Source organism: Mycobacterium sp. OAE908 (assembly GCF_017872775.1).
Classification (GTDB): Bacteria; Actinomycetota; Actinomycetes; order Mycobacteriales; family Mycobacteriaceae; genus Mycobacterium.
In genome coordinates this window covers 3,225,261-3,448,140 of record NZ_JAGGJL010000001.1, presented here as the reverse complement: position 1 = coordinate 3,448,140, position 222,880 = coordinate 3,225,261, and the positions used below count along the sequence as shown (strand labels likewise).

The following is a 222,880-nucleotide window of genomic DNA, read 5'->3' as shown; positions in this document are numbered from 1 at the left end:
ACGGTGGCGACAACCGCCAGCGCAGCCAACTTCGACATGCTCAAGAGTCTCGGCGCAGACGTGTTGATCGACTACAAGACAGAGGACTTCGAGACGCGGTTGCACGGTTATGACGTCGTGCTGCACAGTCAAGACGCCAAGACCCTCAACAAGTCGTTACGGGTGCTGAAGCCGGGCGGAAAGCTGATCTCCATATCGGGTCCACCCGACCCTGCCTTTGCTAAAGAGATCGGCGCGCGCTGGTTCGTGAAGCCGATCATGAGTGTCTTGAGCTTCGGTGCGCGGCGAAAGGCAAAGCGCCTCAACGTGACCTACTCGTTCTTGTTCATGAAGGCGAACGGCAATCAGTTGAGCCGGATCACCTCTCTCATCGATGAGGGCGTCATACGTCCCATCGTCGACAAGGTATATCCGTTCGAGTCGACCAAGGACGCCCTGGACTATGTCGAGAAGGGCCGCGCCAAAGGCAAGGTCGTCGTCGAGGTGAGGTGATCGGCGGTTACAGCTCGGTCGCCTTCGGATGCCGCGGCTCGTAGAGGCCGAGGTCGCCGCCGCCGGGCAGCCGGATGCTGGTCAACAGGCCCCACCCCTGATCGCTGACGGGACCGCAGTTGACGCCCTTGGCTTTGAGCTCGTCGACCGTGGCGTTGACGTCGTCGCACATCAGATAGAGCTCATGCGACGGCGCGTCGGCGGGATGGACGGCAGCCTCGGCGGGCGGCAACTTGAAGATCAGCCACCCACCGCCGGCGTCGACGTGCGGGTAGTCAAGGACGTCGCGGAAGAACGCACGATCGGCGTCGGCGTCGCGGCTGTAGATGATGACATGAGCGCCAGTGATCATGGCGCCACGGTACGTCGCGATGATTTTGCGGCCCAGCAGCGGTCTGCACCGATATGACCCTGCCTATCGCCACTCGTTCTCTGTCCGTCCCCGGCGCCCGCCTGCACTATGAGATCCGCGGAGCCGGTCCTCTGCTCCTCGTCATCGGCTCTCCGATGGCATCTGCGGAGTTCGCGCCGCTGGCCGAAGCGCTGGCCGGCGACCACACCGTCGTCACCTACGATCCCCGCGGCTATGCGAACAGCCCGGTCGACGACCCCGCGGCCGCGTCTGGTGTGGAGCAGCGCGCCGACGACGTCGCGGCGATCCTGGACGACCTCGATGCCGAATCGGCCGACCTCTTCGGCTCCAGCGGCGGGGCGGTGACCGGCCTGGCACTCGTGACGCGGCATCCGGGGCGGCTGCGCACAGTCGTCGCGCACGAACCGCCGCTGCTGGAACTGCTGCCGGATGCCGCCGAGCAGCGCGCGAACACCGAGGCGATCCTCGACACCTTCCATCGCGACGGGTTCGGCGCGGCCTGGATGCACTTCATGCGCAACGCCGGATTCGATGTGTCTGCAGGCGATGCGCCGTCGGGTCCGGCCGAACCGTCCGAGGACGAGGTGCGCCAGGCCGCGCGGTTCTTCGAAATCGACCTTTTTCCGACGACGCGATACCTGCCCGACATCGACGCGCTGAAGAACAGCACGACGCGCGTCGTCGTCGGCATCGGCGTCGACTCCGGACAGCTGCTCACCTACCGGACATCGGTGGCGCTGTGTGAACGGCTCGGCGTCGCGCCGGTCGAGTTCCCTGGCGATCATGGTGGATTCATGGGCGCGCCAACCGAATTCGCCGCCGTCTTGCGCGAGGTCCTGCGCGGTTAGCCCCGCGCGAGCAGACGCAAAAGTGCCCCTTTTGGCGTCAAAAGGGGCACTTTTGCGTCTGCTCGCCGGAGAAAACTAGCCGACGAGGACCGCGTAGCGCGGTTTGATCACGTCGTCGATGATCGACAGCCGCTCGTCGAACGAGATGAACGCCGACTTCATCGCGTTGATGGTGAACCGCTGCAGATCAGTCCAGCCGTAGCCGAACGCCTCGACGAGGCGCAGCATCTCCTGGCTCATCGTGGTGTCGCTCATCAGCCGGTTGTCAGTATTCACGGTCACGCGAAAACGCAAGCGGGCCAACAGATCGAACGGGTGCTCGGCGATGCTGCCGACGGCGCCGGTCTGCACATTCGACGACGGACACATCTCGAACGGAATCCGCTTGTCGCGCAACAGCGCTGCCAGCCTGCCGAGCTGCGCGGTGCCGTCTGAGCCGACGGTGATGTCGTCGACGATCCGCACGCCATGGCCCAGTCGATCGGCGCCGCAGAACGCGATGGCCTCATGAATCGACGGCAGCCCGAATGCCTCACCGGCGTGAATCGTGAAGCGCGCGTTGTTGCCTCGCATGTATTCGAACGCGTCGAGATGCCGCGTCGGCGGGTAGCCGGCCTCGGCGCCGGCGATGTCGAACCCGACGACACCCTTGTCCCGGAATCGGATGGCCAGCTCGGCGATCTCGCGTGACCGCGCGGCATGCCGCATCGCGGTGACCAGGCACCGCACGGTGATGCCGCGCCCCTCGGCGCTGGCGGCCTTCTCACCATCCGCGAACCCCGCCAGCACGGCGTCCACGACCGCGTCCAGCGACAGCCCCCGATCGATGTGTAGTTCCGGCGCGAACCGGATTTCGGCGTACACGACGTTGTCAGCCGCCAGGTCCTCCACACATTCGTAGGCGACGCGGTGCAGCGCCTCCGGCGTCTGCATCACGCCGACGGTGTGCGCGAACGGTTCGAGATAACGCACCAGTGACCCGCTGTGTGCGGCCGTGCGGAACCACGCGGCGAGCTCATCGACGCCAGTGGCTGGCAGCTCGTCGTACCCGTTGGTTTCGGCGAGCTCGAGCACCGTGGCCGGCCGCAGCCCGCCGTCGAGGTGATCGTGCAGCAGTGCCTTCGGCGCTCGCCGGATCGAATCAAGGGTCAGCGGGGTGGTCACGGAACGATCCGATCGATGATCAGCGGACGGTGAGGCGGCGCGCTATCGCCGACAGACCATGCGCCGTCCAGTTCTGCCATCGCGACCTCGAACCGTTCCGGAGTGTCGGTGTAGAGGGTGAACAACGCTTCACCTGCGGCGACGGCTTCGCCAGGACGCCGATGGATACGCAGCCCCGCTCCGAACTGAACCCGCTCACCCGGGACGGAGCGGCCCGCCCCGAGCCGCCACACCGTCAGTCCCACCGCCATCGCGTCGATGCTTCCCATCGTGCCATCGCGCGGCGCCGAGATGGTCTCGGAATATGCACCGATCGGCAGCGGTCGGGACAAGTCGCCGCCCTGTGCGGCGACGAGCGCGCGAAACCGGTCCATCGCCGAGCCGTCCTTCAGCGTCTGCGCGGGATCGGTCGCGTCGAGCCCCGCGGCGTCGAGCATCTCGGTGGCCAGTGCCAGCGTCAGCTCGACCACATCAGCCGGGCCTCCACCGGCGAGCACCTCCAGCGACTCCTCGACCTCGACGGCATTGCCGACGGTGCGGCCCAGCGGCGTCTCCATGTCCGTCAGCAGCGCACGGGTGTTCAGACCCTCGGCGGCGCCCAGCTCCACCATCGTGCGGGCCAGCTCACGTGACTCGGCCTCGGTCTGAAGGAACGCTCCGCTGCCGACCTTGCTGTCGAGCACCAGTGCCCGGGCGCCCTCCGCGATCTTCTTGCTCATCACGGAACTGGCGATCAACGGCAGCGACTCGGTGGTCGCGGTGACGTCGCGCAACGCATAGATCTTCCGATCCGCGGGCGCCAGCTCACCCGCCGCGAAGATCGCGGCGCCGAGATCGCAAAGTTGTTGCCGTATTCGGCCTTTCGAGATCTCGGCGGTGAAACCCGGGATGGACTCCAGCTTGTCGAGAGTGCCGCCGGTGTGACCGAGACCGCGCCCGGCGGCTTGCGGCACCGCTCCCCCACACGCCATCACGACGGGAACGAGCGGAATGGTGATCTTGTCGCCGACGCCGCCCGTGGAATGCTTGTCCACCAACGCCAATGGCTTGCCGTCACGCCGCAGGTCTGTAAAGTCCATCCGCTCACCGGAGTCCACCATCGCGGCCGTCCAACGGGCGATCTCGGCACCGGTCATCCCCCGCAGGAAGATGGCCATCAACAACGCCGACATCTGTTCATCGGCGACGCGGCCATGGGTGTAGCCATCGATCACCCAGTCGATCGCGGCGTCGGACAAGACGCCGCCATCGCGTTTGGTCCGAATAACGGTTGGCGCGTCAAATGCGAACGCGGTCACCGCGGTTACGTTACCGGTGACGGTCGCAGGAATGCCGCTACGCGGGCACCTGCTTATGGCTCAACGAGCTCGGCGCGTCGGGGTTGGCGCCCTCGTCGATCCCGATTGCCAGGCGGTCGACCAGCTCGCCTCCCAGCCACGCCGCGACAGCGGCCACCACCACTGCAACGAAGCTGCACGCCAGTGCCAACGGCCTCGGCTCCCAGCCACCTGCATTCCAGCGCAGCAGCCAGCTGATCGCGAACAACACCAGCACGACGACGTTGATCAGCCCATGCAACAGACCAATCCGCTTGGCACGCGTATCGGCGGGGATCTTGAAGAAATCAATCCAGCCGAACGGCGCGGCGAGCAAGCCGCCGATGATGCCGCCGGCGATCGCGTAGGCGGCCGCGATCGTGAATCCAGGCCGGTCCGTGATCAGGTAAATGATGTCGAACACCACGGCTGTGGTCAGCAGCCCGATCGGAAACGGGATCAGCATCGGGTGAACCGGATGTCCCGCCAGCTTCGCGCGACTAGTCATGGCCCTCCTTAAGCAAACTCCGTGACAGCCCAGGACTACCCGTCGGCGACCACCTCAAACGGTCTAAATGTGAAGCCGGTCACGGTGTTTCTTCGTGCGCGGGCTCGTTGCCGCGGGCCAGGTCCTGCGGTCCGAACGCATCGGGAAGCAGCACGCTCAACGGTCGCGGCCCCAGCGGATGGTCGATCAGCAGATCGGGTCCGCCGTGTTCGAGAAGCACCTGCCGGCATCGCCCGCACGGCATCAACACCTCGCCCGCCGCGTCCACACACGAAAGCGCAATCAGCCTGCCGCCACCCGAGGAATGCAGGGCACAGACCACAGCACACTCGGCACAGAGACCTAGACCATATGAGACATTTTCCACATTGCAGCCGGCCACCATTCGGTGATCGTCGACCAGCGCTGCCGCCCCGACCGCGAAGCCCGAATACGGTGCATAAGCGTGCGCCGACGCCTCAGTTGCCTTGTGCCGCAACATCTTCCAGTCAATCTCGGATGTCACGTCAATTCCACCGTTCGGATTCTGAATGCATTCCGAAGCCTCCGCTCCACGGCAGGGCCACCTAGATAGGTAACCCTAAGTTTTGCCGTTTTCCGTGCGCCGACGGCTAAACGGTAGTTCGTTTAGCAGTAGAACTGGGTTTAGAGTCGCCCCGAGGTTTGGGCAGGTTCTCAGCCGAGCCGGATGTCGCCGCCGGTACGGCTCCGATGCCCAAGCGTCCACCGATGGCGTTGGAGGCCAGATGAGTACTGCGACACCAGCAAGCCCGGCCGTGCCGGCGCCGCTACCTCACCCGTCGCGCAGACGTTCGCTCTATCGCGGTGATCCCGGCATGTGGTCCTGGGTGCTGCACCGCATCACGGGAGCGACGATCTTCTTCTTCCTGCTCGTCCACGTACTCGACACGGCGCTCGTGCGCGTCAGCCCCGAGGCCTACAACGAAGTCATCAACACCTACAAGACACCGATCGTCGGGCTGATGGAAGTCGGCCTCGTCGCGGCAGTGCTTTACCACGCACTCAACGGGATCCGCGTGATCCTGATCGACTTCTGGCAGCACGGCCCGCGCTACCAGCGGCTGATGTTGTGGATCGTCGCCGGCATCTGGCTGGCCGTGATGATCCCGACGCTCGGCGTCATCGGAATGCACATGGCGGAGCGATTCCTATGACCGAAGCGCCGGGAGCTGCCTGGACACCCCACCACCGCGAAGGCCGACTGGCCCCCGTTCAGGAAAAAGAACACGACCGTCCGGCCAGCCTGGACCATCCCCGCGCGCCGCGACGCCCTCGGGGCATCCCGTACTTCGAGAAGTACGCGTGGCTGTTCATGCGATTCTCGGGCGTCGCGCTGGTCGTGCTGGCGCTCGGCCACCTGTTCATCGGGCTGATCTGGGACAACGGCGTGTACCGCATCGACTTCAACTACGTCGCGCAGCGCTGGGCCTCGCCGTTTTGGCAGATCTGGGACATGGCGCTGCTGTGGCTGGCCATGGTGCACGGCGCCAACGGCATGCGCACCATCATCGGTGACTATGCACGCAAGAACATCACCAAGTTCTATCTGAATTCGCTGTTGTTGCTGGTGACGGGCTTCACGTTGGTGCTGGGCACCTATGTGCTGGTGACATTCGACGCGAACGTCTCGTGACGGGGAGCTGATCAATGCTGATTGAACATCGCTACGACGTCGTCATCGTCGGAGCAGGCGGCGCGGGTATGCGCGCGGCCGTCGAGGCGGGGCCGCGGGTCCGCACGGCCGTGCTGACCAAGCTCTACCCGACGCGCAGCCACACCGGCGCGGCCCAGGGCGGGATGTGCGCGGCGCTGGCCAACGTCGAAGAGGACAACTGGGAGTGGCACACCTTCGACACCGTCAAGGGCGGCGACTATCTCGCCGACCAGGACGCGGTCGAGATCATGTGCAAGGAAGCCATTGACGCGGTGCTCGACCTCGAGAAGATGGGGATGCCGTTCAACCGCACCCCTGAGGGCCGCATCGACCAGCGCCGGTTCGGCGGGCACACCCGCGACCACGGCAAGGCACCAGTGCGGCGCGCCTGTTATGCCGCCGACCGTACCGGCCACATGATCCTGCAGACGCTGTACCAAAACTGCGTCAAACACGATGTCCAGTTCTTCAACGAGTTCTACGCGCTCGACCTGGCGCTGACGGAGACGGCCGCAGGCCCCGTCGCCACCGGCGTCGTCGCCTACGAACTGGCGACCGGCGACATCCACGTCTTCCACGCCAAGGCGATCGTGCTCGCCACTGGTGGCTCGGGCCGGATGTACAAGACCACCTCCAACGCGCACACGCTGACCGGCGACGGTCTTGGCATCGTGTTCCGCAAGGGACTTCCGTTGGAGGACATGGAGTTTCACCAGTTCCATCCGACAGGCCTTGCGGGCCTTGGCATCCTGATCTCCGAGGCGGTGCGCGGCGAGGGCGGCATCCTGCTCAACGATGAAGGCGAGCGGTTCATGGAGCGCTACGCCCCCACGATCAAGGACTTGGCTCCTCGCGACATCGTGGCCCGTTCGATGGTGCGTGAGGTGCTCGAGGGCCGAGGCGCAGGGCCGCACAAGGATTACGTGTACATCGACGTGCGCCATCTCGGCGCAGATGTGCTCGAAGCCAAGCTGCCCGACATCACCGAGTTCGCCCGCACCTACCTGGGTGTCGACCCGGTAACCGAGCTGGTGCCGGTGTACCCGACGTGCCACTACGTGATGGGCGGCATCCCGACGACGGTGAGCGGTCAGGTGTTGCGGGACAACACGACTCCGCTGCCGGGTCTGTACGCCGCGGGCGAATGCGCCTGCGTCTCAGTGCACGGCGCCAACCGGCTTGGCACCAACTCGCTGCTCGACATCAACGTGTTCGGCCGCCGCGCCGGCATCGCCGCGTCGAACTACGCGCTGGGCCACGATCACGTCGACCTGCCCGCCGATCCGGCGAACATGGTCGTCAGCTGGGTCGGCGACATCCTGTCCGAGCACGGTAACGAGCGCGTCGCCGACATCCGCGCCGCGCTGCAGCAGTCGATGGACAACAACGCCGCGGTGTTCCGCACCGAGGAGACGCTCAAGCAGGCGCTGACGGACATCCACGCGCTCAAGGAGCGCTATGCCCGAATCTCGGTGCACGACAAGGGCAAACGCTACAACAGCGACCTGCTAGAGGCGATCGAGCTAGGCTTCCTGCTCGAGCTCGCCGAGGTGACGGTCGTCGGGGCGTTGAACCGCAAGGAATCTCGCGGCGGCCACGCCCGTGAGGACTACCCCAACCGTGACGACACCAACTACATGCGGCACACCATGGCCTACAAGGAGGGCAGCGAGCTGCTGTCCGACATCCGGCTGGACTACAAGCCGGTTGTGATGACGCGGTACGAGCCGATGGAACGGAAGTACTGATATGAGCGCACCAGCTGTCGACACCACGGAGGGCGCCGCACCGCCGGTCCCCGAAGGCGCGGTGATGGTCACGCTGAAGATCGCCCGCTTCAACCCGGAGGACCCCGACACCGCCGGCTGGCAGAGCTTCCGTGTCCCGTGCCTGCCGACCGACCGGCTGCTCAACCTGCTGCACTACGTGAAGTGGTACCTGGACGGCACGCTGACGTTCCGGCGGTCGTGCGCGCACGGGGTGTGTGGCTCCGACGCGATGCGGATCAACGGGGTGAACCGGCTGGCGTGCAAGGTGCTGATGCGCGACATGCTGCCGAAGAAGCCCGACAAGCAGCTGACGATCACGATCGAGCCGATCCGCGGCCTGCCTGTCGAGAAGGACCTCGTGGTCAACATGGAGCCGTTCTTCGACGCCTACCGCGCGGTCAAGCCGTTCCTGATCACCAGCGGCAATCCGCCTACGCGCGAACGCATTCAGAGCCAGACCGACCGGATGCGCTACGACGACACCACCAAGTGCATCCTGTGCGCGTGCTGCACGACCAGCTGCCCGGTGTACTGGAGCGAGGGTAGCTACTTCGGCCCGGCCGCCATCGTCAACGCACACCGGTTCATCTTCGACAGCCGCGACGAGGGCGCCGCCGAGCGACTGGACATCCTGAACGAGGTCGACGGCGTGTGGCGCTGCCGGACCACGTTCAACTGCACGGAGTCCTGCCCGCGTGGCATCCAGGTGACGCAGGCCATCCAAGAGGTCAAGCGCGCATTGATGTTCGCGCGCTAGCTCAGTTCCACGCCCGCGAGCGACCGCGAAATGTCAGCTTTTTGCGGCGTGTCGTGCGCAGACACGGTCGCTCGCGGGGGGCATGTCACACATCGACGGGCTGTCTCGTCATAAGGGCATGACGGAAAAAGCACAGAAAACCCGCATCGCCCCTGTCCCCCCGAAGCAGGCCGGCCTGCTGACCCGCGTCATGTACCGGGTGGCCCGGCGCCGGTTCGGCGAGGTGCCCGAGCCGTTCACCGTCGCAGCACATCACCCGCGGCTGCTGATCGCGAACGCCGTGCACGAGACGCTGCTGGACTCGGGCTCGAAGAAGCTGCCCAAGAACGTCCGCGAACTGGCGGTGTTTTGGACGGCCCGCACCATCGGCTGCTCGTGGTGCGTCGACTTCGGGTCGATGCTGCAGCGGCTCGACGGCCTCGACGTCGACCGCCTCAAGGAGATCGACGACTATGCGACGTCACCGCGCTACAGCGATGACGAGCGCGCCGCGATCGCCTACGCCGACGCGATGACAACCGATCCGCACACCGTCACCGACGAGCAGGTCGCCGATCTACAGCGGCGCTTCGGTGACGACGGCGTGATCGAGTTGACCTACCAGATCGGTGTCGAGAACATGCGGGCGCGGATGTATTCGGCGCTGGGCATCACCGAGCAAGGCTTCAACTCGGGCGACGCGTGTCGGGTGCCTTGGGCTACCGAGGATCAGCAAGCGGCGACGCGGTGAACTTGTCTGGGTTGGCGATATCCCATATGGCGCAGACCTTTCCGTCGCGCACCGTCATCGCGGTGATCCGGGGCATCAGCGCCGGATAGCCCTCGCGGGCCGGTGCGCCTTCGGTGAAGGTGCCGACCTGCCCGTTGATCAAGGCCAGCTGGCCGCCGGCCAACCAGTTCGGCCCGTACCTACGTGCCAAGCCGAACAAGAACCGCGCGACCTTGTCGGGCCCGACGATCGTCCGTGCTGCGGTCGGCGCCTTGCCGTTGGAGTCGCCAGTGAACGTGACATCCGGATGGAGCACGCGCACAACGGCTTCCATGTCGCCGGCCGCCAACGCCGCCATCAGTGAGCCGGCCACCTCGTCGTGAGCCTGGTCGGCCACTGGCGGCGGCGCGGACGCCACGGCACGCCGCGCGCGAGACGCGAGCTGCCGGGCCGATGCGTCGCTAACGCCGAGCACCGAGGCGATCTCACCGAACGGCACCCCGAACCCGTCGTGCAGCACGAAAGCCACCCGCTGGTCCGGGGTCAGCCGCTCCAGCACGACCATTGCCGCGAACCGGGCATCGTCGGCGGCGACCACAGCCGCGAGTGGATCCTGCCCGTCGAGTCCGGTCACCACCGGTTCGGGCAGCCATTCGCCGACATAGGTTTCGCGGCGCCTGACCGCCGACCGCAGCCGGTCCAAACTCAGCCTGCTGACCACTGTTGTCAGCCACGCGGGTAGATCGTTGATGGACTCCGAGGTGCGGTCCCACCGCAGCCACGCATCCTGCACGACGTCCTCGGCGTCGGCGACGGTGCCGGTGAGCCGGTATGCGACGGCCAGCAGGTGTGGCCGTAGCTCCTCGAATTCGTCGACACGCGTGCTCGCGGTCATGTGACGAGTCTAGGGCTTGGTGAATCGCGGGTAGTGCGCGACGACCGCGGCGCCGTCCGATCGCGGATCCGATGCCGCCATCATCGACCCGCTGTCGTCGATGAAGACGACGTTGGACTGTCCGAGGCTTTCGGTGTGCGGGGCGACCTCGGTCGAGACCAGGCCCGCGTCGCTGATGGACGACGCCGCCACGGGCGGTAGATCGGATTCCGCCGTCACCGAATCCGTTGTGCCACCGTCGACCTGAAGGCCGACAATGGCTCGAGGTGCGGTGACCGCGGCCTCGGCGCTCGCACCGTCGATCGCGCGCAGCAGCACCTGCCCGAGGATCTGCGGTTGCCCCTGGCCACCCATGGTCGCCAGCACATGACGCGTCGCACCCTCGTGCGTCGTCATCACCGGCATCAGGGTGTGCGCAGGCCGCTTGCGCGGCGCGATGACGTTCGGGGAGGCATCGTCCAGCGAGAAGCCCGTCCCGCGATTGTGGAACAGGATCCCGGTGGCCGGGTCGATCAGCCCCGACCCGAACGCGTGGTAGACGCTCTGAATCAACGAAACCGCATAGCCATCACCGTCAGCCGCCGCGACGCCGACGGTATCGCCGTGCGGCACCAGCGCAGGACCCTGATGCCCCGCACCGACTTCGGTCATCTCATCCAGACCGCTGTGCACCAACGCCGCTACATCGACGTCGGCGTGCCTGGGATCGGCCAGGCGCGACGAGCGTAACGCGTTGCCTCGGTGGAAGATCCGCAGCAAGGTACCGAGCCCGCCGCCGAGCGGATCGGCGACGTCGAGTTCCGCCACCGCCGTCAACGCTCGCAACAACAGGAAGCCGTGCGTGTTCGGCGGGCTGGTCAGCACCGTCAGACCGCGGAAGTCCACGGAGATGGGTTCGACGACTTCAGGCTGATAGGCCGCGAAATCGTCTGCCGTCAAACATGATCCGCGCGATCGCAGATATTCGACGGACTGTGCGGCGAGCGTGCCCTCATAGAAAATGTCCGCGCCGCCGGTGCGAAGCGCGCTGAATGTATCGGCCAACTCCGGCTGCACGAAGTTGTCCCCCGCGCGCAGGTAGCGACCGCCGAGCCGAAACACCCTGTCGAAATCCGCTGTGCCATAGAGGTCGGCGTTCTCACCGTCGGCGATGTGAGCGGCCAGCGACGACGCTACCGGAGCTCCTTCGCGTGCCGTCGCTTCGGCCGCACGCAGCGTGTGCTCCCAGCTCAGTCGAGCACCGAAGCGCCGCAACGCCTCCCATCCGCGGACACCGCCGGCCACCGTCACTGCATCTGCTCCGCGGGCGGGCAGCCGATTGCCGTGCCGAGCGCGCAGAGTAGCGGCATCGACCGCGGCACCGGCCCACCCCGACGCGTTGACACACCGGATCGCACCGTCGGGAGTGCGCACCAGCGCGATGAGATCTCCGCCGAGCGCGACGTTGTGCGGATACACGACCGTGAGCACCGCAGCGGCGGCGATGGCCGCGTCGATCGCGTTGCCGCCCTCCCGATATGCGCGCATTCCCGCCTCGGTCGCCAGCGAATGCGGGGTGGCGAGCGCTGCGGTGAACGACGTCGACGGTGACTCGGTGGACACGTTGGGACGACTCCTCGTTAGATTGTGGACAGGAATGCCTTGGTCCGCTCGTGCTGCGGACGGCCGAACAACTCCGTGGGTGGGGCGTCCTCGATGATGCGGCCGCCATCCATCACGACGATGCGATCTGCCGCGTCGCGGGCGAACCGCATTTCATGGGTGACGACGATCATCGTCATGTTCTCCTCGGCGAGCTCTCGCATCACCGCAAGCACCTCGCCCACCATCTCGACGTCCAGCGCGCTCGTCGGCTCGTCGAAGAGCATGACCTTGGGTCGCATCGCCAACGCTCGCGCGATCGCGACGCGCTGTTGTTGTCCGCCCGACAACTGGCTGGGCCTGGACTCGGCCTTGTCGGCCAAGCCGACCCGCGCCAGCAAGGCAAGAGCGTCTTGACGCGCCTTGTCCTTCGGCGTGCCGAGCACGCGCACGGGACCGTTCCAGACGTTCTCTGCCGCGGTCATGTGCGGGAACAGATTGAAATGCTGGAAGACGAAGCCGATTTCGCGGCGACGGCGGGCGAGCTCGCTGGTGCTGACCTTCTTCCTGCTGGCGGTATCGCGGTGTCCGATCGGCACGCCGCCGATCAGGATTTCACCACTGTCAACGGGTTCGAGGTGGTTCAGCGACCGCAGCAGGGTCGTCTTGCCCGCACCAGAAGGGCCGATCAGCACGACGACCTGCCCGCGCATCACGTCCAGCGAGACGTCGTCGAGTACCCGGCGACCGCCCAGTGTGCAGCACACCCGCCGTACCGAAACGATGGGTGCCGTGACATCCGCGCTGACACTCATGGTCGACTCCTTGGTGTTCACGGTCATCCGTGGGGTTGCAGGACCGGGGTCCCCGGACGACGCGCGCCGAGGAGCCGCTGGGTGATCCTGACCCGCTGCTCGATGCCGAGCTGGCGCGCCAGCCGATTCTCGATGTATGCCTGGATGAACGTCCAGATCGTGGTCAGCGCAAGGTAATAGATCGCTGCAACGATGAAGATCTCGAACGTGTGGAAGGTGAAGGAACTGATCGACTGGGTGACCAGAAACATCTCACTCACGCCGATCACCGACAGCACCGACGTCGTCTTCATCATGCCGTTGAAGGAATTGCCCAGTGGCGGAACCATGACGCGCAGCGATTGCGGCACGATGATCCAGCGCATCACCTTGCCGGGTTTCATGCCGAGCGATGCCGCAGCCTCGAACTGCCCCTTTGGCACCGAATCCAGTCCGGCGCGGATGATCTCGGCGATGTAGGCGCTCTCGTTGACCATCAGCCCGATGATCGCGGCCTGCACGGCCGCTTTGACCGAAAGGCCGAAAAGCGAGACGTCGTGGAACTGGTAGAGGCCGACGGCCGCCAGCCCGGTGTAGATCAGAACCAGCTGCACCAGCAGCGGTGTCCCGCGGATCACCCAGATGTAAATGCTTGCACACCAACGCAAACCAGCGAATTGCGACCGTCGCATCAACGCGACGACCAGGCCCAGCGCGGTGGCCAGGGCCATGGCGATCACCGAGATCACGATGGTCAGCACCAGCCCGTCGAGAAATGGCCCGCTGGGCGTGACAAGGCTCTTCCAGAAGAACTGCCAATCAAAGTGCATCAGGACCGTCTTTCACCTCTGGATGCTGAGGTCCGTCTGCCCCCATTGCGCGAGGATCTTGGTGTAGCTGCCATCGGCTTCCAGCTGATTGAGCGCGTCCTGAATGGCGTTGTGCAACGACGTGTTTCCCTTCAGCGTTGCCGCTCCGATCTTGATGGTGCCGAACGGCTGCCCGGCCATTTGAATCTGCGCACCCGTCTTGGTTGCGTAGTAACCCAGCGACTCCGCGGTGTCGAGATACGCGTCGACCTGGCCGTTCTGGACCTGCTGAATGGAGACGTCGGCGTGGCTGTTGCGGCTGATGTCGACACCCTGCTTGCCTGCCGCGGTGCACTTGTCGGACTGTTCCTGTGAGAGCGACTCGGCCGTCGTCGCGACCGCGACAATGACCTTCTTTCCGCACAGGCTGTCGTCGAGTCCGGTGATGGCTGCCGGATGTTCTTTGGACACCGCGATTCCGGTGCCCGACCAGACGTAGGGCACGAAGTCGACCACTTTCTCGCGTTCCGGCTTGATGTACAGCTGCGCCATGATGACGTCGCACTGCTTGGCCTGCAATGTCGGGATCACGGCGGCGAAGGCGGACTCGACGAACTGTGGGGTCAGACCGAGCTTGCCTGCGATGGCCTTGCCGAGATCGACCTCGCTGCCGACCAGCGCGCCGGTCTCGTCGTGGTAGACGCTCGGCGGGGTTCCGTCGTTGGGCGCGCAGATCTTCAGGGTGCCGGCCTGCAAGATCGCTGGCGGTGCGACCTTGGCCGGGCCGGTGGTGGTCGACGCCGCCTGCTCGGATGACGATGAACAACCGGACAGGGCGAGGACGACGGCGCCGAGGATGACACCGGCGATTGCGGTCTTCTTCACGGTTCCTCCAGGACTCGGGCGGGGGCAGCGGTCCGGCGGAGCGTTGTGTGACGCCCGCCACACCGCTGGCCTATCAAACGATAGGCCCCTATCGGGCGATAGGCCAGCCCTTTGCGTAGTTCAGCCGCTTTTGTTGCACGGAATTAACGAATTGGCAGCGTTGCCGCAGGTCAGCGCAGAGCGGCGGTCTCGAGTTCGCCGAGTCGGTCTCGAGTGACCACCCGAATCTGTTCGAGCCTGGACTCATCGACGAGCAAGGCCCGCACGATGAAGTCGGCCGCCTGCATCGGCCGCTGCTCGCGAATGCGACCACCGGGGCCACCCTGCTCGCGCAGAGTTTCAAACAACACGCCGTTGACGGCGCGCTGCACGAAGCTCGGCTCGAAGACCACGAACTCCCCTGCCTCGCGGCCGCCGGAGATCAGCGCCTCGACCAGTTCGTGAAAGAGCGCGATGCCCGCGCGTTCGTCGGTGAACTCGTCGAGACCGAGCACGGCGTCTTGGTACAGACCGCGCGCGTCGAACGGCTGAATCAGCGCCTCACGCACATCGCAGGCGATCGTGAGATGCAGCTTTTCGGCCCACGTCGAATCCTCGGCGAGGCGACCGCGCACGCGGTCGATCGACGGTCCGAGATCCAATTCGACTAGCGTGCGGAAGATTTCGTGCTTTGCCCCGAAGTGATGGAACAGCGACGGCTGCCTGATGGCCACCGCATCTGCGATGTCGCGGGTCGAAGTTCCGAAGTAGCCGCGCTGGGCGAACAACGCCGACGCGGCAAGCAGGATGCGGCCCCGCGTCGACGCCCAGTCGACTGGTGCGGGTTGCCAACCCTGCTCGTACTTCACCGGTCGATTGTGTCACCGAACCGAACGGTCTCCGGGCAACGGCCCTATCGCTTGGTGAAAATCGTTCGGTGCCAATCCTTGTCGGCGACTCCGGTGATGTCGCTCATCACGTGCTTGATCGTGAGGTACTCCTCGAGCGAGTAATCGCTCATGTCCTTGCCGAAACCGGATGCGCCGAGCCCACCGTGCGGCATCTCGCTGATGATCGGGATGTGGTCGTTGATCCACACGCAGCCGGCCTTGATGTCGCGCGACGCACGCTGCGCGCGGTAGACGTCGCGGGTCCATGCCGAGGCTGCCAGACCGTAGTCGGTGTCATTGGCCTGCCGTAGCGCGTCGTCGTCGTCGGTGAACGACCGCACGGTCAGCACCGGGCCGAAGATCTCGTCGCGGTAGACCTCCGACTGCTCGGAGACATCGGCGATCAGCGTCGGCCGATAGAACGAGCCCGGCAGATCCGGGGCACTGCCACCGGTCACGATGCGCCCACCCTCCTCGGGCGCGCGAGCGACCATGCCGGCCACCTTGTCGCGGTGGGCCGCGGTGATCAGCGGGCCGAGATCGGTTTCGGGGTCGTGCGGATCGCCGACGACGACCTTGCCCATCACTTCTGCCACGCCGGCGACGAAGTCGTCGTAGAGCTCACGGGCCACGATCGCCCGCGTCGCTGCGGTGCAGTCCTGGCCGGTATTGATCAGCGCGCCAGCCACCGCACCCTGGATCGCGGCCTCCAGATCGGCGTCGTCGAACACCACGAACGGTGCCTTGCCGCCGAGTTCGAGCTGCACGCGATGACCGTGCACCGCCGCGGCTGCCATCACCTTGCGGCCGACCGCCGTCGATCCGGTGAACGTCACCACGTCGACGTCGCGGTGCCCGGCCAGTGCGGTGCCTGCATCGGCACCCGCCCCGGTCACCACGTTGAACACGCCGGCGGGCAGCCCCGCCTCACTGGCCAGCCGAGCCAGCGTCAGTGTCGTCAACGGAGTCAGCTCGCAAGGCTTGATCACCACGCTGCATCCGGCGGCCAACGCGGGCAACACTTTCCACACCGCCATCTGCAGCGGGTAGTTCCACGGCGTGATGGTGGCGACCACACCGACGGCCTCGCGCCGGATGCTCGACGTGTGATCGCCCGAGTACTCCGCGGTGGCCTTGCCCTCGAGATGGCGGGCCGCGCCCGCGAAGAAGTCGATGTTGTCGACGCTGCCCGGCACGTCGAACTCGGCGGCCAGCCGCACGGGTTTACCGGTCTGGCTGACCTCCTCGCCAACCAGATCATCCGCGTGCTCGTCGGCCAGCTTCGCCAATTTGGCCAGCACCGCGGACCGATCGGCGGGCGTCGCGGTCGCCCAACCGGACAGCGCAGCGCGCGCGGACGCCACCGCCCGGTCGACGTCGGCAGCGGTGGCCAGCGCGTAGTCGGCGACGGGCTGGCCGGTCGCCGGGTTGATGACCTGATGGCTGGCGCCGCCGTTTTCCACCGGGGCGCCGTCGATCCAGCTGCCTGCCACGCTGGTAGATACCGTCCGGCCCTGAAGCACAGTCATGGCCCAACGCTAGCCCACGCCTCACGGCCCGGCTACGCATTCCCGCCGCGCGAGGCCCTCCAAACGAGGGATTTCATCGCTGTAGTTGCTTGTAACGACGGATTCCGTGCACAATCACTGGCATGGCCAACCCCGGCGCACCGCAGCCACTGGGCCCCGTCTCGTTCCGCGTCAACCAGTCTCGACCTGGCGCGGCGTTCCAGCTCGACGAGTTGTCGAAGCAGATCATCGAGAAGTTGCAGCAGGACGGCCGCCGATCGTATGCGGGCATCGGCAAGGCGGTCGGGCTGTCGGAGGCCGCGGTCCGTCAACGTGTCCAGCGGATGGTCGACGCCGGTGTCATGCAGATCGTCGCAGTCACCGATCCGATGCAACTGGGCTTCGCCCGCCAGGCGATGATCGGCATCCGCTGCACCGGTGACACCACCCGCGTCGCCGAGAAGTTGGCCGCCCTCGAATCCGTCGACTACGTGGTGCTCACCGCCGGCTCGTTCGACGCCATCGTCGAGGTCGTCTGCGAGGACGACGACGACCTACTTGACCTACTCAATACTCAAATTCGCGCATTGCCTGGGGTGATATCCACCGAGACACTTGTTTACCTGAGACTCGTTAAGCAGCAATACAATTGGGGTACAAGATGACAACTACCGATATCACACAAGAGGTTTCAACCGATCTGGGCGCAAAGGCCGCCCGTCACCTATGGGGTCACTTCGCCCGCCATGGCGAAGGCATCACGCCGCCGATCATCACCCGCGGCGAGGGCGTGATGATCTGGGACGACAAGGGCAAGAGCTACATCGACGGCCTGTCAGGTCTTTTCGTCGTTCAGGTGGGCCATGGCCGCAAGGAACTCGCCGAGGCCGCGGCCAAGCAGGCCGAGACGCTGTCGTTCTTTCCGCTGTGGTCGTATGCCACGCCGACCGCGATCGAACTGTCCGAGCGGATCGCCGGATATGCGCCGGGTGACCTGAATCGGGTGTTCTTCACCACCGGCGGCGGCGAGGCCGTTGAGTCGGCGTGGAAACTGGCCAAGAACTACTTCAAGCTCACCGGCAAACCCGGTAAGCACAAGGTCATTTCGCGTGCGATCGCCTATCACGGCACCCCGCAGGGTGCGCTGGCGATCACCGGGCTTCCTGCATTCAAGGCACAGTTCGAGCCGCTGACGCCGGGTGGCTTCCGCGCGCCGAACACCAACTTCTACCGCGCACCGGAACCATATGCCCACGACGTCAAGGCGTTCGGGCAGTACTGTGCCGACCGCATCGCCGAGGCCATCGAGTTCGAGGGCCCCGACACTGTCGCGGCCGTTTTCCTCGAGCCGGTGCAGAACGCAGGCGGCTGCTTCCCGCCGCCACCCGGATACTTCGAGCGGGTCCGCGAGATCTGCGACGAGTACGACGTGCTGCTGGTGTCCGACGAAGTGATCTGCGCCTACGGCCGGATCGGCTCGATGTTCGCCTGTGACGACTTCGGGTACGTACCCGACATCATCACGTGCGCAAAGGGTTTGACGTCGGGCTACTCTCCGATCGGCGCGATGATCGCCAGCGACCGGCTCTTCGAGCCGTTCAACGACGGCAAGACGACGTTCGCCCACGGCTACACCTTCGGCGGCCACCCGGTCTCGTCGGCGGTGGCGCTGGCCAACCTCGACATCTTCGAGCGCGAGGGGATCAACGACCACGTCAAGGAGTCGGCACCGGCGTTCCGCGCGACGCTGGAGAAGCTCTACGACCTGCCGATCGTCGGTGACGTCCGCGGTGAGGGCTTCTTCTACGGCATCGAACTCGTCAAGGACAAGACCACCAAGGAGACGTTCAACGACGAGGAGTCCGAGCGACTGCTGCGCGGCTTCCTGACGCCCGCGATTTTCGAGGCCGGGCTGTACTGCCGCGCCGACGACCGCGGCGACCCAGTCGTGCAGTTGGCGCCGCCGCTGATCAGCGGGCAGAAGGAGTTCGACGCCATCTACGAGATCCTGCACGGAGTGCTGAGCGAAGCCAGCCGAATGATCTAGCCAGACCGGTAGCCTCGGGCGCGTGACAACCGCGCCGAAGCCACCCGTCGACCCCGTCCGCTGGCAACCGCCACCCGTCGACGCGCTGCCGGAAGTGCCCTCGGCCGACCTCACCGTCGTCCCGGTGCCCGGCAACGCGCCGGAGGATGTGGTCGTCGACGCCGACGGCAACATCTGGACAGGCGTCGACGACGGACGCATCGTGCGGATCACGCCCGACGGTCAGCCCACGGTCGTCGGTACCGCAGAGGGCCGTCCGCTGGGACTGGCCGTCGCGCGCGACGGACGGCTGCTGGTGTGCACCAGCCCCGGCGGCCTGCTCGTGATGGACACAGGCAGCGGCAAGTTTGAGACGCTCGTCGAAGAGGTCGACGGTCACCGGTTGCAGTTCTGCTCGAATGTGACCGAAACACCGGACGGCACAATCTATTTCACCGAGTCGACAAGTGCCTTCACGTATGCGAACTATGTGGGTGCGATCTTCGAGGCGCGCGGCCGCGGGAGCCTGTTCCGCCGCGATCCCGACGGCACCGTGCTGACCGTCGTGCCGGGGTTGTACTTCGCCAACGGCGTGACACCGACGGCGGACGGGTCGGCGTTGGTGTTCGCCGAGACGCAGGGACGACGGCTGTCGAAGTACTGGTTGACCGGGTCGCAGGCAGGAACCGTCACACCGCTGGCGGTCAATCTGCCCGGCATGCCCGACAACCTGTCGACCGGCGCCGACGGCCGCATCTGGTGCGCATTGGTCACCCCCGCGAACCGCGTGGCGGACCGACTGGCGGCGGGGCCACCGATTCTCCGCAAGATTTTGTGGCGCCTGCCGGACCGACTTCAGCCGAAGCCGGAATCGGTGGTGTGGGCCGTCGCGTTCGATCCGGACAGCGGTAAGGCGGTCGCCGGCGTGCGCACGACGCATCCGTCCTTCGGTCTGGTGACCGGCCTCGTCGAGTCGGACGGGAAGCTCTGGATGGGCTGCATCGGGGCGCCGGCGGTCGCGCACTGCGACCTTGCAGCGCTCGTGCTCTGACCGAGCGCCCGCGCCCGCGAAGTCACATTTGTAACTTCAAACTCATCAGTCACAGCGCGCCTCCACGGGATCGGGCGGATGTCCGCCTAATCTTCGGTCACGATGGCGAACGTTCGAATCGCGTTACCGCGGGCCGCAGCGCTGGCAGCGGCGCTTTTCCTGGTGGCAGGCCCGGCCATGGCAACGGCCGAGCCCGATCAGGCACCCCCGGAAGCGGCGACGTGCCCGTACCGGGAGTCGACGCCACCTGCCGTCGACTCCTCCGAGGTGCCTGAGGCCGGGGATCCGCCTGCGCCGCTGCCGGTTCCGGCCAAGCCGCTCGGCGGTGACGCGCTGTCCGGGTGCGGCATCGTCACCGCTCCCGGCACGCCGCCGGTACCCGAGGACATCTCCGCAGAGGCGTGGCTGGTCGCCGACCTCGACACCGGCGACGTCATCGCCGCCCGCGACCCGCACGGCAGGCATCGGCCCGCCAGCATCATCAAGGTGCTGATCGCCACGCAGGCGCTGCGAGAGTTGCCGATCCACAAAGTGGTTGCGGGCACACAGGAGGACGCCAACGCCGAGGGCACCAAGGTCGGCGTCGGTGAGAACGGCTTCTATTCGATCAACGACCTGCTGCACGGGCTTCTCATGCACTCCGGCAACGACGCCGCGCACGCTCTGGCCATGCAACTCGGCGGGATGGATACCGCGCTACAGAAGATCAACGACCTTGCCGGCAAGCTCGGCGGCCGCGACACCCGTGCGGCGACGCCGTCGGGTCTCGACGGGCCTGGCATGAGCACGTCAGCCTACGACCTCGGCCTGTTCTACCGATTCGCTTGGCAGAACCCGACTTTCGCCGACATTGTGGCTACGCGCACGTTCGACTTTCCCGGCCGCGGCGACGTCGGCTATCCGGTCGAAAACGACAATCAGCTGCTCTACAACTACCCCGGCGCGATGGGCGGAAAGACCGGCTACACCGACGATGCCGGGCAGACGTTCGTCGGCGCGGCCAACCACGACGGCCGCCGGTTGATGGCCGTGCTGCTGCACGGCACTCGCCAGCCGATCGCGCCGTGGGAGCAGGCCGCACACCTGCTGGACTATGGCTTCGCGACCGCACCCGGCACCAAGGTGGGCACGCTGATCGAGCCCGATCCGTCGCTGCTCGCAGCCAAGCCGGACGCCGCACCCAACCCGGCGACCGCCGCCGCCTCCACCCCGCTGCCGGACATCAACGCGATGCCGGTTCGGGTCGGCGTCGGCATCGTCGGGTCGATCGTCGTGTTCGGACTCATCATGGGCGCACGGTCGCTTAACCGGCGCCCGACGCTCTAGTGTTTGCGTAACCGCGAAAAGCTCAGCGCGCCAAGCGCTCCCACTGCCGCAGCCGTCAGCGCCCCGCGCACCCCGAGACCCTCGCGGATCTGCACCCGCGGCGTGATCTGCGCGGGCGCCGGTGGTTCCGCGGGTGCGGGCACGAGGTTTTCGGTCGACGTCGCCGCCCACGCCGTAGCGAACAGGATCAATCGGGCGGTGATGTAGGCGAAGACCATCAGACCCAGCACTGGACCGAACGTCGCGCCCGCCGGTCCTGTCACCACCGATCGCAGGTAGATCGAGGCCACCTGCTTGAAGATCTCGAAGGCCACCGCCGCCAGCAGACCGGCCTTCGCCGCACTGCGAAGGCTGACCGACTCCCGCGGCAGCCGCGCGATGATCCAGGTGAACAGCAGCCACGAGACCGCGATGGACACCAGCAGCGACACCACCCGCAGACCCAGGTCGACGCCCGGAACATTCTGCAGCCCAAGCCATTCCAGCACGCGCTTCATCAGACCCGAACTGCCGAGAGCCGTCAGCGCGGTGGTGAGGACGATCGCCACGAACAGACCGGCGATGGCAATGAGATCGGACAGTTTCGTGCGGAGGAATCCCGGCGGGTCATGGCGCAGCAGCCCCCACATCTGGCTCAGCGCCTCGCGCAGATTGGCCATCCAACCGAGGCCGGCCCATGCCGCGGTCGCCAAGCCGATGATGCCTACCGAGGTACGCGACTTGATCGCCGAATCCATCAGGTCGATCAGTTGCTGGCCGGCGTTTCCAGACACCGCCGACTTGATGCGCTGGGTGATCTCGGCGAGCAGGTCAGGCTGGCTGGCCAGGATGAAGCCACCGATCGAGAAGCCGACCATCAGCAGGGGGAACAGCGCGAAAATCGTGAAGTAGGTGATGCCCGCGGCGTAGAAGTCGCCCTTGCTGTCCTGATAGCGCCCCTGCGCTCGCATCACGTGGTCGAACCACCCGTACCGCGCCCGCAGGCGATCAAGGATCCCCGGTTTGGCCGGCTCGGCCGGTTCTGTCATCCAGCCTCCCCGGAAAGCGTTATGCGCGTGGCGCTAAGAACCCTAACCGGTCATATACCCGCTTGAGAGTCTTGGCAGACACGTCCCTTGCGCGCTCAGCACCCGTGGCCAGCACCGCCTCGAGTTCGGCCGGATCGTCGAGCAGTTCGTCGACGCGCTCCTTGATCGGCGTGACGAACTCGACGACGGCCTCGGCCGTATCGGTCTTGAGGTCTCCGTAGCCGCGGCCCGCGTAGCCCGCGACGAGCTTGTCCACGTCGGTCCCGGTGACGGCGGCCTGGATGGTCAGCAGGTTGGACACCCCCGGCTTGGCGCCCTGGTCGAACCGGATCTCGCGCTCACTGTCGGTGACGGCAGAGCGGATCTTCTTCGCCGAGGCCTTCGGATCGTCGAGCAGGCTGATCAGCCCGGCCTCGGTGGCCGCCGACTTGCTCATCTTCGACGTCGGATCCTGCAGGTCGTAGATCTTGGCCGTGGCCTTCTGGATCAACACGTCGGGCACGACGAACGTCTCGGGGAAGCGGGCATTGAACCGCTGCGCGACGTCGCGGGCCAACTCCAGGTGCTGGCGCTGGTCCTCGCCGACCGGAACCAGATCGGTGTCGTAGAGCAGGACGTCGGCGGCCATCAGCACCGGGTAGGTGAACAATCCCACCGTGGTGGCTTCGCTGCCTTCCTTCTGCGACTTGTCCTTGAACTGAGTCATCCGCGAGGCTTGCCCGAAACCGGTGAAACAGCCCAGCGCCCAAGCGAGTTCGGCGTGTGCGGGCACGTGGCTCTGCACGAAGATCGTGCTGCGCGACGGGTCGATGCCCAGCGCCAGGTACTGCGCGGCCGTGACCAACGTGCGCCGCCGCAGCTGCTCAGGGTCCTGCGGGATCGTGATCGCATGCAGGTCGACCACGCAGAAGAACGCGTCGTAGTCGTCCTGCATGCCGACCCACTGCTTGATCGCGCCTAAAGCGTTGCCCAGGTGCAGGGAATCAGAGGTGGGCTGGACACCGGAAAAGACGACAGGGCGGGAAGTGCTCATGATGGCTCAAGTTTCGCACGCCTCAACCAACGGATTTTTCGGCGCTCTGCTCCCGCGACTGTTCCAGCGCCCGTCGCGCGAACACCCACCGCTCGGTGATCGCCATCTGACCGCGGCCCCTGCCGAGGAACGTGACGAACCACGAGATGACGGCGATCAGCCGGTTACGACCGCCCACCAGGTAGTAGAGGTGCAGGCCGAGCCACGCCAGCCACGCGAGGAAGCCGCCGAACTCCAGCTTGCCGATCTGGCACACCGCGGAGAACCGCGAGACCGTCGCCATGCTGCCTTTGTCGAAGTACTTGAACGGCTTTCGTGCCGAAGGCTGCTCGCCCTTGAGTTCGGCCTTGATCTGCTTGGTGGCATACACCGCGCCCTGGATCGCGCCCTGCGCCTGGCCGGGCACACCGGGCACGCTCATCAGATCGCCGACGACAAAGACGTTCGGATGGCCCTTCACTGTGAGGTCGGGCTCGACGACCACCCGGCCGGCCCGATCGACTTCTGTGCCATCGGACTGCGCGGCGATCATCTTGCCGAGCGGGCTGGCCTGCACACCGGCCGACCACACCTTGACGGCGGCCTCGATACGGCGTTCCTCGTCACCCTCCTTGACGGTCAGGCCCATGTAGTCGACGTCGGTGACCATCGTCTTCAGCTTGACCTCGACGCCCATCTTCTCCAGCCTGCGCTGCGCCTTGAGCCCGAGCTTCGGGCCCATCGGCGGCAACACCGCGGGTGCGGCCTCGACGAGAATCACGCGCGCCTCGGCCGGGTCGATCGTCCGGAACGCTCCGGTCAAGGTCCGGTCCGCCAGCTCGGCGATCTGGCCGACCACCTCGACGCCGGTGGGGCCCGCACCGACGACGACGAACGTCAGCCGCCGTTTGCGTTCCTCCTCCGACGTCGTCACCTCGGCCGCCTCGAACGCACCGAGGATGCGACCGCGCAACTCGAGCGCGTCGTCGACGGTCTTCATGCCCGGCGCAAACGCCTCGAACTGATCGTTGCCGAAATAGGACTGCTGCGCGCCCGCCGCGACGATCAGGCTGTCGAACGGCGTGACCCGCTCCCAGTCGAGGAGTTTCGACGTGACGGTCTTGTTCTTCAGGTCGATGCCGACGACCTCGCCGAGCAACACTTGCGCATTCTTCTGCTTACGCAAGATGATTCGCGTCGCGGGCGCTATCTCACCGACCGACAGGATGCCTGTGGCGACCTGGTACAGCAGCGGCTGGAACAGGTGATGCGTGGTCTTCGCGATCAGGGTGACGTCGACGTCGGCGCGCTTGAGGTGCTTGGCCGCGAACAGCCCGCCGAAGCCCGATCCGATGATGACGACGCGATGGCGCATTGGCCAACCCTATCTCGCCAGTTGTGTGCAGTTTGTGGCGGTGAGCGCAACAAACTGCACAGAACTCACCAATATTCAACCGTTACCGGCGCGTGGTCGGACCACCGCAGCGCATACGCCTCGGCCCGCTCCACCCGCGCGCTACTCGCCCTCGCCGCCAGCCCGTGGCTCGCAAGCTGGTAGTCGATGCGCCAGCCTGCGTCGTTGTCGAACGCCCTGCCCCGCCATGACCACCACGAGTACGGTCCCGCCACGTCCGGATGCAGCGCACGAACGACGTCGACCCAGCCAGCGGCCAACAGTTCGGTCAGCCATTGCCGTTCGGCGGGAAGGAATCCCGACTTCTTCACGTTTCCGCGCCAGTTCTTGATGTCGTTCTCGGTGTGCGCGATGTTCCAGTCGCCACAGACCACAGCGTCACGGTCGGTCAGCGTCGACATGCGGTGCGCGAGCGCCGTCATGAACCGCTCCTTCTCGAGCTGGCGGTCGGTGCCTGCCTCACCGGTCTGCACGTACACGCTCGCGACCGTGAGCCCGTCTATGTCGACCTCGACATAGCGCCCGTGCAACGCGAATTCGTCGGCGCCGAGGTCGCGCACCTGATGGATCGGATGTCGGCTCAGCACGGCAACTCCGTTGCGGCCCTTGAGATCTCCACCCGCGGATGCCAGCTGCCAGCCGTCGGACAGCGCTGGGCTGAGCGCGCAGGCGAGTTGATCGTCGTCGGCCCGCGTCTCCTGCAGACACACCACATCGGCCTTGGTTTCGGCCAGCCACGGCAGCAGACCGAGGTTGGTCTCCGACCGCTGCCTGATCGCCGCGCGGATGCCGTTGACGTTGATCGTGGTGACAATCACGGCCTCAGACCGTAGTCGACCGGCTTGCGATACCGGCGGTATCACCTTTATGGTCGGGCTCATGACCGAGCGCGCACCGATACACCTGGGCTCCGGCGAACCGATGCTTTTGCTGCATCCGTTCATGATGTCGCAGAGCGTGTGGAAAGGCGTCGCACCGCTGATTGCTGGCACTGGTCGTTACGAGGTGTTCGCGCCGACCCTGCCCGGCCACAACGGCGGCGTCAAAGGCCGGTTCTTCCTGGATACCGCCGAGTTGGCCGACGACATGGAACGTCGGATGGATGCGCTGGGCTGGGACACCGCACACATCGTCGGCAACTCGCTCGGCGGCTGGGTGGCCTTCGAGCTGGAACGCCGCGGCCGGGCGCGCACGCTGACCGGCATCGCGCCGGCCGGCGGCTGGAGCCATCTGACGCCCGCCAAGTTCGAAATCGTCGGCAAGTTCGTTGCCGGCCTGCCCGTTTACCTGGTCGCCAAGGCGCTCGGTCCCCGTGCCCTGAAGCTGCCATACGTGCGCCAGCTCGGCTACGTGCCGATCAGCGCGAGCGCCGACCGGCTCACCGACGAGGACTGGCTCGACATCATCGACGACGTCACCCACTGCCCCGCCTACTACCAGCTGTTGGTCAAGTCGCTGTTGCTGCCTGGTCTGCAGGAGCTGGCCGAAGGCACCGCGCCGACGCATCTGGTCATCTGCGAAAAGGACCACGTGCTCCCGCATCCGCGCTTCACCCGGCACTTCACCAAGCACCTGCCGGAGGCCACGGAGATCACGCATCTGGATGCCGTCGGGCACATCCCGATGTTCGAAGCACCGCAGCGCGTCGCCGATCTGATCGTCAACTTCGTCGACCGCTATGCGACGCCGCCGCCGCAGAAGGCGTTCGGCTAACCCTTTGTCACCGGCTCGGCCGTCACGCCTTCCAGCGCCGAATTGAGTGTCTTGCTCGGCCGCATCACCGCGGCCGTCTTCTCCGGGTCCGGCCAGTAGTAGCCGCCGATGTCGACCGAATTCCCTTGCACCTCAGCCAGTTCGGCGACGATCGCGTCCTCGTTCTCGGCGAGCGTCTTGGCCAGGCCCGCGAAGTGGCCTGCCAGTTCTTGATCCTCGGTTTGCTCGGCCAGTTCCTGCGCCCAGTACATCGCGAGGTAGTACTGGCTGCCGCGGTTGTCGAGCTCACCGGTCTTGCGTGACGGGGCCTTGTCGTTCTCCAGCAGCTTGCCGATCGCACCGTCGAGCGTCTTGCCCAACAGTTCGGCCCGCTTGTTGCCGGTCTTGGCGCCAAGGTCTTCGAAGCAGGCACCCAGTGCGAGGAACTCGCCAAGCGAATCCCAGCGCAGGTGGTTCTCCTCGACCAACTGGTGCACATGCTTGGGCGCCGAACCACCCGCGCCGGTTTCGTACATGCCGCCGCCGGCCATCAGCGGGACGATCGACAGCATCTTCGCGCTGGTGCCCAGTTCGAGGATCGGGAACAGGTCAGTCAGGTAGTCGCGCAGGATGTTTCCGGTCGCGGCGATGGTGTCCTGGCCGCGAATCAGCCGCTCCAGCGTGTACCGCATGGCCCACACCTGCGGCATGATCTGGATGTGGAGGCCCTCGGTGTCGTGGTCGGCCAGATAGGTCTTCACCTTCTTGCGCAACTCGACCTCATGCGGGCGCTCGGTGTCCAGCCAGAACAGCACCGTCATGCCGGAGGCCCTGCCACGGTTCACGGCGAGCTTCACCCAGTCCTGGATCGCGGCGTCTTTCACCACTGGCATGCGCCAGATGTCGCCGGTCTCCACGTTCTGGCTCAGCAGTACCTCGCCGGTGTCGATGTCGACGATGTTGGCGACACCGTCGGTGGGGATCTCGAACGTCTTGTCGTGGCTGCCGTACTCCTCGGCCTGCTGCGCCATCAGCCCGACGTTGGGAACGGTTCCCATGGTTCTCGGGTCGAACTGGCCATGCGTCTTACAGAAGTTGACCATTTCCTGGTAGATCCGGGAGAACGTCGACTCGGGGTTCACCGCCTTGGTGTCCTTGGTCCGGCCGTCGGCGCCATACATCTTGCCGCCCAACCGGATCATCGCGGGCATCGACGCGTCGACGATCACGTCGCTGGGTGAATGGAAGTTGGTGATGCCACGCGCCGAGTCGACCATCGCCACCTCGGGCCGGTGTTCGTGCACGGCGTGGATGTCGCGGATGATCTCCTCGCGTTGCGAGGCGGGCAGCGACTCGATCTTGGCGTACAGATCCGACATCCCGTTGTTGACGTTGACGCCGAGTTCGTCGAGCACGGCCTGATGCTTGGCGAAGGCTTCCTTGTAGAACACCTTGACCGCGTGGCCGAACACGATGGGGTGGCTGACCTTCATCATGGTCGCCTTCACGTGCAGCGAGAACATCACGCCGGTCTTGTACGCGTCCTCGATCTGCTCTTCGAAGAAGTCGCACAGCGCCTTCTTGCTCATGAACATGCTGTCGATGATGTCGCCCTCGTCGAGCGCGACTTCTGGCTTGAGCACGATGGTTTCGCCGTTTTTGGGCTCGAGCACCATCTTGACCTTGCGCGCCTTGTCGAGCGTCATCGACTTCTCGCCGTGATAGAAATCGCCGCGCTTCATGGTCGCGACGTGGGTGCGCGAGGCCTGCGACCACTCACCCATGCTGTGCGGATGCCTGCGCGCGTACTCCTTGACCGCATTGGGCGCGCGTCGATCCGAATTGCCTTCGCGCAGAACGGGGTTCACGGCACTGCCGAGAATCTTGCCGTAGCGCTCCTTGATCGCCTTTTCCTCGTCGTTCTTCGGCTCGCCCGGGTAGTCGGGCAGGTCGTAGCCCTTCTCCCGTAGCTCCTTGATGGCGGCCAGCAGCTGCGGCACCGAGGCACTGATGTTCGGCAACTTGATGATGTTGGTTTCGGGGTGGTGGGTCAGCTCACCGAGCGTGGCCAGGTTGTCAGGGACCCGCTGCTCCTCGGTCAGCCGGTCGGAGAACTCACTGAGGATGCGCGCCGCCACCGAGATGTCGCTGGTTTCGACGTTGATGCCGGCCGGCTCGGTGAAGGTGCGGATGATCGGGAGGAAGCCGTAGGTCGCAAGCAGCGGCGCCTCGTCGGTCAGCGTGTAGATGATGGTCGGCTGCTCGGCGCTCATTGTGTTGTCTCCCGGATTCAGTTTCGGTCAGTTCGCTGCTCGCGGGCCAGACTACAAGCAGCATCGGGTGCACGAAGGCTCAGCTTGGCTACTGACCAGTAGCTTCTGTGCTGGGCGAACATAGGGAAATTCTCCCGATGTCTGGGCCGCAGTGCCACCGCGACGATGGCGTAGAGCGATCGAGAAACAAACCAGCCGGTGGCACCCAGTCAGTGGCATGCGATACCCTTCTCATCGGTCATGAGTGCCAGCGTCAAGCCCCGGCTTGCTGGCCGGCAACCCTCCAACCGCGGTGGGGTGCCCCGGGTGATTGACCAGGTTGAGTAGCCGCTACCGGCTACCGGCAAGCGCGGGTCCGTTGTGACGGGCCCCCAGAGACAGATGGAGGTCCGTTTCGTATGAGCACGCCAGATCCGACGGCCGGTTGGTCGTTCGAAACCAAACAGGTCCACGCCGGTCAGACGCCCGACATCGCGACGAACGCGCGGGCGCTGCCGATCTACCAGACCACGTCGTACACGTTCAACAGCACCGAGCACGCCGCCGCCCTGTTCGGCCTCGCCGAGCCCGGCAACATCTACACCCGGATCATGAATCCGACGCAGGACGTCGTCGAGCAGCGCATCGCGGCCCTCGAAGGCGGCGTCGCCGCGCTGTTCCTCGCGTCCGGTCAGGCCGCTGAGCACTTCGCGATCCTCAACCTCGCCAACGCGGGCGACCACATCGTGTCCAGCCCGCGGCTCTACGGCGGCACCTACAACCTGTTCCACTACACGCTGCCGAAGATGGGCATCGAGGTCAGCTTCGTCGAGAACCCCGACGATCTGGAGTCCTGGCGGGCTGCGGTCAAGCCGAACACCAAGGCGTTCTTCGGCGAGACCATCTCGAACCCGCAGAACGACATCCTCGACATCCCGAACGTCGCGGCCGTCGCGCACGAAGCCGGTGTGCCGTTGATCGTCGACAACACCGTCGCGACCCCGTACCTGATTCAGCCGCTGTCCCACGGCGCCGACATCGTCGTGCACTCGGCGACGAAGTACCTGGGCGGACACGGCGCGGCGATCGCAGGCGTGATCGTCGACGGCGGCACCTTCGACTGGACCAACGGCAAGTTCCCCGGCTTCACCACCCCGGACCCCAGCTACCACGGCGTGGTGTTCGCCGAACTCGGCCCGCCGGCGTTCGCGTTGAAGGCAAGGGTGCAGCTGCTGCGCGATCTCGGCTCGGCTGCCGCGCCGTTCAACGCGTTCCTCGTCGCACAAGGGCTGGAGACGCTGAGCCTGCGCGTTGAACGCCATGTGGAAAATGCACAAAAGGTGGCGGAATTCCTCGCAGGACATCCGGACGTGACATCGGTGAACTACGCGGGGCTGCCGAGCTCGCCGTGGTACGAGCTCGGAAAGAAGCTGGCCCCCAAGGGAACCGGCGCAGTGCTGGCGTTCGAGCTGGCCGGCGGTATCGACGCGGGCAAGGCGTTCGTCAACGCGTTGACGCTGCACAGTCACGTCGCGAACATCGGTGACGTGCGGTCGCTGGTGATCCATCCGGCGTCGACGACGCACGCCCAGCTCACCCCCGAGGAGCAGTTGGCCACCGGCGTGACCCCCGGCCTGGTGCGGCTCGCCGTCGGCATCGAGGGCATCGACGACATCCTGGCCGACCTTGAGCAGGGCTTCGCCGCGGCCAAGCCGTTCAGCACCTCCGCGGGCGCAGACCCGAAGACCGCGGCGGCGTTCTGATGACGGTCATCGACATGAGCACCGTGACGCTGCCTGCCGAGGGTGAAGTCGGCTACGTGGACATCGGCCCGCTGACGCTGGAGAACGGCGCCGTGATCGACGACGTCACGATCGCCGTGCAGCGGTGGGGCGAGTTGTCGCCCAACCGCGACAACGTCGTCGTCGTCCTGCACGCCCTGACCGGCGACTCACACGTCACCGGCCCCAGCGGCCCTGGTGACGAGACCGAAGGCTGGTGGGAAGGTGTTGCCGGCCCGGGGGCACCGATCGACACCGACCGCTGGTGTGCGGTGGCCACCAACGTGTTGGGCGGCTTTCGCGGGTCGACGGGCCCGAGTTCGCCCGCGCCGGACGGGAAGCCTTGGGGCTCAAGGTTTCCGCTGATTTCTGTGCGCGATCAGGTCGAGGCCGACGTCGCCGCGCTGGCGGCGCTCGGCATCACCGAGGTCGCCGCGGTGGTCGGCGGGTCGATGGGCGGTGCTCGGGCGCTGGAGTGGATCGTGAGCTACCCGGACGCGGTGCGCGCGGCGCTGGTGTTGGCCGTCGGCGCTCGCGCGACCGCAGACCAGATCGGCACACAGAGCACGCAGATCGCGGCCATCAAATCGGATCCGGGCTGGCAGAACGGTGACTACTACGGCACCGGACGTTCGCCGGATCTCGGCATGCAGATCGCGCGGAGGTTTGCGCATCTGACGTATCGAGGCGAGCCCGAACTGGACGCGCGGTTCGGCAACGATCCGCAGGGCGACGAGGATCCGGCGAAGGGCGGCCGCTACGCGGTGCAGAGCTATCTGGAGCACCAGGGCCGCAAGCTGCTGGCCCGCTTCGACGCCGGCACCTACGTGGCGCTCAGTGAATCGCTGTCCAGTCACGACGTGGGCCGCGGTCGCGGCGGCATCGAGGCGGCGCTGCGCGGCTGCCCGGTTCCGACCGTCGTCGGCGGCATCACCTCAGACCGGCTGTACCCGCTTCGGCTGCAGGAGGAATTGGCCGAGCTGTTGCCTGGTTGTACCGAGCTGAACGTGGTCGACTCGATTTACGGCCACGACGGATTCCTCTTGGAGACCGAGGCGGTGGGCAAGTTGATACGTCGGACCTTGGAGCTGGCCGAGCGGTGACCGACCCCAGGCAGCAGCGTTCACTGTCGTTCGGCGTAGAAGCCGCGGCATACGAGCGCGGCCGACCGTCGTACCCACCCGAAGCGATCGACTGGCTGCTACCCGGCAACGCGCGCGACGTGCTGGATCTCGGCGCCGGCACCGGAAAGCTGACCACGCGGCTCGTCGAGCGTGGCCTCGGTGTGGTCGCGGTCGATCCCATTCCGGAAATGCTCGAGCTGCTGAGCAACTCGCTGCCGGACACGCCCGCGCTGCTGGGCACGGCCGAGGACATTCCGCTGCCCGACGACAGCGTCGACGTCGTGCTGGTGGCTCAGGCCTGGCACTGGTTCGACCCGGAACTCGCCGCCAAGGAGATCGCGCGCGTGCTACGGCCGGGCGGCAGGCTCGGCCTGGTGTGGAACGCGCGCGACGAGCGGATGGGCTGGGTGAAGGATCTCGGCCGCATCATCGGCCACGAGGACGCGCAGTTCCACGACAAGGTGACGCTGCCGACGCCGTTCACCGATGTCGAGCGGCGCAAGGTCGAGTGGACGAGTTACCTGACGCCGCAGGCGCTCATCGACCTCGTCGCGTCGCGCAGCTACTGCATCACGTCGCCGGAGAAGGTGCGCACCACGACGCTGGATCGCGTGCGCGAGCTGCTGGCGACCCATCCCGCGTTGGCCAACACCAACGGCCTTGCGTTGCCGTACGTCACGGTCGGCATCAGGGCGACGCTGGCCTGACGCCCACAAGACCGTTCGTCGAGATCAGACTTGTTGCACGGCTTTCGGCGTTTCGCGTACCGGAACCTTATTTCGGCGAACGTATGTAGTCGCCGATGAGGGCGGTGCCCGGGCCTGGTTTGGCGCCTGGCCCCGGCGAGTGAATCGCGTTGGCGGCGTTCAGTTCTCCCCCGCATTCGGCGCACACCGTCTTCGCAGTGGTGACGTGGCCGCAGTCGGCATGCACGATCAGCGCAGGCGGCCCGTCGAGTGACAGCCACTTGTCGCCGAATGCCAACAAGGTGGCAATGACGGGATACAGGTCGCGGCCCTTGTCGGTCAGCACGTACTCGTGGCGGGCCGGCGCGCTTTGGTATTGACGCCGCTCGACGACGCCGTTTCGTTCGAGCTCGGCCAGCCGGGCGGCCAGGATGTTCGATGCGATTCCGAGGTCGCGACGGATGTCCTCGAACTTCGTCATTCCGGCGAACAGGTCGCGCACGATCAACGGTGTCCACCGCTGGCCGATCACGTCGACGGCGCGTGCGATCGAGCATGAGATGTCCGCGAACTCCGGCTTCGACATGGGGCCATCGTAGTCCATTGCAAATTGCAATTGAGCTGGTTACGTTGGGTGCATGGCACACATGCAAACCGATGACGCAGTTGCTGCCTTCATGGCGGCCACCAAGGCCCGCGACATCGACCAAATGGTGAGCGCCCTTGCGCCCGATGTCGAACTGGCCTCTCCGCTGTTCGGCTGCATGGTCTTCCGCGGGCGCGATGACCTGCGGGTGCTACTCGGTGCCGTCTACGGCGGGCTGTCCAACCTTGTCTGGCGCGAGGTCATCGGCGAGGGCACGACGCGAGTAGCGGTGAGCGATGCGCGCATTGCCGGCGTCACGATCACCGACGCGATGGTGCTCGAGCTTGACGATGCGGGGCTGATCGTGCGGATCCGCCCTCACCTCAAGCCATGGCTGGCCATCACGCTGTTCGCTCTTCTGCTGGGGCCGAAGATCGCTCGCCACCCCGGCGTACTTCGCCGCGCCCTGCGGCGCTGACACCGAACCACCGCTGCAGCGCGTCACGCAACCGGCGCTCCGCGTCGACGTCGAAAGTGTCCGCCGCCCAAGCGACGTAGCCATCGGGTCTGATGAGCAGCGCACAGGCCTCGAAGTCCGGCACCTCGCCTGTCACGACATCGATCCGATCGACGGTCTGGCCGATGCGTCCGCCGGACAGGTCGAGCAGGACCGGACGGGCGTGATGCAGCAGCTCGCTGACGCGACGTCCGTCGCCAAGCGTCACGTCCGGCACCAGCCGACCCGATAGCGGATGGCTGTCACCGGTGTCGTAGGCCACGTCGGAGCCCGCGAGCAGGTGCGCCATGTGCTCGGCGACGCTCGGCAGTTGCAGGAGCTCGTTGAAAAGCTTTCGCAGAGCGCCGATCTCGGGTCCGGGGCCAAAGAGAGCGGTCTGCGACATGGAGTGCATCATCACCCGCTCGCCGACTGGATACCGTTCGCTCTGGTAGGTGTCGAGCAGATCCTCGGGGGCCCAGCCGTTGACCGCGGCGGCCAGTTTCCAGCCGAGGTTCATCGCATCCTGCAAACCGAGATTCAAGCCGGGCCCGCCCATCGCCGAGTGCACGTGCGCGGAATCACCAACCAGAAAGACGTTTCCGACGCGATAGCGGTCGGCTTGCCGGCTGTTCTGACCAGCGATGCGGCGCAGCGCATTTGGTTTGCCGTCGTCAGGCAATTCCATGGGCAGGTCGACACCGAGCACCCGCCGCGCGCTGTCGCGCAGTTCGTCGATGGTCATCGGCACAGCCTCGTCAGCAGGATTGCCGAACTCGATCGTGCCGACCATCGGGCGGTCGGGTTCGAACGGGGCATAGATCAGCCCACCGTTGTCGAGCCGGTTGTGACCGAAGGGCAGCCGGCCCACACCAGGCAACTCGATATCGCCGCTGGCGGTGCGGACTTCGTCAGGCAGACGCACATGGGCGATCCGCGCGACAGTGTTCGACGTGTGACCGGGGAAGTCGATGCCCACCATCTTGCGGACCGTGCTGCGGCCGCCGTCGGCGCCGACGAGGTAGGTGGTCTCCAACGTGTATGTTTCGTCGGAGGTCGAGACGTTGACTTTCACACCGTCCGAACGGGATTCGAGGCCGATCAACTCGTGGCCCCAGCGGATGTCGACGCCGAGTTCACGGGCGCGCGCGTCGAGGTGTCGGACAAGCTGCGGCTGGCCCATCATCAGTGCGTACATCGGGTTGTCCGCCATGCCGAACAGCGGCACGGACATGCCGCTGAAGATCCACTCGGGCAGCGGCTTCGGCGGCTCGGTTGAACCCGTGAACCGTTCGTACAGGCCGCGCATGTCCAGTAGCCGAATGACCTGGCCGACCATGCCGTTGGCCTTGGGCTCGTCGCTGGGCGCGGGCAGTCGCTCGAGCACCACTGGCCGCACACCGGCCAGCGCCAGTTCGCACGCCAGCATCAAACCGTTCGGCCCGGCGCCTGAAATGACAACGGACACTGGGTTTTCTGACATCGGCATTACCTTTCGGGCAGTCCGGCCGCGACATCGGTCAAGCCGCGGCGAAGGAGTTCGGTATAGGCCACCGGCGGGTCGGCATTGGCGTAGGTCTCCATTGCCGTTTCACCGACCGCGCGAACGACGGCGGCGACAAGCCGCGGATACATATCGCGAACGGGATCGGTCCCGGTGCGTTCGGCGATCGCATCGACCCAGTCCTCGAACAGGTGCCGCGTCAACGCGGCCCGCATGTCCCGGGCGGCCAGGAGCTCACGGATGACGGCCAGTTCCTCAGGAGTCGGCCTGACGTCGGTTGCGCCTGCAGCCTCGAGCGGCGCGAGCATGGATTCGGTGATCGCCGACCACAGCGGCTCGTCGGCGGGCCGCTCCCGGAAGACCTCGAGGCTGCGTCGCGTGCGATCGATCTGCCGGAAGGAGATCGCCTCGTACTTGCCTGCGAAATAGTTGTTGAACGTTCGCAGTGAAACACCGGCTCGGTTGGCGATGTCCTCGCGGGTGACGTTGTCCAATCCGCGTTCCAACGCCAGCGCCAATGCCGCGTCGCTCAAAGCCCACCGGGTCCCGAGTTTCTTGCGCTCGCGGAGCCCCAACGCGGTGTCCATGCGACCAGGCTAGCCAAAACTTGCCTGGTAGGCAAAATTGCCCGACAGGCAATTTTCCAGCATGCCAGAACGCTTCACTTCGTAGCCAGAAATGGAGTAGTCGACTACCCCATCCACGCGGGCGCCCGTACCGGAATATGGCCCTATACGCATTGCCGACGAGAACTTCGGCTGCGCCTCACGAAGGGAACTAACGATGAACCGAGTTTCGCGGATCGCGACGACTGTGGTGGCGTCTGGTGCTCTGGGTCTGGCCGCATTCGGGCTGGGCGCCGGCGTCGCCCAAGCAGATACCTGGTGTCCGGGCCAGCCAGTCCCCGGAGGTTTTGTAGACGTTGACTGGGACTGGACGGTCTGCCACAACTACTACGCGATGTCGCGCGGCTATCCACCTCAGATCGTTGGACTGAAAGTCCAAGACGGCGCCATTGGCGGCAGCTGGCGCTTGGTCGCAGGCGAGGACACCAACGTCACGTGCCAATTCTTGGGGTGCCCTCGCCCGTAGCACCATAAATGGCCATTTCAGACAGAATGGCTAGAATGTCTGATATGGCCACTTTGACTTTTCGGAATCGCGACGGCGAGCTGGTCGACGTCCCGACCGTCGCCGCCACCCGCTTCAAGAACGAGTTCGGCTCGATTTTCGAGCAGGCCGCCCTCGGCGGGGCGGTCGCGATCACCAAGCACAACACGCCCAAGGCCGTGTTGTTGTCCTACGCCGAGTTCGAGGCGCTGACCAAGGCCAGCACACCCGCGCTGGACGATCTGTCCGCGGAGTTCGACCAACTGCTGGAGCGTATGCAGAGTCCGGAGTCGAAGAGCGCGATGGCGTCGGCGTTCGACGCCACCCCCGAACAACTCGGCCGCGCGGCGGTCAAGGCGGCCCGCGCCAAACGGTAAGCCGACCGGATGGCCCGCAAGGCCCAGGTACCGCGTCTGTACGTCCTCGCCGGGGTGAACGGCGCGGGCAAGAGCAGCATCGGTGGCGCAATGATCCGTGCGTCGGGCGCGGACTACTTCAATCCCGACGAGGCGGCTCAGAAGTTGATGGCCGCGAATCCCGGCCTCGACCAGGTCAAGGCCAACGCCGCGGCGTGGCATGAAGGCCGACGGCTGCTGGAGCGAGCGATCGCCGAACGCAAGGACTTCGCGTTCGAGACCACGCTCGGTGGCAGCACGATGCCGCGACTGCTCGCCGACGCCGCCGCCAACGGATTCGAGGTGCGCGTCTGGTACGTCGGACTGGCGAGCCCCGATCTGCACATCGAACGGGTCCGCAACCGCGTGCAGGCGGGCGGTCATGACATCCCGGAGTCCAGCATCCGGCGCCGGTGGCGGCACAGCAGGCTGAATCTGGTGCAGTTGCTGCCACACCTGACCGAACTTCGCGTCTACGACAACTCCGCAGATGCCGATCCAAAGGCCGGTCAGGCACCGCGGCCGGTGCTTGTTTTGCACCTCGACCACGGCGACATCGTTGGCCCGCCGGACCTTTCGTCGACCCCCGAATGGGCGAAGCCGATCGTCGCAGGTGCCCTGAAATTGGGGTGAAAAATCCAACGGCGATGAGTCTCGCCGCGGTTCCCAGTCTGTCTTCTCAAAACCAGCACACACTCGAGGAGAGCATCATGACCGCCACCTACACCTTCGACGTCTTCTCCAGCCTCGACGGCTACGGCGGCGTCAGCGGCGGCGACTGGGGCGGATATTGGGGTAAGCAAGGCCCCGAACTGCTAGACCACCGCCTCGGCTTGTATCAGGCCGAGCAGCGGATGGTGTTCGGCGCCAACACATATCGCGCGTTCACAGAGATACTGGCCTCAGACGAGGAGACGGTGCACGACCCATGGGTGACCCGCATGAGGAGCCTGCCGGCGACCGTCGTGTCCACAACTTTGAACGGGCCTCTCGACTGGCCGGACGCGACGATCGTGAGCGGTGACGCCGTCGACGTGGTCGCACGACTCAAAGACGAGTCCGATGTGCCGATGCGTTCGCATGGCAGCCTGTCGATGAACCGGGCTCTGATGGCCGCCGGCCTGGTCGACCGCATCCAGGTGACGATCTTTCCCGTCATCACCGGTCAGACAGGCGACGACGCCATCTTCGCGGGCGCAGCGGACTTCGATCTCGAGTTGATCGAGAGTCGGACGCTCGACGGTCATATCCAAGAGCTCATCTACCGCCCCAGCCTGCATGTCTGAGTGACTAGCTGGTGCCGAGCGGGTCGATCGTCCACGCGACGTAGAGCATGGCCGCGCTGACCGACGCGGTCGTGACGAAATCGATGGTCCTGCTGCGCACCGCCAGCAGACCCACCCGATCCTCGGGCAGCGCCAGCCGAAACGCCGCGGCCACACCGACGCCGATGGCGAGCACCAGTCCACCGCGCCGCCAGTAACCTGCGACCACCAATCCGAACGCGGCCGCAATGATGACGCCGACCAACAGGATCGGCCACTGCCCACCAAAAACCTTGCGGGCGAACTCTTTCAAGGTCATCGGTTCCTCGCGCGAGCGCTCGTCACTGTCACTGCAAGGCTTCGGCTCGCTCGACCACATTCGTCAGCAGGAAAGCGCGGGTCAGTGGGCCCACACCGCCGGGGTTGGGCGATACGTGACCGGCGACCTCCCACACGTCTGGCGCCACGTCGCCGACCAACTTTCCTTCGGCGTCCCGTGACACCCCGACGTCGACGACGGCGGCGCCAGGACGCACCATCTCGGCGGTGACCATGTGGGGCACTCCGGCGGCGGCGATGATGATGTCGGCCTCGCGCGTCAGCTGCGGCAGATGCCGAGTTGCGGTGTGGCACAACGTGACTGTCGCGTTCTCCGACCGTCTCGTCAGCAGCAGACCCAGCGGTCTGCCGACGGTGACACCACGCCCGATCACCACGACCTGTGCGCCTGCGATCTCAACCTCGTAGCGGCGCAACAGATGCACGATGCCGCGCGGGGTACACGGCAGCGGCGCCGGCTCGTTGAGGACCAGCCTGCCGAGATTGGTCGGATGCAGCCCGTCGGCGTCCTTGCCCGGGTCGACACGCTCCAAAGCGGCGTTCTCGTTGAGGTGCTTGGGCAGCGGCAGCTGCACGATGTAGCCCGTGCATTCGGGGTTGGCGTTGAGTTCGTCGATGGTCTCGTCGAGCTTGGCCTGGCTGATGTCGGCGGGCAGATCGCGGCGGATCGAGTTGATGCCGACCTTGGCGCAGTCGGCGTGCTTGCCCCGCACGTAGGCGTGGGAGCCGGGGTCGTCACCGACCAGGACCGTGCCCAACCCTGGGGTCCGGCCCGCCGCGGTCAGCGCCGCCACCCGTTCCTTCAGGTCGACGAAGATCTCGTCGCGCGTGGCCTTACCGTCCAGTGTCATCGCACCCACGGATCACATTGTGGCAGGCTCCCCTGCATGGACACTCCCCGGAATGTGTTCACCCCGGCCAAGCTCGGCCCGGTGACGCTGCGCAACCGCATCATCAAGGCGGCGACGTTCGAGGCGTCGTCGCCGAACGCGCTCGTCACCGACGACCTCATCACCTATCACCGGCTGCCCGCAGCGGGCGGCGTGGGGATGACCACCGTCGCGTACCTGGCCGTGTCGAAAGGCGGGCGCACCGAGGGCAACGTGATCTGGTGGCGCCCCGAGGCCATCCCCGGGCTGCAGAAACTCACGGCGGCCATCCATGCCGAGGGCGCGGCGATCAGCGCGCAGATCGGTCACGCCGGGCCGGTGGCCAATGCCCGGTCGACGAAAGCGACGGCGTACGCACCGGTGCGGTTCTTCAATCCGCTCTCCATGCGCTTCGCAAAAAAGGCCACCAAAGACGACATCGACAACATCATCAAGGCGCACGCCGACGCGGCGCGCTACGCGATCGACGCCGGATTCGACGCGGTCGAGATCCACCTCGGCCACAACTATTTCGCTAGCTCCTTCCTCAGCCCGCTGATCAACCGCCGCGCCGACGAATTCGGCGGATCGCTGGAGAACCGCGCGAAGGTGGCGCGCGGCATGGTGCTGGCCGTGCGGCGGGCGGTCAAGGACCAGATCGCGGTGACGGCCAAACTCAACATGTCCGACGGTGTGCGTGGCGGCATTTCGACGGAGGAGTCGCTGCAGACCGCCAAGTGGCTCGAGTCCGACGGCGCCCTGGACGCGATCGAGTTGACCGCGGGCAGCTCACTGGTCAACCCGATGTATCTGTTCCGCGGCGACGCTCCGGTGAAGCAGTTCGCGAGTGCGTTCAAACCGCCGCTGCGGTGGGGCATCCGGATGACGGGCAAGAAGTTCTTCCGCGAGTACCCCTACCGCGAGGCGTACCTACTGCGCGACGCCAAGCTGTTTCGCGCCGAGTTGAAGATGCCGCTGATCCTGCTGGGCGGCATCACCAACCGCGAGACCATGGACCTCGCGATGGCCGAGGGGTTCGACTTCGTCGCGATGGGCCGGGCGCTGCTGGCCGAACCTGATCTGATCAACCGCATCCGGGCCGACAGCGCTGTTCGATCGGCGTGCACGCACTGCAACATCTGCATGTCGACGATCTACAGCCACACCCACTGCGTGGTCACCGGATCACCGGATCGCGTCGCAATCGGCTAACCGCCGGCAGATCCTCGCGGCTCCACGAACGCGACCATGGGCTCCTTGTGGATCACCCATCCCCAGCCCTGCAGGATCATCAGTTCCTTCGCCGAGAAGATGTAGGTGAACTTGTCGTTGCGGGCCACATACTTCCCGCCCTCCACCCCGGCGCCGGGCACCTTGAGCGCGTAATCGTCCTTCACCCGCATACCGCGGTATTCGTAGTGGCCCTTGCCATCGACGCAGATCACCACCAGCGATTGCTCGGTACGCCCGAGCGCGACGGCGGACTTCGGCCCGTCGCAGCGGGCCGCCCTGTCGATGAACCCGCGATCGTCGGTGGCAAACGCGCCGGGCTCGGCGCCTGCCTTTGACAACTGATTCGCCAGCAGCAGCGCGACGATGAGACCGGCGCAGACCAAGAGCACCGGGAGCATCGCTCGCCCCAGTTTGCCGTGGCGCCATGGCGTGGCCTTCACAGACCGCATGCCTAACCAGAGCATGCTCGCGCTTGTGAGCGTGCGCGACGCGCCGTGGCGTGGCCGAAAAGTTAACTAGACCGTATAAGTGCCCGCGCGCATCGTTCGACGATCGCCTCCGCGCTCGCCGGGATCGGCTTTCCCGCGGCCAGGTGCCTGCGCACGACCGCATACGGGATATCGATCACCGCCGCGTTGACCAGGTCTGGGTCAACGCTCACGTCGGCCAGATTCCTGCGCAGCGCACGCTGCAGCCGTTTGTGGCGACCTGCCAGTTCGTCGGGCCACTCGGCGGCGCCAAGGGCGTCGGCACCCGCTAGCAGCACCTGAGCCTCAATCGGGTGGTCGCCGCACCACTGCACCGTGAACCGCGCCGCGGCCACACATCTCTTCTGCGGGTCGGCCGAGCTCGATAGCGCCGCGGTGAACCCGGCGTGAAACCTCTCCTCGGTGCGCAGCCACAGTTCGCCGCACAGGGCCGCGCGCGTGGGGAAGCGGTGATACATCGACCCGCTCGGTGCGCCTGCCGCGCGGGCGACCGCCGACATGGTCACCGCCGCCGGGCCCTCGGCGGCCAGCAGCGCCGCGGCGGCGTCCAACAGCTCGTCGAGGGCGAAGATCGCGGGCCGCGGCATTGCCCCACTCTATAGTAGAGAGTAGTCTCTAAAACAGATTGGAGGTCGCATGCCTACTCCCACCGCAGTGGCTCGCCGGCTTTACGACGCGATGGCGCACGCCGACGGTGAAGCCCTATTCGGTTTGCTCACAGAGGATTTCGTCGGCATCGTCAGCGCAGGCATGCCACACGGTGTCGGCGGTGAGCATCGCGGCCCGGCCGACATGATCACCGGCGTATGGGCTCGCATCGCGTCCGTCTACGACATGCACGTCGATCCGCTGGACTATCTGCCGGTCGACGATGAGCGGGTGGTGGTGCTCGGCCGGTACTGGGGCCCAGCCCGCGACGGCGGTTCGACCGTCGACGCCGCCTTCGCCCACATCATCACCACACGCGGGGACCGGATCGCGGAGCTGCGACAGATCACCGACACTGCAAGATGGAGCATCGGGCAGGCGACCTGACGCGCCCCACCGAGCAGCACTCCATCCGGCCTCGGGACCGATAGAGTCGGTGCCGATGAGCCGACCAAACCCACCCGCGCTGACCGTTCGGCACGAGGGATCGACGCGGACCTTTTCGCCGGGCAACGACGTTGTGGTCGGCCGCGACCTGCGCGCCGACGTCCGCGTCGGAAACCCGCTGATCTCACGCGCACACCTGGTGCTGCGATTCGACCAGGGTCGCTGGGTCGCGATCGACAACGGCAGCCTGAATGGCCTCTACGTCAACGGCCACCGGGTGCCGACGGCCGATATCCACGACGGCATGCAGGTCAACATCGGCAACCCCGACGGTCCGGGGCTGTCGTTCGAGGTCGGTCGCCACCAGGGATCGGCCGGCATGCCGCCGCAGACCACATCGGTGCCGGTGGCGTCTCGGCCAAGCCCGGCGTACCCCATGCAGCCACCGACGTCGCGACCGCACACCCCTCCCCCGCAGCCGCCGGTGTACCCGTCGGGCCAGCAGGCGCGCTACCCGTCCGGTCCGCACTCCTATCCGAGCGGACCGGCGTATCCGCCGAGCACACCGCAGCAGGCCCGGCCCGCCGCCGTGTCGCAGCCGTCGATCTCCTCGCCCAGCCTGGAGTCCGTCACCCAGATGGGTCCGACGGCCGCGCCGCGCACGAGCGAGGGCAACCTCGCGACGAGCATGCTCAAGATCCTGCGGCCCGGCGGTGCGCCCAAGGCGCCCCCGGGGTCGATCAAGATCGGGCGGGCCACCGACAACGACATCGTCATTCCCGATGTGCTGGCGGGCCGCCATCACGCGACATTGGTGACCACTGGCAGCGGCACGGAGATTATCGACAACCGCAGCATCAACGGCACTTTCGTCAACGGTGCGCGCGTTGAGTCGGCGGTCCTACACGACGGTGACACCGTCACGATCGGCAACGTCGACCTGGTTTTCCGCGGCGGCACGCTGGTTCGCCGCACCGAGACCGAGGCAGCGACCCGCACCGGCGGCCTCGAGGTGCATGGCGTCACATGGACCATCGAGGGCAACAAGACGCTGCTGGACAACATCTCGATCTCCGCCCGGCCTGGCACGCTGACCGCGGTCATCGGGCCTTCAGGCGCGGGCAAGTCGACGTTCGCGCGCCTGGTGGCGGGCTACACCCATCCGACGACGGGCACGGTTTCGTTCGAGGGCCACGACATTCACGCGGAGTACGCATCGCTGCGTTCCCGCATCGGCATGGTGCCCCAAGACGACGTGGTGCACGGCCAGCTGACCGTCAGCCAGGCGCTGATGTATGCCGCTGAGCTTCGACTGCCGCCGGACACCTCCAAGGAGGACCGCGCCCAGGTCGTCGCTCAGGTGCTCGACGAACTCGAGATGACCAAGCACCGCGAAACGCGGGTGGACAAGCTGTCCGGCGGCCAACGCAAGCGTGCGTCGGTGGCCATGGAACTGCTCACCGGGCCGTCGCTGCTGATCCTCGACGAGCCGACGTCCGGCCTTGACCCGGCGCTGGACCGTCAGGTGATGACGATGCTGCGCCAACTGGCTGACGCAGGCCGTGTGGTGCTGGTTGTCACGCACTCGCTGACGTATCTCGATGTCTGCGACCAGGTGCTGCTGCTGGCTCCCGGCGGCAAGACGGCGTTCTACGGGCCGCCCAACCAGATCGGCGCGTCGATGGGCACCACCAACTGGGCCGACATCTTCAGCACTGTCGCAAGCGATCCCGATGCCGCGAACAAGCGGTTCATCGCACAGCACGGCCCGCCGCCGCCGCAGCCACCGGCGCAGAAACCCGCAGACCTCGGCCAGCCGACGAAAACCAGTCTGCCACGGCAGTTTTCGACGATCGCGCGCCGTCAGATGCGGCTGATCGTTTCCGATCGCGGCTACTTCATCTTCCTGGCGTTCCTGCCGTTCATCATGGGCGTGCTGTCGTTGTCGGTGCCCGGCGACGTCGGATTCGGCGTGCCCGTTCCCGCGATAAAGGGCGGCGAGGCGCCCAACGAGCCGGGACAGATCCTGGTGCTGCTCAACGTCGGCGCGATCTTCATGGGCACTGCGCTGACGATCCGCGCGCTCATCGGCGAGCGGGCGATCTTCCTGCGCGAGCAGGCGGTTGGGCTGTCGACCTCCGCGTACATCTTGGCCAAGGTCTTCGTCTTCGCCGGGTTCGCGTTGTTGCAGTCGGCGATCGTCGTCGGCATCAACGTGTGGGGCAAGAAGTGGGGCCCGGGAGCCGTGACCAGCGGCGCCGTCATACCCCCTCGGACCCTGGAGCTTTACGTCGACGTCGCGGCGTGCTGTGTGGCCGCCGCGATGACGGGTTTGGCGCTCTCGGCGCTGGCCAAGTCGAACGAGCAGATCATGCCGCTGCTGGTGATCGCGATCATGTCGCAGTTGGTGTTCCAGGGCGGCATGATTCCGGTGACCGGCCGTATCGGCCTCGATCAGTTGTCCTGGATCACCCCGGCCCGCTGGGGGTTCGCGAGCACCGCGTCGACGATCGATCTGCTCAGACTCGTCCCCGGTCCGCTGACGCCGCAGGATTCGCACTGGAAACACCAGGCGGGCACGTGGTGGTTCAACATGGCCATGCTCGGTGCGATCTGCGTCGGCTACATCAGCTTCGTGCGCTGGAAGATTCGCCTCAAGGGCGGCTAGGCCACTGCGTGGCCGTCAGCGAGTCGTGCGAATTGGTGTCCAACTAGCTTGTGCCACATGGGTTTCGCGCTGCATGGCGACGGCCTTTCGGGATTGACGGCGAAAATCCAAGTTCTCGAACGGGAGGACGGCCGTTTCGCGGCCGCGGAATTGAATTTAAACGCGGCTGATCAATAGCGAATTCGGCCGGCAAGTCGCTCGCGCGAATATCGGTAAAGGCCGCCTGCGGTGCCTATGACGCGTAGCGTTCGAGCCAGAGCCGGCGGCGCCTTCGTGATCGAAAAACAGAGTGGTACGAGAGCGGTACATCAGCTCTCAGGAAAATCACCACGCCAGGAGCAACGACCATGAGCACCATTAAGGCCGATCCCAATCCGATCGTCGTTGACAACACCATCTCTCCACCCGAGGCCACCGGAAATACCAATGTGAAGTACAAGAAGGAACAGGCTGAGGAACTGTGGGAGAAAAAGCCCGGGATGGGTTGGACGAAAGTCAATGTCCACACGTTGACGGGGCTAGGTGATGAGGCCGACTTCTCCGGAAATTACTCGATCACCCTGAGCCCCGGCGAGATTTACACCGCAGGATTGTTCGATTCGCTGCACACTCCGGTCTCGACGGACCCGGTGGGTACGAAGGTCGTTGTCGTCGCGGTCTTCAAGAAACCGGCGGCAAGGAGACTGATTAGCGATCACAGTGGCACGGGTGGGGGCACATGGCTGAGCCACGGAATAAAAACCAATAAGCCGACGACCCTCGTGCTCGCCGGTGCCAGTCGATCACCGGCCGTTTCCGACGCAATCGGTATCCCAAAATTGGTTGATCCCGATGCCGTCATTCCCGCGCCGCTCGGCCCCGCTGTGAGTCATATGTTCGAGCTCAAGCCGCTGGTACCCGGGCATCACTATTTCCTCACCGCGATGGTGGTCGATGCTGGTGGCAATTGGGAGATACTCGATGTCGAGCAGGACTCCCTCAAACGCAAGCTGACGGTGCAGTTCCCTAAAATGCACGTATTCAACGACGGCGACTGGGCGACTACCGGTGAAGGCGACTTCTGGTTCGAGGTTTCCGCGGGATCCGACACCGGCCCGTTGAATTCATTGGAACGGTTCAACCTCCCTGAGCCCAACCTCGATGACTGGGGCGAGACCGACCGTCCTTACACGGTGGGCTTCGCCTACATAGAGTCGGACGCACAGACGGTTGCTGCGGGGCGCACCTGTATCTGGGTTCACTCATGGGCGCGAGAAGATGACGCGCCCTGGGGCGACGACACTGCCGGCAGTGGGATTGATCGGGGCAGGCGGCTCGATCTGCCCGACGGGCCTTCGGAGAAGGTGACCAGCAGCAGCTTCAAGATGGACATCCCCGCAACTTCGGGCGACTTGCACTATGCCGTCGATGTCACTTTCGCCGTCGACTATCTGCCATAACTACCGACAAAACAGACCCGAGTGCTGATTCCTATTCGACTGCATTGCCTTTTGAGGCGAGGGCGTTTCGGACGATCATTTTGGTTGTCCGCCAACGCTGTTCGCGCTGAGCCAACGATTGGGCCGCAATGCATAGGCGTTTTCGGCGACCGGCAGATCGGCGGCGTCCCAGCGCTCTGCTAGACGCAGCGTCGCCGCCGCCTACAGGCCCGGCTGGTCTTCGAGGATGCCGAGCCAGATCTGGGCCGCATCGATGGCGACCTTCTCGCTGATGAACGCATGCTGCGTACCGGTGTACAAATCGCGGAAGGCACGCTCCAACCGGCTGCCTTCGCGGATCGAACTGGTGCCGGCCACCAGATGGGCCCACTCTCCGCATGCCCGTGCCACGTCGGTGGCGTAGACGGCGGCCACCCGCATATCGGCGCGCAACCCCGGGGTGAGGTCGTTGCCTGCACCCACCGCAGACTCCGCAGTTGTGAATGCGTCGAGCACCAGCAGGCGGGCGGCCCGCCACGATGCGACGTGATGCGCCAAACCTTTCTGAAATGTCGGACGGCTGGCCAGCGAAGCCATGTCGCTCATCCGGAACTTCGTGGCGGCCAGCTCCTCGACGTCGTCGAGCATGCTCTTGGCCACCCCCAGCGCCCACGACGCGTGCCCGGCGGCGACGACGGGCATCAAGCCCATGCGTGTCGCCGGCGACGTACCCCGCTGCGGCTCACGGACCATCAACGGAAAGGTCCGGCACTGCGGCACGAACACATCCGCAGCGTTGTAGTCATAGGATCCAGTTCCCTTGAGCCCCTGCACAAACCAGCCATCGGTGAACGCGATGTCCGCGCGCGGCACGATCGCCACCTGCATGTCGGGCAGGCCCTCACTGATCCAGCGGACCTCACCGTCGTCCATCGGCATGAACCCAGCCGCGATGTACTCCGAATGGCCGGTGCCCGACCCGAAGCTCCACGATCCGGTCAACTTGTAACCGCCGTCGACGGCATGACCTTGCCCGTTCGGAAAGAACTGGCCGCCCATGGTGATTCGGTTGTCGTTGGCGGTGAACACCTCGGCGAAGCCCTCGTCGGGCAGATAAGCCCCGGCGGCGAACGTCGACGGCAGGTTGGCGATGCCACACCATCCGAACGAGCCGTCCTGCCAAGCCATTTCGATCCACGTCTCGATCATCTCGGCGAACGTCGGCTCGACGCCACCCGCCGCGACGGGATTGAACGACGACATCAAGCCACTCGCCCACATCTCGTCGACGATCGCGGGCGACAAGGTCCGCAATCGCTCCGACTCGGCGGCCTCTGCTCGCACCAGTTCGCGCATTCCGCGCGCCCGCGCGACGACCTCGCTGTCCAGTGTCGACGTCATGGTCGATGACCGTATCCTGTCGCGGCTCAGACCACGTCCAAAACCGCCTTGCCTGCGACCCGACGGTCGAGCAGCGCCTCGGCCGCGTCCGCTACCTCGTCCCATGACGTCCGCAATCCAATCTGCGGATCGATCTCGCCGGCGACCAACAGTTCCACCAGATACCCGAGATCCGGCCCGAACGGCGCGCGAACGGTGAACGGTTCCAACCGCTTGTGCACGCCGAACTGTCGCTCGGCCTCGAAGTCGATGGTCGTGGGTTGGTTCGACGCCATCCCGATGGATTGCGCTGAGCCACCGTCGTCGACGAGACGGAACGCATCAGCGAGCAGTTGTCCGCCGACGTTGTCCAGAACGCCGAAGACGGGGTCGGTGACATCCGCCAGCCCGACGACGACCTCCGCCGCGCCGAGGTCGCCCAGACCCGCCCCGCGTGCCGCAGAACCGACCGCCGCGATCACGTGTGCGCCCGCCCGTGCCGCCAGCTGAACCGCGAAGCGGCCGACACCGCCCGACGCTCCCGTGATCAGCACCCGACGCCCGACCACCGGCCCGAGTCTGCGCAGCGCCTGTAATGCTGTGACGCCCGCGACCGGCAGAGCGGCCGCTGGCCCGAAGTCCACCGAATCCGGAAGCAGGGCAAGGTTTTCCGTCGGCACCGCCCGCCGCTGCGCCCAGCCGCCTGCGCCGTTGAACCCGACGACGCGGCTGCCGACCGGTGGGCCAGAACCGTCCGCGGCGGCCTGAGCAACCACACCCGCGGCGTCCCAACCCGGTACTTCGCCGGGTTGACGCATCCGATCGATGAAGTGCACCTCGCCGAAGTTCAGTGCTGTTGCCCGCACTTCGATGATCGCCTCGGATTCGGCGGCGACGGGCTCGTCGACGTCGGCAAGTCGCAGGGTCGCCCGTGCCTGAGGGTCGTAGATGACTGCTCGCATGCCACCGTCAACCCGGCTACGCGGCAGTTATTCCCCTAGCTGCGGGCCGGCGCAAGCCGCTTCAGCGCGAGGCCACCTTCGAATGGTCGGTAGCCGAACGCGGCCGGAGCGACGTAACCCGTGTCCCCCAACGGCGTATGGACCTCGGCGACCGTCGGACCAATTTTGGCGGCGACTGGCGCCAAGGCTTCGAGGTCGAAGCGGTACAACCGCCCCGCGTTGCCGGCCAGAATCTTGCGGCAGGCGTCCTCGGGCCGGTGGTGCAAGGCCCACCTGATGGCGAGCTTGGAATGCGGCGCGAAGCCTTCCTCGTGCGGATAATCGCTGCCCCACATGATGTGATCGGCACCCATGTAGTCGATCATCGAATCCTCGAACGGCATGAGTTCTGCCGCGAGGTAGCAATTCCGCTTCGCGTAATCGCTTGGCGCCATGGTCAACTCGTCGACCGACGATCCGCCGAACACGCCATAGGTGCGGTTGCCTGCTTCGGATTTCATGCTCGGCACCATCGCGTCGAGCATCATCATCTGGTGCTGCAGCCACATCGTGCCCTGCTCCGTCGGCACGAACCGCAGGGTCGGATGACGCTCGAAGACGCCGGCAAGGACGAGGTGGCTGACGGTGCGTTGGGCCCACATTGCCATCTCGGTGACCAGTACGGCGTTGGAGGCCGGCTGATCCATCGGCATCGCCGGACTCCCTGCTCCGGCGTGCTGGACCACTGTCAGGTCGAGTTCGGTGCAGCGCGCCCAGATCGGTTCGTAGCGGGTATGGAACAGCGGGGCGACGGTCGGATCACCGGGTGAGACGGCGGGGATGAGCACGCCGCCGAAGCACTCCTGCGTTGCGCCCCATCGGATCTCTTCGAGGGCCAGCTCGATGTCGTTGGGGAAGATCTGGATCAAACCCCTGCGGCGCGTGGGGGCCAATGAACAGAAGTCGACCTGCCAGCGATTGTGCGCTTGCACTCCTGCCCAACGCTTTTCGAACTCTTCGCGGGTACTCGGCAGGCTGATGGTGATGTTGGGTGTGGTCGGGAAGAACGGGGGAATCGTGTTGGGGAGTAGCACCTCGGCGGCAACCCCGTCGGCGTCCATTTCGGACATCCGCATGTCGTGGTCCCAGTTGCGCTGCGCAGTGGCAATAACCAGGTCGTCGAACGGACTCACGTAGGTCTTTGCCCACGCGTCGAACTCGTCGTGCAGCCGGGCCGGCAGGTACGGCTTGTAGTCGTATAGATCAGCCCCCGCGTGGGTGTCCGTCGAAATGACAACGTAGCGATCGATCGTGTCCCAGGTAGCAGCCATGGGCTCATCCTCGCCCGCGCGGGGCCGACGCAGGCGGGATTCGTTGCATTTGATCAGTCGGCGGGACGTCGGAGTGAATCTTGTTGAGCTGCGCGCTGTCCGACGTTGACGTCCGGCTCGCTGACGATGTCGAGGCTGAGGAACTCCGGCGCCTTGATGACCCGCCTCAGCATGAAGCGGATGAACGCCGGCATGTCGGAGGCGGTCTCGTCGCGGTAGAGGCGCGGTGCACCCATTTGGTAGCGGCGCCGCCTGCTCTCCAGCTGGCAGCCTTCCGCGGCCATGACATTGCGCACCCAGTCGGCGCCGGAACCGTAAGTCAGCGCGATCACGTATCCGCCCCTGCGCCGGAAGGCCCACAGCGGGGTTTCAAACGTCCGGCCCGACTTGCGTCCCCGGTGGATGACGACTGCCCATCCAGGCGCCCACGGGGCGACGAATTTCGTCAGGCGATTCAGGCCGATCTTGTTGGCCCGGGCAACCCATCGTGGTGCTGGCATATCAAAAACTCCTCACCTGTGGAATTTCTGATCACCACGCTAACTACGCCCCGCCCAAAAGTCAACGGCTGTAGAATTTCGCCACTATGGCCAGGATCGGACGCCCGCGCGGCAAGACCGATACCCGCAACGTCATCCTCGGCGCAGCACGGCGGTTGTTCGCCGACACCGGATACGACAAGACCTCGGTACGCGACGTCGCCGCGGCCGCCGGTGTCGATCCGGCGATGATCCGCCACTACTTCGGCAGCAAGGTCGAACTCTTCCGCGCAACGATGGGTTGGCCGTTCGAGCCTGGCGACATTGCCGCCCGCATCACCGCGGGAGACCGCGGCGACATCGGTGAGCGGCTGACGCGGGTGTTCTTCGAGGCGTGGGAGCAACCGGAATCCCGTGCGCCACTGCTGGCGATTCTGCGTGGGGCGGCAACTCACGAGGAGTCGGCGAACCTGGTGCGCCAATTCATCCAGGGACAGGTGTACGCGCACATCGCGGCGGCTCTCAAGGCGCCGGACGCCGAGCTTCGCATCGACCTTGCGATGTCGCAGCTGCTGGGCATGGCGTATCTCCGGCACATCCTGCGCGTCGAACCCGTCGCGTCGACACCGGTGGAAGAACTGATCGAGCGGATCGCGCCCATCGTCAGTCGCCACCTGGCCCCATGACGCCCGCACAAGCAAGCAGACCGCCGCAATCGGCGGTCTGCTTAATGCCTGTACCAAATCAGAACGGGACGTCGACGAAGCCGTTCGTCGTGTTCACGTTGTCGTGATTGTCGACCTGGTAGTGAGGCGCGACGGGGTTGGTGACGATATCGGCCTGGGCGGGTCCGGCGAGACCGAGCACTGCCGCTGTCAGGCCGCTGGCGATCAGGGTGGCGAATCCGAACTTCTTCATTTCGATGCCTTCCTCTGTATGTTCTAACCGCTTTAGCGGCTCTGTAGGGTTAAACGCGCTGGCGAAGCCGATAATCCCGCTGGCAGAAATTGACCGCCGGTTGGCAGGAATCCGCAATTTCGGCGGGCGGGACGCCGTCAGCCGCCCTGGATATCCAGACCGTGCGCGGCGGCGAACGCCATCGCCTGCTCGATGTCGACCTTCGCGCCACGCAACCTCGCCGTGATCCACAGCGTCGGATCAACCCGTGCGCCGCGCAGATCGGCTTCTTCCAGTTTGGCGTTCTGTACGCGAGCACCGGTCAGGTCGGCGCGCCGCAACACGGCCTTGCGCAGGTCCGCGTCCACCAGGCTGGCTTCGCGCAATCGGCAGTCGGATAGGTCGGCGCTGCGCAGATCCGCCGCGGCAAGAACCGTCAGCGTGAAATCCACCTCGACGAACTTGATCGGCCGCAGGCGGCATTCGGTGAAAACCGAACCCAAGAAACTGCAGTGCCGAAAGATGCTGTGCAGCAACGATGTTCGTCGGAATGTGCAGTTGCGAAAAGCCGAGCCCTCGTGCTCTGATTCCGACAGGTCGGCTCCGCTGAAATCGCAATCGGTGAAAATTGCGCGTTCGGTTCGCAGCCGGCTCAGGTCCTCGTCACGGAAGTCGTGACCGTTGAACTCGCGCTCGGCCCAAACCTCGTCAGCCACGAACTGGCGTCAGGCTGTTCAGCGCATACTCGGTGATGGCGATCAACGCAGCCTTGGTCGAATGGCGGTCGCGCGCATCGACGGTGATGATCGGAATGTCCTCGCGCAGCGCCAACGCCTTGCGCACCGCCTGAGCGGGATGCTTTGGCGCCCCGTCGAATTCGTTGATCGCGATCAGGAACGGCAACTTGCGCGCCTCGAAGAAGTCGACCGCGGCGAAGCTGTCCGCCAGCCGTCGCACGTCGACCAGGATGATGGCACCGATGGCGCCGCGCACCAGGTCGTCCCACATGAACCAGAACCGGCGCTGCCCCGGTGTGCCGAACAGGTACAGCACCAAATCCTCGGCGAGCGTGATGCGGCCGAAGTCCATCGCCACGGTGGTGGTGTTCTTCGTCGGGGTCAGCTCGAGCCCATCGACGCCCGCAGACGCGTTGGTCACCAACGCCTCGGTGCGCAGCGGCATGATTTCGGAAACCGCACCCACGAACGTCGTCTTGCCGGCGCCGAAGCCACCGGAGATGACGATCTTCGTCGAGGCGGTGTCCCGCCCCTCAGAGCGCTCGTAGGCCACGCAGCGTCCTTCCTATCAATTCACGTCGTTCGTCGATGGTGGTGGAATCACCAAGGGTCGTGTGCACCCGTAGATAACCTTGCGTCACGAGGTCACCGATAAGCACGCGCGCCACGCCGAGAGGCAGCGATAAGACAGCGGCAATTTCGGCGACCGACGGGCTGTCTGCGCACATTGACAGCATCCGGCCGCGTACGTCGTTGCCAGGCCAGCGCGGCGCTTTCGGTGGCAAAAGCACGGTCTCGATCGGCGCCTCGAGCGGCAGGTTGACGCGGGAATCGGTGCGGCCGGCCGTCAAGGTGTACGGCCGAACCAGCTGCGGTTCGGCCGTGTCGTCTGACTCCCAATTTTCCATAGGCCACTCACGAGTGCTGCGGGGAGCGTCGTGCCGACTGGACCATGGCGCCTACTCGCTCTACCAAAATGGCCATCTCGTAACCGATTTGGCCGATGTCGCAGTTACGGGTGGCCAGCGTCGCAAGGTTGGAGCCGTCGCCGACACGCATCAGCAGCAGATAGCCGTTCTCCATCTCGACAACCGACTGCAGCACGTATCCGCCGTCGAACAACTGCGAGGCGCCCGTCGACAGGCTCGCGAGGCCGGAGGCGACCGCGGCGAGTTGGTCGGCCCGTTCGGTCGGCATGTGTTCACTGGCCGCCATCAGCAGTCCGTCGGCGGACACCAGCACGGCATGCGAGACACCGGATACTTCGCGGGCGAACTTCGAGACCAGCCAGTCGAGCGAGTCGCGCTGCGTCGAACGTGGCGGGTAGTTCATTCGTTATCGGTTCCTCTGGTCTCTTGGGCATGTGATCGGCCGGCCCGCACTCCACCGAAATGGTTGCTGATGCTTGCGCGGACGGCCTCAGGATCGCGGGACGGAATCGGTCCTCCGCCGGTGCCGAACTCAGCCGCCGATGCTACCTCGTCGTCGTCCTGGTCGCTCCGGTGAGCACCGCCGTTGGTGTGCGCAGTGCCGTTCGACGGCCTTGCCACGTCGACCGCACCCGGGACCAGGCGCGCGCCCGGCTCACGAACCGGCAGACCTTCCTCGGTGTGCTCGGCGACCGGCGCCTCCTCCGCTGCCGCGGCCGCCGACCAGCCGTGATCCCACACCGATTCCCAATTCAGGTCCTCGCTCTTGGCCAGGTCGGTCGGATCGACGAGCCATTCGGACAGCATCTTCTGATAGATCGCGTCGTCGGCACCCGCCGTGGCCGACGGCTCTTCGACCGCAGGCCCCGTCGACTCGGGTTGCGGGTCCTCTGAAGCGGCAGACGGCTGAGCTTGCGCAGGGGGTTGCGGCTGCGCTTCCTCGACCTCCGGCGAAGCGGGCACGCCGTTGCTGGCGGCCTGCGCGCGCGACGCGAAGAACGCCGATGTGTCGACCGGAGCCCGGTCGGCTTCGGGTTGCGGCGCGAGGCGCTGTCCCCAAGGCGGGACCTCTTGCGTCTGCGCGGGCATCGAGTCTTCGGGCCACTGCTCTTCGGCCGGCCACTCGTCGGCGGGCTCTTCCTCGGCGGGTTGGGCGAGCGACGCAGGAAGGTCGGAGATTCCGCTTGCGCCGGGATTGCGTTGCGGCAACAACGCGACGGGCACGTCGCCGTGGCCGTTGGTGTATTCGTGTCCGGGTTCTTCGACGTAGTCGCCGAAGTCGTGGTCCTCGTCGAGCGCCAACGCAGTGTGGATGCCCGCGTGGGCATCAGCGGGGGCGCCGTACTCGGGTTCGCCGAACTGATCGGGCCCAACCCCTGCGACGACGAGCAAGTCGCCGGGCACGAAGACACCGGCGGTCGTACCCGAATTCGGTTCGCCTACAATGGTGCTGCGCAGCCGGACCACCAGCCCGTGCTGCGAGGCGAGCCGCCCGACCACGAACAGGCCCATGTGCCGAGCGGTGTACGGGTTGACCTCGCCGCCGGACTGCAGACGGGTATTGGCCACGCGCAGGTCGGGTTCGGTCATGCCGATGCCGATGTCGCTGACCTCGATGACCAACCCGCCATTGCCGGTGTGCACGGCCGAAACGCGAACCTGGGAGATCGGCGGCGAATAACGCAGTGCGTTGTCGAGAAGCTCGGCCAGCAGGTGCACCAGATCGCCTGCGACGGCGCCGATCACCTCGCTGTCGGGCACCGTCGCGGTGACCACGCGGGTGTAGTCCTCGACCTCCGAGGCGGCAGCGTTGATGATCGCCGACACCGGGACCGGCTCGGCCTGGTCACGCGGCACCTTGGCGCCGGCGAGCACCAGTAGGTTGGCGCCGTTGCGACGCATCCGGGCGGCGAGGTGATCAAGCCGGAACAGGCTCTCCAGCCGCTCGGGGTCCTCCTCGTTGCGCTCGAGGCGGTCGATCAGCGAGAGCTGCTGATCCACCAGTGACCGACTGCGTCGCGACAACGTCTCGAACATGTCGCTCACCTGCAGCTGCAGCTGGGACTGTTCACTGGCCAACATGACGGCCTGCTCATGCAGCTCGTCGACGGCGTGCGCGACCTGGCCGACCTCCTCGGAGGTGTACACCGGAATCGGCGCAACGTGGCCTGGCTCGCCACCGGCGCGGACTCGATCGATCTCGCGGGCCAGATCGTCGTGCGCGACCTTCAGTGCGCTGTCGCGCAGCCTCCGCAGCGGGCGCACGAGCGATCGCGCCACCAGGATGACGAGCAGCAGCGCCACCAGCATCGCGCCAACGACGATCGCGGCGTCGCGGATCGCAGCCGTGCGCTGGGCCGCGGCCTCGCGCTCCACCGCATCCGTCACCGCCTTCGACGTGTCGGCGACCATCTTGTTCGCGATCTGGTTGGTCGCCTGGATCGATGCGCTGAGGTCCGGATTGTTGACCAGGACGGCGGCGGGGTCGGACATGATCGCCATCCGTTTGACGAACTCTTGCTGCAGCTTGCCCGCCTCGGGCGAGCCGATGCCGAGCACCTGGCTCATGCCGAACAGCGTCGACGGTTCGGTGCCTGCCACCGTCGTCATCGACATCCGCAGCTCGGGGTCGGGCAATTCCCCGCCCAGGTTCACCAGCAGCTGCTGGATCATCATCTGGCCCCGGGCCCCGACGGCGCGGCTCAGCCCGAGCGTCTCGGCGCGGATGCGCTCGTCTTCCACGCGCACCGACCCGTTGATGGCGTCCTCGGCGGTCAGCAGGATCGGGGTGTAGGCCTGCACGCGATCGCGCAGCCCGATGCTGTTGGCCGTGACCTTGTCCATCAGCGCCTGGCCCGCGCCGATCATCGTCGTCACGGCCTTGCTGACATCAGGGACGACGTCAGTGTCGGTCAGTCGCCGTTGGAGGTTCTGGCGGGCGGCGTCGAACTTGCTCAGCGCGGCTTGGGTGTCACCACCGGTCGAACCGGCCAGCATCGCAGCGTCGAGCGCACCCATGTAGCTCTCGATCGCCGGCACCATTTCGGCGCGATCGGCGGCCCGGCGCAAATCGGCGGCGTCCGTCGCACTCGAGTAGATGCGCAATCCGCCGAACGTCCCGGCGAGAACCAACGGCACCAAAACGATCGCAAAGACTTTCCACCGAACCGGCCAATTCGTCATCGACCATCGCGATGGTCTCTTGGCGGGCCGCTGCGGCTTTGGTTCGAAATCGACGAGCGTGCCATCGGCCTTTTTCAGCTGCGAGAACGCGGTCATGGGCGGCCGCCGTTGCTATCGGTCGCCTGCCCGCAATTCAGTAATGGAGCGTCGTTCATATGACTTCCTGCTGATTTCGCCCACCGATGGGCGGCGTTCTACGCCTGGCAATTGGTCGAGTATGACAGCCATGTGCAGCCGATTCCACAATTCTTACTGAACAGACAGACTTGATAACCACTCTGACGAGCCGTTTCGATACGCCCGAGCAAATGATTGGGCGGTGAAGCGACGAATCTTTCAGACCGCCCGCAGGACCGCGACAAGGAAGTCGGAGTCATCGGCGAACGGCCGCAGATCCCAGGTGGACAGCAGTAGATCGGGCACCAATCCCGCCGTGGCCGCGTCATCGAGAAACTCGGCGAACTCATAATCGCGGCCCGCACCGAAACCGGTCACCGCGCGACCGTCGGCGGCGAGGTGGGCGCGCAGTCGGCGCAACACCTGGACCCGGGTGCTCGGAGCCAAGAACGCCATGACATTGCCCGCTGCCACGATGACGTCGAACGGTTCGACGATGCCGCGGGCGGGCAAGTCGAGTTCGGCGAGGTCGCCGACGAGCCAGCGCGGGCCGGGGTGATCGTGCTCGGCGGCTTCGATCAGCGCCGGGTCGACGTCGACGCCGACCACGTCGTGACCGGCCTTGGCCAGTGCCCCACCCAACCGGCCGGAGCCGCAGCCTGCGTCGAGGATGCGCGCGCCACGGGGCGCCATCGCATCGACGAAGCGCGCCTCGCCGGCCAGATCCTCGCCGGCACGCGCCATGGCGCGGAAGCGCTCGATGTACCAATCCGAATGTCCGGGATTGGCAGCAACCTTCTGCATCCAGATGCTCCGCTCGACCATGCAAGCATTATCGCCGTGTTCAGATTGCTGTTCTTCTCGCCGCGGATCGCGCCCAACACCGGCAACGCGATCCGGATGGTCGCCGCGACGGGATGTGAACTGCATCTGGTGGAACCGCTCGGTTTCGACTTGTCCGAACCCAAGGTGCGCCGGGCCGGCCTCGACTATCACGACCTGGCGTCGGTCACTGTGCATCGCGATCTTGCGACGGCATGGTCGGCGTTGGCGCCTTCGCGGGTCTACGCCTTCACCGCGCATGCCACGAATTCCTTCGCCGACGTCAGCTACCAACCCGGCGACGTATTGATGTTCGGCCCTGAACCGACGGGCCTTGATGCGGCGACGCTCGCCGACCCGCACATCACTGCGCAGGTGCGCATCCCGATGCTGGCGGGCAGGCGGTCACTGAACCTGTCGAACGCCGCGGCCGTCGCCGTCTACGAGGCCTGGCGCCAGCAGGGCTTCCGCGGCGCCGTCTAACCCCTAGTACCGCTAGTACCGCGAGCGTGCGCGTCTGCACGCCGACACGCCGCATTTGGTGTGCATTCTGCGCACGCTCGTCGCCTCGCGAGCGAGACATATTTCCCGCGACTACCAGGTGTCCCAGTGTGTGACCTGCTCAGCGGGCAGCCGCTTGGCGAGCCGGAAGTCCGTGCCCTTCGTATACGCGATCGGGAACAGGCCGGCCTGGCTGTACTTGTCGAACGGGATGCCGAGGAGTTCGGCTGCCTGCTTCTCGCCGTCTCCGAGTAGGTGCAGCGTCGTCCACGCTGATCCCAAGCCGCGAGACCTCAGCGCCAGCATGAAGCTCCACACCGCGGGCAGCAGCGATCCCCAAAACGACGCGCTCATGCCTGCGGGCGCGCCGTCGGGCCGGCCCTCCAGGCACGGAATCAACATGACCGGCGCCTTCTCGAGGTTTTCGTTGAGGTACTTCGCCGAACTCATCACCGCGTCCATCTGGTCATCACGGATGTCGCCGCGCACGGGCTTGGGCAGGTCGAGATAGGGGGTCGCATTGGTGCGGTAGATGTCGGCGAGCGCTTTCTTCTTGTCGGCGTCCTCGACGAACACCCACTGCCAGCCCTGGGCGTTGGATCCCGTGGGCGCCTGCAACGCCACGTCGAGGCACTCCGTCAACACCTCTCGCGGCACCGGCTTGTCGAAATCGAGACGCTTGCGCACTGAGCGCGTGGTGGTCAGGACTTCATCTGCGGAGAGGTTCAAGGTCATTTCGCGAGACTACATTCGGTTCATGGCAGTCGAATTGACTCAAGAGGTTTCCGCCAGGCTCTCGTCAGATCACTACGGCTGGCTGACGACGGTTGCGAAGTCAGGTCAGCCCGTTCCCCGGCTGGTGTGGTTCTACTTCGACGGCACCGATGTCGTCGTCTACTCCGAACCCGGCGCCGGGAAGGTACGGCACATCAAGAACCATCCGCGGGTCAGCCTGAACCTGGACTCGGATGGCAACGGCGCGGGGATCATCATCGTCGGAGGCATCGCTTCGGTCGATGCTGAGGGCGCAGATCCCTTGCAGGACGAGCAATATCAGGCGAAATACGGTGAGCTTGCCGCCAGCTTCGGCTTCAGCGACGAGTTCCTCGCCGCCTACAACGCCCGGCTGAAGATCAGCATCGACAAGGTCTGGACCACACCGACCGAGGGCTGACCCTCACGAGTGTGCACGAAATGTCCGCTCGCCGCGGCGTGTTGGCGTGCAGACACGCACGTCCCCTACTGGCGTGTGGGCCCACGGCGTAGTTGGGTGTCAGCGGAAGTCGCGGCTTTTCGAGCTGACTTTCATGGACAGCTTTCCTAGCCGATCGGCGACGACGGTGACCGCGCCGGTGGCGTTCTGCACCTGACCGCGGACCAGTAGCGCCGACGCCGTCTGCGCCAGCCTGCGGTGTCGCGCCCAAACCCCAGGCGCGCAAAGCACATTCACCATCCCGGTCTCGTCCTCGAGATTGATGAACGTGACGCCCTGCGCGGTCGCGGGCCGCTGTCGATGCGTCACCGCACCCGCGACCAGCACGCGGGTGCCGTCCGGCACCGACAACAACTGATCGGCGGGCACCACGCCGATGGCCTCGAGATCTTCGCGCAGGAACTGCGTGGGATAGCTGTCCGGTGAGATGCCGGTGGCCCACACGTCGGCGGCGGCCAGCTCCAGCTCGGTCATGCCGGGCAGCGACGGGATATGCGACGACGCCCCAACCCCCGGCAGCCGGTCCGGCCGCTGCGTGGCCGCCGCGCCCGCGGCCCACAACCCCTCGCGGCGGGTGACCCCGAAGCAGCCAAGCGCTCCCGCGGTGGCCAACGCCTCGGTCTGCGGCACCGACAGCTGGATGCGTCCGGTCAGGTCGAGCAGAGAAGCATACGGGCCGTTGGCTTTTCGCTCGTCGACGATCTGTTCGGCCAACTCGTCGCCGATGTGGCGGACGCTACCGAGGCCCAGCCGCACCTCCAAGCCCGCATTCTCCAGCGTGGCGTAGGAGAGGCTCGCGTTGACGTCTGGCCCGTGCACCGTCACCCCGTGTCGTCGGGCGTCAGCCACCAGCGACTGCGGGGAGTAGAAGCCCATCGGCTGCGCCCGCAGCAGCGCCGCACAGAACGCCGCCGGATGGTGCAACTTGAACCACGACGAGTAGAACACCAGCGACGCGAAGCTCAATGAATGGCTTTCCGGGAAGCCGAAATTGGCAAAGGCTTCCAGCTTCTCGTAGATCCGGTCGGCCACCTCGCCAGTGATGCCGTGCCGCTCACGCATGCCGTCGTAGAACCGGCCGCGCAGTCGTCGCATCCGTTCGGTGGAACGCTTGGATCCCATGGCCCGGCGCAACTGGTCGGCCTCGGCGGCTGAGAAGCCGGCACAGTCGACCGCGAGTTGCATCAACTGCTCCTGAAACAGCGGCACCCCCAACGTTTTTCGCAGTGCCGATTCCATCGAAGGATGGTCGTAGGTGACGGGCTCTTCCCCGTTGCGGCGCTTGATGTACGGGTGCACCGACCCGCCTTGGATCGGTCCTGGCCGGATCAGCGCGACCTCGACCACCAGGTCGTAGAACACTCGCGGCTTCAGCCTCGGCAGCGTGGCCATCTGCGCGCGCGACTCCACCTGAAACACCCCGACGGAGTCGGCTTTCTGCAGCATCTCGTACACCGCAGGCTCGGAGAGGTCCAGTTTCGCGAGGTCGACGTCGATGCCCGTGTGTTCGGCGACCAGATCGATGCAGTAGTGCAGCGCCGAGAGCATGCCAAGGCCCAGCATGTCGAACTTCACCAAACCGATTGCCGCACAGTCGTCCTTGTCCCATTGCAGGACGCTGCGGTTCTCCATCCGCGCCCATTCGACCGGGCACACGTCGGCGATCGGCCGGTCGCAGATCACCATGCCGCCGGAATGGATGCCCATGTGCCGGGGCAGGTTCGAAATCTGCATCGCGAGGTCGATCACGGCTTCCGGGATGTCCTCGACGTGCGGCGCTTCGGCCAGGTTTCCCCACTGGCCGATCTGCTTGCTCCACGCGTCCTGCTGGCCCTGCGAGAACCCCAGCGCTCGCGCCATGTCGCGCACCGCGCTGCGGCCTCGGTAGGTGATGACGTTGGCGACCTGCGCGGCGTAGTCACGACCGTAGCGGTCGTAGACGTACTGAATTGCCTTCTCGCGCAAGTCGGATTCGATGTCGATGTCGATGTCGGGCGGACCGTCGCGCGCCGGGGACAGGAACCGTTCGAACAGCAACTCGTTGGCGACCGGGTCGACGTTGGTGACGCCGAGCGCATAGCAGACCGCGGAGTTGGCCGCCGACCCGCGACCCTGGGCCAGGATGCCGTTGTCGCGGCAGAACCGCGTGATGTCGTGTACGACCAGAAAGTAGCCCGGAAAGGTCAGCTGCTCAATGATTTTCAGCTCGTGCTCGATCTGTGCATACGCCCGCGGCGCCCGCTCCGGCGGACCGTATCGCCCGCGGGCGCCCTCCATCACCAGCTGCCGCAACCAGCTGTCCTCGGTGTGCCCTTCGGGGACGTCGAACGGTGGCAGCTGCGGGGCGATCAGCGCCAGCCCGAACGCGCACTGCTCGCCGAGGTCGGCCGCAGCCGTGACCACCTCGGGGCAGTGTGCGAACAGTCGCGCCATCTCCTCCCCCGATCGCAGGTGCGAGCCGCCCAGTGGCGCAAGGTATCCCGCCGCCTCATCCATCGAATTTCGGGCCCGGATCGCACCCATCGCCATGGCGAGCCGGCCCCGCGACGGCGCGGCGAAGTGCGCGGCGGTGGTGGCCACCATGCCGACACCGAATCGCGGCGCAAGGTCGGCAAGCGCCGCATTGCGCTCGTCGTCGAGGGGATGGCCGTGGTGAGTGAGCTCGACGCTGACCCGGTCGGCGCCGAACCGGTCAACCAGATCGGCAAGGGCTCGGCCGGCTGCCTCCGGGCCGCCCTCGCAAAGCGCTTGGCGGACATGGCCTTTGCGGCAGCCTGTCAGGATGTGCCAGTGTCCACCTGCCGCCTCGGTCAGCGCGTCGTAGTCGTAGCGCAGCTTGCCCTTCTCCCCGCCCGCCAGATGCGCCGTCGCCAGCTGTCGCGACAACCGCCGATAGCCTTCCGGCCCGCGGGCGAGCACCAGCAGGTGCGGTCCCGGCGGATCGGGATCCTCGGTGCGGTCGCCACCGCCAAGTGACAACTCGGCGCCGAACACCGTCTGCATCTGGAGTTCCTTGGCCGCTTCGGCGAACCGCACCACCCCGTAGAGCCCGTCGTGGTCGGTCAGCGCGATGGCCCGCAGATCGAGGCGGGCTGCCTCCTCGACGAGTTCCTCGGGCGTGCTCGCGCCGTCGAGGAAGCTGTACGCCGAATGCGCATGCAGTTCGGCATACGGCGTCGACGAAGCCGGCCGGTCGACCTCGAGCGGCTCGTAGTCCCCCCGCTTACGCGACCAGGCCGGGCTGTCGCCGCCGTCGCCCACCTGCTCGTCGATGGGCCAGCCGGCACGGCGCGGCTTGCCGTTGAGCACCCGCTCCATCTCGGTCCAGCTCGGCGGCCCGGTATGCCAGCCCATGCCGCCAGCATAATCGAACGCATGTTCGATGGCGAGCCACGATGACTTTCGGGCCCGATTCCGGTCAACACTAGAAAGCAGACCACTCCCGATAGCCCTGGAGGAATCGTGACTGAAAAGACGGCAACCGCCTTGCCCCCGGTGGTCGACCACGACACCTGGCGCGCCGCCCTCGACGAGCTACGCCGACGCGAGAAGGCAGCCACCCGCGAGCTGGACGCGATTGCCGCGCAGCGCCGTCGCCTGCCCATGGTCGAGATGCCGGACTACACACTGATCGGCAAGGATGGACCCGTCCGGCTGGCCGACGTCTTCGACGGACGCGCGCAGCTCATCGTCTACAACCACATGTGGGAGGACGGCGCCGAGTGGCAGTGCGGTGGGTGCACCGGCTTCACTTCGCAGTTCACCAGGCTCGAGTTCCTCGACAACTACGACGCGCGCTTCGTCATCGTCACCAACGGACCCATCGAAGAAGCCCTCGCATACAAGGAACGCGTGGGCAACAAGATGGACTGGTACTCCTCGTCGGAGAGTTCGTTCGGCGCCGACGTCGATGCGCCGCCAGGAGGCGGATTCGCGGTGAATGTCTTTCTGCGTGACGGCGAAAGGGTGTATCGCACCTGGCACACCAATGGTCGCGGCACCGAACAGCTCAGCCACAGCTTCGCGCTGATCGACATCCTTCCGTGGGGCCGGCAAGAGGAATGGCAGGACTCGCCCGACGGTTGGCCGCAATCGCCGACCTACTCCAAGTGGTCGGACTCCCCCGACATCGCCCGCGCCTACGGACCCAACGGCGGCACCCGCTGACCTTACGGAATGTCGTGCTTGCCGAGTTCGTCGCGCGGCACGACCATCATCGGAGTATCCAACACCCGCAGCATCTTGGCGGCGGTCGAGCCCAGGAAGAGGCGCTTTGGCGCGCTCAGCCGACTTGAACCGACCATGATGAGGTCGCCGTCGTGCCAGTCGAGTTTACGCACCGCCTCCTCGACGGTCGCCCCTTCCACGGCCGTCGCGGTCACCGGAAACCCTTCCGGCAGCGAGCTTTTCGCGGTTTCCAAAACCTGCTGCGCGTGCGCCATCGCGCGCTCACGGACCGCTTCCTCGTCGCCGCGCAACTGGCCGAATACCGGATCGAGCGCCACCAGCGAAACCAACCGCAGCGGTGTACCGGCCGCCTTGCTGAACTGAACGGCCTTCTCCAACAACAGATCCGCGCCCTGACGCTGCCCGAGTGCACAGGTGACTTCACGGACCCGATCGATCTTCGTGTCACGGGTGCCGCGTGCGGCTACCACGACGGGCACGGGCGCCGAGTGCAACAGTTCGTTGACCACGGAGCCCAGCGAATAACTGCCCGCCAGTCCACCGCCTGAGCCACCGACAACGATGAGGTCGGCCTCGAGTCGCGCGGTTTCCCGAATCAACCCGTCGGCGAAAGAGTCATCGAAGCTCACGTGGCTGTGCGCGGTGAGGTCGTCGGGCACCGATGCCAGCGCCTCGGTCAACCATTTCTCGGCCTGCTCGCCCAGCTTCGCCTCGTAGTCCCGCGCGCCCGTGAGCGTCGGCAGAGCCCGATCCGCAGGCAGGACGATGCACGCCTCGATCTCGGCATCGAGCGTCCTGGCAAGCCGTGCGCCAAGGGCCATCGCGTCAGCGCCGCCCGGTGTGGCCAGATAAGCAACGACCAGCTTCATGGGACACATCCTGTCAACTCCCGGCAGCCGGTTAGGTCACTTTGGCGAGGACCCGCAATTAGTCGAGGTATTCGGCGGTGCCGTCCTCGAGCACCAGGCGCGCGTTGGACCCGTCGGGGTTGGCCGCCTCGGTGCGGAACACCGCATGCCCCGGGTCGGTCCGCCAGATCGACGTGGTGAGCGTCTCGCCTGGGAACACCGGTGAGGTGAAGCGAGCACCGACCTGTCGGACCTTGGTGGCGTCGCCGCCGCCGAGCTCGCCGACCAGCGCGCGCCCGGCGACCCCATATGTGCAGAGCCCGTGCAGGATTGGCTTGGGAAAGCCGGCGAGGTTCTGCGCGAACCATGGATCGCTGTGCAGCGGATTGCGGTCGCCGGACAACCGGTAAATCAGCGCCTGGTCTTCACGCGTCGGCAGTGCGACGCGCGCGTCCGGTTCCCGCTCGGGGATCTCCGGCGCGACGGGACGCTGCCCCGGCTGACCCCCGAACCCACCCTCGCCGCGGATCACGGCCGTCGTCAAAGTCTCGGTGACCACCTCGGAGGTGGCCGGATCGGTGCCCGTCGCCTTCAACATGACGATCGCGTTCTTGCCCTCGCCCTTGTCCTGAATATCGGCGACTTCGGCGACGACGCTGAGCTTGCCCGCCGGTGGTAGCGGTTTGAACAACCGGATCTCCTGCGAACCGTGCAGCAGCATCGCGAAGTTGAAGGAGCCGATCTTGGCTGCCGCGGCGAACGGCAGGCAGGCGATGACCGCGTAGGTGGGCAGCACCTGCTGCGGGATGTCGTGACTGTTTTCCGTGGTGAACGCTAGATCGTCGACCCCCGCGCCGACGCCGAGCGCGTAGAGCAGCGTGTCGCGGTCGGTCCATTCGAAGACGGTCGGGTCGGTCTTGGCGCCTACGGCGGTGGGGTCAATCGGCATAGTCGGACGATATCGGGTCGGTCGAGGACCACGTCACACCTTGTTGACCTTCGCCTGGTAACGGGCGACCATGGCTCGCATGCGTTATGTCGTTACCGGCGGTACCGGGTTTATTGGTCGCCGAGTCGTGTCCGAGATCCTGGCCCGCAGCCACGACGCGGAGGTGTGCGTGCTGGTCCGGCGGAATTCGCTGGGACGGTTCGAACGGCTCGCCACCGAATGGGGTTCCCGGGCCAAGCCGCTGGTCGGTGATCTGACGGCAGCCGATCTGGGGCTTACCGACGAGGCGATCACCGAGTTGGGCGCCGTCGACCACGTCGTGCATTGTGCGGCGATATACGACATCACCGCTGACGACGTCAGTCAGCGGGCCGCCAATGTCGAGGGCACCCGGGCGGTCATCGACCTGTGCCGCCGACTGGATGCAACGCTGCATCACGTCTCGTCGATTGCCGTCGCAGGCACCTACCGCGGCGAGTTCACCGAAGACGACTTCGATGTGGCCCAGGAGCTACCGACGCCGTATCACCAGACGAAGTTCGAGGCAGAGTCGTTGGTCCGGTCCACGCCGGGGCTTCGCTACCGGGTGTACCGACCCGCCGTCGTGGTGGGTGACTCACGCACCGGCGAAATGGACAAGATCGACGGCCCGTACTACTTCTTCGGCCTGTTGGCGAAGCTCGCCGTGCTGCCCAGCTTTACCCCGATGGTGTTGCCCGACACCGGGCGCACCAACATCGTCCCCGTCGACTATGTGGTGGACGCTTTGGTTGAGCTGATGCACACCGACGGCCGAGTCGGGCAGACCTTTCATCTCACGGCCCCGAAAACCATTGGGCTGCGCGGCATTTACCGCGGGGTTGCCGAAGCGGCGGGACTGCCGCCGCTGCGGGGCTCACTGCCTGGCGCGACCGCGACACCCTTCCTGCGCGTCAGCGGACGGGCGAAGATCCTGCGCAACATGGCCGCCACGCAACTCGGCATCCCGGGTGAGATCCTCGACGTCGTCGACCTGGTGCCGACGTTCGCGACGACGAACACGGTAGAAGCGTTGCGCGGCACAGGGATAACGGTGCCGGAGTTCGCATCGTACGCGCCGAAGTTGTGGCGGTACTGGGCCGACCACCTTGACCCCGACCGCGCCCGCCGCGACGATCCTGCCGGGCCGTTGGTCGACAAGCATGTGATCATCACCGGCGCATCAAGTGGTATCGGCCGCGCCTCGGCGATCGCGGTCGCCGAGCGCGGCGGATGCGTATTCGCGTTGGCGCGCAACGCCGAAGCACTCGACGGGCTGATTGCCGAGATCCGGGCCGCGGGCGGGCGGGCCTATGCCTTCACGTGCGACGTCACGGATTCGACGTCGGTCGAGCACACGGTCAAAGACATCCTCGGCCAGTTCGGCCACGTCGACTATCTGGTCAACAATGCGGGCAGGTCGATCCGCCGCTCGATCTCTGCATCCACCGATCGGCTGCACGACTATGAACGCGTGATGGCCGTCAACTACTTCGGTGCGGTCCGCATGGTCCTCGCCCTGCTACCGCATTGGCGTGAACGCCGGTTCGGCCATGTGGTCAACGTGTCCAGCGCCGGCGTGCAGGCCAGCAGCCCGAAATACAGCGCATACATTCCGAGCAAGGCTGCCTTGGACGCATTCGCCGAAGTGGTTGGCACCGAAACACTGTCCGACCACATCACGTTCACGAGCATCCACATGCCGTTGGTGAAGACGCCGATGATCGCGCCGTCGCGCCGACTCAACCCGATGCCTCCGATCACCGCCGAGCATGCGGCGGCCATGGTGGTGCGGGGTCTCGTCGAGAAACCAGCGCGCATCGACACGCCGGTCGGAACGCTCGCCGATGTAGGGATGTATTTCACGCCGAAGCTGTCGCGGCGCGTGCTGCACCAGCTGTACCTCGGCTACCCCGATTCGCCTGCGGCCCGCGGACAGGACACCGAACGGGTTCAACAGCGCACACCGCGGCGGCCCAAGCGCCCGAAGCCGGCGGTCACGGCGTTGCGCGTGCCGCGAACCGTCAAGCGGGCGGTGCGGCTGGTGCCGGGCGTGCACTGGTAAGTGGCCGGCTCTATCGTTGGCGACGTGACTGCGCTGCCCGTCTTCGTCGACGTCGACACCGGCGTCGACGACGCGATGGCTCTGGTGTATTTGTTCGCAAGCGACGACGCCGAGGTCGTCGGCATCGCTTCGACTGCGGGAAACGTTCCGGTGCAACAGGTTTGCGAGAACAACCTGGCATTGCTCGAGATGTGCCGGATCGCGGGCGTGCCGGTGTCCAAGGGATCCGAGCAGCCGATCAGCGCTCCGCTTCGCACAGCTGAGGACACGCACGGCCCGCAGGGCATGGGCTACGCGACGCTGCCGTCGACGGATCGGGAACTCACTGCGTACGACGCAGCCGAAGCGTGGGTGCGGGCGGCACGCGCCTACCCCGGTGAGTTGGTGGCCATCGCGACCGGCCCGCTGACCAACTTGGCGCTGGCACTGCGCATCGAACCCGCGCTGCCCAAGCTGTTGCGGCGATTGGTGATCATGGGCGGCGCATTCGACTACCGCGGCAACACCACGCCCGTTGCCGAATGGAACATCAGCGTCGACCCGGAGGCTGCCGCCGAAGTGTTCGCGGTGTGGGGACTTCACCCACCCGAACACCTTCCGATCGTGCTGGGCCTGAACCTGACTGAGCACATCGCGATGACGCCTGCGCTGTTGTCCCGGCTAGCGACAGCGGCGGAGTCGTCGTCGACGCCGATGAGCGTGCTCGATGACCGCGGCACCAGGTCGGTGGCGTCCAACCCGCTGATCGCGGTGCTGGAGGACGCGATGCGGTTCTACTTCGAGTTCCACTTCGATCAGGGCGAGGGCTACCTGGCGCACCTGCATGACCCGCTGGCCGCGGCGGTGGCGCTTGACCCCGATCTGGTCCAGTGTCGGCCTGCCGCGATCGATGTCGAGTTGACGGGAACGCTCACTCGCGGCATGACCATCGCCGACTGGAGCAAGCACTGGGGACGAGAACCCAACGCGCTCATCGGAGTTGGCGTCGACCCGGCGGCCTTCTTCGACCGGTTCATCGCTCGGGTAGGGACCTTCGCGCAGCGCCTGGGTTAACCCTTCCCACGCCGAAACTGCGGGGAGATCGCGGATTTCGTCGAAATCTCGATCTCGCCGCAGTTTCGCGGTGCTCAGTCGGGCTCAGTCGTCGGTGACGACCAGCTTCACGTCGATGTTGCCGCGAGTGGCGTTGGAATAAGGGCACACCTGATGCGCCTTTTCCGCCAACTGCTGGGCGGCGTCATGGTCAAGGTTGGGCAACGTCACCTCGAGTTCGACCGCGAGACCGAAGCCGCCGTTGTCGAGCTGGCCGAGCGAAACCCGCGCCCCTACAGCCGAATCCGATACGTCAGCCTTGTCCTGGCGGCCGACCAGTCGCAGCGCCGAGTGGTAGCAGGCGGCGTAGCCGACGGCGAAAAGCTGCTCGGGATTGGTGCCGTTGCCGCTGCCGCCCATCTCTTTGGGAATGGCGAGGTCGAGATCGAGCTTGCCGTCCGAGGTGCGGCCATGGCCATCGCGTCCTTCGCCGGTGGCCAGCGCTTCGGCGGTGTAGAGGGTCTTCATGCGGATTCCTTTCGTTGCGATGCGTTGAGCGCATCGGTGAGGTGACGGACCGCATCGCGCAGGTCCGCGGCTTCTTGTTCGGTCATTCCGGTCGAGCCGAACAGCTGCTCGGGGATGCACTGGGCTTTGCGCTCGAGGCGACGGCCGGCCGGGGTCAGCGTGACGTCGACGAGGCGCTCGTCGTCCTGCGAGCGTTCGCGGCGGACAAACCCGTTGGCCTCCAACCGCTTCAGCAGCGGCGACAGGGTTCCCGAGTCGAGCTGCAGCCGCTCGCCGAGCCGCCCGACGGTGACACGTTCGTCTTCCCACAGCACCAGCAGCACGAGGTATTGCGGATACGTGAGGTTCAGCTCGGTCAGGATCGGCCGGTACGCGGCCGTCATCGCCCGCGACGCCGAATAGAGGGCGAAGCACAGCTGGCGATCAACGCTCATCGTGGCCATGCGCAGAACTGTAGCGCACAATTCAGTTGTGCACAACTAATCTAAGATCTACTCGTAGATCCCCTCGACGTACCACCGCCGCTGCCGATAGCACAGCAGCAGGGCTTGCGGCCGCTGATCACCGTTGACCAGCACCTGCGCCCGCGCGGTCCGGCCGGCCTTGGCCTGCTCGGGATCCCACCACCGCTCGTCTACCGGCCATGGCCCCGCCCACCAGGAGAGCTTGCTGTCCCTCCCCGGCGAGGCCAGCCGCGACGGGTCGGCGGAGAACAGCCCGCGACCAGTCACCCGCACCGGGTTGCCGTCGGCGTCGAGCAATTCGACCGGATCGTCGAGCAGCACCGTCGGTGACGGCTCCGGCAGCTGACCTGGCCACGGCTGACCCGGATCCCGCGGCACCAGCTCATCGCCAAGCGGGGCGAACGTGATGCGTTCGGCCGGCCCGCGACCGCCGCTGAGCACCGGCACCTGTACGGCTTCGGGCCCAAGTAGGCCCTGCACCCGCACCAGCGCGCGGCGAGCGCGTAGCCGGTCCTCCTCACCGATACCTCCCCACAACGGCAGCTGCAACGCCTCGGCCGACACCACCTCAACCGGCCGCAGCCGGATCAGCGTCACCGGAGCGGTCGGCCGGTCGTTCGGATTGCGTTTGTTCAGCCAGCCGTCCAGCTGCCAGCGCACCCGGTCGGCGGTGGCGTCTTCGGTCAGCGGTTCGGCGCACCGCCAAACACGTTCCAGCTCTTGGCCATTGGCGGTGACGGCGTGGATCGCCAGCCGGGTGCATCCGACCCCGGCCGCCTCGAGGCTGCGATGCAGCGAGCTTGCCAGCGACCGGCCTGCGAACGCGGCGGCATCGACACGGTCGATCGGCGGATCACAGCTCATCACCGCGTCGAGTTCTGTCGGGGGCTCCTTACCTGATGGCCCGCGGGTCGGCTCGCCACGGGCGAACCGGTGCGCGGCGACAGCGTCGGCGCCGAACCGGGACGCCACATCGCTGCGGGTAAGCGCGGCGAACTGACCAATATTGCGAATGCCCATGCGCCACAACAGGTCTGCTAGGTCCTCGCGGCCGGGCGCGGCCAGGCTGGGCTCGGTGGCCAGCTGCCGGATCGACAGCGCGGACAGGAACAGCGCGTCCTTGCCGGGTGCGATGATCCTGCCCGCCCGCGCAGCGAAGACGGCGGTGGCCAACTGGTCGGCGACGCCGACCTGACATTCGGCCCCCGCCGCCGCCACCGCATCGACCAATAGCTCAGCGGCTGCCTCTTCAGATCCGAAGTAGCGGGCCGCACCGCGCACGGACAACACCAGCAGGCCGGGCCGCAGCACCTCGGCCCGCGGCACCAGGTCGTCGACGGCTGCCGTCACGACTTCGAAATGGCGGGCATCGCGCGCGGGATCTGCCGTGACGACGTGCAGTTCCGGGCACCGCGCCTGAGATTCCCTGCGGCGCAGGCCTCGTCGCACGCCAGCCGCACGCGCTGACGCCGAACACGCGATCACCCGGTTGGCCAGGGTGACCGCCGCCGGCGTCGTGGGAGGAAGGTCGGCGGCAGCCAACGCGGCGACCGCCGGCCAGTCCATGCACCACACGGCCAGCACTCTTGAGGTAGATCCGGAAGACACTCATCCGCCTACTGCCCGAACGGCCCCTCCGAAGGACCGACCCCTGGCCCGCATGGCCAGCCGCACCTTGCTGATCCGGCCGATCCCCGGGCGGCCGGGGCCAGTGACCTCGTAGCCGCAGACCCTGGCCTCCAGCCGGGTGGACGCCCCTTGCCAGTCGCCACCGGTGACCAGCAGGGTGCATCCCTTCTGCCGCGCCCTGGCCACCACCGCCCGCGCCCGGCCCGCAGGCACCAACCGGCCACCAAGGCCGAGCACCACCAAGTCCATGCCATCCATCAGCACCGCGGCCACCTCGACCGGATCGGCGCCGGGTTCGGGGATGACCGCGATCCTGCTCAGGTCCGCGCCCATCTCGACGGCCGCCAGCAGTCCGACATCCGGCTGGCCGACGATCGCGGCGTGCCCACCTTCCGCCGTCACCGCCGCCACCATGCTCAACGACAGGGACCGAGCGCCCGACAGCACCGCCACCGTGCCCCGCGGCAACGGCGCAGGTAGCAGTTCGGACAGCGATTCGGGCACCGGCAGCAAAGATTCAGCGTCCGGTAGCGGGTCGATCGACGAAGCAGCGCCGCGGCGCCCGTCGCCCACCTTCCCAGACACCGCCGCGATCTTGCGACGCAGGTGTTCTACCTGCTCAGCGCGGTTGACGCGGCGCTGCTCCAGGTCCATTGCCACTGTCACAGCAGCACCTCCTGCATCATCAGAATCATCCTATTTTCGAATGTATGTTCGATGCCTCGAGTAAACACCCACCCACCGACACCGTCAAGCGACGATCAGATGCCGACCCAGTCCACGACGAAACGGTGCGTGGGGTCAGCCGGGTCCACCGCGCACGTCAACTGAAGGCCGATGGCGAGGTTGGGCACCTGGGACACCGGCACCGCCTGAACGGCTTGGCCAGTCATCGGTGCCAGGTGCGGAAAGTGCAGTTCGACCTCGAGCATGTAGTGCGGAGCATCAATGAGTTCGGGTCTGCTGGCAGTCCTGCCAAGACTGCGCGCCGTCGTTCCGGTAGGAGCGAACGATTTCAACACCGCCGGTACGCGCTGACCGGTCGCCAGTAAGTCTGCCGCGGATATGACCGGATTCCCGAAGACTGTCTTGAGTTGGTCCGCAATGTCGCCGGACGGCGGCGAACCCGACCATCCTGTCTGCGGCGACCAACTCGACTGGTTGAAACTGACCACGGGCGGCGCATTGAAAACTGTTTGCATCGAAGCGGATCCCGCCTCCGGCGGTCGACTGAGATCGATCCGCACGCGTTGCGGATTGCCGGCATCAACCTGCACCGCGACCGTCCTGCCGACATGGATGGCGTCGAGCGTCCGCGGACGGAAATTCTGCCGAGCCGTCGCTTCGTAGGGTTCGCGACCCGGGACTTCCACGCTCAGACGTATTCGACACACGACCCGCTGGGCACCCTGAACCGCGTCACCCACGGCCCCACGGGTTTTCACTCCCAAGACCCGCGCGGTTCCAGTCAGCGCCTGGCCACGAATCTTGGTTTGCCTCGATCCGATGAACGTCATCCAAAGGCCCCATGCGATAACTCCCGCAATTACTGCGATCAGCCCTACGGCCAACCACGGCGTGTTGTCGGACTTGATCTGGAATGCCAGGTAGACCTCATTCATTGCAACAGTCTGCGCCGCTGAGAAGGTCAGCGGCATCGGGGAACCTTCCCTACATTTAGCGATACCACTGGTCAGGGGCCGCATAAGTTCCCATTGATCGATGGTGACATTGACAAATGTCATCATTCGGTGCTGTACTCCAGCGATGCTCAATGATGAGCGCGGATCGCTCCGTTCCCGCGGCGCCGCAGCAGTCAGCAGCCTGACCCTCCGGCAGATCGCCGCCGTGATTCCCTCCGAACCGGCATGGGGCATCTGGCTGTCTCGCCAGATCATCGCCCGCGTGATGGACACGTTCGGGCCGTCGCTCACCGGCACCCACGTCATCCCCGTCGACACCAGGACCTCCGATGGCCGCCGCGTCGTCGGCGAATGGGTCTACGGCGCCGGGGTGCCGCACGGTCCTGCCGATGCCGCAATCTATTTCGTTCACGGCAGCGGCTATGCCCTGTGCTCGCCACGGACACATCGACGGCTGGCCTCGTGGCTCTCCCGCCTGACCGGAATCCCGGTATTCAGCATCGACTACCGCCTGGCGCCCAAGTACCGATTCCCCACTGCCGCAGACGATGTCCGCTCCGGGTGGGACTGGCTGACCGGTGACTATGGGATTTCGCCCGAATGCACCATCGTGGCCGGCGACTCCGCAGGCGGGCATCTGTCGGTCGACCTGCTCCTGCAACCCGACGTCGTCCACCCGGCGGGCGCGGTATTGCTCTCCCCCGCGATCGACCTGACGTTCACCCTCGCCCGCACCCGCGAACGACTGCGCAGCGATCCGGCCGTCCGCTCTCGCGACGCCATCCGTCTCATCGAGTTGTACTGCGCGGACATCGATTCCAGCCATCCCCGGCTGAAGCTCGACGTCGCGGCCGGGCGCATCCTTCCGCCGACGCTGATCCAGGCCGGCGGAGCCGAGATGCTGGCCGCTGACGCGATCGCGCTAGCCGACCACATCCGCTCCGCAGGCGGACAGTGCGAACTGCAGATCTGGCCCGACCAGGTGCACGTCTTCCAGGCGCTCCCGCGAATCAGCCCGGAGGCCCGCCCGGCCATGCGCCATATCGCGGGTTTCATCGCACATGCATTGCGCCACAACCAAAAAGACAAGGCCGCGGGGTGATCCGCATGGGACTGTTCGGAACTTCGAAGAAGCGCAGCCACGATGCCGCCGCTGTCATCACCGGAGCGGGCAGCGGCATCGGCGCTGCGTTCGCGACAGAACTGGCGAGCCGCGGCGGTCGCGTCGTCTGCAGCGACATCGATGAAGAAGCAGCCCGTACAACGGCCGACGCGATCATCGCCGACGGCGGAAGCGCACTGGCCACCAAATGCGACGTAACCCAGGTCGACGAAGTGCAACGTCTAGCCGCTGATGCGCAGGACTGGTTCGGCGGGCCGCCGACGCTCGTCATCAACAACGCCGGCGTCGGCGCGGGCGGCACGGCGATCGGTGAAACCAGCCTCGATGACTGGAACTGGGTGCTGAGCATCAACCTGTGGGGTCCGATCAACGGCTGTCATGTATTCACGCCGATTCTGCGGGAAGCGCGCTATGGCGGCATCATCAACGTGGCATCGGCCGCGGCGTTCGGTGCCGCACCCGGCATGGCCGCCTACAACGTCAGCAAGGCAGGCGTGCTTTCGCTGTCCGAGACGCTTGCCGCCGAACTGTCCGGCACCGGGGTGAATGTCACCGTGCTCTGCCCGACGTTCGTCAAGACGAATATCGTCGAATCCGGCCGCATCACAGCACAATCCAGCCAACTCGCCGATCGGCTGATGCGCTGGACGGGCTTCTCGTCCGAACGCGTGGCCCGGATGTGCCTGGACACCAACGACCGCGGCGGCCTGTACTGCATGCCGCAACCCGATGCCCGGATCGGCTGGGGCATCAAGCGTTTCACTCCGACGGTGTACACCCGCGCCGCCGGCCTCGCCAACCGCGTGACGACGTAGGAGGACGCGATGATCGACATGGATGCCATGCTGGCCAAGATCAAGGACCGCCAATGGGCGCTGGCCGACATCGACTGGGATGCACCGGGTGCCGAGATGATCTCCGACGAGCAGCGCCCCCAGTTGAAGGCCTTCATGGCCGACCTGTGCTGGATCGAGAACATCGGCGCGCGGGGTTTCGCCGCGCTGGCCAAGAAGGCGCCGACGCCCACCATCGCCGAGATCTATCGCTACTTCCACGCCGAGGAGCAACGGCACGCCAATGCCGAACTGGCACTGATGAAGCGGTGGGGCATGCTCTCCGACGGTGAAGTGCCCGAGCCGAACGTCAACATCCGGTTGGCCATCGACTGGTTGGACCGCTGGGCCGACGACATGCCGCTGTCGTTGCTCGGCACGGTGATCCCGATGCTGGAGGTCGCCCTTGACGGCGCGTTGCTGAAGTTCCTTCTCGACGAAGTGCACGATCCCGTGTGCCATCAGGTCTTCGAGAAGATCAACAACGACGAGTCCCGGCACCTCGTCGTCGATTTCGAGGTGCTCGACATGATCGGGCACGCCAAGATCCGGCGGATGTTGATCGACTTCGTCGGCCACAACGCGACTCCCGGTCTCATCATCGGCGCGATCATGGGCGCACCGCTGATCAACCGGATCCGCAACGAGATCACGGCCATGGGCATGGAACCCGAGCGGCTTTACCGGGCCGTCAAGCGGTTCAAGGAGCTGGGTGATCGGGGCCAATACACCAGTCGCGTACCGACATACCGGTTCCTGAGGCGTTACGCAGGCGTGGTCACCAACCCGCGTCACCCGTACCACCTGCTGGCGAATTCGATGGTCTGGCTCTCCGACCGTTATCCGAGGCCGCTGCTGCCCTCAGTACCGAGCTGGGTCAAAGAGGTCACCCACGAGCCGGCGGCCTGACATGCCCATTCACGTATACGACACGCTGATCGTCGGTGCCGGCTTCACCGGCGTAGGCGCAGCGATCAAGCTGACCGAAGCGGGCGTCGACGACTTCGTCATCCTCGAGCGCGCCGACCGCGTCGGCGGAACCTGGCGCGACAACACCTATCCCGGTGCCGCCTGCGACATCCCCTCGCTGTTGTATTCGTTCTCGTTCGTCCACAACCCGGGCTGGTCTCGCGCCTACTCACCGGCCGACGAGATCTGCAAGCACATCGAGGACACGGTGTCCGACTTCGGCCTTGAACCCAAGATCCAGTTCGGGGTCGAGGTCAACGCGCTGGAATTCGACGAAACCCAAGGCCTGTGGACGGTAAAGGCGAACGGGCGCAACAGCTTCCGGGCCCGCACCGTCGTGCTGGCGTCGGGCCCGTTACCCGACCATGACTGGCCGGCGATTCGCGGCCTGGACACCTACGAGGGTCACAAGATCCACAGCGCCCGTTGGGATCACACCTACGACTTCACCGGCAAGCGGGTCGCGGTCATCGGAACCGGCGCGAGCGCGGTGCAGATCATCCCCGAACTCGTCAAGGAGGCGCAGTTCGTCAAGGTCTTCCAGCGCACACCCGGCTGGGTGCTGCCCCGGCTCGACCTGGCCACGCCCGCCAAGGCTCAGGAACTGTTCGCGAAAGTGCCTGCGGTACAAGAACTTGCGCGACAAGCGCTGTTCTGGGGACACGAGATCTCGGCGACGGCACTGGTGTGGGACACTCCGCTGACGGGGCTGGTGGCCAGGCTCGGCAAGGCCCACCTACGCCGCCAGGTCAAGGACCCATGGCTGCGGCGCCAGCTCACACCCGACTTCACGCCGGGGTGCAAGCGGATGCTGATCTCCAGCGACTACTACCCCGCGTTGCAGCGTGACAACTGCAAGCTCATCGACTGGCCGATCGCCACGATGAGCCCGGCCGGAATCCGCACCAGCGACGGCATCGAGCATCACGTCGACTGCGTCGTCTTCGCCACCGGCTACGACGTGCATCTGACGGGGCCGCCGTATCCGGTCACCGGAATCGGTGGCCGGTCCCTGGCGCAGGAGTGGGCCGGCGGAGCACAGGCGTACAAGAGTATCAACGCGCATGGCTACCCGAACCTGTTCTTCATGACGGGGCCCAACTCCGGTCCTGGCCACAACTCGCTGCTGGTCTATGTCGAAGGACAGCTCGACTACGCGGTGCGTGCCATCACCACGATTCTCAACGAGAATCTGCGCTATCTCGATGTGCGCGCGGACGTGCAGCGGCGCTACAACGACCGCATTCAGAAGCGGCTGGCCAAGACGACATGGATGTCGGGCTGCAGCAGCTGGTACCTGACCGCCGACGGATTCAACGCCGCGATGTATCCCGGCTTTGCCACGCAGTATCTTCGACAGATGCGGGACTTCCGGTTCGGTGACTACGAGGCGGTCGCGCACGACGCGATCGGTGCGCGCGTACAAGCATGACGACCAGGCCGGACGCGTCGTCGCGCAAGCCGCGGCAGCAGTCCGGTGCGATTTCCACGGTGCTGACAAACCTTCGCCGCCGGGTCCAGCGCGGCTCACGCGACGTCATCGAGACGGCGGTAGCGCAGTTGTTCGACGCCGCCGTCCACCCGCACGGGGTCGCCGCGTCGGGCGAATACCGCATCGATGACCTGGCCCGGCTGGCGGGCACGACGACCCGCAACATCCGCGTGTATCGCGATCGCGGGTTGCTGCACCCTCCGCTGCGCGTCGGCAGGCTGGCCCTGTTCAACGACACGCATCTGACCCGGTTGCGGCTGATCACGTCGCTGCTGGACCGCGGCTACAACATCGCCCACGTCAATGAGATGCTCAGCGCCTGGGAGCAGGGCAAGGATCTGGGCTCGGTGCTCGGGCTGGAGTCGGCGATCGCGGGCACCTGGGCGGCGGAGAAGCCGCAGACGATGACGGTCGTCGACGCGCGGCGGCTGATCGACGACGACGCCGCATTCGACCGGCTGGTCGGGGCTGGGCTGATTCGGCTCGAGGATGACGACGCAATCGTGGTGCGGCCCAAGCTGATCGAGGCGTTCAACGATATCCGCGAGTACGGGGTGTCCATCGACAAGCTCATCGACATCCACGAACAGGTGCTGCCTCTGGTCGACCAGATCAGTGCGATCCTGGTGCAGGCGGGCCTCGAGCACGTGCAGGATCGGATCAAACCCGGCGTAGGACTGCCTGACGACACCGAGGTCGCCGAGTTGATCACGATGCTGGTGCGGTTCCGGACGCAGGCGGTGGCGGCGGTCACCGCGACGCTGGCGTCGTCCATCGAGTCGACGATCGAGGAACTGGTCAGCCGCATCCTCGCCGACTATGTCGCGGCGGCGCCCGACGCGGACGCGTAGCAGCCTGGTCGAAGCACCTCCGAGGATGCGGTCGGTCAGCTTAGGGCGAACGCGGCGCTGAGGTGCACAAATCCTGGTTAGCGTTGGCCACATGATCGCCACGCAGGAGGTCACCTACGACGTCGACGGTCTGACGATGGTGGCCCACTTGGCACGGCCAGACGGCAAGGGTCCCTGGCCGACAGTGCTCATTGGACACGATGGAATCGGTCTAGATGACTATCAACGCGGCCGCGCCGACGACCTCGCCAAGCACGGCTACCTCGCCCTCGCGATGGATTACCACGCTGGCCGGACGTTCTTCGGCGACCCGCAAGCGATGTTGGCGCGGGTTATGCCCCTGATGGCTGACCCCACCCGCATGCACGCCATCGGCCGTGCTGCGCTCGACGTTCTACTCGCTGTACCCGGCGCAGACCACGACCGGCTCGCAGCGCTCGGATACGGTGCCGGTGGCCGGATCGTGCTCGAACTTGCCAGCGCGAGAGTGCCATTCAAGGCAGTCGCCGTGATCCATCCGGGCTTGCCAGCCGCGTGCGCCGAAGACTGGAACAACGTGGGCGGAGCCTACTTGCTATGCACAGGCTCCGAGGACCCCCTCTGCACTCCCGATCAACTGTTCGCGTTCGCCAGCGCGCTTCAGGATGCCGGAGTTGATTGGCGCGTAAACGTTTACGGTGGAGCCAAGCATGCTTTTTGGGCCGCTCCGACGCATCCTGACGGTTCATTGACCGGTGGCACCACCCACGTCGTCGCCACCGTGCCCGGCGTCGGTCATCACGCTTTGCACGCGACACGGGCCTGGCAGGCGGTGCTAGACCTGCTCGATGAGACAGTTGGAGCTTCGTCCGCGAGCCACTAAGCACTGCACATGGGGCGGGCGACTTTCACAAAGAGAAGTCACTCCCACTCGATGGTGCCGGGCGGCTTGCTGGTGACGTCCAGCACAACCCGGTTCACCTCGGGAACTTCGTTGGTGATGCGCGTGGAGATGCGTTCGAGCACCTCGTAGGGCACCCGCGTCCAGTCGGCGGTCATCGCGTCCTCGCTGGACACCGGACGCAGCACGATCGGGTGGCCGTAGGTGCGGCCGTCGCCCTGCACGCCGACCGACCGGATGTCGGCCAGCAGCACCACCGGGCACTGCCAGATCTGGTTGTCCAGGCCCGCCGCGGTCAACTCCTCGCGGGCAATCGAGTCCGCGCGGCGCAGCGTGTCCAGCCGGGCGGCAGTGACCTCGCCGACGATCCGGATGCCGAGACCGGGCCCCGGAAATGGTTGGCGCGCAACGATTTCCTCGGGCAGACCAAGTTCGCGGCCCACCGCGCGCACCTCGTCCTTGAACAGCAGCCGCAGCGGCTCGACGAGTTTGAACTTCAGATCGTCGGGAAGCCCGCCGACGTTGTGGTGGCTCTTGATGTTGGCCGCGCCTGTGCCGCCACCAGATTCGACGACGTCCGGATAAAGGGTGCCCTGCACCAGAAACTCGACGTCAGAACCGCTGTCACCCACGATGTCTCGGACAGCACCCTCGAACGCCCGGATGAACTGGCGGCCGATGATCTTGCGCTTGCCCTCCGGGTTGGTGACCCCGGCCAGCGCTTCGAGGAACCGGTCGGCGACGTCGACAGTCACCAGGTTGGCCCCGGTGGCGGCGACGAAATCACGCTGCACCTGTGCGCGTTCGCCCGCACGAAGCAGGCCGTGGTCGACGAAGACGCAGGTCAACCGATCGCCGATGGCGCGCTGAACCAACGCTGCGGCCACGGCGGAGTCCACACCGCCCGACAGTCCGCAGATAGCCCTGCCGTTGCCGATCTGGTTGCGCACCTGCTCGACCAGCGAGTCAGCGATGTTGGCGGGCGTCCAGGACGAGTCGATACCCGCGAACTCGTGCAGGAACCGGCTGAGCACCTGCTGTCCGTGCGGCGTGTGCATCACCTCGGGGTGATATTGCACACCCGCCAGGCGCCGCTCCCGGTTCTCGAACGCCGCCACCGGGGCGCCGGCGCTGGTGGCCACCACGTCGAAGCCATCGGGAGCGGCGGTGACGGCGTCGCCATGACTCATCCACACCGGTTGGGTCGTCGGTAGATCCGAATGCAGCTGTCCCCCAGACACATTCAGGTCGGTACGGCCGTACTCGCTGGTTCCGGTCTTCGCGACCGTTCCGCCGAGGGCCTGCGCCATCGCCTGAAACCCGTAGCAGATGCCGAACACCGGGACCCCGAGGTCGAACATCGCGGGATTCAGTTGCGGCGCGCCGTCGGCGTACACGCTGGCCGGTCCACCCGACAACACGATGGCCTGCGGGTCCTTGTCCTTGATGTCCTCGACGCTGGCGGTGTGCGGGATGACCTCCGAAAACACCCTGGCTTCCCGGACGCGGCGGGCGATGAGCTGCGCGTATTGCGCGCCGAAGTCGACCACCAACACGGGGCGAGGCGATGCTGATTCCACCGACTCAGTCTAGTTGGCTGGGCAAAACGCGCGCCGTGACGTCGACGCTTCAGACATGCAGCGCTGGAAACGGCCCAAAACCCAAGTTGCGCACCACAAACCACACGACCGTCAACGCGAGAACCGTCGGCGCCGACCATCGCAGGTGCTGCCAGCTGCGCACCTGCCTGCCCACCAGCCTCCCGTACGTCCACGCCGCGAACGCCCACACCAGCAGTAACACCGCCACCAGACCGAGAGCGTTGTAGTGCGCCGCGGAGGCGAAATCGAGGTGGAGCAGGGAATAGATCATCCGCAGGCTCCCGCAGCCCGGGCAATCGATGCCCAGCAGCGCCTTCGTCGGGCAGACCGGCAGGATCCCGCCGGGGATCGTCGGGTCGGCCGCCCAGATGACGGCGCACCCGCCCCCCACCGCGGCGGCGACCGCCAACGGCGCGGCGAGCGGGTGGACGTGCATCACGAAACGGACATGTAGCCGGATAGTCCACCGGCGACGGCGAGGACGCCGTAGATGATGAGCCCGATGACGCCTGCCACGGCGCCCCAGATGGCCCACTTCTTGGCGCTGTCGGCGGCGCTTTGGGCCTCGGCGTAGCGCCCCTGCACCCACAGCCCCGAGACCTTGCTCGCGTAGAAGATCGACACGACGCCCAGCGGCAGACAGCACAGCAGCGCACACAGGATGCCCCACACGAGGTTGCTGTCCGGCTGTTGCACGGGGTAGCCACCCTGCGGCGCTCCGTACGGCGGCTGTCCATAGGGCGGGGGTCCATAGGGCGGAGGTCCGGACGGCGGCGGTGGGGGCGGCTGATACGTCATGTAGTAAGTCCTTTTTCTAGAACCAACTGGCGTCACGGGTTTGCGAGCGCCGCTGTGAAACCCGCTCAATATAAAGCACCGATTTGCTGTCTGCGTGGTGAATCAAGCCGCCACAGCACCGATACGGCCTCGTCACCGCAGGCCGGTCACGCAGAGACGCCCTCGACGTAGTGGGTGATCATGTCCACCAGCGCGCGTCGCTCACGGCGGGTGTCCACCGGCTCCGACACCACAAGCGTGGCCACCACGAGCCCGCGCAGCGTCGCCCAGATCAGATTGCCGATCGCCGCCGCGTGGCGCGCGTGAAGGCCTTCGCCGATGTGCTTGCCCAACCGGGCCATCGTGGCGCCGAGCGTGGCAAGGTGCGCACTGGCCCCGGTATCCCGCATGGCGCGGGTGGCGATCAGGATCTCCAGCGCCGCCATCGACGTCGGGCTGGAGAACGCCTCCCAAGCCGCGTTGACGACGAATTCTGCTCGGTCACCGACGTTTTCGGCGGCGAGCGGCAGGCCGCGCAGCGCCGCGGTCAGTTCGGCGAAGCCCTTGTCCACGACCGCCATCAGCAGGCCGTCGCGGTCCCCGAAGTGATACTGCACGACACCCCATGTCACCCCGGCCCGCTCGGTGATGTGTTTGGCGCTGGCAGCGGCGAACCCCTCGTCGAGGATGCAGCGAATCGTCTCGTCGATCACCAGTGCGCGGGTGCGCTCGGCACGCAGTTGTGTCACCACATCACACCGCGGATATGCGCTGCGGGCAGATCACGGGCGGCCAGCAGTCCGCTCGGTGCGGTGCACACCGGTTCGATCATGTTGACGGCGCGGGCGGCGGTGGCGATCACGCCGCCTTGGTTGTGGTCGACGCCGGCCAGCCCCACATGTGCGTTGATCTCGACGCCGGGTTCACCCGCGACGGTGACGCGGTGCACGCCAGCGCGACCGTCAGGCGGATACGCCCAGTCCGGTCCTGCGATGTCGGTGAGCCGATTGACGTGCTCCATGGTGATGATGGGCTCCCCGGCACGCACGCCCTCGACTGCGAACCGGACAGCAGCCACTCCACCCGCTGGGACTGTCATCATCGTGCACGTGATCGGCTCTGGAGTCACCCAAGTTTCGTGACGCTCGCGAACGTCATCGAGCTCGACGCCGAGGCACTCGGCGAGACTTTTGACCTGCCCGCCCCATAGCGACGTCAGCACCCCTGGTGCGAACATGATCGGGGTGTGATCGGGTGTGGTACCGAATCCCATACTGGCGCCGGTGAATTCGGCATCGTCGTAGGTGCCGTAATCGAAGATCTCCTGCACGGTGATCGCGGTGGCACGCGCCGCCAGACTCAGCGCGGTGTACACCAACGTATCGCCGGAGAAGCCGGGATCGATTCCGTTGATGTACAACGACGTGCCGCCCGCCTCGCATGCGAACTGCAGGGGCTCGCGTAGCCACCCGTCGGCGAACTCGGGCGCGACCAGCCAGACCATGGACGTCCCAACGACATTGGTACCCGCCACGAGGAATCGGGAGATCTCATCGATGGCCTCGCTCGGGCGCATCTCTGCCTGTGACGTGTACACCACGCAGTCCGCACCCAGCGCGACGAGTGCGTCGATGTCGTCGGTCGCCACCACGCCACTCGGCGTCGTCAGTCCGCACAACTCCGCGGCGTCGCGGCCCACCTTCTGCGCGCCGCTGGCATGCACGCCGACCAGTTCCAGGTCGGGGCGTTCGATGATCGTGCGCAGCGCATGGCGGCCCACGTTTCCGGTGGAGTATTGGATGACTCGTCGCACGTGAATTCCCTAGAGCAGATCGGTGATGGTTTTGAGGCCAGCCTCGTAGAGCACACCGGGCAGCATGCCGCCGTCGATCTCGATGGTGGTGCCGTTGATGAAATCGGCTGCGCCGCTGCACAAGAACACGCAGGTGCGACCGACTTCCGCGGGCTCCCCCGCGCGTCCGAGCGGCACGCTGCGGAAATACTGCGCACCGTCGGGATCGTCCTTGGGCAATACGAAGCTGCGGAAGTTGTCGGTCATCGTCGGGCCCAGCGCCAGCGCATTGACGCGCACCCGCGGCCCCCACTCCTCGGCCAGCGAACGGGTCAGCTGGTTCAGGCCCGCCTTGGCGGCGCCGTAGGACACCAGCGTCGGTGAACCCGCGGGATGCCCAGCGCCGCTGGAGATGTTGATGATCGACCCGGTGCCGTCCTGTTCGCGCATCTGCCGGTACACCCGGATCGCGAACCACAACGGGCTGATCAGGTTCATCTGGATCGCGAACGAGTGGAACAGCACGGTGCGCTCGAATTCGTCTTCGCTACGTGGCGCGCCCTGAATCTGCGAAACCAACGACGGCACCTCCTCGACGTGGGGGGTGGGCACCGTGCCGCCTGCGTTGTTGACCAGGATGTCGATGCGGCCGTAGGTCGCAACCACCTCGGAGACAAACTCATCGATCGCGCGGTAATCGCCTTGATCGCACGTCATTTGGGCGCAGCGCGACGACCACTCGGATGTGATGCCCGGCAGCTCGTCGATTTTCGAGCGCGAGCAGCCGATCACGGTGGCGCCTGCACGCAGCAGTTCGTGCGCGATGCCGACGCCGACGCCCCTACTCGTGCCCGTGACGATCGCGATCTTCCCGTCGAGTGCGCCCATTCGCAGAACCATAAAGCACTCAATGTTTTGTCGGAGCGTTTCTCGACTTCGCGGACAGCGCAATTCGCGCAGGGATCGCATGGCGGCGCATTAGCTGGGTTGTGCGACGTCGATGGTGCATCCTTAGCGGTGTGAATGTCGACGCGATCCTGCAGACGATCCCTCCGCTGGCCATCTACCTCATCGTCGGGGCCGTCATCGGCATCGAAAGCCTTGGCATCCCGCTGCCCGGGGAGATCGTGCTCGTCAGTGCCGCCCTGCTGGCATCCCGTCACACCCTCGACATCAGCCCGGTGGCCGTCGGCGCGTCCGCCACGATCGGAGCCATCATCGGCGACACGATCGGATACTCGATCGGTCACCGGTACGGCATGTCGCTGTTCGAACGCCTCGGCAACCGCTTCCCCAAACACTTCGGCACCGGTCACGTCGCGCTGGCCAAACAGCTGTTCCACCGCTGGGGTGTCTGGGCGGTCTTTTTCGGTCGCTTCATCGCGCTGTTGCGGATCTTGGCAGGCCCGCTCGCCGGGGCGTTGAAGATGCCCTATCCGCGTTTTCTTGCCGCCAATGCCAGCGGCGCGCTGTGCTGGGCCGGCGGCACCACCGCAGTTGTCTACTATCTCGGGCTGGCCGCCGAGAAGTGGCTGTCGAGGTTTTCGTGGATCGCGCTCGTGGTCGCGGTGCTCATCGGTATCGGCATGACGCTGTTGCTGCGCGAACGCACCGCCAAGGCGATCGCTCACCTAGAAGACAAGCACGACTGGGAATCTCTGAAGAAGCACTAAGCCATCTGTTTGTGGTCGGGCAACCCGCCCGTCGCCTCGAACACCACCCGCTTGCCGATCTCGACGGCATGGTCGGCGAAGCGTTCGTAGAACCGGCCGAGCAGCGCGACGTCGACCGCCGAACACACCCCGTCCTGCCACTTGTGATCGATCAGCAGCGTGAACAGGTGGCGGTGTTCGGCGTCGACGGCGTCGTCCTCGGCGCGCAGTTGTACGGCCTTTTCGGGGTCGCGCGAAATCAGCACCTCTCGGGCCATCCGCGCCAATTTCACTGCCCTGTAACCCATCTCGGAGAAACTGGCGCGCACATCATCGGGCAGCGCGCATTCCGGATGCCGCAGCCGGGAGATTCTGGCGACGTGCACCGCCAGCGCGCCCATCCGCTCGACGTCGGCGCCGATGTGGAGCGAACCCACAATCGTCCGCAAGTCACCCGCGACCGGTTGCTGCGTCGCGAGCAGTTTGATCGCGCTTGCCTCGGCCTTTCTGCTCATCGCGACGATGTGCTCATGGTCGGCGATGACCTGCTCGGCCACCGATAGGTCGGCGCCCAGTAGCGCTTCGGTGGCGCGTTCCATCGCGTCGGCGGCCAGCCCGCACATGTCGCCAACTTGCGCGGACAGTGCGGAAAGCTCCTCGTGAAAGGTTGTCCGCATGGTCTGACCTCCGGTCTCAGGGTACTCGCGTAGCAAGTACCCAAGCCGGAGCGACGCAAACCGGTGCGGATCAGTGGCCTTGCTGGGTGCCGAACTGGTTGCGGTTGTCGGTGTGTCCAAATTGGTCGCGTTGCTGCCATGTCGGCGTCGCAGTGACTGTCTGAGTCTCCGTCGCCACCGACGTCTGGACGGTGGTTTGCACTGTCGTCTGCACGTCGGTTTCGGTATTTGTCACCGTGTTGGGAGCGACTGTGACGGTGTCGGTTTCGGAAGCTTGGGCTGCACCACCACCTGACCCGCCCGACGAGTCGTGCTTTTCATGGTGGCCGCCACCTGACGCCGCGGCCGAAGTCGCCGTGGTCGTTGTTGTCGTGCTAGTCGCGGTCGGCGCGGGTGTCGCGCTCGTGCTGCACGCCACCGAGAGCACCCCGGCCGCGACGGCGGTGATGCCGACGCTCAGGGATGCGCGCTTGCGGATATGGGCAGTGATCAACGACAACGGGCTCTCGCTTCCTCGCAAAGTTACGATCGGACAGCGAGATTCATACCTGCCGGCCAGTGACAGGCACCAGAACCGTTACGTAGAGCTCGCTGTCAGCCCGCTGAGCTAACCGGTTCGATGGGCAGCTGGCGCAGCGCCGCAGGCGCGTCGGCTGGCACGACAGGATGTTCCGGCGGAATGGGTGCGAGCCGCTTGTATGGCTGGCCCTGCGCTGGGCGTTGGTCCACCTGACCCTTGTTCGGCCACAGCGACGCCGCCCTTTCGGCCTGCGCGGTGATCGAAAGTGACGGATTCACACCAAGATTCGCAGAAATCGAGGCACCGTCGTGCACCGAGAGCGTCGGGTAGCCGTACACCCGCTGGTACGGGTCGATGACGCCGTGCTCGGGCGTATCGCCGATGGCGGCCCCGCCAAGGAAGTGCGCGGTCAACGGGATGTTGAACAGCTCGCCCCAGGTACCGCCCGCCACGCCGTCGATCTTCTTGGCGATCCGACGAGTGACCTCGTTGCCTGCCGGGATCCACGACGGGTTGGGTTGGCCGTGGCCCTGCTTGCTGTCAAGCCGTCGGATGCCGAGCCTGGTGCGCCGCGTGAAGGTGGTGATGGAGTTGTCGAGATGCTGCATCACCAGCGCGATCATCGTGCGCTCGCTCCACCGCCGAGGGTTGAGCAACCGAATCATTCCTCGGGGATCCTCACCGGCCTGCTGGAAGAACTGCTTCCACCGCGGAACGTCAGTCCCCTGCGGCCCGTCGCCGTCGGTCATCAGCGTCTGCAACAGTCCCATCGCGTTCGAGCCCTTGCCATATCGCACCGGCTCGACGTGTGTGTCCGACGTCGGATGGATCGACGAGGTGATCGCGACACCGTGCGTGAGGTCGAGGTCGGGCGCCACGGTGAAGCGGCCCGCACCCACGATCGACTCGGAATTCGTCCGAGTCAGCACGCCGAGCCTGTCGGACAGCTTGGGCAACTTGCCCTTGTCGCGCATCTTGAACAGCAGCTTCTGCGTGCCCCACGTGCCCGCAGCGAGCACCACATGCGAGGCGGTGTACGTGCGCCGCTTGAGCGGCAGCAAGCCCGTTCTGGCAGTGCGGACCTTCCATGACCCGTCGGACTGCGGCTCGATACCGGTCACAGTGGTCATCGGAATGACCTCTGCCCCAGCTCTTTCCGCGAGCCCGAGGTAATTCTTGACCAACGTGTTCTTGGCGCCGTAGCGGCAGCCCGTCATACAGGAACCGCATTCGATGCATCCGGTACGGGCTGGCCCGGCGCCACCGAAGTACGGATCTGGCACGGTTTTGCCCGGCATTTTCTCACCGTCCGGCCCGAAGAACACGCCGACCGGTGTCGGCACGAAGGTGTCACCGACGCCCATGTCGTCGGCGACCTCTTTCATCACGCGGTCGGCGTCGGTGAACGTCGGGTTCTTGACCACGCCGAGCATGCGCTGAGCCTGGTCGTAGTGCGGCATCAACTCGGCGCGCCAGTCGGTGATGTTCTTCCACTGGGGGTCGTTGAAGAACGGCTCCGGCGGCACATACAGCGTGTTGGCGTAGTTAAGGGAACCGCCGCCCACGCCGGCGCCTGCCAGGATCATGACGTTGCGCAGCAGATGGATTCGTTGAATGCCGTACATGCCGAGCTTCGGCGCCCACAGGAACTTGCGCAGGTTCCACGAGGTCTTGGCGAAGTCTTCGTCATTGAACCGTCGGCCCGCCTCGAGCACCCCGACGCGATAGCCCTTCTCGGTGAGCCGCAGCGCGGTGACACTTCCCCCGAACCCCGAACCAATGATCAGAACGTCATAGTCAGGTCGCATGCGACCAGTATGGACTTAGCGCTCGCAAAGTTCTAGACAGGGGGGCCTAATTTGTAAAGCGACGCGTCGCCGAGCAGCGGAAATCAGGACCCGACGGTCAGGCCGACCTTCTGGAACTCCTTGAGGTCGCAATAACCGGCCTTCGCCATTGACCGGCGCAGCCCGCCGACCAGGTTCAGCGAGCCGAACGGGTCGTCCGACGGGCCGCCGAGCACCTGCTCGAGCGGCGGCCGCTCACCGATGGCCACCTGCAGCAGCGCGCCGCGCGGCAGCGACGGGTGGGCAGCCGCGGCCGGCCAGAACCAGCCGCCGCCAAGCGCCTCGGCCGCCGTCGCCAGCGGCGTGCCGAGCACCACCGCGTCGGCTCCACATGCGATGGCCTTGGCCAGGTCGCCGGAGGTGTGGATGTCCCCGTCGGCCAGCACATGCACATAGCGCCCGCCGGTCTCGTCGAGATATTCGCGACGGGCCGCAGCCGCATCGGCGATCGCCGTCGCCATCGGCACGCTGATGCCAAGCACCTCGTCGCTCGTCGTGACGCCGGAGGTCGAACCGTAGCCGACGATCACGCCGGCGGCGCCGGTGCGCATCAGGTGCAGCGCGGTGCGATGGTCGAGCACGCCGCCCGCGACCACCGGCACGTCGAGCTCGGAGATAAAGGTCTTCAGGTTCAGCGGCTCGCCGTCCTGCGCGACGCGTTCGGCCGAAATGATGGTGCCCTGGATGACCAACAAGTCGATGCCCGCCGCGACCAACGCCGGCGTCAGCGACTGCGCGTTCTGCGGACTCACCCGCACCGCTGTCGTAACGCCTGCCTCACGGATGCGCGCCACCGCTGCGCCAAGCAGCTCGGGATCCAGTGGCGCCGAATGCAATTGCTGCAACAGTCGAATCGACGCCGACGGCTCGGGTTCCTTCTCGGCGGCCTCGAGAACTTGAGCGATCTTCTCCTCGACGTCGGCGTGCCTGCCGATCAACCCTTCGCCGTTGAGCACGCCGAGCCCACCGCATCGCCCGAGTTCGATCGCGAACTCCGGTGAGACCAGCGCGTCGGTCGGATGCGCCACCACCGGGATCTCGAATCGGTACGCGTCCATCTGCCAGGCCGTAGACACATCCTGCGACGACCGGGTGCGCCGCGACGGCACGATGTTGATGTCGCCGAGTTCGTATGTGCGACGGGCGGTTCTGCCCATGCCGATTTCAACCATGTCTCGCATGGGTCATCTCCTCTTCACGCACGCGCACATCGGCGCGCCCACCCTTCAGCGGGCGTAGTAGTTGGGCGCCTCGACGGTCATCGCGACGTCGTGCGGATGGCTTTCTTTCAGGCCCGCCGCGGTGATCTGCACGAACTGCGCCTGTTGCAACTGCTCGATAGTCGCCGAACCGGTATACCCCATGGCCGCGCGCAGACCGCCGGTGAGCTGGTGGATCACCGTCGACAACGGCCCGCGGAACGGCACCCGGCCCTCGATGCCCTCCGGCACCAGCTTGTCCTCGGAGAGCGCGTCGTCTTGGAAGTAGCGGTCCTTCGAATATGACTTGGCGCCGGCACGGCCCTGCATCGCACCGAGCGAGCCCATGCCGCGGTAGCTCTTGAATTGCTTGCCATTGACGAAGATCAGCTCGCCAGGCGACTCGGCGGTGCCCGCCAGCAGCGAGCCCAGCATCGCAGTAGACGCGCCGGCGGCCAACGCCTTGGCGATGTCGCCGGAGTACTGCAATCCACCGTCGGCGATGACCGGCACGCCGTGTGGCGCACAGGCGGCGACGGCCTCGAGGATCGCGGTGATCTGCGGTGCACCAACGCCCGCGACCACGCGCGTGGTGCAGATGGAGCCGGGGCCGACCCCGACCTTCACCGCATCGGCGCCCGCATCGACCAGTGCGGCGGCCGCCGTGCGCGTGGCGACATTGCCACCAATCACCTCGACCCGATCGCCCAGCACCGTCTTGACCCGGTGCACCATCTCGAGCACCGTGCGGTTGTGTGCGTGTGCGGTGTCCACCACAAGTACGTCGACGCCCGCATCCGCCAGGGTCATCGCGCGCGTCCACGCGTCGTCACCCACACCGACCGCGGCGCCGACCAACAACCGGCCGTCGCTGTCTTTGGTGGACAGCGGGAACTGTTCGGTCTTGACGAAGTCCTTGACGGTGATCAGCCCGGTCAGCTTGCCGTGTCCGTCGACGATCGGCAACTTCTCAATCTTGTGGCGGCGCAACAGTCCTAGCGCGGCCTCGGCGGAGACGCCGGCCTGCGCGGTGATCAACGGGGCCTTCGTCATCACCTCGGAGACGGGCTTGGACTGGTCGACCTCGAATCGCATATCGCGGTTGGTGATGATGCCGACAAGCGCGCCGTCGGCGTCGACCACCGGCAGCCCGGAAATCCGGAACCTCGCGCACATCGCGTCGACCTCGGCGAGCGTGTTGTCCGGCGAGCATGTGACCGGGTCGGTGACCATGCCGGCCTCTGAGCGCTTGACCGTCTCGACCTGGCCGGCCTGCTCTGCGACGGGCAGGTTGCGATGCAGCACACCCATGCCGCCCGCGCGGGCCATCGCGATGGCCATCCTGGACTCGGTGACGGTGTCCATCGCCGAGCTGACCAACGGCACCCGCAGGCGGATCTTTCTGGTGAGCTGGCTGGAGGTGTCGGCTGTGGCGGGCACCACATCTGAAGCGGCGGGCAGCAGCAGTACGTCGTCGAACGTGAGCCCGAGCATGGCGACCTTGGTCGGGTCATCGCCGCCGGTCGGCACCGGAACGGCGATGGGAATGCTGCTTTCAGCAATCGACATGGGCGGGCCTTCCCGTGACAAGCACAGTCGTCGAGCTAGACATCCATCTTATCGGCAATGAAGTCGCCGCTTCGGCCCCACACTGGCTTGCGGACACGCAGGTAACGAGGTTGCCAACGGCTGGCGCGATGCCAGGGCTGCTGCGTAGTGTGGACTCGTGCGAGATCACCTGCCACCGGGTTTGCCGCCCGATCCGTTCGCCGATGACCCGTGCGACCCCTCGGCGGCGCTTGATGCACTCGAGCCTGGCCAGCCGCTTGACCCGCAGGAGCGGACAGCGGTCGAGGCCGATCTCGCCGATCTGGCGGTCTACGAAGCGCTGTTGGCACACAAGGGAATTCGCGGTCTAGTGGTGTGCTGCGACGAATGCCAGCAGGACCACTATCACGACTGGGACATGCTGCGCGCCAACCTGCTGCAGCTGTTGGTCGACGGCACCGTACGTCCGCACGAGCCGGCCTACGACCCCGAGCCCGATGCCTACGTGACCTGGGATTACTGTCGCGGCTATGCCGACGCGTCGCTCAACGAAGCCACGTCGGAATCCGACGGTTATCGCTAAGGGCTAAACCCGCTGTCAGCCGTCGCCGCGCTTTTTGGGCGGCGGCATCTCCCATGTCGTCGTCGTGACCGGAATGTTGACTGACGGCGGAATTTCGACCACCGGATTCTGAGGCGCCGGGTTCTGCGTCACCGGGCTTTGTGTCGCCGGGCTCTGAATCGCCGGGGCCTCAGGTGCGCGCTGACGCGGCGCCTCTGACGGAACCGTCACCGGGGGCGCGACGACCTGGGCGCCGCCGGCGACCGGTGAACCGGAGTCGCCCCCCGCGGGCGGTGCGCCGCCACCCGCAGGCGGCCCGGCGATGACAGCCGGTGAGGTCGTGGTGGTCGTCGTGACCGCGTGAGTAGTCGTTGTCGTCGTGGTCGTTGTCGTCGGAGTCGGCGACGACGTGGTCGTGGTCGGCGTGCCACTCGGCGGCGGCGGTTCAGCGGAAGCCGAACTCGATGTCGACGAACTCGGCGTGGTGGCCGACGACGAAGACGACGTCTCCGACGGCGAAGACGAAATGGTGGTCGCCGACGACGTGGCGCTGTCGGTCACCGACGAAGTCGTCCCCGTGTTGGAATCCGGCGCAACCACAGCGGGCTCGGGCATCGGCGGCGGTGGCGCACCGGGCGGCAGCGTCGCGTCGGCGTCCTTGGCGTCGACCTTGACGGTCAACTCTTGCCACTGTGTGACCAATTCTTGTTTCTGCTCAACGTCATTGACGGTCGCCACCGTCGTGGTGACAGCCTGCAGCTTGTCCTGCGCGGCCTGCCACTGACCCTCATCGATCAGCTGCTGCACCTCGGCCAGTTGCTGCGAGGCGAGCGTCACCTGGTCGGTTCGGGTCTGCTCGCCGAACAATGCCGTGTGCAAGCCGTACAGCGCGTCGCCAGGACCGGAGCTCGCGACCACGGCACCGAAACCGCCGATGCACAACACGGCCGCGGCGACCGAGCCGACCAGAGCCATCGAGAAGCGGGTGCGCTTGCGGGCGTCGATTGCACGCGTCAACGCCGTCGCGGCATCGCGCGGCGTCACGGGCCGCATCAACGGCGGAGTGCGAATCTCGTCGCGCCAACCGGCCAGCAGCTGCGCGAGTTCAGCCTCGCTCGGCTCGGTCGAGTACACCGGCTGTTGACCGGCCAGTGCATCGAGGAACCGGTCCGTGCGGTTGATTTCATTGAGCGACGGGTCGCCGCCGCTCGCGTTCCAGCGTCCGAAGTCAGGCACGGCCGTGCTCCGTCGCGCTGATTTCAGACTTCAGCTTGGCCAGTGCCCGGTGCTGTGCGACCCGGACCGCGCCGGGCGTCGAGCCGACGGCCTCTGCGGTCTCTTCGGCGCTCATCCCGACGACCACGCGCAGGATCAGGATCTCGCGCTGTTTTTCGGGCAGCACGGCCAGCAGCTTGTTCATCCTGGCGGCCGATTCGGAGTCCAAAGCCATCTGCTCGGGTCCCGCTTCCAGGGAATATCGCTCCGGCACGACGTCTGTCGGGTCGGAACGATTCCTGGCCGCCGCGCGGTGCGCGTCAGCAACCTTGTGTGCAGCGATGCCATACACGAAGGCCAGGAACGGTCGTCCCTGATCCTTGTAGCGCGGCAGGGCCGTGATGGCGGCCAAGCACACCTCCTGTGCGACGTCATCGGCTGAAAGACCACTTCGCTCTGTCGTCCCAACCCGGGCTCGGCAGTACCGAACCACGATCGGGCGAATGATCTCCAGTACCTCCCGGAGCGCGTCCCTGTTGCCAGCCACCGCCTCAGCAACGACAGCATCGAGACGTTCTCCCGAAAATGTCATCGTGAGTGGTATCTCCAGCGTTACGTGAGGGACACGTCCCCGAGGTGTGGACGTCAGCTAAACAATAACGATCATCAAGGCGTGACCATTGTCAGCGCTCCGCCAGGTCGCCACCCCGGCGACGCACCGTAGCTGCGCATTCGTTACGAATCCTCAGCATCTCTGGTGCCGTGTGACGGGCGCTGCCGATGTCGGCCAGCAAGCAGGCCAACGCCCAGCGCAGTGGGATGATTCCCAGCCGCTCGGTGTCCTGTAGTGCGGCATCGGCGACCTCCCTGGACGCATCCAGCTCGCCGGCACTGCACAACGCCGCGGCCCTGACGACCTCCGATTTCACCGCGTGCCGGGCCGATCCGAGCGCCTCGGCCAACTCGACGGCGCGTTCCGCGTGGCCAACGGCCCTGCCACCCTCACCGCAGGCCATCGCCAGCTCCGCAGACACCCACGCCAGCCGGACCGGCAACCTTGATCCGCTGACCAACCCGCCGGCGCGCTGGAGCGCGACAGCCGAGGCGGCCAGCCTGCCGACGCCGAGTGCGTCGGCGGCCAGCCCGATGAGCGCGTCAGCGCCCGCCTCTTGGTCGCAACCTGCCAGCGCCAGTGCCCGCCCGTCCCAGCCGCGGGCGCGGTCGTGCCAGCCGAGCTGACGCAGGAACGACGCCCTGGTGCTGTGCGCCAGCGACGCCAACGGACCGCGATGCTGTGTCCGGCACAGCTCGTCCAGATCCGCGATGGCGTTGCCGTAGCGGCCCTGCCCGCCCGCAGCCACCGCACGCAGCCACAGCTCGTGCGGAGTGGACGCCGCCGGCAACGGCCAGAGATTCGGTGTGCCACCGAAGGCCGCGTCACTGAGACTGCTCATCGGGTCGCGACGCTATCAATACACGGTGCAATACCCGGTACCGCCGGGCACGGCTGGGACGTATTGCGAAAATTGGGATCGGTTAACAGTTCATGGTCGCCACGTTAAATCGATGTCAACCGGCGTCAGGTAGCGACGGCCTTTGTTTGCGACGTGACGAGAAGCGAACAGCGAAAACACAAGTCGTGATTGCAGTGCCGGTCTTTCGTTACCACCGCCAGCGTTGCCGGAGGGTCGCAACGATGAACGTGATGTAAATTCTCGGCCTGCGGTTATGTGGTTGAGCACATGATCGGGCTATTGACGAAATTTCGTGAGCCCCCCTAGTTTGTGTGCACGAGTAGTCATTGGCGACTTGTGCTCGGATCGGTTCCACACAACTCATGCGCCCATCTGTCGCGAAAAGGGTGGGTAGAGAGGGGTTTTCCTATGCCACAGCCGCAGCAGCTACCCGGACCAAATGCCGACATCTGGGATTGGCAGATGTCCGGCCTGTGCCGAGGTGTCGATTCGGCAATGTTCTTTCATCCCGACGGCGAACGTGGCCGGGCCCGCGCACAGCGTGAGATGCGCGCCAAGGAGATGTGTCGTCAATGCCCCGTCGTCGCCCAGTGCCGCGCCCATGCCTTGGCCGTCGGCGAGCCCTACGGCATCTGGGGCGGCCTGTCCGAATCTGAGCGTGAATTGTTGCTGAAGCGAGGGATCCGCCGCGCTTCCTGAAGACCGCATACCGAAAGGGCCCTACTCCGGCGATCCGGGTGGGGCCTTTTTCGTCTGGTCGTCTGCCGCCACGTCCGAACACAGCGCGATGAAGTCCGATGCCAGCACGAGGTAGAGGTGGCGCTTCTTGTCGCGATCAGATGACACGTAGATGCCATCGAAGAGGTCCGCGGTCTCACCACAAAAGAACGTGAAAGCGAAGCTGTGCATGATCTCGTGGCACAGGTCCGTGACCGAAAGCCTGCTGCGACGGCCGTTCTCGAAGTCGTAGCACCCCGAGATGTCGTCTGGATCAGGCGGCGGCGCCGCGGTCAGCTCGTATCGCCTGACCGGGATGTGACGCCGACACATCTCCGCCGACACGCCGTGTGAATCGACGAGCTTTCGCATCGCGTAGGAACCGACGATGAAATCCCGTTCGATCAGCAAGCCGGTGCGCTCGGTCCACCGCGTCTGCTTGGTCTTCGCCTCCAGTCGGTCGGCGACCTTGACAAGCTCGTCTTTCCACTGGACTGCGTCCTCGATCACCCAGTGACAATAGGTGGCATGACAACACCAGAGACTGCATCGGCCGAAGGCACGGTGATCGTCACAGAGACCGGTTCGGGGACTTTCACCCGACAGATCACAGCGGGGCGTCACGAGCTCGTCGCCGACGAGCCGGCGCCGATCGGCGACGACACAGGACCGACGCCCTACGATCTTCTGCTCGGCGCACTCGGGGCCTGTACCTCCATGACAGTACGGATGTATGCCGACCGCAAGGGCTGGCCGCTCAGGAGTATTCGGGTAACGTTGCGGCACAAGCGTATTCACGCCAGGGACTGTGCCGAATGCGAGACCACCAAGGGTTTCATCGACCACATCGATCTCGACATCGAGTTAGTGGGAGACCTCGACGACACGCAACGCGAGCGGCTGCTGCAGATCGCCGAACGTTGCCCCGTTCATCAGACCCTGACGTCGGAGATCGACATCGCTACGACGTCGCGGAACGCCGCAAGCTAGGACGCCGCCTGACCTTCCACGAACTCCACTCACCCAGCGTGACGCCGGCCGCCAGTGCGGTGCCGATTGCGAGCGCACCGAGCACCGAAGCGAATCCAACGGCGTGCTGGTCGTTGAGAACCGCATAGATGCCGTGCAGCAGCGCAAGGCCAGGCAGTAAGGGCACGATGCCCGTAATCGAAACCACAAGCGGCGGAGCCAGATTGCGTCGTTCCATCAGCCGGCCGACCAGGCCGATCGGCACTGCCGCGACGAACGATGCCACCACTGCGCCCAGGCCCGCTCCCTGAGCGAGAAGAAACGCAATGGTGCCCGCCGCGCCGCCGAACGCCGCGGCCATGGCTGCGGACCGCTCGGCATAGCAGGCCAAGGCGAAAGCCGCGGCGCTCGCCGCGCCGAATGCCACACGTGCGGGGAACTCTGCCAGGGCCGGCGGGGCATCGGCGCTGATGGCGACGAACGGCGCGCCGAAGCGGCTGGCGAGGTGCAGTACGAATGCAACGCCTGCGATCGTCGCAGCTGTCAACATGACCAATTCGAAGAAGCGCGCCGCAGCTGTGACGGGGGCCCCGGTGATCACGTCACCAACCGAACCCACCAACGAAAGGCCGGCAAGAAGAACAACCAGGCCGGCCGCGATTGCCACCGTCGGTTCGAAGTGCCATCCGAGCTTCGGGCTCAGCGCGTAGAGCAGGATCGGGGGCGCAGTCGCGATCGCACCGCCAACTGCGTACTGGAAGAAGAACGGCAGCCCATGCCGGTTGAGCACCCGGTTCACGCGGTCGATCGTCATCGCACTGACAGCGCTGACCAGACAGACCAGCCAGCCCGCGCCGAGCGTGCCCGCGGTCGCGAACGCCAACGCGCCCCAGGCGAGGGTGGCGATCCAGCGCTTGTAGGGATGCGGCGCGGTGACGATGGCGTCGAGCTCCTTGCGGGCTTGCGACGGCGGGACCTCGCCCGCACGGATCCGGCCGATCAGGCGGTCAACGGCCGCCAGCCGGCTGAAGTCCATCGATCTGGCATGCACGATGTGCAACGTGGTGGCCGCAGGCATCGTCGGGCCACGGTATGCGGCGACGTGGATCGTCGTGTTGATGACGTCGACCTGGCACCGCTCGATGCCGTACGCGGCGGCGATCGCCGCGACCTGGTCCATCGTGGCCGTAGCGGGCGTACCGGAGGCCATCAGAATGGCGCCGATGTTGCCTGCCAGATCGAGCACCTCACCGACAAGCTCCTGATAAGCAGCGTCGTGCTCGCTGCGCACTGGATCGGTGATCCGAGGCAGACTGCCCGTCGGCGGATCGGTTTCCCGGACTATTCGATTCAAGATTTCGCGTTGACGCGCCCCCCACGGCTGGCCCGCGCGCCCACGGGTCAACTGCACTGCTCTTTCCTCCATTTGCTCCCGCTCACTCGGACACCACAACGCGCGGGCCCCCGGCGCTCGTTCCGTTATCTCCCAGAGTTCCCGGTGTTTTCGCTCACACCGCAAAACACCCCCGGCGGACAGCCGGGGGTGTTTCGCGTGCTACTCAGCGGCGCAGGACTACTTGCCGAGGAAGCTCTGCAACCAGGCGTTCAGGGAGCCAACGCCATTCTGGAGGCCCGAGTTGTTGAGCGAGGTGTTGCTCTGCAGCCCACCGTTGTTGATAGCGGTGATGCCCTGCAGGCCCTTGTTGTTCTGGTTCACGATGTTCTGCACCGCGCCGTTCGCGCCGCTAACGGCCGAGTCGAGCGCGCCGTCTGCGAATGCCATTCCTGCCGGCGCTGCCAGCAACAGTCCACCCGCGACGAGTCCAACGCCGACCGCCTTCGTTGCCTTGTTCATGCTTGCCTTCACCCTCCTGTTGTTGCCCTGGTTTGCCAAGGATAGCGCCTGTTGGGCGTTTGGCAAACAATCAACAAAATCGTTATAAACTGTATAATCCCTGGTAACCACGTTTTTAACAGTTATGCAGCACTCATCAAGCAAATGGACAGTAGAGGAATTCTTAGCTAAGAAAGTTTACTGTCACGTTATTTTCCCTATCGCCGGACGATTCCAGGGCGTTACACCTGCCAGGTTGAGGCATGTGAGTGTTCCGTCGAATCACAGTGCGCGGCGTCGTGCAGCTATTTCGGTGGGCGTAGCCGCTGTGTGTGCACGCAGCCCCGGATCTCGAAGTCCGGCGCACTCACGACCGGCGAGCCTTCATCAGCCTGATGGCGCCGTAGCCGATGCCGCCGATTACGGCCAGCACCCCCAGCCAGGGCAGCACCAGACCGAAGAGCAGCACCAGGTTACCGACTACGGAAACCAATGCATCCCAACCTCTTTCGATCTGCCCCAGGAAACCTTGATACTCGTTGGGCGCCGGGCCGCCGACGGTCTCGGCGATGAAGGTGACGTTGACGGTGCTGTAGTCGATACGGTCCCCGAGAGCCTGGCGTTGTGCCCGCAGGCTGTCGAGCTCCGCCTGACGTTTCGACAGCGCGTCCTCGGCCTTGATCAGCGCATCGGGATCCCTGGCATCTCGCATGATGGCGAGCAACCGATCTACCGACGTCTGCAGTGCCTTGACCCGGGCGTCGAGGTCGACGCGCTGCGCGGTGACGTCCTCGGCGCTGACCTCGGCACGTTCGACGGTGCCCAGTGCCTTGAGATCCCGCATCGCCTCGTCGAGCTTCGCGGCGGGAATTCTCAGCGTCACCGATGTGCTCGCCTTCCCGCTGCCCGACCCGGCATCTTCGGACCGGCTGTCGACTCGGCCGTCCGCGTCCCCGGCGATGACGGCGGCCTTGTCGGCGGCCTCAGCGGGATTGGCCACGACGACGGTCATTGACGCCGTCTTGACGATGTCGCGCTCGACCTTCGGTGCCGGCCCAGGCACATCCTGCGGTGGTGGCGCTCCCGCAACTCCCGCCATGCCGTCGGTCGCAGGCATCGGCCGCTCGGGCGAAGCGCCGCATGCGGTCAATACACAGAGCAGTGCGGCGCCCGCGATAGTCAACGCCGCGAAGCGGCCACCCAACCTGTGAGAACCCTGGCTCATGCCTGAAAATCTAGCCGCAACACGAAGCCCGGGGCACCGATCGTCTATTGCGCGAGACCGTACACCATCACAGCGTCCGCCTTGCCTTTCAGCGCGTGCGCCCCACGGTCGATCAGTCCGGTCGGTGCAGATCCCAGCGCGTCGACGGTGGGCTTGGCGAGAAGGATCGCGTCTCCGGTGGTTTTGGTGAGCTGCTCGACGCGGGCAGCGACATTGACCGTGTCGCCGATCAACGTGAACTCGAGCTTGCTTCCGCCCCCGATGGTGCCTGCGATCACCTTGCCGGTGTTGATCCCGATGCCGATCCGAAGGTCTCCGGCGAACCGCTCGGCGACAAGTCGCTGAATCAGCAGCGCGGCTTTCACAGCCGAGTCAGCATGATCTGCAAGGTCATTCGGTGCGCCGAACACCGCCAGCGCGCCGTCGCCAAGGAACTTGTTGACGTGCCCACCGGCATCGACGACCGCGGGCACGACGATCTCGAACAGTGCGTTGAGCCTTGCGACAGTTTCCTCGGCGGTGTTTGCTTCGGCGAACGGCGTGAAATCACGGACGTCGACGAACATCACCGTTACCTCCCGGCGCTCCCCGCCGAACACGTCGTCGCCCTGCTCGAGCAACCGGGCCGCCAGAACGGGATCGACGTACGTGCCGAAGGCAGCGTGAAGTCGTTGCCGCTCAGCCAAACCCGCCTGCATGCGATTGAATGATGCCGCCAGCGCACCGAGATCGTCGTCCTGCACCACGGGCACTCGCTGACTGTAATCGCCGCTCGCAACGCGCTTGGTTCCTTCGGCGAGATCGCGAATCGGAAGCAGGGACGGCGAAAAAGAGGGAGCAAGGGTGATCGCTACACTGAAAAGTGTTAGAGCACAAGCGATCATGAGAACAATCAATGGGCCGTGCCCAGCCGGGTCGAACACGGCTGCCAACTGCGCGCTAGCGACGGAGAACGCGAAGACAGCGCCGAGCATGGCCACGTTCGTCCACGCGGCAAACGTCGGCCGAGACTGCGGAAGTGAATCACCGATCCCGGTGTGACCGGCGATGGCGGACCTGGCCGGCCGCAGCGCTGCTTCAAACCCGCTGTGCACACCGATCACGACGATGGCAGGTCCGAGTACGGCGCCAAGGACCGCGTACTGGACGAGCCGTGACCCGGTCGCCCCTGCGATCGCAGCGACAGCGACCATTACCGAAGCGGCCCAACCAGAGTTGACGCTCAGCGTTCGAATGACCAAACGCCGAGCCCAGGTGTAGGTGGCTTCCATTGCCGATGCCCGGTCCACCGTGTGGCCGGCAGCCCATTGCTCAGCAAGGCGGACCCGACCCAGACCAGGGAGAACCGACAAGTACACCAGCACCGGCACGGCCACAAGGGTGGCCACGACAGCCTCGACGTAATGACTGGAGCCCTCGAAAGCAACAACGACGACCGACGCGAAGAGGTAGATCGGCAGCATGATCGCGGAGAACACCACGCAGATCACCCACGAGTACCTCGGTCCGTGCCGATCCCACGCCCACTGCCAGATACGGTCCATCCCGCGAGATTAAGCGTGTGGGGCCAACAGAAGTGAGAAACGAACTCAGGTGACTCTGATCCAGGGTTCGCAGTTCTGCGACTCGAAGGCCTTCACGGTCGAGTTGATGGTCACATACATCGGACCGACGGACATGTTCGTCGCGACCACATGGTCTTTGTTCGCATCAGGCGTGCTGTAGGTGAACCACAGGCACATCGAATCCTCGGTCGGCACATCGTTTATCAACACCTGCCAGGTCGATGCCGTCCCGTCCGTCCGGTACAGGCCGGGCGCAATGTCTGTCCCAACGACGAAGAAACCGCTGCCCGGAATCGGCTCTCCCGGGTCAGCACGGACCGGCGACCCGAACGCGATCGCGGCCACGGCGGCAACAAGGCCGGCGGTTACGCGAGATAGCCAAGTCAGAGGCATACTTCCTCGTCATCTGGTGCTGATCTTGTTGGCAGCGTATGCCCGTACGTCATCGAGCGGAGGCTATTCATTCACACTCGGGTCGAGCCCGAAGACCTTCACTTCGGCTGATTTGCCTTTCAGCGCGTGCGGTCCTCGGTCGATGAGCCCCGATCGTGGAGACGTAAGAGCGTCAACGGTCTGCTGGGTCAAAAGAATTGGATCACCGGTGACCTTGGTGAGCTGCTCGACGCGGGCGGCGACATTGGTCGTGTCGCCGATCAGGGTGAACTCGAGATGGCCTCCGCCGCCGATCGTTCCGGCGATCACGACGCCGGTGTTGATCCCGATCCCGATACGCAACTCGCCGCGGAATCGCTCGGCGACGCGATGGTGAACCAGCGCCGCGGCGTTCACCGCCGCATCGGCGTGATCGGCAAGATCGTTCGGGGCGCCAAAGACGGCCATCGCGCCGTCACCGAGGAACTTGTTGACATGCCCGCCGGCATCGACGACGGCAGGCACCACAATCTCGAACAGTGCATTGAGACGGGCGACCGTGTCCTCGGCCGTGTTCGCTTCGGCGAACGGCGTGAAATCGCGGACGTCGACGAACATTACGGTCACCTGCCGGCGCTCGCCGGTGAACACGTCGTCGCCCTGCTCGAGTAGCCGAGCCGCGAGCATCGGATCGACGTAGCTGCCGAAAGCCGCCTGAAGTCGTTGCCGCTCAGCCAAACCCGCCTGCATTCGGTTGAACGACGCCGCCAGCGCACCGAGATCATCGTCCTGGACCACGGGCAGGCGTTGTGAATAGTCGCCGGCGGCAACCCGTTCAGTGCCCTTGGCGAGGTCGCGAACGGGTCGCAGTGACGGCGCGATGAGTACGCCGACGGTGATGGGCACCGCGAACGCCGTCCACGCACACGCGGTCGCTACCACGGTGAGCACCGGAAAATCACTCGTTCGGTCCAATACAACTGCCAGCAGCGCGCCCCCGATCGCAAAGGTGAAAATGGCACCCAGGAAGGCGAGGTTCAACCAGGCGGCAAAGGTCGGGCGAGAGCGGGGAAGCGTGTCGCCGATGGCGGTGTCTCCGGCGAGGGCCGCCCTGGCGGGCCGCAACATTCCTTGCACAGACGTGTGTAAACCCATGAGCGCCATGGCGACTCCCAAGGTAGCGCCCAAGATTCCGTATTCAATCAGCCGCGCCCCGTTCGCTTGGGATATCGCACCAACAACCACTAGCAGCACTGCCGTCCACGCGGGTTGGAACCACAACGCTCGGACACCTGCCGCCCGAGTCCAGGTGTACGTGTCATGCAACGCCTGAGCGTGGTCGACCTCGTGGCCGGCTGCCCACCACTGAGCGAGGCGGAATAGCCGGCTGCCCGGAAGAATCACCACGTACGCGTCTACCACCACGGCGGCAACGGTGTAGGCGGCCGCTTCGGCGTAATGACCCGACTTCTCGAAAGCGACAACCAACGACGACACGACAAGGTACGACACCAGCATGGGGACGACCATGATTCCCCAGACGGCCCACGAGTATGTCGACCCCCACCGATCCCACGCCCACTGCCAGATACGGTCCATATCGAAAACAAAACATGCCCGGCCCGGCCACGGGGCGTGTTCCGTTGGAACTCGGTACTGCCGTTGCGGCGAAGCCCAAATCGGTTGACCAAGCACACGCTCTGAACGAACAATCATTCATGGCTATGACACCTGCGGTCCAACATCACATGCTGGTGGACAGCCTGTGCCTGGTCGCTGCGCCGCCCGAAGCTCAGGTCTCGGCGCTGCCAGACTTTGTCTGCCTCACCTGTGAGATCAGCACCCTGTACACCGACGCGTATCTGCTTGTGCCGCAACTGGAGGAAGCCAGTCTGATCACTGCTGAGGCGGGTGCGGCGCTACGAAGGCGTCGCGACCGGGTCAAGACCGAAGACCGTCGTCTGGGCTGATTTACCCTTCAGCGCGTGGAGACCACGGTCAGCCAGTCCGGGCGGTCGAGAAACCAGGGCGTCAACGGTTTGGTCAGTGAGAAGGATGGCGTCGCCGGTGGTCTTGGTGAGTTGCTCGACGCGGGCAGCCACGTTCGTCGTATCGCCGATCAGGCCGAACTCAAGATGAGCTCCGCCGCCGATAGTGCCAGCGATCACCGTACCGGTGTTGATCCCGATGCCGATCCGAAGCTCACCGCCGAATCGCTCGGCTACGAGACGGTGAATCAGCACCGCGGCGCTCACTGCGGCGTCGGCATGGTTCGCGAGATCGTTCGGAGCGCCGAAGACGGCCATCGCGCCGTCGCCGAGGAACTGGTTGACGTGCCCTCCGGCGTCGAGGACAGCGGGCACCACGATCTCGAACAGGGCGTTGAGTCGGGCTACGGTGTCCTCCGCGGTGTTCGCCTCGACGAACGGGGTGAAGTCGCGGATGTCGACGAACATCACCGTCACCTCGCGGCGCTCGCCGGTGAAAACATCGTCGCCCTGCTCGAGCAGTCGCGCGGCGAGAGCGGGGTCGACGTAGGTGCCGAATGCCGCCTGAAGTCGTTGGCGCTCAGCCAATCCCGCCTGCATGCGATTGAACGACGCTGCCAGCACTCCGAGATCGTCGTCCTGAACCACCGGCACGCGCCTGCCGTAGTCACCGGCTGCGACGCGCTCGGTTCCCTCCGCGAGATCCCGAATCGGCCGCATCGACGGTGAGAAACCGACGCCGACGACTAGCGGAATTCCGAATGCGACTGTCAAAGCAGTGCCGATCCCAAGGAACAGAAGTGGCTGCGGGCTGGCCCCAACGATCGCGGCAACCAACATTGCGCTGTCGACGGAGAAAACGAACGCAGTCCCCAGGACCGTCATGTTTGACCACGCGGCGATCGTCGGGCGAGCGCGGGGTAGAGAGTCCCCGATGCTCGTGTCGCCAGCGATCGCGACCCGTGCAGGCCGAGCGGTCGCCTCCAACATGCTGTGCACACTGATGAGATACGTCACGGTCCCGACCGCGGCGCCCAGCACCCCGTACTGTGCAAGTCGCGGTCCGCTCGCTCCAACAATTGCACCGATGCTCACCGACATCAGGGCAAAGCAAACCGCGGCTAACCAAAGCGCCCGGTAAACCGCGCTCCGGGAGAAGCTATATGTGGCCTTCAGCGCTGTTGCCCGATCGACGTCGCGGCCGGCCGCCCATTGCTCGACCGGGCGGTAGCGCTTGCGGTCGGCGAAAGCCGCGTACAGATTCAGCGCCAGCAGAGCGACGAGGGTCACGACGCCTGCCTCAACGTAGTGACGGGAGCCTTCCACAGCGACGATGAGGAACGACCAGAACAGGTAGATCGGCAATCCTGCTGGCAATACGACGGCCAGACCCGCCAAGCGGTGTTTCGCTCCAAACCGGTCCCACGCCCACTGCCAAATGCGGTCCATATCAAAACGAAAACACCCCCGGCCTGGTGACCGGGGGTGTTCCGTTGAAACTAACTAGTGAGCGTGGCCGTGATGACCGTGGCCGTGGCCGTCGTCCTCCGGCTCCGCCGGCTTGTCGACCACAGCCGTCTCGGTGGTCAGCACCATCCGGGCCACCGACGCGGCGTTGAGCACCGCCGAGCGGGTGACCTTGACCGGGTCGACGATGCCGCCCGCGACCAGATCGCCGTACTCCAGCGTCGCGGCGTTGAACCCGTGGCCCGTCGGCAGCTCGGCGACCTTGTTCACCACCACGGAGCCGTCCAACCCGGCGTTGGCGGCGATCCAGTACAGCGGGGCCGACAGCGCTGCGTTGAACACCTCGACGCCGACTGCTTCGTCGCCGGTCACCGATTCGCGCAGCGGAGCCAGCGCCTTGCGCGCTTGCACGAGCGCCGCGCCGCCGCCGGTGATGATGCCCTCTTCCACCGCGGCCTTGGCCGCCGCGACCGCATCTTCGACGGCTTCCTTGCGCTTCTTGAGATCGGTCTCGGTGGCCGCGCCGACCTTGATCACCGCGACACCACCGGCCAGCTTGGCCAGCCGCTCTTCGAGCTTTTCGCGATCCCAGTCGGAGTCGGTGTTCTCGATCTCGCCGCGTAGCTGAGCGGCGCGGGCATCAATAGCGTCCTTGGTGCCGCCGCCGTCGACGATCGTGGTGCTGTCCTTGTCGACCACGATGCGGCGAGCCGAGCCGAGCACCTCGAGTCCCACCTCGCGCAGCAGCAACCCGACGTCCGGATTGACGACCTGACCACCGGTCACGATCGCGAGGTCGTCGAGGAACGCCTTGCGACGGTCACCGAAGAACGGCGCCTTGACCGCGACGGCCTTCAGGGTCTTGCGGATCGAGTTGACCACCAGCGTTGAAAGCGCTTCGCCCTCAACGTCTTCGGCGACGATCAGCAGCGGCTTACCGCTCTCGGCGACCTTCTCCAGCAGCGGCAGCAGGTCCGGCAGCGAGCTGATCTTCTCCCGGTGCAGCAGTACCAACGCGTCCTCGAGCACCGCTTCCTGGGCGTCGAAGTCGGTGATGAAGTACGCCGAGATGAAGCCCTTGTCGAAGCCGACGCCGTCGGTGATCTCCAGCTCGGTGTTCAGGGTTGACGACTCCTCGACGGACACGACGCCGTCGTGACCGACCTTGGTCATCGCCTCGCCGACCAGCTCACCGATCTGCTCGTCGCGCGACGAAACGGTCGCGACCTGGGCGATCGCGGTCTTGTCGGATACCGGGGTGGCCGAGGCAAGCAGAGCCTCCGACACTGCGTCGGCGGCCTTGCTGATGCCCGAACCCAGCGCGATCGGGTTGGCACCGGCGGCCACCTGCCGCAGCCCGGCCTTCACGATGGCCTGCGCCAGCACTGTCGCGGTGGTGGTGCCGTCGCCTGCGACGTCGTTGGTCTTGGTGGCGACCGACTTCACCAGCTGCGCGCCGAGGTTCTCGAACGGGTCCTCGAGGTCGATCTCGCGAGCGACGGTGACGCCGTCGTTGGTCACCTGCGGTCCACCGAACGCCTTGGCCAGCACGACGTGCCGACCGCGTGGGCCCAGGGTCACACGAACCGCATCGGCGAGCTTGTCTACGCCGGCTTCCATTGCGCGGCGCGCAGTTTCGTTGAACTCAATCTGCTTGCTCATAGTTGGCTTTCTCCTATGACGCATACCGCCCCGGAAATCGCCCGTGGGTACGGGGATCTCCGGGGCGGGACACGACTGATTACTTGTTGACGACTGCCAGCACGTCGCGGGCGGACAGGATCAGGTACTCCTCGCCGTTGTACTTGATCTCGGTGCCGCCGTACTTGCTGTAGATGACGACGTCGCCCTCGGAGACGTCCAGCGGAATCCGCTTCTCGCCGTCCTCATCCCAGCGGCCGGGGCCGACTGCGACGACGGTGCCTTCTTGCGGCTTCTCCTTGGCGGTGTCAGGGATGACCAGACCGGATGCGGTCGTGGTCTCGGCCTCGTTGGCCTGAACGAGGATCTTGTCCTCGAGTGGCTTGATGTTCACGCTCGCCACGATGGAGCCCTCCAGTAGTTCGGGTTGTCGATCCGGAGCCAATCCCCGGATGCATTACAGGTGTTCGGCAAGCGTCCGTGCCCTCGCGCCGTCGTCGCGGGTGCCGGAGCAGGGGTTGGCCGCGTGCCACCTAGCACTCTATACACGAGAGTGCTAGCACTCAAGGTCACCCCGCTACTAACGGTCGAAGTCGCGCGGATCGAACATCAGATGCGCCGAGATGTCGCCGATCATCTCGACGTCGACCTGCCGCTCGGTGAAGTACCAGCCATCATCGTCGCAGGTGAAGCTATCGAAACAGCGTCCGACGACGATCGGCTGCAGCGGCACCGTCTCGGTGTTCTGCACAACGCAGAAGGTCGAGCGACATTTGGCTGTTCGCGCTCCGCTGATCTCGCTGCTGATCTCGATGATCGGATTGAGCACCAGATGCCTGGTGCGCGGGGTATTGCCGTGTCCGGGATAGCGGCGGGTTGTCGCGCCGAACAGCTTGGCGATGGCCTCGGCGCTCGACGTGGACGCCGACCTCGTGCCGGCGAACGTGGCCCGGGCCAGCAGCCGGCCCACCCCCTCGAAGTCGCCGGCGTCGATCAACTCGGCGTACCGGTACAGCAGTTCGGTGATCGCCAGCTTGTCTGTGACTTGCGATCCCTCTTCGGCTCCTCGCGGGCTCATGCGACTTGTCCCCTTACGACAGGCAGACCGGGATCGCTGGCCACATCCAGCGGTGAGGGCGGCGCCCCGGCGGCGATCAGATGCGCCGCGAACGAGGCGATCATCGCGCCGTTGTCCGTGCACAGCCGCGGCCGCGGGATCCGCAGCGTCAGCCCGTTGGCGTTGCAGCGCTCCTCTGCCAGTTCCCGCAGCCGCGAGTTGGCCGCCACCCCGCCCGCGATCAACAGCGTCGACACGTTCAGTTCCTTGGCAGCGCGCACGGCCTTGAGTGTCAGCACGTCGGCCACCGCCTCCTGGAACCCGGCCGCCACATCGGCCTGCGCCGTGTCAGGATGACTCTCCACGTATCGGGCGACCGCGGTCTTGAGCCCGGAGAAGCTGAACGCATACGGATCGTCGCGCGGACCGGTCATGCCGCGGGGGAACACGATCGCGTCGCGGTTTCCTTGGCGCGCAAGATCGTCGAGCACCTTGCCGCCGGGATAGCCGAGCCCGAGCAGCCGCGCGACCTTGTCGTAGGCCTCGCCTGCGGCGTCGTCGACGGTGCTGCCGAGTTCAACGATCGGTTCACCCAGCGACCGCACGTGCAGCAGGTTGGTGTGGCCGCCCGAAACGAGCAGGCCGACGCTCTCGGGCAGCGGGCCGTGGTCGTACACATCGGCGGCGAGGTGGCCACCGAGGTGGTTGACGGCGTAGAACGGCACCTGCCACGCGGCCGAATACGCCTTGGCCGCAGCAACTCCCACCAACAGCGCGCCGGCCAGGCCGGGGCCTATAGTAGCCGCGACGATATCCGGCTTGCCGATCCGAGCGACTTCCAGCGCGCGCCGCATCGTGGGCCCCAGCGCCTCCAGATGCGCTCGCGAGGCAATCTCGGGGACCACGCCGCCGAACCGCGCATGCTCGTCGACGCTGGAGGCGACCTCGTCGGCGAGAAGAGTCACGGTGCCATCGTCGTCGAGGCGCGCAATGCCGACACCTGTTTCGTCGCACGAGCTTTCAATAGCCAAGATGGTCGTCATTGCGGATCTCGTCTCATGGTGTATGCGTCGGCGCCGCTGGCGCGGTAATACCGACGACGCAGCCCGACGTTGACGAAGCCCAAACTCTCATACAGCGCGATCGCGGCTTCGTTATCGGTGCGCACCTCGAGGAAGACCGCCCCGTCCGCGGCGTAGTCGAGCAATTCGGTCATCATCTTTCTGCCGATGCCCTGACCCTGGTATGCCTGGTCCACCCCGATGGTGTGAATCTCGTACTCGTACGGCTTTTTCCGGCCGAGCCGGGAGATGCCTGCGTAGCCGACGAGCTTGTCGCCGTCCCGGGCCGCGACGTAGCGGATGTGTTTGGCCTCCAGCTCCGCCAGAAAGGCCCGCGCGGGCCACGGGTCGTCGCCGTCGAACAGTTGCTTCTCCAACTCCGCGCAGCGCGCGGCGTCACGCGGGGTCAGCGACGTGTACACGACGGTCATCGGGCCACCACCGATGGTTTGGCGTCGGGACGGCGCAGATACAGCGGTATCAACGGCTCGGGTGCGGCCGCCCAGTCGGCGACCACCCGCACCAGCCCCGCGACGCTGGGATACCCGGGCGGAAGCGCCAAGGCGTCCTCAGCCCCAGGCACATCGGCTGGTGCGTTGACAGCAGGACCCGCCACGCGGACGCCGTCGCGATAACGCGCCCAGTAGACCTCGCGGCGGCGGGCATCGGTGACCACGAGCGCGTCGCCCGTTGTGTCGACACCGATCGCATCGAGGCTGCACACCCCGTGCACGGGGATGTCGAGCGCGTGACCGTAGGCCGCTGCCGTCGCCATACCGACCCGCAGACCGGTGAAAGGGCCTGGGCCGCAACCCACGACAACGGCATTCAGGTCGTTGACGGTCACACCCGCGTCGCCGAGTGCACCAAGCACATTCGGAGTGAGCCGCTCCGCGTGGCCGCGAGCGTCGACGGTGATCCGTTCGGCGAGCACCTCGACACCGTCAAGCCGCACGACTCCCGCGGTGACGGCGGGTGTCGCGGTGTCGATTGCCAGGATGAGCGTCACTGGCGGCTCCATTGCCAGATCGCGGTGCGCACCTCAGTCTGCGGTCCGCGCTCGAGTCGGATGTCGAGGTGACTGTCCGAAAGTCGTTCGGCAAGGCCCTCGCCCCACTCCACGACGACAACCGCGTCTTCCAGATCGGTGTCCAGGTCCAGTGAGTCGAGCTCGGCGAGCAGGTCGACCGACCCGTGGTCGAGCAGCCGGTACAGGTCCACGTGGATCATCGCCGGAGCACCGATCCGGCGGGCACGGTGCACACGCGCCAACACGAACGTCGGCGAGATCACCGGGCCTTCGACGTCCATCGCCGCAGCGATTCCCTTGGCCAGCACCGTCTTTCCCGCGCCAAGCGGGCCGGACAACACCACGACATCGCCTGCGCGCAGCTGACCGCCCAGCTGTGCACCGAACGCGATGGTGTCCTCGGCTGTGGCGAGCTCTGCGGTGCCTGATGTCGCCGCCCGAGCGGCTCCGGTGCCGGACTGATGCTCAACCATGGTTGCGCACCCGATCACGGACCCGCCTGGTGAGCGCGACGAGTTTGGATGGGGTGGCGCGTTCGACGAGGCGGACGAGGCCGTCGTCGATGGCCTCAGGCGCTTCGAGCTGCACCAGATGCCCTGCGCCGCCGACGATCACCAGCTCGGACTTCGGCAACGCGGCCGCCATGCTTTGCGAGTGCTCCACCGGGGTGAGCAGGTCGCGATCGCCACAGGCGATCAGGGTGGGCACCTTCGCAAGCGTCGGCAGCGCCGCGAGCTCGTCGTGCACCTCGAGCGCATGCAGGAACTCCACCAGCGTGGCGATCGGTGTTTCGTGCATCATCTTCTCGGAGAACGCGACGACGCTGGGGCTGATCTTCTCGTCGCCGTAGGATGCGGCTCGAAGGATCGGACCGATGACGGCCTTGGCCGCACCGCGCGTGCGGTGCACCGTCTTCGGGGCGTAGCGGACGGCGAACCGCGCCGCCTCGAGTGCCGGGTTCTTCAGGATCTCCCCCAACGGCGACCGCGAAACCCCTTCGGCGGCAGAGGCGATGATCGCGGCGCCGACGACGCGGGTCGGATAGCGGTGCGGGAATTGCCGAGCGTGTGACAGCACCGTCATGCCGCCCATCGAGTGTCCGACCAGTACCACCGGCCCGCGCGGCGCCATGACTGCGAGCACGGTCTCCAGATCGCGGCCCAGCTGCTCGACGGTATACGACTCCGGCGACGCCTCGCTCGACTGGCCGTGGCCGCGTTGGTCGTAGAACACCATGCGCACCTGCGAGCCCCACTGCTCGGCCAGCCTGGCACGCTGAAAGTGGAAGGCCCCCATCCGAAGACAGAAGCCGTGGGCGAACACCACTGTCAATCGGGCGTCTTCGGGACCCACCTCGCGCACAGCCAGGTCGACACCGTCGGGAGTCGTGACGACGAAACCGCGGTCAGCGTCGAGTAGTTCGAAGTCTTCGTGGTCGTACGGATCGTCGGTGGTCACCCGCCTGCGCAGAGACCTGGCCACCGACACGCCGGCGGCCGTGCCGACCGCCGTCAACCCAGCGGCTCCGGCCAGCCATGGTGCATTGGACCTTCGGGCGCGCGGCTGCGCAGTCTCGCTGTCACTCAACGACTTTGGCCCGTCGCTCCACGATACGTTCGGGTGACCCTGCCGCGCGGACTGGTGACGACCTCGTAGTTGATGGTGCCGAGAAGTTCGGCCCATTCTTGTGCCGTTGGCTCGCCCTGCGTGCCGGGCCCGAAGAGGATGGCGTCGTCGCCCTCGGCCACGTCGACCGCGCCTGGACCGAGGTCGACGACGAACTGGTCCATGCAGATGCGGCCGACGCTGCGCCGGAGCCGACCGTTGATCAGCACGTCGATGCGGCCGCTCAATGTCCGGAAGACACCGTCGGCATAGCCGATCGGCAGCAGGGCCAACGTGGTGTCGCGTTCGGCGACCCAGATGTGGCCGTAGGACACCCCGTCTCCTGCCTGCACGGAACGGATAAGCGCGACAGGGCATTTCAGCGTCATCGCTGCCCGCAATCCCATGTCACCGCGCTCGGGTATCGGGGTCTGGCCGTACACGGCGATGCCGGGTCGCACCATGTCGAAAGCCAGATCGGGCCGGGTCATCGCGGCAGGCGAATTGCACAGGTGTACGAGTTCGAAGTCCACGCCCTGCTCGCGCGCCTGCCGGGCCATGTCGGTAAGCCGTTGCGCCTGAAGGTCATTGAACGGGTTGTCTGGATCGTCGCCGTGCGCCAGGTGCGACATGATGCCACGGGCCCGGACCGCGCCGTCGGACTGCGCGCGGCGCAGCACGCTCAGTACTTCGGGATACTCTGCTGCGCTCACGCCGTTGCGGCTCAGGCCGGTGTCCGCCTTGACGGTGACGGTCGCGGTCCGGCCGGTGCGCTCGACCGCATCGAGCACCTCGCCGAGCTGGCGCACCGACGACACCGCCAGCTCGACCTCGGCGTCGAGCGCGGGACCGAAGTCAGTGCCGGGGGCGTGCAGCCATGCCAGCACAGGACTGCGGATGCCGTCGCGACGCAGTGCCAACGCCTCGTCGATGGTGGCCACGCCGAGTTCGGCGGCGCCTGCGGCCAGCGCCGCCCGTCCGACTTCGGCGGCACCGTGCCCGTAGCCGTCGGCCTTGACGACGGCCATCACCTGGGCCGATCCGGCGTGCTCACGCAGTAGCCGCACGTTGTGCGCGATGGCGTCGAGGTCCACCACGGCCTCGGCCGCAGCAGTCGGGGTGAGTGAAAGTTCGGTCGTTCGCATGGTCACGTCGATTGTCCCAGATGCCGAACGCACACCTCGCTCCCGGCGAAGGTGCTAGTGGGCGAAGGGCTGTATCTCGTCGAAGTGGCCGCCGGGCTTGAGCTGGTCGAGGTGGCCCAGCGCGGTGATCATGTCGTCGCGAAGGACCCTGGCCAGGTCCGCTGAGAAGCCCTCGCGCACCACGACGCGCAACATCGTGATGTCGGTCGCACCCTCCGGCATGGTGTACGCGGGCACCTGCCAGCCGTAGGAGCGCAGCGCATGCGACACGTCGAACTCGGTGTAGCCGGGATCACCGGCCAGCCGGAAGCTGACCACCGGGATCCCCGACCCGTCGGCCACCACCTCGAAATGCTGGCTTTCGCGCAGTGCGTCGCCCAGCCACCGGGCGGTCGTCGACAGGCACTGCATCACCTGGCTGTAGCCCGCGCGGCCGAGTCGCAGGAAGTTGTAGTACTGGCCGACCACCTGGTTGCCCGGCCGGGAGAAGTTGAGCGTGAACGTCGGCATGTCGCCGCCGAGGTAGTTCACATGGAATACCAAGTCCTCGGGCAGGTGCTCCTTGCTGCGCCACACCACGAACCCGATGCCGGGATAGGTGAGGCCGTACTTGTGCCCACTGACGTTGATCGACACGACGCGTGGCACCCGGAAGTCCCATTCCAGATCCGGATGCAGGAACGGCACGACGAAGCCACCGCTGGCCGCGTCGACGTGCACGGGGATGTCGAGTCCCCCGCCCGCGGCAAGCTTGTCCAGTGCCGCGCAGATCTCCGCGATCGGTTCCAATTCGCCCGTGAATGTGGTGCCGAGAATCGCGACGACGCCGATGGTGTCTTCGTCGATGTTGTCCAGCACCTGCTCGGGCGTGATGATGTAGCGCCCCTCTTCCATTGGTAGATAACGCGGTTCGACGTCGAAGTAGCGGCAAAACTTCTCCCACACCACCTGAACGTTGGAGCCCATCACCAGATTCGGCGTGCGGCCCTTCCAGTCCTTTCCCACCTTCTCCCGCCACCGCCACTTCAGTGCCAGGCCGGCCAGCATCACCGCCTCGCTGGATCCGATCGTCGACACCCCGGTGGCGCTTGACGGGTCGTCGTCGCGCAGGTCCTCGGCGTGGAACAGGTCGGCCACCATGCAGACACAACGCTGCTCGATCGCCGCGGTGGCCGGATATTCGTCCTTGTCGATCATGTTCTTGTCGAACGTCTCGGCCATCAGTTTCTCGGCCTGCGGATCCATCCAGGTGGTGACGAACGTCGCGAGGTTCAGCCGGCTGCTGCCGTCGAGCATCAGCTCGTCGTGGATGAATCGGTAGGCGTTGTCGCCATCCATACACTCATCGGGCAAGCGCAGGGACGGAACCGGAGCCATCGCCAGTCGCCCGGTATACGCGGGAGCAATCTGGGGGACGCGAGGGGCCTTGTGCGGCATGGCAAGTCCTTTCTAGAGCGAAGCGATGGCACCACGGACGTGAGCAAGAATGCGCGACGCCGACGTCGGCGCCGGCCGTGGTCCGGGGTCGGCAGCCGACAGGTTGGCGGCGCGGGCGTGCACGAACGCGGCCGCAGCGGCCGCCTCCCCGGCAGGCAGCCCGGCGGCGAGCAGCGCGCCGATGATGCCCGACAGCACGTCGCCCGATCCCGCTGTGGCGGCCCATGATTGGCCCGCCCGGTTCAAATACACCGGCCCCCCGGGCTCGGCGACGATCGTGACGTTGCCCTTCAGCAGTACCGTTGCGCCGAGCCGGTCGGCCAGCTTGCGGGTGGCTGCGACGCGATCGCTGCCGGGCGGAGCGCCGGCCAACCGCTCGAATTCGCCTGCGTGCGGGGTCAATACGGTCGGGGCTTTACGGCCTGCGATGAGATCCGGGTGTGCGGCGAGGATGGTCAACGCGTCGGCGTCGACGATCACCGGCAGATCGGTCTCCAACGCGAAAGCCAGTGCAGCGGCACCGGTTTCGTCCGTTCCGAGACCGGGCCCGACCGCCCAGGCTTGTACGCGGCCCGATGCTTGCGGGCTTGGGGCGGCGATGACTTCCGGCCACTGCGCGAGCACCTGCGGGCCCGCACTTCCGGCGTAGCGGACCATTCCGGAGGTGGCGGCGACGGCGGCCCCAGTGCACAGCACAGCCGCGCCGGGATAGGTGGCGGAGCCGGCCATGATGCCGGTGACGCCCTGGGTGTACTTGTCGTCTTTCGGGCCCGGCTTCGGCCAACATGCGGCGACGTCGGCGGCGTCGAAACCGAGCACGTCGGTGGACGGGAGGTCGAGGCCGATGTCGACCAACTCGACACGTCCGCAATCGCCAAGGGCGTGAACGGGTTTGAGGCCACCGAACGTCACCGTCAGGGTGGCTTGCACGTGCGGACCCTCGGCCGCACCGGTCTGCACATCGATGCCGCTTGGGATGTCGACCGCGACGACGGGAATGCCCGCCTGGTCGACGGCGGCGAAAACCTCGGCGGCATTCGGCCGCAGCGCTCCCGACCCGGAGATGCCGACGACGCCGTCGATCACCAGATCGGTTGTCGCCGGAACGGTTTCCACCGCGGTGCCGCCGGCCCTGGTGAACGCCGCCAACGCCGCCTTGTGGGTGCGGTCGGGGTTGAGCAGCACCGCTGCGGCGGCGACGCCACGGCGGCGCAGGAAGGTCGCTGCCCACAGCGCGTCGCCTCCGTTGTCGCCGGAGCCGACAACGGCGCATACCCGACGTCCTGCGAGGCCGCCGGTCAGCACAACCAGTTCGCGCACGATCGCGGTGGCCAACCCGAACGCGGCGCGTTGCATGAGCCCACCCTCGGGCAGCGACGCCAGCAGCGGCGCTTCGGCTTCGCGGATCTCATCGGCGGTGTAGTAGTGCCGCATTCCAGCCAGGATTCCATGCCCGCGACACTGACAGCGACGTTTCAGGCTCCGCTTTTCGTCCGGCTGTAGTGGCGGCGGGCTTTCATTCGGTTGCCGCAACCGCTCATCGAGCACCATCGAGCGGTCCCGGCGCGTGAGTGGTCGATGAGGAACTGCCGACACTCTTCGTTGGCACACGGTCGCAATCGGCCAGGCATATCCCGTTCCAACTCACCCCAGGCCAGCACCACGCGCGCGGGCCAGTCGGCCTCCAGCGACCAGTGGACACCGTCTGGCCCAAGGTCGGGCACCTGCCGGGCGTCGGTGAGGTAGTGACGGAGCACCGAAGCGTCGGCCTCCATGAGGACGACTCGTTGCAGGTCGTCGCGCAGGTCCCGGACGTCGGCCCCCTTCGGAGCGCCGTGGGCCCGCAGCCAACGGGCGTCCAGCCGATCGACGATCTGCCCGTCGACCATCGGCGTGGTGTTGAGCAGGTCAAGCAGGACGGCCTGCCAATCCATTGTCGAAGGCATGCTAACCATCATATAGCTGTTGACGGGTTAGAATCAATAGTGTTGACTGCGCCTAACCACTATATCCAATAGAAAGGGTTAGGAATGGTCACGCACCATCGCTTCGCCGAGGTCGCCGGTCGCAGGACCTTCTATCGCGAGGCCGGCTCACCCGGCGCACCCGCCGTCGTGCTGCTGCACGGCACGCCCGCCAGTTCGCACCAGTACCGCAACCTGATCCCTGCGCTGGCCGATCGCTACCACGTCGTCGCCCCCGACTACCCCGGCTTCGGGCACTCCGACGTGCCGAGCGCCGACGAGTTCAGCTACACGTTCGACAACCTCGCCGCCCATGTCGACGCGCTGCTCGACCACCTCGGACTGCAGCGCTATGCGATCTTCGTCCAGGACTACGGCGCTCCCGTTGGCTGGCGGCTGGCGCTGCGCCATCCCGAGCGCATCGCAGCGATCATCACCCAGAACGGCAACGCCTACGTGGACGGGTTTGTCGGCGACGTGATGGAGCCGCTGTTCGCCTACGGTCGCGAGCGGTCCGAAACCAACGCCGCTGCCCTGCGCGAGCTCATCAGCACAGACGGGCTGAAATGGCAATTCACCCATGGTGTTTCGGATCCGTCGGTGGTCGACCCCGACACGTGGATCAATGCGCACTCAGCGGTGGCGAGCAGCCCGCAACGGATCGCCGCGCAGCTGGAACTGTTCGCCGACTACAGCTCCAACGTCGATCTGTACCCGCGTGTGCACGAATACTTCCGGACCTCGCAGGTACCGCTGCTGGCGGTATGGGGCCGCAACGACCAGATCTTCGGCCCGGACGGCGCATTGGCGTTCGCGCGTGATCTGCCCGGAGCCGAGATCAACCTGCTCGACGGCGGCCACTTCTTGTTGGAGAGCAGGCTGGCCGAGGTCGTCGCGTTGGTCCGGCCGTTCCTGGAGCGGCATCTAATCGGCTGAGCGCCCCTGCGTCTTGTCGACCGCGGCGGCGGAGCGTTGTTGCCACGGCCACGCCCCCGTCACCTCCAGTTGCAGCGAGAAGCTCAGGAACGTCCGGATCAGCACGATGCCGCCGAGCACTGCCACGCTCTCGGCACTGGGTGTGACGGCAACGGTGCGGATGATGTCTGCGGCGACCAGGAATTCGAGCCCGAGCAGGATCGCGCGGCCGAGGCGTCTGCGGAAGAACTCATATGCGCCGCCATCTTCTTGGCGAGCCCGGCCAATCGTCAGGAAGACGGCCAGTATCGCGCCGCCTGCGATGACGGCGACACCGATCGCATCGATCGTCGAGCCGATGCCGTCGATTACCTCGACGAGAGACACGCCGTCATGGTGTCACTCTCGGCGCTGCTATTGCGACGACACGCCGCCGCACTACTCGACTGTGACGGACTTGGCCAGGTTGCGGGGCTTGTCCACATCGTAACCACGGGCCTGCGCAACGCCTGCGGCGAACACCTGCAGCGGGATGGTCGACAGCAGTGGCTGGAAAAGCGTTGACACCGCCGGAATTTCGAGCAGGTGATCGGCGTAGGGCCGGACGGTGTCGTCGCCTTCTTCTGCGATGACGATCGTGATCGCTCCGCGGGCCTGGATCTCCCGGATGTTCGACAGCAGTTTGGCGTGCAGCGTCGGTGAGTTCTTCGGCGACGGCATCACGACGATGACAGGCAGACCGTCCTCGATCAGGGCGATCGGACCGTGTTTGAGCTCACCGGCGGCGAAACCCTCGGCGTGCATGTACGCCAATTCCTTGAGCTTGAGCGCGCCTTCGAGCGCGACGGGATAACCGACGTGGCGCCCAAGGAACAGCACCGTCTGCGACTGCGCGAACCGGTGAGCGAGCGCCACAACCGGTTCGGTGGTCTCGAGCACCCGCGCAACCAAGTCGGGCATCGCCTCCAGATCGCGGTACTCGCGCTCCACCTCGTCGGGGTACTTGGTGCCCCGCGCCTGCGCAAGAGCAAGGCCGACAAGGTAATTCGCGGCGATCTGGGCGAGGAATGTCTTGGTCGACGCCACGCCGATCTCCGGCCCGGCCCGCGTGTAGAGCACCGCATCGCACTCGCGCGGGATCTGGCTGCCGTTGGTGTTGCAGATGGCAAGCACCTTGGCCTTCTGCTCCTTGGCGTGGCGCACCGCCTCCAGTGTGTCGGCGGTTTCACCGGACTGCGAGATCGCCACGACCAGCGTGTGGCTGTCCAAAACCGGGTCGCGGTAACGGAATTCGCTGGCGAGTTCGACCTCGACGGGTAGCCGCGTCCAGTGCTCGATCGCGTACTTGGCGAGCAGCCCGGAGTGATAGGCCGTCCCGCAGGCCACCACGAAGACCTTGTCGATCTCCCGCAACTCCTGATCGGACAGCCGCTGCTCGTCAAGAACGATGCGTCCGTCCGCGAAGTGGCCGAGCAAGGTGTCGGAAACCGCGGCGGGCTGCTCGGCGATCTCCTTGAGCATGAAGTACTCGTAGCCACCCTTTTCGGCAGCCGACAGGTCCCAGTCGATGTGAAACTCACGAAAATCGACGTTCGGATCGCCGTGGAAATCCGTGATGCGGTAACCGTCCGCGGTGATCACGACGGCCTGGTCTTGGCCGAGTTCGACAGCGTCGCGGGTGTGCTCGATGAAGGCGGCGACGTCGGAGCCGATGAACATCTCGCCGTCGCCGACACCGACGACCAGCGGGGTGGAGCGGCGGGCGGCGACGATCATGCCGGGTTCGTCGGCGTTCGCGAAGACCAGCGTGAAGTGACCCTCGAGTCGGCGCAGCACCGTGAGCACGGAGGCCGCGAAGTCACCCGCTGTCTCACCGTCGCGGTACTGCCGGGAGACCAGGTGAACCGCGACCTCGGTGTCGGTGTCGCTGGCGAACTCGACGCCTGCGGCCTCCAGTTCGGCGCGCAGCGGCGCGTAGTTCTCGATGATGCCGTTGTGGACCACCGCGATCTTGCCCGCGGCGTCGCGGTGCGGGTGGGCGTTGCGGTCGGTGGGCCTGCCATGCGTGGCCCACCGGGTGTGGCCCAGGCCGGTGGTGCCGACGAGGCTGTCGCTGGACTCGGCGAGTGTCGCCTCGAGGTTGGCCAGCCGGCCTGCGCGCCGACGGATCGTCAGGCCGCCGCGGCCGTCGAGCAGTGCCACCCCTGACGAGTCGTAACCCCGGTACTCCATGCGGCGCAGCGCGTCGACGACGATGTCACAGGCAGGGCGCTGCCCGACGTAGCCGACGATTCCACACATAGGCATCCAGGGTAGTGCAAGGGCTGGGTCACACCTGCTGCGCTACGGTTCGATGGTGGCCAGCACGAAGAAGCTTTTCGCAGCTCTGACCCGCCGCGGACCGCACCGCGTTTTGCGTGGTGACCTGGCCTTCGCCGGTATGCCGGGTGTGGTCTATACCCCGGAGTCCGGGCTGAACCTGGCGGGTGTGGCTTTCGGGCATGACTGGCTCGCGGGCGTGGACCGCTATGAGGGCACGCTGGAACACCTGGCGTCGTGGGGCATCGTGGCCGCCGCCCCCGCGACGGAGACAAGCGTGGCGCCGTCGGTGCTGAACCTGGCTTTCGACCTGGGCACCGCCCTCGACATCGTCGCGGGCGTGCGACTGGGTCCGGGAAAGATCAGCGTACACCCGACGAAGCTGGGCGTGGTCGGGCACGGCTTCGGCGGCTCGGCGGCGGTGTTCGCGGCTGCCGGAATGCCGGCCAAACCGAAGGCCGTCGTAGCGATGTTCCCGACGGTGACCAAGCCAGCCGCGGAGCAGCCTGCGGCCTCGTTGCCGGTGCCTGGTCTGGTGCTCACCGCGCCGGGTGACCCAATGACGTTGCGCTCCAACGCCGTCGAGCTGTCCAGAGTCTGGAAGGGCGCGACGCTTCGCACGGTGAACAAAGCCAAGGCCGGCGGGTTGATCGAGGGCAGGCGGTTGGCGCGTGTCGTCGGACTGCCGGGGGCCGACCGCAGCACGCAAAAGGTCGTGCGCGCTTTGCTGACGGGTTACCTGCTGCACACGCTGACCGCAGACAAGGCCTACGCCGACTTCGCCGACCCCGAGGTCGACCTGCCCAAGGCCCCGGCGGTTGATCCGTTCGCCGATGATCCGGTGGACATGGAGAACAAGGTCATTGCGCTACTGAAGCCCTGAGTTCTGTCAACCAACCGGTTGGGGGTATAACTTCGTAATGCGGACAGGGATATTTCTCAACTACGCCGGCGGCTTTCTGGAGGCCGTCGACGAGGTCGTCGAACTGGAGAAAATCGGCGTCGACATCGCATTGGTGGCCGAGGCCTACTCCTACGACGCGATCAGCCAGTTGGGCTTCCTGGCGGCCAAGACCTCGCGGATCGAGCTGGGCACCGGCGTCGTTCCGATCTACATCCGTACCCCGTCGCTGCTGGCGATGACGGCGGCAGGACTCGACTACGTCTCCGACGGTCGTTTTCGACTTGGCATCGGCACATCGGGGCCGCAGGTGATGGAGGGCTTCCACGGCGTGCCGTTTGATGCGCCATTGGGACGCACCCGCGAGGTGGTCGAGATCTGCCGTCAGGTGTGGCGCCGCGAACGCGTCACATACGACGGCAAGTACTACCAGATTCCGCTGCCGCCAGACCAGGGCAGCGGGCTTGGCAAGCCACTGCAGTTGATCAACCATCCTGTCCGCGAGCGCATTCCGATCACGATCGCCGCGCTGGGGCCGAAGAATGTCGAGCTCACCGCCGAGATCGCCGAGGGCTGGCAGCCGGTGTTCTTCTACCCGGAGAAGGCCGACGACGTATGGGGTGAGTCGCTGCGGGCGGGCTACGCCAAGCGCGATGCCGCGCTGGGTCCGCTCGACATCATGGCCAGTGCTCCGTTGGCGATCGGTGACGATGTCGACGACCGATTGGCTTGGGTGAAGCCACAATTGGCGCTCTACATCGGCGGCATGGGTGCGCGTGGCCGCAACTTCTACCACAACCTGGCGACGCGCTACGGTTTCGGCGACGTGGCCAACCACATCCAGGACCTCTACCTCGGCGGCAAGAAGGAGGAGGCGATCGCGGCGGTGCCCGACGAACTGGTGCGCCACGTGTCCCTGGTAGGGCCACGAGGCTACGTCAAGGAGAGGCTCGCCGCGTTTGCCGAAGGTGGTGCGACAACGCTTCTGCTGCAGCCGCTTTCGGGCGACCGCCGCGAATCCGTCCGCTTCGTCGAGGAATTGCAGTCGCTGCTGCCATAGCGGTCAGTACGGCGCCGCGACTCCATCGCGAGTCAGGGTCAGATCGCCGCAGCTGATGTCCGCCGCTGTGGTCCACGCCGGATCCTGCTCCGACGTCGCGGTGACGGTGTCGGATCGGCCGAGGGTGACCCAGGCACCGTTGAGGTCAATCTCGGTGCGGCGCACTGCCAGTAGCGGTCGGCCCTGATCGTCGCGCAGCTGTAGTAACTGGACCAGGTGCCTGCCATCGCCGAGATCGCTGCACCCTATGCCGTCACCGAGCGCGCGTCGATGCCCGACGTCGAAGCGGAATTCCTCGCCGGTCTGCTCGACGGCTGGGTAGATTCTGCAGCCCGACACCACGTACAGAATTGCCTCGCGGCCGGTGTCGACGATGATTTGATGGTTGCCGTCCTGCTGAGCGTCGACCAACATCGCCCGGCGCTGCAGCGGGCTGGCGCTGATGACTTTCGCCGCGCTGTAGCCCTGCGGCGTGGTGAGGCCGACGACGGTGTCGGAAATCCACAGTGTGGCCGGCTGACCGTAGATGTCGCTGACGTCCTTGCTCGCCGCCTTGGCCGGCGGTCCACCGTCCCGACAGTGATCATCGGCCGACGCGCGCGGGGCGACGACCATGCCGAGCAAGATCATCGCGATGGCCGACACCGCGCGGATGACGCGAAGCGACTTCGCGGTCTCAGCCGACATCGAATGACTCGTTGGACAAGCGGAAGAAATGGCCCGTGGAATTATTGGTGCACGTGATCCCTGATACCTCGCTAGTGCAGGTGATCACACCGACAGTGCGGCTCTGGCCGTAGTCGAGCGTCGGCCATGGCAGGGGAAGCTGGTTGGGATATTTGGCACATGTCACGATCGGCGCCTTCGTCGCATCGGCGCGCATCGACACCTGGGCGACGTGACCGCGCGTTGTGCCGCACTCATCCGGTGTCGACCACGTATGGTCGACGATCTCGCAATTCACCACGTTGTTGCCCGCATACTGTTGGCCGTTGGCTTCGAAGGGAGCCAACAACGTGATCGAGCAGTTGATGTTTCCCGTCGGCGACAGAAAGTCCACGTCCGCAGCGTCATCTGCCTGCGCGGCCGCCGATAGCGCGATGGCGGCAGCGGCGGTCGCCGTCGCGATCAATGCAAGTTTGGCCGTCATCAAAGGGTCCTTTCCAAGTGGGAACGAGGGCTATGCGCCAATGCGGCCAATTGCCTTCTGGGCGAACTGCTTCAGCGAGTCGCAACTCATGTAGTACTTTCCGACCGCCCGGTACAGCCGGTCCCCGCTCAACACGACGAGCAACGCCGTCGACGGCGGCGTGGTGCCTGCGTTGAACACGCACGCGGCTTTGACGCCGAGCCCCTCGACCGTCGTCGGATTGTTCGACGTAGCAGCCGCGAGCGCCAGCAGGGATGCGGCATCGACTGGAAAGGCGCCAGGCATCAGTAATTCGGATTCCACGCCGCTGTCCGGCGATCCTCTGTAGGCGCATGAGAACTCGACCGAACCGGCCTCATCGAGCAGCGGCTCGGCGGTCGCCGGACCACCGAGGACGCCGGCAGCTTCGTCCGTGGTAACCCAGTCGCAGGGTCGGGATGCGGGCGGCGCCTGCCGATCGACACCGGTCAGCTGAACGGTCACCGCGTCGTGGCGGCCGATCGGCGTGCCGGGCGGAGGCGACACGGCGGTGATGAGATAGCCGGCTGCATCGGTGGCGTTGCCGACCGGATCATGTCCGTCTGGCGCGACACCGCGAACGTTGTCCCAACACGCCAGTGCCCCTTGCCCCGTCACCTGATCGAGGTTCTTCCCGACGACGTCGGGCATGGACCGCGGCCACTGCTGAGCCGCGCAAAGCTGGTCAACGGTCGTGGGCGCTGGGCTGGCAGCTGCTCCCGGGGCGGATGCCGCCGCGGCCACAATCCCTGCCGTCATGCCCAGTACGACCAGCGGGCTTGGCTTCATGACTCGGTCGTCTCCAGGTGAGTGAAATGGGTTCACGTGAAGACTGTCGTCTTGGCCTTGGCGGATTCTTGGCTCGAGTCCAGCCGGAAGGTGTACGCCTGCGGCGCGGTGATGGCTTGCGATGCCAGGGAATCGGGCAATGACAGGTGCAGCTGTGTGGCAGATCGCATGCGACAAAACGAAAAGCGCCCAGCCGCTCGCCCGGCGTGCTCACAGGTTGATCGCAGTGTCCCCATGTATTGCCTCCTTCGCGCTCGCTGTGAAGTGTGCGCGAAGAGACGGTCGCGAATGAATGGGGAGATTTCCCTATCTTTTGCCGTGCTGCTCCTCAGCGAGGCCTAGACCAGGACGGTCCCGCCGTCGACGGTCAGCACAGTGCCGGTGCCGAACTGCTGTTCCATGCAATAGAGGTACGCCAGGGCGGTGTCGGCGACTTCTCCGATGCGGCCCAGTGGAAGCTGCTGCGCGGCTTGGTCATACATGGCGTGGCGGTCGGACTCGGTCATCGCGTCCCACAGCGGGGTGCGCACGACGCCCGGCGCCACGGCGTTGACCCGGATCGGTGCCAGCTCCACGGCAAGGGCCTTGGTCAGCGCGTTCATCGCGCCGCAGATGCTCACCGGCAGAGCACCGAAGCCCGGCTGTTCGGCCGCGGTGCCGCTCGTCAGCGTGATCGACCCGCCCGGTGTGAGGCGCGGGGCGAATACCCGCACCGCGGTCAGCGCGCCGACGAATCGCGTCTGGAAGAAGGCGGAGATGATCTCCGGGGTGAGGTCGGCGAGCGGCGCCAGTTGAAGCGACTCGCCGGCGGTGAAGACCAGGTGTTCGATGTCGCCGATCTCGATGGCGAGTCGCTCCATTCCCGGCAGGTCGGTGAGGTCGACGGTTGCGCCCTTGGCATGGTCGGGCAGATGGGTCAATGCCCGGTCGACACTGGACTGCCGCCGCGACACCACGATCGGGGTGGCTCCCCGGTCGGCTACCGCGGATGCGACGCCGAGGCCGATGCCGGAGGTGCCGCCGATGACGAGGACTCGTGCGTTCTTCAAGCTCATGTGTCCACTGTCGGGCCGAAGGGTGCGCGGAGTCCAAGACCCTTTTCGTCGCGAAGCGATACCCTAGCGGTATGGCCGTGCCCGACCTCGACATGCGCAAACTGCGTTATTTCGTGGCCGTTGCCGAGGAACTGAACTTTGGTCGCGCCGCCGAGCGCCTGCACATCGCGCAACCCGTGTTGTCACGCCAGATCCGCTCGTTTGAAAGCGAACTGGGCGTGCAGCTGTTCGCCCGCGATTCTCGCGGGACGGAGCTGACCATCGCAGGCAAGCAGCTCTTGGACGATGCACGCTACCTTCTTGTTGAGGCAAAAGCATTGCAGCAGAGGCTAACGCGCGCCACGCAGGCAACCGTGACCGTGACGGTCGGCGTGATGCCCGGGCTGTTGGCCACCGCGGCCGCCGCAGCGTTCGAAGCAGACGAGCCGTCGCGGCGCGCGGTGGTCGTGCAAGTGGGATGGGCCGATCAGGTCGATGTCGTGCACCGCGGCGAGGTCGATGTCGTCTACGCGCGCGAGCCGATCGATCATCACGGGTTGGGCACGGCACCGCTGCTGGAGGAGCCGCGAGTAGCCGTGCTGCCCGCCGCAGACCCGCTCGCCAAGAAGCGGTCGGTCCGATTGAGAGACCTGGCATCAAAGCGGCTGTTGCAGGACCCGGCCACGGTTCCGGAGTGGTATGCGATTGCCGCACCGGAGTATCGCCGCGCCGGCCAAACGGCGCGCACCGTCGAAGAGAAGTTGGAACTCGTTGCGGCACAAGAAGGTTTCGTGATCCTGCCCCAGTCAACGACGGCGTTCTATCGCAGGCCGGATGTGCGGGTGCTGCCGATTGAGGACATCGGCCCCAGCCAGGTCACGCTGATCTGGGATGCCGCAACCGATAACTCCGCTCGCGACGCATTTGTCAGCGCGGCGCTGGCGTGCCGGACACAGACGATCTGACGGCCGGGCGGTCTTGGCGGCTATCTCGCCAAGCTCGCCAGCGCGCCTGCACCTGCCGCCGCCGCAGCGCCCGCGGTTCCCAAACCGAGCCCCAGTCCGATTTCGCGCGCTCCCATGCCCCGCAGAAATGCCTGCGCGTCAGGTAGGGCGCCACCAGGTCCGGCGAGCGTCGCGCCCGTGATCGCCGGCGCGGTCAGCGAGGCGACCCCAAAGGCGATGCGGCCAAATGCGTACAGCTGCAACGGTTTCACGAGTCCGCGATCCAATCGCAAGCGCGATCCAGGATGGCGCCTCTTTCGAAACGGTCCGCGGTCCAGGTAGTCGACCGCACGGTGCCACGGTCGCCGTATCGCCGCATGATGTCGACGTGGTGAGGAAGGCCGACGAACCGTTCGAGGTCTTCGTCGGACGCCCAGACCGAGACCGAACCTCCGCGCCCGGCGGCCGGCAGCAACCAGAGCCACATACCGACGGCTCCGGACATGGCGTACCAGCCCATCCGCATGCGCAGTCCGTTGACGGCGACGGCGGGAAGCACTCGGCGGTGATGCGCCGAGAACTCGGTGACGCTGACCACCACCGGCGCATCACCGGGATCGACCGGACCAGGGGTCCAGGGGGTCAACATGGGAGCGGCTACCGCGGCCGTTGGACTTTTCACTGGGGACATGGCCCCACTGTCGGCGCATAATTGGTGCGTGTCAGTATCCAATTCGCAACTTTTTGAGCAGACCAATTCTGATCTGCGCGGCTTTCCGTCGGACCTTCTCGTTGCTCTGGATCGGTCTGGTCGGCGGGGGCTGTCCGCGCAGCTGCAACAACAGTTGCGCTCGGCGATTCAGCAGGGACGCCTGCCTGCCGGGACGGTTCTGCCGCCGACGCGAACACTGGCGCGCGATCTCGGTATCGCACGCAGTGTGGTCGTGGCCGCGTATGAACACCTCGCGACCGACGGCTATCTCAGCGGGCGGCAAGGGTCCGGTACGCAGGTACTGCCGATCGCTCCGGCATCGGTGCGGGCACCATCGGTGACCACCGAACCGGTCGCTGACGTTCGCCTGCTCGGCGGGCTCCCCGACCCGGCGCTGTTTCCGCGAACCGAGTGGCTGCGCCACTACCGCGCCGCGCTCAACGAGGTGCCCAACCACCAGCTCGGCTACCCGGGTCCCCTTGGGGCACTTCAATTGCGCGAAGCGCTCACCAACTACGTCGCGCGTGTTCGCGGTGTCGCGACGACGCCAGATCGCATGCTGATCACGTCGGGCATCACGCAGGCGGTGGTGCTGGCGGTCCGCGCACTGCGTGCCCGCGGGGTGGACGCAATCGCCGTCGAGGATCCCTGCTTCGGACTTCACCGCCAGGCCATCATCAACGCCGGCCTAGGTGTCGTGCCGATTCCCGTTGACGACGGCGGGCTCGATGTGGCGAAGTTGTTGGCGCACAACGTCAGAGCTGTCCTGGTGGCGCCTGCGCACTCTTATCCGACGGGTACCGTCCTGAGCGCGGAGCGACGTACCGCTCTCGTCAAGTGGGCCCACGACAACGACGGGCTGATCATCGAAGACGACTATGACGCCGAATTCCGTTATGACCGAGCACCAATCGGCGCCCTGCAAGGGCTGGCACCGCAACGAGTGGCCTACGCGGGGTGTGCGAGCAAGACTCTCACGCCTGCACTGCGGCTGGGTTGGCTCGCGGCGCCGGACTGGTTGGTCGACGAAGTCGTCGCGCAGAAGCTGCTGGACGACATGGGAAATACCCTGCTTGAACAGCTGACCCTGGCACGGTTCGTCGAATCGGGCGGTTTTGCAAGGCATCTCCGTCGGGTCCGGCCGGTTTATCGACGGCGACGCGATACCGCCCTCGCCGCGGTCGCTACGTCGCTGCCCGACGCGATTCCAACGGGAGTGGCCGCCGGGCTGCACATGTACTTGCGACTGCCATCGGCGTGCGACGAAGTCAGGCTGGTAGACGCTGCGCGCGACCGCGGCGTCCTCGTCGAGGGCGCGAGCTGGAACTGGTCGACGCCTTCGGAAGCACCGCCCGCACTAGTGATCGGTTACGGCGCGATTGCCGAGCCGGCCATCCGCAATGGGTTGGCGACTCTCGGGTCACTATGCCGTGTGTAGGTCAGCTGTTCAGGTGAGCGGACTTGGGATGAACTGGTCAGCCCACCAGACGCCCCAGGCGAGCACATCCGGGTTCCAGACGACTGGTAGCGGGCCTGGGATTCCTAGATCAGTCCAATTCGGCGGAAGCCACGTCTCCCCCCAGTGACCCGGCGGAACTCCAGTCAGTCCGGGAGCCCCCGCGTTGCCTTGCATGACCTGCCCAGGCGGCCCGAAGGGGTTGTGTCCGGGTGGGTCACCCGGAACCCAACAGTCAACCCCTGGGACGCAGGGATCCGGACCGTGCGGTTTGGCGGCCGCGACGCCGGCGCCACCTAGAGCTCCGAACCCAAGGACGGCGCCGATAGCGGCCCCAGCAGCGATTTTCTTGAGATTCATCGTCAACCTCCTCGTCGACGGTGTCACCGTGTTTGCCCCCGACGATCGATTTGGACCGATGCTGCCCGTTCTGAGTTCCAGGCGAACAGCACGACAATGACAACTTCTGGTTACCCAAAGTCTCGCCAGGTCACTCGCCGACTTGGGGTAGTTCGTCGGCCGCTATTTCACACGGCGTCTCGGCGGCGACGGGTTCAGGCGGCGGCGAATCTGCCGGTGGCTCGGGCACCGGGGTCGGCGCTGGCTCGAGTTCTTCCGGTGGCGGCGGTGCTTCGACCGGAGTCTCTGCCGGTTGGCAGACAGGCTCCTCAACGGGCTCTTCTGCGGCGGGCTCGTCCTCTAGCTCGGCCGCGGGCTCGACCGGCTCATCGTCGTCTTCCGTCTCATCGTCCGATTCGTCGTCGATCCCCGGCTCGTCGATCTCCGGATCGTCGATCTCCGGATCGTCGATGCCGGGGGTGTCCACTGCGTCGACCGACCCCAGCAGACTGCCGAACGCGTCGGCGAGCTGCTGCCCGAACCCCGATAGGCCGCTACCGAGATCCGGCATGCCGCCGAGTGAAGGTGCCGACGGCGGTGCCGCCATCGCAGGTGCGGTCGAGGCCGCATCGACCGGGGGTGGCGCGGGTGGTGGTGGCGGCATCGGCTCGGCCGTCGTAGGCGTCGGCGACGGGACGGCTGACGCGCTCCACAGCGGCGGCGCCGCGACGGGTGGCGGCGGCGCGCTGAAAGCCGCGGGGACCGTGGATGTCTGCTCGGCGCGCTGCGGTGGCGTCCACGACGGACCGAGATCGCCAGGCACGTCGAACACCGCATCCGGCTCGGCGGTCAGCTCCGCCGTTGCCGTGTCGTAAAGATTCGTCACCGCAGCCGTTGCCGAACGCATCGCCGTCAGCCACCCGATGCGAATGTCGTTGTCGACAAACGGCTTAACCTCCTGGTCGATCTTCTCACTGGCTGCCGCACGATCCCCCGCACCCGTTGTCACCGTGCGCGCGGCCGCCACCCAGTCGTCCTGCGCGCGTCCATCGGCGTCGATCGCGGCCGCCACCTTCTGATCGACTGTCTTCCACAGGTTGTCCCGCAAGTCGGCCAACGCATCCGCCGACGTGCGCACAGCGGCCGCGGCAACCTCCGATGCTTGACCATGCCGACGCAGGAACGTCGTCGACGCGTCGGCGCCGTCACCCTGCCATGCCGTCGACAGTGCGCCGATGTCCTGGCGCGCCAACGCGTCTTCCGTCGCCGCCACCGCGGCTTCGAGCGCAGCGCAGTCGGCGTCAAGCGCACGCAGGTCGAGCCCGTCCTCGCTGCCGTACCAGTCGCGCACCTGCGCGGCATGGAGCGTCAGATCCGGATTCGTGTAGCCGAGCATCTGGCAGGCCCACACACAGGTCTGCACATTGTCGACAGCAGGCAGTCCTTCAGCCAATCGCGCTGCGACATCTAACTTTTCGGCCACCGCTACCCCACCCGTCGGCCTGCATCGACATCGGCTTCGGCGTACCGATCCGCGGATACGCGCAGTGCCACAGCGATCTCGGTCGCGGCCCTCGACCATTGCCCGAGCTGGACCACCACGTGATCGACAGCGGTGCGCAATGCGTCCCCACCGGCGGTGTGCGCCCGCCCGGCCGCCGCCCCGTCGAACCGCAGCCCGGACAGATGCGTGCGGACAACGCCATCGACGATGTCGGCGACTGTTTGATATTGGCGGGCCACGGCATGCAACGCCGCCACGTCGACATCAGCTTGTCCCATACCAGCTAGGACGCCGGCCAACCCCCGCCGGTTCCAATGAATTTCAGCGCTGGTCGCTGACCGACTCTGCGACGCGGACGGCCACCTGCCGTGCGGTGTCCTCGTCGGCCGCCTCGACCATCACGCGGACAACCTGTTCGGTTCCGGAGGGCCGCAACAGAATTCGGCCGCTGTCGCCGAGCTCCGCCTCGGCCTCTGCCACCGCCGAGCGCACCGACGGCGCATCCGCCACCGTGGCCTTGTCCGCGACCTGCACGTTGATCAGGACCTGCGGCAGGGTCTGCATCGGCTCGGCGAGTGCGGCAAGCGTCGAGCGCGTCTGCGCCATCCTCGACATCAGTCGCAAACCCGTGACGATGCCGTCGCCAGTCGTACCCAGGGCGGGCATCACTATGTGACCCGATTGCTCACCGCCGAGCGAATATTCGCCTGCCCGAAGCTCTTCGAGTACGTAGCGGTCACCGACACCGGTGGTGCGGACCTCGATGCCCGCCGCGCGCATGGCCAGATGCAGCCCGAGGTTGCTCATCACCGTCGCCACCAAGGTGTTCGAAGCCAGCTCACCGGCGTCCCGCATCGCCAGAGCCAGGATCACCATGATCGCGTCGCCGTCGATCACCCGGCCTGCGGCATCGACCGCCAGACAGCGATCCGCATCGCCATCGTGCGCCAGCCCGAGGTCGGCGCCGTGTGAGATCACCGCGCTGCGGAGTTGTTCCATGTGCGTCGACCCGCAGCCGTCGTTGATGTTCAGCCCGTTGGGCTCGGCGTTGATCGCGATGACGTTCGCGCCCGCGGCGCGGTACGCCCGAGGCGCTGCCGATGACGCCGCCCCATGCGCGCAGTCCACGACGACGGTCAGCCCATCGAGCCGCGTGGTCACCGCCTTGCCCGCGTGGCGCAGATAGCGGTCCAACGCGTCCTCGGCGTCCACGACTCGGCCGATGCCCGCGCCGGTTGGCCGGCTTCCCGGCCCCTGATGGACGAGTTCCTCGATGCGGTCCTCGGCGGCATCGTCGAGTTTGTGTCCGCCGGGCCCGAAGATCTTGATGCCGTTATCCGGCATCGGGTTGTGTGACGCCGAGATCATCACGCCGAAGTCGGCGTCATAAGCGCTCGTCAGGTAGGCCACGGCCGGTGTCGGCAGTACCCCGACGCGCAGCGCGTCGACGCCTTCACTGGTCACCCCGGCGATCACCGCTGCCTCGAGCATCTCGCTGCTGGCCCGCGGATCGCGACCCACCACGGCTATCCGGCGGGCATGGCCACCAACGCTGCCGAGGCGGCGCGCAGCCGCCGAGCCCAGTCCCAACGCCAGCTCAGCGGTCAGATCCTGATTGGCGACTCCGCGCACCCCGTCGGTGCCGAACAGTCGAGCCATGCCGACAAACTTCTCATAGATGGCGGTCAAAGGGCCAACCGCCAGGCCATCAGCACCAGAAAAGGCTCGCCGCCCGCACTCGGGTGGATGCGGGCGGCGAGAGTCCTTGGTGTTATCCGAGCAACCCGAGTAGCTGGTTCAGCAGGTTCAGGAACTGGAGCAGATCCGTGATGTTGCCCGCCGGGTCCAGCAGACCGGCCACCGCGCACAACAGGTTGCCGAGCAGGTTGCCCGCACCCGGCACAGCCGTGATGTTCAAGTGCACGGTGTCGAGGTGCACCGTAAGGCCCAGGAGATTCAGGTCGAGCGGCCCCAGCACGAGGTCGAGAATCTCGCAGCTGGACTGCGCCACCGCGGCGGGCATCGCCACGCCGGACTGCGAAACGTCCTGGGCGCCGACTCCCTGACCCGGGTGGATCAGCTTGCCGGTGAGGTCTCCGACCGCCTCTACAGGTGAGGGTGCGTTCGGGGCCGTCGCCTGGCGGAAGTTGGTCACCGTGAACTGGCCGTTGAACTTCGACCCGTCAGTGGCGGTACCACGCACCTGCACTGTTTTCTTGCCAACGACCTCCGGGGGCGCTGCGCCGGCGCTGCCGGCCGCGACACCTCCCACGAGCGTGAGCGTCGCAACGGCCACCACGAGAGCGAGTAGCCGCACAAACCGTGACGTCATAGATGTACTCCTTTTCCTGTCGGGAAGCAGTGAACCGGTCCCCGACCAGCTCCGTGACGTCGCACCGGAGGTAGGAGCGGCCCGCTTACGCGAGATGCACCTTGCTTCCGCAGCGGTCTTTCCTCGATCAGACGGGGGTTCAAACCAAAAATTGCCAGAAAAATTATTGTTGGCGTAAATCTCGCCCACAGCCTAAATAGCTAGCGAGTCAATAATTTGCTGGTTATCTGACGTCGCAATGTTTACTGCCGCACAGAATTTTCTAGGGGCAGTGCTGTACGAATAACGAATACGCTTGTGCCCGAACATGACTCACCGCCCGCACCCGGACGGGTACGGGCGGTGAGATTTGAGAACGAGAGCTACCGCGCGGCAGTAGTGGTCGTCGTCGTAGTCGACGGCGTACTCGTCGTTCGGTTCTGCCCAGGCGCGTTCTCGGAGTTACCCGGCCCGTTCTGCGCGAACGTGAACGTCAGCCCGCCCTCGGCGCCCGCACAAGTGCCGGGCACCGGCGTGCCGTTGACGTCGAGCGCCTGCAGCGCCTCCGTGGTGATCCCTCCGTTCGGGCACGCCGACGCAATGAGCGCCTCAGCGTTCGTCAGCGACACGTCCTGCAGGACGCCGACCTGCTGGCCGCCCGCCGTCACGGTGACGTTGACCTTGCCGTCATTGACGACGGACTCAGCCGGCGGAGCTGCGTGCGCGAGTCCAAGGCCGCCCGCAGCCAGAAGGGCTCCACCCAGGAGGGCACCAGCGGACGCAAGCTTCACACGGTTCTGCATGTGTTATTTCCTTTCAGTCGGGACGCGCCGGTTCGTTCCCCCGACGGCGCGTCCGACGTGATGGCTCCCCGATGGCCCGCGATCTCAAACGCGGTGTGACGAATTCCCAGGAATGCAAAACGCCGGGCGTGCATATCGCACACCCGGCGTTTCGGCAGGTAGATCAGCGCTTGCTGTACTGAGGCGCCTTGCGGGCCTTCTTGAGGCCGTACTTCTTGCGCTCGATGGCCCGCGGGTCGCGGGTCAGGAAGCCGGCCTTCTTGAGTGCGGGCCGGTCCTCCGGCTGCACCAGGATCAGCGCCCGGGCGATGGCCAGGCGCAGCGCACCGGCCTGGCCGGACGGGCCGCCGCCATCGAGGTGGGCGTAGATGTCGAAGCTCTCCAGCCGATCCACGGTCACCAGCGGCGCCTTGATCAGCTGCTGGTGCACCTTGTTCGGGAAGTAGGCCTCGAGAGTGCGGCCGTCCAGGTGGAACTGGCCGGTGCCGGGCACCAGGCGCACCCGCACCACGGCCTCCTTGCGGCGGCCGACGGTCTGGATGGGACGGTCGATCACGACAGGCTCGCGCGGCGCCGCCTGGGTCTCGGCCTCGGTCTCGACAACGGCAGCCGTGGTTTCCACGTTGTCGTCGGTCTGCTCAACGGTCTCGGTCACTGGGCCACCTGCTTGATCTCGTACGGCACCGGCTTCTGGGCGGTGTGCGGATGGTCGGGCCCGACGTAGACCTTCAACTTCTTCTGGATCTGACGACCGAGCTTGGTGTGCGGAATCATGCCGAGGATCGCCCTTTCGACGACCCGGTCGGCGTGCTTCTCCATCTCGTCACCGAGCGCACGCTTGCGCAGACCGCCCGGAAAACCCGAGTGGCGGTAGGCGTACTTGTTCTGGAGCTTGTCGCCGCTGATGGCGACCTTGTCTGCGTTGATGACGATGACGAAGTCGCCACCGTCGACATTGGGCGTGAATGTCGGCTTGTGCTTGCCGCGCAGCAGAGTTGCAGCTGCGACGGCGAGCCGGCCGAGCACCACGTCGGTGGCGTCGATGACGTACCACGAACGCGTGGTGTCACCCGCCTTCGGCGTGTATGTAGGCACAGCGTCTACCTTCTTATCTCGGGTTGGATCCCGGTGTGACCCGGGTGCCGGTCAGGCGTCGACGGCAGGGTGGTCCTCGGCGACCGACAGTGACCCGAGGCCCGTGCATACCGCACGCCAACGGAGGAGCTTACCTGCGAGCGTCCGCGCAGGTCAAAACGCGTTCGATGCGGCTATCCGCCCGCCAGGTTCAGCACGAAGTTCGCATCCGTCTGGTTCGGCACCTCCGGCGGCACCTGGACCGTTCCGGTGCCGTGCGCATTCTGGTAGATCCCGTTGCCGCCGACGATCGTCACGGGCGCCGGTTGGCCACTGCTGAAAATCGCATCAGTCTGGTCTACGCCCTGGATGACGATCTGACCTCCGGCGAGGTTGAACGTGCCGTTGCACGCCGACTTGTCGCCGGTCAACGTGGTGCAACTGCCGCCGGTCGTGCCCAGGAACATCCCGCCGGGGCGGTCGAACAGATCGCCCGCAAAGATGAATTGGTCACCGGGGCCCGGTCCGGGTGCACCGAGATCGGCTTGGTATTGCACGGTGTCGTGCTCGAAAAGGACCAGCGTGGTGTCGGCGCTGGCCGTCGGCGCCGTCAGGCCGAGCATCGGCAGCGCGAGGATTGCCGTGGCTGTCAATTTCGCATGTTTGTTCATCCCAGAGCCCCCCTTGTAGCTACTGATAGTTAGCTGAACGTACGCCGACGCGACGACGACTACAAGACAAACTCCCCCGATGCATCGAGCTGTCGGGGGAGTTTGCGTCGGGGGCCGTTGATTACCGGTAGTCGATGACCACCCGGCCGTCGATCTGACCGCGTTCCATCCGGCCGAACACCTCATTGATGTCGTCGAGGCGGGCACTCTCCACCGTCGGGTGAATCAGGCCGCGGGCGTAGAAGTCCAGCGCCTCGGCCATGTCCTGGCGGGTGCCGACGATCGACCCGCGGATCGTCAGGCCCTTGAGCACGATGTCGAAGATCGGCGCTGGGAAGTCACCCGGCGGAAGGCCGTTGAAGACGATCGTGCCGCCACGCCGCGCCAGTCCGATCGCCTGACCGAACGCCTGCGGGTGAACCGCGGTGACGAGTACGCCGTGCACGCCGCCGGTGGCCTTCTGCACCTCGGCGACGACGTCGGACGTACGGGCGTTGACGGCGACCTCGGCACCGAGACGGGTGGCCAAGGCGAGCTTGGAATCGTCGATGTCGATCGCGACGACCCGCAGTCCCATCGCCCGCGCGTACTGCACCGCGACATGGCCGAGTCCGCCGATGCCGGAGATCGCCACCCATTGGCCGGGCCTGGTGTCGGTCACCTTGAGGCCCTTGTAGACGGTGACGCCCGCGCACAGGATCGGTGCGACCTCCAGCGGGTCGGCGTTCTCGGGGATGCGCGCCGCATAGGCGGCGTTCACCAGCATGTAACTGCCGAAGCTGCCGTTGACGCTGTAGCCGCCGTTCTTCTGGCTCTCGCACAGGGTTTCCCATCCGGTGCGGCAGTATTCGCAGGTGCCGCAGGCCGACCACAGCCATGCGTTGCCGACCTTGTCACCGACCGTGAGGTCATCGACGCCATCGCCGACTGCGACGACGGTGCCATACCCCTCGTGGCCGGGGATGAACGGTGGTTGGGGCTTGACGGGCCAATCTCCGTGCGCCGCATGAAGATCCGTGTGGCACACGCCGGAAGTCTCGAGTTTGACCAATGCTTCGCCGTAGCCTGGCGTTGGCAGCTCGAGTTCCTCGACCTGTAGGGGTCCACCGAATTCGGTGACGACGGCGGCGCGCATGGTATCGGTGTTGGTGGTCGCCGCAGGGGCGCCGAGGGTCTGGGTCATTTCATCATTCCAATCGTGAAAGTGGTTTTATTGAAGGGTCTTTGGTCCCGGCTTAGAAGAAGCCTTGGGCCTTGTTTCCATAGGAGACGAGCAGGTTCTTGGTCTGCTGGTAGTGATCGAGCATCATCTTGTGGGTCTCACGGCCGATGCCCGACTGCTTGTAGCCACCGAACGCGGCATGTGCGGGATACGCGTGGTAGCAGTTGGTCCACACCCGGCCCGCCTTGATGTCGCGGCCGGCACGGTAGGCGACGTTGCCGTCACGGCTCCACACGCCCGCCCCAAGGCCGTAGAGCGTGTCGTTGGCGATGTTGATCGCGTCGTCGTAGTCGGTGAACGACGTCACCGCGACCACCGGCCCGAAGATCTCCTCCTGGAAGATCCGCATCTTGTTGTTTCCGGTGAAAACCGTTGGGGTGACGTAATATCCACCACTCAAATCGCCGCCGAGCTCTGCACGTTCGCCGCCGGTGACGAGTTTTGCCCCGTCTCTCTTGCCGATCTGGATGTACGACAAGATCTTTTCCATCTGGTCCTCGGATGCCTGGGCGCCGATCATGGTCTCGGTGTCCAGCGGATCGCCCTGCCGAACCGCTTTGGTGCGGATGGCGGCCAACTCGAGGAACTCGTCGAAGATGTCGGCCTGAATCAGGCTGCGCGACGGGCAAGTACAGACCTCGCCCTGGTTGAGTGCGAACATCGTGAAGCCCTCGAGCGCCTTGTCCTGATAGTCATCGTGCTGGGCCATGACGTCGTTGAAGAAGATGTTCGGGCTCTTGCCGCCCAACTCCAGCGTGACCGGGATCAGGTTCTGCGACGCGTACTGCATGATGAGCCGGCCGGTCGTGGTCTCCCCCGTGAATGCGATCTTGGCGATCCGGTTCGAGGACGCCAGCGGCTTGCCCGCTTCGAGACCGAGGCCGTTGACGATGTTCACCACACCGGGCGGCAACAGATCACCGATCAACGAGAACAAGTACAGGATCGATGCGGGCGTCTGCTCAGCCGGCTTGAGCACCACGGCATTTCCCGCCGCGATGGCCGGCGCCAGCTTCCAGGTGGCCATCAGGATCGGGAAGTTCCACGGGATGATCTGACCGACGACGCCGAGCGGTTCGTGGAAGTGATAGGCGACGGTCTCCTCGTCGATCTGCGACAGCGACCCTTCCTGCGCACGGATCGCGCCGGCGAAGTACCGGAAGTGGTCGATGGCCAACGGGATATCGGCGTTCAGGGTCTCGCGCACCGGCTTGCCGTTGTCCCATGACTCGGCGACGGCGATCGACTCGAGGTTCTCCTCGATGCGGTCGGCGATCTTGTTGAGGACCACCGCCCGTTCTGCTGCAGTGGTTTTCCCCCAGGCCGGCGCTGCGGCATGCGCGGCGTCGAGCGCCTTTTCGATGTCGGACTCATCGGAGCGGGGGATCTCGCAGAACGGCAGACCGTTGACCGGGCTGGCGTTCTCGAAGTACCGGCCTGCGGTGGGAGCTACCCACTGCCCGCCGATGTAGTTCTCGTACCGGGACTGGAACGTCATCACAGAGCCTTCGGCACCCGGTCGGGCGTACACGGTCATTGGCTTCTCCTAGCTTCGCGACGTATATGTGTCGGACGTCACTGAAGGTAGGTTTTAAACGGTTGCAGCACGGTTGCACGACGTTGCAACCGCCGGCGGCCTAGGCCAGGTCGAAATCGAGACCGGCGAGGCGTCCGCGGGCCTGGGCTCGCATCGCCGATCCCGGCGCGGCGTGGTTGTAGAGCACCCGCCAGCAGTCCCGGTCGTCGCGGCCCTCCGGCAGGTCGAGCCAACGGCGAAGCAGCGCAAGGTTTCCCGATGCCAGCACCGCGCCGCGCACGCTGGCGCTGAGTTCTCTGCGCAGCCGCGCGATGCCGGGCGACACCGACTGCGGTAGCAGTTCGCCGGTGTAGTGGGTGAGTACGCGGTCGACGTCGCCGGCGTGCAGGGCTTCCGAAACGTCGTCGTAGTCGCTGGCGATCGGTTTGAGCAACCGGTACGGCCGCGAGTCGATGTAGTCGGCGCCGATGACTCGGCGCAGCCGGGACATCTCGGCGCGGATAGTCACCACGTCGAGGTCCTTGTCGTCGAGCAGCATCGCGAGGTGGTCGGCGCTCAGACCTTCGGGGTGGCGGCCGAGCAGAACCAGGATGTCGGCGTGGCGACCGGTCAGCGTGCTGGTGTCGAGCTCGGTGTGCCAGCGCGGCCGCTCGGCGCCGAGCACCGTAAGGCGGGTGGCCGTGGGTGTTGTCGTGGGTTGGTTGAGCTGCAACAGGGCGAGGTGGTTTTCGACGGCGACGGCGGTGGCGCGGACCAAGGCGAGGGTCTGCGGCGAGGCGACCTGGGTTCCGCCGGTGAGGTCGATGGCGCCGATGAGCACACCGGTAGCGGGGTCGTGCACCGGCACCGCGGTGCAGCTCCACTGCTGGACGATCCGCGAGAAGTGCTCGGTCCCGCGGATTTGTAGCTCGGCGTCGAGTGCGAGTGCGGTGCCCGGCGCATTGGTGCCCGCGCCGCGTTCACTCCAGTCGGCGCCGGGCACGAAGTTCATCCGTTCGGCCTTGCGGCAGGCTTTCCGATCGCCCTCGACCCAGAGCAGGGTGCCGTTGGCCGCGGTCACGGCGACGACGACGCCGGCGTCGGTGGCGTCGTCAACAAGCAGGCGGCGGATGACCGGAAGGGCAGGCGCCAATGGATGCGCAGCGCGCATGCGGTCAAGGACAGCGGTGGCGGTGGGAGGTGCCCCGAGGTCGGGGTCGACGCCGGTGGCGAGGCTGCGCCGCCAACTCTCAGCGACGAGGGGGCGCAACGGCGTGGCGTCCAGATCGACCTGGCCGGAGACGAATAGCTCATGGACAGCGCGCAGCGACGAAGACGACACCCGGGCTGCTGCCCGGTTGCCCGAAGTCTTCGAGATGTCCACCGGCGACCACGCTCCCTCGCACGCGTGGCCGCCACGATAACCCAAGCTCGCTGGTCGCGGGCAGGGGCTTTCGGCCCTAATTCGACAGCAGCAAACATAGGGAAACACCCGATTCCTTGCCGACGGAATCAACATAGCTTCGCTCGTGACGGACTCCCGAGTTATCTGGACCGTCTCCCCACAGTTCAAGATCACTACGGAGTGAAGATGTTTCGTGTTCTCGGCTCTGCCCTGTTCATGGTCGGCGCGGCCGCAATCGCGTTAGCTCCCGTCGCTTCGGCATCGGGCCCCTACAACAACTGCAGCCAAGCCAAGGCGGACGGCGTCTGCAACATCACGACGGATTCGCCCTGGTACCTGGCGAAGCTCGACCGCGACGGCGACGGCGTCGCCTGCGAGTGCTAGGTACGGCGACCGAAGACGCGCTGGGCTTCGGCTCGAAGTCCCCAGACTGGATGCCGCAGGACCTCGGTGATCTCATCCCGCATGGTTCCTGGCTGAAAAAGATGGGCGCCCACAATTACGGCGAGGCCGCCCGCTGCGCCGATCACCCCTACCTGTGCGCGCCTGGTCGCAACGGCAGTGGCGATCGCGGTTAGGAAGAGGACGTCTCCGACAGTCGACAACACATCGGTGGCGCGATTCTCGTGACGACTCAGCAGCCGGTCGCGGTAAGCGATAAACGCTTCACTCATCTGACCCCCTCGAACGTTCGCACGCCGCTGGCATAACGGTAGTTCGTCGGGCACGAACCGTTGTTGATTGCGACTCTTCCGCTGCACCCCTTTGCTTTTGCAACCAAAGGCAGGACTGTGCGGTCCCGTTGGCTCCCCTCCAAGCGGGACCGCACAGGGTCCTGACGTTGGGCGTCAATAGCCCCAGGCGTTAGCCGCGCTGCGATCGGTCGCTGCGACCTCATCAGAGCCGTCGCGCACGGCATTGCCGAGATTGACCAGGATCTCGTTGAGCGCGGCGGCCGCCTGCTCCCACCGTGTCTGCTCGACGCGGTACGCCTCCGCCGCCTCCCGCGTCCACACCTGTTGCAGCGGCGCGATCTGCGACCGTAGCTCATCCAGCGCGCCGTTCAACCGCGCCGATGTCGCGTGAATGTCTTGTCGCACCGTGTACTCGATTTCGTCGAAGTCATACGACAGCACGTGATCCATGACCCAGCTCCTTAAAGGTTGGTCGCGACGGAACCGATTTGGTGCGAATGGCTTTCGCCGGCCTCGCGCAGCGTCCGTTCGTTGAAGCGGATGGTCTCGGCAATGCGCTGCAGAGCGGCGTGCAGCTTCGTCGATTCGGCGTTCCACCGCTCGACCACATCGCGGAAGCGAACGGCGGCGACACCTCCCCACACCGACGGTGACACGCTGGTCATCCGACCGATGAAGGATTGCAACATCGCCCGGATCTCTTCATTGCGACTATCCGTCTTGCCTGCGACTGCCGACATGAGCTCGAAGTCGGTCGCGAGCGGTCCGCCCCCGGGTGACGTCATCTGGATCCTTCCGTCTCGTTCTGCGCGATATGAAGGTTGGACGTCGGCCCGTCGCATTCGGTTCCATCGAGCCGATTGGTTTTTCAGAACACCGCATGCGCCGAGGCAATCGCCCGATCGCAAACCTGTTGCATGACCTCTTCGTGTCCTGGCGCGCTCTGACACCCGATGGCGATCCTCAGTGACCGATCGATCAACACGAACCACGCGATCTGACGGTCCCGACGCACCTCGCGGTATGTCACCACAGCGCGGTCGACCCGCCGGCCGGTCGGATCGAAGTCGGCGAAGACGCCGTCGGGCTCCTGCGCCAGCGCGTCGCGCAGTGAGTCCGCGACCTGCTCATGCGCTTGCTGCGGCGCCAACGTCGACTGCGTGATGTGCAACGCGCCGGTCGCATCATTGGGCGAAACAACCTGAACGCGCGCCGATCCGGGGCCCGACGTGATGTGCTCGACCACCCATTGCGCGGGCACCATGACGCCGACCCGCCCCTCGACCAACAGCGTCATCGGCAGATCCGCGGTGGCCGTCGGCAGGTGGTGGCGCGCCGCAAATCCGCCGCACATCACGGCTGCCGACACCAGTGTTCCCGCCAGCACCGCCGCCGCACGTCCACTGCGCCTGACCGATGGCTGTGGCTCGCGGTGTCCTGTATCTACCAGCGAACATATCGACTCAACACTGCGGCCAACCCAGCCACGATCCGTAACCATGACGTCACTGTCGTTGGCCCGCAACACCTTTATGAGCGCACGATCGCCTTCGACTCCCTCCGGCGCATCCAGCACAGCCGACGTCGGAATTCTCGTCAGCAGTCGGTCGGTGTCGTCGGGTCGCACCACGTCGACGATCGCTCCGCGCGACGCTATGACGACGAACTCGGGCGCCAACTCCACGAACGACATCTGTGGGTCGGACAGCAGTTCTGCCCGCCGCAGCACAATTACGTCGTTCGCCACTGTCTCGGCGGCGCCACACACCCGCTCTACCCGCGACGACGACCACCACGTCGGACAGACGAGCACAACCGTCTCGGCGGAGCCACCGACGACGTCCTGCATGATTCTTTGCCATACCTGAGTGGCTGGTACCGCACGGTCGTCGACCAGCACCAGCTCGTCGTCGATGGCGTCGATACAAGCTGAAACCCACTCCGGCTCAGCCTCATTCGGGCCGCGGATGGTGATCGGACCTATCTCGACGACGACCTGTTTCATGGCGGGTCTGTCCACGCCACCTGGACCAGGTGATCGGACTGGCCGCGGGTGACAAGCGTTCCCCGCCCCGGCGGCTGCCTCGACGGCCGAACCGAACCCAGCAGGACGCCGTCGTCCGCGCTGGCGCTCATCATCAGGCCCATGCAACCCAACTCGCGCAGCCGCGCCAGAACCGGATCGAACATCGCGCGCGCTGCTCCACCCGAGCGGCGGGCAGCGATCACGTGCAGGCCGACATCCTTGGCATGTGGGAGATAGTCAGCCAGAGGCGTCAACGGGTTGCCGGTGGCGGTAGCGACCAGATCGTAGTCGTCGACGACAAGGTAGATCTCAGGTCCGGACCACCACGACCTGTCGCGCAGTTGCTGTTGTGTCACCGTCTCACTGGGCAACCGGGCCTCCAACTGCTCGACAAGGCCAGAGACTCGCGTCGCTAGGGTCGTGGCCGACATCGAGTACCCACCTAGATGAGCCGATTCGACAACACCGAGCAGCGTTCGGCGGAAGTCGACGATCTCGATCTGCGCGGCGTCCGCGGTAGTGGTGCGGACGATCTCCCGACACAACAGGCGCAGTGTCGACGTCTTACCGCACTCGGTTTCTCCGAGCACCAGCAGATGTGGCTGATCCGCGAAATCGAGTGTCACCGGCTGCAATTCAGATTCCCCTACGCCGAGAACCACGTGGCCGCCGATGGCATCGTGAGCAACGTGCAGCGGCAGAAGTTCGATCGGCTGTGCGCAGCACCCGCCCCACCGCATGATCCTGTCCTCGCCGACGCGTGGCCACGCGATCAACATTTCCTTGCCGTCGCCCGTGATGCCGCGACCCGGCGGGATATGGCCCAGTTGCCGGGCACGCTTGCGGTCCATTTCGGAGTCGGCCGGATCGCCGAGTCGCAACTCGATGCGGGTGCCGAGCTGATCCTTCAGCGCGGGGCGGATCTCTGCCCAGCGGGATGCGGTCACCACCACATGCACGCCATACGAAAGGCCCTGGGCTGCCAGGGCGATCACCCGCGACTCGAGGGCTTCGAAGTCTTGCCGCAGGGTGGCCCAGCCGTCGATGACGAGAAAAACATCACCGGAGCGCGGGGCACCGGCCTCTCGGTTGCGCACGATCGACTCCATCTCGGCGACCACGCGTCTGCAGAGGTCGGCATCGGATCGTGCCGCGACCGATCCCACATGCGGTAGATCACGCAACGCCGCCAATTCACCTCCGCCGAAGTCGAGGCAATAGAACCGCGCCACGGTCGGGTTGTGCGTTGCGGCAAGTGCTGTCACCAAGGTGCGCACGGTTGTTGACTTACCGGTTTGTGGTGCACCGACAATGGCGACATTTCCTGCGGCTCCGGATAAGTCGGCGATCAGCAAGTCACGACGTTGGTCGTAGGGGGAATCGATGACCCCGATCGGCACCGACAACGGGCGATCGCTCGAACCGCAGGCGATGAGATCGTCGAGTACCGGTGACTGCGTCAACGGCGGCAGCCACACCCGGTGTGCCGGCGTCCCATGGCCCGCCAGTCGATTCAGCACGGTATCCATCAACGTCTGAGCGCCGGGTGGTTGTACCGGCTGGGTGATCTGGCCGACGGCCGCTGCGGTGAACAACCGGGGCATGCTCGACGGAACGGAACCTTCGCCCAAGCGCGGATTTTCGTACGGTGCCGAGACAAACGCCGTTTGGAAACGCACCATCTCTGAGTCCGGCGTCTTCAGGTACGCGGCCCCGGGTGAAGTGGGTAAGTGATACGCGTCGGGCACACCGAGCACGGCTCGGGATTCACTGGCGGAGAAAGTCTTCAAGCAGATGCGATATGACAGGTGCGTCTCCAATCCCCGCAGCCTGCCTTCATCGAGCCGCTGGCTGGCCAGCAGCAGATGCATGCCGAGCGAACGGCCCAGCCGTCCGATTGCGACAAACAGTTCGGCGAACTCGGGATGCTGACTGAGCAACTCGGAGAACTCGTCGACAACGATGAACAGGGCTGGTAACGGCGGCATGGCGCGACCTTGTCGCCGCGCTCGTTCGTAGTCGGCGACGTTCGCGAAAAGTCCCGCGGCGCGCAGCAACTCTTGTCGACGGTTCATCTCGCCGGCAAGTGCGTCTTGCATACGAGCGACGAGGTGCGCTTCGTCGGACAGGTTCGTGATGATCGCCGAAACGTGGCAGACGCGGTCCAGGCCGAGGAACGTCGCACCGCCCTTGAAGTCGACGAGCACCAGATTGACGACGTCGGGCGGATGAGCCGCGATCATGCCGAGGACCAAAGTGCGCAGGAACTCCGATTTTCCCGAGCCGGTGGCGCCAACGCAGAGGCCGTGCGGTCCCATCCCGCTCTGCGCGGCTTCCTTGATGTCGAGCATGACCTTGTCGCCGGCTTCGGTCACGCCGATCGGCACCCGAAGCCGTTGGCTGTCCGATCGTGGATGCCATTGCCGCGCGGGTTCGATGCTGTCCGGATCGGTCAGGCCCATCATTTCGAGCCAGCCGGTGATCGAGGCATGGCGGGCCGCACCGACGTCGCGATACGGCGCTAGACGTCTGGCGCAGACCAAGGCCTGCGACTGCGTCAAACCGTCGCTTCGCATATCGCCGTCCAGGGCCAGCCGCAGGCGCGGCCCTTCGATGAAGGGTTGCTCGAGTACGGGTGCCCGTCCGTCGTCGACGACGACAACCACATGCGGCGCCGTCGCGTCGTTTCCGCACGCCGCGGTCGCATCGGCCAGACTGCGGTAGATCATCCTTGCCGGACCGGCTGCGTCGGCCAGCAGCGGATGCTGTTGGTGTGGAAGCCATTTGAGCCAGTCCCAGTCCTCGGACATGGGTCCCGCCACGACGACAACTCGCAGATCGTCGGGGCTGTGCAGAACCGCAAGCTGACAGAGCATGGCGCGCAGTAGCGCCCTCACGACCGTCGGATCCCCGTCGAAGACAACGGCGGAGACGTCCCGCAACGACGCCACGACCGGCACATCGGCCACCACCGATCGGCGCCGGATCAATCGGGACACCGCCGACGCGGTGACCGGGTCGAGGCCGGGCTCCGGCGTCACGAGACGGGCGGACAGCGGCCGCTCGCCGAGGCCGATCCTGACCTGACAGAAGTCGGGATCGTCGAGCGCACGCTCCCACATGCGCTGCCCGCCGATCAAGGTCCATAGCGTCGCCGGATCGGGATGGCTCCAATGCAGCGAGCGATGCTGATCGGCAGCGGCGCCGGCGATTGTCCGATCCAGATCGTCGAGGTAGCCGAGGTAGTCGCGGCGGCCCTCGTTCAGTTGCGCGTTCTGATTTGCGCCTCGTGTGCTGTAGGCGAGCGAGCCAAGGACCGACGCGATCATCATGACCGGAAAGAACATGGACATCGGCCCACGGCTCGCCGACGCGCCGCCCGACGAGAAGTACAGCGCCATCATGCCGCCTGCCGCGACCAGCATGGCCACCGGCAGCAGGCGCGCAAGCAGATTGCCGGGCAAGGGCTTCGGGACTTCGGGCGGCGGGTCGACCATGACGTCGCCCTGCACCATGGTCGGGGCGGGCAGTCGCGGCTCACGGGAGAACTCCATCGTCTGAAGGACGATGCGTAGGTTCGTTTCGTTCCATCCACAGCTCCCGAAATTGTCGAGCCGGCGTGGGTTCGGGTCGCGTTACGGTGAATGCGCGGGCGTCAATGGGGGGGATGCGATGCCGGATTCGATGTGCCGGTTGGCAGTTCAGCACGGGCCGGACACTGTCGAGCTCGCACTGCCGAGGAGCACGCCGGTCGGACTACTGCTGCCGTCGGTCGTGGACCTCGTCAAGCCCGACACGCTCCCCGCCGAGGAGGGTTTGCGGTGGCACCTGTCCCGCGTCGGCCACGGCGCGCTGGACGAAGCGATCAGTCTGCACGACAATGCTGTTCACGACGGTGAGCTGTTGCTGCTCGCCACCGCGCCATCTCCAGCACCCGTCCGTGTGCCCGACGACCCGTGGCAGGTGCTCGTCGAAACCCGTGACCCTCGGTCTGTGCCTCAGCGTGCCATAGCGGCGGCATGCTTGAGTGCTTCGCTGTTCGGCGTCGCGGCGTTGGCCTGGGCAGGCGTGGTCACCCAGGCAATCGGCAACGTCATGGCGGCAACCGCCATTGCGGCCGCGGCCGTGATCGCAACGGTGGCGGTGCGCCGCGCATACCCCGACCCGCTGGTCGTCGTCACCCTTGGCGTCATCGCCGTTGCGTTCGGCGGCGCGGCCGGATTTCTCGCGGTGCCCGCCGGACCCTCGACGGCCAACGCGTTGCTCGCCGCTGCGGTGGTATTCGCGACATCGACGCTGTTGATTCGCATAACCCATAGCGGTGCAATCTGTTTGACAGCTATCGCGACCTCATCCGCACTGACGACCGCTGCTGCCCTGTGTGGCGTCGCATGGGCAGTGCCGATCACCACAACCGGCGCGGCGCTAGCCACGCTGGCCCTCGGAGCCCTCGCAGCCGCAGCCAGGCTGTCGATCGCAACTGCCGGGTTGGCCCCTGCAGAAGACGATTTCACTGAGCTGACGCCTCAGGCGATCGCCGCTCACCAAACCTTCACAGGACTCGTCACCGGGTCGGCGGCCGCAGCTGCGATCGGTGCGGCACTCGTCGCATCCGGTATACCTACCAGACCGAATGCAGTCCTCTTCACGGCCGTGGTGGGTCTGGTGATGGTGCTGCGCGCCCGAACCCACGTCGACAGGCATCGCACCGTCGCGTTGGTGGCGGCTGGGATCGCGGCCATCGCAGCCGGTGGTGTCACCGTCGTGATTTCGGCTCCAGAACACGCTGTCTGGGTGAGCCTCGTCGCGCTCGCAGTCGGCATCGGCATGCTGGTTCGTGGATTCGGCGCAACGCGAAACGTACTCGCGCGCCGCACCGTCGACGTGTTGGAGTACGCGACGCTGGCCGCTGTGCTGCCACTGGCATGCTGGGTCGGCGACCTGTACGGGCTGGTCCGCGGTGTGAGCCTGTCATGATTGCCGAGCGGATGACGAGGTTCTGTGTCGCAGGCCTTCTCGCGACATTGCCCACCTGTTTCGCGCCGCCCGCCGTCGCGGTCACACCGCCGATGGTCGACGATTCGATGCTGCCGAAGCCGGGTCCGCCTGCGCCACCGCGGCCGACGAAGCAACGGGACCCTTGCGTCGTGGCCGCACCCGCCGGCGACAAGGCTGAGGCTGGACAACTGGCAGGACTGAATCTGCAGCAGGTCTGGAAGTTCACCCGCGGAGCCGGGCAGACCGTCGCGGTCATCGACACCGGCGTCCAACGTCACCGCCTCCTCCCCCACCTGGTGCCCGGCGGGGACTACGTGTCCTCCACCGACGGTACGACCGATTGCGACGGCCACGGCACCATCGTGGCCGGGATCATCGGTGCAGCACCGGATTCAGATGGATCGACATTCAGCGGCATCGCGCCCGACGCCACCATCGTCAGCATTCGCCAGTCCAGCAACAAGTTTCGGGCAACCGATGATCCATCGGGCTCCGGCTTCGGCGATGTCGACACGCTTGCGAGCGCTGTGCGTACCGCTGCCGACATGGGCGCGACCGTGATCAACGTGTCCTCGGTAGCGTGCCTACCCGTGGACAGCGGTTTGGACGACCGTCCCCTCGGCGCCGCGTTGGCGTACGCGGTCGACGTGAAGAACGTCGTTGTGGTCGCCGCCGCCGGAAACGTCGGCACCGCCGGTCAATGCCCCGAACAGAATCCGGCAACCGATCCGGCCCGGCCGGGCCGACCAGATTGGGATCGGGTGAACGTCGTGGTGAGTCCTGCTTGGTATGACGACTATGTGTTGACGGTGGGTTCGGTCGATACGCACGGCGCGCCATCAGCGTTCAGCCTTGCCGGGCCCTGGGTGGACGTCGCGGCTCCGGGTGAAGGCATCGTGTCGTTGGATCCCGATGGTGAGGGTCTGGTGAGCAGCCTTCCTGCAGCCGGCGATCCGATCCCGATCGCGGGTACGAGTTATGCGGCACCGGTGGTGAGCGGCATCGTCGCGCTGGTGCGGTCGCGCTCGCCCGAACTGACTGCGCGGCAAGTCATGCAGCGCATCAAAGCGACAGCGCATCAGCCCGCCGCCGGGTGGGATCCTGTTGTCGGGCAAGGGGTTGTCGATGCGACGGCGGCGGTGACGGCCGGTACCACACCTGCCCTGGCAGATGCCCCGTCACGACCCGTGTCCTATCCGACCCCCGCTCCCACTGAGCATCGGGCATATCGGATTTCCGTCGGCGGCGCGGCGGTATGTCTGGCAGTATCCGTCGGCGCAGTCGTGATGACGCCAGCGGCGGCACGGCTACGACGGTCCGGCAAAACTGTCCCGCACGATTGACGCCGCTTCCTTGCTCAGCTCCGGTCCGCGCGGCAACCGGGCCAGCACCGGCCAGGGCGCCGGCACGGGCGGTCCTGGCAGACCCAGCTGCTTCGCAGTGTGTTCGTCGCGAAGACCGAATACGACGCCGGCCTCGGTGACGAAGTAGAGCGAACCGGCGCTCGCGCCGTCGTCGGCGATGCCGACTGACCGAATGTAGGCGCCGCGACCCCGTGGAATCGAGAAGGCGTCGACGTTCGGACCGTCCCCGTCGGACTGCGCCAGTGTCAACGAGCTCGCGGGGGCTGGAAGTGAATCACCCACCAGCACAGCTATTTTGGTGTCCGTCGCAGTCAGCTGCCATCGGGCACACACCATCGCAGCGGGTGAGACACCGGCGGTATCCGGATACGTCGAGACGCGAAGCGTGTCGACACCAGGCATGGCCGCGATGACGTCTGGTGTCACCATGTCGATGTCGCGGTCGTCGTGTGAGTCGGTGAAGCGGACGAGGTCCGCGGTGACCTGGCCGACCCGCTGCACCCCTGTGGCGAGTACGACGTAGTACTCGTCGGCGCCCGCGCGGGCGATTCGCACCACGCTGCCGACCGGATACCCGCGCAGCGGACTCGGTGCGCCCGCACCGGGAATGTGGGGCGCGGCGATGGGCGGCGCTTCGGGTGTCACGTCGAGAAGCGTCCGCGAAACCGGGCGAGGGGTGACGCCGTCCAGTTGCAACGCTCGAACGACCGCACGGTTGCGCAGGTCCACCTTGGCCCGCAACCCGGAATAGAGCAGATACGTCGAAGCCGCGCTCTCCCCGCGAGCCGTGACGAGAACCGCGGGACCCGTCGCGAGGCCACCTTCGGGCAGCGCTCCGGCGATCACGGTCGTCTTGGCCGCGTCCTCGCAGACCGCCCAGCCGGATTCGTCCTCTCGCAGCGGCGGCGCGATCTCGGCGGGCGCGCCGGGAATGCCGAGAAGCGGACCACGCGTGGAGTTGCTGATGGCCGCCGCGCTCACCGCTTCGGCATTCGCGGGCGTGTCAGCGATCAGGCGCGCGGACGCGAGATTCAGCACTGGATGAACGACGTCACCGATGCGGACGTAGAGCGCACCCGATTCCCGCACCACCACTATCGGGGCGCTGCCAAGGTGGTCCGGTGGGCGTAAGAACGCCAGTACCACACAGACCGCGACGACGATCGCGGTGATGACGGCGCCTGCGCTCAACGAAAGCGATTGCGCGCGAAGCGGATCGTCGAGCATTCGCACGTCGCCGCGCACCAGCGCGTGCTCCATCCGGCGCAGCAGGAACCGCTGGCCGCTGACCTGCAGCCGCATTGGTGATTGCCGAGTCATACTTCCCCCGCGGCCAGCCTAACCGCGGCCAAGGGAGGCCGATGTCACGGATTTCGTCAGAACGTGCGGAGCAGAGCGGTTCGACCCTTGATGTGAAGCTTCTCGATGCTCGAGCCGCGTAATTCCTCCATGCGCCGCCGCATTTCGTCACCGAGAGCGTCCAGCTCGTCGTCGCTCATCTCCACTGGCGGTGGACACAGGTCACGCTCTTCTTCGGCGGCGTGTGCGTCCAGCACCGTGACGAACGATTCCCACTCCTCTTGGTAGCCAGGCGCATCGGGCGCTGTCCTCAGTGCCACGGCAAGTTGGTCAAAGACCTGTCGATGCTCTGCGTGTGCGATGGCAACGAGCTTGCTGGCCGCCTGCACGGCAGGGTAGAAGAGTTCGTCTTCGATACGCATGTGGATGTCCAACTCGACCAAGAACTCGTCGAGGGTTTCCTGCCGTTCGTCCGAAACGGGCGGCATCGCGGTGATCTTCTTGCACAGCCCGCGCAACGTGTTGTGGTGCTCGAACAGCACGTCGAAGGCGTTCATTGCGCGCGCACCTCCACCATTCCGTCGCGGACGCGGGCCGCGTAGCTGGGCAGCGGCGCGGTGGCCGGCCCCTTCAGTACGTTGCCGGATTCACATTCGAATCGTGAACCGTGCCAAGGGCATACGACACGGCCGCGGTCGACCCAACCGTCCGACATCGGAGCGCCGAGGTGAGGGCAATACTCGCCGACCGCGAGCACATTGCCGCCGTCGCGGTGCAACACCACGCCGACGCCGTCGATCTCGACTCGCTGCGGTCGCCCATCCAACTCGTTCACCGGCAAGGCCGGCGTCCAGTCCGCGGCCTGCAAACGTGGACCCGACTGGTCAACACCCACACCCGACCCGTACACCAGCGAGGCACCCAGATAGCCGCTTCCGAGAGTGAGGCCGTAGCCCAGCGCCGTCCCGGCCATGCCGCGGAGATGACGGCCTCGTCGACGATCCCACCACGACACCGCATACAGCCCGGTCGCGACAACGTTCAACAGGCCGTGCACGATCCCGATTCGCCGGGACTCGTCGTGGGTGTGCTGCCAATCGGTCGCACCCGTTGCGGCGGCGCCGAGATTGCCGAGAATGCCAACGCCCAGCGCCACCGTCGACGCGTCGCGCATGGTCGTGCGGCCCGGGAGCACGCTCACTGCGTCCAACGTCACCGCCGTGGCGACTGCGCCCGTCGGCAGGCTGGTCAAGGCCGGGTGAAGCGGATGCCCCAGCCACGTCCCGTGCAGCGCGTTGCTCACACGCTCCCGATTACGGCCGAGCGCTGCGAAGCTCACCGCAAGGACGTGTTCGAGTCGATAGCTCGGACGATCCAGCCACCGTTGACGACCAAGCTTCTCGATTGCTCGGAATCCGATTTGTCGCGTGTGATCCGGTGTGGAACGCGGCTGATGTACCACGGCAGCCCTCCCCAGGTTCTGCGTGTTGAAACTTCGGCCGGCCGTCCCCGCACACCCTGACCCGTCACCAGAAACACGAAACGCCGCCGGCTTCGGTTCAATCGAAAGCACGGTGGCGGCAAGCCGGTAGACGTACCTGACGGTTACGTGAATTTTCCCTGATATGTCGCGGGCCGCGACAAAACAGATGTACGTTCCGCTGCATGTCCAACCATTTCACCGGCCTGTCCCTTGGACCGCCGCTCGGCGATCAGCGTCTCGATCTGTGCGATCTCTACGCGTTCGTTTCGCCCGCCGACCCGGGCCGGACCGTGATCATCATGAATGCCAACCCGCTGGCCGACGCGCTGCACCCCGACGCGATCTACCGGGTCGCGATCGACAACGACGGAGATCTGTTGAACGACATAGCTTTCAGCTACGTCTTCTCAGAACCCAAGGACGGCAAGCAGACCGTCGACGTCTACTTGGCGGCCAATGACGAAGCCGAAGAGGCCGAAGCCGTCGGCGAACGGATCTTCACGAACGTTCCGGTTTCGTTCGTCGGCGACGAGCCCTACATCGCCACCTCGGGCGACTTCACGTTCTTCGCAGGCGCCCGCAGTGACGCATTCTTCTTCGACTTCGACGGCGTCAAGCAGCTGTTCGACACCTCCGGTAAGCGCAACTTCACCGATCTGACGCTGCCCGGCGAATCCCCTTGGACCGGAGTCGATTCCAACACCAAGGCCAACGTGTTCTGCGCCGCCATCGAGATGCCGACCAGCTTTTTGGGGGCCGATCCCGACATCCGGATCTGGGGCCGTTGCAGCGTGCGGGAAAACGGCAGGCTGCTTCACGTCGACCGCGCAGGTCACCCGTCGGTCAGCAGCTTCTTCAATACCGACGACACCAAAGAGGAGTACAACGCCAGCGAGCCGGTGCACGACCGGGAGCGGTGGATCGACATGTTCATCCACCAACTGGGCCACACCGGTGGCTACTCGCGCGAGGAAGCCATCGCGGCCATCGACACCGAAGGCACGCTGCCCGACATGTTGACGTTCAACCCGTCGAAGCCGGCGAAGTACCCGAATGGCCGCGTCTTCACCGACGACGTCATCGACTACCGGCTGGCGTTCCTGACCAAGGGCGAGTGCCCGCCCTCGGGTCTGAGCCCGCACACCGACACCCTGGCGGAGTTCCCGTACCTCGGACCGCCGCACCAGTGACCGTCAGCGCCAGCGGGCCCACACATAAGGCACCAAGGCGCGCAGAAAATCGAGATCTGGACCCGGTTGGGCATCGACGAACGCCTGCTCGAAATACTCCTCGGCGACCAACAGAATGCCTTCGGCGTATTCGGAGGTGAACGCGATGCTGCCGTAGTCGTCCATCAGCGCGCGCACCGCGTTCACCATGTCAGCTGATCGTTCGGAACGGTTGCGCCATAAATAGTCTCGAACAAACTCGAGGTCGACGCCCGACGCGTTGGCGAGCAGATGGACGAGCGGAAGCGTGCGCTTACCCTCGTACAGATCGCCGAGGATCTCCTTACCGTAGGTACGCTCGTCCCCGACGAGGTTGAGTAGGTCGTCGCGAATCTGGAAGGCGGCGCCGAAGTGAAATCCGAAGCGCACCAACGGCGCCAGGTCGGCCTTACCGCCTGATCCCACCAATGCGCCGACACGTAGCGGGTGGATCGTGGTGTACCAGCACGTTTTGTGCATGATCAGCTCGAGGTAGTCGTCGGGCCCTAGATCCTCGACATTGTCGAGTTGCCAGCCGACTTCGATTGCCTGGCCCTCCAGCGTGCGCATGGCCATGGTGTCGAATTCATGCCACACCAGGTCGGCGAGATCGCCATCCAGTCGCCGGGTCGCCTTTCGCAGCACCTGCCCAGCAATGATGGCAAGGCCGTCACCGGCGTTGAGCGCGGCGGCCATGCCGTGCGTTGCGGCAAGCGTCGGTCGGCCACGGCGCATCTCGCTGCCGTCGGCGACGTCGTCGTGAACCAGAAAAGCGTTGTGCAGCAGTTCAATTGCGACCGCTATACCCATGACAGCTTCGGGCTCTGCGCCGAACGCCCTGCTGGCGGACAGACACAGCGCGGGCCGCAGCGCCTTGCCCGGCCGCGACGGGTACTCGCGCATCGGCCCGTACAGCCATTGCGCCGGTTCACCGTCCGGCATGGCGTCGAGCATCGCGCGACGAACCACCTTGGCCACTCCGCGCAGGTGGGCGTCGACCTCAGCGACGAGCTCGGCACGGTCGGCGGTGCTCGTCACGGCAGCAGCGATGTGACGGTCAGTACTACTGGAAGCCAGACGTCGGGATGACCGTCGGCCAGAAGGTTTCCCCGATACACACCAGGCCGGACGTCCCCGGTCACGTCAACCCCGATCTCGACGCCTCGACTCGAACGTCGCGGCATAGGAACAGGATTCGGATCGCAGTGCACTGTGGCCGCCGGCACCATGTCGCCGTCGTGGGCCAGTAAATCGCTGCACCGCAGCCGAATCTCGCCGAGCTGATCGGGACCATTGTTGTGCAGCCACACCTCTGTGCTCGCTCGACCCGGCGCGTCGGCGTGAAGCTCAAGAGTCCCGTTGCCGCCGGTCCGGCCGAACTCAAGCGTCGCCGGGCCGGCAAATGGCAAATTCGACAGCTTCGCCGAACCCACGAGAAACTGACCCGCCATCGCCCACCAGATATTCATCAGTCTCTCGATATCCGGATTGTTTCGCCGGCCGGCGCCATTCTCCTCGGCCAGATCTGCGGCAGAACCCGTCGACGTTTCTCCCGGACCTTTGTCATTGATCGCCCCGACGAAGCGGTCGACCAGCTTGCTGGCAGCACGGAAACCCTGGGCCTGGATTGCGTTCAGAGCGCGCACATTGGCGGCCGGGTCGAAGACCGACGCCCACGGCACCTCCGTTATGTTGCCGTCATCGCCAAAACCCCGGCTCACCTGCAGATCCTCCCCCGCAAATCAGACTGGTTTGCGTACGCTCCACGGTATGCTAAGCGCGCCAGCGGGGGGTAGGAGGAGCAAATGGCTGTCGGCCATTCTCTGTTAGCGGTGTACGGCGCTTTCGACCAAGTCGTGATGGAAAACCCGGACAGCCAGGTGCGACAGCAGATCGAGCAGTTTCTGCCGGGCACGACAGGACCGGGCCAACGCGGCTGGTACGCCGAGATTCAGGATTTCGTGCGTCGGCATGCGACTGACCCGGCGGCCGCAGAGTTCCCCACCCTCGACGAAGCGCTCGACGAACTCACTGGCGGCGGTGGAGGATTCGACGCCGCATCACAGGTGATGGGTCCGCGAGAGCGGGCTCGTCTCACTTATGCGACCGCCGCGATGCGAAGCCTGATCGGCACTGACTTGGTACCTCGTGAGCGCATCCCCGTGCTCGAGACCGTCGATACGACCCGACTGGACGAGGCCCTCGGCCAGGCTGGCGACGACAACGCGCTGAGCAGTGCCGATTCCGCACCGATGCCTCGCCATGGTCGCGTGGATCGCCTCAACGAGATGACGCAAGCGTTTACCGGCCGCGGCGACTGGGCCGTCATGATGGCCCAAGCTGCGGACGAGGGCCTGGTGGCGCCGCAGGTCGCGGCGATCCCCGCGATCTCCGTACACGGCGAGAGCACCGGGCCCGTCGTCCGCATGGACAACGCGCCCGACGCCCTACATGGGGAGTATCGGGGCAAGTGCACCGGTGAGGTGATCGAGTCTGATGGCGTCCTCGCCGCGTTGCTCACTACCGAATTCGAGCGGTCAGCTATCAGCATCGACCAGGTCAAGGCGATAGTCGATCCTCTGAATTGGGACAACTGCAACACCTTCTTCGTCGATATGCAGAAGCTGAAGCCGGCCGCAGGCCGCAGCCAGGTGCTGGAGTTGGTCAGCACCGACAAGGACCTTTACGTCATCAAGACAGCGCTGAAGTATTGGAAGCAGGAGCGGGGTGGCAGCGCGATTATCAATTACGACCTCGCTGATAAGCGCAAGGGCACCGGCGACACCGGTCAGGTGCGCGTCGACAGCGGATACATCGTTCTGATCCCAACAAACGACGGCCAGGGCACCCGGGTCCTCACCAGCAAGATGGTCGCGATCGATGGCCTCAGCCCGACGGCCGTCGCCATCTACGCCTCTGTGCTCGGATGGGTTTCGATCGGCGAAATGATGATGTTCGACTGTGCACTTAGGGGCGGCGCCCTCCAAGACGCCGATGACGCCCTGGTTCCATGGCAGCTCTCACCTGAGCCTGACCCCGCAGGCCAAGGCTCCAACCGCGCGTCTGCGACCACGGCATCTGATGATGGCGGAGCTGGCGTGCCTCCTGTCGCGGGAATCCTGATGGCCGAAGCGTCGACCCGGATGGCCGACTTCATCGAAAGCACCACGAAGGACGCGGTTGTCATTGCTGACAAGTGGGTCAAGGGCGACCTCTCCGTCAAGGAAATGGTCGACTACACCAGCAAGGTCGGCGCGCAGCTGGCGAGCGAGCCATGGCGACTGTTGCAGGACATGCTCAACCGTGTTCCGACCCGGCCCGCTGCAGGCAGCCCACCAGCCGACGAACCGCAGGGGGATGGTTCGCCATGACGAATCCGACAACCAGCAAGCCTGTCGTGCTTGCCGAGTACATGGCAAAGATCTGGGTCAGGATGCTTCGGCGAAGCGGTGCGATCGCCGAAGATGCTTCCCAAAAGATGGCGGCCGGCAAGTACGGTTACGACGACTACGTACGATCTGTAAGGCAACTCGTCGACGGCAATCTGCTCGACGGCATGGAGTTGGCCGAAACGCTTCTTGCCGGTCCCGGATTCAAGTCGGCGGCTAATGTGGCTCGGTCGGACCCGTATCCCGTTGGCCCCTACCAGAACTCCGAATACGAAGTGACGGTTACGTCTCCGCTGAGTCGAGGGTTTGGCGACGCCATCCCCGGCGCTCGAATCGGTTTCGAAGCGGTGAAGAGCGGCGAGGACGACAGACTGACATCAGGGATCCTTCCAATAGGAACCGAACACTTCCGGCTTGTCGTCGACCGAACCAATCTTCAAAGCGGTTTTTACTTCGGCCAGGTGACGATGGTGGCGCGACCCGCGACCAAAGCGGATGCAGGCGACCAGCAAGTCGTGGACGTTGCCATCGGCCTGTGACTGATCACGTTAATCAGCCGAGTATCGACGAGCTGCTAGACCGGGCCGTCGACGCGATCAACAGCGGAGATCGCGCAGCGGCGGACGCATTGGCCGGTCAGGTGCTCGACCTCGACCGAACCAACAGCGACGCCGAAGAGCTGCTGGCGGCGCCGTCTGGACACGGCGAGATCCGGCGAATAACGATCCTGTTCGCGGATCTGGTCGGCTCGACGGCACTCTCGACCCGGGTCGAGCCCGAGATCTATCGCACCGTCGTTGGTCGCTACCGCGACGAAGTGCGCAGCATCGTCGAACAGTACGAGGGCTACATCGGTGCTACGAAGGGTGACGGACTCCTCGCTGTGTTCGGCCATCCCCAGGCGCACGAAAACGACGTGCAGCGCTCGGCATCGGCCGCGATCGACATCATCCGCTCCGTATCGGATCTGAGCGATCGTGTGCGGCAGCAATTCGGTTTCGGGATCGATGTGCGGGTGGGCATTCACCGTGGAGTCGTTTACCTGGATACCGCACAACTTGACGTCTACGGATTCGCGGCCAATCTGGCGGAGCGGATGTGTGGTCTCGCCGACCCCGGAACCGTCGCCGTGTCGGACTCGATTGAGCCGCTGATTCGCGACAGCTTCGAACTAGAAGCGCAACTGCCCGAACGGGTCAAGGGAGTGGAGGGCTTGGTCCGGCACTTCCGCATCATCGGTGAGCGCGAAGTGTCCAAGGTGGTGCTCGGCCCGTTGATCGGCCGCCGCAGCCAGATCGCTTATCTGACGGACCGCTGGGACGAGGCGCAATCGGGTGGCCTTCGGACCCCGGGCGTGGTGCTTCAGGGAGAGGCGGGGATCGGGAAGAGCCGGCTTGCCTGGGCGGCAGTCGAGATGGCCGAGCGGTCGAATGCCATGGTGCTCCAACTGATTGGATCGCCTTTCCATTCGGACGTGGGCCTGTGGCCGGTACGCCGACTGCTCGAGCGGCGATGCCGCATCAGCCGCACGTCAGATCCAACAGAGCGCCTTGAGCATCTCGAAGCCGAGATCCGGCAGCAGTCGCTGAATCCGGCGACGGTAGTCCCACTCCTGGCACCTGTACTTGGCATCGATGCGCGATACGGCTACGAACAGGTGCACGCGGAGGGCAGAGCGCTCTACGAGCAGATCGTCGCCGCGGTCTGCAACTATCTCGTCGCATGTATGCGCGATGGTCCCGTGTTGCTACTTGTGGAAGACATGCACTGGTTCGATGAAGACAGTGCTGAACTGGTGAATTCCTTGCTGGACACCGACCTCGGCGGCCGCATGCTAATGGTCATGACCGGGCGGGATTTAGCATCGTTACCCGACAGTCCCAAAGCTCGGGTCTTTCATCTGAACCCGTTGACCGACGATGAGTCGGATGAGTTGATAGTCGCGCTTCATCCTGAGATGACTACGGATACCCGCGGGGCGGTACGTCGGCGTTGTGACGGAATCCCGCTCTACATCGAGGAAGTCGTGGCGAAGCTGAAGGATCAGCAGACTGATGCGGCAGAAAGCGTCGGGGTGCCCGACACCCTTTATGAAGCGCTGATCGCGCGGCTGCGGTCCAGCGCGGATGCCGTGCTCGTTGGCGAGGCCGCCGCCGTCATCGGCGGCCGCATCGACCGAGGCCTTCTGTTATCTGTCGTCGACCTTGACCCGCAGCACGCAGACCGCGTCCTACGCGAACTCACCGACGGTCGGGTTCTCGAGCCGCTCGATGAGCACAGCTGGCGGTTCCGGCACGAACTGATACGCGAAGTCGCGGCCGAACTTTCGCCGCCGAGTCTCCGTCGGCGACTGCATAGCCGGGTCGCCGATGCCCTCGCCGCCGCCAGCGACACCAACCCCGACTGGCCATTGGTGGCACGGCATTACGAGCACGCAGAGCGGTACGCAGAAGCAGCGAAGGCCTTTCGGCAAGCGTCGACAGACGCGCGGCGCCGAGGCGCGCTCGGCGAGGCCCGCACGTATCTTGGCCACGCGGTCGAACAGGCCGAGCGCTCACCGGCCGGGCAGGACCGAGATCAGCTCGAGATCGCTCTCCGCCTCAGGCGCGGCTTTCTCGTCTCGGCAGCGGAAGGCGTGGCGAGCCCGAACGCCGCCGCCGATTTCGAACGGTGTCTTCAGTTGTCCAGCAGTCATTTGGCTGACGACGAGTTCTTCTCCACGTTGGTCGCGCTGTACGGCTACTACGCGATGCGCGCCGATCTCGACCGAGTGGAACGACTGCTGCAATCCGTACGAGCGAGTTTGACCGGGCGGCGCAAGTGGTTTCTGCCCTATAACGACGCCGGATTCGGCATGCTGGCTTGGTACCGCGGCGATTTCGACACTGCGCGCGAGAGGCTCGAAGGAGCCGCGTCATCACGAAACGAAGAAGGAGCAAAGGAACTCGAGGCGGTCTGGTTCATGCCCAATGAGGGGACGGCATCGATCTACACACATCTCGCGCTGGCCTACTACATCCAGGGTGACTTGGCCAGCGCCGAGGCTGAACTGGAGCGGACCGAACGCCGATGCGAGGCACTCGCGTTTCCCCAAGGCGCGTTCAGTTTGGCGTATGCCCGCCAGATGGAGGTGCTGATCCGGATGGAAGCCGGCCAACTGGATCGCGCGATGCAGGTCGCCACCGCACTGGCCAACGGCGGTATGCAACACGGCTTCGACTCATGGGCAATGGTCGGCGCCGCACAGCAATCGATGATCAGCGCACTGTCGTCGCTCGCCAGCGACGCGGTTGACCCGGCAGAGTTACAGATGCACATCGCGACCATCACCTCCTATGTCGACCTGTGGCGTGCGTTGGCCGTCAGGTCACTCATCACGATCTATGACGCGGCGCTGGCCCGCCTGCTGACCGCGGCCGGTCAGCGCGATGCCGCGCGCGATCGTTTGCAGATCGCGCTGCAACTCGCCGATGAGACAGGTATGCATTTCTATGACGCCGAGTTGTTGCGGTTGCGCGCCCACACGACCGACGACTTGGATTCGCGTCGAGCGGACTTGAGCGCCGCCGCAGACCTGGCGCGCCGTCAGGCCGCGACCATCTTCGAATTGCGCATTGCCGCAGACAGTTTCGAACTCCATGCCGACTCGGCGCATCAGATGCTGATCGACGCGCTCGCACGCTTTCCGCAGGGCAGTACCTGGCCCGAACTGACCCGCGCCCGGGCACTTCTCGGGTGAAGCGGCCGAGAGAAAAGGTCGTCGTCCTCGGCGGCGGGATGGCCGCGTTGAGCGCTGCATGGCGCCTCAGCGAAGCCGGATGGCGCGACCGCTTCGAATCGATCACCGTGTACCAACGAGGATGGCGCCTTGGCGGCAAGGGCGCATCCAGCCGCGGTGCCAACGGCCGCATCGAGGAGCACGGTTTACACATTTGGCTCGGATCCTACGAGAACGCTTTCGCGCTTCTGCGTGACTGCTATGCCGAACTCGACAGGGCAACAACCGATCCCGGCGCGCCGATCCACACCTGGGATCAAGCGATGCTTCCTGCCGACAATTTGGGCCTTGCTGACCAGTGGGGCGACGATTGGTTGACCTGGCTGGGCACGTTCAGCAGAAACAGCCGGCTGCCAGGCGATCAGGACGGCAACGGTCGCGAGATGACCGTGGTGGGATTCGTGCAACGCGCGGTGCAGCTCGTGCTCGACTTCGCGGACTCGCAACGAGACGCGACGCCCGTCGGCCTCGCAATGACAACAGCGCCATACGCTCCGGGCAGTTGGATCGCAACGGTGCAACGCGCGCTGATCGCGGCCATGCTGACGCTTCCCAATCCACACACCCTCGAAACCACCCCCGTCAAGCTCTTCGAGCATGCGATGGACGCCATCCGCTGCGCCATCGACTATGACCACCGCCCCGACCACAAACGGTCCTGGTTGTTGATATCGCTCGTCACCTCGGTGGTCCGCGGCATCATCGTCGACAACCTGGTCACGGATCCGCGCGGCTTCCGCGCCATCAACGATGAGGATTTCGGGCAGTGGATCCTTCGCCATGGCGGACACCCTGACGTACTCGAGTTTCCGTTGGTGCGTGGTGTTTACGATCTGGTGTTCGGTTACGAAGAAGCCGATCCCGAACGACCAGCCGTCGCAGCGGGTTTGATGATCTTCCTCATCGGTCTGGTGTTGTTCGAGTACAAGGGCGCGATCTTCTGGAAGATGTCTGCGGGAATGGGCGACGTCGTAATCGCACCGCTCTATCAGGCCTTGCGCCGGCGCGGAGTGGAGTTCGAGTTCTTTCATCGGCTCGACGCGTTGCATCTGGACGCCAACCACCACGCCATCGGAGCGATAACCATTGGTCGGCAGGTGCGCCTGGCCGGCGGCCGCCGCCATTACGAACCGCTGTCGACCGTTCGTGGGCTTCCCGTATTCCCCGACGCGCCGATCGCCGAACAAATCGAGCCTCGGCCGGGCATCAAGGACCTCGAATCGCACTTCGGCGACCGCAACGACATCGAGACACGGGTCCTTAAGCGCGGCAAGGATTTCGATCAGGTGGTGCTCGCCGTGTCGCTCGGCATGATCCCCGTCGTCGCCGATGAACTCATCCGCGATCGACCCGAATGGCGGGAAATGATCAGCCACGTCCGTACTGTCGCGACGCAGGCATTTCAGATGTGGCTTCAGCCATCCGAACCCGCTCTCGGGTGGCAGGAGCCAGGCGTCACGATCAGCGCCTACCTGAGGCCGTTCGAAACCTGGGCCTCAATGCCGCAAACGCTGTGGGCAGAGGATTGGCCAGACGACACTCGGCCGGGCACGGTGGCCTACTTCTGCGGCAGCCTCAACGCACCTTGGCCCGTCACCGAGGAGCCCGACGCATACGTAGAGAGGCATGTGCGCTCAGTGCTCGCACAGGCAACTGCATACGTCGACGCCAACCTCGGCCTCTACTTCCCCGACGCCGTCGGCGATACAGGGTTCGCGTGGCACCTGCTCTGCGGCGCGGACGGTCAACGCGGTCGCTCGGCGATGGCTACCCAGCACATCAGCGTGAACATCGATCCGTCAGATCGGTATGTGCAGTCGGTGCCCGGTTCCGATCGGTACCGTCTGCGGCCCGACGAAAGCGGTTACGACAATCTGGTGCTGGCGGGCGACTGGACCGATTGCGGTATGAATGCCGGCTGCATCGAGGCCGCCGTCATGTCTGGCCTGCAGGCTGCCAACGCGCTGCTCGCCCGCGGCCGGTATCACCGCATCCGCGGTTTCTACCTACCTTGAATTCGCTCACTCGCCTTTGGACCGGCGCTCGCGATACGCCGCCACATGCTGGCGGTTGCCGCAGTTGCCGGTGTCGCAGAACTTGCCCGACCGGTTACGCGACAGGTCGATCAGCACTGCTTCGCAGTCTGGCGCCGCGCAGACCTTGAGCCGTCGCAGTTCCCCGATGCGGATCAGGTCGGCAAGCGCCATCGCGAACTCGGCCCCCATCCGCTGCCAGAGCGGATCGTGCTGTGACGCCAGGTGCAGATGCCACTCCGGCATCTCGGGGTGACGGGTCAGCCACGGCGACGCCTTGGTGTCGCTCAGCAGCCCGTTGACCTGCTCGACGGTCCGCACCTCGTCGTCGGCGGTCGCCCAGATCAGGCCCAGCCGCTCGCGCAGCCGATGAATGGACGTCAGCTCGGCGCTGTCGTGGTCACGCCGACCGGTATAGCCCCAGCCATCCAGAAACGCCTCGAGAGCGGCGGCGTCACCGAGACGCTCACCGTCCACCCGATCGCTGTTGATCAGGGCACATGCCGCGCGCAGGGTGATCTCGGTGTCATGACTGAAAAGCATTTGACCCATGACCCCTTCCCGGCGTAGCGTCACGACCAAAGCAGATTTTACTCATTACATCCCGGAGGTGCACCCATGGCGACCACACAGCCAACGGTTGACCACTTCCGAGTCGGTCTGTTGCTCGCGGTCGGGTCCGCCTTCGCCTTCGGCTGCTCCGGGCCGTTTGCCAAGTCGTTGATGGAGGCGGGCTGGAGCCCGACGGCCGCTGTCACCGCACGCCTCGCCGGCGGCGCCCTGCTGATGATCATCTTCGCCACAGTCCTGAAACCCGATTGGGTCCGCGAGGCACTGCAGCACAGCAAGACCGTAGTCGCCTACGGACTGATCCCCATAGCGGGCGCGCAGCTCTGCTACTTCAATGCCGTGGCGCACATGTCCGTCGGCGTCGCACTGCTATTGGAGTACACCGCCCCGATCCTGGTGGTCGGGTGGGTCTGGGCCACCAGTCGACGCAGGCCAAGTGCACTCACGCTGACCGGAGTCGCACTGGCAATCGTCGGAATCATGTTGGTACTCAACGTTTTTGCGGGCGCCCACATCAATTTGGTCGGTGTCGGCTGGGCGCTGGCCGCCGCCGTGTGCGCCGCCTGCTACTTCTTGATGTCCTCCTCGGTGGCCGCCGACGGAGACGGCCTGAACTCGATCACGCTGGCGACCGCAGGCCTGATTGTCGGCGCTGCGGCCGTCGCGACCCTGGGTGTCACCGGGCTGATGCCGTTGACGTTCACCACCACCGAGGCCGTGGTCGCGGGGTGGACGATGTCGTGGCTGGTGCCCGTCATCGCGCTGGCCCTGATTCCCACCGCCATCGCTTACACGCTCGGCATCATGGGCATCGCCCGGTTGCAGCCGCGATTCGCGTCTCTGGTCGGCCTCTCCGAGGTCATGTTCGCCGTGCTGGCCGCCTGGGTTTTGCTGGGCGAGGCCGTGACGCCGACACAGGCGATCGGCGGCGTCGTCGTTTTGGTCGGGCTGACGCTCGCTCGCCAGGGCGATCGGACCGAGAAGCTGGCCGAATTGACGCTGGCGGAAAGCCTGCCCTCTGACCAAACGGTTGGCCGGAGCTGATCTCGATATGTGAAGATGACCGGCGTGACTTTGCTCAAGATGTCAGGCCGGCTCGCCGCGATCACCGCGGCCGTGGTTTGCGCGGCCACCCCCCTGGCCGTCGCACCGTCGGCGACCGCAGACCCATGCCCCGACATCGAGGTCATCTTCGCGCGCGGCACCAACGATGCGCCCGGCCTCGGCAACCCCGGCCAGGCCTTCGCTGACACGCTGCGAGGGCTCGTCGGTGGCCGCACCATGACCACCTACGCGGTGAACTACCCCGCCAGCTACGACTTCCTCGCCGCAGCAGACGGCGCCAACGACGCCGCCGCGCGCATCGCGACGATGGCCGCCTCATGCCCGTCCACGAAGCTCGTACTCGGCGGATATTCGCAGGGCGCGGCGGTCGTCGACATGCTGGCCGGCATTCCGCCGCTTGGTAACAAGATCGGCGAGATCGGTTCGGCGCCCCCGCTCGCGAACAACCTCGTCCCGAACGTCGCCGCGGTCGCGGTGTTCGGCAACCCGGCGACGAAGTTCAGCAATCCGATCACTGGATCGGTGTTCGGCGGGCGCGCGATCGACCTGTGCAAGGACGGCGACCCGATCTGCTCACGGGGCCGCAACCCGTTCGCTCACAGCGATTATGTGAGCGCAGGCCTGACGGATCAGGCCGCGCGCTATGTCGCGGGCATAATTTAGACTGTCTACGCGCTAAAATTCCTTGTGCATTCGAGACGACTTCGCCGCTTCGCCATCGCTTCAGCCGCTGTGCTCGCATCAGTGGTGTCGCCCATGCCAACTGGGGTCGCGTCGGCCGACGACTGCCCTGACATCGAGGTGGTCTTCGCCCGCGGCACCAATGACGCCCCAGGCCTTGGGAATGTCGGCGGCGCGTTCGTCGACTCGTTGCGAAGCAAGGTCGGCGGCAGGTCCGTCGGCGCGTACGCGGTCAACTACCCCGCCAGTTTCGACTTCCTCGCCGCGGCCGACGGGGCCAACGACATGAGCTCCCATATCCAGTTCATGGTCGACAACTGCCCGACCACCAGGCTGGTGCTGGGCGGCTACTCGCAGGGCGCGGCGGTGGTCGACGTCATCGCCGCAGTGCCGCTGCCCGTTCTCGGCTTCAACAACCCGCTGCCACCCAACGCGCCCGATCATGTTGCGGCCGTCGCGGCGTTCGGAAATCCGTCAGCCAAACTGGGGCTGCCGCTCACCGTCAGTCCGGTGTGGGGCGGCCGGGCGATCGATCTGTGCAACGGCGGTGACCCGATCTGCCAGACCGACGGGGAAAGCCTGGCTTCACACCGCTCCTATGTGGGTGGGCCGACCAGCCAAGCCGCGGGCTTTGCCGCGGGCCTGCTCTAGCCGCGACGATAAATTGACGGTTACGTTCACAGCATTCCGTTAGGATCGCGGGAGTGGGGATTGATCTTGACTCTCGTCGTTGGACCCGTCGGTGCGCATTCGTAGCCATTGCGGTGGTTGTTGCCACTGCCGGGCTGATCGCACCTGCCACAGTTCCGGCGCCGGGGGTGATCCCGTCAGCGTCTGCGGCCTGCCCCGCCGTCGAGGTCATCTTCGCCCGAGGCCGGTTGGAGTCTCCTGGCGTCGGCGCCCTGGGTAACGCGTTCATCAGCGCGCTGCGGGCGAAGACGAACAAGAACGTCGGTGTGTACGCGGTGCAGTATCCCGCCGACAATCAGATCGACGTCGGCGCCAACGACATGAGCGCGCATATCCAGTCGATGATGAACAACTGCCCCGACACCAGGCTGGTGCTGGGCGGTTACTCGCTCGGTGCAGCGGTCACCGACGTCGTCCTCGCCCTGCCGTTCAACTTCTTCGGATTCAAGAACCCGCTGCCGGCGGGCGCCGACACCCACATCGCCGCCGTCGCACTGTTCGGCAACGGGTCGGCATGGGTGGGACCGATTACGAACTTCAACCCGCTCTACAGCGAGCGGACCATCGAGTTGTGCCACGGCGCGGATCCGATCTGCAACCCGGCCGATCCCGACACCTGGCAAGACAACTGGCCCGCCCATCTCGCCAGCGCCTACATCAGCGCCGGCATGGCGAACCAGGCCGCCGACTTCGTCGCCGCCCGGGTCTAGTCGACCACCCGCAGTTCGCGCGTGACTTTCGTGCGCGCCTCGAGTTCGTCGTCGGGCGGGTAGTCGACGCCGACAAGGGTCAGGCCGCGGGGCGGCGCCGCGGCGAAATCGCTCGACCGCTGCGTCGACGTCAAAAGCCCCGCGCACCAATCCGGTTCGCGCCGATGCTCGCCGACCGCAAGCAGCGCGCCGACCAATGACCGCACCATCGACCAGCAGAAGGCGTCGGCGCTGACATATGCGGTGACGCGGTCGCCTTCGCGGGACCAGTCCAGGCGCTGCAGATCACGGATCGTGGTCGCGCCCTCACGCTGACGGCAGAACGCGGCGAAGTCGTGCAGCCCCAACAGATGTCGTGATGCCGTCGACATCGCATCGACATCGAGCGCCCTCGGCCACGGCGTCACGAACCGCGCCTCCCGCGGCTCGACCCCGTACGGCGCGGTCGAGAGCCGATAGACGTAGTGGCGACGCAGCGCCGAAAACCGGGCGTCGAAACCCGCTGCGGCACGGCTGATGTCGAGCACACGTACATCGGCGGGTAAGAACCGTCCTAAGCGTCGGACGAGCGGCAGGAACTCACTGTCGTCTGGGCGGGTGGCACGGGGATATGCGTGCGTCAGCGCATCGGCGGGCACGTCGACGTGAGCGACCTGCCCGGTCGCATGCACCCCGGCGTCGGTGCGGCCGGCCGCGCGCAGCACTACCGGTACCCGGAACACCGTCGACAGCGCCGCGTCGAGAACCCCCGCGACGGTCCGTTGCCCCGCCTGAACCGCCCAGCCCGCGAATTCGGTTCCGTCGTAAGCGATATCGAGCCGAAGACGAACAAACCCGCCACCGGAATCGATGGCGGGTTCGTTCACAGCTGCGTCACTACTTGGCGTCGTCGGCCTCGTCCTCGGCCTTGGCCTCGGCGACCTCTTCGGCGGCCTCAGCGGTCTGAGCGTCCTCGATGGCCGCGTCTTCCACCTTGGCGTCCTCGACTGACTCCACCTCGGTCGGGCCCTCGGCAGCCTCGGGCTCGACCGCAGCCTGCGGTGCGGCCGCAGCCGCGACTGGCTGCTCGGTCTTCTTCGAGCCCGCGGAGCGACGCGCCCGGTTGGCCTCCGAGGTCACCGTCTTCTCCCGCACCAGCTCGATGACGGCCATCGGGGCGTTGTCGCCCTTGCGTGCCTCCACCTTGATGATGCGGGTGTAGCCGCCCTCACGGTCGGCGTAAAACGGTGCGATCTCGGCGAACAACGCGTGCACCACGTCCTTGTCGCGGATCTTCTTCATCACCTCGCGCCGGTTGTGCAACGCGCCCTTCTTGGCGTGGGTGATCAGCTTCTCCGCGTAGGGGCGCAACGCCCGAGCCTTGGGCTCGGTCGTCTTGATCCGGCCGTGCTCGAAGAGCGAGGTGGCCAGGTTGGCCAACAGCGCCTTCTGGTGCGAGGACGACCCGCCGAGGCGAGGACCCTTGGTGGGCTTGGGCATTGCTACTCCTAATTGGGGCCGGTCCCCGTATCAGGTAGGACCGGGACGGGTTTTCTTAGAGCTGTTCGGTTTCGGCGTAGTCCTGGTTGTCGTCCAGGTCGTAGCCGGCGTCGCTGTTCCAGGTGCCGGTGGCAACGTCGTAACCGGCGACCTCCGACGGATCAAAGGTGGCCGGGCTGTCCTTCAGCGAAAGACCCAGCTGATGCAGCTTGATCTTCACCTCGTCGATGGACTTCTGGCCGAAGTTACGGATGTCCAGCAGATCGGACTCCGTGCGGGCGACGAGTTCGCCCACCGTGTGCACACCCTCGCGCTTGAGGCAGTTGTACGACCGCACCGTGAGGTCGAGGTCGTCGATCGGCAGCGCGAAGCTGGCGATGTGGTCGGCCTCGGCAGGCGACGGCCCGATCTCGATGCCCTCGGCCTCGACGTTGAGTTCGCGTGCCAGACCGAACAATTCGACCAGCGTCTTGCCCGCCGACGCCAGCGCGTCGCGAGCGGTGATCGAACTCTTGGTCTCGACGTCGAGGATCAGCTTGTCGAAGTCGGTGCGCTGCTCGACACGGGTGGCCTCCACCTTGTAGGTGACCTTGAGCACCGGCGAGTAGATGGAATCGACTGGGATACGGCCGATTTCGGCACCCGACGCCTTGTTCTGCACGGCAGGCACGTAGCCACGGCCGCGCTCGACGACCAACTCGACCTCGAGCTTGCCCTTGTCGTTCAGCGTCGCGATGTGCATCTCGGGGTTGTGCACCGTCACACCGGCAGGCGGGACAATATCCCCCGCGGTGACCTCACCCGGGCCCTGCTTGCGCAGGTACATGGTGACCGGCTCGTCCTCTTCGGACGAAACGACCAGACCCTTGAGGTTCAGGATGATGTCGGTGACGTCTTCCTTCACACCGGGGACAGTGGTGAACTCGTGCAGCACACCGTCGATGCGGATGCTGGTGACCGCCGCGCCAGGGATGGACGACAGCAGCGTGCGCCGAAGCGAATTGCCAAGGGTATAACCGAATCCCGGCTCCAGCGGCTCAATGACGAACTGGGACCGGTTCTCCGACTTGACCTCTTCGGCCAGTGTGGGTCGCTGAGAAATCAGCATGTTTTCTTTCCTCCTTCACGACACCCGCTATTTGATGCCGTGTTTCCCGGCCGCTATCCGAGCGGCCGGAAAGTCTTTACTTCGAGTAGAACTCGACGATCAGCTGCTCGGCGAGCGGCACCTGAATCTGCGCACGCTCGGGCAGCTGGTGCACCAGCACGCGCTGACGTTCGCCGACCACCTGCAGCCAACCCGGGATCGGACGGTCGCCCGCGGTCTCACGCGCCACCTCGAAAGGCAGTGTGTTGAGCGACTTGTCCTTGATGTCGATGATGTCGTACTGCGACACCCGGTAGCTCGGGATGTTCACCTTCACGCCGTTGACGGTGAAGTGACCGTGGCTGACCAGCTGCCGCGCCATCCGGCGGGTGCGCGCCAGGCCGGCACGGTAGATCACGTTGTCCAACCGGCTCTCGAGGATCTGCAGCAGTTCCTCACCGGTCTTGCCGGGACGGCGCACGGCCTCTTCGTAGTACTTGCGGAACTGCTTCTCCATCACGCCGTAGGTGAAGCGGGCCTTCTGCTTCTCCTGCAGCTGCTGACGGTATTCACTTTCCTTGACCCGGGCGCGGCCGTGCTGGCCGGGCGGGTAGGGACGCTTCTCGAACGACTGATCGCCGCCGACCAGGTCGACGCCGAGGCGACGCGACTTGCGCGTGGCGGGTCCGGTGTAACGAGCCATAAGTCCTTCTCCTCCTAGACCCGGCGACGCTTGGGCGGACGGCAGCCGTTGTGCGGCTGCGGGGTGACGTCGGAAATGGCGCCGACCTCGAGGCCGGCGGCCTGCAACGACCGAATGGCGGTCTCACGGCCCGAACCCGGGCCCTTCACGAACACGTCGACCTTCTTCACACCGTGCTCCTGCGCCTTGCGCGCAGCGTTCTCGGCGGCCAACTGCGCGGCGAACGGGGTCGACTTACGCGAGCCCTTGAAGCCGACGTGACCCGAAGAGGCCCAGGCGATGACGTTGCCCTGGGGATCGGTGATCGAAACGATCGTGTTGTTGAACGTGCTCTTGATGTGCGCGGCGCCGTGCGGGACGTTCTTCTTTTCCCTGCGGCGGGTCTTCTGCCCCTTCTTAGGAGCAGCGGCACCCTTTTTTGCTGGTGGCATCTACTTACCTGGCCTTCTTCTTGCCGGCGATGGTGCGCTTCGGGCCCTTGCGGGTGCGCGCATTGGTCTTGGTCCGCTGGCCGCGCACCGGCAGGCCGCGGCGGTGCCGCAGGCCCTGGTAGCAGCCGATCTCGATCTTGCGGCGAATGTCGGCCTGGACCTCGCGGCGCAGGTCGCCCTCCACCTTGAGGTTGCCTTCGATGTAGTCACGCAACTGGGTCACCTGATCGTCGGTCAGGTCCTTGGTGCGCAGGTTCCGGTCGATGCCGGTGGCTTCCAGGATCTCCTGGGAGCGGGTACGGCCGATGCCGTAGATATAGGTCAGGGCAATCTCCATGCGCTTATCGCGCGGAAGATCGACGCCCACGAGACGTGCCATCAGGCGGTGTTCCTTCTTCTATGCGGAGGTCTGGTCCCAGTCCGTTCCCTCATCTAGTGGGGTCCGGCCTCCGTGCCGGACGTAATTGAGCGGCGTATCCGCTCAGTGGTACTGGGATTTCGTCATTAAATTGTCGGCAAAACAAGCGGAAGCTCTGACTAACCTTGCCTCTGCTTGTGGCGCGGATCTGAGCAGATCACCATGACCCGCCCATGCCGACGGATCACCCTGCATTTATCGCAAATGGGCTTGACGCTCGGGTTCACCTTCACGGCTGTCGTCGATCCTGTTCTGTGTGTCGTCTTACTTGTACCGATAAACGATGCGGCCCCGGGACAGGTCGTAGGGAGACAGCTCCACCACGACACGGTCCTCGGGCAGGATGCGGATGTAGTGCTGCCGCATCTTGCCGCTGATGTGGGCGAGCACCTTGTGTCCGTTCTCCAGCTCAATGCGGAACATCGCATTGGGCAGGGGTTCGACCACGCGGCCCTCGACCTCGATGGCACCGTCTTTCTTGGCCATGTCCTCCGTTGTCCCTGATCGTTGGCGCCTTTGGGCGGCGCAGTTCACTCCGAGCTACAAAACGTGGACCAGCGATCGGAAATTCCGGAAACAGGGCACGCAAGAGCCGGCGCGTAAGCCGCACCGTTGGTCCATACTACCTGCTCGGCGGCCTGCCCCAAAATCGCCGAAGGGCCAGGCCAGCGGGAACATCCTGGGCGGATATCCGCTAGACGACGGGAGCATACTTATAACCGATGACTGCACCGGTCTCTGCTCCCCGAAAACCCGTAATACTGACCGTCGACGACGACCCCGCGGTGTCCCGCGCGGTCGCCCGCGACCTTCGTCGCCACTACGGCGACCGCTACCGCATCGTGCGGGCCGAGTCGGGCCCGGACGCCCTGGAAACCCTCAACGAACTCAAGCTGCGCGGTGACACCGTCGCCGTGTTCGTCGCCGACTACCGGATGCCGCAGATGAGCGGCATCGAGTTCCTCGAAGAGGCGATGGACATCTATCCCCTCGCCCGTCGGGTGCTGTTGACCGCGTACGCGGACACCCACGCCGCGATCGACGCGATCAACGTCGTCGACCTGGACCACTACCTGCTCAAGCCGTGGGACCCGCCGGAGGAGAAGCTCTACCCGGTGGTCGACGGGCTGCTCGAGGCGTGGCACGCCACCGGCGACCGCGCGATTCCGCACACCAAGGTGATCGGGCACCGCTGGAACGAACGGTCATGGCAGGTGCGCCAGTTCCTGGCCCGCAACCAGCACTCGTTCCGCTCGTTCACCGCCGACGAACCCAAGGGCAAGCAACTTCTGGACGCGGCCGGACTCGACGGCTTCCAGCTCCCTGTCGTCATCACTGAACAGGGCGAAACGCTCGTCGAGCCCACCGACGCCGAACTGGCCGGCATGCTCGGCCTGTCCACCACCCCGTCGCTGGAGATGTACGAGCTCGCTGTCATCGGCGGCGGACCCGCCGGCCTCGCCGCCGCGGTGTACGGCGCCTCCGAAGGCCTGAAGACCGTGCTGATCGAAGAGACCACCACGGGCGGCCAAGCCGGTCGCAGCTCCAGAATCGAGAACTATCTCGGGTTCGAAATGGGGATCTCGGGAGCCGAGCTGACCACGGCCGCGCGCCGCCAGGCCGAGCGCTTCGGCGCCGAGGTCATCACCACCCGCAAGGCCGTCCGGCTGCACGCCGGCGACAGCGGCACCGCGCGCACGATCGAGTTCGCCGACGGCAGCACGATCGCTGCGCAGGCCGTCATCCTCGCCACCGGAGTGTCCTACCGTCAGCTGCAGAATGTTCCAGGCTGTTGGGACGACCCCGACGAAAACGCCTGCAACTACATCGGCCGCGGCGTGTTCTACGGCGCATCGGTGTCCGACTCCAGTGAGTGCGCGGGCGAGGACGTCTTCATCGTCGGTGGCGCGAACTCGGCCGGACAGGCCGCGATGTTCATGTCCAAGTCGGCGAAATCGGTGACGCTGCTCGTGCGAGGGCCGTCACTGGAGGCGTCGATGTCCTACTACTTGATCCAGCAGATCGAGAAGAACGAGAACATCAACGTCCGGGTGTGTACCGAGGTCATCAACACCCTCGGCGAGGACAACCACCTGACCGGCCTGGTGCTGCGCAACAAGCAGAGCGGCGAGGAGGAAACGGTGAAAGCCGATCGGCTGTGCTGCTTCATCGGCGCCGAGCCGCGCACCGACTGGCTCGACGTGGTGGCCAAGGACGACCACGGTTTCATCCTGTCCGGCCCCGACCTCAAGGACGTCTCCGGATGGACGCTCGATCGTCCCCCACACCACTTGGAAACAAGTGTGCCGGGTGTGTTTGTTGCAGGAGATGTGCGTGCCGAATCCGCCAAGCGGGTCGCAGCAGCCGTCGGCGAAGGGTCGATGGCGGTGATGTTGGTCCACCGCTACTTGGCGGACGCGTAGAAAAGAGAGCCTGACATGGGCGAGAAATGCCTGCCTACCGAACTGCGGTCGCTGTTCCTGTTCGAGGCCTTGAACGACGGACAGCTGCAGGTGCTGTGCGACAACGGGCACATCCAGTCGTTCGAGCCGGGACCGGTTGTGGTCGAAGGCGAGCCCGCCACCTGTTTTTACGTCCTGCTCGACGGCGAAGTGGTGATGTCGAAGCGCTCGGCAGGCATGGACATCGTGACGGGCCGGACGTCGCAGCGCGGCGTCTACTTCGGTGCGTGGTCGGCGTATGTTCCCGCCGAGGAGCACCTCTACGAGGCATCGGTGCGAGTCACGAAGCCGTCCCGGTTGTTCGTGCTCGACGCCGAGGCGTTCGCGACCTTCATGAAGACCCAGTTCCCGATGGCTGTGCATCTGCTCGAGGGGCACATGGTCGGCGGCCTGCGACAGCGCCAGATCATCGGCCAGCGCGAAAAGCTGCTCGCATTGGGCACCATCACCGCTGGCCTGACGCATCAGCTCAACAACCCGGCCGCGGCGATCTCACGAGACGTATCGAACCTGCGCGAGAACGTGGGCAAGATGCGCCACAAGCTGTCGATGCTCTCCAGCGGAAAGTTCACCCCTGAAGCGCTGCGGGTCTTGGTGTCCATCCAGGACGAGGTGGCCGAGCAGGTGGCGAAGGTCAAGACGCACGAACTCAGCCCGCTTGAGACCTCGGACCGCGAAGACGAGATCGGCGACTGGCTGGAGGACCACGGCATCGCCAGCGGGTGGGATTACGCCCCCACGTTCGTCGAGGCCGGACTCGACATCGACTGGCTGGAACGAGTGGAGGCGTCGATCGGCGACGTCGACTGCTCCGCGACGCTGCAGAGCGCCATCGGGTGGCTGAAGTACACCATCGACACCGAACTCTCGGTGAATCGGATCGCCGAGGCTTCCAAGCGCATCTCGGCGCTGCTCGCCGGCACCAAGCAGTACTCGCAGATGGACCGGGCGCCCTACCAGTCCGCCAACGTCCACGAGTTGTTGTGGAGCACGGTGATGATGTTCGGCGAGAAGGTCGGCAAGGACGGCCCGGTCAAGATCGTCAAGGACATGGACAAGTCCCTGCCCGAATTGCTTTGTTACCCAGGCGATCTCAACCAAGTCTGGACCAACATCATCGACAACGCGATTCAGGCGATGGACGGCCACGGCACGCTCACGTTACGGACCAGGCGCGAAACCGACGACATGATTCGGATCGAGATCTGCGATGACGGCCCCGGCATCCCCGAAGAGATCATCGACCGGATCTTCACCCCGTTCTTCACCACGAAGCCGTTCGGCGAGGGCACCGGCCTTGGCCTCGATCTGGCCTGGCGGATCGTCGTCGAAAAGCATCACGGCAACCTGCGGGTGGAGTCGCGGCCCGGGGAGACGAAGTTCATCGTGGTGCTGCCACTGCAGGCCCCCGCGCCGGAACTGCCGACGCCGACGGAGCTTCCGGCCGGGCTGGAATAGGCACCGGCCGCGCCGGGGTTGACCGAACCATGACTGACGCGAAGCCCAACCTTGGCCGATTCGGATCATTCGGCCGCGGAGTGACCCCGGAACAAGCCAAAGACATCGAGGCCCTGGGCTACGGCGCCGTATGGGTTGGCGGTTCGCCGCCCGCCGAGCTCGATTGGGTCGAACCGATCCTCGAGAAGACCACGACGCTGCAAGTTGCGACGGGCATCGTCAACATCTGGACCGCCGACGCCGGACCCGTCGCCGAGTCCTACCACCGCATCGACAAGGCATACCCCGGCCGCTTCCTGCTGGGCATCGGCGTCGGCCATCCCGAGGCGAATCAGGAGTTCCGCAAGCCGATCGATGCCCTCACCGAGTACCTCGACAAGCTCGACGAATACGGCGTTCCGAAGAACCGCCGAGTGGTCGCCGCGCTGGGTCCCAAGGTGTTGAAGCTGTCTGCGGATCGCGCCGCGGGTCCGCATCCATATCTGACGACGCCCGAACACACCGCCGAGGCGCGCGAACTGCTCGGACCCGACGCGTTCATCGCCCCCGAGCACAAGGTGGTGTTGACCACCGACGCCGAGAAGGCTCGCGAGGTCGGCCGCAAGGCCCTCGAGATTTACCTCAACCTGAAGAATTACCTCAACAGCTGGAAACGTCTCGGGTTCAGTGATGAAGAGATCGCCAAACCGGGTAGTGACCGTCTGGTGGACGCCGTCGTCGCCTACGGCACGGTCGACGCCATCGCTGCGCGACTGAAGGAGCACCTCGACGCCGGCGCCGATCACGTGCCCGTGCAGGTGCTGACGTCGCCCGACAAATTGGTGCCAGCACTTGCCGAACTCGCCGGGCCGCTCGGCCTGCAGTAGACGAAGGGACGAACATGACTGAACTCAAGCCCGACCTCGGCCGCGTAGGGGTCTGGACCTTCGGGTCGCCGGGACCCGAAGCAGCCGTCGAAATCGAGAAGCTCGGATATGGCTCACTGTGGGTCGGCGGGTCGCCGGCGGCCGACCTGTCGTTCGTCGAACCGATTCTCGAACAGACGCAGACGCTTACGGTGGCCACGGGCATCGTCAACATCTGGACGGCCGACGCCAACGAGGTCGCGGACTCCTATCACCGCATCGAGAAGGCGTACCCGGGCCGCTTCCTGCTCGGTGTCGGCGTCGGGCATCCGGAGCACACGCAGGAGTACCGCAAGCCGTACGACGCACTGGTCGACTACCTCGACGTGCTCGACGCCAAGCAGGTGCCGACCAGCCGGCGGGTGATCGCCGCGCTGGGCAAGAAGGTGCACGAGCTGGCAGCGAAGCGCAGCGCGGGCGCACACCCGTATCTGACGACGCCGGAGCACACCGCGCAGGCACGCGAATGGATCGGCTCCTCGGTGTATTTGGCGCCCGAGCACAAGGTGGTGCTGACAACGGACGCCGACGAAGCCCGCGCGATCGGCCGCAAGACCGTCGACTTCTACCTAAATCTGAGCAACTACCTGAACAATTGGAAGCGGCTCGGTTTCACCGACGAGGACATCGCGAAGCCCGGCAGCGACAAGCTGATCGACGCGGTGGTTGCCCATGGCAGCGCCGACGACATCGCCAAGCGGCTGGGCGAGCACCTGGCCGCGGGCGCTGATTCGGTGTTGATTCAGGTGCTCGGCGGCGACGACAAGCTGTTGCCGACCCTGACCGAACTGGCGGGGCCACTCGGGCTGAAGGGCTGAATGCCGGACCGTCCGCCGGCGGCCCGCTAGGGTTTGACCATGCGGTTGCTGGTCACCGGTGGCGCGGGTTTCATCGGCGCCAACTTCGTGCACAGTAGTGTGCGCGAGCGCCCCGAGGACGCTGTGACGGTGCTCGATGCGCTGACCTATGCGGGCAGCCGCGAGTCGTTGACCCCGGTTGAGGACGATATCCGCTTGGTGCAGGGCAATATCACCGATGCAGAGTTGGTGGCCAAGCTCGTCGCCGAGGCGGATGCGGTCGTGCACTTCGCAGCGGAAACCCACGTCGACAACGCACTGTTCGACCCCGAGCCGTTCGTGCACACCAATGTCGTCGGCACCTACACGGTGTTGGAGGCTGTGCGCCGCCACGGGGTTCGGCTGCATCACGTGTCGACCGACGAGGTGTACGGCGACCTCGGACTGGGCTCCGCGCAACGGTTCACCGAGTCGACGCCCTACAACCCGTCCAGCCCCTATTCGTCGACCAAGGCCGGCGCCGATCTGCTGGTGCGCGCGTGGGTGCGCTCCTACGGCGTTGCCGCGACGATCTCGAACTGCTCCAACAACTACGGCCCCTATCAACACGTGGAGAAGTTCATCCCGCGCCAGATCACCAACGTGTTGTCGGGCCGACGCCCCAAGCTGTACGGCACCGGCGCGAACGTTCGCGACTGGATTCACGTCGAGGACCACAACAGCGCGGTGTGGCGAATCCTCGCCGACGGTCAGATTGGTCGCACGTATCTCATTGGCGCAGAAGGAGAACGGGACAATCTATCGGTCATGCGCAGCATTCTGCGGCTGATGGATCGCGATCCTGATGACTTCGATCACGTCACCGACCGGGCCGGACACGACCTCCGCTACGCGATCGACCCGTCAACGCTGTACAACGAACTGGGCTGGGCTCCCAAGCACACCGACTTCGAGGACGGCCTTCGCGACACCATCGACTGGTATCGCAACAACGAATCCTGGTGGCGCCCACTGAAAGACGCGGTCGAGGCCGAGTACGAGGAGCGTGGCCAGTGAAAGCTCGTGAGCTGTCCGTCGCCGGTGCGTGGGAGATCACTCCGCAGGTGCACACCGATTCGCGTGGCCTGTTCTTCGAATGGTTCACCGATTCGGCATTCACCGAGTTCGCGGGGCACCCGCTCGATCTGCACCAGGCCAACTGCTCGGTGTCGTCGGCGGGCGTGCTGCGCGGCGTGCATTTCGCCCAGCTGCCGCCGAGTCAGGCGAAATACGTGACGTGTCTGCACGGGTCGGTGTTCGACGTGGTCGTCGACATCCGGGTCGGTTCACCGACATTCGGCAAATGGGATGCCGTGGTGCTCGACGCGCAAGACCGCCGCACGGTCTACATCTCCGAGGGACTTGGCCACGCCTTCCTGGCACTCGACGACGACTCGACGGTCATGTACCTGTGCTCTGCGGGCTACGCCCCCGGTCGCGAACACACGATCAACGCCCTCGATCCGGCGCTGGACATCGCATGGCCCTCGGTGGACGGCGAACCGATCCTCTCCGACCGCGATCGCGAGGCTCCGACGCTGTCGGAAGTGCAGGCTGCCGGCCTCCTGCCGACCTGGGACGAGACGCGCGCCTTCATCGACCGGCTTCGCCGATGATCGAAGTCGGTTATGACGTTCGAGACAGAATCGCTTACGTCACGCTCAATCGGCCGGCCTCGAAGAACGCGGTTACGCCGGACATGCACGACGAGCTTTGCCGCGTGTGGGCCGACTTCCGTGACAACGATGAGGCCGATGTCGCGATCCTGACGGGTACCGGTGACGCCTTTTGCGCAGGCGCCGATCTCGCGACCTATGTGCCGCTCAATTACGTGGACGCCTCGCCGAGTCGGGTTCGGGACATCGTCGACCTCGGATTCGGCGGCATCACCCGCGGGCTGCATCGAATCACCAAGCCGACCATCGCCGCCGTCAACGGGTGGGCATTGGCCGGAGGGCTCGAACTGGCGATGGCCTGCGATCTGCGAGTGGCTTCCGATCGCGCGATGTTCGGATCGTTCGAAGCGCGGCGCGGGTTTCATCACGGTGACGGCGGAATCACCCGGCTGGTCAACACATGCGGCGTCGGCGTGGCAATGCAGATGGTCCTCACCGCCGAGCCGATCGACGCCCAACGCGCTTTGCAATGCAACATGGTGGCGAAAGTCGTTCCCCACGAACAGCTTATGGACGCGGCTGAGCTGCTGGCCCATCAGATCCTGCGCAACTCTCAACGAGCGGTCCGCTCCGCCAAGGAGACCGTCCTAGAAGTCGTCGGTAAGCCGCTGGACGATCAGCTACGGATCGAGGGCTGGAACTCCTACACCTGCGTCGACAAGAACGAGGCTCGTACCTTGTTGAGTCAGTTCTTCGACAAAACAGATGTTGGCCGGGCCGGTACCCACCCCGAAACGTGATTCGTCACGCGCCGATACCCAATTTCGCCAACGTGACCTCCGCAGCGACGAGGTCTTGCGCGCCGATCCCGACGAATTTCGCGATGGTGACGTCGTTTTCCGACGTGCGGCCCGCAGTCTTGCCGGAGATCACCTCACCCAACTCGCCCGACAACTCTTCCAATGCGTACCGGCCACTGCACATCGCTCGGTGAACATCGCCGTTGGCTGCGGCGCTTTCTCGCGTGTCGACAAAGACGCGAGCATGTCGAAGCGCCGTTGAATCGAGTTCGCACTTGGTGGCATCGTCGGCGCCGACTGCGGTGATGTGCATACCCGGATGCAACCACGCGCCCTGCACCAGCGGTTCACGCGCCTGCGTCGCGGTGATCAAGACGTCCGCGCTGCGAACGGCCTCTTCGATATCGGACTCACAACGGATGTCGACACCCGGCAGTCTTCCACTCAGCCGCGCCTTGAGCTGCTGGGCCTTCTGCGAATTGCGGGCCCAGATCAACAAATTCGAGAAGGGGCGTTCGCCGTAGAGCGCCAAGGGCTGCCAATAAGCTTGTACGCCGGCGCCGAGCACAGCGACGGTCTGCACGGCGGACGGCGCGAGCAGGCGAGCAGCGAGCGCGCCTGCCGCGGCGGTCCGGACGTCTGAGAGGTAATGCTCATCGTTCAACAGTGCGATCGTTCGCCCCGTCTTGCTGTCGAAGACACCGACGAAACCGCCTTGCGGTGACCCGCTTTCGACGTTTGCGTTGAACCACGGCGACACCTTGACGATGTATACGCCGTGGCCGCGCAGGGTGCCGGTCTTGACATAGACATCACCCAGTTCGCGGGTCTCGGCGGGAAACATGACGACCAGACCATTGTCGGCAAGACCCGCGCTCGACTCCTCAAACGCCCGTGACACTGGTTCGATCAGATCCTCGAAACCGACACAGGCCCGGATGTCGCTTGCAGAGATTGCCGTTGTCACGGAAGTACCTCGATCATGCCGTGGCCTACGAATGAGACATCGCCGCCTACTTTTACTGTTTCGATGTGCTCTGCGCTGCCTTCCGGCAACACGCGCAATTGACTTGGGCGGCCGGTGAATCGGCCCTGATTCAGGGTGAAGCTGTCACCGCCGCGGATCAGTCCGTGGCGTAGTCGGTAAGCGCCGATCGTGCCTGCGGCGCTACCGGTGGCAACATCCTCGATGATTCCGTCGTTGTTCCAGTGCCGCACTTCGACAGCGGATTCGTCGAACACCACCGCGAACTGGGCGTTGACTTCCGTCAGTAATTCCGTGATGTCGCTTCTGATTCGAGCCCGCGCCAAGACGCCCGGCCGGACCGGCACGATCAGATAGCGAAGTCCGGTGCTGACCACTTCGACGGGTAGGTCTGCGGCGAGATCCGCCGGCGCGAGGTTCAAGGCACGGGCGATGTCACCCGCGTCACCGAGCGAACCCAGAAAGTCCGGCGGGCCCTGGTCGAGCCAACCCGAATAGCCGCCTGCGGTAGCTTTGGTCGCGACTTCGACAGTCCTACTTGGCAGTTCGAAACGCCAGGTTTTCCTGCCTGCCGCCTGGGAGCGCTCATGGATGACGGCCGCCGCCCCGATGATCGGGTGTCCCGCGAAGGGCAATTCGTCGAAGAGATCGAAGATGCGGGCCCGGACGGTGCATGCCTGTTCTGACGGTTGGAGAAAGATCGCTTCGAAATGGCGCAACTCCTGGGTGATGCGCAGCATCTGGTCCGCAGTCAACTCCGGAGTGTCGTAGAACACCGGTAAGCTGTTGCCGCCGAAGGGAATCTCACTGAAGACGTCGACATGGCGATAGGCGAGATTCACCGCATTCTCGTCACAGCTCGGACTTCAGAATGTCGGTGAACCGTGTGATGGCCGACTCGTCACGGCGATAAAAGGTCCAGCCTTTCTTGCGCGTCGCCGTCAAGAGTCCAGCCTCGGTCAACAAGGTGAGGTGACGCGATGCGGTTGCAGCCGCGATGCCCAGCTTGTCCCGGATGAAGTCGGCGCAGACACCATCCCTGATGAGATCACCGTCGGTCTGCGGCGGGAAGTTCGCAATCGGATCTTTGAGCAAGGACAGGACTTCCAGTCGCACGGGACTCGAAACGGCCTTGATCGTCTTGAGTAGCGCACCGGGTGCATCCACCGATTCGCTATTTCGCATAAATGCAAACTAGCCTCCGCGGTCCCCTATGTCAACGCCCGTCTCGGGTCACTTGCCACACCGAGCGCTCCAATACTAGGATGTCCTAGTATTCAGCCATTCGGGCGAGGGACAGACTCATGACCACACAGATTTCGCATTTCATCGACGGCAAGCGCACCGCCGGACAGTCGACGCGTACCGCCGACGTGATGAATCCCAGCACTGGCGAGGTGCAGGCCAAGGTGCCGATGGCATCACGGGCCGATGTCGACGCCGCGGTCGCAGGCGCTGCCGAGGCCCAGAAGGAGTGGGCGGCGTGGAACCCCCAGCGCCGGGCCCGCGTGATGATGAAGTTCATCGACCTGGTCAACCAGCACCTAGAAGAGTTGGCGGAACTCCTCAGTTTGGAGCATGGCAAGACGGTCGCCGACTCCAAGGGCGACATCCAGCGCGGCATCGAGGTCATCGAGTTCGCGATCGGCATCCCACACCTGAGCAAGGGTGAGTACACCGAAGGGGCAGGCCCCGGTATCGATGTGTACTCACTGCGCCAGCCACTCGGCGTCGTCGCGGGTATCACGCCGTTCAACTTCCCCGCGATGATCCCGCTGTGGAAGGCGGGCCCCGCGCTCGCGTGCGGCAACGCGTTCATCCTCAAGCCCAGTGAACGCGACCCGTCAGTGCCCGTCCGGCTGGCCGAACTGTTCCTGCAGGCCGGCTTGCCGCCCGGCGTCTTCCAGGTGGTGCACGGCGACAAGGAAGCCGTCGACGCGATCCTCGAGCACCCGGTCATCCAGGCCGTCGGCTTCGTCGGCAGCTCCGACATCGCGCAGTACATCTACTCCGGCGCGGCGGCACACGGCAAGCGTGCGCAGTGCTTCGGCGGCGCGAAGAACCACATGATCGTGATGCCCGACGCGGACATGGACAACGCGGTCGACGCGTTGATCGGCGCGGGTTACGGCAGTGCCGGCGAGCGCTGCATGGCCATCAGCGTGGCCGTGCCCGTCGGCGAGCAGACCGCAGACCGGCTGCGCGCCAGGCTGATTGAACGCGTCAACAACCTGCGCGTCGGTCACAGCCTCGACCCGAAGGCCGACTACGGCCCGCTGGTCACCGAAGCGGCACTGGCCAGGGTGAAGGACTACATCGGCCAGGGCGTGGCCGCGGGAGCAGAGGCGGTGGTCGACGGCCGCGAACGCACCAGCGACGACCTGCAGTTCGGCGACGCCAACCTCGAGGGTGGCTACTTCATCGGCCCCACCCTGTTCGACCACGTCACCCCCGACATGTCGATTTACACCGACGAGATCTTCGGCCCGGTGCTGTGCATCGTGCGCGCCAAGGATTACGAGGAGGCGCTCGCGCTGCCGTCCGAACACGAATACGGCAACGGCGTGGCGATCTTCACCCGTGACGGCGACACCGCGCGCGACTTCGTGTCCCGCGTTCAGGTCGGCATGGTGGGCGTCAACGTGCCGATCCCGGTGCCGGTGGCCTACCACACCTTCGGCGGCTGGAAGCGGTCCGGTTTCGGCGATCTCAATCAGCATGGCCCGTCGTCGATCATGTTCTACACCAAGACCAAGACGGTGACGCAGCGTTGGCCGGCGGGTAGCCATGGCGCCGAGTTCGTCATCCCGACCATGAAGTAAATGGACTACTTCGGGTTGGACGACGACGAACGCGTGATCGCCGAGACGGCGGCCGCGTTCGCCGAAAAGCGCCTTGCGCCATACGCATTGGAGTGGGATGCCGAGCACCACTTCCCCACCGACGTATTGCGCGAGGCGGCCGAGCTCGGGATGGCGGCCATCTACTGCCGCGACGACGCGGGCGGCAGCGAGCTGCGTCGGCTCGATGCGGTGCGCATCTTCGAGGAGCTCGCGAAAGCGTGCCCGGCCATCGCGGCGTTCCTGTCGATACACAACATGTGCGCATGGATGATCGACAGCTTCGGTACCGATCAGCAACGCAAGTCGCTGGTGCCGCGGCTGGCGTCAATGGAGGCCATCGCCTCCTACTGCCTGACCGAACCGGGCGCGGGTTCGGACGCCAGTGCGTTGCGTACGAAGGCCGTCCGCGAGGGTGGTGATTACGTCATCGACGGTGTCAAGCAGTTCATCTCCGGTGCAGGCACCTCCGATGTCTATGTCGTGATGGCCCGCACGGGTGCGGATGGCCCCCGCGGCATCTCCGCGTTCGTCGTCGAAAAGGACACGCCGGGGCTGAGTTTCGGCGCCGAGGAGCAGAAGATGGGCTGGAACGCGCAGCCCACCGCGCAGGTCGTGTTCGAGGGCGTCCGCGTGCCCGCCGACGCGATGCTGGGGGGCGCCGACGGCGAAGGCACCGGGTTCGGTGTCGCGATGAACGGGCTGAACGGCGGCCGGATCAACATCGCCGCCTGCTCGCTTGGCGGGGCGCAGGCCGCCTTCGACAAGGCGTCGAGTTACCTTGCCGACCGCCAGGCGTTCGGCGGCTCGCTGCTCGATGAACCCACCGTGCGGTTCACGCTCGCCGACATGGCCACCGCGTTGCAGACGTCGCGAACCTTGTTGTGGCGCGCGGCAACTGCGCTCGACGAGAATCATCCCGACAAGGTCGAGCTGTGCGCGATGGCCAAGCGCTACGTCACCGACGCCTGCTATGACGTCGCCGATCAAGCACTGCAATTGCACGGCGGCTACGGCTATCTGCGCGAGTACGGGCTGGAGAAGATCGTCCGCGATCTGCGGGTGCACCGCATCCTCGAGGGAACCAATGAAATCATGCGTGTGGTCATCGGTCGGGCAGCGGCTGCCCGGGCCCGCGCGTCCGCGTAAGGAGAGCAGATGACCACGATCGCGTTCTTGGGCTTGGGCCACATGGGCGGCCCGATGGCTGCGAACCTCGTCGCGGCCGGGCACACTGTGCGTGCCTTCGATCCCGTCGCTGCGCTCAAGGAAGCCGCCGCCGAAAAGGGCGCAGAGGCCTTCGACAGCGGAGCCGAGGCGGTGGCCGAAGCCGATGTGGTGATCACGTCGCTGCCCAACGGCGCTGTGGTGAAGGCGGTATACGCCGAGGCGCTGCCCGCCGCCCGAGAGGGCGCGTTGTTCATCGACACCTCAACGATCTCGGTCGACGACGCGCGCGAGATCCATACGCAGGCGGCCGAACGCGGCATCGCCCAACTCGACGCGCCGGTCTCAGGCGGAGTCAAGGGTGCGACCGCGGGGACTCTTGCGTTCATGGTCGGCGGTGAAGACGACGCCGTCGAACGTGCGCGGCCCGTGCTGGAACCGTTGGCGGGCAAGATCATTCACTGCGGCGCTTCAGGTACCGGCCAGGCCGCCAAACTGTGCAACAACATGGTGCTGGCGGTCCAGCAGATCGTCGCGGGCGAAGCCTTCGTCCTCGCCGAGAAGTTGGGACTCTCCGCGCAGGCGCTGTTCGATGTGATCACCGGCGCTACCGGCAACTGCTGGGCCATCCACACGAATTGCCCAGTGCCAGGGCCGGTTCCGACATCACCGGCCAATAACGATTTCCAGCCCGGGTTCGCGACCGCGTTGATGAACAAGGACATCGGCCTTGCGATGGACGCGGTCAACTCGACCGGATCCTCCGCGCCACTGGGCAGCCACGCAGCCGAGATCTATGCGAAGTTCGCGGCCGACCACGCCGACAAGGACTTCAGCGCGGTCATCGAGATGATCCGCAACGGCTAGAACGGTGCGGGCAATTCGTTGCGCGCGCGTTCGGCCTTGATCCAGGCGGCGTATTCGGCAGCACGGGTACGCCGTCGCCTTGGCATCATCAGGCCGCGGTCGCCGGTGCTCGGCACCACGATCGACGGGGGCGGAAGGTCGGCGGTCGTGGTGTCCCATGTCTCGAAGAACAGCCGACTGCCAGGTTTGGTCACGTATTTCCTGCCGGTCGGTGAGATCCAAATGACTGTGCCATCCGGCAACTGAATATCCTGCCATCCGCCAAACGTCTTCATCAGATGGTTGGTTCGACACAGACACTTGATGTTTGACGCGTGGGTCGGCCCGACCGGATAGGGGATGGTGTGGTCGAGGTCGCAGCGATCGGCCGGCACGTCGCAGCCGGGCGCGCGGCAGTACAGATCTCGCAATCGCACGAACTCAGCCAGCTCTGCCGACGGTCGATAGTGTGGTTCGGGCTCTTCGGCGGGCGTGGTGATCGGGCGGACCTTGGCGCCGCCGCGAATCAGCTGCGCCAGCAACGGTGTCGGCACGATGCCCTCACCGACGATCATTGCCGCGGGCCGCGTGGCATTGCGTGGCTCAGTTGCGGCGTCGACCGCCGATTGTTCGGCCAGTACCCGGATCACCACGTTGGACGAGATCGGCGCATCCCCCGCCGGGCATGTCTGCGAACCGCATTGGCACGCCAGACGGAAGCTGCCCGCGGCGATGGCGCCGACCGCGTCCGAACGGCGCTCGCCGATGGTGCGGGGATCGTCGTCGCAGACTCCCTGCACCATCTGTGCGATGCGACGCTTGAGCACCGCCGCGTCCGTGGCCAGCAGCCTGCCCCACACCGACGTCGTCTCGGCCGGATCGTCGAGATCCCCGATCGAGAAGTCCCGACTGCGCGTGGATGATTCAGAGCGGCGCACGGCCGCCGGGTCGAATCGCAGGATCCACCCGTCGATCGCCTCATCGAGTCTCTGCTCCGAGAGCGGACCCCACTTGGTCGCTCCCTCGGCGAGCGCGGCGTCGATGAGGGCCAGCGCCTCGGCGTCTTCCACGAGTTGGGTGCGCCAGGTGATCGCGGAGACCACTCGCGAACTGAGCGTGCCACGCATATACAGCGCCGCCACACGGGGCAGACGGTCGCGCAGCGCGGCGGCGATCCGCATCTCCTTCGAGGCTCGTCGCTGCCCCACCGTCATCGCGGCCGCCACCTCGGCGGCGGCCGAGGCCCAGCCGTCGAACGCCCAGTCGGCCCGCTCATCGTCAACGACTCGGCGACGAGCGAGCTCGGCGATGGCAGCCAACCGGCGGGCCCCGGCAGCAGCTTCTGCTCGCGTGCCCTCCTCGATGGCGGCGACGACCGTCGCGTCATCCGCCGCCGAGAACTCCGTATCGAACACACTTGCGACTATGCCACCGCGCACCGACGTTTCGAAAAAGTTATCCACAGCCGCAACTTGATCCACAGATTCTGGCCCTCAACACATTTGGACTTGACAGCAGGCTCTACGGAATAAATGGCGACCTGCATTGCTTGTGGCGTTAGTGAGCTTCCCCGTGCGCGTTGCCGTTCAGATTCAGCCCGCCGACACTCCTGACTACGCCACGTGGCGGCAGGCCGTCCTGCAGGCCGAGGAGATCGGGGTGGACGTCATCTTCGGTTATGACCACTTCCATGCGCCGTTCATCGAGTCGATCGCGGATGCGAAACCGGTGCTGGCTGAGGTTCAGCCGGATGTGAACAACTTCGAGGGCTGGACCGCGCTGGCGTCCTGGGGCGAGATCACCACCCGCGCCGAAATCGGCCTGCTCGTAGCGGGGATCGGCTACCGCAACCCCGATCTGCTCGCGGACATGGCACGCACCGTCGACCACATCAGCGGTGGCCGGGCCATCCTGGGCGTCGGCGCCGGTTGGTACGAGAAGGATTACACCACTTACGGTTTCGATTTCGGAACGGTCAAATCGCGGGCGGACCTCTTCGATGAGGGCTTGCTGCGCATCGAGCGCCGGTTCGAGCTGCTGCAGCCGCCACCGCTGCGCAAAATACCGATCCTGATCGGCGGATCCGGTCCCAAGCGCACCTTGCCCGCCGTCGCACGCCACGCCGACATCTGGCATACGTTCCTGCCCATCGACTCCTACCGCGAGGCCAGCGCCCGTGTCGCCGACCTCGCGGCCGGATTCGGGCGCGCCGACAGCGATATCGAGCGCTCGACGTTGTGGACCGATCCGCAGTCGGCGGACGACTACCTGGCCGCCGGAGCCACGTTGTTCCACACCGAGGTCCGCGCGTCGGAAGGCAAGTACGACCTCAGCACAGTGGAGAAGCTGGTCGACTGGCGCGACACGAAGCGCTGATCAGCGCTGCTTTCGCACCCCGAGCACATCGCGGAACAGCGCCTGCCGAAGCGCCAGTTCCCGCGGATCGCTGAACGGGTACAGGCCCATCCGGTTCATCACATAGGCAAACCCCACCCCGGTGTCCGGGTCGGCGAACGCGAAAGACCCTCCGGCACCAGGGGTTCCGAACGCTGTGCTCGACGAGCCGAACACCCACGCGGATGTCGGCTTGTTGAAACCAAGCGAGTACGACGTGTCCGCCTGGCCCACGAAATCCCGAACGCCCTTGGTCGGGGCCACGGCAGGCGCCTTCAACGCCTCCAGCGCACGGGCAGTCAAGCCAAGTTCGGCACCACCGACGGCTGCGACGCCGTACAGCTTGGCAAGCGATCGCGCGGTTCCGGTGCCGTTGCCCGCCGGTATCTCGAGCGCGCGGATCTCGTCGCTGTTGATGTCGACGTCCTTCTTGCCGTCGGCCAGTGCAATGGCTCGCGCCGACAGGCCGAACGGATTGACCAAGGCGAGCAACTGGCGCAGCGGCATCGAAAAGGCTTGTCGCGCCGCTGTGGCCTTCGACGGGGTACGCAGATCGGCCACCCGGGCGCGACCGATGTCGGACGGCAGGCCGATGTAGAAGTCCAACTCGAGTGGCTGCGCGATCTCCTCGTCGAAGAACCTCGCGACGGTGCGGCCACGCGCATCGACTTGCCGAATCAGTTCCGACGCATACCAACCCAGCGTCAGCGCGTGGTAACCATGCCGGGTCCCTGGTGACCACAGCGGAGGCTGGGCCGCGAGCTTGGCCGACATCGCTGCGGGATCGGTGAGGTCGGAATACGTCAACGGCGGATCGATGACCACCAGCCCGGCCTGATGCGAAAGCAGTTGCCGCACAGTGATGGCGCCCTTGCCTGCCTGCGCGAACTCCGGCCAGTAGTCGGCGACCTTGGCGTCGAAGTCGATCAGCCCACGCGACACCGCGAGCGCAACTGCCAGCGCCGTAACGCCTTTCGTGGCCGAGAACACCGTGATGAGCGTGTCGCGCTCCCACGGCTCCAGCGTGGCCTCGTTGCGGTAACCGCCCCAGAGGTCGACGACCTTGCGGCCGTCGTGGTAAACCGCAACTGCGGCACCGGCCTCCCGACCGCTTTCCAGGTTGCGACGAAACGCGTCGGCGACTTTTCCGTAACCCTCTTCGACGTCGCCGCCGACGAGGTCTGGCGAGATCTTCAATTTCGCAGGCATGTCAGCGCGATAGTAATCGCGCTTCCTGCGAGACCGCTTGTCGAGGCGTTAGGCGGCAGACCTCTTGTGCGCGGCCCACCAGCTGCCGTGCAGACGTTGGCAATCCGCGATGGTCAGCGATTCGCCGGTGCAGTAGTCGGAGCGAACCGCCACAGCAGCAGGGATGTCAGGCGTTCCGTCGCCGGTGACGACAACCGTCGCGAGACCCGCGGTGGTCGCCGAGCGCAGCCCCGATGCGGACCCAGTGATCGCCAGCGCGTTCTCAGCGGATATGCCGAGTTCCCACAGCGCGTTCTGAATGGCTTCGCGATCGGGCATCGGCTTCTTCACGTCGTCATTGGTGACAACCGTTTCAACCAGACCGTCGCCGACGAGCTGGCGGATCAGCGGCTCGGCCCAGCTTCGCGGACCGTTCGCGACCACACCCACCCAAACGCCGGCGGCGAACGCATCCATGACGAGGTCAACGAGACCCGGACGCGGCGTCAAATCCGCGTCGTGAACCAACTCGTCGAACATCACGGTCTTGGTCGAGTAGATCTCGTCGGCAAGCAACTGGGTCAGCACATCGGACTCCGTGGAGATCCCCCGCTTGCGCAACTCGGCCGAGACGCGCTGCCGCTCGTCGGGGAGCGCCAGCAGCTGCCGATAACGGCCGACCGTCCACTCGATGTCGAGGCCGTGCGCCGCGAAGGCTGCGTTGTACGCCACGCGGTGGCCGTCGCATTCGATGTCGGTCAGGGCGTCGAGATCAAAGATCACGGCGCGCAGCGGATAGACAACGCTTTGAGTTGTCGCGGTGGCATCCCACCAGAAGCGACCGGCGCGCCACGATTTCTCCTGCGTTGTAGGCATGCAGATAGGGTGTCCCACATCACAGGCGTCGGTCCTCCCCCAATTGGGGGATCGGGCAGGCCAAGTTGTTCTACCTCAGAAAAATCCCAGCTCTAAGGTGGTGCCATGACGTCCAACGGGGCTCCGGTACGCCTTGTGCTCGTCGACGACCACGAAATGGTCATCGAGGGCCTCAAAGCGATGCTTGCCGCCTTCTCGGACCGCGTCGAGGTCGTCGGTCAGGCCGTGGGCGCTGAGCGCGCGCTCAGCGTAATCCGGGAGCTCGACCCCGACATCGTGCTGTGCGACGTCCGAATGCAGGGGGCCAGCGGCCTGGACCTGTGCCTGGAGCTGCGCGAGAGTGACCCGAAGCGCAAGGTCGTGATGCTGTCGGTCTACGACGACGAGCAGTACCTGTTTCAGGCCTTGCGTGTGGGGGCGTCGGGATATCTGCTCAAAAGCATCAGCAGCGACGAGCTCGTCCGTCAGCTCGAGTTCGTGCACAAGGGTGAGACCGCCATTGACCCCGGCATGGCCGCCCGCGCCGTCGACACCGCGGCCCGACTGCAGCGCGATGAGTTCTGGCCGGGTGCGCGCCAAGGCCTGACGCAGCGCGAGAGCGAGATCCTCTCGTTCGTCGTCAACGGGCTGTCCAACCGCGCGATCGCCACCAAGCTGGTGATCGGCGACGAAACCGTGAAGTCGCACCTGCGGTCGATCTATCGCAAGCTCGGCGTCAGCGACCGCACCGGTGCCGTCGCCACCGCGCTGCGGGAGGGGATCTACCAATGAAGCCAACAGCTTCGAACGTCGGCGCCAATGTTCGAGATCTCGTCGACGCCGACCGTGAACTCGCCCTGCTGCGTGAGCTGATCCAGGCCGCGTCGAAGGGCCCCGGCGTCGAACCTCTGGCCGCGGCCGCGGCCCGGATGATCACCGCCGCGACAGCAAGCGATGTGTGCTTTGTGCATGTCCTCGACGACACCGAGCGGTCGCTGACGCTGGCGGGCGCGACGCCGCCGTTCGACGCCGCAGTCGGCGAGGTCAGACTGCCGCTGGGCCAAGGCATCTCCGGCTGGGTGGCCAGCCACCGCGAGCCCGTGGTGATCAGTCACGACAAAGAGGCCGATCCGCGCTACATGCCGTTTGAATCGTTGCGCGGCAAGGACTTCACGTCGATGGTGTCGGTGCCGATGGAAACCGATCCCGGCGGGTTGGTCGGCGTTTTGAATGTGCACACCGTCGAGCGCCGCGAGTTCACCGAACGCGACGTGGAACTGCTGCTCGTCATCGGCCGGCTGATCGCGGGTGCGTTGCATCAGGCTCGGCTGCATCGACAGCTGGTCGCTCGCGAACGCGCACACGAGAACTTCGTCGAACAGGTCATCGAGGCACAGGAGATCGAACGACGAAGGCTCGCAGGCGATATCCACGACGGCATCTCCCAGCGGCTCGTCACGCTGTCCTACCGGCTCGACGCGGCGACGCGGGCCGTCGGCGATCCGGTGATGATGAGCGAGCAGCTGAGCAAGGCGCGCGAGCTCGTCGACCTGACGCTGCAGGAGGCCCGCGCCGCGATCAGCGGGCTGCGGCCGCCGGTGCTCGACGACCTCGGGCTGTCGGGCGGGTTGGCCAGCCTGGCCCGGTCGATCCCGCAGATCATCATGGAGATCGACCTCGACGACACCCGACTGCCCGACCACATCGAACTCGCGCTCTATCGCATCGCCCAGGAGTGTCTGCAGAACGTCGTCAAGCACGCCAAGGCCAGCCGCGCGCGCCTGACGTTCTTCGTCACCAGTGAGGCTGCGCGCCTCGAAATCGTCGACGACGGAGTGGGTTTCGACACGTTCGAGCATCCACTCGGCGGCGACGAGATGGGTGGCTACGGCCTGCTGTCGATGGCCGAGCGCGCCGAGATCGTCGGCGGCAGGCTCAACATCCGCTCGCGCCCAGGCGCGGGAACCGCAGTGACCGCAACGATCCCGCTACCGTCTGCGGTCGCCGACTGCTGACTGGATCTCGTCAGCCACGCGATTCGGCTCGTCGAGCGGGAAAAACAGCCGCCCGCCGGGGATTTCGACAAGACGTGCATTCGGGAAGGCGTCACGCAACCGGTGTGCGACGTCCATTGGGAAGAACGGATCCGCATCACCCCACAACAGCACGACGGGCTTGGTGAACCGCTGCAGCCGTCTCGAGACCTCGACCAGTTCGGCCGCATCGATACCCCGCATGACTTTCGCGGTGTCGCGCCGCACCCCTGGATCGGTCAACGCAGGCGTAATCCAACGACGAGTCAACGCGGGATCCAGCGGCGTGGAGACGTTTTGGTTCTGGATGCGCTGCCGGATCCACGTCGGCCGCATGACCGACATCAGTGCGTAGACCCCTGCGGGCCTGCGTCCGATTTTCAGTACCGGCGTGAACGACGGTGGTGGGAAATGCTCGAAGGCATCGCCGTTGGTGAGCACCAACCGACCGATACGGCTCTCATCGGTGTCGATGGCGAACTGACACAACGCACTTCCGGTGTCACTGCCGACCAGGGTGACATCGGTCAGATCCAGCGCATCGAGGAACGCGGTGATCAGTCGCGCGATCCCGCGCGGCGTCAGATCCGCATCTGGCTGCATGGCGATCGAATGCGCGCCCAGAGGCAGATCGACGGCGTACGAGCGTATGCCGCGCGCTGCGAGTTCATCTGCCACAGGAGTCCACAATTCGCTGTTGACCAATAGTCCGTGCACGAACACGACCGGTGGCTTGGCGCTGTTCGCGGGTCCTGCGAGTCGATACTGAACGCGACCATGGGGCAAATCGATGATGGGCATCGGTACTCCGAACTACGATTGGTGACCACTTACATACCGCATGTATGAGGATACATACGGTATGTATGAGCAGACAAGGACGTTATGGCAGACACCCGCCGGACCCAGGCTGAGCGCGCCGCGGATACCCGTGAGGCCCTGATCGCGGCGGCCCGGCCGTTGTTCGCCCAGCACGGTTTCGCCGACGTGGCACTGGAGACGATCGTGCGCGCAGCGGGTGTGACACGCGGCGCGCTGTACCACCACTTCGCGGACAAGACGGAGTTGTTCGCCGCGGTCTTCGAGCGCGTCGAGGGCGAGGTGGCCGCCCGGCTGACCGAGGCGATGGTGTCGGCCAACGAGGCGGACCCGGTCGAGGTGATGCGACTTGGCGCGAACTTCTGGCTCGACGCCTGCTCTGATCCCGAAATTCAGCGCATCACATTGGTCGATGCGCCTGCCGTCCTCGGGCTGGCCCGATGGACCGAGATCGGGGAACGCTACAACACAGGTCTGGTCCGCGACCTACTCACCAATGCCATTGAGACCGGGCGCATCCCGGCTCAGCCGGTCGAGGCGACCGCGTTGACGATGTTAGGGGCGATGCGCGAAATGACGCTCTACGTCGCGCGCGCCGATGATTACGACCACGCACGAGAAGAAGCCGGAGCGGTCATGGACCGGCTGATCCGGGCGATCACCTCGGTCTGACTAGAAGTCGCCGGAGGTGCGGCGCAGGGTCTCGATGGAATCCGCGAGCGCGCGCGACTGGCTTTCGGACATCCCGATGTCGGCGAACACCTCATTGTTCAGCGTGACGGTCGCGTCCTCGACCGTCGAGCGGCCGAGTTCGGTGATCTGCACCAATGTGGTGCGGCCATCGGTGGGATGCGGCAACCGCTCGACGAGTCCGTCGGCTTCCAGTCGCCGGATCGCGTGGGTGACGCTGGTGACGTGCACCTGCAACCGGTCGGAGGCCTTGGTGATCGGCAGCGCACCGGTGCGGCTGAACGCCAGCAGCCGGAGCAACTCGTACCGGGAAAAGCTGAGGTCATACGGCCGCAACGCTGTCTCCACCCTGGCAAGCAGGATTTGGTGAGCCCGCATCACCGACGTCACCGCGACCATGCCGTCGGCCACATCGCCCCAACCGGCCCGCTGCCAATTCTCGCGCGCGAGCGCGATCGGATCACGCTCGTCGGGTTGCGAAGCCACGCCTCTTCATACCGCATCCACCGGCCGACGCCTGGCAGATTCTCAGCGCAACGCGACCGACGCCACCGCGGCCAGCACGGCGCGAGTGGACTGCCGGTTGCCGACGGTGATGCGCACACCGCCGTCGGCGTAATGGCGAACCTGCAGTTCGGTGCTGTCGAACAGCGCCCGCCACGGCTCACGCCACGGAGGCAGATAGACGAAGTTGGCATGTGCGTCGGTGCTGTAGACGCCCATCGACCGCAGTCGCATACGCAGGTAGCGCCGCTCGGCGGCGATCATCCGAATACGTTGCCGCAGCTGGCTTTCCGCGTCATAAGATGCGGCGACCGCGACCAGGCTGGTGATGCCCATTCCGAACGGCGGCTGCATGGTCCACAGGCGCCGAGCCAGGCCAGGGGCACAGAACCCGTATCCGATCCGCAGGCCGGCCAGCCCATATGCCTTCGAGAAGGTGCGTAGCACAACGACATTCGGATAGCGGTCGACGAGCGCGGGCGCGTCGATCCGATACTCCGGCGACAGGAACTCCACGTAGGCCTCGTCCAGCAATACCACCGTGTCCGAGGGAACCCGCTGCAGGAAGTGCTCGATGTCGGCCGCTGGTTCGACGGTGCCCGTCGGGTTGTGCGGCCGACACACCACGACGACGCGCGCGTCTGCCGCCGCCTCTGCCATGGCGTCCAGGTCGTGACGACCGTGCACATCCAGCGCTACGGTAACCGATTCCAGTCGCGCCATCTGCGCGAAGATCGGGTAGCCGTCGAACGTCGGGTAGCTCATCACCATCTTCTCGCCAGGACTGGTGACGGCATGCAGCACCTGCAGGATCACCCCCGTCGCACCGGCGCCGATCACCACCTGTTCGTCGCGCACGCCGACCCGGCCAGCGATCAACGCACGCAGCCGCTCCGGCAGGAACTCCGGGTACCGGTTCGCCGCGTCAATCGACTCGATCAACGCCGCCCGCACAGCAGGCAGTGGCGGGAACGGATTTTCGTTGAGCGACAACGCCATCGGATTCAGCGCGCTGGGCAGGGCACCAACCGCATCGCTCAATTCGCGCTTGAGTGTGGCCATCAGCGGCCGCCCCACTTGACCGCGGCGGCGCCTGCGAAATCTCCTGCGTGCGCGAACGCTGCCATCATCACCACATCACCCTTCTTCACCGTGCCTTCGGAGATGGCGCGGTCAAGGTTGACCGGGATGCCCGCGGCGAACAAGTTGCCACAGTCGTCGAACGTGTCGACGTGGCGCTCCTTCGGCAGTTCCAGCGCCTCACGCCAGTTACGCAGGAACACCCGGTTCGGCTGGTTCGTCACGAGCAGGTCAAGGTCCTTGGGCTGCATACCGATTCGGTCACACACCGCATATGCAACCTCCGGCACCTGACGGTTGCCCCGGGCAAGCACCTTGGTGATCTTGCTTTCGGTGAACCCGATGTAGGGCTCACCGGATCCAGGCTGCCACCACTTGCGCGGCGGATCCATCACGATAGTCATCTCGCCGGCGTACTCACCGTAGGTACGGCATTCCACATCGAGAATCGGCGACTCGTCCGACAGCGTCACCAACCCGACCGCCGCGCCGTCGCCCGGCACCGACGCCTGCGCCTTCCGACGCACTCCGGGTTGGTCGAACACCTGCCCGGCGGCGTTCTGCGCGATCGCGATCAACGCCGTCTCCCCTGCGCCCGACGACAGCAACTGCCGCGCCATCTGCAGCCCGAGGACGAACGCCGCACATCCACCGTTGTGCAGATCGAGTACCCAATTCGGTTTCATACCAAGGCGATGCGCCATGCCGCCGCCGCCACCATAGAACGGCATATCGGGCACTTGGGTGTGGGTGATCAGGATGTCGACGTTGGCGATGGTGTCGGCACCGTGGCGCTCGATCAGCCCTGCCGCCGCGCGCTGCACCATGTCGATGGCGGTCTCGTCCTCGGCGACGTGGTGGCGAAACTTCGGCGCCCGGAACATCACGTTGTCACGCAGGTCGTCGGAGTCGGCGAACTGTGCGTAATACTCGGCGCTGATCGGCTCACCCGGCAGATACGTCGAAAGGTCGACAAGACTGACTGGCCTCTGCTCGTTCACGCGGGGCTCATCTCATCCAGGCCGGGGTGACCGGCAGGCCGTTGTGGTGTCGGTATTCGGCGATTGCCTTGAGGTTCTTCAACTCCAGCAGATGGCCTGCGCCGAACATGTCCCAGAAATCCCCGACCCACACCGGCCGCTCCTGCGGTGCGGCTTCCGGATAGGGGTTGCGGTCGTAGAACGGGTGGTGGCAGTTGGTCCACAGCACCACCGAACCCGGCTTGTCGAACACGATCTCGGCATCGACGATCCGCATCAGGTAGACCATCCAGAGATGCTTGCCCTGATCCCATGCGCAGTGGTAGTCGACGGTCATGGCGTCCCGGTTGGCATGAGTCCGGGTGAATATCTTTGTCTCCGAACCCAATCGGTCGTAGGCCAGCCACAGTCCGGGTTCTTCGGTCGGCGTGAACCCTCGCAGGCTGTACGTCCACTCCTCGAGGCAGCGGGTGTCGGACATGTAGTCGAACAGTTCGTCGGGCGGACATTCGATATAGCTGTTGACGGTGCAGAACTCGCCGAACACCTGATCGTGCGGGTACACCGACCGCATCATTTCCATGATGACGGGCGTGGCCGTTTCCCGGGGTGAGGTCTCTATGCGGACCAGATCGTCGATCGGATCCGAGGTACCCCGGTGGGCGGTGATGTCATCAAGCGCGGGCAACGACATGGGGGCGGTTCTCCTTTGGGGTGGGCGGTGGTGAGGCGGTAGTGCTGAGAAATGCTGCGAACGGCGGTATTTCGTCGGCCGAGCACTCGACGCTGACGACTGACGGGCCATCGCTCTCCAATGCGGCGCGCAGCGCGCCTGGCAACTGATCGAGGTCCTCGACGTCCACGGAGTTCAGGCCGGGGAACATCGCGGCCAGCCCTGCGCCGAATCGGCTCGGCCCAAATCGGTTGTAGCTGTAGAGGTCGTCGTAGAACAGCTGTTCGCGCGTCACGCACATCGCATGGGCATGGTTGTCGAAGAGCAGGAACGTCACCGGCAAGCGATACTGCAGCGCCGTGTGGATCTCCATGCCGTGCATCAGGAAGGAGCCGTCGCCTGCGATGACGACGGTGCGACGACGGCGCCCGAACGCCACGCCGACGCCGGCTCCAAAGCTGTATCCCATGCCGCCCATACCGAGCGCGACGATGAATCGGCCGTCACGCCGCACCGGCAGATAGTGAATCGCCGACGCGCCGATGTTTCCCGCGTCGACGATGACGTCCGCACCGTCGGGCAGCATCTCGTCCAGCGCCCTCATCGCGTCGCGATACCGAATGCCGGGACCGTCCAGGGGCGGAGGCTGCAGTTCGGTGTGCGGCACCGCGTCAGATACCCGCACACCGAGCGTCCCGACCGACAGGGCGGCCGTCAGCAGCGACAACGAGCCGCGCAGGTCGTCGGTGTGCACGTGTTGACCCGCCACATACGGCGCAGCCGAACCGATCGACACGACCGGAACCGACGACAGCACGTCGTCCAGCCCGGCACGCGCCGTCACGCCCAACCGCGTGCCCACCAGGAGGCACAATGCGCTGTCGGCGATCGCGGTTGCGACCCCCGGATGGCCCATCACACCGGTGACACCCAGTGCCGATGACGACCCCATGCCCGGTGTCCCCGCGACGTCCTTCGCGTCAGGCACCGTCGCGATCCTTGCGCGCAACACGGCACGCAGCCGCTCGAGTTCCACGCGCGCGTCGTCACGAGCCACCTGCTCGCCCGCGATGATCGTGATCGGCCCGCCTGCACCCCGCAGCGCTTCTGCGATGGCCTCGGGATCGCCCGGCTGCGTCGCCGCGGTTTCGGTGACGACTCCGTTGGCACCGACCTCGGATTGCTGAATATCCTTGGGCAGCAACAACACAGCCGGTCCGCCAGTCGCAGCGGCCGCGATCGCTTCGGGGAGCGCGGTGAAGATGTCGTCGGCCCGCATCACCCGCCGGCAGTACACCGACACCTCGGCGAACAACGCCTCGGCATTCAAAGCGCCGTTGCGGCCGCTGGTGTCCTGGAAGGAGCCTCTGCCGTCAAGAGTGGTCGGCGGTTGTCCGATCAACGCCAGTACCGGAACCCGGCTCGCATACGCCTCGCCGAGCCCGGGAACGGTGTTCAGGCAGCCGCCGCCCGAGGTCGCGACCACCACGCCAAGCCCGGCGCCGCTGCGGCTGTAGCCGTCGGCCATGGTCGCGGCGGAGAACTCGTGCTTGGCGAGGACGGCGGTGATGTCATCGCGGAAATGCGCGGCGTCGTAGAGATCCTCGATGTTGGCCCCGTCGACACCGAAGAGATAGTCGATCCCGTTCGTCGCCAGGTACGCGACGATGTGGTCGACAACCCGGTGCCTTCTGGCCATTTCTCACTCGCTTCTCCCCGCCCCTACCAGTGACACGACTGGCAACCGAGTTGGGTTCACCAAGTGGCCCGGATCACAAGTGTCGTTCGAGCAAGACCTTCCCGTCGGCAGACGAAACCAGTTGCACCGCAGCGATTTCGTCCTTCTGCATCGGAGTGGTGGCGCTCGGCAGCGCAGTGGCGCCGGACAACCCGAGCCAGGTAGCTACCTCGGTGTGGCTGCCGTCGCGGCCCACGACGACCATGCCCAGGTTCTGTGGAGGGATGGTGCCTGCCTGGCCCCATTCGCCATACGAGCACGCCATGTCGATGCGGGTGCCCCAGCCGAATCCGGTCAGCGTGATCGACGCGTTGATCGGGGTATCCGACACCTTCGCCATGTCCATCGCCTGGGTGGTTTCCTGCGGGGTGTAGTCCTCCAAGCCCACGATCTCCGGACGAATGGCGATCACCACACCGACCGCCAGCAGCGCGGCGGCGACCCCGACCGCGGCCGACGTCAGCCACCGCGACCGTCTGCGGCGCCACCGCACCTTGTCGAGGATCGAGTCGAGCACCTCGGGCCGCAGCGGCGGAGTTTCGGGCGTCTCCTCATCGAGCGCACGGACGTCTTCGAGGTCCATCATCGCCAGTAACGCAGGCACGCCGCTGATCTCGGCAACCGCCGATCGGCACCGCTCACACGTCTCCAGGTGGGCCTCGTACTCCCGCCGTTCGCTGCTCGTCAGTGAACCCAGGACATAGGCCGCATCCCAGGTCACGTAGCGATCGCCGTCCATCAGATCACCGCCTAGGGGAAAACCGAATTGTGTCATCGTGTCACCCCCATTTCCTGAAGATTGAGTCGCAACGCCCGAACGGCGTAATGAAGCCGGGATTTCACCGTGCCTTCCGCGATCGAGAGATCCTTGGCGATCTGTGCGGTGGTCCAACCCTGGTAGTAGGACCGTCGAATCACTGCGCGATGTTCCTCGGAGAGCTGGCTCAGGGCCGTGCCTAGCAGCAACCTGTCCAATGCCGAGTCCACCTCGTCGGGGGCGGCACGGTCAGCGACCTGCTCGAGGTCGGGTGTGCCGGCTTCGTTGCGGTACCGCGCGCTGCGGCGCTCATCGATGATGAGGTTACGCGCCACGGTGAACAGCCAGGCCCTTGCCGACCGCTCGACTTCGTCGGTCACCTCGGGATGGCGCCAAGCACGAAGCAGCGTCTCCTGCACCACGTCCTCCGCACGCGCTTGATCCCCAGTAAGCCGCAGCGCATAGCGCCACAACGCCGCGGCATGCTCGTCATAAAGCACCCGCATCATGGCGGCTTCTGGATCGTCCACTACCAACCTCCGTCTTAGATACGACGTTGGTGGTGCTCGAGTTCATTACACGCGCTATGTGACCACTGCGCGGCCGAACGAATTAGACGGTGAGGATGCGCGGGCCGTCGTCTGTGACGGCCACGGTGTGCTCCCAGTGTGCGGCGCGCGAACCGTCGGCCGTCACGACGGTCCACTCGTCCTCCAACACGACGGTCTTTGTGGTGCCGAGCGTGAGCATCGGTTCGATGGCCAGCACGGACCCCGGCGCAAGGTACGGTCCGCGCCCCGGCGAGCCCTCGTTGGGCAGGAACGGGTCCATGTGCATCTGCCGGCCGATGCCGTGGCCGCCATAGCCCGCGACGATGCCGAACTTTCGGTCGTAGCGGGCCTCCGCGGCGTGCGTACCCGCCTCGATGGCATGGGAGACGTCGGTGAGCCGGTTGCCGGGCACCATGGCAGCGATGCCTGCTTCCATCGACTCACGAGTGGCCGCTGACAGCGCTTCGTCGACGGGGATCAACGCACCGATGCCGAAGGTGACGGCAGAGTCGCCGTGCCAACCGTCGAGGATCGCGCCGCAGTCGATGGACACCAGATCACCGGCGGCCAGTATCTCGCTTGCCGACGGAATGCCATGCACCACACGGTCATTCACCGATGCGCAGATGCTTGCCGGAAAGCCGTGATAGCCGAGAAACGACGGGACACCGCCGCCGTCGCGGATGATGGATTCGGCGATCTCGTCGAGAGCCAGCGTCGACACGCCCGGCGCCGCGGCCTGGCGGACGGCCAGCAGCGCGGAGGCGACCAGCGACCCGGCCGCCGCCATTGCATCGAGTTCGCCTGCGCTGCGCTGCGCGACGACCTTGCGGTTGCGCAGCCCCGGAAGGCCGATCATCTACTACCGACCGAGCGCCCGCAGGGCCCGCGCGAACACCTCGTCGAGCGCGCCGACGGCGTCGACCCGCTGCAGGTTGTTGTGGCTGTAGTACTCCAGCAGCGGCTCGGTCTCATCGCGGTACACCTGCATCCGGTTGTGGATGACCTCTTCGGTGTCGTCGGCGCGACCACGGCCCTTGAGGCGCGCGAACAGCTCCTCTTCAGAGACGGAGAACTCCAGCACCGCGTCGAGCTTGGTGTTGTGGTTCTTCAGCATCTCGTCGAGCGCCTTGGCCTGCTCCACCGAACGGGGGTAGCCGTCGAGAATGAAGCCGTCAGCGGCGTCGGCCTGCTCGATGCGGTCCTCGACCAGCTTGTTCGTCAACTCCGACGGCACCAGATCACCGGCGTCGAGGTAGCGCTTCGCTTCGACACCCAGCGGGGTGCCCTCGCTGATGTTCTTGCGGAACAGGTCCCCGGTCGAGATCTGCGGGATGCCGAGCTTCTCGGAGAGCTTCTGCGCCTGCGTGCCTTTGCCCGCGCCGGGCGGTCCCAGTAGAACGACTCTCACTTCAGGAACCCTTCGTAGTTGCGTTGCATCAGCTGGCTCTCGATCTGTTTCACGGTATCCAGTGCGACGCCGATCATGATCAGAACTGCGGTTCCGCCGAACGGAATGTTCTGCACACCGCCGCCGCCGCTGATGTCGAGGAACATGTTGGGCAGCACGGCGATCACGCCCAGGTAGATCGAGCCCGGCAGGGTAATGCGACTCAGCACGTAGCGCAGGTAGTCGGCGGTGGGTTTGCCGGGGCGGATGCCCGGAATGAAGCCGCCGAACTTCTTCATCTCGTCCGCACGTTCGTCCGGGTTGAACGTGATCGACACGTAGAAGTAGGTGAAGAAGATGATCAGCCCGAAGTAGATCGCGATGTACGCCGGATCGGATGGGTTGGTCAGGTGTTGGGCGATGAAGCGGGACCACCAGCTGTTGCCGGAATTGGCATTTCCGCCCTGGATCAGCTGGGTGATCAGATGCGGGATGTAGATCAGCGAGGACGCGAAGATCACCGGGATGACGCCGGCCTGGTTGACCTTGAGCGGCAGATACGTCGACGTGCCGCCGTACATGCGTCGGCCGACCATGCGCTTGGCGTACTGCACGGGGATGCGTCGTTGGCCCTGCTCGACGAACACCACGCCGACGATGATCGCCAGCGTCGCCAGGCAGACAACGCCGAATGCCAGGCCGCCGCGGCTGTCGAAGATCGTCTTGTACTCGACCGGGATACGCGCCGCGATGCCGGCGAAGATCAGCAGCGACATGCCGTTGCCGATACCGCGCTCGGTGACCAGCTCGCCCATCCACATCAGCAACGACGCGGCTGCCGTCATCACGAGCACCATGACGACCATCGTGAAGATGTTCAGGCCCTCGCTCTGGCCCTGGATGATGTCCAGGGTGCAGCTCGGGAAGAGCCCACCGTTGGCGGCCAGCGCCACCACACTGGTGGCCTGAAGGATCGCAAGCGCAACCGCGAGATAACGCGTGTACTGCGTCATCTTGGTCTGGCCCGCCTGGCCCTCCTTGCGCAGCTGCTCGAAGCGCGGAATGACCACGGTCAGCAGCTGCACGATGATGCTCGCGGTGATGTACGGCATGATGCCGACCGCGAACACGGTCAGGTGCAACAGTGCACCGCCGGAGAACAGGTTGATCAGCGAGTAGATCTGCGCCGAGTCACCGCCGCTGACCTGCTCGACGCACTTCTGTACGTTCGGGTAGTTGACGCCCGGCGAGGGGATCGAGGCGCCGATCCGGTACAGAATCACGATGCCAATCGTGAATAGGATCTTTCGCCTCAGGTCGACTGTCCTGAGCGAAGAGATGAAAGCCGAGAGCACTCTTCCTCCTGCGCAGCCGACCCGTAGTTCCCGGCGTGCGAATGGGGCTGGTTTCACCAGCGTCTTGGTTTAAGTCCTGCGCGCACCCCTGTCAGGCTCGTAGCCTGCGAAGTCACGCGTCAAACAGTCTACGAGACTAACAGTTGAGGTTGTTCCGCCCCGCATCCATCGTGGGCAACCGCGGCACGGACTGCATTCAGAATCCGAGCGTACAGTCGGCGACGGGTCATTACATCACCTAAGTAACGGCCTTCTACTACGTCGATAAGGGGTTTTGCGGCATGGCACGCACGGACAACGACTCGTGGGATCTGGCATCCAGCGTTGGGGCGACGGCCACCATGGTGGCGGCGGCCCGCGCGATGGCCACCACAGCCGAGCATCCGTTGATCGACGATCCTTACGCCGAACCGCTCGTCCGGGCAGTGGGCGTGGACTTCTTCACCCGCCTCGTCACCGGTGAGTTGCGCCCCGAGGACCTCGACATCGACAGCCAGTCGGTCGGCATGCAACGGATGGCCGACAACATGGCGGTGCGGACCAAGTTCTTCGACGACTTCTTTCTTGGCGCGGGGGCGGCCGGCGTCCGTCAAGCCGTGATTCTCGCTTCGGGGCTGGATTCCCGCGCATACCGGCTCGCGTGGCCGGCAGGGACCACGGTCTATGAGATCGACCAGCCCGAGGTGATCGAGTTCAAGACCCGCGTGCTCGCCGACCTTGGTGCCGAACCGACCGCGAAGCGGCGCACCGTCGCGATGGACCTGCGTTACGACTGGCCCTCCGCGCTCATCGAGGAGGGTTTCGACCCGAACGAGCCGACGGAATGGAGTGCAGAGGGACTGCTCGGATACCTACCGCCCGATGCACAGGACCGACTGCTCGACACCATCACCGAACTCAGCGCGCCCGGCAGCTGGGTGGCGGTGGAAAGCGTGCCGAACATCAATCCCGACGATCACGAGAGGGCGATCCAGCGCATGCAGGCCGCTTCGGCGCGGTGGCGCGACCACGGCTTCGACCTCGATTTCGCCGAACTCGTCTACCTCGGTGATCGCAACGAGGCAGCCGCCTATCTCGGTGAGCACGGCTGGCAGTTGAGCCGAAACAGCGTCACGGAGCTGTTCGCCGCCTATGGGATGCCGCCTCTCGAAGTCGACGACGAGGGAAACTTCGGCGATCTGCAGTACGTCAGGGGCGTGCTGAAAGGAGCGCACTGATGACCCGATCCGATGCCGACAGTTGGGATCTGGCGTCGAGCGTGGGGGCGACGGCCACCATGGTCGCCGCGGCGCGGGCGCTGGCCAGCCTCGAGCAAGAGCCGCTGATCAATGACCCGTTCGCCGCGGATCTGGTGCGGGCGGTCGGCGTCGACTTCTTCACCCGGCTGGTGAACGGAGAGATCCCGCTACCGGAGGGGGACGGTCCTCGGCTGATGGCCAGCGTGATCGCGGTGCGCACCCGCTTCTTCGATGATTTCTTCACCGAAGCAGGCACGGCGGGCATCGCGCAGGCGGTGATTCTGGCCAGTGGATTGGACTCGCGGCCGTACCGGTTGGCGTGGGCGCCTGGCACGGTCGTCTACGAGATCGACCAGCCGCAGGTGATCGAATTCAAGACCACGACCATGACCGCGATCGGTGCGACGCCGACCGCGCAGCGCCGCACCGTCGCCATCGACCTGCGCGAGGACTGGCCGGCCGCGTTGCGCGCCTGTGGTTTTGATGAAGCTCAGCCCACCGCGTGGAGCGCAGAAGGCCTGTTGCCGTATCTGCCGCCGGATGCCCAGGACCGGCTGTTCGACAACATCACCGCGCTCAGCGCGCCTGGCAGTCGACTCGCCACCGAATATCACCCCGACGCGGGTGCTGCGGTCGCGGAGCGGACGAAACGCTTGGGCGGACAGTGGCGCGAACATGGGTTTGACGTCGACTTGTCGCAGCTGTTCATTCCCGGCGAGCGCAGCCACGTAGGCGAATACCTGACCGGCCACGGCTGGCAGGTGTCGACGCGAACGCGGCGCGAGGTGTTCGCCGGCTACGGCAGGGACTTTCCTGTTACCGACGACGTTGCGCCGCTCAGTACCTCACTGGCGGTCATCGCGACACGAAAGTAGGAGACTCATGGCCCGAACCGAGGGTGACACCTGGGATCTGGCGTCCAGCGTGGGTGCGACCGCAACCGGCGTGGCCGCCTCCCGCGCGTTGGCGTCCAAACAGCCCAATCCGCTTATCAACGACCCCTACGCCGACGCGCTCGTCAAGGCCGTCGGTCTCGAACATCTCAACAAGCTCGCCGACGGCGAACTGGAGTACGGCGACGATCCGCTGTTCAACCGCCAGCAGATATGTGAGCAGATCGCCGTGCGCACAAGGTTTTTCGATGACTTTTTCATCGGGGCCGTATCCGCAGGTATTCGCCAGGCGGTGATTCTGGCATCAGGTTTGGACACCCGCGCCTATCGGCTTCCCTGGCCGCGGGAAGCGGTGGTGTTCGAAGTCGACCAGCCACAAGTGATCGAGTTCAAGACCCGCGTGCTCGAAGGTTTGGGCGCACAACCCGCGGCCACCCGGCGGACGGTTTCGGTCGATCTGCGCGATGACTGGCCGGCGGCGTTGCGGGACAGCGGATTTGACCCACGGCTCCCCACCGCGTGGATCGCCGAGGGCCTGCTGATCTACTTGCCGCCCGACGCTCAGGACCGGTTGTTCGACAACGTCACCGCGCTCAGCGCGCCGGGCAGCAGGCTGGCGACCGAGCACATGGATTTTCAGGGGTCGCCCGACGAGTGGGTCGAAAGGCTGTCCGAGAGGTCACGCCGCATGGGCTCCGACCTCAACCTCGCCGAGCTGTTCTACACGGCCGATCGCAACCGGGCCGACCAGTACCTGATCTCCAAGAGCTGGGACGTCACCATCCGGCCCAACCGAAAAGCCTATGCAATCAATGGTTTCCAGTATCCCGAGGATGAGCTGACCGCCTTCGCCGGCGACAGCGGTTATCTCTCGGCAATCCTCGACTAGGAGAATCGCATGCCACGTACAGAAGGTGATACCTGGGATCTGGCGTCCAGCGTGGGCGCCACCGCCACGATGGTTGCCGCGCAGAGGGCGCTCGCAAATCGAGAGGGCCTGATCGACGACCCGTTCGCCGAGCCACTGGTGCGCGCCGTCGGCTTGGACTTCTTTATTCAGGCGCTCGACGGTGACATCGTTTTCGAAGACGTGAATCCGGAATTCAACATGCGCCGGGCGGCCGAAGGCATGGCGGTGCGCACCCGTTGGTTCGACAAGCTGTTCACCGACGCGACCGCCGTTGGTGTGCGACAGGCAGTGATCCTTGCCGCCGGACTCGATGCGCGGGCTTATCGACTGGACTGGGCTGACGGCACGACTGTCTACGAACTCGACCAGCCTGAGGTCATCGACTTCAAATCGAATACGCTGGCAGGGCTGGACGCCAAGCCCAAAGCGAACCGCGTCACGATCGCGATCGACCTGCGCAATGACTGGCCGAAAGCGCTGCTGGACAACGGCTTCGATCCAGGCCAGCCCACCGCTTGGATCGCCGAGGGCCTACTGATCTACCTTCCGCCCGAGGCGCAGGACCTGTTGTTCGACCGGATCAACGAGCTCAGCGCCCCCGGCAGTCGGGTCGCAACCGAGCACATTCCGGACGTCAGCATGTTCTCCGATGAGCGCGCACAGCAGATCAGAGAACGGATGAAGAAGTACGGCCACGATATCGAGATGGGTGACCTCATCTACCACGGCGAGCGCAGCCACGTCATCGAGTATCTGGAGGGACACGGCTGGGACGTGACGGCGCAGGCCATGCGAGAGGCCTACGCCGCCAACGGCTTTGAGTTCCCCGAGAACGAGACGATCGGGTTCTTCTCGAACCTCAGCTACGTCGCCGCGGTGAAGCGCTAGGTCCGACCGACTACGTACCCGCTCGAGCCGCGTCCACCCTCGCCGGATCCAAGAGGACCAGCGTGTCGCCATCGAGGGTGGACTGGATCTGCGAGCCGGGGGTTGTCGGGGTAATCGTGCGCGTCAACTTGTTGATGGTCAGGTCGCCCGTCAAGGAACCGGTGTGAGTTCCCGTCACCGTGACGGCCGCCTGGTAATGGATTGTGTTCTGTGCGGCGCTCTGATCGGTTGACTCGGTGCCGTTCAGAATCATCCCCTGGTCATTGACGTAATTGGTGTAGGTGACCGTGCGGGTGATGTGACCTGTTGTGGCGTCCGTCGACTCGGTGACTAATGCAGTGCCGCCTCCGGTGCCGGTGTACGTCCCGGTTGGCAGCAGCTTCACCTGCTGAGGAGTGTTGGAGGCAAGCGTCGGCAATGTGGACGACAGGGCTGGCGTCGTTTTGTCTGTGACTGAACCGACGCTGGTTGTGTACTTCAGGTTGGCCACAACCAGCCGTGATCTCTCACCCGTCGGGTCTGTGGAGTCAGCTTCCCAGAACGCAACCGCGGTGCCGTCGGCATTCCAGCTCGGCATGCTTCGGGCGGTGTAATTGTCGCCTTCGTCTTCGGGAGTGTTCGGGTCGTCACTGACGAAAAGAGGAATTCCGTTCTCGCGCTTGAGATCATCCTCGACCGCGATCAGCCACGGCTGATTGGAAACATTGTAGGCATCGGACGAGCCCGCATACACGGTGTAGACCGAGCCTTGGATCAGGAGCGGCAGGAACGCCGGCCGCACGATCCTCGACACCGGTGTCAGCGCGTCAAGGCCGCGTGCACTGTCGATCGTTATCCACTGGTTGTTGGGCGACAGATCGGCGTCTTCGTCGTAGTCGAGGTTGCCGGTCAGCCGGGTCACATTCCCCGTGGCGAGGTCTACGACGATGTCATCGACGTTGCCCGACTCATAGAGGCCGCCCTGAACGATCACGCCTTTGCCGTCATGCGTCCATTGCTTGCCCTCACCAACCGGATAGACCACCCGCGCATCGGTGATGCGATATTCCGGCGCACCTGTCGTCGCGTTCGTGGTGCGGGTCAACGTGCCGACTACCGGGACGGCCGTGATGAAGCCGGGGGGATCCAACGGGTTTGGAACGAGCTGAATTTGGCTGAACAGCACGTGCGTCCCGTCTGGGGAAACTCGCATCTCGCGCTGGGGGTCGGTGGCAATGACGCCGGGCTTGCCGGGCGGGGTGAACACGCGTACCAGCCGTGTTCCGTTGGCATCGCTTTCTAAAACGACGTTGGTATAAGAGCCCCCTGACCGGGATTGCATCAGAATGCGACCCGACCCATCCTCGAAAGGCACTGGCTTATACAGATCCCGGGGGGCAGTGGTGCCGCCGGGCAGAGGAGTCGGGTCGGCCAGTCCACACGTCAGGCAACGCAGACCAGTGCCGTCGGGACTGACCTGATAGATCTCCCGGCGCGCGTCGGCCGCAGCGCCCGGTGGTGTCGCGCTGAACAAAAGGGATTTCCCGTCGGCGGCGAAACGTGGAATGGCCGCGTCGGTCATGCCTACAGGCAAGGAGACGATCACGCGCTCGGCGGTGGGAGATTGCACGGCGAGACCGATGGTCTGCTGGTCGCTATGGGCGGTGAACAAGCTCAGCAGATTGAACTTGCCGTCGGTGACCGACATGGTGAACGAATCATATTGTGCAGCCGAGTAATTGATGTCGTTCGGCGTGTAGGTGAAGTTGCCGGTCGCCTGATCGATGGTCAAGGTGCCATGCTGGGGGCCTTGGGTGACTTTGTAGGTCAGCGCGTCCCCCTCGGCGTCGGTGGCCCCGATGTTGCCGGTGACAGTCTGACCGGTCTGCACCGTCGTGGTCGGGTTGTAGTTGATCGTGGGCGACTGGTTGAACAAGTTGCGTCGCACCCACGCCAGCACCGCCCACACCGCCGGAGTCAACGGCTCCGGCGAATCGGGGGCCGGCGCCAGGAGCGGCTTGAGCAGATTGGTGACAATGGCGTTGAGGAATCCCACGACTCCGGTGACGGGAATCGCGAGTTGCGCCGTCGGTGCGACCGGAGCGGTGACCGGTGTGATCGCAGCAGCGAGCGTGCTGGTGGTGCCAGGTGCCTCCTCCGCCTCCGCAGCAGTGACAGACCGTGATGTGGTGGCCGTCGCGGACGGTTGTTCGGTGACGACCTTGACAGCTGCAACCGATGATGTCGGCGAGGACGGCGCAGACGCAGCGGTGACCGCAGCGGTGACGGCCGCGGACTTCTTCGAGTTCGCTTCGGGCTCAACGGGCTTCGACGCCGGCTGCTCCGGCTCAGGCGCCGAGGTAACTGGCAGCTCCGGTTGAGCCTCCGTGCTAGTCGGCGCAGGAGGGGTCGATGCTGCCGGTTCGGTGGTGCTGGTGTGCGCCCCACCGCTGCTACTCACAGTCACACCCGGCCCAACCTGGGTAGTCGACGACGTCGTGCCGGACGTCGATGTTGCGCCAGCCGTGGCCGTGCCGGTAGCGGTCGACGTTGATCCGACGCCGGTGGTGGATGAGCCGCTATCTGTCGTCGTCGTAGTGGACGTTCCAGTGCTCGGTGGGGCCGACGCCGACGAGCTGGATTCCGTGTTGGTCGCCGAACTGTCTTGCGACGTCGACGATGTGCTCGAAGTGTCCGCGCTCGCCAGACCTGGCGAAGTAACGACCATCACCCCGATACCCAACGCCGCGGCCAATGCACCGACGCGACCGATATAACGTCCATAGGTGCTGACGTCGGAAGTCGATGTCCTCATGTGATCCTCCTTGAGTGCTTCCGATTGGTGGGTAGTTAGACGCCCGATTGCGCGGCAGCTACGTCGGCCGGGTCCAAGATGCTTTGCACGTCTCCATCAAGTTCGGAAGTGATGTAGCCGTTCAGTGTTTGGCGGTTCACGACCGTCGCATCACCGCGCAGGTAGCCGGTGTGCGTTCCGGTGACCGTGATGTTGGCGGTGTAGTGGATGGAGAGTTGGTTGGCGGTGATGTTGGTTGATTCGGTGCCGTTGAGGACCATTCCGTCTTCGTTGACGTAGTCGGAGTAAACGACGGTGCGGATGGTGTGGCCGGCCTGCGTCGGGTCGGGGGCCTCGGTCACCGTGGCCGTGCCGCCCCCGGCCCCGGCGTACGTGCCTGTCGGCGGCAGGGCAGGGGCACTGGGAACGTACGTGCTCAGCTTGGGCATGGTCGACGACAGTTGCGGGGTCGACTTGTCACCCTCTACCCCTCCGACGCTCGTCGTGTACTTCAGGTTGGCGATGACGAGACGCGTGTCGGTCGGATCATCCTTGCTCTGCTCCCAGAAGGCGACCGCGTTCCCGGTGGGGCTCCAGCCAGGCATGCTCTGCCCGGCATATCCGTCGCCCTCGACGATCAGTGGGAGGCCGTTTTCTCGCTTGAGCTCATCGTCGATCGCGACCACCCATGCTTGATTCGAAACGTTCACGGGCGAGGCATAGGCGAGGTACACCGGGCCGACGATGTAGGCCGGCAGGAATGCCGGCCGTACGATCCGCGACATTGGCGTCAGCGCGTCAAGCCCTCGCGTACTCCCGGCGACAATCCACTGCCCGTTGGGCGATTCGAAGACGTTCTCTTCGTAATCCAGACCGGCGGTCTCCCGGGTGATGTTCCCCGTGGCAAGGTCGACCTTGATGGCGTCGACGTTGCCTGCGTCGTACTGCCCGCCCTGAATGATCACACTCTTACCATCGGGCGTCCACGACTTACCTTCGCCGTAAGGTGCGACCACACGCGCGTCATCGATGACGTATCCGTTCCCAGTGCGCACCAAGGTGCCCACGACCGGGACGATAGCGACGTAGCCGTTGGTGCCTAACTCCAATCGGCTGAACAACAGGTGCGTTCCGTCGGGCGAAACCTTCACCTCGCGTTGCCGATCAACGACAAACGTCGGACTGTCCGGCGTGGTGAGGGGAACCAACTGCTTGCCGGCGACACCGTCTTCGAAAATCACGTACGTGTACTTGTCTGGGCCGGTTGTGATCCGAATCAGAACCCGCCCGGAACCGTCTTCGAACGGTAAGGGCTTCTGCAGGTCGCCCGTGATGCTCGTACTGACACCACAGGTCACGCATCTGAGGTCGGTGCCATCGATCCCGATTTGGTAGACCTCCTGGCGGCCACCGACTACCGGTTGGGCGCTGAAGTAGAGGGATTGTCCGTCGGCAGAGAAGCGTGGCCGGTTCGGGTTGGATATGTTGTTGGGCAAGTTCAGGATGACGCGTTCGACGGTGGGGTTGAGCACTGTGACGCCGATGGTTTCCTGGTCGCCGTGCGGGGTGAACAGTCCCAGCAGGTTGAACTTGCCGTCGGTGACCGACACAGTGAACGAATCGGTTTGTGCCGCATCATAATTGATGTCGTTGGGCGTGTAGGTGAAGTTGCCCGTCGCTTGATCTATCGTCAGCGTGCCGTGCTGCGGCGCCTGAGTGACCTTGTAGGTCAACGGATCACCCTCGGCGTCGGTGGCCCCGATCTTGCCGGTGACGGTCTGACCGGTCTGCACCGTCGTCGTCGGGTTGTAGTTGATGGTCGGCGACTGATTGAACAGATTGCGTCGCACCCAAGCCAGCACCGCCCACACCGCCGGAGTCAACGGCTCCGGCGAATCGGGGGCCGGCGCCAGGAACGGCTTCAGCAGATTGGTGACAACGGCGTTGAGGAATCCCACGACTCCGGTGACCGGAATCGCGAGTTGAGCCGTCGGTGCGACCGGAGCGGTGACCGGTGTGATCGCAGCAGCGAGCGTGCTGGTGGCGCCAGGTGCCTGCTCCGCCTCCGCAGCAGTGATCGTGGTTGACGTGGTCGCCGTGGCCGCGCGCTCGGCGACGACCTTGACAGCTGCAACCGACGTCGTCGGTGACGAAGGCGCCGACGCAGCAGCGACAGCAGCGGTGTGTTTCGAGTTCGATTCGGGCACAACGGGCTTCGATGCCGGCTGCTCCGACTCAGGCGCAGGCGTTGGGGACACCGGCAGCTCTGGTTGAACCTCAGGGCTGGTCGACGCAGGAGGGGTCGATGCTGCCGGTTCGGTGGTGCTGGTGTGCGCTCCACCACTGCTACTGACGGTGACACCCGACCCAACCTGAGTACTGGACGACGTTGCACCGGAGGTCGATGTGCCGCCGGCCGCAGGCGGGCCGGTAGCTGCCGAAGTCGGTCCGGAGCCGGTTGAGGTCGAGCCGCTATCTGTCGACGTCGCAGTGGAGGTTCCGCTGCTCGGCGTGGCCGCCGACGAGCTGGAATCCGCGTTGGTCGCCGAACTGTCTTGCGACGTCGACGCTGCGCTCGAAGTGTCGGCCGTAGCCACAGCCGGCGAGGCAACCAACATCACCCCGATCCCCAAGGCCGCGGCCAGGGCCCCAACTCGACCTACATGGCGGCCGTAGGAGCTCACGTGCGAAATCGGTGCGCACATACTCATCCCCAAGTACCTCGAAGTGAACGTTCGACGCAGCGATTCACTTGCCGACCGTAAAGTGCTTACTTGCTGACCGTAAAGCTGGTGCTTGTCGAGTGTCAAGCCCCTAATGGCCGTTTGTATGGCGATAACTTGCCGATCGTCTGGGGCGTGGTTCACTTACTCCACAGGAGGTGAGCAGTGACATCCGCCAAGATCGACGGTGCCGACAACACGATCGACACCCGGCAGCGGCTGCTGGACGTCGCGGTGGCGCTGATCAGCCAGCACGGCTTCGCCGGCACGTCGCTGCAGATGATCGCTGACGAACTCGGGTTCACGAAGGCAGCCATCTACTACCACTTCCGAACCCGCGATCAGCTGCTCATCGCGCTGATGGAGCCACTCCTACAACAGATCCGGCTGGTCGTTGAGACGGCGGAGGGTCAGCAGACGCCGCGGACTCGGATGGATGCCATGGTGCAGGGCTTCGCGGGTGTCGTCGCCAAGAACCGGTCGCTCGCCGCGGTCATGGTCTTTGATCCAAGCGTTCATCAGGTACTGCAGTCACAACCGGAATGGGGCGACCTGATCACACGTCAGCTGACACTGCTGATGCAACTTGACTCAGGGCCCACGGGAGTCATCAAGGCCACAGCAGTTTTCACTGGGCTTGCCGGCGCGGCCACCGGCGCACCAGACGACATAGACGAGCGGTCACTTGTCGAGGAACTTGCCGGCCTCGGTCGACGCATGCTCGGTCTGCGCCAACCAGCCCGCCGCAGCGACGGTGACTCACGAGCGCCGAAGCGGATCGAACACGCTGGGGGCCGCTGGAAGGACTTCTTGGCCGACGCGTGACTGGCTCAGCTCACGGTCCCGCGAGTCCGCGGAAGCGGACGTAGCGGTCGTGTACTGCGTTGGTCCACAACGGATCTGGTTCGAGGACGCGATCCGCCGACGCCCACCGGGCCGCGTCGGTAACCGAGGTCTCCAAGCTTGCCGCGACCCTGCCGATGAAGGCTGCGCCCAACGCCGCGCCCTCAGGCACGGCGGAGACCTCGACAGGTAGGCCGGTGGCGTCGGCCAACGCCTGCATCCACGGTTGGACCCGCGTGCCGCCCCCCGTGGCCACGATCCTCGTGGCGGGTGCTCCACTCAACTCGATGAGTTGGCGCACAACGAAACCCGACGCTTCATAGCCCGCGCGGCGCACCGCAGCCCCGCCGTGCGTGAGGTTCAAACCGTCGAGCACCGCACGGCGATCCGGGTCGTGATACGGTACGCGCTCGCCGCGCACATACGGCGACCACACCGGCACGCGTCCCGGGTCGACCACCGAATTATCCTCGGCCACAAGACTATCCACCCAGCTGAGGAACAGGCCGCCCGCATTGCTCGGCCCGCCGATCTGAAACTTGCCCCCCGTCGAGTGCGGCACGGTCCACAGCCCCGGCACTTCGCGGTATTCGGGAATGGTGATCCACACGATCAGGGTGGTGCCGCAGAGCACAACGACATCGCCATCCCGATCAGCACCGGCGACCAGCTGCTCACACAGTGCGTCGACCGAACCCGCCGCCAGCACAACGTCACTACCGCGCAGATGCCCGATGGCGGTGCCCGTCGGCGCGACGATCGGCATGCGGTCGGCCGTCGCGCCGCACTTCGCGCACCGTTCCTCGTCCCAACGGGTGCCGTCGAACAAGGGATAGGCCGTGCTCGCGGTGGCGTTGTCGATGACTGCCTCACCGGCCAACGCATGGTTCGCGACCGCACTTGCCGGCCAGTACCCCAACGCATTGGGTGCCTTTTGCGCCGTCCAGCGCAAGAACTCGATGGTCTCGCCGGAGAACATCGACGCGTCACCGAACGCCGCTCCCCTGCCCCTGGTGTCGCCATAGAGCAGACCGGATGTCACCGGCCGACCGACGTCATCGACGGCGGTCAGCGACGGCACCATCGCCGTCACGGCCACCGCGGCGGCATCGGGTCTGGCCAACTGCTCGACTGCGGCCAACGGCCCGCGCCGCCACGCCTCATCGGCATCGTGCTCGAGACAGTCGGGAGCGGGCACCCGGAGTTGATGAGGAATCCGTGTCCTGGCGACCACCCGGCCGTCCTCATCGGCGGCCACGGCTTTGACGGCGGTGGTGCCGATGTCGATGCCGATTGTGACCGCTTTTGCTGACACCCGGGCCACCGTACGCCAGCATGATCATTCGTGACGCGACTTCGGGCCCTCGTGACAGCTCCTTTGCGCGGGCCCGGTTTCGAGAAGCTGCGCGAGCTGGCTGACGTCGTCTACGACCCCTGGATCGACCAGACACCGCTGCGGATCTACTCCGCCGAACAACTAGCCGAGCGGGCGTCGGCCGAGCACGCGGATGTGCTTGTGGTCGAGAGCGATTCGGTCAGCGGGCCAGTGTTCGACCTGCCCCTGCGGGTCGTCGCCTCGACCCGCGGCGACCCGAACAACGTCGATGTCTCAGCCGCCACGAAGGCCGGTGTCCCGGTGCTCTACACCCCGGGCCGCAATGCCGACGCCGTTGCCGAGATGACGATCGCGCTGCTGTTCGGCGTCACCCGTCACCTCCTCACCGCCGACGCAGATGTCAGGGCGGGCCAGGCGTTTCGCGACGGCACAATCCCCTACCAGCGGTTCCGGGCGTGGGAGGTGGCGGGGCAGACCGCGGGTTTGGTCGGGCTCGGCGCGGTGGCGCGGGCCCTGAAGTGGCGGCTGGAAGGGCTCGGGGCCAATGTCATCGCGTACGACCCCTACAACGACGACGCCAGCCACAGCCTCGACGACCTGCTCGCCGAATCGGACATCGTGTCGCTGCACGCGCCGGTGACCGACGAGACCGCCGGCATGATCGGAGCGGCACAGTTCGGGGCGATGCGCGACGGCGTCGTCTTCCTCAACAGCGCGAGGGCCCAGCTGCACGACACCGACGCCCTTGTCGACGCGCTGCGCAGTGGCAAGGTCGCCGCCGCGGGGCTCGACCACTTCGTCGGTGAGTGGCTGCCGACGGATCACCCACTAGTGGGCATGGCCAACGTGGTCCTGACACCGCATATCGGTGGAGCTACGTGGAACACTGAGGCCCGGCAGGCTCAGGTCGTCGCCGACGGCGTCGAGTCGCTCCTGTCCGGACGCATGCCCGCGCACATCGTCAACCCGGAGGTGCTGGATCGATGAGGTTCGTCGACAACGCGGCAGACGCAGTGCTGGCCGCCGCCAAGGACATGCTGCGGCGCGGACTGGTCGAGGGCACCGCGGGCAACATCTCCGCGCGCAGGGAGGACGGCAACCTCGTCATCACGCCGTCGTCGGTCGACTACGCCGACATGGCGCTGGAAGACCTCGTCGTGGTCGACCCCGACGGTGCTGTCCTAGAGGCCAAGGAGGGCCGGGCACCGTCGTCGGAGATGAAGCTGCACCTGTCGTGCTACCAAGCCTTCGACGACATTGGCAGCGTGATCCACAGCCATCCGGTGTGGGCCACCATGTTCGCCGTCGCCCACCAACCCATCCCTGCGGCCGTCGATGAGTTCGCGGTGTACTGCGGCGGTGAGATTCGCTGCGCCGATTACGCGGCGTCGGGCACACCGGATGTCGGCGCCAACGCGGTGAAGGCGTTGGAGGGCCGCGCAGCGGCATTGATCGCCAACCATGGACTAGTCGCGGTGGGCCCCCGCCCCGACAAGGTGTTGCATGTGACGGCGCTGGTCGAGCGGACAGCCCAAATCGTTTGGGGCGCACGGGCTCTCGGCGGCCCCGTGCCGATTCCCGATGAGGTCAACCAGAACTTCGGCGCGGTGTACGGCTACCTGCGCCAAAACCCGATGTAGTCGCCTATCCCACGAGCGACCGTGTCTGCCCACGACACGCCGTCGAATTCCGTACAAAAGTGGTCGCTCGCGTAGGTGCTTAGGACGTGCGCACGCCGCGATAGAACGTCAACCGTCCGATGAAGCGCTGCGGTCGCGAAGCGACCACGCTCGCGTCGAACCCGACCGACCGCAACAACCGGGGGATCGCGTCGCCGAGGCTGCCGAGGATGTGCGGATTGCGGAGCATGCGGCGTGCCATGAATCCATCGCTCGCCGTCATCGGGCCGCCGATATCGACAATATGCACAATGCCGCCTGGCCGCAGGACGCGGTACATCTCCGCTGCCGCAGCAGCTTTCGTGTCGGTGTCCAGGTGATGCAGCATCATCGACGACAGCACCCGATCGAATTGACCCTCCTCAAATGGCAACTGCTGCGCGTAGGCGCGCTCGAAACGGACACCGGGCAGTCCGCTGAGTTTGCGCTGCGCCCGCGCGAGAGCGAGCGGGTCGGGATCGGTCGCCACCACGTCCGCGCTCGGTGCGGCCCGCTTGGCACGGAGGGTGACGTTGCCCGTTCCGCACCCGATCTCGAGGACCCGCAACCCGTCGGTGAGATCGGCCTGCGCGACAATCGCGTCGTAACCCTTGTTCATGCCCAGTGCCCGGGTCAGCAGGTCATAGCCGGGTAGGAATGCATCGCGACCGGCGGCGGGAATGTAGTCATGTTCGGTGGCCGTATGTGGACGATGTTCGGTCATATGACCCATAGTTGCCTGAAGTTACACATAGGTGTTGGGTGATCATCGGCAATAGTTGGACTATCTTTGGTCGTATGCCCTCGCCGTCTCGGGTGGTCCGTCATCGCAACGGAGTGCCTGTCTATCAATACCGGGCCGACTCCGACACGCCTCCTGTCTCGGTCATCCGAGCCGACGGCATCCTCGAGCACGAGGTGCACATCCACGATTTCCCGGTGCTCTGGTACTCGGATGCGGCTGGTGTGGTGTACGTGGTGGCACCGGGCGCGGCCGTCGACCCCAACCGGGTTCCGCACCGGGACAGCGGGCTAGGCGTCTTCTTCGATCCTGCCGCGCTCGACGGCGACGGACGATCGCCGTGGCCGTCGTGGCGTGCACACCCACTGCTGTTCCCGTTCGTCCACGGCCAGCCCAGCGGACTGCTTCAGCTGACGGTGCCCTCGGCGCGAAAACCGCTGTGGTCCGCCGCAATCGCGTCGATCGAGACCGAACTGGCCGCCCGCGACGAGGGCTACCGGCAGGCGGCACTGGCACATCTGACACTTCTGCTGATCGACGTCGCACGCCTGGCCAGTGACGTGGTAGGCGACCTCAGACGAAGCGGCGAACCCCTGCTGGCCGAGGTGTTCACGGTGATCGATCGACACCTCAGCGAGCCGCTGTCGCTACGCGACGTCGCGGCGGAACTGGGAGTGACGCCAGGACATCTGACTACCGTCGTGCGCCGACGTACCGGACGCACCGTACAGGAGTGGATCATCGAACGGCGCATGGCCGAAGCTCGCGGCCTGCTGTCTGAAACTGAATTATCGGTCGCGGAAATCGCTCGGCGCGTGGGCATCTCAGATCCTGGATATTTCAGCAGGCAGTTCCGCCGCACGCACGGCGCATCGCCACGGGAATGGCGCGATCGGTCCGCCTAGCGAAAATCGAAGGCTACCTTGACGGCGCCGCTTTCTCCCTGATTCGCGATTGCAAGGAATGCCTCTCGCCACTGCTCGAGCCGGAAGGTGTGAGTCAGCATGGGGCGCAGGTCAACTCGGCCGTCGAGAACCAGCTCGAGGTAGTGCGCAATGGCGTGCTTACGCCTGCCCTCGACTTCCTCGACGCCGAACGCGTTGGAGCCCACCCAGCTGATCTCCTTGAAGTACAGCGGGCTCCACTCCCACCGTCCCGGCGCGTGCACACCCATCTTCACCAGCGTTCCTCGCGCCTTGAGCACGCGCACGCCCACTTCGAACGTCTCCGGCTTGCCGACCGTGTCATAGACGACGTCGACCGCACCGGGATACGCCATCGGCAGGCCCTGCAACGGCTGGCGCAACCGTCCCCCGCCCCACGCCGCCACTTCTTCAACGACGGCCAGTCGGGGTTCGTGCGCCAACACGAGGTCTGCGCCCATCCGACGCGCCAATGCCGCCTGGGCCTCGAACCGCGCCACCACCGCGATCGCCACCTGCGGATACAGCGCCCGTAACACGGCGACCGCGCACAGCCCCAGAGAGCCCGCGCCGTACACGACGGCCCGGCCCGACGGCGGGGGCGGATGTCGCGTGATCGCATGCAGCGACACCGAGAACGGGTCTGCGAACACCGCGACTTCGTCGGGCACCGAATCCGGCACCGCGAACAACATGCTGTCGTGGGCCGGCATCAATTCGGCGTATCCCCCGGTTGCGTCGGCGGATACGCCCGTGTGGATGCCGGGCTTGATGTCGCCATCGGTGAAGCTCCAGCACAGGTTGTAGTCGCCGACTTCGCATGCCGCACAATGGGGTTCGATGCCGCGCGGGCCACACGACAGCCACGGGTTGAGCACGACGCGCTGTCCTGGCTCGAGTCCGCGCGCCGCTGGGCCCAGTGAGACCACATCGGCGACGACCTCGTGGCCCATCACTTGCGGAAAGGAGCAGAACGCCGCCAACGCGTTGTCCGCGTCACCCTCGCCGAAGTCGAGCAGGATCTGCTTGGAGTCCGAGCCGCAGATACCCGTCAGCCGCGGCCGGGTGATCACCCAATCATCGTGCAACAGAACAGGATCTGGCACGTCACGCAAACCGACCGGCGACTGCGCGAGAGCATCGGGCACCTCAACCGGTTCAGGCGGCACACCAAAGACCAACGCCCTCATGCCATGCCCGCCGCTCCGGCGATGTAGGTGTCGATATCGGCGTTCTTGAGGTCGACTACCGCCTTCATGTCAGGGGCGTAATGCTCGAACCCAGCGCTGCCGAGCGCGGCAATGATGCCGGCGGCGACCTCATCCGGGCTGAACTTGGGTCCGTCGTAGATCGGATCGTCGTTGTCGGGCTGGTCCCATATTTCGGTGTCGACAGGTCCGGGCTCGATCAGCTTTACCGCTACGCCTGAGCCGTACAGATCGACCGCAAGCGACTCGCTCCAGCCGCACAGCGCGAACTTGCTTGCACAGTAAGCAGATTCATGAATGATGCCAAGCCGGCCGCCGACACTTGACACATTCACGATCATCCCCGAACCGCGCTCGAGCATTCGTGGCAGCACCGCCAACGTCAACCGCATCGGGGCGAAGAAGTTCACCCGCATCACGGCTTCCACTTCGTCGGGCGTCAACGCAGAAACGGCCCGGCGCTTCGGCACCGCCGCATTGTTGACCAGGACGTCGAGCCCGCCAAGCGCCGCCCAAACCTGGCGCCCCAACTCACCGGCGTCATCGGCCACGTCGGCCACCCACATCTGCGAGTCGGGCGACGTCTCCCGGCAACCGGCGAGCACCTCGGCCAGTCGTCCCTCCCGACGCGCGATCAGCCCGACGATCGCCCCATCCGCGGCGAGTGCCCGGGCAAGCGCGGCGCCCACCCCGGATGACGCGCCGGTGATCAGCACCCGTTTTCCGTGCGCAGCGAACGCCATCCCTCCAGGCTGGCCTATTCGGTGACGGTTAGAAGCGGTATTCGCCGAGCCAGAGGGCGCTGACGCCGGTCAACGATTGTTCGGCTTGGCTCAACACGCCGGCCACCGAGCGGCCGACAAGCGCGCCGACCGCGTCCGGCAACGACGCGGCAGCGGGCTGCGATGACGCCTTGGGCCGCAGCATGTCCATCAGCGACGAACCGGGGTAACCGACCACGCGGACATCGGCGTCAGGTTCCAGTCCGGCCAGCACCTTCGCGCGGGTGATAGCCGCACGCAACCCGCCGAGTTCGTCGACCAGTCCCCGCTCCAACGCATCGGCACCGGTCCAGACCCGGCCGCGCGCGATCGCGTCGACCGCCTCGACGGTCATCTTGCGGCCCTTGGCCACCCGCTCGACGAAGTCGGTGTAGAACAGGTCGGCCTCTGCCTCGACGTGAGCGTGCTGCTCGTCGGTGAACGGCTGGTTCATCGACCACGCATCGGCGTTGGGGTTGGTGCGCACCGAATCCGATCCGACACCGAGGCGGTCCTTGAGCTCGCGCGCCACCAGCTTGCCGGTGACCACACCGATCGAACCGGTGATCGTTCCCGGATTCGCGACGATGGCGTCGGCCGACATCGACACGTAGTACCCGCCGGACGCCGCAACCGCACCCATGGATGCGACGACGGGTTTACCGCCGTCGCGCACCCGATTCACTTCGCGCCATACGGTTTCCGAGCCGGTGACCGAGCCGCCAGGGCTGTCCACCCGCAACACGATCGCCGACACCGAGTCGTCGGCGGCGGCCTCACGCAGGGCCGCCGCGATCGTGTCACCGCCTGCGTTCGAGCCGCCAAGCGGCAACAGCTGAGGTCCACCCCTGCCGCTGACGATCGGGCCGTGCAGCGTGACCACGGCGATCTTCGGCTTCGCCTTGCGTCCCGGCATCGGCGGCGTTGGTGGCATCGGCCGAGACGCGGAGGCGCGTGCGTACCGCGACAGAAACAGCCGCGGCGGTGCGTCGTCGGAGTCGGCATCCCCGGTCTCGGGCGAAATGCCCGGTGCGCCAACGAGTTCAGCGATACGCGCGTAGGCCTCGTCACGGAAGCCGATGCGGTCGACCAGCCGTCCGGTGACGGCGTCGTCGCGCAGCAGTGGCGCCTTGTCGGCGAGCGCGTCAACCTCTGCGGCGTCCAGATGACGTGACGCCGCGACGGCCTGCCACACCTGGGAGCGCAGGCTCTCGATCAATCGGCTGTCAGCCTCGCGATGCGCGTCGGTATATCGGTCTTGCGTGAAAAGGTTTGCCGCGGACTTGTATTCGCCACGTGCGATGAACTGAGCCTCGACGCCGGCCTTGTCGAGCGCGTCGCGCAGAAACAGCGCGTTGGTGGCGAAACCGATGAGGCCGACGGTCCCCGACGGCTGCATCCAGACCTCACGGAACGCCGAAGCCAGGTAGTACGACAGCGTGCCGGGATATGTCTCGGCCCACGCAAGCGACGGCTTGACATCGCTGAAGGCGGTGATCGCGTCGCGCAGTTCCTGCACCGGGCCGGCAGCCGCGGCGGGAATCTGCACGCGTGCAATGAGCCCGGCCACCCGTGGGTCTTCGGCGGCGCGGTGAATGGCTGCGACGGCTTCGCGCAACAGCAGCGGTTTGCCGCCACTGACGATCATCGCGAGCGGATCGAACCCACCGGTCTCGTGCGGCATCGCCTGGAGATCCAGTTCGAGCACGCACCCGCTCGGAACGCCGTGATGCCGAGCGGTGTCTACCCGCTGGGCCAGATTGCGGAGCTCGTCGGCGCCAGGGATGCCGGACAGGAAAGCAAACATGATTTGAGCGTACCGATGCGCGGGTGCTAGCCCGCCTGCGTCTGGATGTAGATGTCGACGCGCGCGATGCGCCCGTCGCCGTCGAGCCCGAAGACGAGCACTTCCGGGGTGACCATCGGCTTGCCGTCGACCTCGACGGTTTCCCTGAGCTCGACGAATGCCAGCGCATCGCTCGCATGGGTCACCCGCTCGAGTTTCATCTCATAGCCCTCGAGCCTCGGCATCAGGTCGGCAATGAAGGCGAGATACTCGTCACGTCCGGCATAGCGGTCCCCATAGGGCCCGACGCGAACGATGTCGGCGGCTATGCACTCGTCGACTACGTCCCAATGGTGCGACGCGATCGCGTTCAGATACCTCTCGACGATGTCGGGCACCCGCTTACGGTAGATGGATGGACTTTTCCATTTCGATCCCCCAGCGCGCAGCGGACGGTTTCGACGCCGAGGGCACGAGCAGTTATCTCGAGCGGGCAGAAGAGCTCGGGTTCGAAGGCGGCTGGACGCTGGAGCAAATCGTCGGTCCCGCACCATCTCTCGCGCCCCTGCAATTGCTCTCATGGGCCGCTGCGCACACCACCCGGTTGCGGCTGGGGGTGGCGGTGCTCATCACCTCTATGCACGACCCGCTTCAGCTGGCATCCGCGATCACCGCGGTGGACCAGCTCAGCCACGGCCGACTCGACGTCGGCGTCGGTCATGGCGGCAACTTCCGGCCGTTCTCGGCGTTCGGCGTCGAGAAGGCCACGTTCGTCAGGTATTTCACCGAGGGCCTGGAGTTGATGGAGGCCGCCTGGTCCGAGGGTCCGACGGTGACATTTCACGGCCGCTTCCGCGATGTCGAAGGTCTGCAGATTCAGCCGAAGCCCGTACAACGCCCGCACCCGCCCCTGTGGTTCGGCGGAAGTGCACCGAAGGCCGTTGCCCGCGCGGTGCGTCTGGGCGACGCCTTCATGGGCGCAGGCTCGTCGACCACGGCCAACTTCGCGGAAGCGGTGAAGGTCGTCCATCGCGAACTCGACGAACAAGGTAAGGACGCAACGCAATTCAGAATCGCCAAGCGCGTCTACCTGACCATTGACGACGACACTGCGCGCGCCCGTGAGCGGGTACTCGCCGGGTTGGACCGAATCTATGGCGACTTGCCGGGCATCGACTTCTCGGCGGTTCCGGTGTACGGCGGCGTCGCCGACGTGGTCCGCGGGCTTCGCGAGGTGATCGACGCCGGGGCCGAGATGATCCTGCTCAACCCGGTTGGTGCGACCGTCGCCGAGGACCGTGAGCAGATGGAACGGCTTGCTGCGGAAGTGATCCCGCAGCTCAGCTGACTCACAGCTGTTGCTGAAAATTAGCTGTTTTAAGTTTGTGATCTTGGTGGTAAAACCGGAATCATGATCGCGAGACTGAAATTTGTTGCACCGCTGGTCATGGCGGGTGCGGCCGCGACGGCAATCTTCGCGGCGCCGGTGGCTGCCGCGGAGTCCTATGCGGCGGCGGCGGGCATCTCCGGCATCACGATTCCGCTCGACCCCGGCGGTGACGGCTGCTATCAGGGCACCTGCGGCAACGGCGGCCCGCAGGGCGGCAGCGGCTGTACGCCAGACGGCACGTGCGGCAACGGCGGCCCGTTGGGCGGCGGCGGCTGTACCGCTGAGGGCGTGTGCGGCCACGGCGGCCCATGGGGCGGCGGCGGCTGCGTGCCCGGCGTCGGCTGCTTCAACTGGGGCCAGTAACGCAAAAGGGCCCCGCCACGCCAAAGCGTGCGGGGCCCAGTGCGCGAACTAAAGCTCGGTCGCGGAACCGCCCGCGGATGTGATCTTGTCGCGGGCACTGCCGCTGAACTTGTGTGCGGTGACGTTGACCTTCACGGTCAACTTGCCGTCACCGAGCACCTTGATCAACGAGTTCTTGCGCACCGCACCGGCGGCCACCAGCTCGTCGACACCGATGTCGCCGCCCTTGGGGAACAGCTTGTTGATGTCGCCGACGTTGACGACCTCGTATTCGGTGCGGAACCGGTTACGGAAGCCCTTGAGCTTCGGCAGCCGCATGTGGATCGGCATCTGGCCGCCCTCGAACGTCGCGGGGACGTTCTTGCGGGCCTTGGTGCCCTTGGTACCGCGGCCGGCGGTCTTGCCCTTGGAGCCCTCGCCGCGACCCACGCGGGTCTTGGCGGTCTTCGAGCCCGGGGCGGGCTTCAGGTCATGCAGTTTGATGGTCATTGCTATACCTCTTCAACCTCGACGAGGTGATGCACGGCCTTGATCAGACCGCGCGTCTGCGCGTTGTCCTCACGGACGACGGACTGGCGGATCTTCCGCAGCCCCAACGTCCGCAGGCTTTCGCGCTGGTTCCAGCGCGCACCGATGGTGCTGCGCACCTGGGTGATCTTGAGCTCTGCCATGGTTATGCGGACCCTTCACGTGCGGCCGCCGCGGCCAACGCGTCGGCCTCCCGGCGCTGCCGCAGCATGCTGGGCGGCGCCACATCCTCGATGGGCAGCCCGCGGCGTGCCGCGACCTCTTCCGGGCGCTGCAACATCTTCAGCGCGGCGACGGTGGCATGCACCACGTTGATCGCGTTGTCGCTACCCAGCGACTTGGCCAGGATGTCGTGCACGCCAGCGCATTCCAGCACTGCGCGCGCCGCGCCACCGGCGATCACACCGGTACCCGGGCTCGCCGGGCGCAGCATTACCACACCAGCTGCGGCCTCACCCTGGACCGGATGGACGATGGTCCCGCCGATCAGCGGGACACGGAAGAAGCCCTTGCGGGCCTCCTCGACACCCTTGGCGATCGCGGCGGGAACTTCCTTGGCCTTGCCGTAGCCGACGCCGACCATGCCGTTGCCGTCGCCGACGATCACCAGCGCGGTGAAGCTGAACCGCCGGCCACCCTTGACGACCTTGGAGACGCGGTTGATCGCGACGACGCGCTCAAGGTAATTGCTCTTCTCGCCACCGTCGCGGCCGCCACGGCCACCACGGTCGTCACGTCGACCCCGGCCGTCGCGGTCACCGCGACCGCCGCGATTGTCCTGCGCCGGAGCGGCGCCAGCCTGCTCGGCCATCATGCAGTCCTCTCGTTAACAGTCATTAGAACTTCAGCCCGCCTTCGCGAGCCGCGTCGGCCAGCGCCGCGATGCGGCCACCGTAGGTGTAGCCGCCGCGGTCGAACACGACCTGCTCGATGCCTGCGGCCTTGGCGCGCTCGGCGATCAGCTGTCCGACCCGCACGCTGTGGGCCTTCTTGTCACCGTCGACGGCGCGCACGTCGGCCTCGATCGACGACGCGGCTGCCAGCGTGGTGCCGGTGAGGTCATCCACCAGTTGCACGTGGATGTGCCGCGACGAGCGGTTGACCACCAGACGCGGCGTGGTGGCCGTGCCCTCGATCTTCTTGCGGAGCCGGGCGTGCCGACGCAGTCGCGCGACCCGCCTGGTCGCAGAAATGTTCTGGCCCACCGGCTTACGCGCGGACTCAGTTGTCTTAGTTGCCATGACCTATTTGCCCGTCTTTCCGACCTTGCGGCGGATCTGCTCACCCTCGTAGCGGATGCCCTTGCCCTTGTAGGGGTCGCTCTTCCGCAGGCGGCGGATGTTGGCCGCGATCTGGCCGACCTTCTGCTTGTCGATACCCGTGATCGAGAACTTCGTCGGCGTCTCCACCGCGAAGGTGACACCTTCCGGTGCGTTGATCAGTACCGGGTGGCTGTAGCCGAGGGCGAACTCGAGGTCACTGCCCTTGGCCACCACGCGGTAGCCGACGCCGAAGATCTCCATCTTGATGGTGTAGCCCTCGGTCACGCCCGTGACGAGGTTGGCCACCAACGTGCGCGACAACCCGTGCAGCGAGCGGTTGCGCCGCTCGTCGTCGGGCCGGGTCACCACGATGGCGCCGTCGTCGTTGCGCGACACCGAAATCGGCTCGGCGACCGCAAGTTCCAGCGTGCCCTTCGGTCCCTTGACCGACACGTTCTGGCCGTCGATCGTTACGTCGACCCCGGACGGCACCAGGACCGGTTGCTTACCAATACGCGACATGTCTACTTCTCCCTCACCAGACGTAAGCGAGGACTTCGCCGCCCACGCCCTGTCGTGCTGCCTGGCGGTCGGTGAGCAGACCTGAGGACGTGGAGATGATCGCCACGCCGAGGCCGCCCAGAACGCGGGGCAGATTGGTGGATTTCGCATAGACGCGCAGGCCTGGCTTCGACACCCGGCGCAGCCCCGCAATGCTTCGTTCACGGCTCGGGCCGTACTTCAATTGCACTACCAGCGCCTTGCCCACGCGGGCATCCTCGGTGTGGTAGTCGGTGATGTAGCCCTCCGCCTTGAGGATCTCGGCGATGTTCGCCTTGATCTTGCTGTGCGGCAGGGTCACCTCGTCGTGGTACGCCGAATTGGCGTTGCGCAGACGTGTCAAGAAGTCTGCGATCGGGTCCGTCATGGTCATGACAGCCGGTTCACCTTCCTCGCGGCGGTTCCCTCAGTTGGGGCCTACCGCAACCTGTTTCGAATGTTGTGGTCTGGTTCGCTTACCAGCTGGACTTCTGGACGCCGGGCAGTTCGCCGGCATGCGCCATCTCGCGCAGGCAGATGCGGCACAGCCCGAACTTGCGGTAGACCGCGTGCGGGCGACCGCACCTATTGCAACGCGTGTAGCCGCGCACCTTGAACTTGGGCTTCTTGTTGGCCTTGTTGACCAGAGCCTTCTTTGCCATCTGTTCAGTTCTCCTTGAAGGGGAAGCCGAGGGCGCGCAGCAGCGCTCGTCCTTCGTCGTCGTTCGTCGCCGAGGTGACGACGGTGATGTCCATGCCACGCGTCCGGTCGATCGAGTCGACGTCGATCTCGTGGAACATCGACTGCTCGGTCAGGCCGAAGGTGTAGTTGCCGGTGCCGTCGAACTGCTTGGGCGACAGGCCGCGGAAGTCGCGGATACGCGGCAGTGCGATCGAGATCAGCCGGTCGAGGAACTCCCACATCCGGTCGCCACGCAGCGTGACGCGCGCGCCGATCGGCATGCCCTCGCGCAGCTTGAACTGTGCGATGGACTTGCGCGCCTTGCGGATCTCCGGCTTCTGGCCGGTGATCAGCGCGAGGTCGTTGACCGCGCCGTTGATGAGCTTGGCGTCCCGGGCGGCGTCGCCGACACCCATGTTGACGACGACCTTCACCACGCCGGGGATCTGCATGACGTTGGCGAAGTTGAACTCTTTTTGCAGCGAGTCGCGGATCTCGTCGCGGTAGCGCTGCTTGAGCCGCGGCAGAGTCTTCTCAGCGGTAGTCATCTCAGATGTCCTTGCCATTGGTCTTGGCGACGCGAACCTTCTTGCCGGTCTCGTCGTCGCGGCGGAAGGCGACGCGGGTTGGCTTGCCGTCGGAGTCGAGCAACATCACGTTGCTGACGTGGATCGGCGCTTCCTGGGTGACGATGCCGCCGGAGGACGCCCCGCGCTCAGTGCGCGAAACGGGGGTGTGCTTCTTGATCCGGTTCACGCCCTCGACGAGGATCTTGTTGCGGTCGGGGTAGGCCACCAGGACCTTGCCCTTGGCGCCCTTGTCCTTGCCCGAGATGACGAGCACGGTGTCGCCCTTGTGGACGTTCATCTACAACACCTCCGGGGCGAGCGAGACGATCTTCATGAAGCGCTTCTCGCGCAGTTCCCGGCCGACCGGGCCGAAGATGCGCGTGCCACGCGGGTCGTTGTCCGCCTTGATGATGACGGCGGCGTTCTCGTCGAACTTGATGTAGCTGCCGTCGGCGCGGCGGCGCTCCTTGACGGTGCGCACGACGACGGCCTTGACCACCTCACCCCGCTTGACGTTGCCACCGGGGATGGCGTCCTTGACGGTTGCCACGATGATGTCGCCGATGCCGGCGTAGCGCCGCGACGAGCCGCCGAGCACACGGATGCACAAGATCTCCTTGGCGCCCGTGTTGTCGGCGACCTTCAGCCGCGATTCCTGCTGAATCACTCGATCTCCTCGACCTGGTTAATGTGTGCATGGCAGATTCCGACCTGACATGCGCGGTCTTGCTGTTTCCGAAGGGCACGCAGGGTCTTCTTACGACGACCGAGGTCTGCCCAAGGCAACCCGTTGATTCTAGGTGAGGACCTGCGAGGAACCAAATCGCCGCTGGTCACCTCATCTGTGCCGCGAACGTGGGTTACCCGCACACATTCTGGCCCTGAAGCGTGCGGGTAACCCACGTTCGCGGTGAGCGGGGGCGGCACACCCCGAAATATCGTCAACACCTGCCGTCTTTCACGCGTTCACCTGGGCGTATTACATCCGGTCAGACTGGGCACCATGCTCGCAGTCGCCGCGCTGGCTCTGGCGGCGGCGTTCCTGTTCGCCCTGTCGGCGTTCTTGCAGCAGCGGGCGGCGCGCACGGTCGTCGGCACCGACGCCGCATCACTGCGCGACGCGTCCGGCGTCAAACGGCTCTTTGACCGACTGCTACGAAGCAGGATGTGGCTCGCTGGGTGGCTGACGAACCTCGGCGGTGTCGGCACCCAGGCGGTGGCGCTGAAGCTCGGGTCGGTGGCCGCGGTTCAACCGCTGATGGCCGCCCAACTGGTGTTCGTGCTGTCGCTGGCCTCGGGCGAGCAGCGCCGGTGGCCGTCGCGGCGTGACTGGGTGTCGGCGCTGGCCGTGTGCGCAGGCCTGGTGCTGCTGGTTGTGGCCGATGCGTCGTCGCTGACGGCCCAGCCACACCGCAACCGCGTGTTCATGGCGACGGTCTGTGTCGTCAGCGGCGTCGTCGTACTTCGACAGCTGAGCCGATACGTTTTCCCGTCGCTGCTCGTCGGAGTCGCCGCGGGCCTGTGCCACGCGCTCAACGCCGTGTACCTGAAGCTGACGGTCGAAGACCTGTACCACGGCGGGGCGGCCGTGGTTTTCGACTGGCCCGTGTACGGGTTGGCCGCCACCGCGCTGAGCGGAATGTTGTTGGTACAGATAGCTTTTGCCAGCGGTCCACTGCCACCCGCCGTCGCGGCCATGAGCGTCACCAATCCCGTCGCCAGCTTCGTGTTGGGCATCCTCGCTTTCGATGCCCCCGCTCCGCGCGATCCGGCCGTGCTGTCGACGATCGCAGTGTCCGGACTGTTGACAACGCTCGGGATCGTCGGCCTGGCCAACGCGTCGAACACCCGCCTGCTGTACCGCGCCGATTCGTCGACGATTCCGCTTCTCCCGGTTGATCATGGTTGACATGCAACTAACCGGCGCGGTGGTGCTGGTCACGGGTGCGTCGGCGGGC

At 65.6% G+C, this 222,880-nt stretch carries 239 protein-coding genes and 1 riboswitch (2 of these 240 only partly in view); of the genes, 87 read left to right on the top strand and 152 right to left on the bottom strand.

The window, feature by feature from the left end:
• Positions 1 to 492: the end of an NADP-dependent oxidoreductase gene (locus J3E61_RS16965; RefSeq protein WP_210084336.1), read on the top strand. 510 nt of this gene lie to the left of the window's left edge; the window shows 492 of its 1,002 coding nt (coding positions 511-1,002); the start codon falls outside the window, past its left edge; its stop codon occupies positions 490 to 492.
• A gap of 7 nt (positions 493 to 499) precedes the next feature.
• Here J3E61_RS16965 and J3E61_RS16960 read toward each other — a convergent pair whose 3' ends face one another.
• Positions 500 to 844, bottom strand: coding sequence for an extradiol dioxygenase (locus tag J3E61_RS16960; protein ID WP_210084335.1), 345 nt, complete (start codon positions 842 to 844; stop codon positions 500 to 502).
• Between the two features lie 53 nt (positions 845 to 897).
• On the opposite strand from J3E61_RS16960, the gene J3E61_RS16955 reads away from it, so the two are divergent.
• Positions 898 to 1,713, top strand: a complete 816-nt coding sequence (locus J3E61_RS16955; RefSeq protein ID WP_210084334.1) for an alpha/beta hydrolase — start codon at positions 898 to 900, stop codon at positions 1,711 to 1,713.
• A gap of 75 nt (positions 1,714 to 1,788) precedes the next feature.
• On the opposite strand, the gene J3E61_RS16950 is transcribed toward J3E61_RS16955, so the two are convergent.
• The 4 genes from J3E61_RS16950 to J3E61_RS16935 all read right to left on the bottom strand — a co-directional run bounded on the left by J3E61_RS16950 (position 1,789) and on the right by J3E61_RS16935 (position 5,206).
• The gene (locus J3E61_RS16950) at positions 1,789 to 2,877 is read right to left on the bottom strand and encodes an adenosine deaminase (protein ID WP_210084333.1); all 1,089 of its coding nucleotides are present in this window, start codon (positions 2,875 to 2,877) and stop codon (positions 1,789 to 1,791) included.
• A complete protein-coding gene (locus J3E61_RS16945; RefSeq protein ID WP_210084332.1) occupies positions 2,874 to 4,175 on the bottom strand; it encodes a thymidine phosphorylase in 1,302 nt (433 codons plus the stop codon). Before J3E61_RS16945 ends, J3E61_RS16950 begins: the two co-directional genes overlap by 4 nt.
• A gap of 37 nt (positions 4,176 to 4,212) precedes the next feature.
• Positions 4,213 to 4,701 carry a DUF2231 domain-containing protein gene (locus J3E61_RS16940; protein WP_210084331.1) on the bottom strand — a complete coding sequence of 163 codons (489 nt, stop codon included), beginning with the start codon at positions 4,699 to 4,701 and terminating at the stop codon, positions 4,213 to 4,215.
• Between the two features lie 79 nt (positions 4,702 to 4,780).
• A complete protein-coding gene (locus J3E61_RS16935; protein WP_210084330.1) occupies positions 4,781 to 5,206 on the bottom strand; it encodes a cytidine deaminase in 426 nt (141 codons plus the stop codon).
• A 241-nt stretch (positions 5,207 to 5,447) separates the two neighbouring features.
• On the opposite strand from J3E61_RS16935, the gene sdhC reads away from it, so the two are divergent.
• From sdhC to J3E61_RS16910, 5 genes are all read left to right on the top strand, one after another.
• The gene (gene sdhC, locus J3E61_RS16930) at positions 5,448 to 5,876 is read left to right on the top strand and encodes a succinate dehydrogenase, cytochrome b556 subunit (RefSeq protein WP_192721846.1); all 429 of its coding nucleotides are present in this window, start codon (positions 5,448 to 5,450) and stop codon (positions 5,874 to 5,876) included.
• Positions 5,873 to 6,355, top strand: coding sequence for a succinate dehydrogenase hydrophobic membrane anchor subunit (locus J3E61_RS16925; RefSeq protein ID WP_192721847.1), 483 nt, complete (start codon positions 5,873 to 5,875; stop codon positions 6,353 to 6,355). The genes sdhC and J3E61_RS16925 overlap by 4 nt, the downstream gene beginning before the upstream one ends.
• A gap of 14 nt (positions 6,356 to 6,369) precedes the next feature.
• Positions 6,370 to 8,124 (top strand): succinate dehydrogenase flavoprotein subunit, encoded by a 1,755-nt coding sequence (locus tag J3E61_RS16920; RefSeq protein ID WP_210084329.1) that lies wholly within the window; start codon positions 6,370 to 6,372, stop codon positions 8,122 to 8,124.
• A 1-nt stretch (position 8,125) separates the two neighbouring features.
• Positions 8,126 to 8,902 (top strand): succinate dehydrogenase iron-sulfur subunit, encoded by a 777-nt coding sequence (locus J3E61_RS16915; RefSeq protein ID WP_210084328.1) that lies wholly within the window; start codon positions 8,126 to 8,128, stop codon positions 8,900 to 8,902.
• A gap of 118 nt (positions 8,903 to 9,020) precedes the next feature.
• Positions 9,021 to 9,632, top strand: a complete 612-nt coding sequence (locus J3E61_RS16910; RefSeq protein ID WP_192721849.1) for a carboxymuconolactone decarboxylase family protein — start codon at positions 9,021 to 9,023, stop codon at positions 9,630 to 9,632.
• Here J3E61_RS16910 and J3E61_RS16905 read toward each other — a convergent pair.
• The 7 genes from J3E61_RS16905 to J3E61_RS16875 all read right to left on the bottom strand — a co-directional run bounded on the left by J3E61_RS16905 (position 9,601) and on the right by J3E61_RS16875 (position 16,973).
• Positions 9,601 to 10,506 (bottom strand): sigma-70 family RNA polymerase sigma factor, encoded by a 906-nt coding sequence (locus tag J3E61_RS16905; RefSeq protein WP_210084327.1) that lies wholly within the window; start codon positions 10,504 to 10,506, stop codon positions 9,601 to 9,603. The two genes, J3E61_RS16910 and J3E61_RS16905, sit on opposite strands and share 32 nt — an antisense overlap.
• A 9-nt stretch (positions 10,507 to 10,515) precedes the next feature.
• Positions 10,516 to 12,033 (bottom strand): gamma-glutamyltransferase, encoded by a 1,518-nt coding sequence (locus J3E61_RS16900; protein ID WP_210085594.1) that lies wholly within the window; start codon positions 12,031 to 12,033, stop codon positions 10,516 to 10,518.
• A gap of 92 nt (positions 12,034 to 12,125) precedes the next feature.
• The gene (locus J3E61_RS16895) at positions 12,126 to 12,902 is read right to left on the bottom strand and encodes an amino acid ABC transporter ATP-binding protein (protein WP_210084326.1); all 777 of its coding nucleotides are present in this window, start codon (positions 12,900 to 12,902) and stop codon (positions 12,126 to 12,128) included.
• Between the two features lie 23 nt (positions 12,903 to 12,925).
• Positions 12,926 to 13,711, bottom strand: coding sequence for an amino acid ABC transporter permease (locus tag J3E61_RS16890; RefSeq protein WP_210084325.1), 786 nt, complete (start codon positions 13,709 to 13,711; stop codon positions 12,926 to 12,928).
• 12 nt (positions 13,712 to 13,723) lie between these two features.
• Positions 13,724 to 14,575 carry an ABC transporter substrate-binding protein gene (locus J3E61_RS16885; RefSeq protein WP_210084324.1) on the bottom strand — a complete coding sequence of 284 codons (852 nt, stop codon included), beginning with the start codon at positions 14,573 to 14,575 and terminating at the stop codon, positions 13,724 to 13,726.
• Positions 14,576 to 14,745: 170 nt separating this feature from the next.
• Positions 14,746 to 15,423 carry a TetR/AcrR family transcriptional regulator gene (locus J3E61_RS16880; RefSeq protein WP_210084323.1) on the bottom strand — a complete coding sequence of 226 codons (678 nt, stop codon included), beginning with the start codon at positions 15,421 to 15,423 and terminating at the stop codon, positions 14,746 to 14,748.
• A 44-nt stretch (positions 15,424 to 15,467) separates the two neighbouring features.
• On the bottom strand, positions 15,468 to 16,973 hold the full coding sequence (locus J3E61_RS16875; RefSeq protein WP_210084322.1) for a gamma-aminobutyraldehyde dehydrogenase: 1,506 nt from the start codon (positions 16,971 to 16,973) through the stop codon (positions 15,468 to 15,470).
• A gap of 122 nt (positions 16,974 to 17,095) precedes the next feature.
• On the opposite strand from J3E61_RS16875, the gene J3E61_RS16870 reads away from it, so the two are divergent.
• The 4 genes from J3E61_RS16870 (at position 17,096) to J3E61_RS16855 (ending at position 21,355) form a co-directional block, all read left to right on the top strand.
• A complete protein-coding gene (locus J3E61_RS16870) occupies positions 17,096 to 17,617 on the top strand; it encodes an AsnC family transcriptional regulator (protein WP_192721856.1) in 522 nt (173 codons plus the stop codon).
• Positions 17,614 to 18,999, top strand: a complete 1,386-nt coding sequence (locus J3E61_RS16865) for an aspartate aminotransferase family protein (protein WP_210084321.1) — start codon at positions 17,614 to 17,616, stop codon at positions 18,997 to 18,999. Before J3E61_RS16870 ends, J3E61_RS16865 begins: the two co-directional genes overlap by 4 nt.
• 22 nt (positions 19,000 to 19,021) lie before the next feature.
• Positions 19,022 to 20,029: an SMP-30/gluconolactonase/LRE family protein gene (locus J3E61_RS16860; protein WP_210084320.1), complete on the top strand. Its 1,008-nt coding sequence runs from the start codon at positions 19,022 to 19,024 to the stop codon at positions 20,027 to 20,029.
• 102 nt (positions 20,030 to 20,131) lie between these two features.
• Positions 20,132 to 21,355: a D-alanyl-D-alanine carboxypeptidase gene (locus tag J3E61_RS16855; RefSeq protein WP_210084319.1), complete on the top strand. Its 1,224-nt coding sequence runs from the start codon at positions 20,132 to 20,134 to the stop codon at positions 21,353 to 21,355.
• On the opposite strand, the gene yhjD is transcribed toward J3E61_RS16855, so the two are convergent.
• The 4 genes from yhjD to xth form a co-directional block, all read right to left on the bottom strand.
• Positions 21,352 to 22,383 (bottom strand): inner membrane protein YhjD, encoded by a 1,032-nt coding sequence (gene yhjD, locus J3E61_RS16850; protein ID WP_210084318.1) that lies wholly within the window; start codon positions 22,381 to 22,383, stop codon positions 21,352 to 21,354. The two genes, J3E61_RS16855 and yhjD, sit on opposite strands and share 4 nt — an antisense overlap.
• Positions 22,384 to 22,402: 19 nt before the next feature.
• A complete protein-coding gene (gene trpS / locus J3E61_RS16845) occupies positions 22,403 to 23,416 on the bottom strand; it encodes a tryptophan--tRNA ligase (RefSeq protein ID WP_210084317.1) in 1,014 nt (337 codons plus the stop codon).
• Positions 23,417 to 23,438: 22 nt separating this feature from the next.
• Positions 23,439 to 24,770 (bottom strand): NAD(P)/FAD-dependent oxidoreductase, encoded by a 1,332-nt coding sequence (locus J3E61_RS16840; RefSeq protein WP_210084316.1) that lies wholly within the window; start codon positions 24,768 to 24,770, stop codon positions 23,439 to 23,441.
• 65 nt (positions 24,771 to 24,835) lie between these two features.
• Complete coding sequence (gene xth, locus J3E61_RS16835; RefSeq protein ID WP_210084315.1) at positions 24,836 to 25,627, bottom strand: exodeoxyribonuclease III; 792 nt, start codon at positions 25,625 to 25,627, stop codon at positions 24,836 to 24,838.
• A 61-nt stretch (positions 25,628 to 25,688) separates the two neighbouring features.
• On the opposite strand from xth, the gene J3E61_RS16830 reads away from it, so the two are divergent.
• The gene (locus tag J3E61_RS16830; protein WP_210084314.1) at positions 25,689 to 26,522 is read left to right on the top strand and encodes an alpha/beta hydrolase; all 834 of its coding nucleotides are present in this window, start codon (positions 25,689 to 25,691) and stop codon (positions 26,520 to 26,522) included.
• Here J3E61_RS16830 and J3E61_RS16825 read toward each other — a convergent pair.
• Positions 26,519 to 28,774, bottom strand: coding sequence for an NADP-dependent isocitrate dehydrogenase (locus tag J3E61_RS16825; protein ID WP_192721865.1), 2,256 nt, complete (start codon positions 28,772 to 28,774; stop codon positions 26,519 to 26,521). The two genes, J3E61_RS16830 and J3E61_RS16825, sit on opposite strands and share 4 nt — an antisense overlap.
• Positions 28,775 to 29,010: 236 nt before the next feature.
• Positions 29,011 to 29,130: riboswitch (SAM riboswitch) on the top strand.
• 42 nt (positions 29,131 to 29,172) lie between these two features.
• On the opposite strand from J3E61_RS16825, the gene J3E61_RS16820 reads away from it, so the two are divergent.
• From J3E61_RS16820 to J3E61_RS16810, 3 genes are read left to right on the top strand one after another with little or no spacing between them, the layout of a single operon-like run.
• Positions 29,173 to 30,516 carry a bifunctional o-acetylhomoserine/o-acetylserine sulfhydrylase gene (locus J3E61_RS16820; RefSeq protein WP_210084313.1) on the top strand — a complete coding sequence of 448 codons (1,344 nt, stop codon included), beginning with the start codon at positions 29,173 to 29,175 and terminating at the stop codon, positions 30,514 to 30,516.
• Complete coding sequence (locus J3E61_RS16815; protein WP_210084312.1) at positions 30,516 to 31,637, top strand: homoserine O-acetyltransferase; 1,122 nt, start codon at positions 30,516 to 30,518, stop codon at positions 31,635 to 31,637. The genes J3E61_RS16820 and J3E61_RS16815 overlap by 1 nt, the downstream gene beginning before the upstream one ends.
• Positions 31,634 to 32,365 (top strand): class I SAM-dependent methyltransferase, encoded by a 732-nt coding sequence (locus tag J3E61_RS16810; RefSeq protein WP_210084311.1) that lies wholly within the window; start codon positions 31,634 to 31,636, stop codon positions 32,363 to 32,365. Before J3E61_RS16815 ends, J3E61_RS16810 begins: the two co-directional genes overlap by 4 nt.
• Positions 32,366 to 32,432: 67 nt before the next feature.
• Here J3E61_RS16810 and J3E61_RS16805 read toward each other — a convergent pair whose 3' ends face one another.
• On the bottom strand, positions 32,433 to 32,930 hold the full coding sequence (locus J3E61_RS16805; RefSeq protein ID WP_210084310.1) for a helix-turn-helix transcriptional regulator: 498 nt from the start codon (positions 32,928 to 32,930) through the stop codon (positions 32,433 to 32,435).
• 61 nt (positions 32,931 to 32,991) lie between these two features.
• Between J3E61_RS16805 and J3E61_RS16800 the strand changes: the two genes are divergently transcribed.
• Complete coding sequence (locus J3E61_RS16800) at positions 32,992 to 33,408, top strand: nuclear transport factor 2 family protein (protein ID WP_210085593.1); 417 nt, start codon at positions 32,992 to 32,994, stop codon at positions 33,406 to 33,408.
• Here the strand turns inward: J3E61_RS16800 and J3E61_RS16795 are convergent.
• The gene (locus J3E61_RS16795; RefSeq protein ID WP_210084309.1) at positions 33,332 to 34,909 is read right to left on the bottom strand and encodes an FAD-dependent monooxygenase; all 1,578 of its coding nucleotides are present in this window, start codon (positions 34,907 to 34,909) and stop codon (positions 33,332 to 33,334) included. The two genes, J3E61_RS16800 and J3E61_RS16795, sit on opposite strands and share 77 nt — an antisense overlap.
• Before the next feature lie 5 nt (positions 34,910 to 34,914).
• Positions 34,915 to 35,517, bottom strand: a complete 603-nt coding sequence (locus tag J3E61_RS16790; RefSeq protein ID WP_210084308.1) for a TetR family transcriptional regulator — start codon at positions 35,515 to 35,517, stop codon at positions 34,915 to 34,917.
• Between the two features lie 196 nt (positions 35,518 to 35,713).
• Between J3E61_RS16790 and J3E61_RS16785 the strand changes: the two genes are divergently transcribed.
• The 4 genes from J3E61_RS16785 (at position 35,714) to J3E61_RS16770 (ending at position 37,721) form a co-directional block, all read left to right on the top strand.
• Positions 35,714 to 36,022 (top strand): hypothetical protein, encoded by a 309-nt coding sequence (locus tag J3E61_RS16785; RefSeq protein ID WP_192721873.1) that lies wholly within the window; start codon positions 35,714 to 35,716, stop codon positions 36,020 to 36,022.
• Between the two features lie 44 nt (positions 36,023 to 36,066).
• A complete protein-coding gene (locus J3E61_RS16780; RefSeq protein ID WP_210084307.1) occupies positions 36,067 to 36,417 on the top strand; it encodes a type II toxin-antitoxin system Phd/YefM family antitoxin in 351 nt (116 codons plus the stop codon).
• Between the two features lie 9 nt (positions 36,418 to 36,426).
• Positions 36,427 to 37,068 (top strand): zeta toxin family protein, encoded by a 642-nt coding sequence (locus tag J3E61_RS16775; RefSeq protein ID WP_210084306.1) that lies wholly within the window; start codon positions 36,427 to 36,429, stop codon positions 37,066 to 37,068.
• 77 nt (positions 37,069 to 37,145) lie between these two features.
• Entirely contained in the window at positions 37,146 to 37,721 is a 576-nt protein-coding gene (locus J3E61_RS16770; RefSeq protein WP_210084305.1) for a dihydrofolate reductase family protein, read from the top strand.
• Positions 37,722 to 37,725: 4 nt separating this feature from the next.
• Here the strand turns inward: J3E61_RS16770 and J3E61_RS16765 are convergent, their stop codons facing one another.
• Both J3E61_RS16765 and J3E61_RS16760 read right to left on the bottom strand, forming a co-directional pair.
• A complete protein-coding gene (locus tag J3E61_RS16765) occupies positions 37,726 to 38,019 on the bottom strand; it encodes a DUF3017 domain-containing protein (protein ID WP_192721877.1) in 294 nt (97 codons plus the stop codon).
• A gap of 28 nt (positions 38,020 to 38,047) precedes the next feature.
• A complete protein-coding gene (locus J3E61_RS16760; protein ID WP_192721878.1) occupies positions 38,048 to 38,899 on the bottom strand; it encodes a bifunctional methylenetetrahydrofolate dehydrogenase/methenyltetrahydrofolate cyclohydrolase in 852 nt (283 codons plus the stop codon).
• Positions 38,900 to 38,926: 27 nt separating this feature from the next.
• Here J3E61_RS16760 and J3E61_RS16755 point away from each other — a divergent pair, with 27 nt between their 5' ends.
• Complete coding sequence (locus J3E61_RS16755; protein ID WP_210084304.1) at positions 38,927 to 40,120, top strand: NADH:flavin oxidoreductase; 1,194 nt, start codon at positions 38,927 to 38,929, stop codon at positions 40,118 to 40,120.
• Here J3E61_RS16755 and J3E61_RS16750 read toward each other — a convergent pair.
• Together J3E61_RS16750 and J3E61_RS16745 are read right to left on the bottom strand one after the other, a co-directional pair.
• Entirely contained in the window at positions 40,117 to 40,590 is a 474-nt protein-coding gene (locus J3E61_RS16750) for a hypothetical protein (protein ID WP_210084303.1), read from the bottom strand. The genes J3E61_RS16755 and J3E61_RS16750 overlap by 4 nt on opposite strands.
• Positions 40,591 to 40,652: 62 nt before the next feature.
• Positions 40,653 to 41,216 carry a TetR/AcrR family transcriptional regulator gene (locus tag J3E61_RS16745; RefSeq protein ID WP_210084302.1) on the bottom strand — a complete coding sequence of 188 codons (564 nt, stop codon included), beginning with the start codon at positions 41,214 to 41,216 and terminating at the stop codon, positions 40,653 to 40,655.
• A 49-nt stretch (positions 41,217 to 41,265) separates the two neighbouring features.
• On the opposite strand from J3E61_RS16745, the gene J3E61_RS16740 reads away from it, so the two are divergent.
• The 3 genes from J3E61_RS16740 (at position 41,266) to J3E61_RS16730 (ending at position 45,771) form a co-directional block, all read left to right on the top strand.
• Positions 41,266 to 41,664, top strand: a complete 399-nt coding sequence (locus J3E61_RS16740) for a nuclear transport factor 2 family protein (RefSeq protein WP_210084301.1) — start codon at positions 41,266 to 41,268, stop codon at positions 41,662 to 41,664.
• A 55-nt stretch (positions 41,665 to 41,719) separates the two neighbouring features.
• Entirely contained in the window at positions 41,720 to 44,332 is a 2,613-nt protein-coding gene (locus J3E61_RS16735) for an ATP-binding cassette domain-containing protein (protein ID WP_210084300.1), read from the top strand.
• A gap of 347 nt (positions 44,333 to 44,679) precedes the next feature.
• Positions 44,680 to 45,771, top strand: a complete 1,092-nt coding sequence (locus J3E61_RS16730) for a hypothetical protein (RefSeq protein WP_192721882.1) — start codon at positions 44,680 to 44,682, stop codon at positions 45,769 to 45,771.
• Between the two features lie 201 nt (positions 45,772 to 45,972).
• On the opposite strand, the gene J3E61_RS16725 is transcribed toward J3E61_RS16730, so the two are convergent.
• The 4 genes from J3E61_RS16725 to J3E61_RS16710 are packed head-to-tail and all read right to left on the bottom strand — an operon-like array spanning position 45,973 to position 49,902.
• Positions 45,973 to 47,151, bottom strand: a complete 1,179-nt coding sequence (locus tag J3E61_RS16725; protein WP_210084299.1) for an acyl-CoA dehydrogenase — start codon at positions 47,149 to 47,151, stop codon at positions 45,973 to 45,975.
• A gap of 26 nt (positions 47,152 to 47,177) precedes the next feature.
• Positions 47,178 to 48,092, bottom strand: a complete 915-nt coding sequence (locus tag J3E61_RS16720; protein ID WP_210084298.1) for a zinc-binding dehydrogenase — start codon at positions 48,090 to 48,092, stop codon at positions 47,178 to 47,180.
• A gap of 35 nt (positions 48,093 to 48,127) precedes the next feature.
• Positions 48,128 to 49,402 carry an amidohydrolase gene (locus tag J3E61_RS16715; protein ID WP_210084297.1) on the bottom strand — a complete coding sequence of 425 codons (1,275 nt, stop codon included), beginning with the start codon at positions 49,400 to 49,402 and terminating at the stop codon, positions 48,128 to 48,130.
• Positions 49,403 to 49,455: 53 nt separating this feature from the next.
• Positions 49,456 to 49,902 carry a nitroreductase family deazaflavin-dependent oxidoreductase gene (locus J3E61_RS16710; RefSeq protein WP_210084296.1) on the bottom strand — a complete coding sequence of 149 codons (447 nt, stop codon included), beginning with the start codon at positions 49,900 to 49,902 and terminating at the stop codon, positions 49,456 to 49,458.
• 86 nt (positions 49,903 to 49,988) lie between these two features.
• On the opposite strand from J3E61_RS16710, the gene J3E61_RS16705 reads away from it, so the two are divergent.
• On the top strand, positions 49,989 to 50,567 hold the full coding sequence (locus tag J3E61_RS16705) for a TetR family transcriptional regulator (RefSeq protein WP_210084295.1): 579 nt from the start codon (positions 49,989 to 49,991) through the stop codon (positions 50,565 to 50,567).
• 58 nt (positions 50,568 to 50,625) lie between these two features.
• On the opposite strand, the gene J3E61_RS16700 is transcribed toward J3E61_RS16705, so the two are convergent.
• The 7 genes from J3E61_RS16700 to J3E61_RS16670 form a co-directional block, all read right to left on the bottom strand.
• Positions 50,626 to 50,799, bottom strand: a complete 174-nt coding sequence (locus tag J3E61_RS16700; protein WP_210084294.1) for a hypothetical protein — start codon at positions 50,797 to 50,799, stop codon at positions 50,626 to 50,628.
• Positions 50,800 to 50,936: 137 nt separating this feature from the next.
• Positions 50,937 to 51,494, bottom strand: a complete 558-nt coding sequence (locus J3E61_RS16695; RefSeq protein WP_210084293.1) for a pentapeptide repeat-containing protein — start codon at positions 51,492 to 51,494, stop codon at positions 50,937 to 50,939.
• Positions 51,487 to 52,068, bottom strand: coding sequence for an ATP/GTP-binding protein (locus J3E61_RS16690; protein WP_210084292.1), 582 nt, complete (start codon positions 52,066 to 52,068; stop codon positions 51,487 to 51,489). The genes J3E61_RS16695 and J3E61_RS16690 overlap by 8 nt, the downstream gene beginning before the upstream one ends.
• A complete protein-coding gene (locus J3E61_RS16685) occupies positions 52,049 to 52,423 on the bottom strand; it encodes a DUF742 domain-containing protein (protein ID WP_210084291.1) in 375 nt (124 codons plus the stop codon). The genes J3E61_RS16690 and J3E61_RS16685 overlap by 20 nt, the downstream gene beginning before the upstream one ends.
• 7 nt (positions 52,424 to 52,430) lie before the next feature.
• Entirely contained in the window at positions 52,431 to 52,847 is a 417-nt protein-coding gene (locus tag J3E61_RS16680) for a roadblock/LC7 domain-containing protein (protein ID WP_192721892.1), read from the bottom strand.
• Positions 52,844 to 55,723 (bottom strand): sensor histidine kinase, encoded by a 2,880-nt coding sequence (locus J3E61_RS16675; protein WP_210084290.1) that lies wholly within the window; start codon positions 55,721 to 55,723, stop codon positions 52,844 to 52,846. Before J3E61_RS16675 ends, J3E61_RS16680 begins: the two co-directional genes overlap by 4 nt.
• 240 nt (positions 55,724 to 55,963) lie before the next feature.
• Entirely contained in the window at positions 55,964 to 56,569 is a 606-nt protein-coding gene (locus J3E61_RS16670; protein ID WP_210084289.1) for a class I SAM-dependent methyltransferase, read from the bottom strand.
• A 15-nt stretch (positions 56,570 to 56,584) separates the two neighbouring features.
• On the opposite strand from J3E61_RS16670, the gene J3E61_RS16665 reads away from it, so the two are divergent.
• Complete coding sequence (locus J3E61_RS16665) at positions 56,585 to 57,049, top strand: tRNA (cytidine(34)-2'-O)-methyltransferase (protein ID WP_210084288.1); 465 nt, start codon at positions 56,585 to 56,587, stop codon at positions 57,047 to 57,049.
• Between the two features lie 111 nt (positions 57,050 to 57,160).
• Here J3E61_RS16665 and J3E61_RS16660 read toward each other — a convergent pair whose 3' ends face one another.
• A complete protein-coding gene (locus J3E61_RS16660; RefSeq protein WP_210084287.1) occupies positions 57,161 to 57,802 on the bottom strand; it encodes a nitroreductase family protein in 642 nt (213 codons plus the stop codon).
• 22 nt (positions 57,803 to 57,824) lie between these two features.
• Between J3E61_RS16660 and J3E61_RS16655 the strand changes: the two genes are divergently transcribed.
• The gene (locus J3E61_RS16655) at positions 57,825 to 58,241 is read left to right on the top strand and encodes a TIGR03667 family PPOX class F420-dependent oxidoreductase (RefSeq protein WP_210084286.1); all 417 of its coding nucleotides are present in this window, start codon (positions 57,825 to 57,827) and stop codon (positions 58,239 to 58,241) included.
• A gap of 99 nt (positions 58,242 to 58,340) precedes the next feature.
• Here J3E61_RS16655 and J3E61_RS16650 read toward each other — a convergent pair whose 3' ends face one another.
• Positions 58,341 to 61,634, bottom strand: a complete 3,294-nt coding sequence (locus J3E61_RS16650) for an error-prone DNA polymerase (RefSeq protein WP_210084285.1) — start codon at positions 61,632 to 61,634, stop codon at positions 58,341 to 58,343.
• A gap of 108 nt (positions 61,635 to 61,742) precedes the next feature.
• On the opposite strand from J3E61_RS16650, the gene J3E61_RS16645 reads away from it, so the two are divergent.
• Complete coding sequence (locus J3E61_RS16645; protein ID WP_210084284.1) at positions 61,743 to 62,447, top strand: DUF899 family protein; 705 nt, start codon at positions 61,743 to 61,745, stop codon at positions 62,445 to 62,447.
• Between the two features lie 2 nt (positions 62,448 to 62,449).
• On the opposite strand, the gene J3E61_RS16640 is transcribed toward J3E61_RS16645, so the two are convergent.
• Together J3E61_RS16640 and J3E61_RS16635 are read right to left on the bottom strand one after the other, a co-directional pair.
• The gene (locus J3E61_RS16640; RefSeq protein ID WP_210084283.1) at positions 62,450 to 63,337 is read right to left on the bottom strand and encodes a universal stress protein; all 888 of its coding nucleotides are present in this window, start codon (positions 63,335 to 63,337) and stop codon (positions 62,450 to 62,452) included.
• Positions 63,338 to 63,395: 58 nt separating this feature from the next.
• A complete protein-coding gene (locus J3E61_RS16635; protein WP_192721901.1) occupies positions 63,396 to 64,265 on the bottom strand; it encodes a MaoC family dehydratase N-terminal domain-containing protein in 870 nt (289 codons plus the stop codon).
• A 79-nt stretch (positions 64,266 to 64,344) separates the two neighbouring features.
• Between J3E61_RS16635 and J3E61_RS16630 the strand changes: the two genes are divergently transcribed.
• Together J3E61_RS16630 and J3E61_RS16625 are read left to right on the top strand one after the other, a co-directional pair.
• Entirely contained in the window at positions 64,345 to 66,348 is a 2,004-nt protein-coding gene (locus J3E61_RS16630; protein ID WP_210084282.1) for an SDR family oxidoreductase, read from the top strand.
• Positions 66,349 to 67,401, top strand: coding sequence for a nucleoside hydrolase (locus tag J3E61_RS16625; protein ID WP_210084281.1), 1,053 nt, complete (start codon positions 66,349 to 66,351; stop codon positions 67,399 to 67,401).
• Between the two features lie 84 nt (positions 67,402 to 67,485).
• Here the strand turns inward: J3E61_RS16625 and J3E61_RS16620 are convergent, their stop codons facing one another.
• The 5 genes from J3E61_RS16620 to J3E61_RS16600 all read right to left on the bottom strand — a co-directional run bounded on the left by J3E61_RS16620 (position 67,486) and on the right by J3E61_RS16600 (position 71,749).
• Positions 67,486 to 67,908, bottom strand: a complete 423-nt coding sequence (locus J3E61_RS16620) for an Ohr family peroxiredoxin (RefSeq protein WP_192721903.1) — start codon at positions 67,906 to 67,908, stop codon at positions 67,486 to 67,488.
• Positions 67,905 to 68,351, bottom strand: a complete 447-nt coding sequence (locus J3E61_RS16615) for a MarR family transcriptional regulator (protein ID WP_210084280.1) — start codon at positions 68,349 to 68,351, stop codon at positions 67,905 to 67,907. The genes J3E61_RS16620 and J3E61_RS16615 overlap by 4 nt, the downstream gene beginning before the upstream one ends.
• Before the next feature lie 48 nt (positions 68,352 to 68,399).
• Positions 68,400 to 69,938: a DNA polymerase Y family protein gene (locus tag J3E61_RS16610; RefSeq protein WP_210084279.1), complete on the bottom strand. Its 1,539-nt coding sequence runs from the start codon at positions 69,936 to 69,938 to the stop codon at positions 68,400 to 68,402.
• Between the two features lie 42 nt (positions 69,939 to 69,980).
• Positions 69,981 to 70,655, bottom strand: a complete 675-nt coding sequence (locus J3E61_RS16605) for a hypothetical protein (RefSeq protein WP_210085592.1) — start codon at positions 70,653 to 70,655, stop codon at positions 69,981 to 69,983.
• A gap of 107 nt (positions 70,656 to 70,762) precedes the next feature.
• Positions 70,763 to 71,749, bottom strand: a complete 987-nt coding sequence (locus tag J3E61_RS16600) for a hypothetical protein (protein ID WP_210084278.1) — start codon at positions 71,747 to 71,749, stop codon at positions 70,763 to 70,765.
• Positions 71,750 to 71,768: 19 nt separating this feature from the next.
• On the opposite strand from J3E61_RS16600, the gene J3E61_RS16595 reads away from it, so the two are divergent.
• The 6 genes from J3E61_RS16595 (at position 71,769) to J3E61_RS16570 (ending at position 77,774) form a co-directional block, all read left to right on the top strand.
• Positions 71,769 to 72,746 (top strand): alpha/beta hydrolase fold domain-containing protein, encoded by a 978-nt coding sequence (locus J3E61_RS16595; protein ID WP_192721907.1) that lies wholly within the window; start codon positions 71,769 to 71,771, stop codon positions 72,744 to 72,746.
• A 5-nt stretch (positions 72,747 to 72,751) separates the two neighbouring features.
• Positions 72,752 to 73,582 carry an SDR family NAD(P)-dependent oxidoreductase gene (locus J3E61_RS16590; RefSeq protein ID WP_210084277.1) on the top strand — a complete coding sequence of 277 codons (831 nt, stop codon included), beginning with the start codon at positions 72,752 to 72,754 and terminating at the stop codon, positions 73,580 to 73,582.
• Positions 73,583 to 73,591: 9 nt separating this feature from the next.
• Positions 73,592 to 74,509, top strand: coding sequence for a ferritin-like domain-containing protein (locus J3E61_RS16585; RefSeq protein WP_210084276.1), 918 nt, complete (start codon positions 73,592 to 73,594; stop codon positions 74,507 to 74,509).
• Between the two features lies 1 nt (position 74,510).
• Positions 74,511 to 76,001: an NAD(P)/FAD-dependent oxidoreductase gene (locus J3E61_RS16580; RefSeq protein WP_210084275.1), complete on the top strand. Its 1,491-nt coding sequence runs from the start codon at positions 74,511 to 74,513 to the stop codon at positions 75,999 to 76,001.
• Complete coding sequence (locus J3E61_RS16575) at positions 75,998 to 76,912, top strand: MerR family transcriptional regulator (protein WP_192721911.1); 915 nt, start codon at positions 75,998 to 76,000, stop codon at positions 76,910 to 76,912. The genes J3E61_RS16580 and J3E61_RS16575 overlap by 4 nt, the downstream gene beginning before the upstream one ends.
• 91 nt (positions 76,913 to 77,003) lie before the next feature.
• Positions 77,004 to 77,774, top strand: coding sequence for a dienelactone hydrolase family protein (locus J3E61_RS16570; protein ID WP_210084274.1), 771 nt, complete (start codon positions 77,004 to 77,006; stop codon positions 77,772 to 77,774).
• A 38-nt stretch (positions 77,775 to 77,812) separates the two neighbouring features.
• On the opposite strand, the gene guaA is transcribed toward J3E61_RS16570, so the two are convergent.
• From guaA to J3E61_RS16540, 6 genes are all read right to left on the bottom strand, one after another.
• Entirely contained in the window at positions 77,813 to 79,372 is a 1,560-nt protein-coding gene (gene guaA / locus J3E61_RS16565; RefSeq protein WP_192721913.1) for a glutamine-hydrolyzing GMP synthase, read from the bottom strand.
• Positions 79,373 to 79,421: 49 nt separating this feature from the next.
• Complete coding sequence (locus J3E61_RS16560) at positions 79,422 to 79,829, bottom strand: DUF2752 domain-containing protein (RefSeq protein ID WP_210084273.1); 408 nt, start codon at positions 79,827 to 79,829, stop codon at positions 79,422 to 79,424.
• The gene (locus tag J3E61_RS16555) at positions 79,829 to 80,191 is read right to left on the bottom strand and encodes a CD225/dispanin family protein (protein ID WP_192721914.1); all 363 of its coding nucleotides are present in this window, start codon (positions 80,189 to 80,191) and stop codon (positions 79,829 to 79,831) included. The genes J3E61_RS16560 and J3E61_RS16555 overlap by 1 nt, the downstream gene beginning before the upstream one ends.
• A gap of 146 nt (positions 80,192 to 80,337) precedes the next feature.
• The gene (locus J3E61_RS16550; protein WP_192721915.1) at positions 80,338 to 80,919 is read right to left on the bottom strand and encodes a TetR family transcriptional regulator; all 582 of its coding nucleotides are present in this window, start codon (positions 80,917 to 80,919) and stop codon (positions 80,338 to 80,340) included.
• Positions 80,916 to 81,983 carry a dihydrodipicolinate reductase gene (locus J3E61_RS16545; protein ID WP_210084272.1) on the bottom strand — a complete coding sequence of 356 codons (1,068 nt, stop codon included), beginning with the start codon at positions 81,981 to 81,983 and terminating at the stop codon, positions 80,916 to 80,918. The genes J3E61_RS16550 and J3E61_RS16545 overlap by 4 nt, the downstream gene beginning before the upstream one ends.
• Before the next feature lie 9 nt (positions 81,984 to 81,992).
• A complete protein-coding gene (locus tag J3E61_RS16540; RefSeq protein ID WP_210084271.1) occupies positions 81,993 to 82,850 on the bottom strand; it encodes an SDR family oxidoreductase in 858 nt (285 codons plus the stop codon).
• Between the two features lie 131 nt (positions 82,851 to 82,981).
• Here J3E61_RS16540 and J3E61_RS16535 point away from each other — a divergent pair, with 131 nt between their 5' ends.
• A complete protein-coding gene (locus tag J3E61_RS16535; protein WP_192721918.1) occupies positions 82,982 to 83,635 on the top strand; it encodes a VTT domain-containing protein in 654 nt (217 codons plus the stop codon).
• Here the strand turns inward: J3E61_RS16535 and phoU are convergent.
• From phoU to guaB, 5 genes are all read right to left on the bottom strand, one after another.
• Positions 83,632 to 84,291: a phosphate signaling complex protein PhoU gene (gene phoU, locus J3E61_RS16530; protein WP_192721919.1), complete on the bottom strand. Its 660-nt coding sequence runs from the start codon at positions 84,289 to 84,291 to the stop codon at positions 83,632 to 83,634. The two genes, J3E61_RS16535 and phoU, sit on opposite strands and share 4 nt — an antisense overlap.
• Positions 84,292 to 84,361: 70 nt before the next feature.
• Positions 84,362 to 84,790, bottom strand: a complete 429-nt coding sequence (locus J3E61_RS16525) for a hypothetical protein (RefSeq protein ID WP_210084270.1) — start codon at positions 84,788 to 84,790, stop codon at positions 84,362 to 84,364.
• A 95-nt stretch (positions 84,791 to 84,885) separates the two neighbouring features.
• Entirely contained in the window at positions 84,886 to 86,619 is a 1,734-nt protein-coding gene (locus J3E61_RS16520) for a GMC family oxidoreductase (protein WP_210084269.1), read from the bottom strand.
• An 83-nt stretch (positions 86,620 to 86,702) separates the two neighbouring features.
• Positions 86,703 to 87,830, bottom strand: coding sequence for a GuaB3 family IMP dehydrogenase-related protein (locus J3E61_RS16515; protein WP_192722460.1), 1,128 nt, complete (start codon positions 87,828 to 87,830; stop codon positions 86,703 to 86,705).
• A 54-nt stretch (positions 87,831 to 87,884) separates the two neighbouring features.
• Complete coding sequence (gene guaB, locus J3E61_RS16510; RefSeq protein WP_192721922.1) at positions 87,885 to 89,426, bottom strand: IMP dehydrogenase; 1,542 nt, start codon at positions 89,424 to 89,426, stop codon at positions 87,885 to 87,887.
• Positions 89,427 to 89,583: 157 nt separating this feature from the next.
• Between guaB and J3E61_RS16505 the strand changes: the two genes are divergently transcribed.
• A complete protein-coding gene (locus tag J3E61_RS16505; RefSeq protein ID WP_085192450.1) occupies positions 89,584 to 89,988 on the top strand; it encodes a DUF5319 domain-containing protein in 405 nt (134 codons plus the stop codon).
• Positions 89,989 to 90,003: 15 nt separating this feature from the next.
• Here the strand turns inward: J3E61_RS16505 and J3E61_RS16500 are convergent, their stop codons facing one another.
• The 3 genes from J3E61_RS16500 to J3E61_RS16490 all read right to left on the bottom strand — a co-directional run bounded on the left by J3E61_RS16500 (position 90,004) and on the right by J3E61_RS16490 (position 92,636).
• A complete protein-coding gene (locus tag J3E61_RS16500) occupies positions 90,004 to 91,203 on the bottom strand; it encodes a hypothetical protein (RefSeq protein ID WP_210084268.1) in 1,200 nt (399 codons plus the stop codon).
• Entirely contained in the window at positions 91,196 to 91,774 is a 579-nt protein-coding gene (locus J3E61_RS16495) for a sigma-70 family RNA polymerase sigma factor (protein ID WP_210084267.1), read from the bottom strand. Before J3E61_RS16495 ends, J3E61_RS16500 begins: the two co-directional genes overlap by 8 nt.
• 91 nt (positions 91,775 to 91,865) lie before the next feature.
• Entirely contained in the window at positions 91,866 to 92,636 is a 771-nt protein-coding gene (locus J3E61_RS16490; RefSeq protein ID WP_210084266.1) for a hypothetical protein, read from the bottom strand.
• Between the two features lie 429 nt (positions 92,637 to 93,065).
• On the opposite strand from J3E61_RS16490, the gene J3E61_RS16485 reads away from it, so the two are divergent.
• The gene (locus tag J3E61_RS16485) at positions 93,066 to 93,356 is read left to right on the top strand and encodes a WhiB family transcriptional regulator (protein WP_015305128.1); all 291 of its coding nucleotides are present in this window, start codon (positions 93,066 to 93,068) and stop codon (positions 93,354 to 93,356) included.
• Positions 93,357 to 93,377: 21 nt separating this feature from the next.
• On the opposite strand, the gene J3E61_RS16480 is transcribed toward J3E61_RS16485, so the two are convergent.
• The gene (locus J3E61_RS16480) at positions 93,378 to 93,884 is read right to left on the bottom strand and encodes a hypothetical protein (RefSeq protein WP_210084265.1); all 507 of its coding nucleotides are present in this window, start codon (positions 93,882 to 93,884) and stop codon (positions 93,378 to 93,380) included.
• 18 nt (positions 93,885 to 93,902) lie between these two features.
• Here J3E61_RS16480 and J3E61_RS16475 point away from each other — a divergent pair, with 18 nt between their 5' ends.
• Positions 93,903 to 94,364 (top strand): OsmC family protein, encoded by a 462-nt coding sequence (locus J3E61_RS16475; protein ID WP_192721926.1) that lies wholly within the window; start codon positions 93,903 to 93,905, stop codon positions 94,362 to 94,364.
• Here J3E61_RS16475 and J3E61_RS16470 read toward each other — a convergent pair.
• The 6 genes from J3E61_RS16470 to J3E61_RS16445 all read right to left on the bottom strand — a co-directional run bounded on the left by J3E61_RS16470 (position 94,336) and on the right by J3E61_RS16445 (position 100,938).
• A complete protein-coding gene (locus tag J3E61_RS16470; RefSeq protein WP_192722462.1) occupies positions 94,336 to 95,697 on the bottom strand; it encodes a threonine/serine exporter family protein in 1,362 nt (453 codons plus the stop codon). The two genes, J3E61_RS16475 and J3E61_RS16470, sit on opposite strands and share 29 nt — an antisense overlap.
• A gap of 219 nt (positions 95,698 to 95,916) precedes the next feature.
• Complete coding sequence (locus tag J3E61_RS16465) at positions 95,917 to 96,198, bottom strand: hypothetical protein (RefSeq protein ID WP_192721927.1); 282 nt, start codon at positions 96,196 to 96,198, stop codon at positions 95,917 to 95,919.
• Positions 96,199 to 96,544: 346 nt separating this feature from the next.
• Entirely contained in the window at positions 96,545 to 97,402 is an 858-nt protein-coding gene (locus J3E61_RS16460) for a DUF4349 domain-containing protein (RefSeq protein ID WP_192721929.1), read from the bottom strand.
• A 44-nt stretch (positions 97,403 to 97,446) separates the two neighbouring features.
• A complete protein-coding gene (locus J3E61_RS16455; RefSeq protein ID WP_210084264.1) occupies positions 97,447 to 98,946 on the bottom strand; it encodes an adenylate/guanylate cyclase domain-containing protein in 1,500 nt (499 codons plus the stop codon).
• A gap of 45 nt (positions 98,947 to 98,991) precedes the next feature.
• Positions 98,992 to 99,360 (bottom strand): hypothetical protein, encoded by a 369-nt coding sequence (locus J3E61_RS16450; protein ID WP_210084263.1) that lies wholly within the window; start codon positions 99,358 to 99,360, stop codon positions 98,992 to 98,994.
• Positions 99,361 to 99,423: 63 nt separating this feature from the next.
• Complete coding sequence (locus tag J3E61_RS16445) at positions 99,424 to 100,938, bottom strand: adenylate/guanylate cyclase domain-containing protein (RefSeq protein WP_210084262.1); 1,515 nt, start codon at positions 100,936 to 100,938, stop codon at positions 99,424 to 99,426.
• A 125-nt stretch (positions 100,939 to 101,063) separates the two neighbouring features.
• Between J3E61_RS16445 and J3E61_RS16440 the strand changes: the two genes are divergently transcribed.
• A complete protein-coding gene (locus J3E61_RS16440) occupies positions 101,064 to 101,309 on the top strand; it encodes a hypothetical protein (RefSeq protein WP_210084261.1) in 246 nt (81 codons plus the stop codon).
• Here the strand turns inward: J3E61_RS16440 and J3E61_RS16435 are convergent.
• The 13 genes from J3E61_RS16435 to J3E61_RS16375 all read right to left on the bottom strand — a co-directional run bounded on the left by J3E61_RS16435 (position 101,259) and on the right by J3E61_RS16375 (position 113,728).
• Positions 101,259 to 102,776: a HAMP domain-containing protein gene (locus tag J3E61_RS16435; RefSeq protein WP_192721934.1), complete on the bottom strand. Its 1,518-nt coding sequence runs from the start codon at positions 102,774 to 102,776 to the stop codon at positions 101,259 to 101,261. The two genes, J3E61_RS16440 and J3E61_RS16435, sit on opposite strands and share 51 nt — an antisense overlap.
• Positions 102,777 to 102,830: 54 nt before the next feature.
• Entirely contained in the window at positions 102,831 to 104,456 is a 1,626-nt protein-coding gene (gene groL, locus J3E61_RS16430; RefSeq protein WP_192721935.1) for a chaperonin GroEL, read from the bottom strand.
• A 79-nt stretch (positions 104,457 to 104,535) separates the two neighbouring features.
• Entirely contained in the window at positions 104,536 to 104,838 is a 303-nt protein-coding gene (groES, locus tag J3E61_RS16425) for a co-chaperone GroES (RefSeq protein ID WP_015305122.1), read from the bottom strand.
• A 177-nt stretch (positions 104,839 to 105,015) separates the two neighbouring features.
• A complete protein-coding gene (locus J3E61_RS16420; RefSeq protein WP_210084260.1) occupies positions 105,016 to 105,513 on the bottom strand; it encodes a nuclear transport factor 2 family protein in 498 nt (165 codons plus the stop codon).
• Complete coding sequence (gene tsaD, locus J3E61_RS16415; protein WP_210084259.1) at positions 105,510 to 106,535, bottom strand: tRNA (adenosine(37)-N6)-threonylcarbamoyltransferase complex transferase subunit TsaD; 1,026 nt, start codon at positions 106,533 to 106,535, stop codon at positions 105,510 to 105,512. Before tsaD ends, J3E61_RS16420 begins: the two co-directional genes overlap by 4 nt.
• Positions 106,532 to 106,984 carry a ribosomal protein S18-alanine N-acetyltransferase gene (gene rimI / locus J3E61_RS16410; protein ID WP_210084258.1) on the bottom strand — a complete coding sequence of 151 codons (453 nt, stop codon included), beginning with the start codon at positions 106,982 to 106,984 and terminating at the stop codon, positions 106,532 to 106,534. Before rimI ends, tsaD begins: the two co-directional genes overlap by 4 nt.
• Positions 106,981 to 107,574: a tRNA (adenosine(37)-N6)-threonylcarbamoyltransferase complex dimerization subunit type 1 TsaB gene (gene tsaB / locus J3E61_RS16405; RefSeq protein WP_210084257.1), complete on the bottom strand. Its 594-nt coding sequence runs from the start codon at positions 107,572 to 107,574 to the stop codon at positions 106,981 to 106,983. Before tsaB ends, rimI begins: the two co-directional genes overlap by 4 nt.
• Positions 107,559 to 108,056 carry a tRNA (adenosine(37)-N6)-threonylcarbamoyltransferase complex ATPase subunit type 1 TsaE gene (gene tsaE / locus J3E61_RS16400; protein WP_210084256.1) on the bottom strand — a complete coding sequence of 166 codons (498 nt, stop codon included), beginning with the start codon at positions 108,054 to 108,056 and terminating at the stop codon, positions 107,559 to 107,561. Before tsaE ends, tsaB begins: the two co-directional genes overlap by 16 nt.
• Positions 108,049 to 109,116: an alpha/beta hydrolase gene (locus J3E61_RS16395; RefSeq protein ID WP_210085591.1), complete on the bottom strand. Its 1,068-nt coding sequence runs from the start codon at positions 109,114 to 109,116 to the stop codon at positions 108,049 to 108,051. The genes tsaE and J3E61_RS16395 overlap by 8 nt, the downstream gene beginning before the upstream one ends.
• A 50-nt stretch (positions 109,117 to 109,166) precedes the next feature.
• A complete protein-coding gene (locus J3E61_RS16390; protein ID WP_210085590.1) occupies positions 109,167 to 110,333 on the bottom strand; it encodes an alanine racemase in 1,167 nt (388 codons plus the stop codon).
• Between the two features lie 54 nt (positions 110,334 to 110,387).
• Entirely contained in the window at positions 110,388 to 111,770 is a 1,383-nt protein-coding gene (locus J3E61_RS16385) for a glutamate decarboxylase (RefSeq protein ID WP_192721941.1), read from the bottom strand.
• 12 nt (positions 111,771 to 111,782) lie between these two features.
• Entirely contained in the window at positions 111,783 to 113,204 is a 1,422-nt protein-coding gene (locus J3E61_RS16380; RefSeq protein ID WP_210084255.1) for an NAD(P)H-hydrate dehydratase, read from the bottom strand.
• 41 nt (positions 113,205 to 113,245) lie between these two features.
• Positions 113,246 to 113,728 (bottom strand): CGNR zinc finger domain-containing protein, encoded by a 483-nt coding sequence (locus J3E61_RS16375; protein ID WP_210084254.1) that lies wholly within the window; start codon positions 113,726 to 113,728, stop codon positions 113,246 to 113,248.
• A gap of 72 nt (positions 113,729 to 113,800) precedes the next feature.
• Here J3E61_RS16375 and J3E61_RS16370 point away from each other — a divergent pair, with 72 nt between their 5' ends.
• Positions 113,801 to 114,670, top strand: a complete 870-nt coding sequence (locus tag J3E61_RS16370; protein ID WP_210084253.1) for an alpha/beta hydrolase — start codon at positions 113,801 to 113,803, stop codon at positions 114,668 to 114,670.
• On the opposite strand, the gene J3E61_RS16365 is transcribed toward J3E61_RS16370, so the two are convergent.
• On the bottom strand, positions 114,659 to 115,036 hold the full coding sequence (locus J3E61_RS16365; protein ID WP_210084252.1) for a DUF1622 domain-containing protein: 378 nt from the start codon (positions 115,034 to 115,036) through the stop codon (positions 114,659 to 114,661). The genes J3E61_RS16370 and J3E61_RS16365 overlap by 12 nt on opposite strands.
• A gap of 51 nt (positions 115,037 to 115,087) precedes the next feature.
• Positions 115,088 to 116,950: a glutamine--fructose-6-phosphate transaminase (isomerizing) gene (gene glmS, locus J3E61_RS16360; RefSeq protein ID WP_192721946.1), complete on the bottom strand. Its 1,863-nt coding sequence runs from the start codon at positions 116,948 to 116,950 to the stop codon at positions 115,088 to 115,090.
• A gap of 55 nt (positions 116,951 to 117,005) precedes the next feature.
• Here glmS and J3E61_RS16355 point away from each other — a divergent pair, with 55 nt between their 5' ends.
• A complete protein-coding gene (locus J3E61_RS16355; protein ID WP_210084251.1) occupies positions 117,006 to 117,851 on the top strand; it encodes a hypothetical protein in 846 nt (281 codons plus the stop codon).
• A gap of 37 nt (positions 117,852 to 117,888) precedes the next feature.
• Entirely contained in the window at positions 117,889 to 118,929 is a 1,041-nt protein-coding gene (locus J3E61_RS16350; RefSeq protein ID WP_210084250.1) for an LLM class F420-dependent oxidoreductase, read from the top strand.
• A gap of 3 nt (positions 118,930 to 118,932) precedes the next feature.
• Here J3E61_RS16350 and J3E61_RS16345 read toward each other — a convergent pair whose 3' ends face one another.
• From J3E61_RS16345 to J3E61_RS16325, 5 genes are all read right to left on the bottom strand, one after another.
• Entirely contained in the window at positions 118,933 to 119,616 is a 684-nt protein-coding gene (locus J3E61_RS16345; RefSeq protein ID WP_210084249.1) for a hypothetical protein, read from the bottom strand.
• The gene (locus J3E61_RS16340; protein WP_210084248.1) at positions 119,606 to 120,079 is read right to left on the bottom strand and encodes a hypothetical protein; all 474 of its coding nucleotides are present in this window, start codon (positions 120,077 to 120,079) and stop codon (positions 119,606 to 119,608) included. The genes J3E61_RS16345 and J3E61_RS16340 overlap by 11 nt, the downstream gene beginning before the upstream one ends.
• A gap of 30 nt (positions 120,080 to 120,109) precedes the next feature.
• Positions 120,110 to 120,886: a PASTA domain-containing protein gene (locus tag J3E61_RS16335; protein ID WP_210084247.1), complete on the bottom strand. Its 777-nt coding sequence runs from the start codon at positions 120,884 to 120,886 to the stop codon at positions 120,110 to 120,112.
• A 32-nt stretch (positions 120,887 to 120,918) separates the two neighbouring features.
• The gene (locus J3E61_RS16330) at positions 120,919 to 121,056 is read right to left on the bottom strand and encodes a hypothetical protein (RefSeq protein WP_210084246.1); all 138 of its coding nucleotides are present in this window, start codon (positions 121,054 to 121,056) and stop codon (positions 120,919 to 120,921) included.
• A 168-nt stretch (positions 121,057 to 121,224) separates the two neighbouring features.
• On the bottom strand, positions 121,225 to 121,941 hold the full coding sequence (locus J3E61_RS16325; RefSeq protein WP_210084245.1) for an SDR family oxidoreductase: 717 nt from the start codon (positions 121,939 to 121,941) through the stop codon (positions 121,225 to 121,227).
• Between the two features lie 71 nt (positions 121,942 to 122,012).
• On the opposite strand from J3E61_RS16325, the gene J3E61_RS16320 reads away from it, so the two are divergent.
• On the top strand, positions 122,013 to 122,885 hold the full coding sequence (locus tag J3E61_RS16320; RefSeq protein WP_210084244.1) for a LysR family transcriptional regulator: 873 nt from the start codon (positions 122,013 to 122,015) through the stop codon (positions 122,883 to 122,885).
• 20 nt (positions 122,886 to 122,905) lie between these two features.
• Here J3E61_RS16320 and J3E61_RS16315 read toward each other — a convergent pair whose 3' ends face one another.
• Positions 122,906 to 123,136 (bottom strand): hypothetical protein, encoded by a 231-nt coding sequence (locus tag J3E61_RS16315; RefSeq protein ID WP_210084243.1) that lies wholly within the window; start codon positions 123,134 to 123,136, stop codon positions 122,906 to 122,908.
• On the bottom strand, positions 123,133 to 123,513 hold the full coding sequence (locus tag J3E61_RS16310) for a hypothetical protein (RefSeq protein ID WP_210084242.1): 381 nt from the start codon (positions 123,511 to 123,513) through the stop codon (positions 123,133 to 123,135). The genes J3E61_RS16315 and J3E61_RS16310 overlap by 4 nt, the downstream gene beginning before the upstream one ends.
• 70 nt (positions 123,514 to 123,583) lie before the next feature.
• On the opposite strand from J3E61_RS16310, the gene J3E61_RS16305 reads away from it, so the two are divergent.
• Positions 123,584 to 125,014, top strand: coding sequence for a PLP-dependent aminotransferase family protein (locus tag J3E61_RS16305; RefSeq protein ID WP_210084241.1), 1,431 nt, complete (start codon positions 123,584 to 123,586; stop codon positions 125,012 to 125,014).
• A gap of 508 nt (positions 125,015 to 125,522) precedes the next feature.
• Here the strand turns inward: J3E61_RS16305 and J3E61_RS16300 are convergent.
• The 11 genes from J3E61_RS16300 to J3E61_RS16250 all read right to left on the bottom strand — a co-directional run bounded on the left by J3E61_RS16300 (position 125,523) and on the right by J3E61_RS16250 (position 135,856).
• Positions 125,523 to 126,854 (bottom strand): hypothetical protein, encoded by a 1,332-nt coding sequence (locus J3E61_RS16300; protein WP_210084240.1) that lies wholly within the window; start codon positions 126,852 to 126,854, stop codon positions 125,523 to 125,525.
• Positions 126,855 to 126,856: 2 nt separating this feature from the next.
• On the bottom strand, positions 126,857 to 127,153 hold the full coding sequence (locus J3E61_RS16295) for an ESX-1 secretion-associated protein (RefSeq protein WP_210084239.1): 297 nt from the start codon (positions 127,151 to 127,153) through the stop codon (positions 126,857 to 126,859).
• A gap of 43 nt (positions 127,154 to 127,196) precedes the next feature.
• Entirely contained in the window at positions 127,197 to 128,534 is a 1,338-nt protein-coding gene (locus J3E61_RS16290) for a phosphoglucosamine mutase (RefSeq protein WP_192721960.1), read from the bottom strand.
• A gap of 112 nt (positions 128,535 to 128,646) precedes the next feature.
• Complete coding sequence (locus tag J3E61_RS16285) at positions 128,647 to 129,207, bottom strand: hypothetical protein (RefSeq protein WP_210084238.1); 561 nt, start codon at positions 129,205 to 129,207, stop codon at positions 128,647 to 128,649.
• Between the two features lie 362 nt (positions 129,208 to 129,569).
• Positions 129,570 to 129,989: a hypothetical protein gene (locus tag J3E61_RS16280; protein WP_192721962.1), complete on the bottom strand. Its 420-nt coding sequence runs from the start codon at positions 129,987 to 129,989 to the stop codon at positions 129,570 to 129,572.
• Positions 129,990 to 130,152: 163 nt separating this feature from the next.
• Positions 130,153 to 130,644: a 30S ribosomal protein S9 gene (gene rpsI, locus J3E61_RS16275; protein ID WP_210084237.1), complete on the bottom strand. Its 492-nt coding sequence runs from the start codon at positions 130,642 to 130,644 to the stop codon at positions 130,153 to 130,155.
• Positions 130,641 to 131,084, bottom strand: coding sequence for a 50S ribosomal protein L13 (gene rplM / locus J3E61_RS16270; RefSeq protein WP_192721963.1), 444 nt, complete (start codon positions 131,082 to 131,084; stop codon positions 130,641 to 130,643). The genes rpsI and rplM overlap by 4 nt, the downstream gene beginning before the upstream one ends.
• A 173-nt stretch (positions 131,085 to 131,257) precedes the next feature.
• Positions 131,258 to 131,734: a hypothetical protein gene (locus J3E61_RS16265; protein WP_192721964.1), complete on the bottom strand. Its 477-nt coding sequence runs from the start codon at positions 131,732 to 131,734 to the stop codon at positions 131,258 to 131,260.
• A 121-nt stretch (positions 131,735 to 131,855) separates the two neighbouring features.
• Complete coding sequence (adhP, locus tag J3E61_RS16260; RefSeq protein WP_210084236.1) at positions 131,856 to 132,917, bottom strand: alcohol dehydrogenase AdhP; 1,062 nt, start codon at positions 132,915 to 132,917, stop codon at positions 131,856 to 131,858.
• Between the two features lie 52 nt (positions 132,918 to 132,969).
• On the bottom strand, positions 132,970 to 134,493 hold the full coding sequence (locus J3E61_RS16255) for an aldehyde dehydrogenase family protein (RefSeq protein WP_210084235.1): 1,524 nt from the start codon (positions 134,491 to 134,493) through the stop codon (positions 132,970 to 132,972).
• 100 nt (positions 134,494 to 134,593) lie between these two features.
• The gene (locus J3E61_RS16250; RefSeq protein WP_210084234.1) at positions 134,594 to 135,856 is read right to left on the bottom strand and encodes a GAF domain-containing protein; all 1,263 of its coding nucleotides are present in this window, start codon (positions 135,854 to 135,856) and stop codon (positions 134,594 to 134,596) included.
• 207 nt (positions 135,857 to 136,063) lie between these two features.
• Between J3E61_RS16250 and J3E61_RS16245 the strand changes: the two genes are divergently transcribed.
• On the top strand, positions 136,064 to 136,261 hold the full coding sequence (locus tag J3E61_RS16245; RefSeq protein ID WP_192721968.1) for an excalibur calcium-binding domain-containing protein: 198 nt from the start codon (positions 136,064 to 136,066) through the stop codon (positions 136,259 to 136,261).
• Here J3E61_RS16245 and J3E61_RS16240 read toward each other — a convergent pair.
• The 5 genes from J3E61_RS16240 to eccCa all read right to left on the bottom strand — a co-directional run bounded on the left by J3E61_RS16240 (position 136,258) and on the right by eccCa (position 142,152).
• Positions 136,258 to 136,551 carry a hypothetical protein gene (locus J3E61_RS16240; RefSeq protein ID WP_192721969.1) on the bottom strand — a complete coding sequence of 98 codons (294 nt, stop codon included), beginning with the start codon at positions 136,549 to 136,551 and terminating at the stop codon, positions 136,258 to 136,260. The two genes, J3E61_RS16245 and J3E61_RS16240, sit on opposite strands and share 4 nt — an antisense overlap.
• 174 nt (positions 136,552 to 136,725) lie before the next feature.
• Positions 136,726 to 137,022, bottom strand: coding sequence for a WXG100 family type VII secretion target (locus J3E61_RS16235; protein ID WP_210084233.1), 297 nt, complete (start codon positions 137,020 to 137,022; stop codon positions 136,726 to 136,728).
• An 11-nt stretch (positions 137,023 to 137,033) separates the two neighbouring features.
• Positions 137,034 to 137,357 carry a WXG100 family type VII secretion target gene (locus J3E61_RS16230; protein WP_192721971.1) on the bottom strand — a complete coding sequence of 108 codons (324 nt, stop codon included), beginning with the start codon at positions 137,355 to 137,357 and terminating at the stop codon, positions 137,034 to 137,036.
• A gap of 83 nt (positions 137,358 to 137,440) precedes the next feature.
• Positions 137,441 to 138,577, bottom strand: coding sequence for a type VII secretion-associated protein (locus J3E61_RS16225; protein WP_210084232.1), 1,137 nt, complete (start codon positions 138,575 to 138,577; stop codon positions 137,441 to 137,443).
• Positions 138,574 to 142,152, bottom strand: coding sequence for a type VII secretion protein EccCa (gene eccCa, locus J3E61_RS16220; protein ID WP_210084231.1), 3,579 nt, complete (start codon positions 142,150 to 142,152; stop codon positions 138,574 to 138,576). The genes J3E61_RS16225 and eccCa overlap by 4 nt, the downstream gene beginning before the upstream one ends.
• 118 nt (positions 142,153 to 142,270) lie before the next feature.
• Here eccCa and eccD point away from each other — a divergent pair, with 118 nt between their 5' ends.
• Positions 142,271 to 143,575 (top strand): type VII secretion integral membrane protein EccD, encoded by a 1,305-nt coding sequence (eccD, locus tag J3E61_RS16215; protein ID WP_210084230.1) that lies wholly within the window; start codon positions 142,271 to 142,273, stop codon positions 143,573 to 143,575.
• 11 nt (positions 143,576 to 143,586) lie between these two features.
• Entirely contained in the window at positions 143,587 to 144,939 is a 1,353-nt protein-coding gene (mycP, locus tag J3E61_RS16210) for a type VII secretion-associated serine protease mycosin (protein WP_210084229.1), read from the top strand.
• Here mycP and eccB read toward each other — a convergent pair.
• The 3 genes from eccB to J3E61_RS16195 are packed head-to-tail and all read right to left on the bottom strand — an operon-like array spanning position 144,904 to position 147,721.
• Positions 144,904 to 146,280: a type VII secretion protein EccB gene (gene eccB / locus J3E61_RS16205; protein ID WP_210084228.1), complete on the bottom strand. Its 1,377-nt coding sequence runs from the start codon at positions 146,278 to 146,280 to the stop codon at positions 144,904 to 144,906. The two genes, mycP and eccB, sit on opposite strands and share 36 nt — an antisense overlap.
• A 56-nt stretch (positions 146,281 to 146,336) precedes the next feature.
• A complete protein-coding gene (locus J3E61_RS16200; RefSeq protein WP_192721977.1) occupies positions 146,337 to 146,816 on the bottom strand; it encodes a hemerythrin domain-containing protein in 480 nt (159 codons plus the stop codon).
• On the bottom strand, positions 146,813 to 147,721 hold the full coding sequence (locus J3E61_RS16195) for a Rieske 2Fe-2S domain-containing protein (RefSeq protein WP_210084227.1): 909 nt from the start codon (positions 147,719 to 147,721) through the stop codon (positions 146,813 to 146,815). The genes J3E61_RS16200 and J3E61_RS16195 overlap by 4 nt, the downstream gene beginning before the upstream one ends.
• A 203-nt stretch (positions 147,722 to 147,924) precedes the next feature.
• Here J3E61_RS16195 and J3E61_RS16190 point away from each other — a divergent pair, with 203 nt between their 5' ends.
• Positions 147,925 to 148,932: a DUF4331 family protein gene (locus J3E61_RS16190; RefSeq protein WP_210084226.1), complete on the top strand. Its 1,008-nt coding sequence runs from the start codon at positions 147,925 to 147,927 to the stop codon at positions 148,930 to 148,932.
• 3 nt (positions 148,933 to 148,935) lie between these two features.
• Here J3E61_RS16190 and J3E61_RS16185 read toward each other — a convergent pair whose 3' ends face one another.
• On the bottom strand, positions 148,936 to 149,988 hold the full coding sequence (locus J3E61_RS16185; RefSeq protein WP_210084225.1) for a polyprenyl synthetase family protein: 1,053 nt from the start codon (positions 149,986 to 149,988) through the stop codon (positions 148,936 to 148,938).
• Positions 149,985 to 150,671, bottom strand: a complete 687-nt coding sequence (locus J3E61_RS16180; RefSeq protein WP_210084224.1) for a hypothetical protein — start codon at positions 150,669 to 150,671, stop codon at positions 149,985 to 149,987. The genes J3E61_RS16185 and J3E61_RS16180 overlap by 4 nt, the downstream gene beginning before the upstream one ends.
• An 84-nt stretch (positions 150,672 to 150,755) precedes the next feature.
• On the opposite strand from J3E61_RS16180, the gene J3E61_RS16175 reads away from it, so the two are divergent.
• Genes J3E61_RS16175 through J3E61_RS16160 form a run of 4 tightly spaced genes read left to right on the top strand, consistent with a single transcriptional unit; the run spans position 150,756 to position 158,132 of the window.
• Positions 150,756 to 152,321 (top strand): hypothetical protein, encoded by a 1,566-nt coding sequence (locus J3E61_RS16175; protein WP_210084223.1) that lies wholly within the window; start codon positions 150,756 to 150,758, stop codon positions 152,319 to 152,321.
• A complete protein-coding gene (locus J3E61_RS16170; protein WP_210084222.1) occupies positions 152,318 to 152,878 on the top strand; it encodes a hypothetical protein in 561 nt (186 codons plus the stop codon). Before J3E61_RS16175 ends, J3E61_RS16170 begins: the two co-directional genes overlap by 4 nt.
• Positions 152,875 to 156,078: an AAA family ATPase gene (locus J3E61_RS16165; RefSeq protein WP_210084221.1), complete on the top strand. Its 3,204-nt coding sequence runs from the start codon at positions 152,875 to 152,877 to the stop codon at positions 156,076 to 156,078. Before J3E61_RS16170 ends, J3E61_RS16165 begins: the two co-directional genes overlap by 4 nt.
• A gap of 38 nt (positions 156,079 to 156,116) precedes the next feature.
• The gene (locus tag J3E61_RS16160) at positions 156,117 to 158,132 is read left to right on the top strand and encodes an FAD-dependent oxidoreductase (protein WP_210085589.1); all 2,016 of its coding nucleotides are present in this window, start codon (positions 156,117 to 156,119) and stop codon (positions 158,130 to 158,132) included.
• Positions 158,133 to 158,138: 6 nt separating this feature from the next.
• On the opposite strand, the gene J3E61_RS16155 is transcribed toward J3E61_RS16160, so the two are convergent.
• A complete protein-coding gene (locus J3E61_RS16155; protein ID WP_210085588.1) occupies positions 158,139 to 158,693 on the bottom strand; it encodes a CGNR zinc finger domain-containing protein in 555 nt (184 codons plus the stop codon).
• A 75-nt stretch (positions 158,694 to 158,768) separates the two neighbouring features.
• On the opposite strand from J3E61_RS16155, the gene J3E61_RS16150 reads away from it, so the two are divergent.
• From J3E61_RS16150 to J3E61_RS16135, 4 genes are read left to right on the top strand one after another with little or no spacing between them, the layout of a single operon-like run.
• Positions 158,769 to 159,764 carry an EamA family transporter gene (locus J3E61_RS16150; RefSeq protein ID WP_210084220.1) on the top strand — a complete coding sequence of 332 codons (996 nt, stop codon included), beginning with the start codon at positions 158,769 to 158,771 and terminating at the stop codon, positions 159,762 to 159,764.
• A 15-nt stretch (positions 159,765 to 159,779) separates the two neighbouring features.
• Positions 159,780 to 160,448 (top strand): cutinase family protein, encoded by a 669-nt coding sequence (locus J3E61_RS16145; protein WP_192721986.1) that lies wholly within the window; start codon positions 159,780 to 159,782, stop codon positions 160,446 to 160,448.
• Positions 160,449 to 160,472: 24 nt separating this feature from the next.
• Positions 160,473 to 161,117 (top strand): cutinase family protein, encoded by a 645-nt coding sequence (locus tag J3E61_RS16140; protein WP_210084219.1) that lies wholly within the window; start codon positions 160,473 to 160,475, stop codon positions 161,115 to 161,117.
• Between the two features lie 53 nt (positions 161,118 to 161,170).
• Entirely contained in the window at positions 161,171 to 161,866 is a 696-nt protein-coding gene (locus tag J3E61_RS16135; RefSeq protein WP_210084218.1) for a cutinase family protein, read from the top strand.
• Here the strand turns inward: J3E61_RS16135 and truA are convergent.
• The 8 genes from truA to infA form a co-directional block, all read right to left on the bottom strand.
• Positions 161,863 to 162,732 (bottom strand): tRNA pseudouridine(38-40) synthase TruA, encoded by an 870-nt coding sequence (gene truA / locus J3E61_RS16130; protein ID WP_210084217.1) that lies wholly within the window; start codon positions 162,730 to 162,732, stop codon positions 161,863 to 161,865. The two genes, J3E61_RS16135 and truA, sit on opposite strands and share 4 nt — an antisense overlap.
• A 10-nt stretch (positions 162,733 to 162,742) precedes the next feature.
• Entirely contained in the window at positions 162,743 to 163,345 is a 603-nt protein-coding gene (rplQ, locus tag J3E61_RS16125; protein WP_210084216.1) for a 50S ribosomal protein L17, read from the bottom strand.
• Between the two features lie 55 nt (positions 163,346 to 163,400).
• Complete coding sequence (locus J3E61_RS16120; protein WP_192721991.1) at positions 163,401 to 164,453, bottom strand: DNA-directed RNA polymerase subunit alpha; 1,053 nt, start codon at positions 164,451 to 164,453, stop codon at positions 163,401 to 163,403.
• A 76-nt stretch (positions 164,454 to 164,529) separates the two neighbouring features.
• A complete protein-coding gene (rpsD, locus tag J3E61_RS16115) occupies positions 164,530 to 165,135 on the bottom strand; it encodes a 30S ribosomal protein S4 (protein ID WP_192721992.1) in 606 nt (201 codons plus the stop codon).
• A 14-nt stretch (positions 165,136 to 165,149) separates the two neighbouring features.
• Positions 165,150 to 165,566, bottom strand: coding sequence for a 30S ribosomal protein S11 (rpsK, locus tag J3E61_RS16110; protein ID WP_015305086.1), 417 nt, complete (start codon positions 165,564 to 165,566; stop codon positions 165,150 to 165,152).
• A gap of 4 nt (positions 165,567 to 165,570) precedes the next feature.
• Complete coding sequence (gene rpsM / locus J3E61_RS16105) at positions 165,571 to 165,945, bottom strand: 30S ribosomal protein S13 (RefSeq protein WP_015305085.1); 375 nt, start codon at positions 165,943 to 165,945, stop codon at positions 165,571 to 165,573.
• A 158-nt stretch (positions 165,946 to 166,103) separates the two neighbouring features.
• Complete coding sequence (gene rpmJ / locus J3E61_RS16100) at positions 166,104 to 166,217, bottom strand: 50S ribosomal protein L36 (RefSeq protein WP_003879483.1); 114 nt, start codon at positions 166,215 to 166,217, stop codon at positions 166,104 to 166,106.
• A gap of 31 nt (positions 166,218 to 166,248) precedes the next feature.
• Positions 166,249 to 166,470 (bottom strand): translation initiation factor IF-1, encoded by a 222-nt coding sequence (gene infA / locus J3E61_RS16095; RefSeq protein ID WP_003418601.1) that lies wholly within the window; start codon positions 166,468 to 166,470, stop codon positions 166,249 to 166,251.
• 236 nt (positions 166,471 to 166,706) lie between these two features.
• Between infA and J3E61_RS16090 the strand changes: the two genes are divergently transcribed.
• The 7 genes from J3E61_RS16090 to J3E61_RS16060 are packed head-to-tail and all read left to right on the top strand — an operon-like array spanning position 166,707 to position 174,061.
• Positions 166,707 to 168,407, top strand: coding sequence for an FAD-dependent oxidoreductase (locus J3E61_RS16090; RefSeq protein WP_210084215.1), 1,701 nt, complete (start codon positions 166,707 to 166,709; stop codon positions 168,405 to 168,407).
• A 15-nt stretch (positions 168,408 to 168,422) separates the two neighbouring features.
• Positions 168,423 to 169,904, top strand: coding sequence for a cyclic nucleotide-binding domain-containing protein (locus J3E61_RS16085; RefSeq protein WP_210084214.1), 1,482 nt, complete (start codon positions 168,423 to 168,425; stop codon positions 169,902 to 169,904).
• A 29-nt stretch (positions 169,905 to 169,933) separates the two neighbouring features.
• On the top strand, positions 169,934 to 170,770 hold the full coding sequence (locus J3E61_RS16080; RefSeq protein WP_210084213.1) for an LLM class F420-dependent oxidoreductase: 837 nt from the start codon (positions 169,934 to 169,936) through the stop codon (positions 170,768 to 170,770).
• Between the two features lie 14 nt (positions 170,771 to 170,784).
• Positions 170,785 to 171,627, top strand: coding sequence for an LLM class F420-dependent oxidoreductase (locus J3E61_RS16075; protein ID WP_210084212.1), 843 nt, complete (start codon positions 170,785 to 170,787; stop codon positions 171,625 to 171,627).
• A 39-nt stretch (positions 171,628 to 171,666) separates the two neighbouring features.
• Complete coding sequence (gene rfbB / locus J3E61_RS16070) at positions 171,667 to 172,662, top strand: dTDP-glucose 4,6-dehydratase (RefSeq protein ID WP_210084211.1); 996 nt, start codon at positions 171,667 to 171,669, stop codon at positions 172,660 to 172,662.
• Positions 172,659 to 173,261 (top strand): dTDP-4-dehydrorhamnose 3,5-epimerase, encoded by a 603-nt coding sequence (gene rfbC, locus J3E61_RS16065; RefSeq protein WP_192721999.1) that lies wholly within the window; start codon positions 172,659 to 172,661, stop codon positions 173,259 to 173,261. Before rfbB ends, rfbC begins: the two co-directional genes overlap by 4 nt.
• Positions 173,258 to 174,061, top strand: coding sequence for an enoyl-CoA hydratase/isomerase family protein (locus tag J3E61_RS16060; RefSeq protein ID WP_192722000.1), 804 nt, complete (start codon positions 173,258 to 173,260; stop codon positions 174,059 to 174,061). The genes rfbC and J3E61_RS16060 overlap by 4 nt, the downstream gene beginning before the upstream one ends.
• A 4-nt stretch (positions 174,062 to 174,065) precedes the next feature.
• On the opposite strand, the gene J3E61_RS16055 is transcribed toward J3E61_RS16060, so the two are convergent.
• The 3 genes from J3E61_RS16055 to J3E61_RS16045 are packed head-to-tail and all read right to left on the bottom strand — an operon-like array spanning position 174,066 to position 176,231.
• Positions 174,066 to 175,028, bottom strand: a complete 963-nt coding sequence (locus J3E61_RS16055) for a hypothetical protein (protein WP_210084210.1) — start codon at positions 175,026 to 175,028, stop codon at positions 174,066 to 174,068.
• Positions 175,025 to 175,888, bottom strand: coding sequence for a PhzF family phenazine biosynthesis protein (locus J3E61_RS16050; RefSeq protein ID WP_210084209.1), 864 nt, complete (start codon positions 175,886 to 175,888; stop codon positions 175,025 to 175,027). Before J3E61_RS16050 ends, J3E61_RS16055 begins: the two co-directional genes overlap by 4 nt.
• Before the next feature lie 10 nt (positions 175,889 to 175,898).
• Positions 175,899 to 176,231: a helix-turn-helix transcriptional regulator gene (locus J3E61_RS16045; RefSeq protein ID WP_210084208.1), complete on the bottom strand. Its 333-nt coding sequence runs from the start codon at positions 176,229 to 176,231 to the stop codon at positions 175,899 to 175,901.
• A gap of 119 nt (positions 176,232 to 176,350) precedes the next feature.
• Between J3E61_RS16045 and J3E61_RS16040 the strand changes: the two genes are divergently transcribed.
• From J3E61_RS16040 to mmsB, 3 genes are read left to right on the top strand one after another with little or no spacing between them, the layout of a single operon-like run.
• The gene (locus J3E61_RS16040) at positions 176,351 to 177,868 is read left to right on the top strand and encodes a CoA-acylating methylmalonate-semialdehyde dehydrogenase (protein WP_192722004.1); all 1,518 of its coding nucleotides are present in this window, start codon (positions 176,351 to 176,353) and stop codon (positions 177,866 to 177,868) included.
• Positions 177,869 to 179,035: an acyl-CoA dehydrogenase family protein gene (locus J3E61_RS16035; RefSeq protein WP_210084207.1), complete on the top strand. Its 1,167-nt coding sequence runs from the start codon at positions 177,869 to 177,871 to the stop codon at positions 179,033 to 179,035.
• A 9-nt stretch (positions 179,036 to 179,044) separates the two neighbouring features.
• A complete protein-coding gene (gene mmsB, locus J3E61_RS16030) occupies positions 179,045 to 179,920 on the top strand; it encodes a 3-hydroxyisobutyrate dehydrogenase (RefSeq protein WP_210084206.1) in 876 nt (291 codons plus the stop codon).
• On the opposite strand, the gene J3E61_RS16025 is transcribed toward mmsB, so the two are convergent.
• Positions 179,917 to 181,314: a DUF222 domain-containing protein gene (locus tag J3E61_RS16025; protein ID WP_210085587.1), complete on the bottom strand. Its 1,398-nt coding sequence runs from the start codon at positions 181,312 to 181,314 to the stop codon at positions 179,917 to 179,919. The two genes, mmsB and J3E61_RS16025, sit on opposite strands and share 4 nt — an antisense overlap.
• 145 nt (positions 181,315 to 181,459) lie before the next feature.
• Here J3E61_RS16025 and J3E61_RS16020 point away from each other — a divergent pair, with 145 nt between their 5' ends.
• Positions 181,460 to 182,275 (top strand): LLM class F420-dependent oxidoreductase, encoded by an 816-nt coding sequence (locus J3E61_RS16020; RefSeq protein ID WP_210084205.1) that lies wholly within the window; start codon positions 181,460 to 181,462, stop codon positions 182,273 to 182,275.
• On the opposite strand, the gene J3E61_RS16015 is transcribed toward J3E61_RS16020, so the two are convergent.
• Complete coding sequence (locus J3E61_RS16015; protein ID WP_210084204.1) at positions 182,276 to 183,502, bottom strand: beta-lactamase family protein; 1,227 nt, start codon at positions 183,500 to 183,502, stop codon at positions 182,276 to 182,278.
• 48 nt (positions 183,503 to 183,550) lie between these two features.
• A complete protein-coding gene (locus tag J3E61_RS16010; RefSeq protein WP_192722012.1) occupies positions 183,551 to 184,357 on the bottom strand; it encodes an HAD hydrolase-like protein in 807 nt (268 codons plus the stop codon).
• 105 nt (positions 184,358 to 184,462) lie between these two features.
• On the opposite strand from J3E61_RS16010, the gene J3E61_RS16005 reads away from it, so the two are divergent.
• Together J3E61_RS16005 and J3E61_RS16000 are read left to right on the top strand one after the other, a co-directional pair.
• Entirely contained in the window at positions 184,463 to 185,128 is a 666-nt protein-coding gene (locus J3E61_RS16005; RefSeq protein WP_192722013.1) for a response regulator, read from the top strand.
• Positions 185,125 to 186,351, top strand: coding sequence for a GAF domain-containing protein (locus tag J3E61_RS16000; protein WP_192722014.1), 1,227 nt, complete (start codon positions 185,125 to 185,127; stop codon positions 186,349 to 186,351). The genes J3E61_RS16005 and J3E61_RS16000 overlap by 4 nt, the downstream gene beginning before the upstream one ends.
• On the opposite strand, the gene J3E61_RS15995 is transcribed toward J3E61_RS16000, so the two are convergent.
• Positions 186,325 to 187,170 (bottom strand): alpha/beta hydrolase, encoded by an 846-nt coding sequence (locus J3E61_RS15995; RefSeq protein ID WP_210084203.1) that lies wholly within the window; start codon positions 187,168 to 187,170, stop codon positions 186,325 to 186,327. The two genes, J3E61_RS16000 and J3E61_RS15995, sit on opposite strands and share 27 nt — an antisense overlap.
• 84 nt (positions 187,171 to 187,254) lie before the next feature.
• Between J3E61_RS15995 and J3E61_RS15990 the strand changes: the two genes are divergently transcribed.
• Positions 187,255 to 187,860 (top strand): TetR family transcriptional regulator, encoded by a 606-nt coding sequence (locus J3E61_RS15990; protein ID WP_210084202.1) that lies wholly within the window; start codon positions 187,255 to 187,257, stop codon positions 187,858 to 187,860.
• Here the strand turns inward: J3E61_RS15990 and J3E61_RS15985 are convergent, their stop codons facing one another.
• The 10 genes from J3E61_RS15985 to secY all read right to left on the bottom strand — a co-directional run bounded on the left by J3E61_RS15985 (position 187,861) and on the right by secY (position 196,906).
• Positions 187,861 to 188,364: a MarR family transcriptional regulator gene (locus J3E61_RS15985; protein WP_192722017.1), complete on the bottom strand. Its 504-nt coding sequence runs from the start codon at positions 188,362 to 188,364 to the stop codon at positions 187,861 to 187,863.
• A gap of 42 nt (positions 188,365 to 188,406) precedes the next feature.
• Complete coding sequence (locus J3E61_RS15980) at positions 188,407 to 189,444, bottom strand: aminotransferase class I/II-fold pyridoxal phosphate-dependent enzyme (RefSeq protein WP_192722018.1); 1,038 nt, start codon at positions 189,442 to 189,444, stop codon at positions 188,407 to 188,409.
• Entirely contained in the window at positions 189,444 to 190,463 is a 1,020-nt protein-coding gene (locus tag J3E61_RS15975; RefSeq protein ID WP_210084201.1) for a 3-oxoacyl-ACP synthase, read from the bottom strand. Before J3E61_RS15975 ends, J3E61_RS15980 begins: the two co-directional genes overlap by 1 nt.
• 7 nt (positions 190,464 to 190,470) lie before the next feature.
• A complete protein-coding gene (locus J3E61_RS15970; protein ID WP_192722020.1) occupies positions 190,471 to 191,136 on the bottom strand; it encodes an SRPBCC family protein in 666 nt (221 codons plus the stop codon).
• Entirely contained in the window at positions 191,117 to 192,814 is a 1,698-nt protein-coding gene (locus J3E61_RS15965; protein ID WP_210084200.1) for a thiamine pyrophosphate-binding protein, read from the bottom strand. The genes J3E61_RS15970 and J3E61_RS15965 overlap by 20 nt, the downstream gene beginning before the upstream one ends.
• A gap of 73 nt (positions 192,815 to 192,887) precedes the next feature.
• Complete coding sequence (locus J3E61_RS15960; protein WP_192722022.1) at positions 192,888 to 193,628, bottom strand: zf-HC2 domain-containing protein; 741 nt, start codon at positions 193,626 to 193,628, stop codon at positions 192,888 to 192,890.
• Positions 193,625 to 194,140: a sigma-70 family RNA polymerase sigma factor gene (locus J3E61_RS15955; RefSeq protein WP_192722023.1), complete on the bottom strand. Its 516-nt coding sequence runs from the start codon at positions 194,138 to 194,140 to the stop codon at positions 193,625 to 193,627. Before J3E61_RS15955 ends, J3E61_RS15960 begins: the two co-directional genes overlap by 4 nt.
• Before the next feature lie 82 nt (positions 194,141 to 194,222).
• On the bottom strand, positions 194,223 to 195,020 hold the full coding sequence (gene map, locus J3E61_RS15950; RefSeq protein WP_192722024.1) for a type I methionyl aminopeptidase: 798 nt from the start codon (positions 195,018 to 195,020) through the stop codon (positions 194,223 to 194,225).
• A gap of 3 nt (positions 195,021 to 195,023) precedes the next feature.
• On the bottom strand, positions 195,024 to 195,572 hold the full coding sequence (locus J3E61_RS15945) for an adenylate kinase (protein WP_192722025.1): 549 nt from the start codon (positions 195,570 to 195,572) through the stop codon (positions 195,024 to 195,026).
• Complete coding sequence (secY, locus tag J3E61_RS15940; RefSeq protein WP_192722026.1) at positions 195,569 to 196,906, bottom strand: preprotein translocase subunit SecY; 1,338 nt, start codon at positions 196,904 to 196,906, stop codon at positions 195,569 to 195,571. The genes J3E61_RS15945 and secY overlap by 4 nt, the downstream gene beginning before the upstream one ends.
• Positions 196,907 to 197,187: 281 nt before the next feature.
• Here secY and J3E61_RS15935 point away from each other — a divergent pair, with 281 nt between their 5' ends.
• The 4 genes from J3E61_RS15935 to J3E61_RS15920 are packed head-to-tail and all read left to right on the top strand — an operon-like array spanning position 197,188 to position 200,835.
• Positions 197,188 to 198,123: a class I SAM-dependent methyltransferase gene (locus J3E61_RS15935; RefSeq protein ID WP_210084199.1), complete on the top strand. Its 936-nt coding sequence runs from the start codon at positions 197,188 to 197,190 to the stop codon at positions 198,121 to 198,123.
• A complete protein-coding gene (locus J3E61_RS15930; RefSeq protein WP_210084198.1) occupies positions 198,123 to 199,019 on the top strand; it encodes a class I SAM-dependent methyltransferase in 897 nt (298 codons plus the stop codon). The genes J3E61_RS15935 and J3E61_RS15930 overlap by 1 nt, the downstream gene beginning before the upstream one ends.
• 7 nt (positions 199,020 to 199,026) lie before the next feature.
• Entirely contained in the window at positions 199,027 to 199,926 is a 900-nt protein-coding gene (locus J3E61_RS15925; protein WP_210084197.1) for a class I SAM-dependent methyltransferase, read from the top strand.
• A gap of 9 nt (positions 199,927 to 199,935) precedes the next feature.
• Positions 199,936 to 200,835, top strand: a complete 900-nt coding sequence (locus J3E61_RS15920) for a class I SAM-dependent methyltransferase (RefSeq protein ID WP_210084196.1) — start codon at positions 199,936 to 199,938, stop codon at positions 200,833 to 200,835.
• Positions 200,836 to 200,845: 10 nt separating this feature from the next.
• Here J3E61_RS15920 and J3E61_RS15915 read toward each other — a convergent pair whose 3' ends face one another.
• Entirely contained in the window at positions 200,846 to 202,870 is a 2,025-nt protein-coding gene (locus J3E61_RS15915; RefSeq protein ID WP_210084195.1) for a hypothetical protein, read from the bottom strand.
• Positions 202,871 to 202,877: 7 nt separating this feature from the next.
• Between J3E61_RS15915 and J3E61_RS15910 the strand changes: the two genes are divergently transcribed.
• On the top strand, positions 202,878 to 203,195 hold the full coding sequence (locus J3E61_RS15910; RefSeq protein ID WP_210084194.1) for a hypothetical protein: 318 nt from the start codon (positions 202,878 to 202,880) through the stop codon (positions 203,193 to 203,195).
• 6 nt (positions 203,196 to 203,201) lie between these two features.
• Positions 203,202 to 203,591, top strand: coding sequence for a hypothetical protein (locus J3E61_RS15905; protein WP_210084193.1), 390 nt, complete (start codon positions 203,202 to 203,204; stop codon positions 203,589 to 203,591).
• 73 nt (positions 203,592 to 203,664) lie between these two features.
• Here J3E61_RS15905 and J3E61_RS15900 read toward each other — a convergent pair whose 3' ends face one another.
• A complete protein-coding gene (locus J3E61_RS15900) occupies positions 203,665 to 205,566 on the bottom strand; it encodes a PD40 domain-containing protein (RefSeq protein ID WP_210085586.1) in 1,902 nt (633 codons plus the stop codon).
• 448 nt (positions 205,567 to 206,014) lie between these two features.
• Between J3E61_RS15900 and J3E61_RS15895 the strand changes: the two genes are divergently transcribed.
• Positions 206,015 to 206,284 carry a hypothetical protein gene (locus J3E61_RS15895; RefSeq protein ID WP_210084192.1) on the top strand — a complete coding sequence of 90 codons (270 nt, stop codon included), beginning with the start codon at positions 206,015 to 206,017 and terminating at the stop codon, positions 206,282 to 206,284.
• A 248-nt stretch (positions 206,285 to 206,532) separates the two neighbouring features.
• Complete coding sequence (locus tag J3E61_RS15890; protein WP_192722470.1) at positions 206,533 to 207,156, top strand: TetR family transcriptional regulator; 624 nt, start codon at positions 206,533 to 206,535, stop codon at positions 207,154 to 207,156.
• 10 nt (positions 207,157 to 207,166) lie between these two features.
• Here J3E61_RS15890 and J3E61_RS15885 read toward each other — a convergent pair whose 3' ends face one another.
• Positions 207,167 to 208,498 carry a xylulose kinase gene (locus J3E61_RS15885; RefSeq protein WP_210084191.1) on the bottom strand — a complete coding sequence of 444 codons (1,332 nt, stop codon included), beginning with the start codon at positions 208,496 to 208,498 and terminating at the stop codon, positions 207,167 to 207,169.
• A 21-nt stretch (positions 208,499 to 208,519) separates the two neighbouring features.
• Between J3E61_RS15885 and J3E61_RS15880 the strand changes: the two genes are divergently transcribed.
• Positions 208,520 to 209,497 carry a 3-phosphoglycerate dehydrogenase gene (locus tag J3E61_RS15880; RefSeq protein ID WP_192722035.1) on the top strand — a complete coding sequence of 326 codons (978 nt, stop codon included), beginning with the start codon at positions 208,520 to 208,522 and terminating at the stop codon, positions 209,495 to 209,497.
• A complete protein-coding gene (locus J3E61_RS15875) occupies positions 209,494 to 210,150 on the top strand; it encodes an L-fuculose-phosphate aldolase (protein ID WP_192722036.1) in 657 nt (218 codons plus the stop codon). Before J3E61_RS15880 ends, J3E61_RS15875 begins: the two co-directional genes overlap by 4 nt.
• A 79-nt stretch (positions 210,151 to 210,229) precedes the next feature.
• Here J3E61_RS15875 and J3E61_RS15870 read toward each other — a convergent pair whose 3' ends face one another.
• Complete coding sequence (locus tag J3E61_RS15870; RefSeq protein WP_210084190.1) at positions 210,230 to 210,901, bottom strand: class I SAM-dependent methyltransferase; 672 nt, start codon at positions 210,899 to 210,901, stop codon at positions 210,230 to 210,232.
• 65 nt (positions 210,902 to 210,966) lie between these two features.
• On the opposite strand from J3E61_RS15870, the gene J3E61_RS15865 reads away from it, so the two are divergent.
• Positions 210,967 to 211,815: a helix-turn-helix domain-containing protein gene (locus J3E61_RS15865; protein ID WP_192722038.1), complete on the top strand. Its 849-nt coding sequence runs from the start codon at positions 210,967 to 210,969 to the stop codon at positions 211,813 to 211,815.
• Here the strand turns inward: J3E61_RS15865 and J3E61_RS15860 are convergent.
• The 4 genes from J3E61_RS15860 to J3E61_RS15845 are packed head-to-tail and all read right to left on the bottom strand — an operon-like array spanning position 211,812 to position 215,986.
• Positions 211,812 to 213,023 carry a zinc-binding dehydrogenase gene (locus J3E61_RS15860; RefSeq protein WP_210084189.1) on the bottom strand — a complete coding sequence of 404 codons (1,212 nt, stop codon included), beginning with the start codon at positions 213,021 to 213,023 and terminating at the stop codon, positions 211,812 to 211,814. The two genes, J3E61_RS15865 and J3E61_RS15860, sit on opposite strands and share 4 nt — an antisense overlap.
• Entirely contained in the window at positions 213,020 to 213,784 is a 765-nt protein-coding gene (locus J3E61_RS15855; RefSeq protein WP_210084188.1) for an SDR family oxidoreductase, read from the bottom strand. Before J3E61_RS15855 ends, J3E61_RS15860 begins: the two co-directional genes overlap by 4 nt.
• Positions 213,785 to 213,812: 28 nt before the next feature.
• Positions 213,813 to 215,609 carry a signal peptide peptidase SppA gene (gene sppA, locus J3E61_RS15850; protein ID WP_210084187.1) on the bottom strand — a complete coding sequence of 599 codons (1,797 nt, stop codon included), beginning with the start codon at positions 215,607 to 215,609 and terminating at the stop codon, positions 213,813 to 213,815.
• Positions 215,610 to 215,635: 26 nt separating this feature from the next.
• Positions 215,636 to 215,986: a nuclear transport factor 2 family protein gene (locus J3E61_RS15845; RefSeq protein WP_210084186.1), complete on the bottom strand. Its 351-nt coding sequence runs from the start codon at positions 215,984 to 215,986 to the stop codon at positions 215,636 to 215,638.
• Between the two features lie 17 nt (positions 215,987 to 216,003).
• On the opposite strand from J3E61_RS15845, the gene J3E61_RS15840 reads away from it, so the two are divergent.
• Together J3E61_RS15840 and J3E61_RS15835 are read left to right on the top strand one after the other, a co-directional pair.
• Positions 216,004 to 216,936, top strand: coding sequence for an LLM class flavin-dependent oxidoreductase (locus J3E61_RS15840; RefSeq protein WP_210084185.1), 933 nt, complete (start codon positions 216,004 to 216,006; stop codon positions 216,934 to 216,936).
• Between the two features lie 63 nt (positions 216,937 to 216,999).
• Entirely contained in the window at positions 217,000 to 217,341 is a 342-nt protein-coding gene (locus J3E61_RS15835) for a PE-PGRS family protein (protein WP_192722044.1), read from the top strand.
• 48 nt (positions 217,342 to 217,389) lie between these two features.
• On the opposite strand, the gene rplO is transcribed toward J3E61_RS15835, so the two are convergent.
• The 10 genes from rplO to rplN all read right to left on the bottom strand — a co-directional run bounded on the left by rplO (position 217,390) and on the right by rplN (position 221,589).
• On the bottom strand, positions 217,390 to 217,830 hold the full coding sequence (rplO, locus tag J3E61_RS15830; RefSeq protein ID WP_192722045.1) for a 50S ribosomal protein L15: 441 nt from the start codon (positions 217,828 to 217,830) through the stop codon (positions 217,390 to 217,392).
• Between the two features lie 2 nt (positions 217,831 to 217,832).
• Positions 217,833 to 218,012, bottom strand: a complete 180-nt coding sequence (gene rpmD / locus J3E61_RS15825; RefSeq protein WP_192722046.1) for a 50S ribosomal protein L30 — start codon at positions 218,010 to 218,012, stop codon at positions 217,833 to 217,835.
• A 2-nt stretch (positions 218,013 to 218,014) separates the two neighbouring features.
• Positions 218,015 to 218,680 carry a 30S ribosomal protein S5 gene (gene rpsE, locus J3E61_RS15820; protein WP_192722047.1) on the bottom strand — a complete coding sequence of 222 codons (666 nt, stop codon included), beginning with the start codon at positions 218,678 to 218,680 and terminating at the stop codon, positions 218,015 to 218,017.
• Between the two features lie 25 nt (positions 218,681 to 218,705).
• Positions 218,706 to 219,074, bottom strand: a complete 369-nt coding sequence (rplR, locus tag J3E61_RS15815) for a 50S ribosomal protein L18 (protein WP_192722471.1) — start codon at positions 219,072 to 219,074, stop codon at positions 218,706 to 218,708.
• 39 nt (positions 219,075 to 219,113) lie between these two features.
• Positions 219,114 to 219,653 carry a 50S ribosomal protein L6 gene (gene rplF, locus J3E61_RS15810; protein WP_210084184.1) on the bottom strand — a complete coding sequence of 180 codons (540 nt, stop codon included), beginning with the start codon at positions 219,651 to 219,653 and terminating at the stop codon, positions 219,114 to 219,116.
• A gap of 13 nt (positions 219,654 to 219,666) precedes the next feature.
• Positions 219,667 to 220,065: a 30S ribosomal protein S8 gene (gene rpsH, locus J3E61_RS15805; protein ID WP_192722049.1), complete on the bottom strand. Its 399-nt coding sequence runs from the start codon at positions 220,063 to 220,065 to the stop codon at positions 219,667 to 219,669.
• Positions 220,066 to 220,147: 82 nt separating this feature from the next.
• Positions 220,148 to 220,333: a type Z 30S ribosomal protein S14 gene (locus J3E61_RS15800; RefSeq protein WP_006245130.1), complete on the bottom strand. Its 186-nt coding sequence runs from the start codon at positions 220,331 to 220,333 to the stop codon at positions 220,148 to 220,150.
• Between the two features lie 4 nt (positions 220,334 to 220,337).
• Positions 220,338 to 220,901 carry a 50S ribosomal protein L5 gene (gene rplE, locus J3E61_RS15795; RefSeq protein WP_192722050.1) on the bottom strand — a complete coding sequence of 188 codons (564 nt, stop codon included), beginning with the start codon at positions 220,899 to 220,901 and terminating at the stop codon, positions 220,338 to 220,340.
• Between the two features lies 1 nt (position 220,902).
• Positions 220,903 to 221,220, bottom strand: coding sequence for a 50S ribosomal protein L24 (gene rplX, locus J3E61_RS15790; RefSeq protein WP_192722051.1), 318 nt, complete (start codon positions 221,218 to 221,220; stop codon positions 220,903 to 220,905).
• Complete coding sequence (gene rplN / locus J3E61_RS15785) at positions 221,221 to 221,589, bottom strand: 50S ribosomal protein L14 (RefSeq protein ID WP_015305035.1); 369 nt, start codon at positions 221,587 to 221,589, stop codon at positions 221,221 to 221,223.
• A gap of 336 nt (positions 221,590 to 221,925) precedes the next feature.
• Between rplN and J3E61_RS15780 the strand changes: the two genes are divergently transcribed.
• Positions 221,926 to 222,831, top strand: a complete 906-nt coding sequence (locus J3E61_RS15780; RefSeq protein WP_210084183.1) for a DMT family transporter — start codon at positions 221,926 to 221,928, stop codon at positions 222,829 to 222,831.
• On the top strand, positions 222,824 to 222,880 hold the 5' portion of the coding sequence (locus J3E61_RS15775) for an SDR family NAD(P)-dependent oxidoreductase (RefSeq protein ID WP_210084182.1). It continues 723 nt past the right edge of the window; 57 of the gene's 780 nt are visible here — the first part of the coding sequence; its start codon is at positions 222,824 to 222,826; its stop codon lies beyond the right edge, outside the window. The genes J3E61_RS15780 and J3E61_RS15775 overlap by 8 nt, the downstream gene beginning before the upstream one ends.

Excerpts from the sequence above, each read along its gene's own strand:
- J3E61_RS16725 (WP_210084299.1), bottom strand. The coding sequence starts at position 47,151 with ATGACGTCGACACTGGACAGCGAGGTCGTCGCGCGGGCGCGCGGAATG.
- J3E61_RS15990 (WP_210084202.1), top strand. The coding sequence starts at position 187,255 with ATGGCAGACACCCGCCGGACCCAGGCTGAGCGCGCCGCGGATACCCGT.
- J3E61_RS16495 (WP_210084267.1), bottom strand. The coding sequence starts at position 91,774 with ATGACATTTTCGGGAGAACGTCTCGATGCTGTCGTTGCTGAGGCGGTG.
- J3E61_RS16330 (WP_210084246.1), bottom strand. The coding sequence starts at position 121,056 with ATGCGATCTGCCACACAGCTGCACCTGTCATTGCCCGATTCCCTGGCA.
- map (WP_192722024.1), bottom strand. The coding sequence starts at position 195,020 with ATGATCGGCCTTCCGGGGCTGCGCAACCGCAAGGTCGTCGCGCAGCGC.
- J3E61_RS16175 (WP_210084223.1), top strand. The coding sequence starts at position 150,756 with ATGGCTGTCGGCCATTCTCTGTTAGCGGTGTACGGCGCTTTCGACCAA.
- J3E61_RS16150 (WP_210084220.1), top strand. The coding sequence starts at position 158,769 with ATGGCGACCACACAGCCAACGGTTGACCACTTCCGAGTCGGTCTGTTG.
- J3E61_RS16670 (WP_210084289.1), bottom strand. The coding sequence starts at position 56,569 with ATGGTCGAGCGGAGCATCTGGATGCAGAAGGTTGCTGCCAATCCCGGA.
- J3E61_RS16040 (WP_192722004.1), top strand. The coding sequence starts at position 176,351 with ATGACCACACAGATTTCGCATTTCATCGACGGCAAGCGCACCGCCGGA.
- mycP (WP_210084229.1), top strand. The coding sequence starts at position 143,587 with ATGACGAGGTTCTGTGTCGCAGGCCTTCTCGCGACATTGCCCACCTGT.
- J3E61_RS16155 (WP_210085588.1), bottom strand. The coding sequence starts at position 158,693 with ATGCTTTTCAGTCATGACACCGAGATCACCCTGCGCGCGGCATGTGCC.
- J3E61_RS16775 (WP_210084306.1), top strand. The coding sequence starts at position 36,427 with ATGGCCCGCAAGGCCCAGGTACCGCGTCTGTACGTCCTCGCCGGGGTG.
- J3E61_RS16825 (WP_192721865.1), bottom strand. The coding sequence starts at position 28,774 with ATGAGCGCCGAGCAGCCGACCATCATCTACACGCTGACCGACGAGGCG.
- J3E61_RS16750 (WP_210084303.1), bottom strand. The coding sequence starts at position 40,590 with ATGCGGTCTGTGAAGGCCACGCCATGGCGCCACGGCAAACTGGGGCGA.
- J3E61_RS16390 (WP_210085590.1), bottom strand. The coding sequence starts at position 110,333 with ATGCGAACGACCGAACTTTCACTCACCCCGACTGCTGCGGCCGAGGCC.
- J3E61_RS16925 (WP_192721847.1), top strand. The coding sequence starts at position 5,873 with ATGACCGAAGCGCCGGGAGCTGCCTGGACACCCCACCACCGCGAAGGC.
- J3E61_RS15970 (WP_192722020.1), bottom strand. The coding sequence starts at position 191,136 with ATGTCGTTGCCCGCGCTTGATGACATCACCGCCCACCGGGGTACCTCG.
- J3E61_RS15965 (WP_210084200.1), bottom strand. The coding sequence starts at position 192,814 with ATGGCCAGAAGGCACCGGGTTGTCGACCACATCGTCGCGTACCTGGCG.
- J3E61_RS16745 (WP_210084302.1), bottom strand. The coding sequence starts at position 41,216 with ATGCCGCGGCCCGCGATCTTCGCCCTCGACGAGCTGTTGGACGCCGCC.
- J3E61_RS16595 (WP_192721907.1), top strand. The coding sequence starts at position 71,769 with ATGCTCAATGATGAGCGCGGATCGCTCCGTTCCCGCGGCGCCGCAGCA.
- J3E61_RS16450 (WP_210084263.1), bottom strand. The coding sequence starts at position 99,360 with ATGCCTCTGACTTGGCTATCTCGCGTAACCGCCGGCCTTGTTGCCGCC.
- rplE (WP_192722050.1), bottom strand. The coding sequence starts at position 220,901 with ATGACTACCGCTGAGAAGACTCTGCCGCGGCTCAAGCAGCGCTACCGC.
- J3E61_RS16540 (WP_210084271.1), bottom strand. The coding sequence starts at position 82,850 with ATGGGCGCACTCGACGGGAAGATCGCGATCGTCACGGGCACGAGTAGG.
- J3E61_RS16485 (WP_015305128.1), top strand. The coding sequence starts at position 93,066 with ATGCCACAGCCGCAGCAGCTACCCGGACCAAATGCCGACATCTGGGAT.
- rplO (WP_192722045.1), bottom strand. The coding sequence starts at position 217,830 with ATGACCATCAAACTGCATGACCTGAAGCCCGCCCCGGGCTCGAAGACC.
- tsaD (WP_210084259.1), bottom strand. The coding sequence starts at position 106,535 with ATGACGACCATCTTGGCTATTGAAAGCTCGTGCGACGAAACAGGTGTC.
- rpsE (WP_192722047.1), bottom strand. The coding sequence starts at position 218,680 with ATGGCCGAGCAGGCTGGCGCCGCTCCGGCGCAGGACAATCGCGGCGGT.
- rpmD (WP_192722046.1), bottom strand. The coding sequence starts at position 218,012 with ATGGCAGAGCTCAAGATCACCCAGGTGCGCAGCACCATCGGTGCGCGC.
- J3E61_RS16570 (WP_210084274.1), top strand. The coding sequence starts at position 77,004 with ATGATCGCCACGCAGGAGGTCACCTACGACGTCGACGGTCTGACGATG.
- J3E61_RS16320 (WP_210084244.1), top strand. The coding sequence starts at position 122,013 with ATGGCCGTGCCCGACCTCGACATGCGCAAACTGCGTTATTTCGTGGCC.
- J3E61_RS16190 (WP_210084226.1), top strand. The coding sequence starts at position 147,925 with ATGTCCAACCATTTCACCGGCCTGTCCCTTGGACCGCCGCTCGGCGAT.
- glmS (WP_192721946.1), bottom strand. The coding sequence starts at position 116,950 with ATGTGTGGAATCGTCGGCTACGTCGGGCAGCGCCCTGCCTGTGACATC.
- J3E61_RS16340 (WP_210084248.1), bottom strand. The coding sequence starts at position 120,079 with ATGACGGCCAAACTTGCATTGATCGCGACGGCGACCGCCGCTGCCGCC.
- J3E61_RS16445 (WP_210084262.1), bottom strand. The coding sequence starts at position 100,938 with ATGGACCGTATCTGGCAGTGGGCGTGGGATCGGTGGGGGTCGACATAC.
- J3E61_RS16350 (WP_210084250.1), top strand. The coding sequence starts at position 117,889 with ATGCGGACAGGGATATTTCTCAACTACGCCGGCGGCTTTCTGGAGGCC.
- J3E61_RS15930 (WP_210084198.1), top strand. The coding sequence starts at position 198,123 with ATGACCCGATCCGATGCCGACAGTTGGGATCTGGCGTCGAGCGTGGGG.
- J3E61_RS16765 (WP_192721877.1), bottom strand. The coding sequence starts at position 38,019 with ATGACCTTGAAAGAGTTCGCCCGCAAGGTTTTTGGTGGGCAGTGGCCG.
- J3E61_RS16890 (WP_210084325.1), bottom strand. The coding sequence starts at position 13,711 with ATGCACTTTGATTGGCAGTTCTTCTGGAAGAGCCTTGTCACGCCCAGC.
- J3E61_RS16680 (WP_192721892.1), bottom strand. The coding sequence starts at position 52,847 with ATGAACTACCCGCCACGTTCGACGCAGCGCGACTCGCTCGACTGGCTG.
- rplF (WP_210084184.1), bottom strand. The coding sequence starts at position 219,653 with ATGTCGCGTATTGGTAAGCAACCGGTCCTGGTGCCGTCCGGGGTCGAC.
- J3E61_RS16800 (WP_210085593.1), top strand. The coding sequence starts at position 32,992 with ATGCAAACCGATGACGCAGTTGCTGCCTTCATGGCGGCCACCAAGGCC.
- J3E61_RS16455 (WP_210084264.1), bottom strand. The coding sequence starts at position 98,946 with ATGGACCGTATCTGGCAGTGGGCGTGGGATCGGCACGGACCGAGGTAC.
- yhjD (WP_210084318.1), bottom strand. The coding sequence starts at position 22,383 with ATGACAGAACCGGCCGAGCCGGCCAAACCGGGGATCCTTGATCGCCTG.
- rfbB (WP_210084211.1), top strand. The coding sequence starts at position 171,667 with ATGCGGTTGCTGGTCACCGGTGGCGCGGGTTTCATCGGCGCCAACTTC.
- J3E61_RS16905 (WP_210084327.1), bottom strand. The coding sequence starts at position 10,506 with ATGACCGCGAGCACGCGTGTCGACGAATTCGAGGAGCTACGGCCACAC.
- rpsD (WP_192721992.1), bottom strand. The coding sequence starts at position 165,135 with ATGGCTCGTTACACCGGACCCGCCACGCGCAAGTCGCGTCGCCTCGGC.
- J3E61_RS16640 (WP_210084283.1), bottom strand. The coding sequence starts at position 63,337 with ATGAAGCTGGTCGTTGCTTATCTGGCCACACCGGGCGGCGCTGACGCG.
- J3E61_RS16920 (WP_210084329.1), top strand. The coding sequence starts at position 6,370 with ATGCTGATTGAACATCGCTACGACGTCGTCATCGTCGGAGCAGGCGGC.
- J3E61_RS15865 (WP_192722038.1), top strand. The coding sequence starts at position 210,967 with ATGCCCTCGCCGTCTCGGGTGGTCCGTCATCGCAACGGAGTGCCTGTC.
- J3E61_RS16285 (WP_210084238.1), bottom strand. The coding sequence starts at position 129,207 with ATGACGTCACGGTTTGTGCGGCTACTCGCTCTCGTGGTGGCCGTTGCG.
- J3E61_RS16865 (WP_210084321.1), top strand. The coding sequence starts at position 17,614 with ATGACAACTACCGATATCACACAAGAGGTTTCAACCGATCTGGGCGCA.
- J3E61_RS15800 (WP_006245130.1), bottom strand. The coding sequence starts at position 220,333 with ATGGCAAAGAAGGCTCTGGTCAACAAGGCCAACAAGAAGCCCAAGTTC.
- rpsH (WP_192722049.1), bottom strand. The coding sequence starts at position 220,065 with ATGACCATGACGGACCCGATCGCAGACTTCTTGACACGTCTGCGCAAC.
- J3E61_RS15920 (WP_210084196.1), top strand. The coding sequence starts at position 199,936 with ATGCCACGTACAGAAGGTGATACCTGGGATCTGGCGTCCAGCGTGGGC.
- J3E61_RS16780 (WP_210084307.1), top strand. The coding sequence starts at position 36,067 with ATGGCCACTTTGACTTTTCGGAATCGCGACGGCGAGCTGGTCGACGTC.
- J3E61_RS16090 (WP_210084215.1), top strand. The coding sequence starts at position 166,707 with ATGACTGCACCGGTCTCTGCTCCCCGAAAACCCGTAATACTGACCGTC.
- rpsK (WP_015305086.1), bottom strand. The coding sequence starts at position 165,566 with ATGCCACCAGCAAAAAAGGGTGCCGCTGCTCCTAAGAAGGGGCAGAAG.
- adhP (WP_210084236.1), bottom strand. The coding sequence starts at position 132,917 with ATGACCCAGACCCTCGGCGCCCCTGCGGCGACCACCAACACCGATACC.
- J3E61_RS16655 (WP_210084286.1), top strand. The coding sequence starts at position 57,825 with ATGGCAGTCGAATTGACTCAAGAGGTTTCCGCCAGGCTCTCGTCAGAT.
- guaB (WP_192721922.1), bottom strand. The coding sequence starts at position 89,426 with ATGTCGATTGCTGAAAGCAGCATTCCCATCGCCGTTCCGGTGCCGACC.
- J3E61_RS16710 (WP_210084296.1), bottom strand. The coding sequence starts at position 49,902 with ATGCCAGCACCACGATGGGTTGCCCGGGCCAACAAGATCGGCCTGAAT.
- J3E61_RS15855 (WP_210084188.1), bottom strand. The coding sequence starts at position 213,784 with ATGGCGTTCGCTGCGCACGGAAAACGGGTGCTGATCACCGGCGCGTCA.
- J3E61_RS16830 (WP_210084314.1), top strand. The coding sequence starts at position 25,689 with ATGACCGAGCGCGCACCGATACACCTGGGCTCCGGCGAACCGATGCTT.
- J3E61_RS16010 (WP_192722012.1), bottom strand. The coding sequence starts at position 184,357 with ATGCCTACAACGCAGGAGAAATCGTGGCGCGCCGGTCGCTTCTGGTGG.
- J3E61_RS16085 (WP_210084214.1), top strand. The coding sequence starts at position 168,423 with ATGGGCGAGAAATGCCTGCCTACCGAACTGCGGTCGCTGTTCCTGTTC.
- J3E61_RS16700 (WP_210084294.1), bottom strand. The coding sequence starts at position 50,799 with ATGAAGAAGTTCGGATTCGCCACCCTGATCGCCAGCGGCCTGACAGCG.
- J3E61_RS16610 (WP_210084279.1), bottom strand. The coding sequence starts at position 69,938 with ATGGACTGGCCGGCGGTCGCCGCGTTGGCTGCCGCCGACCTTCCTCCC.
- J3E61_RS16420 (WP_210084260.1), bottom strand. The coding sequence starts at position 105,513 with ATGAGCCCGCGAGGAGCCGAAGAGGGATCGCAAGTCACAGACAAGCTG.
- J3E61_RS16620 (WP_192721903.1), bottom strand. The coding sequence starts at position 67,908 with ATGAAGACCCTCTACACCGCCGAAGCGCTGGCCACCGGCGAAGGACGC.
- J3E61_RS16615 (WP_210084280.1), bottom strand. The coding sequence starts at position 68,351 with ATGGCCACGATGAGCGTTGATCGCCAGCTGTGCTTCGCCCTCTATTCG.
- J3E61_RS16555 (WP_192721914.1), bottom strand. The coding sequence starts at position 80,191 with ATGACGTATCAGCCGCCCCCACCGCCGCCGTCCGGACCTCCGCCCTAT.
- rplQ (WP_210084216.1), bottom strand. The coding sequence starts at position 163,345 with ATGCCCAAGCCCACCAAGGGTCCTCGCCTCGGCGGGTCGTCCTCGCAC.
- eccD (WP_210084230.1), top strand. The coding sequence starts at position 142,271 with ATGCCGGATTCGATGTGCCGGTTGGCAGTTCAGCACGGGCCGGACACT.
- J3E61_RS16820 (WP_210084313.1), top strand. The coding sequence starts at position 29,173 with ATGAGCACGCCAGATCCGACGGCCGGTTGGTCGTTCGAAACCAAACAG.
- J3E61_RS16235 (WP_210084233.1), bottom strand. The coding sequence starts at position 137,022 with ATGGATCACGTGCTGTCGTATGACTTCGACGAAATCGAGTACACGGTG.
- J3E61_RS16035 (WP_210084207.1), top strand. The coding sequence starts at position 177,869 with ATGGACTACTTCGGGTTGGACGACGACGAACGCGTGATCGCCGAGACG.
- J3E61_RS16475 (WP_192721926.1), top strand. The coding sequence starts at position 93,903 with ATGACAACACCAGAGACTGCATCGGCCGAAGGCACGGTGATCGTCACA.
- J3E61_RS16435 (WP_192721934.1), bottom strand. The coding sequence starts at position 102,776 with ATGGACCGCATTTGGCAGTGGGCGTGGGACCGGTTTGGAGCGAAACAC.
- phoU (WP_192721919.1), bottom strand. The coding sequence starts at position 84,291 with ATGCGGACAACCTTTCACGAGGAGCTTTCCGCACTGTCCGCGCAAGTT.
- J3E61_RS15835 (WP_192722044.1), top strand. The coding sequence starts at position 217,000 with ATGATCGCGAGACTGAAATTTGTTGCACCGCTGGTCATGGCGGGTGCG.
- J3E61_RS16080 (WP_210084213.1), top strand. The coding sequence starts at position 169,934 with ATGACTGACGCGAAGCCCAACCTTGGCCGATTCGGATCATTCGGCCGC.
- eccB (WP_210084228.1), bottom strand. The coding sequence starts at position 146,280 with ATGACTCGGCAATCACCAATGCGGCTGCAGGTCAGCGGCCAGCGGTTC.
- J3E61_RS15935 (WP_210084199.1), top strand. The coding sequence starts at position 197,188 with ATGGCACGCACGGACAACGACTCGTGGGATCTGGCATCCAGCGTTGGG.
- J3E61_RS16575 (WP_192721911.1), top strand. The coding sequence starts at position 75,998 with ATGACGACCAGGCCGGACGCGTCGTCGCGCAAGCCGCGGCAGCAGTCC.
- J3E61_RS16310 (WP_210084242.1), bottom strand. The coding sequence starts at position 123,513 with ATGTTGACCCCCTGGACCCCTGGTCCGGTCGATCCCGGTGATGCGCCG.
- J3E61_RS16730 (WP_192721882.1), top strand. The coding sequence starts at position 44,680 with ATGAGCACCATTAAGGCCGATCCCAATCCGATCGTCGTTGACAACACC.
- sppA (WP_210084187.1), bottom strand. The coding sequence starts at position 215,609 with ATGTTTGCTTTCCTGTCCGGCATCCCTGGCGCCGACGAGCTCCGCAAT.
- J3E61_RS16375 (WP_210084254.1), bottom strand. The coding sequence starts at position 113,728 with ATGATGGTTAGCATGCCTTCGACAATGGATTGGCAGGCCGTCCTGCTT.
- J3E61_RS16795 (WP_210084309.1), bottom strand. The coding sequence starts at position 34,909 with ATGTCAGAAAACCCAGTGTCCGTTGTCATTTCAGGCGCCGGGCCGAAC.
- J3E61_RS16580 (WP_210084275.1), top strand. The coding sequence starts at position 74,511 with ATGCCCATTCACGTATACGACACGCTGATCGTCGGTGCCGGCTTCACC.
- J3E61_RS16060 (WP_192722000.1), top strand. The coding sequence starts at position 173,258 with ATGATCGAAGTCGGTTATGACGTTCGAGACAGAATCGCTTACGTCACG.
- J3E61_RS16600 (WP_210084278.1), bottom strand. The coding sequence starts at position 71,749 with ATGATGACATTTGTCAATGTCACCATCGATCAATGGGAACTTATGCGG.
- J3E61_RS16200 (WP_192721977.1), bottom strand. The coding sequence starts at position 146,816 with ATGAACGCCTTCGACGTGCTGTTCGAGCACCACAACACGTTGCGCGGG.
- J3E61_RS16685 (WP_210084291.1), bottom strand. The coding sequence starts at position 52,423 with ATGGAAAATTGGGAGTCAGACGACACGGCCGAACCGCAGCTGGTTCGG.
- J3E61_RS16145 (WP_192721986.1), top strand. The coding sequence starts at position 159,780 with ATGACCGGCGTGACTTTGCTCAAGATGTCAGGCCGGCTCGCCGCGATC.
- J3E61_RS16870 (WP_192721856.1), top strand. The coding sequence starts at position 17,096 with ATGGCCAACCCCGGCGCACCGCAGCCACTGGGCCCCGTCTCGTTCCGC.
- J3E61_RS16325 (WP_210084245.1), bottom strand. The coding sequence starts at position 121,941 with ATGAGCTTGAAGAACGCACGAGTCCTCGTCATCGGCGGCACCTCCGGC.
- J3E61_RS16675 (WP_210084290.1), bottom strand. The coding sequence starts at position 55,723 with ATGACCGCGTTCTCGCAGCTGAAAAAGGCCGATGGCACGCTCGTCGAT.
- J3E61_RS16900 (WP_210085594.1), bottom strand. The coding sequence starts at position 12,033 with ATGCGCGCATATCGGGAGGGCGGCAACGCGATCGACGCGGCCATCGCC.
- J3E61_RS16280 (WP_192721962.1), bottom strand. The coding sequence starts at position 129,989 with ATGCAGAACCGTGTGAAGCTTGCGTCCGCTGGTGCCCTCCTGGGTGGA.
- J3E61_RS16490 (WP_210084266.1), bottom strand. The coding sequence starts at position 92,636 with ATGAGCAGTCTCAGTGACGCGGCCTTCGGTGGCACACCGAATCTCTGG.
- tsaE (WP_210084256.1), bottom strand. The coding sequence starts at position 108,056 with ATGGTTGAGCATCAGTCCGGCACCGGAGCCGCTCGGGCGGCGACATCA.
- J3E61_RS16585 (WP_210084276.1), top strand. The coding sequence starts at position 73,592 with ATGATCGACATGGATGCCATGCTGGCCAAGATCAAGGACCGCCAATGG.
- J3E61_RS16440 (WP_210084261.1), top strand. The coding sequence starts at position 101,064 with ATGACACCTGCGGTCCAACATCACATGCTGGTGGACAGCCTGTGCCTG.
- J3E61_RS16735 (WP_210084300.1), top strand. The coding sequence starts at position 41,720 with ATGAGCCGACCAAACCCACCCGCGCTGACCGTTCGGCACGAGGGATCG.
- J3E61_RS16960 (WP_210084335.1), bottom strand. The coding sequence starts at position 844 with ATGATCACTGGCGCTCATGTCATCATCTACAGCCGCGACGCCGACGCC.
- J3E61_RS16255 (WP_210084235.1), bottom strand. The coding sequence starts at position 134,493 with ATGACCGTGTACGCCCGACCGGGTGCCGAAGGCTCTGTGATGACGTTC.
- trpS (WP_210084317.1), bottom strand. The coding sequence starts at position 23,416 with ATGAGCACTTCCCGCCCTGTCGTCTTTTCCGGTGTCCAGCCCACCTCT.
- J3E61_RS16660 (WP_210084287.1), bottom strand. The coding sequence starts at position 57,802 with ATGACCTTGAACCTCTCCGCAGATGAAGTCCTGACCACCACGCGCTCA.
- J3E61_RS16605 (WP_210085592.1), bottom strand. The coding sequence starts at position 70,655 with ATGGACCTGGAGCAGCGCCGCGTCAACCGCGCTGAGCAGGTAGAACAC.
- J3E61_RS16385 (WP_192721941.1), bottom strand. The coding sequence starts at position 111,770 with ATGCCGCACAAGGCCCCTCGCGTCCCCCAGATTGCTCCCGCGTATACC.
- J3E61_RS16895 (WP_210084326.1), bottom strand. The coding sequence starts at position 12,902 with ATGAGTGTCAGCGCGGATGTCACGGCACCCATCGTTTCGGTACGGCGG.
- J3E61_RS16240 (WP_192721969.1), bottom strand. The coding sequence starts at position 136,551 with ATGAGTGAAGCGTTTATCGCTTACCGCGACCGGCTGCTGAGTCGTCAC.
- J3E61_RS16290 (WP_192721960.1), bottom strand. The coding sequence starts at position 128,534 with ATGGCTCGACTGTTCGGCACCGACGGGGTGCGCGGAGTCGCCAATCAG.
- J3E61_RS16045 (WP_210084208.1), bottom strand. The coding sequence starts at position 176,231 with ATGCGAAATAGCGAATCGGTGGATGCACCCGGTGCGCTACTCAAGACG.
- J3E61_RS15980 (WP_192722018.1), bottom strand. The coding sequence starts at position 189,444 with ATGGCCACACTCAAGCGCGAATTGAGCGATGCGGTTGGTGCCCTGCCC.
- J3E61_RS16720 (WP_210084298.1), bottom strand. The coding sequence starts at position 48,092 with ATGCGAGCAGTCATCTACGACCCTCAGGCACGGGCGACCCTGCGACTT.
- J3E61_RS16790 (WP_210084308.1), bottom strand. The coding sequence starts at position 35,517 with ATGGACACCGCGTTGGGGCTCCGCGAGCGCAAGAAACTCGGGACCCGG.
- J3E61_RS16805 (WP_210084310.1), bottom strand. The coding sequence starts at position 32,930 with ATGTCGAAGCCGGAGTTCGCGGACATCTCATGCTCGATCGCACGCGCC.
- J3E61_RS16650 (WP_210084285.1), bottom strand. The coding sequence starts at position 61,634 with ATGGGCTGGCATACCGGGCCGCCGAGCTGGACCGAGATGGAGCGGGTG.
- sdhC (WP_192721846.1), top strand. The coding sequence starts at position 5,448 with ATGAGTACTGCGACACCAGCAAGCCCGGCCGTGCCGGCGCCGCTACCT.
- J3E61_RS16265 (WP_192721964.1), bottom strand. The coding sequence starts at position 131,734 with ATGAACAAACATGCGAAATTGACAGCCACGGCAATCCTCGCGCTGCCG.
- J3E61_RS16245 (WP_192721968.1), top strand. The coding sequence starts at position 136,064 with ATGTTTCGTGTTCTCGGCTCTGCCCTGTTCATGGTCGGCGCGGCCGCA.
- J3E61_RS15960 (WP_192722022.1), bottom strand. The coding sequence starts at position 193,628 with ATGACACAATTCGGTTTTCCCCTAGGCGGTGATCTGATGGACGGCGAT.
- groL (WP_192721935.1), bottom strand. The coding sequence starts at position 104,456 with ATGAGCAAGCAGATTGAGTTCAACGAAACTGCGCGCCGCGCAATGGAA.
- J3E61_RS15875 (WP_192722036.1), top strand. The coding sequence starts at position 209,494 with ATGAGGTTCGTCGACAACGCGGCAGACGCAGTGCTGGCCGCCGCCAAG.
- J3E61_RS16230 (WP_192721971.1), bottom strand. The coding sequence starts at position 137,357 with ATGACGTCACCCGGGGGCGGACCGCTCGCGACCGACTTCGAGCTCATG.
- J3E61_RS16345 (WP_210084249.1), bottom strand. The coding sequence starts at position 119,616 with ATGTCGGCTGAGACCGCGAAGTCGCTTCGCGTCATCCGCGCGGTGTCG.
- J3E61_RS16380 (WP_210084255.1), bottom strand. The coding sequence starts at position 113,204 with ATGCGGCACTACTACACCGCCGATGAGATCCGCGAAGCCGAAGCGCCG.
- J3E61_RS16370 (WP_210084253.1), top strand. The coding sequence starts at position 113,801 with ATGGTCACGCACCATCGCTTCGCCGAGGTCGCCGGTCGCAGGACCTTC.
- J3E61_RS15780 (WP_210084183.1), top strand. The coding sequence starts at position 221,926 with ATGCTCGCAGTCGCCGCGCTGGCTCTGGCGGCGGCGTTCCTGTTCGCC.
- J3E61_RS16875 (WP_210084322.1), bottom strand. The coding sequence starts at position 16,973 with ATGACTGTGCTTCAGGGCCGGACGGTATCTACCAGCGTGGCAGGCAGC.
- infA (WP_003418601.1), bottom strand. The coding sequence starts at position 166,470 with ATGGCCAAGAAAGACGGTGCCATCGAGGTCGAGGGCCGCGTGGTCGAA.
- J3E61_RS16520 (WP_210084269.1), bottom strand. The coding sequence starts at position 86,619 with ATGCGACCTGACTATGACGTTCTGATCATTGGTTCGGGGTTCGGGGGA.
- J3E61_RS16590 (WP_210084277.1), top strand. The coding sequence starts at position 72,752 with ATGGGACTGTTCGGAACTTCGAAGAAGCGCAGCCACGATGCCGCCGCT.
- J3E61_RS16015 (WP_210084204.1), bottom strand. The coding sequence starts at position 183,502 with ATGCCTGCGAAATTGAAGATCTCGCCAGACCTCGTCGGCGGCGACGTC.
- J3E61_RS16170 (WP_210084222.1), top strand. The coding sequence starts at position 152,318 with ATGACGAATCCGACAACCAGCAAGCCTGTCGTGCTTGCCGAGTACATG.
- J3E61_RS16840 (WP_210084316.1), bottom strand. The coding sequence starts at position 24,770 with ATGCGCCATCGCGTCGTCATCATCGGATCGGGCTTCGGCGGGCTGTTC.
- J3E61_RS16000 (WP_192722014.1), top strand. The coding sequence starts at position 185,125 with ATGAAGCCAACAGCTTCGAACGTCGGCGCCAATGTTCGAGATCTCGTC.
- J3E61_RS16785 (WP_192721873.1), top strand. The coding sequence starts at position 35,714 with ATGAACCGAGTTTCGCGGATCGCGACGACTGTGGTGGCGTCTGGTGCT.
- J3E61_RS16515 (WP_192722460.1), bottom strand. The coding sequence starts at position 87,830 with ATGGTTGAAATCGGCATGGGCAGAACCGCCCGTCGCACATACGAACTC.
- eccCa (WP_210084231.1), bottom strand. The coding sequence starts at position 142,152 with ATGGAGTTCTCCCGTGAGCCGCGACTGCCCGCCCCGACCATGGTGCAG.
- J3E61_RS16120 (WP_192721991.1), bottom strand. The coding sequence starts at position 164,453 with ATGCTGATTTCTCAGCGACCCACACTGGCCGAAGAGGTCAAGTCGGAG.
- rplX (WP_192722051.1), bottom strand. The coding sequence starts at position 221,220 with ATGAACGTCCACAAGGGCGACACCGTGCTCGTCATCTCGGGCAAGGAC.
- tsaB (WP_210084257.1), bottom strand. The coding sequence starts at position 107,574 with ATGGAGCCGCCAGTGACGCTCATCCTGGCAATCGACACCGCGACACCC.
- J3E61_RS16855 (WP_210084319.1), top strand. The coding sequence starts at position 20,132 with ATGGCGAACGTTCGAATCGCGTTACCGCGGGCCGCAGCGCTGGCAGCG.
- J3E61_RS16715 (WP_210084297.1), bottom strand. The coding sequence starts at position 49,402 with ATGGCTGCTACCTGGGACACGATCGATCGCTACGTTGTCATTTCGACG.
- J3E61_RS16740 (WP_210084301.1), top strand. The coding sequence starts at position 41,266 with ATGCCTACTCCCACCGCAGTGGCTCGCCGGCTTTACGACGCGATGGCG.
- J3E61_RS16075 (WP_210084212.1), top strand. The coding sequence starts at position 170,785 with ATGACTGAACTCAAGCCCGACCTCGGCCGCGTAGGGGTCTGGACCTTC.
- J3E61_RS16755 (WP_210084304.1), top strand. The coding sequence starts at position 38,927 with ATGGACACTCCCCGGAATGTGTTCACCCCGGCCAAGCTCGGCCCGGTG.
- mmsB (WP_210084206.1), top strand. The coding sequence starts at position 179,045 with ATGACCACGATCGCGTTCTTGGGCTTGGGCCACATGGGCGGCCCGATG.
- J3E61_RS16955 (WP_210084334.1), top strand. The coding sequence starts at position 898 with ATGACCCTGCCTATCGCCACTCGTTCTCTGTCCGTCCCCGGCGCCCGC.
- J3E61_RS16910 (WP_192721849.1), top strand. The coding sequence starts at position 9,021 with ATGACGGAAAAAGCACAGAAAACCCGCATCGCCCCTGTCCCCCCGAAG.
- J3E61_RS16635 (WP_192721901.1), bottom strand. The coding sequence starts at position 64,265 with ATGCCGATTGACCCCACCGCCGTAGGCGCCAAGACCGACCCGACCGTC.
- J3E61_RS16460 (WP_192721929.1), bottom strand. The coding sequence starts at position 97,402 with ATGAGCCAGGGTTCTCACAGGTTGGGTGGCCGCTTCGCGGCGTTGACT.
- J3E61_RS16770 (WP_210084305.1), top strand. The coding sequence starts at position 37,146 with ATGACCGCCACCTACACCTTCGACGTCTTCTCCAGCCTCGACGGCTAC.
- J3E61_RS15860 (WP_210084189.1), bottom strand. The coding sequence starts at position 213,023 with ATGAGGGCGTTGGTCTTTGGTGTGCCGCCTGAACCGGTTGAGGTGCCC.
- J3E61_RS16225 (WP_210084232.1), bottom strand. The coding sequence starts at position 138,577 with ATGAAACAGGTCGTCGTCGAGATAGGTCCGATCACCATCCGCGGCCCG.
- J3E61_RS16560 (WP_210084273.1), bottom strand. The coding sequence starts at position 79,829 with ATGCACGTCCACCCGCTCGCCGCGCCGTTGGCGGTCGCCGCCGCGGTG.
- J3E61_RS16335 (WP_210084247.1), bottom strand. The coding sequence starts at position 120,886 with ATGAAGCCAAGCCCGCTGGTCGTACTGGGCATGACGGCAGGGATTGTG.
- J3E61_RS16295 (WP_210084239.1), bottom strand. The coding sequence starts at position 127,153 with ATGGGACAAGCTGATGTCGACGTGGCGGCGTTGCATGCCGTGGCCCGC.
- J3E61_RS15870 (WP_210084190.1), bottom strand. The coding sequence starts at position 210,901 with ATGGGTCATATGACCGAACATCGTCCACATACGGCCACCGAACATGAC.
- J3E61_RS16160 (WP_210085589.1), top strand. The coding sequence starts at position 156,117 with ATGGCCGCGTTGAGCGCTGCATGGCGCCTCAGCGAAGCCGGATGGCGC.
- J3E61_RS16630 (WP_210084282.1), top strand. The coding sequence starts at position 64,345 with ATGCGTTATGTCGTTACCGGCGGTACCGGGTTTATTGGTCGCCGAGTC.
- J3E61_RS16705 (WP_210084295.1), top strand. The coding sequence starts at position 49,989 with ATGGCCAGGATCGGACGCCCGCGCGGCAAGACCGATACCCGCAACGTC.
- J3E61_RS15840 (WP_210084185.1), top strand. The coding sequence starts at position 216,004 with ATGGACTTTTCCATTTCGATCCCCCAGCGCGCAGCGGACGGTTTCGAC.
- J3E61_RS15925 (WP_210084197.1), top strand. The coding sequence starts at position 199,027 with ATGGCCCGAACCGAGGGTGACACCTGGGATCTGGCGTCCAGCGTGGGT.
- J3E61_RS15995 (WP_210084203.1), bottom strand. The coding sequence starts at position 187,170 with ATGCCCATCATCGATTTGCCCCATGGTCGCGTTCAGTATCGACTCGCA.
- rimI (WP_210084258.1), bottom strand. The coding sequence starts at position 106,984 with ATGACCGTCGTGTACACGTCGCTGACCCCGCGTGACGCCGCGCGCTGC.
- J3E61_RS16915 (WP_210084328.1), top strand. The coding sequence starts at position 8,126 with ATGAGCGCACCAGCTGTCGACACCACGGAGGGCGCCGCACCGCCGGTC.
- J3E61_RS16005 (WP_192722013.1), top strand. The coding sequence starts at position 184,463 with ATGACGTCCAACGGGGCTCCGGTACGCCTTGTGCTCGTCGACGACCAC.
- rpsM (WP_015305085.1), bottom strand. The coding sequence starts at position 165,945 with ATGGCACGTCTCGTGGGCGTCGATCTTCCGCGCGATAAGCGCATGGAG.
- J3E61_RS16940 (WP_210084331.1), bottom strand. The coding sequence starts at position 4,701 with ATGACTAGTCGCGCGAAGCTGGCGGGACATCCGGTTCACCCGATGCTG.
- J3E61_RS16815 (WP_210084312.1), top strand. The coding sequence starts at position 30,516 with ATGACGGTCATCGACATGAGCACCGTGACGCTGCCTGCCGAGGGTGAA.
- J3E61_RS16465 (WP_192721927.1), bottom strand. The coding sequence starts at position 96,198 with ATGAACAAGGCAACGAAGGCGGTCGGCGTTGGACTCGTCGCGGGTGGA.